The 226,320-nt window shown below is 64.1% G+C and carries 211 protein-coding genes, 1 other RNA gene and 2 pseudogenes; 134 read left to right on the top strand and 80 right to left on the bottom strand.

The window, feature by feature from the left end; genetic code table 11:
• The first annotated feature begins 224 nt into the window (after nt 1-224).
• The 12 genes from cysG to XI06_RS41110 all read left to right on the top strand — a co-directional run bounded on the left by cysG (nt 225) and on the right by XI06_RS41110 (nt 11,545).
• Entirely contained in the window at nt 225-1,661 is a 1,437-nt protein-coding gene (gene cysG, locus XI06_RS41165) for a siroheme synthase CysG (RefSeq protein WP_271607898.1), read from the top strand.
• Nucleotides 1,658-1,975 carry a DUF2849 domain-containing protein gene (locus XI06_RS41160; protein ID WP_140481233.1) on the top strand — a complete coding sequence of 106 codons (318 nt, stop codon included), beginning with the start codon at nt 1,658-1,660 and terminating at the stop codon, nt 1,973-1,975. Before cysG ends, XI06_RS41160 begins: the two co-directional genes overlap by 4 nt.
• Nucleotides 1,976-1,986: 11 nt before the next feature.
• A complete protein-coding gene (locus XI06_RS41155) occupies nt 1,987-3,642 on the top strand; it encodes a nitrite/sulfite reductase (protein WP_271607897.1) in 1,656 nt (551 codons plus the stop codon).
• Entirely contained in the window at nt 3,629-4,144 is a 516-nt protein-coding gene (locus tag XI06_RS41150) for a DUF934 domain-containing protein (protein WP_237863074.1), read from the top strand. The genes XI06_RS41155 and XI06_RS41150 overlap by 14 nt, the downstream gene beginning before the upstream one ends.
• Complete coding sequence (locus XI06_RS41145; protein WP_271607896.1) at nt 4,141-4,866, top strand: phosphoadenylyl-sulfate reductase; 726 nt, start codon at nt 4,141-4,143, stop codon at nt 4,864-4,866. Before XI06_RS41150 ends, XI06_RS41145 begins: the two co-directional genes overlap by 4 nt.
• A 112-nt stretch (nt 4,867-4,978) precedes the next feature.
• On the top strand, nt 4,979-5,980 hold the full coding sequence (locus XI06_RS41140; protein WP_442869496.1) for a sulfate ABC transporter substrate-binding protein: 1,002 nt from the start codon (nt 4,979-4,981) through the stop codon (nt 5,978-5,980).
• A gap of 37 nt (nt 5,981-6,017) precedes the next feature.
• Nucleotides 6,018-6,854, top strand: coding sequence for a sulfate ABC transporter permease subunit CysT (gene cysT / locus XI06_RS41135; protein WP_271607894.1), 837 nt, complete (start codon nt 6,018-6,020; stop codon nt 6,852-6,854).
• Nucleotides 6,855-6,864: 10 nt separating this feature from the next.
• Nucleotides 6,865-7,776 carry a sulfate ABC transporter permease subunit CysW gene (gene cysW, locus XI06_RS41130; RefSeq protein ID WP_271607893.1) on the top strand — a complete coding sequence of 304 codons (912 nt, stop codon included), beginning with the start codon at nt 6,865-6,867 and terminating at the stop codon, nt 7,774-7,776.
• Nucleotides 7,766-8,800 (top strand): sulfate/molybdate ABC transporter ATP-binding protein, encoded by a 1,035-nt coding sequence (locus tag XI06_RS41125; protein WP_271607892.1) that lies wholly within the window; start codon nt 7,766-7,768, stop codon nt 8,798-8,800. The genes cysW and XI06_RS41125 overlap by 11 nt, the downstream gene beginning before the upstream one ends.
• Before the next feature lie 198 nt (nt 8,801-8,998).
• Nucleotides 8,999-9,502 carry a CAP domain-containing protein gene (locus XI06_RS41120; protein ID WP_271607891.1) on the top strand — a complete coding sequence of 168 codons (504 nt, stop codon included), beginning with the start codon at nt 8,999-9,001 and terminating at the stop codon, nt 9,500-9,502.
• A gap of 77 nt (nt 9,503-9,579) precedes the next feature.
• Complete coding sequence (locus XI06_RS41115; RefSeq protein WP_271607890.1) at nt 9,580-10,755, top strand: patatin-like phospholipase family protein; 1,176 nt, start codon at nt 9,580-9,582, stop codon at nt 10,753-10,755.
• 1 nt (nt 10,756) lies between these two features.
• Nucleotides 10,757-11,545, top strand: a complete 789-nt coding sequence (locus XI06_RS41110) for a 3-hydroxybutyrate dehydrogenase (RefSeq protein ID WP_237890296.1) — start codon at nt 10,757-10,759, stop codon at nt 11,543-11,545.
• A gap of 154 nt (nt 11,546-11,699) precedes the next feature.
• On the opposite strand, the gene XI06_RS41105 is transcribed toward XI06_RS41110, so the two are convergent.
• From XI06_RS41105 to XI06_RS41095, 3 genes are all read right to left on the bottom strand, one after another.
• Nucleotides 11,700-12,524 (bottom strand): sulfite exporter TauE/SafE family protein, encoded by an 825-nt coding sequence (locus XI06_RS41105; protein ID WP_271607889.1) that lies wholly within the window; start codon nt 12,522-12,524, stop codon nt 11,700-11,702.
• A 195-nt stretch (nt 12,525-12,719) separates the two neighbouring features.
• Nucleotides 12,720-14,087 carry a flippase gene (locus XI06_RS41100; RefSeq protein ID WP_237863349.1) on the bottom strand — a complete coding sequence of 456 codons (1,368 nt, stop codon included), beginning with the start codon at nt 14,085-14,087 and terminating at the stop codon, nt 12,720-12,722.
• Nucleotides 14,088-14,289: 202 nt separating this feature from the next.
• Nucleotides 14,290-15,129 (bottom strand): protein-disulfide reductase DsbD domain-containing protein, encoded by an 840-nt coding sequence (locus tag XI06_RS41095; RefSeq protein WP_237863065.1) that lies wholly within the window; start codon nt 15,127-15,129, stop codon nt 14,290-14,292.
• A 142-nt stretch (nt 15,130-15,271) separates the two neighbouring features.
• On the opposite strand from XI06_RS41095, the gene XI06_RS41090 reads away from it, so the two are divergent.
• Nucleotides 15,272-15,916 carry a YqgE/AlgH family protein gene (locus tag XI06_RS41090; protein ID WP_237863064.1) on the top strand — a complete coding sequence of 215 codons (645 nt, stop codon included), beginning with the start codon at nt 15,272-15,274 and terminating at the stop codon, nt 15,914-15,916.
• Nucleotides 15,917-16,005: 89 nt separating this feature from the next.
• Here XI06_RS41090 and XI06_RS41085 read toward each other — a convergent pair whose 3' ends face one another.
• Together XI06_RS41085 and XI06_RS41080 are read right to left on the bottom strand one after the other, a co-directional pair.
• Nucleotides 16,006-16,893, bottom strand: coding sequence for a TauD/TfdA dioxygenase family protein (locus XI06_RS41085; protein ID WP_271607888.1), 888 nt, complete (start codon nt 16,891-16,893; stop codon nt 16,006-16,008).
• A 98-nt stretch (nt 16,894-16,991) separates the two neighbouring features.
• Nucleotides 16,992-17,768, bottom strand: coding sequence for an SDR family NAD(P)-dependent oxidoreductase (locus XI06_RS41080; protein WP_271607887.1), 777 nt, complete (start codon nt 17,766-17,768; stop codon nt 16,992-16,994).
• A 98-nt stretch (nt 17,769-17,866) separates the two neighbouring features.
• On the opposite strand from XI06_RS41080, the gene XI06_RS41075 reads away from it, so the two are divergent.
• On the top strand, nt 17,867-18,604 hold the full coding sequence (locus tag XI06_RS41075; RefSeq protein ID WP_237871635.1) for an SDR family NAD(P)-dependent oxidoreductase: 738 nt from the start codon (nt 17,867-17,869) through the stop codon (nt 18,602-18,604).
• Nucleotides 18,605-18,665: 61 nt separating this feature from the next.
• Nucleotides 18,666-19,040: a CsbD family protein gene (locus tag XI06_RS41070; protein ID WP_237863060.1), complete on the top strand. Its 375-nt coding sequence runs from the start codon at nt 18,666-18,668 to the stop codon at nt 19,038-19,040.
• 155 nt (nt 19,041-19,195) lie between these two features.
• Here XI06_RS41070 and XI06_RS41065 read toward each other — a convergent pair whose 3' ends face one another.
• Both XI06_RS41065 and XI06_RS41060 read right to left on the bottom strand, forming a co-directional pair.
• On the bottom strand, nt 19,196-20,905 hold the full coding sequence (locus XI06_RS41065) for an SGNH/GDSL hydrolase family protein (RefSeq protein ID WP_237863059.1): 1,710 nt from the start codon (nt 20,903-20,905) through the stop codon (nt 19,196-19,198).
• 149 nt (nt 20,906-21,054) lie between these two features.
• Nucleotides 21,055-22,464: a lytic murein transglycosylase gene (locus tag XI06_RS41060; RefSeq protein ID WP_271607886.1), complete on the bottom strand. Its 1,410-nt coding sequence runs from the start codon at nt 22,462-22,464 to the stop codon at nt 21,055-21,057.
• 203 nt (nt 22,465-22,667) lie between these two features.
• Between XI06_RS41060 and galU the strand changes: the two genes are divergently transcribed.
• The gene (galU, locus tag XI06_RS41055; protein ID WP_237863055.1) at nt 22,668-23,543 is read left to right on the top strand and encodes a UTP--glucose-1-phosphate uridylyltransferase GalU; all 876 of its coding nucleotides are present in this window, start codon (nt 22,668-22,670) and stop codon (nt 23,541-23,543) included.
• 4 nt (nt 23,544-23,547) lie between these two features.
• Here galU and XI06_RS41050 read toward each other — a convergent pair whose 3' ends face one another.
• Entirely contained in the window at nt 23,548-25,044 is a 1,497-nt protein-coding gene (locus XI06_RS41050) for a GGDEF domain-containing protein (protein WP_271607885.1), read from the bottom strand.
• Between the two features lie 154 nt (nt 25,045-25,198).
• Here XI06_RS41050 and XI06_RS41045 point away from each other — a divergent pair, with 154 nt between their 5' ends.
• A complete protein-coding gene (locus XI06_RS41045) occupies nt 25,199-25,462 on the top strand; it encodes a DUF7662 domain-containing protein (RefSeq protein WP_237890301.1) in 264 nt (87 codons plus the stop codon).
• Between the two features lie 88 nt (nt 25,463-25,550).
• On the opposite strand, the gene XI06_RS41040 is transcribed toward XI06_RS41045, so the two are convergent.
• The 3 genes from XI06_RS41040 to XI06_RS41030 all read right to left on the bottom strand — a co-directional run bounded on the left by XI06_RS41040 (nt 25,551) and on the right by XI06_RS41030 (nt 30,249).
• Nucleotides 25,551-25,985: a DUF3551 domain-containing protein gene (locus XI06_RS41040; protein WP_271607884.1), complete on the bottom strand. Its 435-nt coding sequence runs from the start codon at nt 25,983-25,985 to the stop codon at nt 25,551-25,553.
• A gap of 222 nt (nt 25,986-26,207) precedes the next feature.
• Complete coding sequence (locus XI06_RS41035; protein WP_237863052.1) at nt 26,208-29,084, bottom strand: EAL domain-containing protein; 2,877 nt, start codon at nt 29,082-29,084, stop codon at nt 26,208-26,210.
• Nucleotides 29,085-29,250: 166 nt separating this feature from the next.
• Nucleotides 29,251-30,249, bottom strand: coding sequence for an NAD(P)H-quinone oxidoreductase (locus XI06_RS41030; RefSeq protein WP_237890302.1), 999 nt, complete (start codon nt 30,247-30,249; stop codon nt 29,251-29,253).
• Nucleotides 30,250-30,376: 127 nt separating this feature from the next.
• Between XI06_RS41030 and XI06_RS41025 the strand changes: the two genes are divergently transcribed.
• On the top strand, nt 30,377-30,568 hold the full coding sequence (locus XI06_RS41025) for a DUF1192 domain-containing protein (RefSeq protein ID WP_237890303.1): 192 nt from the start codon (nt 30,377-30,379) through the stop codon (nt 30,566-30,568).
• A gap of 483 nt (nt 30,569-31,051) precedes the next feature.
• Entirely contained in the window at nt 31,052-31,561 is a 510-nt protein-coding gene (gene rcdA / locus XI06_RS41020) for a protease adaptor protein RcdA (RefSeq protein WP_237863049.1), read from the top strand.
• A 153-nt stretch (nt 31,562-31,714) separates the two neighbouring features.
• On the opposite strand, the gene rpmE is transcribed toward rcdA, so the two are convergent.
• A complete protein-coding gene (rpmE, locus tag XI06_RS41015) occupies nt 31,715-31,942 on the bottom strand; it encodes a 50S ribosomal protein L31 (RefSeq protein ID WP_025034016.1) in 228 nt (75 codons plus the stop codon).
• A gap of 202 nt (nt 31,943-32,144) precedes the next feature.
• On the opposite strand from rpmE, the gene XI06_RS41010 reads away from it, so the two are divergent.
• Nucleotides 32,145-33,971, top strand: coding sequence for an ABC transporter ATP-binding protein/permease (locus tag XI06_RS41010; protein WP_237863048.1), 1,827 nt, complete (start codon nt 32,145-32,147; stop codon nt 33,969-33,971).
• A gap of 13 nt (nt 33,972-33,984) precedes the next feature.
• On the opposite strand, the gene XI06_RS41005 is transcribed toward XI06_RS41010, so the two are convergent.
• The 4 genes from XI06_RS41005 to XI06_RS40990 all read right to left on the bottom strand — a co-directional run bounded on the left by XI06_RS41005 (nt 33,985) and on the right by XI06_RS40990 (nt 36,843).
• Nucleotides 33,985-34,251 (bottom strand): hypothetical protein, encoded by a 267-nt coding sequence (locus XI06_RS41005; RefSeq protein WP_271607883.1) that lies wholly within the window; start codon nt 34,249-34,251, stop codon nt 33,985-33,987.
• A gap of 68 nt (nt 34,252-34,319) precedes the next feature.
• Nucleotides 34,320-34,766 carry a GNAT family N-acetyltransferase gene (locus XI06_RS41000; RefSeq protein ID WP_271607882.1) on the bottom strand — a complete coding sequence of 149 codons (447 nt, stop codon included), beginning with the start codon at nt 34,764-34,766 and terminating at the stop codon, nt 34,320-34,322.
• Entirely contained in the window at nt 34,766-35,794 is a 1,029-nt protein-coding gene (locus XI06_RS40995) for a peptidoglycan -binding protein (RefSeq protein WP_237863045.1), read from the bottom strand. The genes XI06_RS41000 and XI06_RS40995 overlap by 1 nt, the downstream gene beginning before the upstream one ends.
• A gap of 23 nt (nt 35,795-35,817) precedes the next feature.
• Nucleotides 35,818-36,843 (bottom strand): flagellar motor protein MotA, encoded by a 1,026-nt coding sequence (locus XI06_RS40990; RefSeq protein ID WP_237863044.1) that lies wholly within the window; start codon nt 36,841-36,843, stop codon nt 35,818-35,820.
• 182 nt (nt 36,844-37,025) lie between these two features.
• On the opposite strand from XI06_RS40990, the gene XI06_RS40985 reads away from it, so the two are divergent.
• The 5 genes from XI06_RS40985 (at nt 37,026) to XI06_RS40965 (ending at nt 44,816) form a co-directional block, all read left to right on the top strand.
• On the top strand, nt 37,026-37,835 hold the full coding sequence (locus XI06_RS40985; protein ID WP_271607881.1) for a DUF1295 domain-containing protein: 810 nt from the start codon (nt 37,026-37,028) through the stop codon (nt 37,833-37,835).
• Nucleotides 37,832-38,860 (top strand): SAM-dependent methyltransferase, encoded by a 1,029-nt coding sequence (locus XI06_RS40980; protein WP_271607880.1) that lies wholly within the window; start codon nt 37,832-37,834, stop codon nt 38,858-38,860. Before XI06_RS40985 ends, XI06_RS40980 begins: the two co-directional genes overlap by 4 nt.
• 230 nt (nt 38,861-39,090) lie before the next feature.
• Nucleotides 39,091-40,284, top strand: coding sequence for an efflux RND transporter periplasmic adaptor subunit (locus XI06_RS40975; RefSeq protein WP_271607879.1), 1,194 nt, complete (start codon nt 39,091-39,093; stop codon nt 40,282-40,284).
• A gap of 6 nt (nt 40,285-40,290) precedes the next feature.
• A complete protein-coding gene (locus XI06_RS40970) occupies nt 40,291-43,446 on the top strand; it encodes a multidrug efflux RND transporter permease subunit (RefSeq protein ID WP_271607878.1) in 3,156 nt (1,051 codons plus the stop codon).
• Between the two features lie 242 nt (nt 43,447-43,688).
• Nucleotides 43,689-44,816 (top strand): AAA family ATPase, encoded by a 1,128-nt coding sequence (locus XI06_RS40965; RefSeq protein WP_237871617.1) that lies wholly within the window; start codon nt 43,689-43,691, stop codon nt 44,814-44,816.
• Nucleotides 44,817-44,842: 26 nt separating this feature from the next.
• On the opposite strand, the gene XI06_RS40960 is transcribed toward XI06_RS40965, so the two are convergent.
• The 8 genes from XI06_RS40960 to tkt form a co-directional block, all read right to left on the bottom strand.
• Nucleotides 44,843-45,634, bottom strand: coding sequence for an inositol monophosphatase family protein (locus tag XI06_RS40960; RefSeq protein WP_237863038.1), 792 nt, complete (start codon nt 45,632-45,634; stop codon nt 44,843-44,845).
• Between the two features lie 131 nt (nt 45,635-45,765).
• A complete protein-coding gene (locus XI06_RS40955; protein WP_237863037.1) occupies nt 45,766-46,854 on the bottom strand; it encodes a tetratricopeptide repeat protein in 1,089 nt (362 codons plus the stop codon).
• Nucleotides 46,855-46,862: 8 nt separating this feature from the next.
• The gene (locus tag XI06_RS40950) at nt 46,863-47,531 is read right to left on the bottom strand and encodes a thiamine phosphate synthase (RefSeq protein WP_237863036.1); all 669 of its coding nucleotides are present in this window, start codon (nt 47,529-47,531) and stop codon (nt 46,863-46,865) included.
• Between the two features lie 3 nt (nt 47,532-47,534).
• A complete protein-coding gene (locus XI06_RS40945; protein WP_237871609.1) occupies nt 47,535-48,560 on the bottom strand; it encodes a class I fructose-bisphosphate aldolase in 1,026 nt (341 codons plus the stop codon).
• Between the two features lie 255 nt (nt 48,561-48,815).
• A complete protein-coding gene (fba, locus tag XI06_RS40940) occupies nt 48,816-49,883 on the bottom strand; it encodes a class II fructose-bisphosphate aldolase (RefSeq protein WP_128949805.1) in 1,068 nt (355 codons plus the stop codon).
• Nucleotides 49,884-49,950: 67 nt separating this feature from the next.
• Nucleotides 49,951-51,147 (bottom strand): phosphoglycerate kinase, encoded by a 1,197-nt coding sequence (locus XI06_RS40935; RefSeq protein ID WP_237863034.1) that lies wholly within the window; start codon nt 51,145-51,147, stop codon nt 49,951-49,953.
• 115 nt (nt 51,148-51,262) lie between these two features.
• Nucleotides 51,263-52,270: a type I glyceraldehyde-3-phosphate dehydrogenase gene (gene gap, locus XI06_RS40930; protein WP_237863033.1), complete on the bottom strand. Its 1,008-nt coding sequence runs from the start codon at nt 52,268-52,270 to the stop codon at nt 51,263-51,265.
• A gap of 170 nt (nt 52,271-52,440) precedes the next feature.
• Nucleotides 52,441-54,426 carry a transketolase gene (gene tkt, locus XI06_RS40925; protein WP_271607877.1) on the bottom strand — a complete coding sequence of 662 codons (1,986 nt, stop codon included), beginning with the start codon at nt 54,424-54,426 and terminating at the stop codon, nt 52,441-52,443.
• Nucleotides 54,427-54,755: 329 nt separating this feature from the next.
• On the opposite strand from tkt, the gene XI06_RS40920 reads away from it, so the two are divergent.
• The 8 genes from XI06_RS40920 (at nt 54,756) to XI06_RS40885 (ending at nt 60,573) form a co-directional block, all read left to right on the top strand.
• Nucleotides 54,756-55,046: a DUF4164 domain-containing protein gene (locus tag XI06_RS40920; RefSeq protein ID WP_084292232.1), complete on the top strand. Its 291-nt coding sequence runs from the start codon at nt 54,756-54,758 to the stop codon at nt 55,044-55,046.
• A complete protein-coding gene (locus XI06_RS40915) occupies nt 55,043-55,426 on the top strand; it encodes a cell division protein ZapA (protein WP_128949809.1) in 384 nt (127 codons plus the stop codon). Before XI06_RS40920 ends, XI06_RS40915 begins: the two co-directional genes overlap by 4 nt.
• Nucleotides 55,427-55,681: 255 nt before the next feature.
• A non-coding RNA gene (gene ssrS, locus XI06_RS40910) (6S RNA) lies at nt 55,682-55,842 on the top strand.
• Nucleotides 55,843-56,036: 194 nt separating this feature from the next.
• Nucleotides 56,037-56,633 carry a 5-formyltetrahydrofolate cyclo-ligase gene (locus XI06_RS40905; protein WP_271607876.1) on the top strand — a complete coding sequence of 199 codons (597 nt, stop codon included), beginning with the start codon at nt 56,037-56,039 and terminating at the stop codon, nt 56,631-56,633.
• The gene (locus XI06_RS40900) at nt 56,611-57,435 is read left to right on the top strand and encodes a TIGR00282 family metallophosphoesterase (protein ID WP_271607875.1); all 825 of its coding nucleotides are present in this window, start codon (nt 56,611-56,613) and stop codon (nt 57,433-57,435) included. The genes XI06_RS40905 and XI06_RS40900 overlap by 23 nt, the downstream gene beginning before the upstream one ends.
• A gap of 19 nt (nt 57,436-57,454) precedes the next feature.
• A complete protein-coding gene (locus XI06_RS40895; protein ID WP_271607874.1) occupies nt 57,455-58,123 on the top strand; it encodes a hypothetical protein in 669 nt (222 codons plus the stop codon).
• A gap of 241 nt (nt 58,124-58,364) precedes the next feature.
• On the top strand, nt 58,365-59,150 hold the full coding sequence (locus tag XI06_RS40890) for a hypothetical protein (protein WP_271607873.1): 786 nt from the start codon (nt 58,365-58,367) through the stop codon (nt 59,148-59,150).
• 415 nt (nt 59,151-59,565) lie between these two features.
• Nucleotides 59,566-60,573: a hypothetical protein gene (locus tag XI06_RS40885; protein WP_271607872.1), complete on the top strand. Its 1,008-nt coding sequence runs from the start codon at nt 59,566-59,568 to the stop codon at nt 60,571-60,573.
• A gap of 47 nt (nt 60,574-60,620) precedes the next feature.
• On the opposite strand, the pseudogene XI06_RS40880 reads toward XI06_RS40885, so the two are convergent.
• The 6 genes and pseudogenes from XI06_RS40880 to XI06_RS40855 form a co-directional block, all read right to left on the bottom strand.
• Nucleotides 60,621-60,752, bottom strand: a pseudogene (locus tag XI06_RS40880) (IS1595 family transposase); the annotation flags it as partial.
• A 31-nt stretch (nt 60,753-60,783) separates the two neighbouring features.
• Nucleotides 60,784-62,127 (bottom strand): c-type cytochrome, encoded by a 1,344-nt coding sequence (locus XI06_RS40875; protein WP_271607871.1) that lies wholly within the window; start codon nt 62,125-62,127, stop codon nt 60,784-60,786.
• Entirely contained in the window at nt 62,124-64,289 is a 2,166-nt protein-coding gene (locus XI06_RS40870; protein ID WP_271607870.1) for a xanthine dehydrogenase family protein molybdopterin-binding subunit, read from the bottom strand. The genes XI06_RS40875 and XI06_RS40870 overlap by 4 nt, the downstream gene beginning before the upstream one ends.
• 8 nt (nt 64,290-64,297) lie before the next feature.
• Nucleotides 64,298-64,762, bottom strand: coding sequence for a (2Fe-2S)-binding protein (locus XI06_RS40865; protein WP_271607869.1), 465 nt, complete (start codon nt 64,760-64,762; stop codon nt 64,298-64,300).
• 533 nt (nt 64,763-65,295) lie between these two features.
• Nucleotides 65,296-66,720 carry a methyl-accepting chemotaxis protein gene (locus XI06_RS40860; RefSeq protein WP_237863026.1) on the bottom strand — a complete coding sequence of 475 codons (1,425 nt, stop codon included), beginning with the start codon at nt 66,718-66,720 and terminating at the stop codon, nt 65,296-65,298.
• 118 nt (nt 66,721-66,838) lie between these two features.
• Nucleotides 66,839-68,587 carry a methyl-accepting chemotaxis protein gene (locus tag XI06_RS40855; RefSeq protein WP_271607868.1) on the bottom strand — a complete coding sequence of 583 codons (1,749 nt, stop codon included), beginning with the start codon at nt 68,585-68,587 and terminating at the stop codon, nt 66,839-66,841.
• 208 nt (nt 68,588-68,795) lie between these two features.
• Between XI06_RS40855 and XI06_RS40850 the strand changes: the two genes are divergently transcribed.
• The 7 genes from XI06_RS40850 (at nt 68,796) to XI06_RS40820 (ending at nt 73,933) form a co-directional block, all read left to right on the top strand.
• Nucleotides 68,796-69,542 (top strand): YebC/PmpR family DNA-binding transcriptional regulator, encoded by a 747-nt coding sequence (locus XI06_RS40850; RefSeq protein ID WP_237863024.1) that lies wholly within the window; start codon nt 68,796-68,798, stop codon nt 69,540-69,542.
• 78 nt (nt 69,543-69,620) lie between these two features.
• Nucleotides 69,621-70,148, top strand: a complete 528-nt coding sequence (gene ruvC / locus XI06_RS40845; RefSeq protein WP_237863023.1) for a crossover junction endodeoxyribonuclease RuvC — start codon at nt 69,621-69,623, stop codon at nt 70,146-70,148.
• Entirely contained in the window at nt 70,145-70,762 is a 618-nt protein-coding gene (gene ruvA, locus XI06_RS40840) for a Holliday junction branch migration protein RuvA (RefSeq protein ID WP_237863022.1), read from the top strand. Before ruvC ends, ruvA begins: the two co-directional genes overlap by 4 nt.
• The gene (gene ruvB / locus XI06_RS40835; RefSeq protein ID WP_128949819.1) at nt 70,759-71,817 is read left to right on the top strand and encodes a Holliday junction branch migration DNA helicase RuvB; all 1,059 of its coding nucleotides are present in this window, start codon (nt 70,759-70,761) and stop codon (nt 71,815-71,817) included. The genes ruvA and ruvB overlap by 4 nt, the downstream gene beginning before the upstream one ends.
• Before the next feature lie 129 nt (nt 71,818-71,946).
• Nucleotides 71,947-72,870, top strand: a complete 924-nt coding sequence (locus XI06_RS40830; RefSeq protein WP_237871597.1) for a metallophosphoesterase — start codon at nt 71,947-71,949, stop codon at nt 72,868-72,870.
• A gap of 68 nt (nt 72,871-72,938) precedes the next feature.
• The gene (gene ybgC / locus XI06_RS40825; protein WP_237863020.1) at nt 72,939-73,388 is read left to right on the top strand and encodes a tol-pal system-associated acyl-CoA thioesterase; all 450 of its coding nucleotides are present in this window, start codon (nt 72,939-72,941) and stop codon (nt 73,386-73,388) included.
• Between the two features lie 77 nt (nt 73,389-73,465).
• The gene (locus tag XI06_RS40820) at nt 73,466-73,933 is read left to right on the top strand and encodes a nuclear transport factor 2 family protein (RefSeq protein WP_237863019.1); all 468 of its coding nucleotides are present in this window, start codon (nt 73,466-73,468) and stop codon (nt 73,931-73,933) included.
• Between the two features lie 156 nt (nt 73,934-74,089).
• Here XI06_RS40820 and XI06_RS40815 read toward each other — a convergent pair whose 3' ends face one another.
• Nucleotides 74,090-74,794: a type 1 glutamine amidotransferase gene (locus XI06_RS40815; protein ID WP_237863018.1), complete on the bottom strand. Its 705-nt coding sequence runs from the start codon at nt 74,792-74,794 to the stop codon at nt 74,090-74,092.
• Nucleotides 74,795-74,818: 24 nt separating this feature from the next.
• Nucleotides 74,819-75,745, bottom strand: coding sequence for a LysR family transcriptional regulator (locus XI06_RS40810; RefSeq protein WP_237863017.1), 927 nt, complete (start codon nt 75,743-75,745; stop codon nt 74,819-74,821).
• A gap of 151 nt (nt 75,746-75,896) precedes the next feature.
• Between XI06_RS40810 and XI06_RS40805 the strand changes: the two genes are divergently transcribed.
• From XI06_RS40805 to XI06_RS40765, 9 genes are read left to right on the top strand one after another with little or no spacing between them, the layout of a single operon-like run.
• A complete protein-coding gene (locus XI06_RS40805; RefSeq protein WP_271607867.1) occupies nt 75,897-76,853 on the top strand; it encodes an N-carbamoyl-D-amino-acid hydrolase in 957 nt (318 codons plus the stop codon).
• A 54-nt stretch (nt 76,854-76,907) separates the two neighbouring features.
• A complete protein-coding gene (locus XI06_RS40800; protein ID WP_237863016.1) occupies nt 76,908-77,735 on the top strand; it encodes an ABC transporter substrate-binding protein in 828 nt (275 codons plus the stop codon).
• Nucleotides 77,732-78,589, top strand: a complete 858-nt coding sequence (locus tag XI06_RS40795) for an amino acid ABC transporter permease (RefSeq protein ID WP_237863015.1) — start codon at nt 77,732-77,734, stop codon at nt 78,587-78,589. The genes XI06_RS40800 and XI06_RS40795 overlap by 4 nt, the downstream gene beginning before the upstream one ends.
• On the top strand, nt 78,586-79,350 hold the full coding sequence (locus XI06_RS40790) for an amino acid ABC transporter ATP-binding protein (protein WP_237863014.1): 765 nt from the start codon (nt 78,586-78,588) through the stop codon (nt 79,348-79,350). The genes XI06_RS40795 and XI06_RS40790 overlap by 4 nt, the downstream gene beginning before the upstream one ends.
• A gap of 15 nt (nt 79,351-79,365) precedes the next feature.
• Nucleotides 79,366-80,181 carry an ABC transporter substrate-binding protein gene (locus XI06_RS40785; RefSeq protein ID WP_271607866.1) on the top strand — a complete coding sequence of 272 codons (816 nt, stop codon included), beginning with the start codon at nt 79,366-79,368 and terminating at the stop codon, nt 80,179-80,181.
• On the top strand, nt 80,168-81,052 hold the full coding sequence (locus XI06_RS40780) for a polysaccharide deacetylase family protein (RefSeq protein ID WP_237890319.1): 885 nt from the start codon (nt 80,168-80,170) through the stop codon (nt 81,050-81,052). Before XI06_RS40785 ends, XI06_RS40780 begins: the two co-directional genes overlap by 14 nt.
• Nucleotides 81,053-81,060: 8 nt before the next feature.
• Nucleotides 81,061-81,717 carry an aspartate/glutamate racemase family protein gene (locus tag XI06_RS40775; protein WP_271607865.1) on the top strand — a complete coding sequence of 219 codons (657 nt, stop codon included), beginning with the start codon at nt 81,061-81,063 and terminating at the stop codon, nt 81,715-81,717.
• Nucleotides 81,718-81,739: 22 nt separating this feature from the next.
• A complete protein-coding gene (locus XI06_RS40770; RefSeq protein WP_271607864.1) occupies nt 81,740-83,323 on the top strand; it encodes an ABC transporter substrate-binding protein in 1,584 nt (527 codons plus the stop codon).
• Nucleotides 83,320-84,693: an amidohydrolase family protein gene (locus tag XI06_RS40765; protein ID WP_237863009.1), complete on the top strand. Its 1,374-nt coding sequence runs from the start codon at nt 83,320-83,322 to the stop codon at nt 84,691-84,693. The genes XI06_RS40770 and XI06_RS40765 overlap by 4 nt, the downstream gene beginning before the upstream one ends.
• Here XI06_RS40765 and XI06_RS40760 read toward each other — a convergent pair.
• Nucleotides 84,690-85,589, bottom strand: a complete 900-nt coding sequence (locus XI06_RS40760; RefSeq protein ID WP_237863008.1) for a LysR substrate-binding domain-containing protein — start codon at nt 85,587-85,589, stop codon at nt 84,690-84,692. The two genes, XI06_RS40765 and XI06_RS40760, sit on opposite strands and share 4 nt — an antisense overlap.
• 271 nt (nt 85,590-85,860) lie before the next feature.
• Between XI06_RS40760 and XI06_RS40755 the strand changes: the two genes are divergently transcribed.
• From XI06_RS40755 to XI06_RS40720, 8 genes are read left to right on the top strand one after another with little or no spacing between them, the layout of a single operon-like run.
• Complete coding sequence (locus tag XI06_RS40755) at nt 85,861-86,898, top strand: ABC transporter substrate-binding protein (RefSeq protein ID WP_237863007.1); 1,038 nt, start codon at nt 85,861-85,863, stop codon at nt 86,896-86,898.
• A 27-nt stretch (nt 86,899-86,925) separates the two neighbouring features.
• Complete coding sequence (locus XI06_RS40750; RefSeq protein WP_237863006.1) at nt 86,926-87,966, top strand: ABC transporter ATP-binding protein; 1,041 nt, start codon at nt 86,926-86,928, stop codon at nt 87,964-87,966.
• Nucleotides 87,963-88,838: an ABC transporter permease gene (locus tag XI06_RS40745; RefSeq protein ID WP_271607863.1), complete on the top strand. Its 876-nt coding sequence runs from the start codon at nt 87,963-87,965 to the stop codon at nt 88,836-88,838. Before XI06_RS40750 ends, XI06_RS40745 begins: the two co-directional genes overlap by 4 nt.
• Entirely contained in the window at nt 88,835-89,641 is an 807-nt protein-coding gene (locus XI06_RS40740) for an ABC transporter permease (protein ID WP_271607862.1), read from the top strand. The genes XI06_RS40745 and XI06_RS40740 overlap by 4 nt, the downstream gene beginning before the upstream one ends.
• 8 nt (nt 89,642-89,649) lie before the next feature.
• Nucleotides 89,650-90,786 (top strand): NAD(P)/FAD-dependent oxidoreductase, encoded by a 1,137-nt coding sequence (locus tag XI06_RS40735; protein ID WP_237863003.1) that lies wholly within the window; start codon nt 89,650-89,652, stop codon nt 90,784-90,786.
• A gap of 28 nt (nt 90,787-90,814) precedes the next feature.
• Nucleotides 90,815-91,111: a (2Fe-2S)-binding protein gene (locus XI06_RS40730; RefSeq protein WP_271607861.1), complete on the top strand. Its 297-nt coding sequence runs from the start codon at nt 90,815-90,817 to the stop codon at nt 91,109-91,111.
• Entirely contained in the window at nt 91,108-92,526 is a 1,419-nt protein-coding gene (locus XI06_RS40725) for an NAD(P)/FAD-dependent oxidoreductase (RefSeq protein WP_237863001.1), read from the top strand. Before XI06_RS40730 ends, XI06_RS40725 begins: the two co-directional genes overlap by 4 nt.
• A complete protein-coding gene (locus tag XI06_RS40720; RefSeq protein WP_237863000.1) occupies nt 92,523-93,647 on the top strand; it encodes an NAD(P)/FAD-dependent oxidoreductase in 1,125 nt (374 codons plus the stop codon). The genes XI06_RS40725 and XI06_RS40720 overlap by 4 nt, the downstream gene beginning before the upstream one ends.
• A gap of 13 nt (nt 93,648-93,660) precedes the next feature.
• Here XI06_RS40720 and XI06_RS40715 read toward each other — a convergent pair whose 3' ends face one another.
• The gene (locus XI06_RS40715; RefSeq protein ID WP_237862999.1) at nt 93,661-94,584 is read right to left on the bottom strand and encodes a LysR family transcriptional regulator; all 924 of its coding nucleotides are present in this window, start codon (nt 94,582-94,584) and stop codon (nt 93,661-93,663) included.
• Between the two features lie 117 nt (nt 94,585-94,701).
• Between XI06_RS40715 and XI06_RS40710 the strand changes: the two genes are divergently transcribed.
• The 4 genes from XI06_RS40710 (at nt 94,702) to XI06_RS40695 (ending at nt 99,544) form a co-directional block, all read left to right on the top strand.
• Complete coding sequence (locus XI06_RS40710) at nt 94,702-96,060, top strand: MFS transporter (RefSeq protein ID WP_271607860.1); 1,359 nt, start codon at nt 94,702-94,704, stop codon at nt 96,058-96,060.
• Nucleotides 96,057-96,554, top strand: a complete 498-nt coding sequence (locus tag XI06_RS40705; protein ID WP_271607859.1) for a GAF domain-containing protein — start codon at nt 96,057-96,059, stop codon at nt 96,552-96,554. Before XI06_RS40710 ends, XI06_RS40705 begins: the two co-directional genes overlap by 4 nt.
• Before the next feature lie 14 nt (nt 96,555-96,568).
• A complete protein-coding gene (locus XI06_RS40700; RefSeq protein WP_237871534.1) occupies nt 96,569-97,816 on the top strand; it encodes a metal-dependent hydrolase family protein in 1,248 nt (415 codons plus the stop codon).
• 135 nt (nt 97,817-97,951) lie between these two features.
• Nucleotides 97,952-99,544: an ABC-F family ATP-binding cassette domain-containing protein gene (locus tag XI06_RS40695; RefSeq protein WP_271607858.1), complete on the top strand. Its 1,593-nt coding sequence runs from the start codon at nt 97,952-97,954 to the stop codon at nt 99,542-99,544.
• 238 nt (nt 99,545-99,782) lie between these two features.
• On the opposite strand, the gene XI06_RS40690 is transcribed toward XI06_RS40695, so the two are convergent.
• Nucleotides 99,783-101,111: a dicarboxylate/amino acid:cation symporter gene (locus tag XI06_RS40690; RefSeq protein WP_237862994.1), complete on the bottom strand. Its 1,329-nt coding sequence runs from the start codon at nt 101,109-101,111 to the stop codon at nt 99,783-99,785.
• A 125-nt stretch (nt 101,112-101,236) separates the two neighbouring features.
• On the opposite strand from XI06_RS40690, the gene XI06_RS40685 reads away from it, so the two are divergent.
• Nucleotides 101,237-102,391 (top strand): solute carrier family 23 protein, encoded by a 1,155-nt coding sequence (locus tag XI06_RS40685; protein WP_271607857.1) that lies wholly within the window; start codon nt 101,237-101,239, stop codon nt 102,389-102,391.
• A gap of 73 nt (nt 102,392-102,464) precedes the next feature.
• Nucleotides 102,465-103,301: an SDR family oxidoreductase gene (locus XI06_RS40680; RefSeq protein WP_271607856.1), complete on the top strand. Its 837-nt coding sequence runs from the start codon at nt 102,465-102,467 to the stop codon at nt 103,299-103,301.
• Between the two features lie 52 nt (nt 103,302-103,353).
• Here the strand turns inward: XI06_RS40680 and XI06_RS40675 are convergent, their stop codons facing one another.
• A complete protein-coding gene (locus XI06_RS40675; RefSeq protein ID WP_271607855.1) occupies nt 103,354-103,614 on the bottom strand; it encodes a DUF1488 domain-containing protein in 261 nt (86 codons plus the stop codon).
• A gap of 434 nt (nt 103,615-104,048) precedes the next feature.
• Here XI06_RS40675 and XI06_RS40670 point away from each other — a divergent pair, with 434 nt between their 5' ends.
• The 5 genes from XI06_RS40670 to XI06_RS40650 all read left to right on the top strand — a co-directional run bounded on the left by XI06_RS40670 (nt 104,049) and on the right by XI06_RS40650 (nt 110,080).
• Complete coding sequence (locus tag XI06_RS40670; RefSeq protein WP_237871530.1) at nt 104,049-104,828, top strand: sensor histidine kinase; 780 nt, start codon at nt 104,049-104,051, stop codon at nt 104,826-104,828.
• Between the two features lie 52 nt (nt 104,829-104,880).
• Nucleotides 104,881-105,285 (top strand): hypothetical protein, encoded by a 405-nt coding sequence (locus tag XI06_RS40665; protein ID WP_237871528.1) that lies wholly within the window; start codon nt 104,881-104,883, stop codon nt 105,283-105,285.
• Between the two features lie 86 nt (nt 105,286-105,371).
• Complete coding sequence (locus tag XI06_RS40660) at nt 105,372-106,193, top strand: NAD-dependent protein deacetylase (protein WP_237862988.1); 822 nt, start codon at nt 105,372-105,374, stop codon at nt 106,191-106,193.
• Between the two features lie 141 nt (nt 106,194-106,334).
• Nucleotides 106,335-108,419, top strand: a complete 2,085-nt coding sequence (locus tag XI06_RS40655) for a hydantoinase/oxoprolinase family protein (RefSeq protein ID WP_237890328.1) — start codon at nt 106,335-106,337, stop codon at nt 108,417-108,419.
• A gap of 2 nt (nt 108,420-108,421) precedes the next feature.
• Nucleotides 108,422-110,080, top strand: a complete 1,659-nt coding sequence (locus tag XI06_RS40650) for a hydantoinase B/oxoprolinase family protein (protein ID WP_271607854.1) — start codon at nt 108,422-108,424, stop codon at nt 110,078-110,080.
• A gap of 59 nt (nt 110,081-110,139) precedes the next feature.
• Here XI06_RS40650 and XI06_RS40645 read toward each other — a convergent pair whose 3' ends face one another.
• Nucleotides 110,140-110,784 carry a glutathione binding-like protein gene (locus tag XI06_RS40645; RefSeq protein ID WP_271608081.1) on the bottom strand — a complete coding sequence of 215 codons (645 nt, stop codon included), beginning with the start codon at nt 110,782-110,784 and terminating at the stop codon, nt 110,140-110,142.
• 107 nt (nt 110,785-110,891) lie between these two features.
• Here XI06_RS40645 and XI06_RS40640 point away from each other — a divergent pair, with 107 nt between their 5' ends.
• The gene (locus XI06_RS40640) at nt 110,892-111,554 is read left to right on the top strand and encodes a TetR/AcrR family transcriptional regulator (protein ID WP_237862984.1); all 663 of its coding nucleotides are present in this window, start codon (nt 110,892-110,894) and stop codon (nt 111,552-111,554) included.
• Nucleotides 111,555-111,559: 5 nt separating this feature from the next.
• Here the strand turns inward: XI06_RS40640 and XI06_RS40635 are convergent, their stop codons facing one another.
• Both XI06_RS40635 and XI06_RS40630 read right to left on the bottom strand, forming a co-directional pair.
• A complete protein-coding gene (locus tag XI06_RS40635) occupies nt 111,560-113,527 on the bottom strand; it encodes a methyl-accepting chemotaxis protein (protein WP_271607853.1) in 1,968 nt (655 codons plus the stop codon).
• 271 nt (nt 113,528-113,798) lie between these two features.
• Nucleotides 113,799-114,764: a 2-hydroxyacid dehydrogenase gene (locus XI06_RS40630; RefSeq protein WP_271607852.1), complete on the bottom strand. Its 966-nt coding sequence runs from the start codon at nt 114,762-114,764 to the stop codon at nt 113,799-113,801.
• A gap of 144 nt (nt 114,765-114,908) precedes the next feature.
• On the opposite strand from XI06_RS40630, the gene XI06_RS40625 reads away from it, so the two are divergent.
• The 4 genes from XI06_RS40625 to XI06_RS40610 all read left to right on the top strand — a co-directional run bounded on the left by XI06_RS40625 (nt 114,909) and on the right by XI06_RS40610 (nt 117,750).
• Nucleotides 114,909-115,277: a YciI family protein gene (locus XI06_RS40625; RefSeq protein WP_057759198.1), complete on the top strand. Its 369-nt coding sequence runs from the start codon at nt 114,909-114,911 to the stop codon at nt 115,275-115,277.
• Entirely contained in the window at nt 115,274-116,569 is a 1,296-nt protein-coding gene (locus XI06_RS40620) for an RNA polymerase sigma factor (protein ID WP_271607851.1), read from the top strand. Before XI06_RS40625 ends, XI06_RS40620 begins: the two co-directional genes overlap by 4 nt.
• 164 nt (nt 116,570-116,733) lie before the next feature.
• Nucleotides 116,734-117,270: an SRPBCC family protein gene (locus XI06_RS40615; RefSeq protein ID WP_237862975.1), complete on the top strand. Its 537-nt coding sequence runs from the start codon at nt 116,734-116,736 to the stop codon at nt 117,268-117,270.
• Nucleotides 117,271-117,330: 60 nt separating this feature from the next.
• A complete protein-coding gene (locus tag XI06_RS40610) occupies nt 117,331-117,750 on the top strand; it encodes a VOC family protein (protein WP_237871514.1) in 420 nt (139 codons plus the stop codon).
• Nucleotides 117,751-117,820: 70 nt separating this feature from the next.
• Here the strand turns inward: XI06_RS40610 and XI06_RS44035 are convergent, their stop codons facing one another.
• From XI06_RS44035 to XI06_RS40590, 4 genes are all read right to left on the bottom strand, one after another.
• On the bottom strand, nt 117,821-117,967 hold the full coding sequence (locus tag XI06_RS44035) for a hypothetical protein (protein ID WP_377807604.1): 147 nt from the start codon (nt 117,965-117,967) through the stop codon (nt 117,821-117,823).
• 679 nt (nt 117,968-118,646) lie between these two features.
• A complete protein-coding gene (locus tag XI06_RS40600) occupies nt 118,647-119,084 on the bottom strand; it encodes a hypothetical protein (protein WP_237862972.1) in 438 nt (145 codons plus the stop codon).
• Between the two features lie 124 nt (nt 119,085-119,208).
• Nucleotides 119,209-119,997 (bottom strand): SDR family NAD(P)-dependent oxidoreductase, encoded by a 789-nt coding sequence (locus XI06_RS40595; RefSeq protein ID WP_271607850.1) that lies wholly within the window; start codon nt 119,995-119,997, stop codon nt 119,209-119,211.
• Nucleotides 119,998-120,230: 233 nt separating this feature from the next.
• Entirely contained in the window at nt 120,231-121,895 is a 1,665-nt protein-coding gene (locus XI06_RS40590; RefSeq protein WP_237871510.1) for a methyl-accepting chemotaxis protein, read from the bottom strand.
• Nucleotides 121,896-122,310: 415 nt separating this feature from the next.
• Between XI06_RS40590 and XI06_RS40585 the strand changes: the two genes are divergently transcribed.
• From XI06_RS40585 to XI06_RS40495, 19 genes are all read left to right on the top strand, one after another.
• Nucleotides 122,311-122,715, top strand: coding sequence for a YciI family protein (locus XI06_RS40585; protein ID WP_237862969.1), 405 nt, complete (start codon nt 122,311-122,313; stop codon nt 122,713-122,715).
• A 51-nt stretch (nt 122,716-122,766) separates the two neighbouring features.
• Nucleotides 122,767-123,129, top strand: coding sequence for a hypothetical protein (locus tag XI06_RS40580; RefSeq protein ID WP_237862968.1), 363 nt, complete (start codon nt 122,767-122,769; stop codon nt 123,127-123,129).
• Between the two features lie 96 nt (nt 123,130-123,225).
• Nucleotides 123,226-123,966, top strand: coding sequence for a TetR/AcrR family transcriptional regulator (locus XI06_RS40575; protein ID WP_237871508.1), 741 nt, complete (start codon nt 123,226-123,228; stop codon nt 123,964-123,966).
• Between the two features lie 120 nt (nt 123,967-124,086).
• A complete protein-coding gene (locus XI06_RS40570; protein WP_237862966.1) occupies nt 124,087-124,581 on the top strand; it encodes a DUF2852 domain-containing protein in 495 nt (164 codons plus the stop codon).
• 144 nt (nt 124,582-124,725) lie between these two features.
• The gene (locus XI06_RS40565; protein ID WP_237862965.1) at nt 124,726-124,896 is read left to right on the top strand and encodes a hypothetical protein; all 171 of its coding nucleotides are present in this window, start codon (nt 124,726-124,728) and stop codon (nt 124,894-124,896) included.
• Nucleotides 124,897-124,959: 63 nt separating this feature from the next.
• Nucleotides 124,960-125,217 (top strand): hypothetical protein, encoded by a 258-nt coding sequence (locus tag XI06_RS40560; protein WP_237862964.1) that lies wholly within the window; start codon nt 124,960-124,962, stop codon nt 125,215-125,217.
• A gap of 193 nt (nt 125,218-125,410) precedes the next feature.
• Nucleotides 125,411-126,178: a serine O-acetyltransferase gene (locus tag XI06_RS40555; protein ID WP_271607849.1), complete on the top strand. Its 768-nt coding sequence runs from the start codon at nt 125,411-125,413 to the stop codon at nt 126,176-126,178.
• 160 nt (nt 126,179-126,338) lie between these two features.
• Nucleotides 126,339-126,857 carry a flavodoxin family protein gene (locus XI06_RS40550; protein WP_271607848.1) on the top strand — a complete coding sequence of 173 codons (519 nt, stop codon included), beginning with the start codon at nt 126,339-126,341 and terminating at the stop codon, nt 126,855-126,857.
• 506 nt (nt 126,858-127,363) lie between these two features.
• A complete protein-coding gene (gene tolQ, locus XI06_RS40545; RefSeq protein ID WP_027532430.1) occupies nt 127,364-128,080 on the top strand; it encodes a protein TolQ in 717 nt (238 codons plus the stop codon).
• 43 nt (nt 128,081-128,123) lie between these two features.
• Complete coding sequence (gene tolR / locus XI06_RS40540; RefSeq protein ID WP_237862961.1) at nt 128,124-128,576, top strand: protein TolR; 453 nt, start codon at nt 128,124-128,126, stop codon at nt 128,574-128,576.
• A 4-nt stretch (nt 128,577-128,580) separates the two neighbouring features.
• On the top strand, nt 128,581-129,540 hold the full coding sequence (locus XI06_RS40535; RefSeq protein WP_271607847.1) for a protein TolA: 960 nt from the start codon (nt 128,581-128,583) through the stop codon (nt 129,538-129,540).
• A 41-nt stretch (nt 129,541-129,581) separates the two neighbouring features.
• Entirely contained in the window at nt 129,582-130,934 is a 1,353-nt protein-coding gene (tolB, locus tag XI06_RS40530) for a Tol-Pal system beta propeller repeat protein TolB (RefSeq protein ID WP_237863346.1), read from the top strand.
• A 245-nt stretch (nt 130,935-131,179) separates the two neighbouring features.
• The gene (locus XI06_RS40525) at nt 131,180-133,507 is read left to right on the top strand and encodes a putative bifunctional diguanylate cyclase/phosphodiesterase (protein WP_237862959.1); all 2,328 of its coding nucleotides are present in this window, start codon (nt 131,180-131,182) and stop codon (nt 133,505-133,507) included.
• 170 nt (nt 133,508-133,677) lie between these two features.
• Nucleotides 133,678-134,418, top strand: coding sequence for an N-acyl amino acid synthase FeeM domain-containing protein (locus XI06_RS40520; RefSeq protein WP_377802947.1), 741 nt, complete (start codon nt 133,678-133,680; stop codon nt 134,416-134,418).
• A gap of 266 nt (nt 134,419-134,684) precedes the next feature.
• On the top strand, nt 134,685-135,173 hold the full coding sequence (pal, locus tag XI06_RS40515; RefSeq protein ID WP_237862958.1) for a peptidoglycan-associated lipoprotein Pal: 489 nt from the start codon (nt 134,685-134,687) through the stop codon (nt 135,171-135,173).
• Nucleotides 135,174-135,357: 184 nt separating this feature from the next.
• Nucleotides 135,358-136,392 carry a tol-pal system protein YbgF gene (gene ybgF / locus XI06_RS40510; protein WP_237862957.1) on the top strand — a complete coding sequence of 345 codons (1,035 nt, stop codon included), beginning with the start codon at nt 135,358-135,360 and terminating at the stop codon, nt 136,390-136,392.
• An 81-nt stretch (nt 136,393-136,473) separates the two neighbouring features.
• Entirely contained in the window at nt 136,474-137,571 is a 1,098-nt protein-coding gene (gene tilS, locus XI06_RS40505) for a tRNA lysidine(34) synthetase TilS (protein ID WP_237890341.1), read from the top strand.
• Between the two features lie 255 nt (nt 137,572-137,826).
• Nucleotides 137,827-139,749, top strand: coding sequence for an ATP-dependent zinc metalloprotease FtsH (ftsH, locus tag XI06_RS40500; protein ID WP_237862955.1), 1,923 nt, complete (start codon nt 137,827-137,829; stop codon nt 139,747-139,749).
• Nucleotides 139,750-139,759: 10 nt separating this feature from the next.
• Nucleotides 139,760-140,170 (top strand): DUF3052 domain-containing protein, encoded by a 411-nt coding sequence (locus tag XI06_RS40495; protein WP_237890342.1) that lies wholly within the window; start codon nt 139,760-139,762, stop codon nt 140,168-140,170.
• 144 nt (nt 140,171-140,314) lie between these two features.
• Here XI06_RS40495 and XI06_RS40490 read toward each other — a convergent pair whose 3' ends face one another.
• The 3 genes from XI06_RS40490 to XI06_RS40480 all read right to left on the bottom strand — a co-directional run bounded on the left by XI06_RS40490 (nt 140,315) and on the right by XI06_RS40480 (nt 144,237).
• A complete protein-coding gene (locus tag XI06_RS40490) occupies nt 140,315-140,638 on the bottom strand; it encodes a hypothetical protein (RefSeq protein WP_237862953.1) in 324 nt (107 codons plus the stop codon).
• Nucleotides 140,639-140,920: 282 nt separating this feature from the next.
• Nucleotides 140,921-142,726, bottom strand: coding sequence for a hypothetical protein (locus XI06_RS40485; protein WP_271607846.1), 1,806 nt, complete (start codon nt 142,724-142,726; stop codon nt 140,921-140,923).
• Between the two features lie 11 nt (nt 142,727-142,737).
• Nucleotides 142,738-144,237, bottom strand: coding sequence for a hypothetical protein (locus XI06_RS40480; RefSeq protein ID WP_237862951.1), 1,500 nt, complete (start codon nt 144,235-144,237; stop codon nt 142,738-142,740).
• Between the two features lie 307 nt (nt 144,238-144,544).
• Between XI06_RS40480 and XI06_RS40475 the strand changes: the two genes are divergently transcribed.
• Nucleotides 144,545-144,709 (top strand): Flp family type IVb pilin, encoded by a 165-nt coding sequence (locus XI06_RS40475; RefSeq protein WP_057757281.1) that lies wholly within the window; start codon nt 144,545-144,547, stop codon nt 144,707-144,709.
• Between the two features lie 334 nt (nt 144,710-145,043).
• On the opposite strand, the gene XI06_RS40470 is transcribed toward XI06_RS40475, so the two are convergent.
• Nucleotides 145,044-146,027, bottom strand: a complete 984-nt coding sequence (locus XI06_RS40470; protein ID WP_271607845.1) for a phosphatase PAP2 family protein — start codon at nt 146,025-146,027, stop codon at nt 145,044-145,046.
• 272 nt (nt 146,028-146,299) lie between these two features.
• Between XI06_RS40470 and XI06_RS40465 the strand changes: the two genes are divergently transcribed.
• Nucleotides 146,300-146,986, top strand: coding sequence for a helix-turn-helix domain-containing protein (locus tag XI06_RS40465; RefSeq protein ID WP_237862949.1), 687 nt, complete (start codon nt 146,300-146,302; stop codon nt 146,984-146,986).
• Between the two features lie 18 nt (nt 146,987-147,004).
• Here the strand turns inward: XI06_RS40465 and XI06_RS40460 are convergent, their stop codons facing one another.
• Nucleotides 147,005-148,381, bottom strand: coding sequence for a SagB/ThcOx family dehydrogenase (locus XI06_RS40460; RefSeq protein ID WP_237890356.1), 1,377 nt, complete (start codon nt 148,379-148,381; stop codon nt 147,005-147,007).
• A gap of 92 nt (nt 148,382-148,473) precedes the next feature.
• Entirely contained in the window at nt 148,474-150,714 is a 2,241-nt protein-coding gene (locus XI06_RS40455) for a TOMM precursor leader peptide-binding protein (protein WP_271607844.1), read from the bottom strand.
• A gap of 921 nt (nt 150,715-151,635) precedes the next feature.
• Here XI06_RS40455 and XI06_RS40450 point away from each other — a divergent pair.
• Nucleotides 151,636-152,505, top strand: coding sequence for a VOC family protein (locus tag XI06_RS40450; protein WP_271607843.1), 870 nt, complete (start codon nt 151,636-151,638; stop codon nt 152,503-152,505).
• A gap of 431 nt (nt 152,506-152,936) precedes the next feature.
• Here the strand turns inward: XI06_RS40450 and pyk are convergent, their stop codons facing one another.
• On the bottom strand, nt 152,937-154,373 hold the full coding sequence (gene pyk, locus XI06_RS40445; protein ID WP_237890350.1) for a pyruvate kinase: 1,437 nt from the start codon (nt 154,371-154,373) through the stop codon (nt 152,937-152,939).
• Nucleotides 154,370-154,972 (bottom strand): DUF1036 domain-containing protein, encoded by a 603-nt coding sequence (locus tag XI06_RS40440; protein WP_237872633.1) that lies wholly within the window; start codon nt 154,970-154,972, stop codon nt 154,370-154,372. The genes pyk and XI06_RS40440 overlap by 4 nt, the downstream gene beginning before the upstream one ends.
• Nucleotides 154,973-155,141: 169 nt before the next feature.
• Between XI06_RS40440 and XI06_RS40435 the strand changes: the two genes are divergently transcribed.
• From XI06_RS40435 to XI06_RS40425, 3 genes are all read left to right on the top strand, one after another.
• Complete coding sequence (locus XI06_RS40435; RefSeq protein WP_237890351.1) at nt 155,142-155,447, top strand: DUF1244 domain-containing protein; 306 nt, start codon at nt 155,142-155,144, stop codon at nt 155,445-155,447.
• A 196-nt stretch (nt 155,448-155,643) separates the two neighbouring features.
• Nucleotides 155,644-155,916 carry a DUF2312 domain-containing protein gene (locus XI06_RS40430; protein WP_008546273.1) on the top strand — a complete coding sequence of 91 codons (273 nt, stop codon included), beginning with the start codon at nt 155,644-155,646 and terminating at the stop codon, nt 155,914-155,916.
• 73 nt (nt 155,917-155,989) lie between these two features.
• Nucleotides 155,990-156,415 (top strand): DUF1801 domain-containing protein, encoded by a 426-nt coding sequence (locus tag XI06_RS40425; RefSeq protein WP_237862943.1) that lies wholly within the window; start codon nt 155,990-155,992, stop codon nt 156,413-156,415.
• An 11-nt stretch (nt 156,416-156,426) separates the two neighbouring features.
• Here the strand turns inward: XI06_RS40425 and XI06_RS40420 are convergent, their stop codons facing one another.
• From XI06_RS40420 to XI06_RS40410, 3 genes are all read right to left on the bottom strand, one after another.
• Complete coding sequence (locus XI06_RS40420; protein WP_271607842.1) at nt 156,427-158,034, bottom strand: DUF882 domain-containing protein; 1,608 nt, start codon at nt 158,032-158,034, stop codon at nt 156,427-156,429.
• A 283-nt stretch (nt 158,035-158,317) separates the two neighbouring features.
• Complete coding sequence (locus tag XI06_RS40415; RefSeq protein ID WP_271607841.1) at nt 158,318-160,573, bottom strand: L,D-transpeptidase family protein; 2,256 nt, start codon at nt 160,571-160,573, stop codon at nt 158,318-158,320.
• Nucleotides 160,574-160,920: 347 nt separating this feature from the next.
• A complete protein-coding gene (locus XI06_RS40410; protein ID WP_237862939.1) occupies nt 160,921-162,417 on the bottom strand; it encodes a sigma-54-dependent transcriptional regulator in 1,497 nt (498 codons plus the stop codon).
• A 127-nt stretch (nt 162,418-162,544) separates the two neighbouring features.
• Here XI06_RS40410 and XI06_RS40405 point away from each other — a divergent pair, with 127 nt between their 5' ends.
• From XI06_RS40405 to XI06_RS40365, 9 genes are all read left to right on the top strand, one after another.
• On the top strand, nt 162,545-164,443 hold the full coding sequence (locus tag XI06_RS40405) for a M3 family oligoendopeptidase (protein WP_237872623.1): 1,899 nt from the start codon (nt 162,545-162,547) through the stop codon (nt 164,441-164,443).
• A gap of 208 nt (nt 164,444-164,651) precedes the next feature.
• Complete coding sequence (locus tag XI06_RS40400; protein WP_018317799.1) at nt 164,652-164,804, top strand: aa3-type cytochrome c oxidase subunit IV; 153 nt, start codon at nt 164,652-164,654, stop codon at nt 164,802-164,804.
• Between the two features lie 142 nt (nt 164,805-164,946).
• The gene (locus tag XI06_RS40395) at nt 164,947-166,074 is read left to right on the top strand and encodes a Re/Si-specific NAD(P)(+) transhydrogenase subunit alpha (protein ID WP_237862937.1); all 1,128 of its coding nucleotides are present in this window, start codon (nt 164,947-164,949) and stop codon (nt 166,072-166,074) included.
• Nucleotides 166,075-166,085: 11 nt separating this feature from the next.
• Nucleotides 166,086-166,403 carry a proton-translocating transhydrogenase family protein gene (locus XI06_RS40390; RefSeq protein ID WP_014492434.1) on the top strand — a complete coding sequence of 106 codons (318 nt, stop codon included), beginning with the start codon at nt 166,086-166,088 and terminating at the stop codon, nt 166,401-166,403.
• Nucleotides 166,404-166,442: 39 nt separating this feature from the next.
• Entirely contained in the window at nt 166,443-167,843 is a 1,401-nt protein-coding gene (locus XI06_RS40385) for an NAD(P)(+) transhydrogenase (Re/Si-specific) subunit beta (protein WP_237862936.1), read from the top strand.
• Between the two features lie 21 nt (nt 167,844-167,864).
• A complete protein-coding gene (locus tag XI06_RS40380) occupies nt 167,865-168,665 on the top strand; it encodes an alpha/beta hydrolase (RefSeq protein WP_271607840.1) in 801 nt (266 codons plus the stop codon).
• A gap of 60 nt (nt 168,666-168,725) precedes the next feature.
• Entirely contained in the window at nt 168,726-169,823 is a 1,098-nt protein-coding gene (locus tag XI06_RS40375; protein ID WP_271607839.1) for a calcium:proton antiporter, read from the top strand.
• Between the two features lie 26 nt (nt 169,824-169,849).
• Nucleotides 169,850-170,134: a cupin domain-containing protein gene (locus tag XI06_RS40370; protein WP_237862933.1), complete on the top strand. Its 285-nt coding sequence runs from the start codon at nt 169,850-169,852 to the stop codon at nt 170,132-170,134.
• Nucleotides 170,135-170,227: 93 nt separating this feature from the next.
• A complete protein-coding gene (locus tag XI06_RS40365) occupies nt 170,228-171,187 on the top strand; it encodes a hypothetical protein (protein WP_271607838.1) in 960 nt (319 codons plus the stop codon).
• 31 nt (nt 171,188-171,218) lie between these two features.
• Here the strand turns inward: XI06_RS40365 and XI06_RS40360 are convergent, their stop codons facing one another.
• Nucleotides 171,219-171,869, bottom strand: a complete 651-nt coding sequence (locus XI06_RS40360) for a tetratricopeptide repeat protein (RefSeq protein ID WP_237862931.1) — start codon at nt 171,867-171,869, stop codon at nt 171,219-171,221.
• 225 nt (nt 171,870-172,094) lie between these two features.
• The gene (rpsU, locus tag XI06_RS40355; RefSeq protein ID WP_027545547.1) at nt 172,095-172,391 is read right to left on the bottom strand and encodes a 30S ribosomal protein S21; all 297 of its coding nucleotides are present in this window, start codon (nt 172,389-172,391) and stop codon (nt 172,095-172,097) included.
• A gap of 259 nt (nt 172,392-172,650) precedes the next feature.
• Here rpsU and aqpZ point away from each other — a divergent pair, with 259 nt between their 5' ends.
• Nucleotides 172,651-173,373 carry an aquaporin Z gene (gene aqpZ / locus XI06_RS40350; RefSeq protein WP_237862930.1) on the top strand — a complete coding sequence of 241 codons (723 nt, stop codon included), beginning with the start codon at nt 172,651-172,653 and terminating at the stop codon, nt 173,371-173,373.
• A gap of 36 nt (nt 173,374-173,409) precedes the next feature.
• Here the strand turns inward: aqpZ and XI06_RS40345 are convergent, their stop codons facing one another.
• Together XI06_RS40345 and purE are read right to left on the bottom strand one after the other, a co-directional pair.
• Nucleotides 173,410-174,516 (bottom strand): 5-(carboxyamino)imidazole ribonucleotide synthase, encoded by a 1,107-nt coding sequence (locus tag XI06_RS40345; protein WP_271607837.1) that lies wholly within the window; start codon nt 174,514-174,516, stop codon nt 173,410-173,412.
• Nucleotides 174,513-175,001 carry a 5-(carboxyamino)imidazole ribonucleotide mutase gene (purE, locus tag XI06_RS40340; protein WP_237862928.1) on the bottom strand — a complete coding sequence of 163 codons (489 nt, stop codon included), beginning with the start codon at nt 174,999-175,001 and terminating at the stop codon, nt 174,513-174,515. The genes XI06_RS40345 and purE overlap by 4 nt, the downstream gene beginning before the upstream one ends.
• A 141-nt stretch (nt 175,002-175,142) precedes the next feature.
• Here purE and XI06_RS40335 point away from each other — a divergent pair, with 141 nt between their 5' ends.
• Nucleotides 175,143-175,886 (top strand): GGDEF domain-containing protein, encoded by a 744-nt coding sequence (locus XI06_RS40335; protein WP_271607836.1) that lies wholly within the window; start codon nt 175,143-175,145, stop codon nt 175,884-175,886.
• Between the two features lie 60 nt (nt 175,887-175,946).
• On the opposite strand, the gene XI06_RS40330 is transcribed toward XI06_RS40335, so the two are convergent.
• The 3 genes from XI06_RS40330 to XI06_RS40320 form a co-directional block, all read right to left on the bottom strand.
• Complete coding sequence (locus tag XI06_RS40330) at nt 175,947-176,198, bottom strand: hypothetical protein (RefSeq protein ID WP_237862926.1); 252 nt, start codon at nt 176,196-176,198, stop codon at nt 175,947-175,949.
• Nucleotides 176,199-176,221: 23 nt separating this feature from the next.
• A complete protein-coding gene (locus XI06_RS40325) occupies nt 176,222-176,428 on the bottom strand; it encodes a hypothetical protein (RefSeq protein WP_237862925.1) in 207 nt (68 codons plus the stop codon).
• Nucleotides 176,429-176,562: 134 nt separating this feature from the next.
• Nucleotides 176,563-176,769 carry a YdcH family protein gene (locus XI06_RS40320; protein ID WP_018641547.1) on the bottom strand — a complete coding sequence of 69 codons (207 nt, stop codon included), beginning with the start codon at nt 176,767-176,769 and terminating at the stop codon, nt 176,563-176,565.
• Between the two features lie 329 nt (nt 176,770-177,098).
• On the opposite strand from XI06_RS40320, the gene XI06_RS40315 reads away from it, so the two are divergent.
• Nucleotides 177,099-177,281 carry a YdcH family protein gene (locus tag XI06_RS40315; protein WP_057757317.1) on the top strand — a complete coding sequence of 61 codons (183 nt, stop codon included), beginning with the start codon at nt 177,099-177,101 and terminating at the stop codon, nt 177,279-177,281.
• 113 nt (nt 177,282-177,394) lie between these two features.
• On the opposite strand, the gene XI06_RS40310 is transcribed toward XI06_RS40315, so the two are convergent.
• Nucleotides 177,395-178,498, bottom strand: a complete 1,104-nt coding sequence (locus XI06_RS40310; protein WP_271607835.1) for an NAD(P)/FAD-dependent oxidoreductase — start codon at nt 178,496-178,498, stop codon at nt 177,395-177,397.
• 208 nt (nt 178,499-178,706) lie between these two features.
• On the opposite strand from XI06_RS40310, the gene XI06_RS40305 reads away from it, so the two are divergent.
• From XI06_RS40305 to XI06_RS40280, 6 genes are read left to right on the top strand one after another with little or no spacing between them, the layout of a single operon-like run.
• Nucleotides 178,707-181,385 carry a sensor domain-containing protein gene (locus XI06_RS40305; RefSeq protein ID WP_271607834.1) on the top strand — a complete coding sequence of 893 codons (2,679 nt, stop codon included), beginning with the start codon at nt 178,707-178,709 and terminating at the stop codon, nt 181,383-181,385.
• A 39-nt stretch (nt 181,386-181,424) separates the two neighbouring features.
• Nucleotides 181,425-182,894, top strand: a complete 1,470-nt coding sequence (locus XI06_RS40300) for a glycerol-3-phosphate dehydrogenase (protein WP_237872613.1) — start codon at nt 181,425-181,427, stop codon at nt 182,892-182,894.
• Nucleotides 182,895-182,946: 52 nt separating this feature from the next.
• Nucleotides 182,947-184,107 (top strand): ABC transporter ATP-binding protein, encoded by a 1,161-nt coding sequence (locus tag XI06_RS40295; RefSeq protein ID WP_271607833.1) that lies wholly within the window; start codon nt 182,947-182,949, stop codon nt 184,105-184,107.
• Nucleotides 184,104-185,015 (top strand): ABC transporter permease, encoded by a 912-nt coding sequence (locus tag XI06_RS40290; protein WP_271607832.1) that lies wholly within the window; start codon nt 184,104-184,106, stop codon nt 185,013-185,015. Before XI06_RS40295 ends, XI06_RS40290 begins: the two co-directional genes overlap by 4 nt.
• A gap of 1 nt (nt 185,016) precedes the next feature.
• Nucleotides 185,017-185,829 carry an ABC transporter permease gene (locus XI06_RS40285; protein WP_237862919.1) on the top strand — a complete coding sequence of 271 codons (813 nt, stop codon included), beginning with the start codon at nt 185,017-185,019 and terminating at the stop codon, nt 185,827-185,829.
• Between the two features lie 14 nt (nt 185,830-185,843).
• Nucleotides 185,844-186,344, top strand: coding sequence for a DUF6622 family protein (locus XI06_RS40280; protein ID WP_271607831.1), 501 nt, complete (start codon nt 185,844-185,846; stop codon nt 186,342-186,344).
• Here the strand turns inward: XI06_RS40280 and XI06_RS40275 are convergent.
• The 4 genes from XI06_RS40275 to XI06_RS40260 all read right to left on the bottom strand — a co-directional run bounded on the left by XI06_RS40275 (nt 186,341) and on the right by XI06_RS40260 (nt 190,775).
• A complete protein-coding gene (locus XI06_RS40275) occupies nt 186,341-187,192 on the bottom strand; it encodes a carbohydrate ABC transporter permease (protein ID WP_237862917.1) in 852 nt (283 codons plus the stop codon). The two genes, XI06_RS40280 and XI06_RS40275, sit on opposite strands and share 4 nt — an antisense overlap.
• Nucleotides 187,189-188,061: a carbohydrate ABC transporter permease gene (locus XI06_RS40270; RefSeq protein ID WP_237862916.1), complete on the bottom strand. Its 873-nt coding sequence runs from the start codon at nt 188,059-188,061 to the stop codon at nt 187,189-187,191. Before XI06_RS40270 ends, XI06_RS40275 begins: the two co-directional genes overlap by 4 nt.
• 98 nt (nt 188,062-188,159) lie before the next feature.
• Nucleotides 188,160-189,545: an ABC transporter substrate-binding protein gene (locus XI06_RS40265; RefSeq protein WP_237862915.1), complete on the bottom strand. Its 1,386-nt coding sequence runs from the start codon at nt 189,543-189,545 to the stop codon at nt 188,160-188,162.
• Between the two features lie 246 nt (nt 189,546-189,791).
• A complete protein-coding gene (locus tag XI06_RS40260; protein ID WP_237872609.1) occupies nt 189,792-190,775 on the bottom strand; it encodes a LysR family transcriptional regulator in 984 nt (327 codons plus the stop codon).
• 118 nt (nt 190,776-190,893) lie between these two features.
• On the opposite strand from XI06_RS40260, the gene XI06_RS40255 reads away from it, so the two are divergent.
• Nucleotides 190,894-191,967, top strand: coding sequence for a 4-oxalomesaconate tautomerase (locus XI06_RS40255; RefSeq protein WP_237872606.1), 1,074 nt, complete (start codon nt 190,894-190,896; stop codon nt 191,965-191,967).
• Nucleotides 191,968-192,019: 52 nt separating this feature from the next.
• Entirely contained in the window at nt 192,020-193,405 is a 1,386-nt protein-coding gene (gene dctA / locus XI06_RS40250) for a C4-dicarboxylate transporter DctA (RefSeq protein WP_271607830.1), read from the top strand.
• A 67-nt stretch (nt 193,406-193,472) separates the two neighbouring features.
• Here dctA and XI06_RS40245 read toward each other — a convergent pair whose 3' ends face one another.
• Nucleotides 193,473-195,362, bottom strand: a complete 1,890-nt coding sequence (locus XI06_RS40245) for an AsmA family protein (protein ID WP_237863343.1) — start codon at nt 195,360-195,362, stop codon at nt 193,473-193,475.
• Nucleotides 195,363-195,655: 293 nt separating this feature from the next.
• On the opposite strand from XI06_RS40245, the gene XI06_RS40240 reads away from it, so the two are divergent.
• Genes XI06_RS40240 through XI06_RS40230 form a run of 3 tightly spaced genes read left to right on the top strand, consistent with a single transcriptional unit; the run spans nt 195,656 to nt 197,701 of the window.
• Complete coding sequence (locus XI06_RS40240; RefSeq protein WP_237862911.1) at nt 195,656-196,393, top strand: CoA transferase subunit A; 738 nt, start codon at nt 195,656-195,658, stop codon at nt 196,391-196,393.
• Complete coding sequence (locus tag XI06_RS40235; RefSeq protein ID WP_212298191.1) at nt 196,393-197,043, top strand: CoA transferase subunit B; 651 nt, start codon at nt 196,393-196,395, stop codon at nt 197,041-197,043. Before XI06_RS40240 ends, XI06_RS40235 begins: the two co-directional genes overlap by 1 nt.
• 22 nt (nt 197,044-197,065) lie before the next feature.
• Nucleotides 197,066-197,701: a GNAT family N-acetyltransferase gene (locus tag XI06_RS40230; RefSeq protein WP_237862910.1), complete on the top strand. Its 636-nt coding sequence runs from the start codon at nt 197,066-197,068 to the stop codon at nt 197,699-197,701.
• 29 nt (nt 197,702-197,730) lie between these two features.
• On the opposite strand, the gene XI06_RS40225 is transcribed toward XI06_RS40230, so the two are convergent.
• The 3 genes from XI06_RS40225 to XI06_RS40215 form a co-directional block, all read right to left on the bottom strand.
• Entirely contained in the window at nt 197,731-198,606 is an 876-nt protein-coding gene (locus XI06_RS40225; protein WP_237862909.1) for a formylglycine-generating enzyme family protein, read from the bottom strand.
• A 51-nt stretch (nt 198,607-198,657) separates the two neighbouring features.
• Nucleotides 198,658-199,755: a copper-containing nitrite reductase gene (gene nirK, locus XI06_RS40220; RefSeq protein ID WP_237862908.1), complete on the bottom strand. Its 1,098-nt coding sequence runs from the start codon at nt 199,753-199,755 to the stop codon at nt 198,658-198,660.
• A gap of 150 nt (nt 199,756-199,905) precedes the next feature.
• Entirely contained in the window at nt 199,906-200,112 is a 207-nt protein-coding gene (locus tag XI06_RS40215) for a hypothetical protein (protein WP_237862907.1), read from the bottom strand.
• Between the two features lie 160 nt (nt 200,113-200,272).
• Here XI06_RS40215 and hemN point away from each other — a divergent pair, with 160 nt between their 5' ends.
• Nucleotides 200,273-201,625, top strand: coding sequence for an oxygen-independent coproporphyrinogen III oxidase (gene hemN, locus XI06_RS40210; protein ID WP_271607829.1), 1,353 nt, complete (start codon nt 200,273-200,275; stop codon nt 201,623-201,625).
• A gap of 73 nt (nt 201,626-201,698) precedes the next feature.
• Nucleotides 201,699-201,896 (top strand): DUF1858 domain-containing protein, encoded by a 198-nt coding sequence (locus tag XI06_RS40205; RefSeq protein ID WP_237862904.1) that lies wholly within the window; start codon nt 201,699-201,701, stop codon nt 201,894-201,896.
• Nucleotides 201,897-201,983: 87 nt separating this feature from the next.
• Here the strand turns inward: XI06_RS40205 and XI06_RS40200 are convergent, their stop codons facing one another.
• Nucleotides 201,984-202,694, bottom strand: a complete 711-nt coding sequence (locus tag XI06_RS40200; RefSeq protein ID WP_237872602.1) for a Crp/Fnr family transcriptional regulator — start codon at nt 202,692-202,694, stop codon at nt 201,984-201,986.
• Between the two features lie 130 nt (nt 202,695-202,824).
• Here XI06_RS40200 and XI06_RS40195 point away from each other — a divergent pair, with 130 nt between their 5' ends.
• Both XI06_RS40195 and XI06_RS40190 read left to right on the top strand, forming a co-directional pair.
• Nucleotides 202,825-204,036, top strand: a complete 1,212-nt coding sequence (locus tag XI06_RS40195; RefSeq protein WP_271607828.1) for an NnrS family protein — start codon at nt 202,825-202,827, stop codon at nt 204,034-204,036.
• Between the two features lie 106 nt (nt 204,037-204,142).
• A complete protein-coding gene (locus tag XI06_RS40190) occupies nt 204,143-204,460 on the top strand; it encodes an antibiotic biosynthesis monooxygenase family protein (protein WP_041953739.1) in 318 nt (105 codons plus the stop codon).
• A 13-nt stretch (nt 204,461-204,473) separates the two neighbouring features.
• On the opposite strand, the gene XI06_RS40185 is transcribed toward XI06_RS40190, so the two are convergent.
• On the bottom strand, nt 204,474-205,511 hold the full coding sequence (locus XI06_RS40185) for an AraC family transcriptional regulator (protein WP_237872600.1): 1,038 nt from the start codon (nt 205,509-205,511) through the stop codon (nt 204,474-204,476).
• Between the two features lie 200 nt (nt 205,512-205,711).
• Between XI06_RS40185 and XI06_RS40180 the strand changes: the two genes are divergently transcribed.
• Together XI06_RS40180 and XI06_RS40175 are read left to right on the top strand one after the other, a co-directional pair.
• On the top strand, nt 205,712-206,332 hold the full coding sequence (locus XI06_RS40180; RefSeq protein ID WP_237872598.1) for a response regulator transcription factor: 621 nt from the start codon (nt 205,712-205,714) through the stop codon (nt 206,330-206,332).
• A 189-nt stretch (nt 206,333-206,521) separates the two neighbouring features.
• Nucleotides 206,522-208,201, top strand: coding sequence for a mucoidy inhibitor MuiA family protein (locus tag XI06_RS40175; protein WP_237872596.1), 1,680 nt, complete (start codon nt 206,522-206,524; stop codon nt 208,199-208,201).
• A gap of 242 nt (nt 208,202-208,443) precedes the next feature.
• On the opposite strand, the gene XI06_RS40170 is transcribed toward XI06_RS40175, so the two are convergent.
• The 5 genes from XI06_RS40170 to XI06_RS40150 all read right to left on the bottom strand — a co-directional run bounded on the left by XI06_RS40170 (nt 208,444) and on the right by XI06_RS40150 (nt 214,005).
• The gene (locus XI06_RS40170) at nt 208,444-209,415 is read right to left on the bottom strand and encodes an MBL fold metallo-hydrolase (RefSeq protein WP_237872594.1); all 972 of its coding nucleotides are present in this window, start codon (nt 209,413-209,415) and stop codon (nt 208,444-208,446) included.
• Nucleotides 209,416-209,546: 131 nt separating this feature from the next.
• On the bottom strand, nt 209,547-210,389 hold the full coding sequence (locus XI06_RS40165) for a carbohydrate ABC transporter permease (RefSeq protein WP_237863342.1): 843 nt from the start codon (nt 210,387-210,389) through the stop codon (nt 209,547-209,549).
• Between the two features lie 52 nt (nt 210,390-210,441).
• Nucleotides 210,442-211,398 carry a carbohydrate ABC transporter permease gene (locus XI06_RS40160; protein WP_271607826.1) on the bottom strand — a complete coding sequence of 319 codons (957 nt, stop codon included), beginning with the start codon at nt 211,396-211,398 and terminating at the stop codon, nt 210,442-210,444.
• 130 nt (nt 211,399-211,528) lie between these two features.
• A complete protein-coding gene (locus tag XI06_RS40155) occupies nt 211,529-212,872 on the bottom strand; it encodes an ABC transporter substrate-binding protein (protein ID WP_237872592.1) in 1,344 nt (447 codons plus the stop codon).
• Nucleotides 212,873-212,961: 89 nt separating this feature from the next.
• Nucleotides 212,962-214,005: a C-terminal binding protein gene (locus XI06_RS40150; RefSeq protein ID WP_271607825.1), complete on the bottom strand. Its 1,044-nt coding sequence runs from the start codon at nt 214,003-214,005 to the stop codon at nt 212,962-212,964.
• A 261-nt stretch (nt 214,006-214,266) separates the two neighbouring features.
• On the opposite strand from XI06_RS40150, the gene XI06_RS40145 reads away from it, so the two are divergent.
• A complete protein-coding gene (locus XI06_RS40145) occupies nt 214,267-215,952 on the top strand; it encodes a methyl-accepting chemotaxis protein (RefSeq protein WP_237862894.1) in 1,686 nt (561 codons plus the stop codon).
• Nucleotides 215,953-216,028: 76 nt separating this feature from the next.
• On the opposite strand, the gene XI06_RS40140 is transcribed toward XI06_RS40145, so the two are convergent.
• Nucleotides 216,029-216,964 carry a DMT family transporter gene (locus tag XI06_RS40140; protein WP_237872588.1) on the bottom strand — a complete coding sequence of 312 codons (936 nt, stop codon included), beginning with the start codon at nt 216,962-216,964 and terminating at the stop codon, nt 216,029-216,031.
• Nucleotides 216,965-217,057: 93 nt separating this feature from the next.
• On the opposite strand from XI06_RS40140, the gene XI06_RS40135 reads away from it, so the two are divergent.
• Nucleotides 217,058-217,459 (top strand): DUF1330 domain-containing protein, encoded by a 402-nt coding sequence (locus XI06_RS40135; RefSeq protein WP_271607824.1) that lies wholly within the window; start codon nt 217,058-217,060, stop codon nt 217,457-217,459.
• On the opposite strand, the gene XI06_RS40130 is transcribed toward XI06_RS40135, so the two are convergent.
• The gene (locus XI06_RS40130; protein ID WP_271607823.1) at nt 217,446-218,387 is read right to left on the bottom strand and encodes a DMT family transporter; all 942 of its coding nucleotides are present in this window, start codon (nt 218,385-218,387) and stop codon (nt 217,446-217,448) included. The genes XI06_RS40135 and XI06_RS40130 overlap by 14 nt on opposite strands.
• A 130-nt stretch (nt 218,388-218,517) precedes the next feature.
• Nucleotides 218,518-221,016, bottom strand: a complete 2,499-nt coding sequence (mgtA, locus tag XI06_RS40125) for a magnesium-translocating P-type ATPase (protein WP_442869495.1) — start codon at nt 221,014-221,016, stop codon at nt 218,518-218,520.
• 193 nt (nt 221,017-221,209) lie between these two features.
• On the opposite strand from mgtA, the gene XI06_RS40120 reads away from it, so the two are divergent.
• From XI06_RS40120 to XI06_RS40100, 5 genes and pseudogenes are all read left to right on the top strand, one after another.
• Nucleotides 221,210-222,478 (top strand): efflux RND transporter periplasmic adaptor subunit, encoded by a 1,269-nt coding sequence (locus tag XI06_RS40120; RefSeq protein ID WP_237862890.1) that lies wholly within the window; start codon nt 221,210-221,212, stop codon nt 222,476-222,478.
• Complete coding sequence (locus XI06_RS40115) at nt 222,475-223,701, top strand: ABC transporter permease (protein WP_237862889.1); 1,227 nt, start codon at nt 222,475-222,477, stop codon at nt 223,699-223,701. The genes XI06_RS40120 and XI06_RS40115 overlap by 4 nt, the downstream gene beginning before the upstream one ends.
• Nucleotides 223,694-224,377: an ABC transporter ATP-binding protein gene (locus tag XI06_RS40110; RefSeq protein ID WP_237862888.1), complete on the top strand. Its 684-nt coding sequence runs from the start codon at nt 223,694-223,696 to the stop codon at nt 224,375-224,377. The genes XI06_RS40115 and XI06_RS40110 overlap by 8 nt, the downstream gene beginning before the upstream one ends.
• Nucleotides 224,378-224,631: 254 nt before the next feature.
• Entirely contained in the window at nt 224,632-225,924 is a 1,293-nt protein-coding gene (locus tag XI06_RS40105) for an adenylosuccinate synthase (RefSeq protein ID WP_237862887.1), read from the top strand.
• Between the two features lie 37 nt (nt 225,925-225,961).
• Nucleotides 225,962-226,320 (top strand): annotated as a pseudogene (locus tag XI06_RS40100) (hypothetical protein); the annotation flags it as partial.

Genomic DNA, 226,320 nt, shown 5'->3' with positions numbered 1-226,320 from the left:
AAATTCTTGCGAGCCCGAGCGTCCAACGGGGGCCTGGCTGCTCACGCCGGCAACTGCGGAATCGTCCTTGAGAAGATGCATCTCTGCCACTTTGCGTTTGGAGGCTAAAATTCTATAGTTGCACTGCAGGAGAGAAGAAAAAATTTTCTCTTTGCGCGCTCGAAACGACACATATATAGAAAATAATTCCAGTCAACCCCGGATGTGGGGGAAGCGAGTATCGCATGCGGTTCTTGCCGGTGTTTCTCGATCTCAAGGCCGGTCCGGTGGTCCTCATCGGCGCGGGTGAGCTTTTGCGCGCAAAATTGCGCGTGCTCGCCGCTGCCGGTGCGCGCGTTCGCGTGCATGCGATCGATGGCAATCAGGACCTGGGTCTGAACTCCGACGACACCGCGCGTATCGAGATCGCGACGGATGATCCGCTCACATCGGATCTTGCTGGCGTCATCGCGATCGTCTGCGCCGGCGCGGGTGATGTCGGCGTGGCGATGTCGGCGCGGGCAAAATCGCTCGGCCTGCCCGTCAATGTCATGGACGATCTCGATCATTCCAGCTTCATCTTCCCGGCGATCGTCGATCGCGGCGATGTCGTGGTCGCCGTCGGCACCGGCGGCACTTCGCCGGTGGTGGCGCGGCGGGTGCGCGAGAAGATCGAGGCACTGCTGCCGGCCCGCATCGGCGAGCTTGCCGAGTTCATCGGCGGCTTCCGCAAGTCCATCAACGAGCGCATTGCCGAGTTTTCATTGCGTAGGCGCTTCTGGGAGCGGGTGATCGATGGCCCGATCGGCGCTGCCGTGCTGGCTGGCCGCAAAGCCGATGCGCGCGCGGCGTTGAATGCTATTTCCGATCCGTCCGATTTCGCGCGTGCTGACAAGCCGCAAGGCTCGGTTGCGCTGGTCGGCGCCGGCCCCGGCGACCCGGACTTGCTCACCATCAAGGCGCTGCGCGCGCTGCAGGACGCCGACATCGTCTTCCATGACGAACTCGTCTCGAGCGAAATTCTCGATCGCATCCGTCGCGATACAACGCGCGTTCCGGTCGGCCGCCGTGTCGGCAAGCCCGGCATCGGACAGGACGCCATCAACACGCGAATGATCGAAGCTGCGCAAGCTGGTCAACGCGTGGTGCGGCTGAAGGGTGGCGATCCCTTCGTGTTCGGCCGCGGCGGCGAAGAGGTGGAAGCCCTGCGCGCCGCCGGCGTTGCCTATTCGATCATTCCCGGCATCACCGCCGGGCTTGGCGGAGCCGCCGATTTCGAAGTGCCGCTCACTTACCGTCACGAAGCCACCCGCATCACCTTCCTCACCGCGCACAAGGCCCGCGATGCAGAGACCGTCGACTGGTCGACGCTGACCGACACCAAAATGACCGTTGTTGTTTACATGGGCATGACCGCGGCCCCCGCCGTGCGCGCGGGCCTGTTCGCCGCCGGCCGCTCGCCGGAGACGCCGGTCGGCGTGTTCGCCCGCGTCACGCGGCCCGATGCCCAAGGCGCGATCGGCATGCTGCGCGACTTGCCCGAGCTCGTGCGGCAGACCAATGGTTGTCCCGCCATTCTCATCATCGGCGACGTGGTCCGGCATGCCGGCTCGCTTCGTCGTCAAACTCCCAAGAAAAACTCAGCTCAAATCATCTCTGACCTATTGGATGCAGCCGAATGACCTCCCCGCTTGAACAGAAGAAGATCAAAATCGCCGGCCCCTCGGTCGTCACCGCCAACCGCACCTGGGACGGAATCGTTGTGTACCGCACCGCCGCCAAGAGCTGGTCCGCGGACCTCTCGGAGGCTGCGATCGTGCGCAACTCCGACGAAGCCAAGGCGTTGCTTGCAGAATCGGTCGCCGATGACGTCGGCGCGATCGGTCCCTATATCGCTCCGGTGCAGGTCGGCGCGGACGGCAAGATCGAACCCGGCAATCTGCGCGAACAGATCCGCCGCACCGGCGTGACCATCGGTCAGTCGGCCCAGGCTTAAGGCATTCGCTGATGTACGCTTACGACGAAATCGACCGCACGCTCGTCAACGAGCGCGTCTCGGAGTTCCGCGACCAGGTGAAGCGCCGCCTCTCGGGCGAGCTCACCGAGGACGAGTTCAAGATCCTGCGCCTCCAGAACGGCGTCTATCTGCAATTGCACGCCTACATGTTCCGCGTCGCGATCCCGTACGGGACGCTGGCGACGGACCAGCTGCGGGCGCTGGCTCATGTCGCGCGCAAATATGACCGCGGCTATGGCCATTTCACGACGCGGCAGAACATCCAGTTCAACTGGATCAAGCTCGCCGAGCTGCCTGACGCGCTGGAAGATCTCGCCAAGGTCGGCATCCACGCGATGCAGACCTCCGGCAACAACATGCGCAATGTCACCTCGGACCAGTGGGCCGGTGTCGCACCCGGCGAGATCGAGGATCCGCGCATCTGGTCGGAGCTGATCCGCCAGCACACCACGCTGCATCCGGAATTCTCGTTCCTGCCGCGCAAGTTCAAGATCGCGATCACCGCGTCGGACCACGATCGCGCCGCGATCAAGATCCACGACATCGGGCTGAAGCTGATCAAGAACGAGAAGGGCGAGACCGGCTTCGAGGTGCTCGTCGGCGGCGGCCTCGGCCGCACGCCGTTCATCGGCAAGACCATCAAGCATTTCGTGCATGGCCGCGATATCCTCAGTTATATCGAGGCGATCCTGCGCGTCTACAACCAGTACGGCCGCCGCGACAACATCTACAAGGCCCGCATCAAGATCCTGGTGCACGAGCTCGGCATCGAGAAATTCTCGCGCGAGGTCGAGGAGGAGTGGCAGCACATCCGCAACTCCTCGCTCCAGATCGACGACGAGGTGATCGAGGACATCCGCTCGCGCTTCACCTATCCCGCTTACGAAAAGCTGCCGCACATGCCGGACGAGCTGCGTCAGGCCGCGGCGGACGCCGACTTCGAGGCGTGGCGCAAGAACTCGGTCGCGCCGCACAAGGTGCAGGGCTATTCCATCGTCACCATCTCGCTGAAGCCGATCGGCAAGCCCCCGGGCGACGCCACGGCCGAGCAGATGGATGCGCTGGCCGATCTCGCCGACAAATATTCCTTCGGCGAGATCCGCGTCGGCCACGAACAGAATTTGGCGCTGCCGCACGTCGCCAAGCGCGATTTGCCGGCGCTGTGGAAGGCGCTCGACAAGCTCGGGCTGGCGACGCCGAACGTCAACCTGATCACCGATATCATCGCCTGCCCGGGTCTGGACTATTGCTCGCTGGCCAATGCGCGCTCGATTCCGATCGCGCAGGAGCTGACGCGGCGCTTCGCCAACCACGAGCTCGCCAATCTGATTGGCCGGCTGCACATCAACATCTCCGGCTGCATCAACGCCTGCGGCCATCACCATGTCGGCCATATCGGCATTCTCGGCGTCGAGAAGAACGGCGAGGAGGTTTACCAGATCACCATCGGCGGCCGGGCCGACGAGGGCGCGGCGCTGGGCAATCTGATCGGCCCCGGCGTCAAGTTCGACGAGGTCGCCGACGTCATCGAAGACGTTGTCGAAGCCTATCTTGCGCTGCGCGAGCGGCCCGAAGAGCTGTTCATCGACACGGTGAAGCGGCTCGGCGTCGAACCCTTCAAGGAGCGCGTCTATGCCACTCGTTAATGGCGGAAAAATCGCCGACGACCGTTTCGTCAAGCTGGCCGTCGACACGCCGTTGCCCGAGAGCGGCGACATCCTGGTGCCGGCCGAGCGTTTCATCGCCGAGGCGGATGCGTTGCTGAAGCGCGCCGGCAGGGTCGGCGTGATCTGGCCGAACAACCGCGACATCGACGAGCTCGTGCCGTATCTCGGCAAGATCGCCGCCGTTGCCCTGGTGTTCCCGACCTTTCGTGACGGGCGCGCCTACAGCCAGGCCCGGCTGCTGCGCGAGCGTTACAATTATCGCGGGGAGCTGCGTGCTACGGGGCAGATCCTGCGCGACCAGTTCGTGTTCATGCTGCGCGCCGGCTTCGATTCCTTCGAGGTCAAGAAGCAGGCCGATGCGGAAGCCTTCATGCAGACCGCAAAACGCTATTCCGTGTTCTACCAGCCGACCGGCGATGGCCGTATCACGGCCCTGCACCGGCGCATGCAGCTGCGTCACTCCGAGGGTGTCGGCACGTGAACGCCATCGCACCTCAAGTCTCGTCCGTTTCCACGCTACCTTCAGCGGCGGAGCTCGATCGTGCCTTGCGCGACGCCTCGCCTGCGGAGGTCGTCGCGGCCGCGCTGAAAGCGGTCGGCCGTGAGAAGCTCGCGCTGGTGTCGTCCTTCGGTACGGAATCAGCAACGCTGCTGAAGGTGATGGCGGACGTCGACCCGGCGATCCCCGTGATCTTTCTTGATACCGGCTGGCTGTTCGAGGAGACGCTGGCCTATCGCGATACGCTGATCGAAACGCTGGGTTTGAAGGACGTCCGTTCGATCAAGCCTGCCGAGGAGACGCTGACGCGCGAAGATCCGGACCGCGACCTCTGGTTCTCCGATCCCGACGCCTGCTGCCGCATCCGCAAAGTCGAGCCGCTCGCGCGTGCACTCAGGCCGTTCTCGGCCTGGCTCAACGGTCGCAAGCGTTTCCAGGGCAATACGCGCGCCGATATTCCGGTCGTCGAGGACGATGGCGCGCGGTTGAAGTTCAACCCGTTCTCCAATGTCTCGCGCGAGGAACTCGAGGCGATTTTCGTCCGCGCCAAATTGCCGCGTCACCCGCTTGCGGCATCGGGTTTTCGCTCGGTTGGGTGTATGCCTTGCACGAGCAGAACCGCCGAGGGCGAGGATGAGCGCGCGGGTCGCTGGCGCGGCCGCGCCAAGACAGAATGCGGCATCCACACGACGAAGACTTCGTAGCACAGTCGCGCTGCGGGCTTGCGAACAAGAAAATCCGCTTCCGTTGACTTGAGAGCGTTTCGCCACGAGTTTCGCCTGCATGCCTTCGCTGACATCGACGTCATCGAAGTGAATGGAGATGGACATGGTGCGTCGTATCGTTCCGCTCGCTGCAGGACTGCTTTGGGCAAGCTCGGCTCTCGCCGCTGACATCAATCTTCTGAACGTGTCGTACGATCCGACGCGCGAGCTCTATGTCGAGTTCAACAAGGCGTTCGCGAGCGCCTATCAGAAGGAGACCGGCAAGAGCGTCGAGATCAAGCAGTCGCATGGCGGCAGCGGATCGCAGGCGAGGGCGGTGATCGACGGCTTGCAGGCCGATGTGGTGACCCTCGCGCTCGCCTATGACATCGATGCCATCGCCGGCAAGGGCCTCATCGCGGCCGACTGGCAGCAGCGCCTGCCGCAGAATTCATCGCCCTACACCTCGACCATCGTGTTCCTGGTACGCAAGGGCAATCCCAAGGGCATCAGGGACTGGGACGATCTGATCAAGCCAGGGGTCGCCGTAATCACGCCGAACCCGAAGACCTCGGGCGGGGCCCGCTGGAATTATCTTGCCGCCTGGGGCTTTGCGCAGAAGAAATACGGCTCCGCCGACAAGGCCAAGGATTTCATCGGAAAGCTCTATCAGCAGGTGCCGGTGCTCGACACCGGCGCGCGCGGCGCGACTGTGACCTTTGTCGAGCGCGGCGTCGGCGACGTGCTGCTGGCCTGGGAGAACGAGGCGTATCTCGCGCTGAAGGAGTTCGGCCCGGAAAAATTCGAGATCGTGGCGCCGCCGCAATCGATCCTTGCCGAGCCGCCGGTCGCCATCGTCGACAAGGTCGCCGCCAAGAAGGGCAGCCGCAACGTCGCCGATGCCTATCTGCAATATTGGTACACGAAGGAAGGGCAGGAGATCGCCGCGCGCAACTTCTATCGTCCGCGCGATGCCGAGATCGCCAAGAAATATGAAAATTCCTTCGCCAAGGTCGAGCTCTTCACGATCGACGACGTATTCGGTGGTTGGAGCAAGGCCCAGAAGGACCATTTTGCCGACGGCGGTATCTTTGACCAGATCTACAAGAACTGATCTGACGCCGCTTGAGAGGCTTTAGCGGGGGGCCCAGGTGAGCGCAATCGCAGCACGACGCCGAACATTGCCGGGCTTCGGTCTCACGATGGGACTGACGCTGACCTGGCTGTCCGTCATCATCCTGATTCCGCTTGCCGGCCTGTTTTTGAAGTCAACCGAGCTCAGTCCCGACCAGTTCTGGGCCATCCTCTCCAGTCGCCGTACGTTGAACGCGCTCCGCATCTCCTTCGGGCTCGCGTTCGCGGCCGCCTGCGTCAATCTCGTGATGGGCGGCATCATCGTCTGGGCGCTGGTGCGCTACCGCTTCCCCGGCCGGCGGCTATTCGATGCGATCGTCGACGTACCCTTCGCGCTGCCGACGGCGGTCGCCGGCGTCGCATTGACCTCGCTGTTCGCCGAGAGGGGCTGGCTGGGGGTGCCGCTCGCCGCGCTCGGCATCAAGGTGGCGTTCACGCCGCTCGGCATCTTCGTCGCCATGATCTTCATCGGCATTCCGTTTGTGGTGCGTACCGTGCAGCCGGTGCTCCAGGATCTCGACCCCGAGATCGAGGAGGCCGCCGGCAGCCTGGGCGCGAGCCGCTGGCAGACCATTATCCGCGTGATCCTGCCCTCGCTCGCGCCGGCGCTGCTCACGGGGCTCGCGCTCGCCTTCGCGCGCGCGGTCGGCGAATACGGGTCGGTGATCTTCATCGCCGGCAACCTGCCCAACGTCTCCGAGATCGCGCCGCTGCTGATCGTGATCCGTCTCTCCGAATTCCGCTACGCCGATGCAACCGCGATTGCGGTGGTCATGCTCGTCGTTTCCTTCGTCATCATCTTCGCGGTCAACCGGTTGCAGCGCTGGGCGCAGCACCGGGAAGGAGAGCGATGAGGGTGGGACGATGACGATGCAGATCGCCGATACCGTTTCGCTGTCTTCGCCCGAGGCCAAGGCACGCGCCCGTGCCGCGGCCGCGCGCAACAATCTCCGCACCGAGCCGCAGGCGGTGCGCATCGCCATCATCGCGCTGGCGATCGTGTTTCTGTCGATCTTTGTCGTGCTGCCGCTGGTGCTGGTGTTCGCGCAAGCCTTTTCCAAAGGTATTCTTGCCTATGTCGCGGCGCTGTCTGAGCCGGAGGCGCTGGCCGCGATCAAGCTGACGCTGGTCGTCGCCGCGATCTCGGTCAGCGTCAATCTCATCTTCGGTCTCGTTGCGGCCTGGGCGATTGCAAAGTTCGAATTCACCGGCAAGACCTTCCTGATCACGCTGATCGACCTGCCGTTCTCGGTCAGTCCGGTCATCTCCGGTCTCGTCTTCGTGCTGTTGTTCGGGGCGCAGGGCTATTTCGGCGGCTGGCTGAGGGATCACGACATCCAGATCCTGTTCGCGGTGCCCGGCATCGCGCTCGCCACGACATTCGTGACCTTCCCCTTCGTGGCGCGCGCGCTGATCCCCTTGATGCAGGAGCAGGGCACGCAGGAAGAAGAAGCCGCGATCTCGCTCGGCGCTTCCGGCTTGCAAACCTTCTTCCGCGTCACGCTGCCCAATATCAAATGGGGCGTGCTCTACGGCGTCCTGCTCTGCAATGCGCGCGCGATGGGCGAGTTTGGTGCGGTCTCTGTCGTCTCCGGCCATATCCGCGGCGAGACCAACACCATGCCGCTGCTCGTCGAGATTCTTTACGATGAATATCAATTCGTCGCGGCTTTCGCGATTGCCTCGCTGCTCGCCATGCTTGCGCTGATCACGCTGATAGCAAAGACCATCCTGGAGCGCCGGCTAGAGGACGGAGAAGAATCCCGTGACCATTGAAGTCAAAAATCTCGTCAAGAAGTTCGGCAGTTTTGCCGCGCTCGACGGTGTCGACCTCAAGGTCGACAGTGGCGAGTTGCTGGCGCTGCTCGGGCCGTCCGGATCCGGCAAGACCACGCTGCTGCGGATCGTCGCCGGACTCGACTGGCCTGATGCGGGTGAGGTTTTCATCAACGGCGAGGATGCGCTGGCGCAGGGCGCGCGTGAGCGCCATGTCGGCTTCGTGTTCCAGCACTACGCGTTGTTCCGCCATATGAGCGTATTCGAGAACGTCGCCTTTGGCCTCCGCGTGCAGCCGCGCGCGATCCGCAAGGATGAGACGGCGATCCGCGCCCGGGTCAAGGAACTGCTCGATCTCGTGCAGCTCGACTGGCTCGCCGACCGCTATCCGAGCCAGCTCTCCGGCGGCCAGCGCCAGCGCATCGCGCTTGCCCGCGCACTCGCGATCGAGCCGCGCATCCTGCTTCTGGACGAGCCGTTCGGCGCGCTCGATGCGAAGGTGCGGAAAGAACTGCGCAAATGGCTGCGCTCGCTGCACCATGAGATCAACGTCACCTCGATCTTCGTCACCCACGACCAGGAGGAGGCGCTCGAAGTCGCCAACCGCGTCGTCGTCATGGACAAGGGCAGGATCGAGCAGATCGGCTCGCCGGACGACGTCTATGAGACGCCCGCGACCGCCTTCGTCCACGGCTTCATCGGCGAATCCATCGAGCTGCCGGTTCAAGTCGAGGGCGGCGTGGTCAGGTTCGGCGACCGCTCGCTAAATCTTGCAGCGGAGGGCCTGGCGCCTGGCGCGTCAAAACTGTTCGTGCGGCGACATGACATGTTGATCGGCCCGCCCGGCTCGGGCGCCTTCGAGGGCGCGGTCCAGCATGTCCGCAATTTCGGCCCGGTGCAGCGGGCCGAGGTCGCGCTCTCGGGCGGCGAGACCATCGAGATCGACGCGCCCCGTGACCGGGAACTGCGGGCCGGCGACACTATTGGCCTCGAGCCCCGCCGCTACCGCATCTTTACGGGCTAAGCTCCGTCATTCCGGGATGGTCCGAAGGACCAGGCCCGGAATCTCGAGGTTATTGAGCAAGATTCTCGGGTGCGCACTTGCGCACCGTAGTTCGGCGCTGCGCGCTGCCCCGGAATGACGGATACGATTTTCCTCAAAATTCACCTTTCAGCCACGGTTGGTATGCAACAACGGCCCCTCATTTGGGGGCCCCTGAACATGCGCGCTGCGGCCGCGATCCTTCTCACTTTGCTTCTCGCCGGCTGCGCCGGCAATGAAGCGCCGGTCCAGCAGCCCTCGATGTATGCCGACATGGCGGTCCCGGGCGCCAAGCTTGATGCGCCGGCCGCCGCGATCATGATCTCGCAATATCGCCAGAACAACGGGCTCGGCACTGTGGAGATCGACCCCGAATTGATGCGGCTCGCCGAGTCCCAGTCGGGCGCCATGGCCGCCGCCAACAAAATGGACCATGACGTCCGCGCCCCCCTGGGCAAGCGGCTCAATGCCGGCGGCTATCCGGCGACCGTGGCGGTCGAGAACATTTCGGCCGGCTATCATACGCTGGCGGAAGCGTTTTCCGGCTGGCGCGACTCGCCTCCGCACCGGGCCAACATGCTCAAGAGTGGTGTCACAAAATTGGGCATCGCGGCGAGCTATGCTCCGGGGACCAAATACAAGGTGTTCTGGACCATGATCCTGGCCTCAACCGATCCCCGATAAGCCAGACTTGATCCCTGACGCATTGACGTCGCGACAGACTGTCGCCACGGTGGCTCGCCTTTTGCTATTGTTCCCGAATGACAGATCATAGTCCGGAAGTCGCAACAGTCCCCGCGAAGGCGCAGCGCGTCCTGGTTCTCCAGGGCGGCGGCGCGCTCGGCTCCTATCAGGCGGGCGCCTATCAGGCGCTGTGCCATTTCGACTTCGAGCCCGAATGGGTTGCCGGCATCTCGATCGGCGCGGTCAATGCCGCCATCATTGCCGGCAATGAGGGCCACATCCGCGTCAAGCGGCTCAAGGAATTCTGGGAGATGGTGTCCGCGCCGGTGCCGTGGAAGCCGATCGGCAAGAGCGACCACAGCCGCGAGCTGTTCAATTCCACCAGCGCCGCACTGATCGCGACCTTCGGCGTGCCCGGCTTCTTCACCCCGCGCGTCCCGCCCGCGCCGCTCTGGCCGCCGGGCAGCCCGCAGGCCGAGAGCTATTACGACACCGCGCCGCTGAAGAAGACGCTGGAGCGGCTCGTCGACTTCGACCGCATCAACGATCTGAAGACTCGGCTTTCGGTCGGCGCCGTCGGCGTTACCTCCGGCAACTTCAAATATTTCGACAATTACGAGTTCAAGAAGCTTGGCAAGCAGATCGGCCCGGAGCACATCATGGCCTCGGGCGCGCTGCCTCCGGGGTTTCCGTCGGTCGTGATCGACGGCGAGCATTACTGGGACGGCGGCATCGCCTCCAACACGCCGCTCGACTTCGTGCTCGATGCCGAGGTCGATCGCGACATGCTGATCTTCCAGGTCGATCTGTTCAGCGCCCGCGGCGACCTGCCGAATTCGCTGCTCGAGGCCACCGAGCGCGAGAAGGACATCCGCTTCTCCAGCCGCACGCGCATGAACACCGACAAGAACAAGCAGTTGCACAACGCCCGCAGGGCGGCGCGCGAGCTGATTGCCAAATTGCCCGATTATCTCAAGAACGACCCATCCGTCGAGTTCCTCGCGAAGGTCTCTCGTGAGAGCACTGTCACGGTGGTGCACCTGATCTATCGCAGCAAGAACTACGAATCCTCGTCCAAGGACTACGACTTCTCGCATGTCGCGATGGTCGAGCACTGGGAAAGCGGCGTGCGCGACGTGCATCTGTCGATGCGCCACAAGGACTGGCTCGAGAAGCCGCAGTCCGGCGAGACCATGGTGACCTACGATCTCACGGGGGACGTCACCGCGCCCCCGCCAAAAAGGAGCGAATAACATGGGTACTCTCTCAGGCAAGAACGCCGTCGTGACAGGTTCGACCAGCGGCATCGGCCTTGCTTACGCGCGCGCGTTTGCCGCTGCCGGCGCCAATGTCGTCATCAACGGCTTCGGCTCGCCCGAGGACATCGAGAAGGAGCGCACCAAGATCGAAGCCGATTTCGGCGTGAAAGCGGTCTACTCGCCCGCCGACATGACCAAGCCGGCCGAGATCGCCGGGATGATCGCGCTCGGCGAAAAGTCGTTCGGCTCGGTCGACATCCTCGTCAACAATGCCGGCATCCAGTTCGTCTCGCCGATCGAGGAATTCCCGCCGGAGAAGTGGGACCAGATCATCGCGATCAACCTGTCCTCGGCCTTCCATGCCATCCGCGCCGCTGTTCCCGGCATGAAGAAGAAGGGCTGGGGCCGCATCATCAACACCGCCTCGGCGCACTCGCTGGTCGCTTCGCCCTTCAAGTCGGCTTACGTCTCGGCCAAGCACGGCATCGCCGGTCTGACCAAGACCGTGGCGCTGGAGGTCGCAACCAGCAAGATCACCTGCAACTGCATCAGCCCCGGCTATGTCTGGACGCCGCTGGTGGAGAAGCAGATCCCGGACACGATGAAGGCCCGCAACCTCACGCGCGAGCAGGTCATCAACGACGTGCTGCTCGACGCGCAGCCGACCAAGGAGTTCGTGACCTCGGAGCAGGTGGCCGCCCTTGCGCTGTTCCTGTGTAGCGACGACGCTGCGCAGATCACCGGCACCAATTTGTCGATCGACGGCGGCTGGACCGCGGAGTAACGGCCGCGTTCTGTCGTCCCAGACGACACAGCGTGGGGTGGGCAAAGGCGCGAAAGCGCCGTGCCCACCATCTCTCTCGATCACGAAAAAGGTCGTGGGCACGCTTCGCTTTGCCCACCCTACGATACCGGGGACCGGGCTGTGGTCTCGTGCCTCAATGGCTCCAGGCCAATGCCGTTACGATCGCAGATTGCAGGTTGAGCTCCGCGAACATGATCTTGCTGGCGACCACGACAAGGACGCTGGCCAGCGCCAAGCGCAGCACCGTTTCGGGCACGCGTGTTGCGCCGTAGCTGCCGATGATGATGCCGGGCAGCGAGCCCAGCAGCAGCACGCCCATCAGACCCCAGTCGACCGAGCCGAGCATCCAGTGTCCGATGCCCGCCACCAGCGTCAGCGGCACCGCATGCGCGATGTCGGAGCCGACGATGGTTGCCATCGGCAGGCGCGGGTAGAGCAACAGCAGCACGGTTACGCCGACGGCGCCGGCGCCGACCGACGAGATCGAGACCAGCACGCCGAGCACGACTCCCGTAATCACGGTCGCAATCGTGATGGTGCGCTCGTCGAGCTGCTCCATGCGGCGGCGATAGCGCTCCATGATCGACTTGCGGAAGATCAGCGATGTCGCGGTGAGAATCAGCGCGAAACACAGCACCAGATTGACCAGGTTGCGCTCGGCATCGCTGCGAAGATCCAGCTTCCACAGCACCAGCAGCGTCAGCGCGCTCGCCGGAATGCTGCCGCAGGCCAGCCGCAGCACCGCACGCCAATGCACGCTACGTGACCAGCCATGCACCACGCTGCCGCCGGTCTTGGTGGCGGCGGCATAGAGCAGGTCGGTGCCGACGGCCGTGGTCGGGTGGATGCCGAACAGCAGGATCAGGAGCGGCGTCATCAATGAGCCGCCTCCCACGCCGGTCAACCCGACAAGCAGGCCGACGCCGAAACCCGAAGCAACGTAGAGCGGATCAATCATGTCAGGGAGAATCTAGGTTTATCTCGTCAGTTGGGCAATATGACGTAGGATAAACTTTCCCCGCGACGCAACCTGTTGGACAGAATAAGAAAAATTATGCTGCGGAGTGGCTGGGGAGAGAGGTTTCGCCTGTTTCGCGCGCTCAACTGGAAACAGTCGTCCCCGGAACAACGCGCAGCTGGGCGTGCGTCGTACCTATTTACCAAACGCGAGCACGTGCAGCCCCAGCCGCTGTCTCACGATCCAGAACAGCAGCACGGTCTCGAAGGTCAGCGAGATCGAGGTCGCGGCCGCGGCGCCGTGGCCGCCGAAGCGCGGCACCAGCGCGATGCAGAGCACGACGTTCATGACGAACGCCAGCGCATAGGCGAGCGCGCAGATCTTCTGCTGGCCCAGCATGTTGAGCAGCCGCTCCACGGGACCGATCGCGGCGCGCACCACGAGGCCGACGGCCGCGACGAACATGATGTCGTAGCCGACAACGAATTGTGGTCCGAACAGCCAGAGCAGCGGCTTGCCGAGCGCGAGCAGCACGATGGTTGCCGCCAGCGATGGCCAGAATGTCCAGACGATCGCATGCGCGACATAGGCTGACAGGCGCGCCTTGTCGCCGCTGGCGTTGTATTCGGCGAAGCGATGCGCCGTCGTCGCCGACATCGCGTAGTGAATGAACGACACCAGCGCCAGCGTCTTCACCACGGCAAAGTAGACGCCGACCTCGTCGGAGGGGCGGAACTGCTGCAGCACCAGCACGTCGGTGTAGGAGAGCAGCAAATAAAAACTCTCGACCAAGAGAATCGGCAGCGAGACGGCGAGCCAGCCGCTGATGTCGTAGGCCTTGGGGCCCGGCGCGATGTGCTCGGCGAGCCTGCGGTTCAGCACCACCATCTGCCCGGTCATCGCGATCCAGACTGCGCCTGCGCTCGCCACCATCGCGGCGATGGCGCCGAGATGATAGCCGAGCAGGAAGGCGCACGCCGTGATGCCGATGATCAGCGCCTGGCGGATGATGAATTGCGGCATCAGGCCAAGCTGCATCCAGTCATGCGAGCGCGCGATGCCGTCCTGGGTGTTGGCGACGACGAAGGCCGGCAGCGTCATGCAGCCGATATAGAGCGGCAGCTCCTCGGCCGGATCGATCCATGGCGAGAAAAGCTTGACGATGCCCGCAAGCGCGAGCGACACCAGCGCAGAGACGGCGAAGGTCAGCCAGCGGCTGCCGGACAGAAAGCCGCGCAGCAGCGCGTGATCGCCGCTGGCGCGATATTCCGGAATGATCTTTTGCGCGGAAGCGGAGATGCCGAAATCCATCATGCTGCCGAGCAGCAGCACCCAGGTCCAGACATAGACATAGATGCCGTAGTCGGACGTCCCCATCCAGCGCGCCAGCAGCACCTGCGAAAAATAGGCGAGGCCCGCGCTGATGACGCGAATGATGAAGATGGTGCCGGCCAACCGCCGCGTCAGCGATGCTTCGCTCGAGCCGCCCGTCAGTTTTCCGCGCAACCGTGCGATCAGGCCGGCCGGTCCGGTCGTTGCGGGTTCTGCATCCATCACGGCCAAGTCGAACAATCCCCAGGCGTCCGCATGTCGCGGCAGCCTCCGGACTTAGCAACCATTCGTTAAGATTCGGTTGGGTGGGAACGCGGTCGCGCCGCCCTCGGTGTCGTCCCGGACCTGCGCGCCGCTGCACGGCGCTTGTCTGGGACGACCGCTGAATGTGGAGTGCCGGCAGCGCAATTGACGCGCCTTCGGCAGTTCGGCCTCACTGCAAGTTCGTATTGAACTCGTACGATTTGTCCGGCCCGACCAGCGTCAATTTCAGCGCCGCGCCATCAGGCTTGACGCCCGGCGGCAATCCGTCGAGCTCGAAGGAAAATCGCTTCACCCCGGGCGGGCTGTGTTCGACCGCATCGGGAATGGGCAGCGACCACTCCGGCGTCGGCCCTTCCACGAACAGATTGACCTTGCTGCCTTCGGGCGCGACGACATCGACCACCACGTTCTTTGGCCCGTCGCGCTTGACGTCGCGGATGGTCAGCGGATTTGGGTCGCCGATATTGGCGGGCTTCGGCACGGCGTCGAGTGCTGCGCGCAAATTGCCGTCTTCAGTCGATGCGACGTTGTTGAAGCCGAGCTCGACATTGGCCTCGACGGGAATGCAAAGCTTTTCGCAGACCGCGTAGTTGATCTCGGCGCGCAGCGTCACGGGCTTGTCGGCCGCCTTGGCGACGATACGCAAGGGCAGCACGATCTGGTCGTGATAGCCGATCGAATGACCGCCCGCGCCGTCGTCGAATTTCAGTGGCGCCGGCCACATCACGGTCACCGCTTCGACATTGTCTGACTTGGAGAAGTCGAACCGCGGCGGAACGCCGGAATCGCCCGGCATGCGCCAGTAGGTCTTCCAGCCGGGCTCAAGCTGGACAGCGATACCGCCGAGCAGCACCGTGCCGCTGCGCGATCCCGCGAGCAGGCGCACCGCGGAATGTCCGTCGCGCTGCCACGGCGACGCATCGTCGGCATGGGCAGCGATCGCCAGTGACGACGCAAGCAAGGTTGTTGCGACGCCAATCGCCGCATGCAGGGGAACTCTGGTCAGCATGGCACGTCTTTACAGGGTCGCCCCTGGTCAAACCATTGAATTGCTTGTGATGGATGCACCCGAATCATATCTCTGCAAGCCTTGATTTGACAGCAGGGCGGCCCGACATCAGGATAGGAATTCAAACCGGAGTGCTTCACCGATGGCTCCCACAGGCAAGAGGACGGGCGAAAGCACCCGCGGCACAGGCCCCAGGCTCCCCAATTCCGCCGCTTACCTCGACGGCCGGCTCCTGATCGCGATGCCGGTGATGGGCGACTCCCGCTTCGAGCGCTCGGTGATCTATCTCTGCGCTCATTCCGCCGAAGGCGCGATGGGCATCATCGTCAATCATCCCGCGGGCAGCATCGACTTTCCGGAGCTCTTGGAGCAGCTCGGAATCGTCAAGAAGGGCGAGCACATCAAGCTGCCCGAAAATGCCGAAAGCATGAAGGTGCTGCGCGGCGGGCCGGTCGACACCGGCCGCGGCTTCGTGCTGCATTCCAGCGATTTCTATATCGAGAACGCGACGCTGCGGATCGATGACGGCGTCTGCCTCACCGCGACGGTCGACATTCTCCGCGCGATCGCCAACGGCTCCGGCCCCAAGCACGCCATCCTCGCGCTCGGTTACGCCGGCTGGGGGCCTGGCCAGCTCGAGACCGAGATCCAGAGCAACGGCTGGCTGCATTGCGACGCGGACGCGGACCTGATCTTCGGCGACGACGTCGACGAGAAATACGGCCGCGCCCTGCGCAAGATCGGTATCGATCCCGGCATGCTGTCGAACGAGGCCGGGCACGCGTAGCTGGGTGGGGCGACTTTGCAGTCGCGTGTCACCTTCCGCTGTCATGCCCCGGCTTGAGCCGGGCGATGACACCCGCTACTGGATTGACGCTACTCCGCCGCCTGCTGCTGAACCGTCGGCTCGGTCCCCGCCACCGTCGCACGGCGCATGTCGCGCGGCTGCGACTGGTCGTAGCGGCGGACGCGATGCATGGTCTGGCGGTTGTCCCACATCACGAGGTCATGCAGCTTCCATTTGTGGACGTAGACGAACTCGGCTTGCGTCGCGTGCTCGTTGAGATCGCGCAGCAACAGCCGACCTTCCGGCACGCTCATGCCGACGACCTTGCCGGCATGCGATGACAGATACAGCGATTTGCGGCGATGCACGGGATGGGTCCGCACCAGCCGCTGCAGCACCGGCTTGAACATCGCCTTTTCCTCGTCGGTATACTCGGTGAAGCCGAGCGATCCCCGCGAATACATCAACGAGTGCTCGCAGACGAGGTCCTCGATCTCCGCCTTGGTCTCGTCGTCGAGCGCGTCATAGGCCGCGCGCATATCGGCGAATTCGGTGTTGCCGCCCTTCGGGTTCACCACGCGGGCTGACAGCAGCGAGAATTTTGCCGGGATTGGGCGGAACGAACTGTCGGAATGCCACAGGCAGTTGCCGAGATTGAACAGATGCGAGCGGCTGTCTTTTGCCAGCGGCTTGCCGTCCTTGCCGAGGTTGGAGACGTCGTTGAGGCCGGACTGCAGCCGATAGTCCTTTTCCTTGGTCACCGTGCCGCCGCGGGCATCCTCGCGCTGACCGAAATTCAGCGCGAACGCTATCTGCTGCTCGTCGCTGATATCCTGGTCGTGGAAGACGAGCACCGCATATTTGTCCATGGCGGACTCGATCTCGCGGGCCTCATCCGGCGTGAGCGGCTTTCGCAGGTCGAGGCCCGAAACCTCGCCGACAAAATGCTTCTGAAGCTGCCGGATGGCGATCGACATGGCGTTCTCTCCCACGAATTGCGAGCGGTTGGGCCCGCTCTGTCGGTGAAAAAGCTACTCTCGTAACAGTGGTTGTCAACGCTCGCCGCGCATGGCTCTCACGCATTCCGCGCCATCAGCCCGCCGTCGACCGGGATCACCGCACCGGTAAGAAAAGACGCTGCCGGCAGGCACAGGCTCAGCGTCATATGCGCGACCTCTTCTGGGTCGCCGTAGCGGCCGAGCGCGGTGCGGCGCTTGGCGTAGATGGTCTTGTGCTCCTCGGAGATGCGGTCCGTGATGGCGGTGCGGATCGGGCCCGGGCAGATGCAATTGACCGTGATGCCCTCGCGGCCGAGCTCGACTGCGAGCGAGCGCGTCAGGCTCGCAACGCCACCCTTCGCCGCCGAATAGGGGCTGTGCAATGCAGTGGCGCCGAGCGCTTCGGTCGAGGCGATGTTGACGATGCGTGGCGATTTCGATTTGCGCAAATGCGGCAGCGCGGCGCGGATGATGCGTGGATGCGCCGTCAGCATCACCGCGATGCCCTTGGCCCAGGCATCTTCATAAGCCTCATCGTCGATCGCGACGCGCACGGAGATGCCGGCATTGTTGATGACGATGTCGAGACCGCCGAAATGCGCGGCGACATCGCCAACCACGCGCTTGATTTCGCCGCCGTCGGCGACGTCGAGCTTCCACGATTTCGCCGAGCCGCCGCTCGCCGCGATCTCCTTGGCAACTGCGCTCGCGCCTTGCTCGTCATAGTCGGTGACGGCGACGTTGGCGCCTTCGCCAGCGAACACGCGTGCAGTGGCTCGGCCCATGCCGCTGGCGGCGCCGGTGACGAGAACGGTCAGACCCTTCACGGAGCGGCTGAGCTTGAACTCGGGCATGTGTTTCCTCGTGGTCTCTTGTTTCTTGTTGTGAGATGGACAAGGCTGGCATCGATCCGCAGACAGGTCAAACAAGCAAGACAAAGGGGGAGGCCGCGATGGCGAACGAGCTCGATTTCTCTGGCAAGCAGGTGCTGGTGGTCGGTGGTTCCAGCGGTATCGGCAATGGTATTGCACAGGCGTTTCGCGCCAGAGGCGCTAGCGTTGCGGTATGCGGCACGCGCGCGCGTGCAGCGGAATATTCGGTCGAGGAGGGCTCCGATCTCGCCGGTCTTGCCTACGCGCAGCTCGACGTCAGCAAGACGAGCGCGATCGAGGAGTTCAAGCCGCCCTTCGACAAGCTTGATATTCTCGTGCTCGCGCAGGGCGCGGTGATCTATCGCCGCGGCGAGTTCGAGATGGCGGGCTTTCGCAAGGTCGTCGAGGTCAATCTCATGAGCCTGATGGCGTGCGCGACGCGATTTCATTCCATGTTGCGGGATTCGAAGGGGGCGTTGATCATGGTGTCCTCGACCGCGGCCTATCATTCCACCATGGGCAATCCCGCCTACAACGCCTCGAAGACCGGCGCGGTCGGCTTGACGCGGACCTTGGGCGAGGCGTGGGCCGAGGACGGCATCCGCGTCAACGGCATCGCGCCCGGCCTCGTCGACACCAAGATGACGAAGGTGACGACCGACAATCCCAAGCGGCTCGAGGGCGCCTTGGCGCGCATTCCGCTGCGGCGATTGGGCACGCCGGCTGACATGGCCGGTGCGGCCCTGTTCCTGGCCTCTACGCTGTCGTCCTACATCATCGGTCAGACACTGGTGGTCGATGGCGGACTCATTCTCTGACCTGATTGGAACTGCGCTGCGCCTGATCGGTTACTCCGGCTGACCCCGGAGGAGGAGCATCATGGACAAGGACAGGATCGTCGGATCGGCCAAGGAATTCGCTGGACGCGCTGAAGGCGCCGTCGGCGATCTCGCAGGCGATGCGCAGACGCAGGCATCGGGCAAGGCGCGCGAAGCCGCCGGCACAGTGCAGAATCTCTACGGCCAGGCCAAGGACGCCGTCCGTGACGCCGCGGACACCGCCACCAGCTACGCCAAGGATGCTTACGACAAGCCGGCCGAAACCTTGCGTGACGGCTCGCAGGCGATTGCCCAGAAGGTGCAGGACAATCCGCTCGGCTCGCTTCTGATCGCGGGCGGCATCGGCTTCGCCCTCGCGCTTCTGATGTCGCGCCCCGCCCGTCGCCCGCCGCCGCGCTGGCGTTATTACGGCTGAGCGACAAACACGCGCTCTCGTGCCCCGGACGCGCTGCAGCGCTAAAGCGCTGCTGCGCAGAGCCGGGGCAATTCTTTGTCGATGTTGAAGAAGCTGGGTCCGGCTCCGCGGCGCACCACCAAGGCGCTGCGCCGCGTCCGGGACATAAGACTAAACTACCGAACCACTTCGGCTGCACGCCCGACATTGCCGGGCGGACGCGGAATCGCGGGGTTCGGATTCGGGTTGCGCGGCCCGGGCGCCAGTTGACGCGGAGCAGGTTGCGGCGAGCCGAAGCCGAAGAAATCACGCAGTGACGGCGTTGCCTGTGCCGGCTGCGGCGGCGGCGTCGGCTTCTTCGGTGCGACCGGCTTGGGAGGCGCGATCGCAGCGGCAGCACCGGGCGTGCCGGGCGCCGCAGCGCCGCCGTCGGGCGTCGTCGCCGCAACAGGCGTATCGCCCTTGGCTTGCTCGCGGCCGACCTCGCGGCGCGGCCAGGAATAATCATCCGCACGGCCCGCGGGCGCGGCCAGCGGTTCGCCCTTCACCAGCGTCCTGGCCGCGAGCGCATCGACGGAGGCGGGGCGCGTGCCGGGTCCACCCAGCAATTGATCGGTCGAGATCGAGGCCGCAACCAGCGGCACGATCGGGCCGGCGAGCGGCCGCGGCGGCGGCTTGCCGGGCTCGGCGTTGGTGTCGGGCGTTGCCGGTTCGCTCGGCAGGGCGATCGGACCGGAACGGCCGGCCAGGAGACGCGTGATCTCGCGTTCGACATAGTGCGCGAGCTTGCGCGCGCCGGGCTTGGTGAAATAGACGCCGTCGCCGCTGCGCAGCTGTCGGATCTGGCCTTCGAAATCAGGGCCCTTCTGCAGGAAGCGGCCGGCCTCGTCGACAAAGCCGTCCCAGACGTCGACATAGGTGATGCCGGCCTTGGCTGCGCCTTCGCGATAGAGCGAATCCAGGAACAGCATGTCCGCGGTGCCCTTGGGTCCGCGGATCGCGGGCAGGCCGACCCAGAGCACCGGCACGCCCTTGGCCTTCAGGACGCCCGCAAGTTCCTCGATCTTCTTGCCGTAGAGCTCAACCCAGCGGTCGTCGCGGAATTCGTAGACGCCATTTGGATTACGCGGGGCCTTTTCGGGCGCGGCTGCGGGCGTGTCCGCGTTGTCGGCGTCGTCCTGCGGCAGGTCGGTGTCGACGGGCTTGTCGTCCGGCTTTGCCGCGGTGTCGGACTTGGTCTCGCCGGACTTCGCGTCACCCGGTTTGGCGTCACCTTTTCCTTGCGGCTTGGCGCGCGCGCCCTTGTCGTTCTTCTTGTCCTTGTCCTTCTCCGCAGGCTTGTCGGTGACAGGCTCGCGGATCGACATGCGATCGTTGAGGCCGAGCATGACGACGATGACGTCAGGCTTCTCGGTCTCCAGAATGCCCTTCGCGGCCGCGGCCCAGTCCGAGGGCTCGCCCTTCGGCTGATACTTGATCAGGCCAGACGTGGTCCTGTGCTTGCGGATCACGCCCATGTCGGGCTGCTCGGTGTAGGCGTCTTCAAGGCCATAGGCGAGCCAGTCGGCCATGGCATCGCCGATCACCAGCACGTTCTTGTCCGGAATGGTGTCACGCTTGGCGGGTGCCGGCGCGCGCGAAAAATCCTGGCGTGGGGCCTGCTGCTGCTGCTGTTGGAAGGGCGCGAAGAAATCACCGCCGAACCAGCCGCCACCACGCTGCGGCGGCGGCGCCGATCGCTGCGGCGGGCCACCGAAGCCCGGGAAGTTGAAGAACTGCGCCGAGGCCGGTCCCGCGATCGAGACTAGGATCGCAAGCGCCGTCCCCAGCGCGATCAGCGGGCCGGTCTCGGTCAGCGCCTTGAAAAAGGATTTTGGCTTCGACATGCGATCTCGGGCGCGCGCAATGGGGTCTGGAGATAGGTCGTTATAATAACGGAATCGGGCGCCAAACGGGCAAATTCTCTTGCAGATTCTTAGGGAATACACCGCCGATCCGGCCAAAATCGCCGCTCAGGGTTACTTTCGGGCCGCTTTTACCGCCCGCGCAGCCGGTCCAGCACGTCGGAGGTGGCAAACCCGTCGGCAGGGAGCCCGATCGAGACCTGGAAGTTGCGCAACGCCTCCCGGGTCTGGCCGCCGAACTGGCCGTCCGGGGTACCCTTATAGAAGCCACGCTGGGCCAAGAGCTGCTGCAGTTCCAGCCGCTCGGTCCGCGACAGCTCCCGTTCCTGCCGCGGCCATGGCTGCACGAAGGGCTGCCCGCCGCGCAGGCGGTCGGCGAAATGGCCGATCGCCATCGCATAGGCCTCGGCGGGATTGTATTTCATGATGACGCGGAAGTTCTGCAGCATCAGGAAGCCGGGCCCCTGCGCGCCGGCGGGCGCCAGCAAATAGGCTTTATCCGCCGGATGTGGGAAAGGCTGATTGGTCGCCCGCTTGAGCCCGAGCTTCTCCCATTGCCCGAGCGTCATCATCTTGGCCCGGTCGGCCAGCATGTAGTTGAAGCCCTGCGGCACCACGACCTCAAAGCCCCAGGTCTGGCCGCTCTGCCAGCCGTCCTTCTTCAGATTGTTCGCTGTCGAGGCGATTAGATCGGTCGGATTGTCGACCACGTCGCGCCTTCCGTCGCCGTCGCCATCGACGGCAAAGCGCTTGAACGCGGTCGGCATAAACTGGGTCGGGCCGAACGCGCCGGCCCAGGAGCCGCGCATCTGCTCAGGGCGCAGATCGCCGCGGTTGAGGATCTCCAGTGCCGAGAGGAACTCGTCCTTGAAATAGGCCTGGCGGCGGCCGACGCAGGCGAGCGTCGCGGTCGATTGCAGCACGCTGCGGTCGCCCATCTGCGTCGAATAGTTGGATTCGATGCCCCAGATCGCCGCGATGATATAGCGGTCGACGCCATAGGCCTTTTCGGTCGCGTCGAACTGCGCCTTGTATTGGGCGAGGATTTCCTTGCCCTTGGCGAGGCGGTTGTCGTTCACGAGGATGTCGAGATAGTCCCAGATCGACTTGGAGAACTCCGGCTGAGAGTCCATCAGGTCCATGATGCGCAAGTCGGGCGACAGCCCAGCGGTGAAGCGCTGAAAATTCTCCTGCGTGATGCCGCGCCGTGCGGCATCAGGCCACATGCCCGCAACGCAATTGTCGAAATTGCCGGCCGCCTCGCGGATCGCAGCCGCCGTCATCAGCGGATGGCCGGAGGCGCCGTCCTCGCCGCTCCAAGGTTGAGCTCCCGTCTGGGCCCCGCCCGGGGCCGGCTGCGACGGCGCCGGGCTCGAGCCGGAGAAAATACCGCCGAACAGGTTGGACAGGCCGCTTTGCCCCTGTTGTCCTTGTTGCCCTTGGGCCCGCGCAGACACAGGGAACAGAAGCGCGGCCGCAATCATTGTTGCGCTCGCCAGAGATCCGCCGCGTTTTGCCAAGCCTGCCACCGATTGCCTCATATCCCATCCGTCCGGCCGAAAATCCGCCATCAGGAGGCCTCGTTACGGTTGCCAATATCTTAACAAAGGTGAATTTTTGCTGGTCACCTTTTTCGCAAATTCTCTGAAACGGAGCCCTACATCCGCCTTTGTTACCGGCTGCAAAACCGCTAGCAAGAAGCATTGCTTCTTTCACCTGCGTCCCAAGGTATTCGATCAATCCCATGAAAATCCGCAAAGCCGTATTTCCCGTCGCCGGCCTCGGCACCCGCGTCCTGCCCGCCACCAAGGCGATGCCGAAGGAAATGCTCACCATCGTCGACAAGCCCCTGATCCAGTACGTCTATGACGAGGCGCGGGAAGCCGGCATCGAGCACTTCATCTTCGTCACCGGCCGCAACAAGAACGTCATCGAAGACCATTTCGACAGGATGTTCGAGCTCGACACGACGCTCAGTCAGCGCGGCAAGAAGGCCGAGCAGGAGATCCTGGCGCAGAACCAGCCGGAAGCCGGCGCCGTCAGCTTCACCCGCCAGCAGGCGCCGCTCGGCCTCGGCCACGCGGTCTGGTGCGCGCGCGACATCGTCGGCAACGAGCCGTTCGCGGTGGTGCTGCCCGACGAGCTCGTGCTCAATTCGCCCGGATGCCTGAAGCAGATGGTCGAGACGGCGGCAACGCTCGGCGAGAAATCCAACCTGATCGCGGTCGAGGCGGTGCCCGACCATCTCACCCATCAATACGGCATCTGCGGCGTCGGAAAGCGCACCGGCAAGATGTTCGAGGTCGATGGCATGGTCGAGAAGCCGGCCAAGGGCACGGCGCCCTCAAACCTTTCGATCACAGGCCGCTATATTCTCCAACCCGAGATCTTCAAGATTCTGGAGACCCAGGAGCGCGGCGCCGGCGGCGAGATCCAGCTCACCGACGCGATGATCGGCCTCGCCAAATCGCAGAAATTCTACGGCGTCGAGTTCGAGGGCGAGCGTCATGATTGCGGCTCCAAGCCCGGCTTCCTGCGCGCCAACATCGCCTATGCGCTGAAGCGGCCCGAGCTGCGCGAGGGGCTGATCGCGGAGATGAAGAAGTATCTCGAGCAGTAGCCGCTCACGCCACCAGCGACAGCTGCGCCAAGCTTGCCACCACCGACTGGTTGCGGCCGCCGGCTTTTGCGGCATAGAGCGCCTTGTCGGCGGCGGCGACCAGCACGGCCCAGTCCATGCCAGCAGTGGGCGCGAGGCTGGCGACGCCGCAGGAGACGGTCGATCCCGCGCCGCCATCGGACCAGCCCAGCACCTTGGCACGAATGGTCTCGGCGATCCTGAACGCGTCGGTGGCCGACGTGTTCGGCAGCAGCACGGCGAACTCCTCGCCGCCATAGCGTGCGGCGCAGTCGCCGGCGCGGCGCACCGAATCCGAGATGCAGATGGCGATGCCGACCAGCACCTGGTCGCCGGCCTGGTGACCGAACGTGTCGTTGTAGGCCTTGAAGTGATCGGCATCGATCATCAGCAGCGCGACCTGCGTCTTCTGGCGCATGGCGCGCCGCCATTCCATGTCGATGACCTGGTCGAACTTGCGGCGGTTGCGCAGGCCCGTGAGCGCGTCGGTCGTCGCCATCTCCTCGAGCCTGCTTTCGGCATCCGCGCGCCGGCCGATCTCGCGGGCGAGCACGATGGCCGAGCCCAGCACGAACAGGGACAGCATCAGCACCACGGCGCCGATGCGCAGCGCTTCTCTCTGCCACAATGAGAACACCGCGCTCAGCGGCTTGCCTGCCACGACAAACAATGGGCCGGAGCCGCTGCTGCGCACGTAAAGGCGCGGCGTCACATCCACCGGCCCCTTACCGGCGTAGGACCCGCCGGCCCTGAGATTGTCAGGTTTCCAGTTCTGCTGCGTTCCCAGATTCTTGCCGATTATGTCGAGATCAAACGGCCGCCGCATCATGATGGTGCGGTCGCGCTTGAGCACGGTGATGGTGTCCTCGGGGTCGAGGCTCAGCCGCTCGAACAGTTCGTGGAAATAGGTGTAGCGGATCGAGCCGGCCACGACCCCCATGAAGCCGCCGTCGGTATCGCTGATGCGCCGGCTCAGCACGATCGAAAAGGCGCCGCGGAACAGCATCGGACGGCTAATGAACAGTCCGACGTCCGGATTGTCGCGATGAATTCGGAAATACTCTTCGTCGGTGCGGTTCTCGGCTTGCGGATCCAGTGTCGAGGCGTCGATGGTCAGCCTGCCGTCGGCATCGAACACCTGGATGGCACCGAAATGCCGAGCCGTGGTCGCATGATCGAACAGGATGAGCTGACGGACCGATCTCGAGACCGTGGCGAGTTCGGGCAGCAGCATGTTGTTGACGACCGCCTTTAGGGAGAGGTCGTAGATATCGATGTTGCGGCTGATGTCGGCGTCGATCGAGGTGGCCAGGTTTTCCAGCGTCTGGCGGGCCAGCGCCTCCTCGCCGCGGCGCATGTCCAGCATGACGTTGACGCAAATGGCGGAAAAGCCGATCACCGTCACGACGGACGTGATGATCAACAGCTTTGCCGAGATACGCCAGGGCCGGCGGGCCTTGGCTTTGCGCCATCCAGACAGCATCCTTTGCTCCCGATACTAGTGGATGCGCCTGAAAGCTTGCTCAGTGTTTAAGCCGCGACGGCACCGCCGCGATGAGTTAAGGAATGGTTTATCCGGCTAGCGATTTTTGGCAGGCCCGATCGGCTGGATCCGGGCTTCGGACGAGAGGACAGACGTGAACGACTACGATGCGCTACGTGACTACTTGATGCGGCACAAGCAGGCGGAGTTCGTGCTGACCTTCGAGCAGATCGAGGAGATCATCGGCGCTGCTCTGCCGCGCGCGGCCAACCGTGCGTCATGGTGGGACAGCCTGCGCAGCCCCGATATCCAGATGCCGCAGCGCGAAGCCTGCCTCGCCGCGGGCTTCGTGGCGACGCGGATGCCTGACGGTGCGAGCGTGCGGTTCACGAAGCGGAAGAACGACCGGCGGAGGTAGCGAGATTTCCTGGTCCGGTATGTTCCCTTCCGTAAACGGGAGAGGTGAACGTCCCCGCCGCTGCGCGATTCAACCTGACAATCCCGCTCTAGAGGCTTCGTCTCACGCTTTCGAGAAATTGTTGTTTTTCGCCCGGCGCGTAACCTTGGGAAGCTCCGTAATACGGTTCATTTGATTGATTGAACGGTGCGGACCGGGAGTGGATCGGTGATCTAGGTGGCACATACGCTCTGGTCTCGGCGTGTGCGGCCGATCTTGATCCGACCGGGCGACGATCATGCCGCTTGTTCTCTTTCATCGGCGCCGTTGCACCACCGTAGTACGGGTTGAGGACGCACATCTGACCGTTGGCCGATGCCCTGCATTCGTCCATCGTATGGTAGCTGCATCGATAGTAAGGGGTAGCTCCGAAGGCGACGACGTACAGACAAACGGGATAAGCCGGATCATATCTCTGAGCCCGGGCATGCCCTGATGCTAAGAGCATGCCTATGGCCAAAATCGTCAAAGCCAATGTGCGCATTGGAACTTCCTCCAAGTGGCGCAACATGCGGTGCACGCGGACCGTAGACGGCATTGATCCAGGTCAACGTTCTCGGAATGGGTTCACGCGTGGATATAGAGAGGCCGCGGCGCTCTTAAGTATCGTAGGGTGTGCAAAGCGAAGCGTGCCCACGTCTTCAGGATGGTGGGCACGGCGCAAGTGCGCCTTTGCCCACCCTACGGCACCTCGCGCGTCGAACGATCAGCTCGCTGCTTCCAGCCGCACTTCCGTCAGCAGGCGCATCGCGGCATCCGCGTCCATCGGCTCGCCGAAGGCGAAGCCCTGCGCGTATTCGCAGCCCAATTGATACAGTTCGACCGCGTCGGAATCGGTCTCGGCGCCTTCCGCCACCACGTCCATGCCGAGATCATGCGCGAGCGCGATGATCGACTTCAGGATCACCGGCCGCGTTCCGCGGTTGGTGGTGCGGACGAAGGACTGGTCGATCTTGATGGTGTCGAACGGGAAGCGCTGGAGATAGGCCAGCGAGGAATGGCCGGTGCCGAAATCGTCGAGCGACAGCCCCGTGCCGAGCTCGCGGATCCGCGTCAGCATTTGCGCGGCGTGCTCCGGATTCTCCATCACCAGCGATTCCGTCAATTCCAGCTTCAGCGTGCCGCGCGCGACTGAAGATCGCGACAGCACGGTTCTGATATCGTGAATCAAATCGTGGCGCAGCAGCTGCCGCGAGGAGACGTTGACGGACGCGAAGATCGGCTCGCGCGAGCGCATCGCGCGTTGCCAGATCGAAAGCTGCTTGGCGGTCTGGTCGAGCACGAACATGCCGAGATCGACGATCAGGCCGGTCTCTTCCGCGATCGTGATGAATTCCGACGGCGCCATGCGCCCGAGTTTTGGATGATCCCAGCGCACCAGTGCCTCGAAGCCGGCGACTGAGCGATCCTCGAGCCGGACGATCGGCTGGTAAAGGATGGTGAGCTCCTGCCGCTCGATGGCGCGGCGCAGCTCGCTCTCCAGCGTCAGGCGGTCGGTCTTCCGCGCGCGCATTGCCGGCTTGTAGACATCGATGCGGTCGCCGCCGATGCGCTTGGAATGATACATCGCAAGCTCGGCGTCCTTGATGATCTCGTCCGTGAGCTGGGTTTGCGGATCGGACAGCGCCATGCCGATCGAGGCGGTCAGGAAGATCTCGCGGTCGTTGAAGGCGATCGGCGCGCGGATGGTCTTGCGGATGGTCTCGGCGAAATTGGTGATCCGCGCCGGGTCCTGCTCCGAGAGCAGGATCAGGCCGAACTGGTCGCCGGCGAGGCGCGCCAGCGTGTCCTGCGGCTTCAGGATGCGGGTGAGGCGGCGGGCCAGCGTCAGCAGGATGGAATCGCCGACCGCGATGCCGACGGAATCGTTGACCTGCTTGAAGCGGTCGAGATCGATCACCATCAGCGTCGGCCGCAGCGTCGGCATGGTCTTGGCGAAATGCGCGACGGCGCCCAACCGGTCCATGAACAGCTTGCGGTTGGGCAGGCCCGTGAGATTGTCATGCACGGAATCGTGCAGCAGGCGCTCTTCCGCGTTGCGAAGCTCGGTGACGTCGGTGAGCGTACCGACCACGCGCGAGACCTCGCCGTCGGAGCCGACCACCGGGCGCGCCTTCAGCGCGAACCACATGAAATGACCGTCGGGGGTACGCAGGCGGAAATCCTGCACCAGGCGGCCGCGGCGCTGGTCGAGCACGCTATCGAGCGCGGCACGGAAACGGTCCTGGTCGAGCGGATGCAGCACTTCTAGCCACGAGGCCGCGGGTCCTTCGAGCGTGCCGCGCTTCAGTCCGAGCAGGGCTTCCGTCTCGGGGCTGGTGAAAACCTTGTCGGCGGATACGTCCCAGTCCCAGATCAGATCGCCGGAACCCGCCAGCGCCAGCGCGCGGCGTTCGATGTCGGAGACGACGCCTGTGGTGGCGCCGCCGCCGGCGAAGGCGTGCTGCATGACGGTGAAGCCGATCAGCATCACGATCAGCACGAGGCCGCCGAGCAGGGCAGGGCCGACGATGTCGTTGGTAACGGAGCCCGCAACCGTCATGCCGGCCGCGACCACCCAGACCACCAGGAGGAACCAGGTCGGGATCAGCAGCACCGCGCGGTCGAAACCATGGGTAGAGAGATAGACGATCAGCGCGAAGCCGGCGAACGCGATCAGCACCAGCGAGATGCGTGCGATGCCGGAGGCGACGGCCGGGTCGAATAGCGCGAGCGCGACCAACGAGCCGAGGAACGCGAGCCAACCCACCGTGATGTGCGAGTAGCGCACATGCCATCGACTGAGATTGAGATAGGCGAACAGGAACACCAGCAGCGTCGCCGCCAATATCGCTTCACCCGCCGCGCGCCAGATGCGCTCGGCGTTGTTCGACATGTCGAGCACCTTGCCCCAGAAGCCGAAATCGACGCCGATATAGACCAGCACCGCCCAGGCCAGCGCTGCGGCCGCCGGGAACATGATGCTGCCCTTCACCACGAACAAAATCGTGAGAACGAGCGCCAAAAGGCCGGAGATGCCGATCACGATGCCCTGGTACAGCGTGAACGAGTTGACCTTGTCCTTGTAGGCTTCCGGTTCCCACAGATAGAGCTGCGGCAGCTTGTCGGTGCGCAGTTCCGCGACGAAGGTGACGACGGCGCCGGGATCGAGCGTGATGCGGAACACGTCGGCCGTCGCGCTTTCCTGGCGTTCCGGCCGGTCGCCGATCGACGGCGTAATGGTCGCGATGCGCGACAGCCCGAGGTCGGGCCAGAGCAGTCCCGAGGAGACGATGCGGTAATGCGGAGCGACAATCAGACGGTCGAGCTGATCGTCGGTGTTGTTGGCGAGCGCGAACACCACCCAGTTCTGGCCGCCCTCGCGGGCGCGCACCTCGATGCGGCGGACGATGCCGTCGGTGCCGGGCGCGGTGGAGACCTGGATGCGATCTGCGTCGCTGCGCTGATGCTCGAGCACGCCGGTGAGGTCGATCGCGGGCGCGTCGCTGCGAACGCTGACAGCGTCGAGCGCGCGCGCGGGATACGCGGCGACAAGAATCATGAGGCCCAGCGCGATGGGCGCGAGGCACCTGATCAGACGCAAGGTCAGTTCTCCGCGTTCGACGCAAACTCTGAGTGCAGGAACGGCACGCAAGGCTGGCACGTAAAGACGATTTCAGGCCGGACGGAAGTGGTTCGGCGTTTCGCGATAGATGCCACGAAAGCCAAGAAAATCAAAGGGTTTCCGCCCGGTTTGATGGGCCAGCGGCCTAGACCTCCAACACAATTTTGCCAATATGTGCGGAGGTCTCCATGCGCCGGTGTGCGTCGGCGGCCTTTTCCAGCGGGAAAGCACTGTCCATCAGGGGTTTGACCCGGCCTTCGCGCAGAAGCGGCATCACTTTCGCCTCGATCGCGGCGACCATCGCCGCTTTGTCCGCATTACTACGGGGACGCAAGGTCGAGCCGGTATGGGTCAACCGCTTCACCATCACCTTGGCGATGTTGACGCTGACCTTGGGGCCGTTGAGGGTCGCGATCTGCACGATGCGGCCGTCGACGGCAGCGGCGTCATAGTTGCGATCGACATAGTCGCCGGCGACCATGTCGAGGATCAGGTTGACGCCGACCTTGTCGGTTTCTTCCTTGACCACAGTGACGAAATCTTCGGTTTTGTAATTGATCGCACGATCCGCCCCCAGCTTGAGGCAGGCGTCGATCTTGTCCTGCGAGCCGACGGTGACGAACACCCTTGCACCGAACGCCTTCGCGAGCTGGATCGCCATGGTGCCGATGCCTGAGGAGCCGCCGTGGATCAGCAGCGTCTCGCCGGCCTTCAAGCCGCCGCGCTCGAACACATTGTGCCAGACCGTCATCAGGGTTTCCGGCAGCGCACCGGCTTCCCTAATCGACAGCGCCGGGGGCACGCTCATCGCCTGCGCGTCCTGTGCGATGCAATACTGCGCATAACCGCCGCCGGCGACCAGCGACATGACCTTGTCGCCGATCTTGTGCCGCTTGGCGTTGCTGCCGACCGCGACCACTTCACCTGCGATCTCGAGGCCGGGCAGGTCGCTGGCGCCGGGCGGTGGCGGATAGGCGCCGGAGCGCTGCGCCACGTCGGGCCGGTTGACGCCCGCGGCCTGCACCTTGACCAGGATCTCGTCAGGACCGGGCTGCGGCACAGCCCGCTGTTCCGGCAGCAGCACCTCCGGTCCACCGGGCTTGGAGATGGCGACCACGGTCATTTGCGCGGGCAGCTTGTCCATGATGTGTCCTTGAGCAAAGGTGCGAGGGAAACGAGGCCTTTGATTAGCCAGCGCAGTCCGGACTGGCAACCGCCCAAGCCGTGTATCAAGCGGTGTGGTCCGGTCGGCGGACGCAGGAGGAACGACGATGCCGATGGAAGACGACGACCGCCCGCGCAAGAAGGTCACCCACGAGATCGGACAGGATCTCTCACTGTTGTCGGTCGAGGAACTGACCGAGCGCGTCTCCTTGCTCAAGACCGAGATCGCAAGACTAGAAGAAGCCGCCACCAAGAAGCGCGCCTCGCACGATGCAGCGAACAGCTTTTTCAAGACGTAGTCGTCGTCAAACCAATGTCTGTCGTCCTGGCGAAGGCCGGGACCCATACTCCGTGCAGGTCATTGGGCGATGACTCCGAGTTACCTGCTCGTGCGACCACGCCTCCCGTGGTTATGGGCCCCGGCCGCCGGGGCGACGACGGAGAGACACTCGTCCACTGGCCGACATGCCTAACGAACCCTCAAAATAATCGTTCGTTTACGCACCATTAAGCTTTCGAGTTTATGACTGGAACTGTCCTCGTTTGGACACCGAGTGGCTCCTGTCCACTCTGTTTGACGCCTCCCTGTTATCAACTTTCAAAGCCGCCGGTCTCCGGCGGCTCTTTTTTTCCTCCATTTCCGGTTGAGTTCCTCGGAATGACCCGCGGAAACCATATCCGCGCTTGCCGCTGGACTCCGCGATCCCCCCGCGCAATGATTTGTTCATCATAAGCCGGCGCAAAAGCCGGACAGGTAAACAGTTGCGTAAGGGGCGTTAACCATGGAACGTTTGCAAGCCGACGGCGCTCTCGTTCAACTCAGCGAGCGGTTCACCAATTCTGCGGCGTTCGGCGTCCTGTTCCGCGAGGGCATGGATCTCGTCGAAGAGACCGCCGCTTATCTCGACGGTGCCGGCCGCACCGAGGCCAAGGCGCTCGACCGGGCCGTCAGCCTCACCTACGCGACCGAGAGCATGCGCCTCACCACGCGCCTGATGCAGCTCGCCTCATGGCTGCTGTTGCACCGTGCCGTGAAGGAAGGCGAGATGACGCTGGTCCAGGCCAACCGCGAGAAGACCAAGGTCAAGCTCACCGCCGCCGATCCCGGTCCCTCCGACACCATCGAGAAGCTGCCGACGCAGCTCCAGGATTTGATCCATCGCTCGATGAGCCTGCAGACCCGCGTGCGCCGGCTCGATAGCTCGATCCACACCCCGCCGGCCGACCACATCGCGATCGGCAACCCGCTGGTGCCGCACCTCAACGCATTGAAGGCCGCGTTCGAGCGGTAAGCTTTTCGTCATTCCGGGGCGATGCGAAGCATCGAACCCGGAATCTCGAGATTCCGGGTTCGGTCCCGCGGACCGCCCCGGAATGACATGCGGAAAAACAAAAACGCCCCCGGTCTCCCGGGGGCGTTTTTCGTTCCCGCCTTGCCGGCCGGATCAATCCTTTTTGAGGAAGCCCGAAAACTTCTTCTGGAAGCGCGAGACGCGGCCGCCGCGATCCATGATCTGGGCGTTGCCGCCGGTCCAGGCCGGGTGCGACTTCGGGTCGATGTCGAGGTTCAGCGTGTCACCTTCCTTGCCCCAGGTGGAGCGGGTCAGGTACTCGGTTCCGTCGGTCATGACGACCTTAATCGTATGATAATTCGGATGAATCTCGGCTTTCATGGCAATTCCTAGGGCGCCCGGCGCCTTGCTTGAGTGGCTATCGAATGACGGATTTGGCCGGGTCTATACCTCACAGCCCCCCTTAAAACAAGCCATTGTGGGGACTTGAGAACCGGGCCGTCCCCTACGGTACATCCCGGATTTGCCTCGCCCCGTGCAGCGGCCTATGTGGAGCCAACGTCTCTCTTTTGGTCGGATTCCAATGAGCGCTGTTGAACGGCTTGAAACCGGGCCCGCAGAGGCCCCGTCGATCGAAGCCGAACTGATCGAGCAACCGGCCAAGGGCCGGGCCAAGCTGCGGCCGCTGATGGCGCTCGCGCCCTACGTCGCCCGCTATCGCGGCCGCGCGGCGCTTGCCTTCGTTGCGCTGACGATTGCGGCGCTGACCACACTGCTGGTGCCGGTCGCGGTGCGCCGGATGATCGATTTCGGGCTGACGCCCGAAGGCATCGCGATGATCAACAATTACTTCTCGGTGATGATCGCGGTCGTTGCCGTGCTCGCGCTCGCGAGCGCATCGCGCTACTACCTCGTGATGACGATCGGCGAGCGCATCGTCGCCGATCTCCGGCGCGACGTGTTTGCGCATCTGCTCTCGCTGTCGCCCTCCTTCTTCGACTCCGCGCGCAGCGGCGAACTGGTGTCGCGGCTCACGGCCGACACGACGCAGATCAAATCCGCCGTCGGCGCCTCCGTGTCGATCGCGCTGCGCAATCTGATGATGTTCTTCGGCGCGGCAGCGATGATGGTGATCACCAGCCCGCGTCTCTCAGGCTTCGTGCTGCTGGCGATCCCGCTGATCGTGCTGCCGCTGGTCGCGTTCGGGCGCTGGGTGCGGCGGCTGTCGCGCAATGCGCAGGACACGCTGGCGGATGCGTCCGCCTATGCCGGCGAGCTGGTCGGCGCGATCCGAACCGTGCAGGCCTATACCAGCGAAGGGCTTGCGGCGAACCGCTTTGGCGGTGAGGTCGAACAGGCCTATGAGGCCGCGCGCACGTCGACACAGGCCCGCGCGGTTCTCACCGCCATCGTCATCTTCATCGTGTTCGCAAGCGTGGTCGGCATCCTCTGGATCGGCTCGCATGACGTGCTGACCGGCACGATCACGCCGGGCCGGCTCGGCCAGTTCGTGCTCTATGCGGCCTTCGCGGCCGCAGGCCTCGGCCAGCTCAGCGAGGTCTGGGGCGAGGTGTCGGCGGCATCAGGCGCCGCCGAACGCCTGTTCGAGATTTTGCATGTGAAGCCGGAAATCGCAGCGCCCGCGGCGCCGCGCGTGCTGCCCGTGCCGGGGCGCGGCGAGGTCGGCTTCGATCGGGTCAGCTTTGCCTATCCCGCGCGGCCCGATGTCAACGTGCTCGACGCCGTGTCGTTCGCGGTGCGTCCTGGCGAGAAGGTCGCGATCGTCGGCCCGTCCGGCGCCGGCAAGAGCACGATCTTCCATTTGCTGCTGCGCTTCTACGATCCACGCGGCGGTTCGATCTCGCTCGATGGCGTGCCGGTGAGGTCCGCCGATCCGCGCGACTTCCGCTCGCGCATCGCTTTGGTGCCGCAGGAATCCAACGTGTTTGCCGCGAGCGCCCGTGAAAACATCCGCTTCGGCCGGCCCGATGCTGATGATGCCGAGGTCGAGCGTGCAGCCGATCTCGCGCATGCCAGCGAGTTCATCCGCCGCCTGCCCGAAGGCTTTGACACGCCACTCGGCGAGCGCGGCGTGACGCTGTCTGGCGGCCAGCGCCAGCGCATCGCCATCGCACGCGCCATCCTGCGCGATGCGCCGCTGCTGCTGCTCGATGAAGCGACCTCCGCACTCGATGCCGAAAGCGAGACGCTGGTGCAGACCGCGCTCGAAGAGCTGATGAAGCACCGCACCACGCTCGTCATCGCGCATCGCCTCGCCACCGTCTTGTCCTGCGACCGCATCCTGGTGATGGACCAGGGCAGGATCGTCGAGCAGGGCACCCATGCCGAGCTCGTCGCGGCGAACGGGCTTTATGCGAGGCTGGCGAGGTTACAGTTCGAGGGGGCGTGAGGCGTCGCTGATCTCACGGACACTTGGGCGAGCCCATCGGCACGTTCGGCCACGGCCAGTTCTTCCAGCTTCCGCCCTCGCCAATGCAAGGTGACCCGCTGTTGGCTGGCGCCGGGCTGTCTGTCGTGGCAGGTATGCTCGTCGGCGCAGGCAAGCCGGTCTCACTTGTCGTCTTGGGCGGCGAGGCAAAGCGCTGGTCGACATAAACAGTCGACACATAGCCGGCGACGATGACGCCGAGAAACACCGAAGACCCCTTGGCCAGATCGCTGAGCCGCATCGATCCTCTCCATTGGCTTGCCTTGGTATCACGCTAGCAAACCGCGCCGCGCTTTTGCGTCACTGATGTCACGGCCGCCACGCCATCTTCAGCACCGGCCGTCCAGATGTCGGGTTCAAATCCTCGCCGGCATGGGCAAAGCCGTTGCGCTCATAGAAGCGAATGGCGCGGGCATTATCCTTGTTGACCAGCAGCGTGAGGCCTGATGGCGACAGCCGCTTGGCCTCATGCACCAGCAGCCTCGCCGCGTCCGAGCCCCAATGATCGGGGTCAACCACAAGCTGGTCGAGATAGCCGTCGCCGTCGATGGTGACGAAACCCGTCAGCGCGCCGTCCTGTTCCGAGACCACGATCTGGGCCTTCGGCACCAGATCCTTGCGCCAGCGTTCGCGCCACCAGTCGAGCCGCGCGGCAAAATCGATCTGCGGATAAGCCTGCTGCCAGGTCCGATGCCAGAGGTCGATCGCGGCCGCCTCGTCGGCGTCTGCATAGGGGCGGAGGCGGAGCGCGCTCACTACCGCTCCGTCAGCTTCAGCTCGATGCGGCGGTTGCGCTTGTAGGCCTCTTCGGTGTTGGCGGTGTCGAGCGGCTGGAATTCGGCAAAGCCCGCGGCGACCAGCCGCTGGGCCGGCACGCCGAGCGAGATCAGGTATTGCACCACCGAGATCGCGCGCGCCGATGACAGGTCCCAGTTCGACTTGAAGTTCGGGCCGTTCACCGGCCGCACGTCGGTGTGACCGTCGACCCGCAGCACCCAGGCGATCTCGGCCGGGATCTTCTTGTCGAGCTCGATCAGCGCGGCGGCGACCGTGTCGAGTTCGGCGCGACCCTCGGGCAGCAGCGTTGCCTGTCCGGTGTCGAAGAACACTTCGGACTGGAACACGAAGCGATCGCCGACCACGCGGATATCAGGACGGTTGCCGAGAATGGCACGCAGCCGCCCGAAGAACTCCGAACGATAGCGCGACAATTCCTGCACGCGCTGCGCCAGCGCCACGTTCAGGCGCGAGCCGAGATCGGCGATGCGGTTCTGCGATTCCTTGTCGCGCTTCTCGGACGCATCGAGCGCCTCTTCGAGGGCCGCCAATTGCCGGCGCAGCGCGCTGATCTGCTGGTTCAGCACCTCGATCTGCGCCAGCGCCCGCGCCGAGACCGCCTTCTCGGAGTCGAGCGCCTTGCCGAGTTCGGCGGTCTTGCCTTGCGCGTCGTTGCCGGCGTTGGCGAGGCCTTCATAGAGGCCCTTCATCCGGTCGCGCTCGCTCTCGGCCGAGGCGAGGCCGGCCTTCAACTGCGAGACCTGGTCGTCGAGCGAGAGCTTGCCGAGTTTCTCTAGCGACAGCAGCTCGGTGAGCTGGGCGATCTTGGCGTTGAGCTGCTCCAGCGCCTTGTCCTTGCCGGTCACCTCCTGCGACAGGAAGAACTGCACGACCAGGAACACCGACAGCAGGAACACGATCGACAGCACCAGCGTCGACAGCGCGTCGACGAATCCGGGCCAGTAGTTGAAGGCGCCTTCGCTGCGGCGGCCGCGGGCTAGAGCCATGCTCGCCTCTCAAATCTGATTGCTTAACTCTTCTCGGGCTGGCGCGCGATGCGCTCCAGCAGGCGGCGGATCTCGCGGTTCTGCTCGCCCTGGCCGTCGGCCCATTCGCGGATCATCTGCTGCTCGGTGCGCATGTGCGAGACCAGCGCCTGGATCGCTTCGGCAAGGCTCGCCATCGCTGCCGTGGTGCCGCGGCTGGCGCTGCCTTCCTCGAGCACGGAGCGCAGCCGTTCCACAGCCGCTTGAAGCTCGCCGCTGGCAACGCCGCCCCCGCCAGTGCTCGCGACCGCGGAGACTTCGCCGCTGCCATACTCACGCACGGTGGTGGCGAGCCAGTCTTCGAGGTCGGTGTAGAAGCGGTTCTGCGCCTGGCTCGATTGCAGATCGAGGAAGCCGAGGATCAGCGAGCCGGCGAGGCCGAACAGCGAGCTGGAAAACGAGATGCCCATGCCGCCGAGCGGGGCGGCCAGCCCCTCCTTCAGCGTGTCGAACAGCGCGCCGGCATCGCCGCCGACCTTGAGCCCGTCGATGACCTTACCGACCGAGCCGACCGTTTCGATCAGGCCCCAGAAAGTACCGAGCAGGCCGAGGAAGACGAGGAGGCCGGTCATGTAGCGGGAGATGTCGCGGGCTTCATCCAGGCGCGTCGCGATCGAATCGAGCAGATGCCGCATCGTGGTCTGGGTGATCGACATCCGCCCGGTGCGCTCGCCACCCAGGATCATCGCCATCGGCGCCAGCAGCTTTGGGTGCCGGGCCGGCGCGAGGCCGGGATCGGCGATGCGGAAATTGTTGACCCAGGACACCTCAGGATAGAGCCGGATCACCTGGCGGAAGGCCAGCACGATGCCGATGAACAGCACCGCCCCGATCAGGGCGTTCAGCCCGGGATTGGCGAAGAAGGCCAGGATGATCTGCTTGTAGAGCACCACGCCCACCAGCGTGCAGAGCACCAGGAAAACCAGCATCCGCACCAGGAAGACGCTGGGAGAGGACAGTTTTGTGTACTCGATGTCGATGGCGGAGCGGGGCGAGGCGCCTGACGGCATGGCCGGGATCATCCATTACGAAGCTTGCTTGCCTCCGCACTATGGCACAGGCCGGGTGCAAAAAAAGCGCCGGATGTGCGGATTTCGGGAAGGAGCGCGGAACCCAAAGCTGAAACCGGGCTTTGATATCCACGTATTTTGCAAAACTTCGGCATTCCACAGGCTTAGGTCGGATTTTTTGCATGGCGATGTTTCTTTGGGGATTGGCGGCCATCGCGCTCTCGCTCGCGGTCCTGATGGCATTCGCCTGGGTTGTGCAGCAGCGCAGCGGCAATTCCGGCTGGGTCGACACGATCTGGACCTTTGCGATCGGCCTGGTCGGCGCCGGCAGCGCGCTGTGGCCGCTCGCAGGCGAAGGGTCCAACATCAGGCAATGGCTGGTCGCCGGCCTCGTCGCGGTCTGGTCGGTCCGGCTCGGCACCCATATCGCGATTCGCACCGCCGGGATCACCGATGACCCCCGCTACGCCGCCTTTGCCGCGGAGTGGGGCCTCAATGCCCCCAGGCGGATGTTCATCTTCCTGCAAAACCAGGCGCTGGGCTCGGTGCCTCTGGTGTTTTCGATCTTTGTCGCCGCGCATGTCCCCGCGCCGGCCTTGCGCATTCAGGACGTCCTGGGAGCGGCGATCCTGCTGATCGGAATCGCCGGCGAGGCGCTGGCGGATGCGCAGCTGCGCCGCTTCCGGCACGACCCCGGCAACCATGGCAAGGTTTGCGACGTCGGACTGTGGCGCTGGTCGCGTCACCCCAACTACTTCTTCGAATGGTTCGGCTGGCTCGCCTATCCCGTGATCGGGCTTGCGGCGAGCTACCCCTGGGGCTGGGCCAGCCTGCTCGCGCCGATCTTCATGTATTGGATCCTGGTCCACGTCACCGGCATCCCGCCCCTGGAAGCGCAGATGCTGCGATCGCGCGGCGAGCGCTACCGCGCCTATCAATCCCGAACCAGCATGTTCTTTCCGTTGCCACCGCGAGAGGGAATGGCCGCATGAGCGTCGTGTCCACGATCATCGGGACTGCCGAACGCGTGCCGCTGCCGGACCTCGTGGTCCGCGCCGCCATCCAGCGCCTCTGCTCGCGCACCGCAACGCGCCTCGCCGCGGACACCGCCGCCGACGATGCCGCCTTCGCAGGAAAGATGATGCTGCGGCCGATCGCCGAGCATGCGGATGCCGCCAACACCCAGCACTACGAGGTGCCGCAAGGCTTCTTCGCCCAGGTGCTGGGTCCGAACCGGAAATATTCCTCCTGCTTCTACAAGACGGACGCGACCACGCTGCAGGAGGCCGAGGAGGAAGCGCTGCGTCAGACCGTCGAGCATGCGGGCCTTGCCGACGGCCAGACCATCCTCGAGCTCGGCTGCGGCTGGGGCGCGCTGTCGCTATGGATCGCGCGGCAGTTTCCGCATGCCACGGTGACCGCGGTGTCGAACTCGCAATCGCAGCGCGCCTATATCGAGGGCATCGCGCAAAGCCGCGGCCTGCTCAATCTGCGCGTCGTCACATCAGACATGAACGTGTTCGCACCCGAAGGCCAGTTCGACCGCATCGTCTCGGTCGAGATGTTCGAGCACATGATGAACTGGCGCAAGCTGATGACGCGCGTGCGGTCATGGCTCGCGCCGGACGGGCGCTTCTTCATGCACATCTTCACCCATCGCGCCGGCTCCTACGTGTTCGACCGCGCCAATCGCGAGGACTGGATCGCGCAGCATTTCTTCACCGGCGGCGTGATGCCGAGCCATCAGCTCGTCAGGCAATATGCCGATATCTTCCAGGTCGAGAAGGAATGGCGCTGGAGCGGCACGCATTATCAGCGCACCGCGATGGACTGGCTCGCCAATTTCGACGCGCATCGCGACGCGATCGAAGCCGCCTTGCGCAACGTCTATGGCGATGAGACTCACCTATGGATGCGCCGCTGGCGCTGGTTCTTCCTCGCCACCGCGGGCCTGTTCGGCTACGCCGACGGAACGGAGTGGGGCGTCAGCCACTACCGGATGAAGGCGACGGATTGATTGCGATGTTCTGTCGCAGAGCGCCGCGACGGAACCTGACTCACAATCCGGTGAGTCCCGAAAATCAGCCTGAACTCAGCGCGATAGCTCATGTGACATTGAGCCGCCTGCTGCATGCATTGCGTCGCAGCACGTCCATTCTATTTTGATCGCATCAGTCGCGCAGCATTGTCCAGGACGGGCGTTGCGCGTGCTCGATCAGTTTCAACAATCTTGGGGCACTTAACTTCATGTCAGGACTTCGAGCGCGATCGGCATGCGTTGCAATGATGCTCGCGGCCCTTGCGCCGCTGCTTGCTGCTTGCGACGAATCTTCCTCCGCCGTCTCCGCCGCCCAACCTGTCGAACCCGACGTCAGCATCGTCACGGTCAAGCCGCAACCGCGCGCCGTGGTGCGCGAGCTGCCGGGCCGGATCTCGCCGACGCGCGTCGCTGAAGTGCGCCCGCGCGTCTCAGGCATCGTGGTCGAGCGGCTGTTTCGCCAGGGCAGTGAGGTGAAGGCGGGCGATCCGCTCTATCGCATCGATCCGCGTCCGTTCGAGGTCGAGGTGATGGCCAATGAGGCCGGGCTTGCCAAGGCCGAGGCCGCGTTGATGCAGGCGCAGCAGCAGGCGCGACGTATCGCGACGCTGACCAGCCAGCGCGCCGCGCCCGAAGCCGAGAACGAAAAGACCATCGCCGCCGAGCGTCAGGCCAAGGCCGAAGTCGAGGGCCGCAAGGCCGATCTCGCGCGCGCCAAGCTCAATCTCGATTATGCGACCGTGCTCGCGCCGATCGACGGCGTGGTCGGCGCTGCCCTTGTCAGCGAGGGCGCGCTGGTCGTGCAAAACGAGACCAATCTCGCCACCGTGCAGCAGCTCGATCCTGTCTATGCCGACTTCACCCAGTCGGTGACCGAGCTCAATCAGCTCCGTCGCGCCTTCGAAAGCGGCGATCTCGATCGCATCGAGTCCGATGCCGTCAAGGTGCGCCTCGTGCTCGACGACAACAGCCTCTACGGTCTCGACGGCAAGCTGCTGTTCTCCGAGGCCAAGGTCGACGCCCATACCGGCCAGGTGACCTTGCGCGGCGAGTTTCGCAATCCCAAGCGCGAGCTGCTGCCGGGCATGTATGTGCGCGTTCGTCTCGACCAGGGTCTCGACAGCGATGCGATCGCGGTGCCGCAGCAGGCGGTCCAGCGCAATGGTGGCGGCGGCAGCGAGGTGTTCGTCGTCAAGGACGACAACCGCATCGCGGTGCAGCCTGTTCGCACCGGCTCGGTGCAGGACGGCATCTGGTTCGTCACCGATGGCCTGAAGGCCGGCGACAAGGTTGTGGTCGAAGGCTTCCAGAAATTTGCAGCCGGCGACAAGGTCAAGCCGCAATCCTGGTCCGAGGCCGAGGCGAGCGCGGACAACAGACACGCCCTCAAGGTCACGCGGTAGCTGATCATGCCGAGCTTCTTCATCGACAGGCCGATCTTCGCCTGGGTCGTCGCGCTGTTCATCTGTCTGATCGGCGCGATCTCGATCCCGCTGCTGCCGATCGCGCAATATCCGATCATCGCGCCGCCCTCGATCTCGATCTCGACGAGCTATCCGGGCGCCTCGCCGGAGAACCTCTACAACAGCGTCACCCGCCTGATCGAGGAGGAGCTCAACGGCGCTTCCGGCATCCTCAATTTCGAATCGACCAGCGACTCGCTCGGCCAGGTCGAGATCACAGCCAACTTCCAGCCGGGCACCGACACCAGCGCGGCCTCGGTCGAGGTACAGAACCGCATCAAGCGGGTCGAGGCGCGCCTGCCGCGCGCGGTGATCCAGCAGGGCATCTTGATCGAGGAAGCCTCCAGCGCGGTGCTGCAGATCATCACGCTGAACTCGACCGACGGCAGCCTCGATGAAGTCGGCCTCGGCGACTTCATGATCCGCAACGTGCTCGGCGAGATCCGCCGCATCGCCGGCGTCGGCCGCGCCACGCTCTATTCGACCGAGCGCAGCCTTCGCGTCTGGGTCGATCCGGCCAAGCTCGTCGGCTATGGGCTCACGGCTGACGACGTCAACAAGGCGATATCAGCGCAGAACGCGCAGGTCGCCTCAGGCAGCATCGGAGCCGAGCCGTCGACCGCGACACAGCGCACCTCAGCGCTGGTTCTGGTCAAAGGCCAGCTGTCCTCGCCGGACGAGTTCGGTGCCATCATCCTGCGCGCCAATGCCGACGGCTCGACCGTGCGGCTGCGCGATGTCGCGCGCATCGAGGTCGGCGGCCTCAGCTATCAGTTCAACACCCGCCTCGACGGCAAGCCGACCGCGGGTCTCTCCGTTCTGATGTCGCCGACCGGCAACGCGCTGGCGACGGCGAGCGCCGTGGAAGCGAAGATGAAGGAGCTGTCGCGCTTCTTCCCGGCCAATATCTCTTACGAAATCCCCTACAATATCACGCCCGTGGTCGAGGCCTCGATCAAGAAGGTGCTGACGACGCTGCTGGAGGCCGTGGTGCTGGTCTTCGTGGTGATGTTCCTGTTTCTCCAGAACATCCGCTACACCATCATCCCGACCATCGTTGTCCCGGTGGCGCTGCTGGGCGCCTGCACCATTCTGCTGCTCGCCGGCTATTCCATCAACATGCTCAGCATGTTCGGTATGGTGCTCGCGGTCGGTATCCTCGTCGACGACGCCATCGTCGTGGTCGAGAACGTCGAGCGCATCATGGCCGAGGAAGGCCTGTCGCCGAAGGAGGCGACGCGGAAAGCCATGTCGCAGATCACCAGTGCCATCATCGGCATCACGCTGGTGTTGATGGCGGTGTTCGTACCGATGGCGTTCTTCCCGGGTTCGGTCGGCATCATCTACCGCCAGTTCTCCGTGACGATGGTCGCGGCGATCGGCTTCTCCGCCTTCCTGGCGCTGTCGCTGACGCCTGCGCTGTGCGCGACCCTGCTCAAGCCCGTCGCGGCCGGTCACGGCCACGCGAAGAGGGGTGTGTTCGGCTGGTTCAACCGCATGCTCGAAGGTGGCAAGGAAGGTTATTCCCGCACGGTCGGCTTCTCGCTGAAGCGCACCGGCCGCCTGATGCTGGTCTATGCCGCGCTGCTGGCAGGTCTGTCCTGGGCCTTCGTCAGCCTGCCCGGCGGCTTCCTGCCGGTCGACGACCAGGGCTTTGTCACCACCGACGTGCAGACGCCGTCGGACTCGTCCTACGGCCGCACCGAGGCCGTGATCGAGAAGGTTGAAAAATATCTGGCGCAGCGGCCGGGCGTCGACAACGTCACCTTCCTCACCGGCTTCAGCTTCTCCGGCCAGGGCATGAACACCGCGCAGGCGTTCATCACGTTGAAGGACTGGTCGGAGCGCGGGCCGAAGGAGTCGGCCGCCGCCATCGTCAACGACATCAATCGCGACCTGTCATCCTCGATCCGCGACGCAAAAATCTCGGCGTTGCAGCCGCCGCCGATCGACAATCTCGGCAACTCCTCCGGCTTCTCGTTCCGCCTGCAGGATCGCGGCCAGAAGGGCTATCCGGCGCTGATGCGCGCCGCCGATCAGCTGATCGCGGAGGCCAATTCGAGCCCGGTGCTGCAGAAGGTCTATATTGAAGGCCTGCCTGAAGCCGGCGTCGTCAATCTCGTGATCGACCGCGAGAAGGCCGGCGCCTTCGGCGTCACCTTCGAGGATATCAACAACACCATCTCGACCAATCTCGGCTCGAACTACATCAACGACTTCCCGAACCGCGGCCGCATGCAGCGCGTCGTGGTGCAGGCCGACAGCCGCGACCGCATGAAGACCGAGGACATTCTCAACTACAACGTCAAGAACAGTCGCGGCCAGCTTGTGCCGTTCTCCTCCTTCGCGACGGTCGAATGGTCGCGCGGCCCGACCCAGATCGCCGGCTTCAATTATTATCCGGCCGTGCGCATCTCGGGCGAAGCAAAGCCCGGCTTCACCTCGGGCGATGCCATCGCCGAGATGGAGAAGCTTGCCGGCAAGCTGCCGCGCGGGTTCGGCTATGAGTGGACCGGCCAGTCGCTGCAGGAAAAGCTGTCGGGCTCGCAGGCGCCGTTCCTGCTCGCGCTCTCGGTCTTCGTGGTGTTCCTGTGTCTCGCCGCGCTCTATGAGAGCTGGACCATTCCGCTCGCGGTGCTGCTCACCGTGCCGCTCGGTATCGTCGGTGCGGTGGTAGCGGCCATGCTGCGCGGCCTGCCCAACGACGTCTATTTCACCGTCGGCCTGATCACCATCATCGGCCTCGCCGCCAAGGACGCGATCCTCATCATCGAGTTCGCCAAGGATTTGCGCAAAGAAGGCAAGCCACTGGTCGAAGCGACGATCGAGGCCTGCCGCCTGCGCTTCCGTCCCATTTTGATGACCGGTCTTGCCTTCATCTGCGGCGTGCTGCCGATGGCGATTGCCCACGGCGCTGGCGGCGCCAGCCAGCAGGCGCTCGGCAGCGTCGTGATGGGCGGCATGATCGCCGTGGTGATCCTGGCGCTGCTGATGGTGCCGGTGTTCTTCGTCTCGGTGCAGCGCGTGCTGGCGGGGGACAGGGAGAAGGTGGGGGCGAAGGAAGGCGAGGCCTATGGGCCGCCGGCGCCAGTAAGGCCATAGGGCACACTGTCATTCCGGGGCGCGCGTAGCGCGAGCTACGGTGCGCAATTGCGCACCTGAGAATCCATCGTGCCACCATTCACACGGAACAATGGATTCCGGGCTCGCGCCAAGAGGCGCGCCCCGGAATGACGAGCGGAGCTTGCCTTCCCGGGTTCGTCGATCCAGAGTGCATCCCTGGATTGAACGAACGTGCAGTCGCACTGCGCTGCGAATGCACACCTGCCGATGGTGAGCACCTGATGCGTCCGACCGATATTGCGATCTCGAACTATCGCTCGATTCGGCGGCTCTCCCTACCCATCCACCCCCTGTCCGTGTTCGTGGGCGAGAACGGCGTCGGCAAATCCAATCTGTACAAATCCCTGTCGCTGTTGCGCGACGCGGCGACCGGGCGGATCACGCGCACGATCGCCGAGGAGGGCGGACTGAATTCAATCTGCTGGTCAGGCATCCGCAAACGTGGCGAGGATGGACGCCTGCGATTGTCGGCGAGATTCGATCGCCTGAAATATTCTATTGAGATCGGATTTCCTGCCCCCGCTGAGGCGGCGTTTTCCGGCGAGCCGATGATCAAGGGAGAAAGCATCGAGGCGACGCAGGGCAAGCGAACGGTTCTACTGATGGAGAGGAAGAATTCGCTCGTCAGCATCCGCGACGACAGCGGCGCATGGAGCAGCCACAAGGATGCCGTGCTGCCGTCCGAGCCGGCGCTTGCGGGCTTTTTCGACGGCAAGGAATGCCCTGAAATCGATGTGATCAGAAACGCAATGCTGGGCTGGCGTTTCTATCACGACTTTCGCACCGATCCGGCGTCGCCGATACGAAAGCCTTGCCTCGCGGTCACGACGCCCTCGCTCAGTGCGGATGGCAGCGATTTGGCGGCCGCCCTGGCGACACTCTATACCATCAGGGGAGACGCCACCGACCTGCAGGACGCGATCCAGGACGCATTCCCGGGCGCTGAGCTCCGCGCGTGGGAACAAAACGGCCTGTGTGAGTTCGATCTGCAACTCGAAGACATGCCGCGTCCGTTTGGGGCTCATGAACTGTCCGACGGGACGCTGAAATACATCTGCCTGCTGGCGGTGTTCATGGGCTACCGGCTTCCGCCGTTCATTGCGCTGAACGAGCCCGAGACCAGCCTGCACCCGTCGCTGCTGGCGCCATTGGCCCGGCTGATCGTCAAGGCATCGGCCCGCGCCGACATCTGGATCGTGACCCACTCGGAGCAGCTGATGGAAGCCTTGCGAAGCGAGAGCTCGGTCCCGCTTCGCCGGGTGATCAAGTCAAAAGGCGCCACGATGATCGAGGGCCTGACCCTCGGCGGCGAATATCGTGACGAGGAGGCCGACGACGACGATTCTTAGTCGCTGCGGGTCGAACCGCCGGGTGACTACGCCGGCCGCTTCAAAATCTTCACCAGCTCCCCGTGCACGTACTCATTGCCGCACACGACGTCGCCCGTGACCAGCGCATCGCCCGATGTGTTGATGTCGGTCACCGTGCCGCCCGCTTCGCGCACCATCAGCATGCCGGCGGCGATGTCCCAGGATTGCAGGTTGCGCTCCCAGTAGCCGTCGAGGCGGCCGGCGGCGACGAAGGCGAGGTCGAGGGAGGCGGCGCCGAAGCGGCGCAGGCCCGCGACGCGGTCCTGGATCGCGGTCATCTCACGGCGGAATTCCTCGTGGTCGCCGCGGCCGATATGGGGCAGGCCGCAGGCCACCACGCATTCGTTGAGCTGGCGACGGCCGGCGACGCGCAGGCGCTGGTCGTTGAGGAAGGCGCCCTTGCCGCGCTCGGCGATGTACAGCTCGTCATTGGCGGGGTTGTAGATCACGCCGGCGATGATCGTACCCTCGCGCACGAGGCCGATCGAGATCGCGAATTGCGGGATGCCGTGCAGGAAGTTGGTGGTGCCATCAAGGGGATCGACGACCCAGGTGTGGCTCCCGTCGGTGCCCTCGCGCGTACCGCCCTCTTCGCCGATGAAGCCGTAGCCGGGCCGGGCCTTGGCGAGGTCCTGGTAGAGGATCTCTTCGGCGCGCTTGTCGGCGAGCGAGACGAAATTGGCCGGCCCCTTCAGCGAGACCTGGAGATGCTCGATCTCGCCGAGATCGCGCTTGAGGCTGCGGCCGGCGCGGCGCGCGGCTTTGACCATGACGTTGATAGTGGCGGAATACAGCATGAGCTCTGGTCTTGATCGGGGGGAGGGGGCGCGAAAGGGCGCCATTTGAGGAGATTGGGTGCCCCGCGAGGGGCCAAAGGTCAAGTCATTCAGGTCACCTGCGGGTCGTTTGCAGGCCATTTGGCCTCAGGTCATTTGGTCCCAAGCCATTTCTTGGCGGCGGCCTCCGCCTTGGCGCGGTCGTCTGCAGGCAGGTCGGACAGCTCCTTGTCGAGCTCCGGATCGCCCTTGCCTGATGTTTTGGCCACCAGGTGCCATTTGAAACCCTCGATCTTGTCCACGGGCGCGCCCATGCCGTTGATCAGCACCCAGGCCAGGCGGTTCTGCGCGATCGCGCTGCCCTGGCGGGAGGCCTTGCGCAGCAACGCCACGGCCGCGGGCTGGTTCTTCGGCGTGCCGGTGCCGTTGAACATGGCGATGGCGTATTCGACCTCGGCATCGACATTGTCGGCGAGCGAAGCCGCCTGCAGCAGCCGCACCGATCGTTCGGGATCTTTCGGCACCCCGGTCCCTTCCTTGTAGAAGGTCGCAAGCGCGTATTGCGCCTCGGGCAGACCGGCATCGGCCGCCTGGCGGAGCAGTTCGGCGGAGCGTTTGACGTCCTGCGGCAGGGTCTGTCCGTCCAGATAAAGCAGAGCGAGATTGTAGGCCGCCTTGGGTTCGCCGAGCTTGGCGGCTGAGGCCATCAGCTTGACCGCCTCGCCCTTGTCGACGGGGCCGCCGCGGCCGGCCATGCGCAGCATGGCCAGCGCAAACATCGCCTCGCGGTCGCCGGCATCGGAGGCGCGCTTGTACCACTCGACCGCCTTGGCGTAGTCGCGCCTGATGCCCATGGCGTTGGAATAGAGCTCGCCCAGCATGGTCATGGCCTTGGCGTCGCCGGTCTGGGCGCGCGCGCTGGCGAGGTCGAAGGCGGTCTTGTACTGGCCGCGCTGATAGGCGCCGAACACCAGGTCGACATTGGAATTGTCGGTCGCCGGCGCCGGGATCACGGTTGCCGGCAGCGTCGGGCTCGGCGAGGCCGACGGCTTTGGCGCCGGCTCCTTCTTCTTGGCGATCGTGTGCGGCGCGACCTTTGGTTTCTCCTTCGTCGATTCCTTGGCCTTCTGCTTGTCGGGCGGAGGGCTCGGGATCGTGGCCGGCGGCGTGATCTGGAGCTGCGCGGCCGCAGGCGCCGCCAGCAGCAGCGTGGCCAGGAGGGTGATGCGCGGGAGCGTCATGTCGGCTGCTAGCTCTCGCCCACGGCGGCAGCCGTGAAGGCCTTCTTGATCGCGGCGTCGGCCTCGATCAGCGCGGCCTTGGGCCCGCGCGGGTCGGCCCAGATGAAATCGCCGACCAGCACGAAATCGGCGCCGCTGGCGGCGAAGTCGTAGGCCTCTTCGATCGAGGTGGCGAAGCCGACACAGGGCGGCTCGAACAGCTCGGCCCACCAGTCCAGCCGCTCGGCGATCGCCTGGGCCTGGGGACGCTGGCCTTTCGCGTCAGGCTCGCCGAACAGCACGTAATCCGCGCCCATCTCGCCCGCGTTCATGGATTCGTGGCGCGTTTCGAGCCCGCCGACGCCGGCGATGCGATCCGGTTTCAGCGACGGCATGGCATCTTCCAGCGCCGCGATATTTGAAAGATGCGCACCATCGGCGCCGCCGCGCGCGACGATTTCAGGATGGCCGTCGACGAGCAGGGCCGCGCCGGCGTTCTGCACGACCGGCGCCAGCGCCTTGATCCGCGAGATCATGGTGCGCTGGTCGGTCTCCTTCAGCCGCACCAGCACGGCCGCGACATCGGCGGCTGCGAGCAGATCAGGCAATGCCGCGAGGAGCGAAGCGGGATCATCGACGTCTGGCGTCGCGAGATAGAGACGCGGCGCCGGGCGCGGCGGAGGCGATTTGTTCGACAAGATCTAGGCTGCCTTCTTTTCCAGGCTGCTTTGCCATTCGCCTTTGGAGGCGAGGCCGTTCATGCGGGCGCGATGACTGAATGCGTTTTGCCCGGCCGTAACATTCTCGGGCCTGCCCGACCAGGCCTTCTGTGGCGCGGCTTGCAGCGCGCGGCCGTAGGAGAAGGTCAGGCCCCAGGGCAGCGGGCCAAGCTTGTGCATGGCGTTGAGATGCGCGGTCGCCTCCTCGTCCGACTGGCCACCGGAGAGGAAGGCGATGCCTGGCACGGCCGCGGGCACGCAGGCTTTCAGCAGGCGGATCGTCTTCTCCGCGACTTCCTCGACGGAGGCCTGCTTTGGGCATTTCTTGCCTGAGATCGCCATGTTCGGCTTCAGCACCATGCCTTCGAGCGCGACGCGCTGCACCCGCAATTCCTGGAACGTCTTGTTGAGCACGCGGCTCGTGACCTCATAGCATCGGTCGATGTCGTGATCGCCGTCCATCAGCACCTCCGGCTCGACGATCGGCACGATCTGCGCGGCCTGGCACAGCGCGGCGTAGCGCGCCAGCGCATGGGCATTGACGCTGATCGCGGTCATCGAAGGAATCCCGCTGCCGATATCGATCACCGCGCGCCATTTGGCGAAGCGCGCGCCGCGCTCGTAATATTTCTTCAGCCGCTCGGCGAGCTTGTCGAGGCCGACGGTGATTGTTTCACCCGGGCACATCGGTAAGCCTTGCGTGCCCTCGTCGACCTTGATGCCGGGAATGGCGCCGCTCTGCTCGATCAATTTCACCAGCGGCGTGCCGTCCTTGGCATCCTGCCAGATCGTCTCGTCATAGAGGATCACGCCGGAGATGTACTGGCTCATGGCCTCCTTGGAGCGGAACAGCATCTCGCGATAGTCGCGGCGGTTGCCTTCCGTCGATTCCACGCCGATCGCGTCGAACCGCTTCTTGATGGTGCCGGAGGATTCGTCGGCGGCAAGGATGCCCTTGCCTGATACGACCATGGCGGTCGCAACCCTGTTGAGCTCAGTCAGATTCATCGAGAGGTCCTCCCAAAACGATTCTGCCCTTGCCTGTGAAAATAGACGGTTCTCGGGCAATTGCCGAGTTAACGTTGGTCGCAGGGTAAAAGGGGGGGACATCGGTCATTCCGGGGCGCGCCCCTTGGCGCGAGCCGGAATCCATTGATCCGCGTCGACGGTGGCACCATGGATTCCGGGCTCGCCGCTTTGCGGCGCCCCGGAATGACGGGAGTGGGTGCCTGCGGAGCGGTCTTACGCCACCCACGCGATCGCTTACGCGACGCGGGGATCCAGCTCGCCCTTGGCGTAGCGCTTGGCCATGTCGGCGGGGGTCAGGATCTTCTTGAACTTGGAGGCCTGGCCTGCGGTGTTGAACTCCTGCAGCCGCTGCTTGCACAGCTTGGTCATGGCTTCCATCGCCGGCTTCAGATATTTGCGCGGATCGAACTCTTCCGGGTTGTCCTTGAGCACTTTCCGGATCTGGCCGGTCATGGCCATGCGGTTGTCGGTGTCGATGTTGATCTTGCGCACGCCGTTCTTGATGCCGCGCTGGATCTCGGCGACCGGCACGCCCCAGGTCGGCTTCATCTTGCCGCCATAGGCGTTGATGATGTCCTGCAGGTCCTGCGGCACCGAGGAGGAACCGTGCATGACCAGATGCGTGTTCGGCAGCTTGCGGTGGATCTCCTCGATCACGTTCATGGCGAGGATGTCGCCGTCGGGCTTGCGGGTGAACTTGTAGGCACCGTGCGAGGTGCCCATGGCGATCGCGAGCGCGTCGACCTTGGTCTCCTGCACGAACTTCACGGCCTCGTCCGGATTGGTCAGCAGCTGGTCGTGGGAGAGCTTGCCCTCGGCGCCGTGGCCGTCTTCCTTGTCGCCCATGCCTGTCTCGAGCGAGCCGAGCACCCCTAACTCGCCCTCAACCGAGATGCCGCCGAGATGGGCCATGTCGGTCACGGTCTTGGTGACGCCGACATTGTAGGTCCAGTCGCCGGGGGTCTTGCCGTCGGCCTTGAGCGAGCCGTCCATCATCACCGAGGTGAAGCCGGCCTGGATCGCGGTCATGCAGGTCGCGGCCTCGTTGCCGTGGTCGAGATGCACGCAGACCGGGATGTGCGGATAGATCTCGGTCACCGCGTCCATCATGTGCTTGAGCATGACGTCGTTGGCGTAGGAACGCGCGCCGCGCGAGGCCTGGATGATGACGGGCGCGTCGACCTGGTTGGCTGCGTCCATGATCGCCAGCGCCTGCTCCATGTTGTTGATGTTGAAGGCCGGTACGCCGTAATCGTTCTCAGCCGCATGGTCGAGCAATTGACGCAACGTGATCCGAGCCATCTGTTTTTCTCTCCGTTTGGGCCTTGAGGGCCGCTTGTTTCCTGCCGTTTGATTACTTGCTGCCAAGTTACTTGGTGCGAAGCACTTCGACGCCGGGCAGGGGCTTGCCTTCCATCCATTCAAGAAACGCGCCGCCGGCGGTCGAGACATAGGTGAATTGACCGGCCACGTGGGCCTGGTTGAGCGCCGCAACCGTGTCGCCGCCGCCCGCGATCGAGATCAGCTTTTTCGCCTTCGTTCGTTCGGCCGCGTGCTTGGCGGCCGCGACGGTGCCGCGGTCGAACGGCTGCATCTCGAAGGCCCCGAGCGGTCCGTTCCAGACCAGCGTGGCGGCATCGTCGATCGCGGCCTGGACGCGCACGATCGATTGCGGGCCGACGTCGAGGATCATGCCGTCGGCCGGGATCGCGTCGAGCCCGTAAGCATGCGAGGGCGCGTTCGCCGCGAAATGATAGGCGACGGTGGCGTCGACCGGGAGGATGATGGCGCAGTTGGCGGCTTCCGCCTTCTCCATGATGCGCAGCGCGGTGGCTGCGAGATCCTTCTCGGCCAGCGACTTGCCGACGCCGACGCCCTGGGCGTGCAGGAAAGTGTTGGCCATGCCGCCGCCGATCACCAGCGCATCGACCTTGGTGACGAGGTTTTCCAGCAGGTCGATCTTGGTCGAGACCTTGGCGCCGCCGATGATGGCGATGACGGGCTTGGTCGGCGAGCCCAGCGCCTTCTCCAGCGCGTCGAGCTCGGCCTGCATGGTGCGGCCGGCATAGGCCGGCAGCTTGTGGCCGAGGCCTTCGGTCGAGGCGTGAGCGCGGTGCGCCGCCGAGAAGGCGTCGCTGACCCAGATGTCGCCGAGCTTTGCCAGCTCCGCGACGAAGGCCGGATCGTTCTTCTCTTCCTCTTTGTGAAAGCGGGTGTTTTCCAGACAGAGGATGTCGCCGTCCTTCAACGCCGCAACCGCCTTGGCCGCGGGTTCGCCGATGCAGTCGTCGGCGAAGCCGACCGGCTTGTTCACGACCTTCGACAGCGCTTCCGCAACCGGCTTGAGCGACTCCTTGGGGTCGCGGCCCTTCGGCCGGCCGAAATGCGCGAGCAGGATGACCTTGCCGCCCTTGTCGGCGATTTCATTGATGGTCGGCGCGACGCGCTCGAGCCGGGTCGCGTCGGTGACGCGGCCATTGTCCATGGGCACGTTGAGATCGACGCGCAGCAGCACGCGCTTGCCCTTCACGTCGACGTCGTCGAGGGTGCGGAATTTGTTGGTCATGGGATGTCTCACCACTTGGATTGTCATTCCGGGGCGCGCGTAGCGCGAACCCGGAATCTCGAGATTCCGGGTCTGGTCCTTCGGACCATCCCGGAATGACGAAATCGCTGCGGAGTTAGATCACCTTGCTCATCGCAACGGCGGTGTCGGCCATGCGGTTCGAGAAGCCCCACTCGTTGTCGTACCAGGACATCACGCGCACCAGCGTGCCGTTCTGCACCTTGGTCTGGTCCTCGTGGAAGGTCGAGGAATGCGGGTCGTGGTTGAAGTCGATCGAGACGTTCGGCGCGCTGGTGTAGCCGAGCACGCCCTTGAGCTGCTGCTCGCTGGCGCGCTTCATCGCCGCGTTGATTTCCTTGGCGTCGGTGGCGCGCTTGGCGACGATCTTGAGGTCGACGACCGAGACGTTCGGGGTCGGCACGCGGATCGCGACGCCATCGAGCTTACCCTTCAGCTCGGGCAGCACGAGGCCGATCGCTTTCGCAGCACCGGTCGAGGTCGGGATCATCGACATCGCCGCCGCGCGGCCGCGATAGAGATCCTTGTGCAGCGTGTCCAACGTCGGCTGGTCGCCGGTATAGGCGTGGATCGTGGTCATGAAGCCGGTCTCGATGCCGACGAGATCGTTCAGCACCTTGGCGACCGGCGCGAGGCAGTTGGTGGTGCAGCTGCCGTTGGAGACGACCAGATGATCCCTGGTCAGCGTCTCGTGGTTGACGCCGAAGACGATGGTGGCGTCGGCGCCATCAGCGGGTGCGGAGACCAGCACGCGCTTGGCGCCGGCGGCGAGATGCGCGGAGGCCTTGTCCTTGGAGGTGAAGATGCCGGTGCATTCCAGCGCGATGTCGACGCCGAGATCCTTCCAGGGCAGCTTCGAGGGATCGCGCTCGGCGGTCACCTTGATCTTGCCGCTGCCGAGATTGATCGAGTCACCATCGACGGTCACCGTGCCGGGGAAGCGGCCATGAACGCTGTCATAGCGGAGGAGATGAGCATTGGTTTCGACCGGGCCGAGATCGTTGATGCCGACGACCTCGATGTCCTTGCGGCCGGACTCGGCGATAGCCCGCAGGACGTTGCGGCCGATGCGACCAAAACCGTTAATTCCAACGCGGACTGCCATGTTTCGTCTCCTTATGACCGTTCAGTGACGGCTGTTCAATGACCCCATCATCCCGCACAACGCGCTTTGCGCGCCTGCGAGGGTTTTTTAGAGGCGGACGCCCGGTTCGGCCGGGCGGTGCTTGATCATATGGGACCTTACGTAGTCCTTTTTTTTGGCAAGCTCAACTCTCAGGAAACGCGCTTCAGCACAGCGTTAACTGCGGCCTCGGCGGTAATACCGAAGTGCTTGTAAAGGTCCTTCGCCGGTGCGCTCGCGCCGAACGAATGCATGCCCACGAATTCGCCATCCTGGCCGATCACGGCATCCCAGCCCCAGCGCACCGCGGCCTCGATTGCGACCTTGACCGGCGCGTTGCCGATGATGGCGGCGCGCTTGGCCTCTGGTTGCGCTAACAACAGTTCGAGCGAGGGCACCGAGACCACACGCGACGGGATGCCGCGCTCGGCGAGCTGCTTCTGGGCGGCCACCGCGATCTCGACCTCGGAGCCGGAGGCGAACAGCGTCGCCTTGGCTTCGCCCTGGGCGGCGACCAGCTCGTAGGCGCCGGCCTCGCAGGGACTTTCGTTCGGCGCAGTGGTGCGGAGCTGCGGCAGGTTCTGCCGCGTCAGTGCCAGCACGGTCGGACCGTCCACGCGATTCAGCGCAAGCTCCCAGCACTCGGCGACCTCGATGGCATCGCAGGGACGGAACACGCGCATGTTGGGGATGGCGCGCAGCGCGGCGAGATGCTCGACCGGCTGATGGGTCGGGCCGTCTTCGCCGAGGCCGATGGAGTCGTGCGTCATCACGTAGACGACGCCGGTGCCCATCAGCGCGGCGAGGCGCATCGCGGGCCGTGCGTAGTCGGTGAACACCAGGAAGGTTGCGCCGTTCGGCGCGAAGCCGCCGTGCAGGAAGATGCCGTTCATCGCGGCACACATGCCGTGCTCGCGGATGCCGTAATGGATGAAGCGGCCCTTCGGCGTCTTCGCCGAGAAGGCGGTTGCCGACTTCGCCTTGTTGTTGTTGGAGCCGGTCAGGTCGGCGGAGCCTGCGAGGAATTCCATCGGCATCGCGCCGGCGATCACTTCGATCACCGCTTCCGACGACTTGCGGGTCGCCGCATTCATCGGCTTCTCCAGCAGCTCCTTCTTGTAGGCGCGCACGGCTTTGGCGAGCGAAGCAGGACGCTCGTGGCGCAGGCGGCGCTCGAACTCGGCGCGCTTGCGGCTGCCGAGCTCGCCGAGCCGTGCCTCCCATTCCTGCCGAGCCGTGGCGCCGCGGCTGCCTGCCGCGCGCCAGGCTTTCAGCACGTCATCGGGCACGGAGAACGGCTCGAGCGAGATGCCGAGATTTTCCTTGGCGGCCTTCAGCTCGTCGGCGCCGAGCGCTTCGCCATGCGCCTTCGCCGTGCCGGCCTTGTGCGGCGCGCCGAAGCCGATGGTGGTGCGGCAGGCGATCAGCGTCGGCTTGTTGGATTTCTGCGCGCGGGTGATCGCAGCTGCAATCGCGGCCTGGTCATGGCCGTCGATCTTCTCGGCGGCCCAGCCGCACGCCTTGAAGCGCTTCACCTGGTCGACCGAGTCGGCGATCGAGGTCGGGCCGTCGATCGAGATGCCGTTATCGTCGTAGAGCACGATCAGCTTGCCGAGCTTCCAGTGGCCGGCCATCGCGATCGCTTCCTGCGACACGCCTTCCATCAGGTCGCCGTCGGAGGCGAGCACATAGGTGTGGTGGTCGACGATCTTCTTGCCGAACTCGGCGGCGAGCATCTTCTCGGCGAGCGCCATGCCGACCGCGGTCGAGATGCCCTGACCGAGCGGACCGGTGGTGGTCTCGATGCCCTTGGTGTGGAAGTTCTCGGGATGACCCGGGGTCAGTGAGCCGAGCTGGCGGAAGTTCTTCAGCTGATCCAGCGTCATCGCGGCGTTGCCCGTGAGGTACAGCAGCGAATAGAGCAGCATCGAGCCGTGGCCGGCCGAGAGCACGAAGCGGTCGCGGTCGGGCCAGTCGACGGCTGCCGCATCGAATTTCAGGAACTGCGTGAACAGCACCGTGGCGATGTCGGCGGCGCCCATCGGCAGGCCGGGATGGCCCGATTTCGCTTTCTCGACAGCGTCCATCGAGAGGCCGCGGATCGCGTTGGCCATGCGGTTGTGGTCGACCTGCGTCATGTCTGAAATCCGTCTGAAATGAGGCGCTTGGCGGCAGTTCGCCCGCGCGGAAAGGAGCCTTTCGGCCGCTGGGGTTGCGGCTGGGATAGCATCTCGGTTCCGGGAGTCCAAGGTGGTCAAACGTCTGTTTGGCGGTAAACGCTGCTTAGCGGTGCATAGTTTCGCGGCGGCGTTGCGATTCGCTAGCTTGCCACGTAAATTTCTGCTTCTAACCGCTTGCCGAACCGAGTCTTTTGCCGGCCGGCAAGTCCCTGAGGTAAAGGCCACGGGCAAGGCCCACAGGTTCCGCCGCTGACTGCATGAACGATCGCGTATCCAAAAGCTCTGCCATGACGGAGTCCTCCGCCGTCGAGATCGAGATCGCGACCCGCAGACTCACGGCGGCGCTCGACGCGCTCGAAAGCGCGGTCGAGCGGCGGCGCGATGCCGATCGCGACGAGAACGAGCTTGCGACGCGAATCCAGGCGCTGGGCGCGGACCGCTCGCGCCTTGCCGACGAGCTCGATGGTGCGCTTGTGAAGGCGCGCAAGCTCGAGCGCACCAATCGCGAAATCTCCGACCGGCTGGATTCCGCGATCGTCACGATACGCTCGGTGCTCGATACCGGAGAGGACGGATGAGCCACATCAACGTCACCATCAATGCCCGGCAATACCGCATGGCCTGCGAGGAAGGCCAGGAGGTGCGGCTGCTCAAGCTCGCCGAAAGCCTGGAGACGCGGATCCAGTCGTTGCGCGGAAAGTTCGGCGAGATCGGCGATGCGCGCCTCACCGTGATGGCGGCGCTGACCGTCTGCGACGAGCTGGTCGATGCCGGCAACCGCATCCGCACCATGGAGCAGGAGCTGGTCGAGCTCCGGGATTTCCGCAACGCCGCCGTCGAGCGCGCCAGATTGACCCAGACCGCCGTGGTGAATGCGCTGAACTCGGCAGCCGAACGCATCGAGAAGTCGACCCAGGTGCTGAACCGGACCGTTGGCAACGGGATTGCGATCGGGTGAGAGTTGTTAGAGCGAAGGGGCGCGAGCCGGCAAAGGTGCCCACCTCTCCCGGAGGGAGAGGTCGGATCGCATCGTAGATGCGATCCGGGTGAGGGCCTACGGTCCTTCTGAGTGCCGCGGCCCCTCACCCGGATTGCACTGGACGATGCTTCGCATCGCCAGGCGCAATCCGACCTCTCCCCGCTGGGGAGAGGTGGGCACCGAGCCCCGTTCACCGGGCTGGCGATTCGTCAGTATCGTTGTTACATTGCGCGAGCGAGGCTGCGACGCGCGTCCGGAGCCATATATCCCCGGGGCCTTATCGATCCTTTAGGGAACTGTCCCTGGCCGGGCCCGTGGGCCCGGACATATGGTGCCCACCTACTTTCGTAGGGAACTCCGGGATCGAGTGCTTCAACGGCGTTTGCGGCTTCGCACTTTTGTTTGCTTGCAATGCGTTCTTGTCGACTAGCTGTCCACGACAAACCGGCAGTGTCATGCCCCGGCTTGACCGGGGCATCCAGTACGCCGCGGCGTCGATGTTTCATCACTGGCGTCTCTGGAATACTGGATCGCCCGCATCCGCGGGCGATGACGGCGGAGCAAGGCTTCGCATTCGGAGCAAGCGCACATGACCAACACCAAATCCGAACTCCGCGCCAAAGCCCTCGCGGCGCGCGACGCGTTGAGCGAGAAGAAGCGCACCGCCGCCGCCGCAAAGCTCGCCAAGCGCGGGCTGCCGTTCAAGCTGCTGCCTGGCAGCATCGTCTCCGGCTATTCGCCGATCCGCAGCGAGATCGACCCCCTGCCGCTGCTGAAGAAGCTCGCCGAGGACGGCGCCAGGCTGGCGCTGCCTTGCGTCACCGCGCGCGGCCAGTCGCTGGTCTTCCGCATCTTCCATCCGAACGACCGGCTGATGATGGGCCCGCTCGGCATTCCCGAGCCCTCGCCCGCCGCCGCCGAGGTCATCCCCGACATCATGCTGACGCCGCTCGCCGCCTTCGATCGTCTTGGCCATCGCATCGGCTATGGCGCGGGACATTACGATTTCACCTTCGCGCATTTGCGGAAGACCAAGAACATCGTCGGCATCGGGCTCGCTTTTGCCGCGCAGGAGATCAAGGCGGTTCCGGCACTGGCCCACGACGTCGCGCTGGATTATGTGCTAACGGAATCCGACGTGTTCGATTTCCGGAGTTCTGAAGTTGCGCATTCTGTTCGTGGGTGATGTCGTCGGCCGTAGCGGCCGTAACGCCATCGCCGAATATCTGCCCGGCATGGTCAAGGACTGGTCGCTCGATTTCGTCGTCGTCAACGGCGAGAATTCCGCCGGCGGTTTCGGCATCACGGAGGCGATCTATCAGGAGTTTCTCGACGCCGGTGCCGACGCGGTGACCTTGGGCAATCACTCCTGGGACCAGCGCGAGGCCCTGGTGTTCATCGAGCGCGCCGAGCGCCTGGTGCGTCCGGCGAACTATCCGCGCGGCACGCCCGGCCGTGGCGCCGCCCTGGTCGAGACCAAGAACGGCAAGCATGCGCTCGTCGTCAACGCGCTGGGGCGCGTCTTCATGACCCCGTTCGACGATCCCTTCGCCGCGCTCGAGCGCGAGCTGGGCGCCTGTCCGCTCGGTGTTGCGGCCGATGCCATCGTCGTCGATTTCCATTGCGAGGCGTCCAGCGAGAAGCAGGGCATCGGCTTCTTCTGCGACGGCCGCGCCAGCCTCGTCGTCGGCACCCACACGCATGTGCCGACCGCCGACCACCAGATCCTGTCAGGCGGCACCGCCTACATGACCGACGCCGGCATGACCGGCGATTACGATTCCATCATCGGCATGCAGAAAGAAGAGCCGCTGCGGCGCTTCACGTCGGGAATTCCGTCCGGCCGTTTCGAGCCGGCCGCGGGCGTGGCGACGCTCAGCGGCGTCGCGGTCGAAACGGATGACGCGACGGGGCTCGCGCTGCGCATCGCACCGGTGCGTGTGGGCGGAAGGCTGGAGCCGGCGACGCCGAAATTCTGGTTGAGCTGAATTCTTCCGGAGAGCCGCGGTGCCAAGGATTGCCGTCATCCTGCTGTTGCTGCTGCTCTCGAATGATGCGCTCGCTCAGGTCCTGAGCAAGCCACGGCCTGCGACGCGCGGGGCCGTGTCTCCTGCCGATATCACAGAACGGTTGGAGAGGTCCGCCAATGAGACCGCTCGATTGGTGCCGAGGGCAGCGCGGGGCTCGGCCATCGATTTCGCCTGGCCGATGACCGCCGAGGAATACACCGCTACGGCAAAGCATGTGCTCGTGCTCGTGAGTGTCGTGACACAGGATGCTGCAGAACTTCCTCTTCGTCGCGTCCACATCAGGGCCGGCGGCAAGGATATCGAGCTGATGCACCTGAGCCATCAGTCCGTTGACGTCGCAAAGGGCTCCAGGACTTTTTCGGTGCTCGGTGCCTATCGCGAAGACGGCTTCTATTTGGCACCGGCCAACGCAATGATGGCGGAGGGCTACCTGCAAGCCGATTTTGCCAAGAGTCGAAGCGATTTCAACCTGTACAAATTGCCAAGCACAGCACCGGATTTCATCCGGTCAGACAAAAATCCCGAGCCTTCGCCCGACAGCAAGCCGGACCTGCAGGCCGTGAGGGCGATGATGATGCGGGAGTACAAGGGCTTCAAGGCACCGACGTTCGATCGAGCAATGTTGCCGCTCGGACGTTCTGGTTGAGCTAGCTCGCGCAGCATAATGCGCCGCCACCTCCTTGGAGAAAAATGATATATTTGACTGAATAGACAGCTCAGCGATAGCGTCTCAGCACGCTGTGCGACCGAGTGGGCTTGGCTTTAGCCTTGCGCTTGGCGGCTTTCTTGGTCGCCTTTTTCTTTGTCTTATGAGGCTGCGGTTTCGTGCTCAGAAACGCCTGAACGACCTTCCGAAACGCGGGGCTTTTTTCAGATCGATCTTTGCCATGTCAAAGCCTAGAGGAATATGTGCGTTCTGCGGTCAACCAGGTGATCTGACCAAAAGTCACGTCTGGCCGGAATGGGCAGAAGCCATTTTACCGACAACAGCGACTCATCATCAGCAGATTATTGGCGAGTTCCAAACTTTCAAGCCGACCGCGAAAGGTCCTGCATACTTTCAAAAGATCAAACAGGGTCATGTTGGCACGAGAAAGCCGCGTAACACTTGCAGCGCTTGCAACAGTGAGTGGATGCGCCTAATCGAAGAGAACACGATGCCATTTCTGGATTCGCTGGTTCTTGCGAAGCCGTATTCGCTCAGCATCGCTGAACAGCAAATGCTTGCCGCGCTGCTATGCCTCGTTGCAATGAGGCTGGAGATATCTTGGAGAGATGGGCCAAAGGCCATTCCCCAAAGCGACCGTGATTGGCTACGGGAGAATCCTGAGCCTCCCGCGAATTGGAAAATTTGGATTGCCAGACATGTTGGGGCGACCGGGATAGATCAGCAGCACACGCCGATGCAGATAGCCTCATCGCCGGATGTCTCGATAGGTGCCGAATACTGCAACACGCAGGTTACTTCTTTGGTCGTCGGTCAGTTTTACGCGCACCTTTTCAGCTCTACCACTTGGAATAACTTCCCGGGCTACAAAGGAATCGATCTGATCGAGTTGTGGCCCCTCAAATACCGGACGATCGATGTCCAAAACCTTCCTGTCATTTTTGCGGAAGAGGTGATCCCGTTCCACGAGACCATCCCAAGAACGATTAAGCACATCGCGAGCTAGAATGTCGCGCGCACGCGTCCCTTCGCCGATCACCTCATGTTTTCGCGAGACCAGCTCGCAGCGGACGCGCAACGCGAGCACCTCACACTAGTGACAGCGGAAAAGACCTCGCGCGCCTGCGCGGCACTGAAGGCGTGCCCGATGGCATCGTGCCTTTCGCCGTCCAGCTCGAATTCGACGATCCGGCCAGGCTCAGGCAGCTGGTCACTGACCATCTCTAGAAGGCAAGGGAGAGATAATTCAGCAGGCAGTAATGTGTCAGTTGGCAAAATATGCCAAGTCAAGGGAGCCAGTGCCAGCGCGTTTGAGAGACTTGACACCCTCAATACACATGACATCTTAAAAGCAATACTGAATATCACGTGCAATTTTTACGCGATAGTTTTTTGCAGCTGAGGCGAGGAGGAAGATTCCCGTGGGGGCGATCTCTCTACTAAAGACGCTCGGACCGCGATTGCTTGCCAGCGTTCTCGTGTTCCTACTATTTTTCAATCCAGTTTCTACAGGCGTTGAGCTTCTCTACCGCTGGCTTAGCTCACTTGCGGTAAATTTGCTTCTCGGGCCATACCCCGATTCAGTGTCCACCATTGACGGGATGGTTGTGGTGCGCCGCTACAATTCGCTCTCGTCGGCGATCGAAAGTGTGATCCTTGTATTTGTCGTCCTTGGCGTAGGATCGATTTTGATCTCGGCGGGATGGTGGCTTTACTCTCTCGGCGCCAACCTAGCCCGCGCGCTAGGTTTTCGGAATCCGGTCGCCGTAGACGTGGCGCAACAAGATAGAGTCGAAGCTCCAAGCCAAAACACCAACTTCAGAACGATCGGGCCAGAGAGAGAACCTGATTCAGCGCGTGTCATTTACCAGCGGGAAAAGCCTCTGCTGGGCATTCAATATGCTCGTGTTCGCTTAGAAAGCCACGTTGTAAGTCTAAGGAATGCTTCGATCGTCAATCTATTTGCCGGGATGTGTGTAGCAGTTGTGGGGATCGCGGTCCTCTACACCGTATTCATTGACATCGAAAAATTTGGAGCGCTGACTGAGAAGAAGATAGATCCTTTTGATTTTTTGATTTTTAGCCTCTTGCCCCGAATTTCGGCGACCTTGTTTATCCAGATATTCGCTTATTTCTTTCTCTTGATGTATCGCTCGAATCTTGCCGATGTCAGGTATTTTCAAAATGAGATGTCCAATCTCGACCTGTTTGGTACGGGCGTTTCTATGGCGCTGAATGAAGATGTTTCGCCTATTCAGAAGAGCGTAATCTCGTCGCTGCTCAAGATGGAACGAAATCGAGTAATGAACAAGAATCAGAAAGTAATCACCCCGTTGGAGGATGCTGAGGCTCATCTTAAGCTCGTCGCGACCCTTAACCAGCTTACGACGAAGCTGAAGGACGCTGCCGCGAAACCCGAAAGGGGCTAATTCATCGCTCATTTGCGGCTCTTTTTCCAGGTAAGGAAGGTGCGGGCCTACTTGCTTAAGTTGTCTGCGGCTTTGTCAGCTGGACGATACGTGAGACGCTTGCCCTCGATACCCAAGAGAGCGTTTGTCGCACGTTCTCCATCGGTCACGCCAAGCTTGGCGCGGTGGTTGTAGCGAAAGCCCTCCAGGGAAGGGTAAGAGCAGAGACCGCTACTCCGCCGTCTGCTCCCGCAACTCCGCGACGTCCTTCGCCGTCAGCTTCGAGCCTTTGGTCCCGAACCGCGCCGTGACATAGTTCGCCACCGCCGCGATTTCGTCGTTGCTGTACGCATTGCCGAATGCCGGCATCGACAGCGTACCATCGGGCGTATGGCGCTTGGTGCCGGAGATCACGATCTGCGCGACGTTGGTGGCTGCAGGGTCATTCACCGCCCAGGTGCCGGTGAGCGTCGCCATCGGCGAGACCGGGCTCTCGCCGCTCCAGCCGTGACAACTGGCGCAGGCGCTGGCGAACACTTTCTTGCCGCGCGCGTCCGCTGTCACGCCGTCCTTGTGAGAGGCGGGCGCGACCGGCGCCGTGGTGGCGGGCAGGTCGGGTGAGGCTACCGGCAGCACGCTGCGTAAGTATGCAACGATGGAGCTGATGTCTTCCGGCGCGAACTGGCTAAAGCTGTGGTCGACGGCTTCGCCCATCGGACCCGAGGCCGAGCCGTGACCCGGCGCATGGCCGAGCGACAGATAGGAGATCAGATCCGCGTCACTCCAATTGCCGAGACCCGTCGCCTTGTCGGAGGAGATGTTGAAGGCGTGCCAGCCGGCGGTGATGGCGCCGGCGAACTTCTTGCGGTTGTCGAGCGCGAAGCCGAGATTGCGTGGCGTATGACACTCGCCGCAATGCGCCAGGGCTTCCGCCAGATACGCACCTCTGTTCCACTCCGGGCTCTTCGAGGTATCAGGCGCAAAGCGCGTGTCCGGGTTGAACACGGCGGACCAGAAGATCATTGCCCAGCGCTGGTTGAACGGGAACGACAGCGTATTGTCGGGCGCCCTCGCGCGCACTGCCGGCAGGCTGAAGAGATAGGCCTTCACCGCCAGCACGTCCTCGTCGCTCATATAGGTGTAGGACGTGTAGGGCATCGCCGGATAGAGCCGGGCGCCGTCATGGCGCTTGCCGCGCTGGACGGCGTTGAGGAAATCCTGGTCGCTGTAATTGCCGATGCCGGTGTCCTTGTCAGGCGTGATGTTGGTCGAATAGAGCGTGCCGAACGGCAGCTTGAAGGCGAGCCCGCCCGCATAGTCCTTCTCACCCGGCTTGGTGTGACAAACCATGCAGTCGGCCGCCTTGGCGAGATATTCGCCGCGTTCGACCATGCCAGCTTTCTCGAGCTTGGCCGGCACGCCCGTGGGCTTGCCGGCGCGGTAATCGGCCAGAGCCACCTTCGTGCCGCCGGCAAAATCGAGCGGGCCGGGCCCGCGGATGATCCATACGCCGATCCCCACCGCGACGATGGCGATCACAATGATGCTTGCGAGGATACGCATCGTCCCGCTCATGCCTTCTTCCCCGCAGTCAGCAGTTTCCGATCGATTGGCAGGCGCCGCAGCGCCACGCCGGTTATGGCAAGAATCGCGTTGCGCAGTGCCGGAGGTCCGGCGTTGACGCCGGCCTCGCCGATACCGCCCGGCGCTTCACCGCTCTTGACCACGGTCACCTCGATCTTCGGGGTCTCGTTGATGCGCATCATGCGGTAGTCGTGGAAGTTCGACTGCTGCACGCGGCCCTTGTCGATGGTGATTTCGCCGTAGAGCGCGGCGGTGAGGCCGAAGATCAAGCCGCCTTCGATCTGCGCTTTCACCGTGTCGGGGTTAACTGCGATGCCGGTGTCGACCACCGAGGTGACACGACGGAGCACGATCTCGCCGATGTCGTCGATCTCTGCTTCAACCACGGTTGCGAGGAAGCTTGCAAACGACGGCTGCACGCAGACGCCGCGACCGACCCGTGGCGGCAGCGACTGGCCCCAGCCGGACTTCTCTGCAGCTAGGTTGAGCACGGCGAGCGCACGCGGATTCCTGGTCAGCATCGACCGTCGGAATTCGACGGGATCCTTGCCGGCCTTGCGCGCGAGCTCGTCCATCGCGCATTCGACCGCGAACACGTTGTTGTTCGGGCCCACGCCGCGCCAGAAGCCGGTTGGCACTGCCGGCGGCTCGGCACGGACATATTCGACGTGGAAGTTGGCGAAGTCGTAAGGCGCGTCGACCGCGGCATCGACCGCGTCGATGTCGATGCCCTTCTGGAACGCCGGCGGCAGCCAGCGCGCGATCACCGCGGAGCCTGCGACCTTGTATTTCCAGGCCGCGACCTTGCCGTCGACCAGCGACGCCGTGATCTGGTCGCGATAGACCGGACGATAGACGTCGTGCTGGATGTCCTCCTCGCGGGTCCAGATCACCTTGACGGGATAGTCGACCTGCTTTGCGATCTTCACTGCGGCGACGACCATGTCCGGCTCGAGCTTGCGGCCGAAGCCGCCGCCGAGCAGGTGCTGGTTGACGATCACCTTGTCGACGGAAACGCCGGCGGCCTTCGCCGCCTCGGACTGCACCCGCGTCATGATCTGCGTGCCGGTCCAGATCTCGCAGGAGTCCTTCGTGACCCGCACGGTGGCATTGATCGGCTCCATCGAGGCATGGGCCAGGAACGGCAGCTCGTAGGCCGCTTCGAACTTGTCGCCGGTGGCGAGCGCCTTGGCGATGTCGCCGGTGGATTTCGCGACTGCGCCGTCCTTGGCGCTGGCGTCCCGTAAGTTCTGCCAGATATCCTCATTGCTGAGCTTGGCGTTCGGGCCTTCGTCCCACGCGATCTTGAGCGCTTCGAGACCCTTCTTCGCCGCCCACATATGGTCGCCGATGACGGCAACCGCGTCGTCGAGCACGACGACCTTGCGCACGCCGGCGACCTTCATCGCCGCGCTGTCGTCGACCTTGCCGACCTTGCCGCCGAACACAGGGCAATTGGCAATCGCTGCGATCTTCATGTCGGGCAGGATCGCGTCGATGCCGTAGACGGCCTTGCCATTGACCTTGTCAGGTGTGTCGAGCCGCTTCAGCGACTGGCCGATCAGGACGAAATCCCGGGGGTCCTTGACCGCGACGTCCTTGGGCGGGGTCTGGCTTTGCGCAGTCGTTGCCAATTCGCCATAGCCGAGCTTGCGGCCGCTCGCGGCATGGACGACTTCCCCCTTCGATGCCGTGCAGCTTGCAGCGTCAACGCCCCATTGGCTGGCGGCGGCCTGCACCAGCATCGCGCGCGCATTGGCGCCCGCTGCGCGCAGCGGTTTCCACCAGGCGCGGATCGAGGTCGAACCGCCGGTCGCCTGCAAGCCGAAGACGGGATTGGCGTAGAGCTCGTCATTGGGCGGTGCGTGCTGCACCTCAACCTTGGCCCAATCTGCGTCGAGCTCTTCTGCGATAATCATCGATATCGAAGTATAGACGCCCTGGCCCATCTCCACCTGGGGCATCATCAGCACCGTGCGGCCGGTCTCGTCGATGCGAATGAAGGCGTTGGGCGCGAACTTGCCGTCGGTCACATCGTTTTGTGCCGGCTCGTTCGAAGCGGCGCGCAGCGGCAGATGGAAGGCGAGCAGGAATCCTGTCGCGAGGCCACCGGTCAGAAGCGCGCGGCGGGAGACGTTATCAGGTGCATTCATGGCGGACCTCACGACTGACGGCCGGAGGCTGCGAGCTTGATCGCCTCGCGGATGCGCACATAGGTGCCGCAGCGGCAGATGTTGCCGGCCATGGCCGCATCGATGTCGGCATCGTCCGGATTGGGCGTTGCCGCCAGCAGCGCCGCGGCCGACATGATCTGGCCGGACTGGCAATAGCCGCACTGGATCACTTCGGCCTCTAGCCAGGCCTTCTGCACCTTCGCGCCCGAAGGTGTGCTGCCGACATGCTCGATGGTGGTGATGGCGCGGTTCGCGACCGCGCTGACCGGCAGCACGCAGGAGCGTACCGCCTTGCCGTCGACATGCACCGTGCAGGCGCCGCACTGCGCGATGCCGCAGCCGAATTTCGTGCCGGTCATCCCTAGGATGTCGCGCAGTACCCACAGCAGCGGCATTTCGGGGGGCGCGTCGAAGGATTTCGTTTCGCCGTTGATGGTGAGAGTTGTTGCCATATGCATTCCCTTCTTCGCCAGATCGCTGACGGCGATCTCGTCGGCGAAAACATCGCGCGACCATAATCATACCGATGCGAAACGATGAAGCTTTCAAATTCGCAGCAATGCATATCTGCGCATGCGAAGCGTCAGGCCATGACGTTCACGAATTTGTGCAGGAATGAATGCAGCAGTTTTGGGCTAGTTGATATGATAAGCGTCATGTTCTGACGTTTTTTCGTCATGCGCGCCGTTGATCGCTGTGGACGATCGTGCGAATGCGCAAAACCATGCGATGACGAAACTCGTGCGATTGGGAAAGTCGGGCAGTGGTAAGCATGTCCGGCGGGACTAATCGCGGGGGCCTGTTGTTATGGCCTCTCCCCTTACAGGAGACGGCGACGACGCATGGTGATTTCGGAATAATAGCATTATGCGCCTGTTTTGCCCGACGGGTCAAGGGGCATCAGGCGCCTGGAGCGTGATGAGGCGCTCAGCCGTTGCTGTCGCGCGCCCGGCTACTGTGCATGGGGTTGTTTTCGAGATTTGACTCAGCTCTGCCGAAAACCCATCCGGAAGGCACCCCAGTGCTTGCCGCGGACCGTGATCGGCGAGGATAGGTCCTTCATCAGCACGAACTGTCCGCCACCCATGTCGCGGCGGTAGGTCTGCAGCAGGAACGGCTTTGTGTTGGCCGCGACCTTCTTCACCGCGCGATCGGTGAACAGGCGGCGGTTGCGGCAATTGGCGTTGTTCCAGACCGGGTCCTTGCCTTGCGGCAGGCGGTAGTTCGGATTGTGGGTCGGCAGGTAGCCGCCCTTGGCCCAGGCAACGCAGAACACGATGCGGGGATCGGACTTCTGAATCGGGTCCTGGATCGCAGGCAGCAGGCGATCGGTGAAGTCGACATAGGCGGTGTTGTATTGCTTGGGATCGGTGCCAGCGATCTCCCGGTAGTTCTCGTCCATCAGCTGGTCGAGCGTGATCTCGCCGCGACCGATTGCGGCCTCGAACTCGGCCGAGATCCGCTTGGCGGTCTCGACGACGACACGGATCAGCGGCGCATCCGAGGTCTCGACGCCGCTGTCGGCGATCAGCGCGATCAGGTCTTCGGAGGTGTCGAGCAGCTTTGTCACGCGCTGGTCGGCACTCTTGAGGTCGCGTGAGGAAAGGTCGACGCCCTTGGCGAGCTCGTTGAGCTCGTTGATGACGGTGTCGCAATGGCCGAGGTTGGAGGTCGCCGCGCGCGTGACGCTGTCGATCTCGGCTTCGACCGAAGCAAAGCCTTGCTGGACCCGCGAGATGATGCCGGAGATCGCTTGCGCGCCTTCGCCCGCGGTCTTGGCGCGCTGCGAGGCGTCGCTGCTCTCGCCGATCAGGCCCTCGATCTGGCCGTCGAGATCGCGCACGGTGTCGGAGATCTGGTGCGTCGCCTGCCGCGTCGCCTCCGCGAGGTTCTTGACCTCGCTTGCGACCACGGCGAATCCGCGTCCGGCGCTGCCGGCCCGCGCGGCCTCGATGGTTGCGTTGAGGGCGAGCAGATTGGTTTGCTTGGCGATCGCCTCGATCGAGCCGGAGACTTTGGCCACCTGCGCCAGCGCCGAGCCGACGGCGGCCAGGCGCGCCTCGATGCGCTCGACGGCTGCAACGAGTTCGGAGATGTGGCTGACCGCGGTATCGACCGCGCCGCGCGACTGCGCGATCTCGCCAACCGCGGCCGAAGTGGTCGACTGCACCGCCTGCGAGGCATTGGCGATGTCGTGGTTGGCGGAGACCATGGTCTCCGCCGTCTTCTGCAGGTGGTGGAACCGCTCCGACTGGTTGGCGACGCGGTTGGCGACTTCCTGGACGTTGCCGGCGATGTCGGCAAGCTCGACGCCGAGGCCACCGATGCGGTCGGCGAGCTGGTCGATCAGCCGTTCGGCGAGCGTCCGGTTCGATCCGGTGTCGAGCACTGCAACCTGTGCAAGGGACATGTACGGGCTTTCTTTAATCGGAGCCGTTCGCCGGCCCTCCGCGGCATTCCCATTCCAGGCTCGAGCTTAAAGGATGATTCGCGCGCCCCGTCTTGCCCGAGAGTGCACGAGAGGCGCCCTAGAGCTTGTAAGCAGTGCGAAATCCGCCCCAGTGCCGGCCCTGCACGCGGATCGGGACGTCGATCTCGCGCATCATCACCGTGTTGCCGTTGCCCATGTCGCGCGCATAGCTCTGGATCAGGTACGAGCGCTGGTTGTGCGCGGCTGCCAGCCCCGCCGGATCGTTGAAGATGCGCCGGTTGCGGCAATTGGCCGTGTTCCAGGCGACATCGCCCGGCCGCTGCGGATGCGAATAGATCTTGTTGTGAACAGGCAGGAAGCCGTTGCGGTCGACCATGGCGCAGAACGCCATGCGCGGTTCCTTGGCGAGGAACGCTTCCTGGAATGGCGGCAGCGCGCGGTCGGCCCAGTCGAGATATTTCGTGCGGTATTGCTGCGGGTTGGTGCCTGATATCTCCGCGTAATCCGTGTCGAAGAGGTCATCCATCTTGACCTCGCCGCGGGTGACGGCCTGCTCGAAGATCTTTGTCAGCGCGTTGCCCGCCTCCATCGCGCGGGTGACAAACTCGGTATTCTCCTCGTGGATCGACCAGAGCTTGTCTTCGATCTTTTCGCGCAGCTCGGCATTGGGGTTGACGAACTGCGTGCGGGCGCCGGCCTTGGATTGCTCGATCACGCGCAGGCGGCAGGCGCCGATATCTTCGAGGCTGCCGTCGATGATCGCTTGCGGCGCGAGCCGGCCTGCTTCCGCTCCGCCGATCAAGACGCCGTCCATCGCGATCTCATAGACCGGCAGCACGCCGCGCGCGCCGTCGAATTTGAGATGGCAGGGCAGCCGCTCGGTCTTGCGGCGGTCGTCGTGCTCGTTCTGCTTGAGAAGCACGGCGCAGCGCGATTTCAGCTTCTGTGCGAAGGTCGTCACGGCTTTGCCGGCGCTGGCGACGTTTTCGCCATGGGTTTCGGCCGCCTTGGTCGCCGCGTCGATCTCGGCCGCGCTCTCGCCGACCGCGATGATGAATTGCGAGGCGCTGCTCGCGTTGCCCGAGACCTCGTTGGTGGTGGCGTTCTGCTCGGCCACCGCGCCGTTGACGGTGTCGAACACCGGGCGGATCGCCTCGATCGCCTGCGAGATCCGATGCACCGCGTCGGCGGAGCCTGCGGCGTCGCGCTGCAGTGCGTCGATTTTCTTGGAAATCTCTTCCGTCGCGCTCTGGGTCTGCACGGCGAGTGCCTTGACCTCGGTGGCGACCACCGCAAAGCCCTTGCCGGCGGCGCCGGCGCGCGCGGCTTCGATGGTGGAGTTGAGCGCGAGCAGGGTGGTCTGCCGCGCGATCTGGGCGATCAGGTTGACGACGTTGCCGATCGCCGCGGAGGACTCGCGCAGGCGGTCGACATTGGCGCGCGCTTCCTGCGCGGCATCGCTGGCCTGATCGGCGAGCTTGCCGGCCTCGCGGACCTGCGCGCCGATCCCTTGCGCGGACTGTGTGAATTTGTCGGCGGCATGGGCGAAGCTCGAGGCGTTGGACTGCGCCGCATTGGCCCGCCCGGTCAGCGCGTCGGTACGCTGGCGGATGTCGGCGAGGGTCGCCGCGGTCGCCTCGGCGCCCCCCGCCACCGAATTGGCGGCGCGCTCGAGCTGGCGGATCATCGCGCCGAGCTCGAGTTCCAGCAGTTCCAGGATTTCCCGGGCCGAATCGGCATCAGTGGCCGGAGCCGGCGCGGACTGGGCTGCCAGCTCAGCCGTCTGCGGGGCTGCCGCCGGCGCGGCCGTGTCTGGCAGGCGCTTCCGGAAAAATGCAAACGCCATTGGGTCTACTCTTGTCGGGAGATGGGCGGACGCTATTTTTGCAGGCCGGAATGAAATCAGGGTTAACGGTGCCTGACTTCTGGGCAAAGGCCTCTACGATCTTACCTTAAAGTATGAGAAACTCTTTCATTCCGGTGGGTTGGCGGCCTATAACGCCGCGCTTCCCCACGCTCACCTTTGACGCACGATTCCCTAGAGAAGATCACGCATGGCCGGACATTCCCAATTCAAGAACATCATGCACCGCAAGGGGCGGCAGGATGCCCAGAAGTCGAAGCTGTTCGGCAAGCTGGCGCGGGAAATCACCGTCGCCGCCAAGCTCGGCACGCCTGATCCCGCCATGAACCCCCGCCTGCGCGCTGCCGTGATCGCCGCCCGGCAGGAGAACATGCCGAAGGACAATATCGAGCGCGCCATCAAGAAGGCGCTCGGCAACGACGGCGAGAACTATGACGAGATCCGCTACGAGGGCTACGGCCCCGGCGGCGTTGCCGTCATCGTCGAGGCGCTGACCGACAACCGCAACCGCGCCGCCTCCGACATCCGCTCCTTCTTCACCAAATCCGGCGGCAATCTCGGCGAAACCGGCTCGGTCTCCTTCATGTTCGACCGCACCGGCGTCATCGAGTACGACCGCAGCGTCGCCGATGACGATTCGGTGCTCGATGCCGCGATCGAGGCCGGTGCCGACGACGTGGTCTCGGGTGAGGGCGGCCACGAGATCTACGCATCGACCGAAGGCTATCGCGACGTCGCCAAGGCGCTGGAAGCCAAGTTCGGCGAGCCGCGCAAGGCCGCGCTGATCTGGAAGCCGCAGAACACGGTCGCGGTCGACGACGAGACCGGTGAGAAGCTCTTGAAGCTAATGGACCTGCTCAACGAGCACGACGACGTCCAGAACGTCTACGCCAATTTCGAGATCTCGGACGCGCTGGTCGCCAAGATGGGCGGGTAGGGCTCTAGCCGCCTTTCCCCGGGGGACTTCTGTTCTGTTTCTGTTTCGCTATCATGGGCCAACCGCTATCACTGGCCCATGACCGCGCTCCCGATTCGCCAACCCATTCGCATCATCGGCATCGATCCCGGCCTGCGCCGCACCGGCTGGGGCGTGATCGAGGCTGAGGGCAACCGTCTGATCTACGTCGCCTGCGGTTCGGTGGAACCGCCGGACGATTTGCCGTTGTCCAGCCGGTTATTGGCGATCCATGAAGGGCTCGCGGCCATTCTCTCCAGCCACCGGCCGACGGAAGCGGCGGTCGAGCAGACTTTTGTGAACAAGGACGGCGTCGCGACGCTGAAACTCGGCCAGGCCCGCGGCGTCGCCATGCTGGCGCCCGCAATGTTCGGGATCTCCGTCGCCGAATACGCGCCGAATCAGGTGAAGAAGACGGTGGTCGGCGCCGGGCACGCCGACAAGCAGCAGATCGCGATGATGCTGAAGATATTGCTGCCCAAGGCCGAACCGCCGTCGGCTGACGCCGCGGATGCGCTGGCCATCGCCATCACCCACGCCCATCACCGCCAGAGCACGGCGCTGCGGCTGAAGGTGGCGGGACTATGATCGGCAAGCTCAAGGGCCTGATCGATTCCTACGGCGAGGATTTTGTCATCCTCGACGTCGGCGGCGTCGGCTATCAGGTGCATTGCTCCTCTCGCACCTTGCAGCACTTGCCATCGCCAGGTGAGGCGGCCGTATTGTCGATCGAGACCTATGTCCGCGAGGATCAGATCAAACTGTTCGGCTTCCGCACCGACCAGGAGCGTGAATGGTTTCGGCTGCTGCAGACCGTGCAGGGCGTCGGCGCCAAGGTCGCACTCGCGGTGCTTGGCACGCTGGCGCCGGCCGATCTCGCCAATGCGATTGCTCTGCGCGACAAGGCCGCGGTGGCGCGCACGCCCGGCGTCGGGCCGAAGGTCGCGGAGCGCATCGTTACCGAATTAAAGGACAAGGCGCCGGCCTTCGCCAATGTCGATCCCGCCGTCGTGCACCTCGCCGGCGCCGTCGACGACCAGCGCGCGCCGCGGCCCGTCGCGGATGCGATCTCCGCGCTGGTCAATCTTGGCTACGGTCAGCCGCAAGCGGCTGCGGCGATCGCATCGGCATCGCGTAGCGCCGGTGAGAACGCCGAAACGGCGCAGCTCATTCGTCTTGGCTTGAAGGAACTCTCGAAGTGAGTGATCCCAAGGCCAACCGCATGGTTTCGCCCGAGCGCCGCAGCGACGACGTCGGCGACACCGCGCTACGCCCGCAATCGCTGTCCGACTTCGTCGGCCAGCAGCAGGCGCGCAAGAATCTCTCGATCTTCATTGAAGCGGCGCGCAAGCGCGGCGAGGCGTTGGATCACGTGCTGTTCGTCGGGCCGCCCGGTCTTGGCAAGACCACGCTGGCGCAGATCGTGGCGAAAGAGCTTGGCGTCGGCTTTCGTGCCACGTCGGGCCCCGTGATTGCCAAGGCCGGCGATCTCGCAGCTCTCCTCACCAATCTCGAAGAGCGCGACGTGCTCTTCATTGACGAGATTCATCGTCTGAGCCCTGCCGTGGAAGAAGTGCTCTATCCCGCGATGGAGGATTTTCAGCTCGACCTCATCATCGGCGAAGGGCCCGCGGCGCGCTCGGTCAAGATCGAGCTGTCCAAATTCACCCTCGTCGGCGCCACCACGCGCGCCGGCCTGCTCACCAATCCCCTGCGCGATCGCTTCGGCATTCCGATTCGGCTCAACTTTTATACGATCGAGGAGTTGGAGAGCATCGTCACCCGCGGCGCGCGCGTGCTCAATGTCGGCATGAGCGCCGATGGCGCCAACGAGATTGCGCGCCGTGCTCGCGGCACGCCGCGTATCGCAGGGCGCCTGTTGCGTCGCGTGCGCGATTTCGCCTCCGCTGCCAATGCCGACAAGATCGATCGCAAGATCGCTGATCATGCGCTGAGCGCACTCGAAGTGGATGCCGCCGGCCTCGACGCCATGGACCGGCGCTACCTCACGACCATCGCGACGAACTATGGCGGCGGCCCGGTTGGCGTGGAGACGATGGCCGCGGCGTTGTCCGAGCCGCGCGATGCGATCGAGGACATCATCGAGCCGTATCTGATCCAGTGTGGCTATTTGCAGCGCACCCCGCGCGGCCGCCTGCTCACCTCGCACGCCTTTCGTCATCTGGGTATCGCCGAGCCATCGCGCGATGCCGCGGCCCAGTTTGGCCTGTTTGGCACGGACGAGAGCGACGAGTAATTTGCGGTAACGCGCATTGCTCCGGCCGTCATGAACTTTCGGTAATCCTGTGCAGATGATCTGCACAAGCGCACCCCAATTTCGCTCCATTCAAACCGCATCACGGAAGCACATCACCAGCAGGCTTCTATGATCTCTCGGCGTCATCTCATCCGTTCCGTCGGCGGCCTTTCGGCACTCGGCATCTCGACGGCCGCCTATGGCGTCGGCGTCGAGCCGGAACTGCGGCCGCGCATCACGCGCTACCATCCGACGCCGCGGCAATGGCCTGTGGACTTGCCGCTGAAGATCGCCGTGATCGCCGACATCCACGCCTGCGATCCCTGGATGTCGCTGGAGCGGATCGAGGGCATCGTCGACCAGACCAACGCGATCAAGCCCGATCTGATCGCTCTGCTCGGCGACTATGTTGCCGGCCATCACCACGTCACGCGCATCATCCCGGCCGCAGAGTGGGCGAGGCTGTTGGCTGGCCTGAAGGCGCCGCTCGGTGTTCACGCCGTCATGGGCAATCACGACTATTGGGACGACAAGGTCGTACAGCGCGCCGGGCACGGGCCGACGGTCGCACATCGTGCGCTGGAGGCGGCCGGCATTCCCGTTTACGAGAACGATGTTGCGCGTCTCACGAAGGATGGCCGCTCGTTCTGGCTCGCGGGCCTCGGTGATCAGCTCGCTTACGTTCCGGGGCCGCGCTATGGCCACGCGCGGAGTTTCGGGGCCGACGATCTCAATGCGACGCTGGCAAAGATCACCGACGATGCGCCGATCGTTCTGCTCGCGCATGAGCCCTATATCGCGACGCGCGTGCCCGCGCGCGTTGCGCTGCAGCTGTCCGGTCACACCCACGGCGGACAAGTCCGCTTGCTCGGTTGGTCGCCGGCGCTTCCGCGGCAGCATGGCGTTCCGCTCGTCTATGGCCATCTGCGGCTGAAGTGCGACGTCGTCATCTCCGGCGGCCTCGGTTGCAGCATCATTCCGGTCCGCGTCGGCGTGCCGCCGGAGATTGTCGAGGTGACGCTGGGGCGGGCGCCGGTGGAAACCGTGTCCTAGCCGCGCTTGCGCTGCCGGCCGTTTTTGCGCAAAACGGACCTCTAGCGACAAGCGAAGAGGCTCGCGACGTGACAGCTCATCTCGACGGCGAGATCCGCGATGGCCGCCACCACATGCAGGTCCGCGTCTACTACGAGGACACGGATTTTTCCGGCATCGTCTATCACGCCAATTATCTGCGCTACATGGAGCGTGGACGGACCAATCATCTGCGGCTGATGGGCGCCGAACAGCAGGCTCTGTTCGACCAGCCCGAGACCGAAGGCGCCGGCTTCGCCTTCGTCGTGCGCTCGATGCATCTCGACTTTCTCAAGCCCGCGCGGATGGACGATGTGCTCGACGTCGTAACCTGGCCGGTTGCGGTGAAGGGGGCATCGATCCTGCTGGCGCAGGAGGTGCGGCGCGGCGAGGACGTGCTGGTCAAGGCGGAGGTGCGTGTCGCCTTCATCAGCGGTGGCCGCGCGCAGCCGATCCCGAAGTCGATCCGCACTCTGATGAAGGCCGATCTGATTTCGTGATTGCCCGATAGGCGATCGCCTCTCGACTCCATCGCGTGCAGGGATAGATTGCGGCCCCGCAACCCGATGAGGCCCCCATGTCGCGCCCGCCACTTCCGCCCTTCACCCGAGAGACCGCCGCGCAGAAAGCGCGCATGGCCGAGGATGCCTGGAATTCGCGCGATCCGGTGCGCGTTTCGCTCGCCTATACCGAGGACAGCCGGTGGCGCAATCGCTCGGAAGTGTTCCAGGGCCGCGAGGCCATCGTCGCGTTCCTCACCCGTAAATGGGAGAAGGAGCAGGATTATCGCCTGATCAAGGATCTCTGGGCCTTCGACGAGAACCGCATCGCGGTGCGCTTCCAGTACGAATGGCACGACGCAAGCGGCCAGTGGTATCGCTCCTACGGCAACGAGCAGTGGGAGTTCGACGAGCACGGCCTGATGCGCCGGCGCGAGGCGTCAATCAACGACATCGCGATTGCGGAGAAGGATCGCCGGTTTCACTGGCCGGCGCCCGGGCCGCGGCCGGCGGACGTGCCAGGGCTGGGGACGGAACCGTTTTGAGATGCCTTCCTCTCCCTCTCCCCGTTCTTACGGGGAGAGGGTTGGGGTGAGGGGCTTTCACCGCGCAAATGATGGCAGCGAGACCTGCGGAGGCTCCCCCTCACCCGGATCGCAAGAGCGATCCGACCTCTCCCCGCAAGCGGGGCGAGGTGAAACTCAGCGCTTCGCCAGGAACCTGGTAATCGCTCCACCAAGCTTCGCGTTATCGAGCGGCTGCGCCAGTGAATCCCGGGCGGTGGCAACAACATCCTCCGGCGCCTTGCCGTCGCGCAGCTCGCAGCACACCTGGGCAAATCCCACGTCGAACTCCGGGTGCGGCTGCACCGTCAGCGTTGCGCCGTTGGCGTAGAGCAGGCCGGCATGCGGGGTGAATTCGGATGAGAGGATCGTCAGCGCATCATCAGGCGCCTCTATCACCTGGTCCTGATGCGAGCAGGCGATGGCAACCGCTTCGCCGTCGACGACACCGTTCTCGGGCAGCACCTGATAGACATGCCGGCCGATGCCCCAGCCCTTGTCGGACTTGCGCACGGTGCCGCCGAGCGCCTGCGCGATCAACTGATGGCCAAAGCAGACACCGACCATCGGCGTCTTGTTGGCATAGGCACTACGGACGAAATCTTCCAGCGGCGCGATCCAGTCGAGCCCGTCATAGACGCCCGCAGCAGCGCCGGTGATCAGCACGGCCTCAAGCTTGGACGGATCGGGCAGCGCATCGCCGTTCGGGATGCTGACGACGTCGACCTCCGCGGTCGGATCCTCGGCGCGGACCATGCGCTCGAACATGTCCGGAAAGGAGCCATGCTGCTCGCGATATTTTGGTGGGACCTGCCCGGTCTCGATGATGGTGATGCGTGCCATATGCCCCTCAGGTCAAAGGTAAGCTCAGTCGCTTCCTGCCCCATCTTGCTGGTGTGGCGCTGCGCGCGCCAGAAGCGCGCTCTCCTTGCGGATTTCGCCGAGAAAGGCTTTCGCCAGACGCGACAGCGGTTCGGCCTCCGACCATAGCATATAGGCGACCGCGCGTGTCGTCGGTATGAACGGACGGACCACAAGGCCGTGCCCGCCGTTCTGCCGCGGCGAGAAGGGGTCGACCACGGCGGCGCCGACGCCGGCGGCTGCGAGCACGCAGGCCGTATTGCAATAGCGCACCTCGACGCTCGGCCGGAACGGCGCGCCGGCGCGCGCAAAACTGTCGCGCACGGCCTCTCCAAGCCGCGTGCCGCGTTCGAGCCCGATGAAGGGCAGGCCGGAGAGATCAGAGGCTGAGATAACAGGCTTGCCTGCGAGCGGATGCTGCGGCGGCAGCACGCAGACCATCTCGCCGGTGTGCACCACTTCATGCGCGATACCCGGGTGATGCGTTAGCCCAAGCGCGAAGCCGAGCTCGGCGACGCGGCTGAGCACGCCTTCGATGATGCCCTCGTAGCGCCGCACGTCGAAGAACACGCGCGTCTCCGGGCGGCGGCGCAGGAAGCCGGACAGCGCGGAAGGAATGATGCTGTAGGCGAGCGGCGGCGTCGCCACGATGGCGAGATGTCCGGCGCGGTTTTCGCGCAGATCGCGCACGCGGTTCTCGAGCTTGGCGTGAAGCGCGAAGATTGCCTCGCTCTCCTTGTAGAGCGCCATCGCCTCTGCAGTGGGAAACAGCCGGTTGTTGACGCGCTCGAACAGTGCAAAGCCCGCCTGCGCCTCCATCGTCTTCAGCGCGTTGCTGACTGCCGGCTGCGACAGGGCCAGCTCGTCGGCCGCCGCCACCGTAGTGCGGTGGCGGATGACGGCACGCAGGATCTCGAGCTGGCGCAGGTTCATATCACTAGCATTTATATTCTGGGCCAAAAGATCATAGCACGATGAATTGCATTTGCAGCCCGCCTTGCGCCTAATGCCTCAGGATTTGCACGCTGGATCAAAGGGTTCACTAGCCCATTGAGGCAGCATTGCGCACAGATTGGAGGCAATCTTGGTTCGTGTCCTTCGCGCCGCCGCCGCCCAGATGGGGCCGACGCAAAAAGCTGACACGCGCGAGCACACGCTGTCGCGGATGCTGAACATGCTGGAGGAAGCGGCGAACCGGGGCGCCAGCCTCGTGGTCTTTCCCGAGCTCGCCTTCACCACCTTCTTTCCGCGCTGGCTTCTGGAGGGCGAGGCGCTCGACCGCTATTTCGAGCACGGCATGCCGAACCCGGCCGTGGCCAAATTGTTCGATCGTGCCCGTGCGCTGCGTGTCGGCTTCTATGTTGGCTATGCCGAGCTGACCCCCGACGGCCGTCGTTACAATTGCGCCATCCTGGTTGATCGCGACGGCGAGATCCTCGGCCGTTACCGCAAGGTGCATCTGCCTGGCTCGGTCGAGCCGCGCGCGGGCGCACGCTACCAGCAGCTCGAGAAGCGCTACTTCGAATATGGCGATCTCGGCTTTCCGGCCTTCCGCGCCGGCTCGGCCTGGGCCCATGCGATCATGGGCATGATGATCTGCAATGATCGGCGCTGGCCGGAATCCTGGCGCGTTCTTGGCCTGCAAGGCGTCGAACTCGTCTGCATCGGCTACAATTCGGCGGCCTACGATCCCAATGGCGGCACCACGGAAGATGCCTCCTTGCGCACCTTCCACTCGACGCTGGTGACGCAGGCCAACGCCTACATGAACGCGACCTGGGCGATCTCGGTGGCCAAGGCCGGCGACGAGGACGGCTCGGGGCTGATCGGCGGCTCCTGCATCGTCGATCCCAACGGCCGCATCGTCGCCCAGGCCGCGACGCTGACCGACGAGGTCATCGTCGCTGACATCGATCTCGACCTCTGCCGCCAGGGCAAGGACAAGATGTTCAATTTCGCCGCCCACCGGCGGCCCGAGCAATACAGGGTGATCACCGAGCGCGCCGGCGTCATCGAGCCGGCCGTCCTCGACGCAGACTGAATTTGGCATGGCGCTGGCAATGGTTCGGTCAAGGAAAAGGTTGAAGGAGCTGACATGACACGCCTCTCGCATTTCCTCGCCTTCGCAACGCTGGCTGCAGTGACCTCAGTACAAGCCGCCGAGCTTCCGGCTGAGATCAAGCAGGCGGGCGTGCTCAAGCTCACGGTCAACTCCACCTACGCGCCGATGGAATATCGCGATCCCGCTAGCAACGAGCTGGTCGGGCTCGACATCGATCTCGCCAATGAGCTTGCCAAGCGGCTCGGCGGCCTCAAGATCGTCTGGAGCGAGACCCCGTTCGCCGAGCTGATCCCCTCGCTTCAAACCAAGCGTGCCGATTTCATCATCTCGGGGATATCCGACCGCGCCTCGCGTCGTGAGACCGCCGATTTTGTCGACTATCTGACGACAGGACCGCAGTTCTTCGTGATGGCGGAGAGTGACGCCAAGGCCGCCACAGATCTCTGCGGCAAGAAGGTCGGCACCACACGCAGTACCAGCTTCCCGGTCGAGATCGAGAAGTGGAGCAAGCAGAATTGCGAGGCGGCCGGCAAGCCAGCCATCCAATACGTGCCGGGCGAGAACTCGATCGACGTGCGCAACCAGCTCAAGCAGGGCCGCATCGACGCCGCCGTGCAGGGCAGCGAGACGCTGCCTTATGCGCAGACGCAGGAGCCCGGCAAATACCGCATCGTCGGCGAGGCCTTTGCCAAAGGCTACCAGGGCATCATGTTCCGCAAGGACGATGCCGCGCTTCGTGAGGTCGTGACGGAGAAGCTCGCGGCGATGATCGCCGACGGGTCTTACAAGGCCGTCCTCGACAAATGGGGCCTGGGTGCGAATATGGTCACTCAGCCCATGCTGAACGCGGCGCCGCAATGAAGCCGGCGCCGGCACTCGCGGAGGGTTTTCCCGATCTCTCGGGAATGCCGATTGCGCGCGAGCCGCACTGGTTTCGCTGGATCAGCGCGGCCTTGATCGTCCTGGTGCTGGCGGCGATCGCGCGCGCCTTCGCCAATGGCCAGATCGAATGGTCCTATGTCAGTCGCTTCATCACTGCAAAGGTGATCCTCGAAGGTATCGTCAACACCATGGTGATGGCGGTGCTGGCGATGGTGCTCGGCATTGTCCTCGGCATCGTCGTTGCGATCATGCGGCTGTCGCCGAATCCGGTGCTGAAGACGGTCGCGGCCGGCTACACCTGGCTGTTCCGCGGCACCCCGCTGATCCTGCAATTGCTGCTCTGGTTCAACCTCGCGCTGGTGTTTCCGGCCATCGGCATTCCCGGCCTGTGGAGCGCGCGTGCCGTCGACGTCATGACGCCGTTCCTTGCCGCGCTGCTCGGGCTCGGCATCAACCAGGGCGCCTATACGTCCGAAGTCATGCGCGCCGGCATGCTGTCGGTCGATATCGGGCAATATGAAGCGGCGCAGGCGATCGGCATGGGGCGGCTGCGCGCTCTGCGCCGGATCATCCTGCCGCAGGCGATGCGCGTGGTGATCCCCCCGCTCGGCAACGAGTTCATCGGCATGGTGAAGGCGACCTCGCTGGCCAGCGTGATCCAGTATCCGGAAGTGCTGCACAACGCTGAAAACATCTATTACGCCAACTCCCGAGTGATCGAGCTCCTGATCGTCGCCGGGCTCTGGTACCTGCTCGTCGTCTCGATCCTGACGCCGCTCCAGATGCTGCTCGAACGCCGTTTTGCGCGCGGCACAACGCAGTTTGCCCGATGACAAAGCCCCTCGTCGCGATCCGCTCCGTCAGCAAGAATTTTGGAGAGTTCAAGGCTCTCAAGAATGTTTCGCTCGACGTCTGGCCCGGCGAGGTGATGTGCCTGATCGGTGCTTCCGGCTCGGGCAAGACCACGCTGCTCCGTTGCATCAACCAGCTCGCAATCATCGATAGCGGCGGCATCTGGCTCGATGGCGAGCTCCTGGGCGTGCGCGAGCAGGGTGAGCGGCTTTATCGGCTTTCCGAGCGCGAGATCGGGCGGCAGCGGCTGAAGACCGGCATGGTGTTCCAGCGCTTCAACCTGTTTCCGCACAAGACCGCGCTGGAGAACATCACCGAAGGGCCGCTCCAGGTGCAGGGCCGCAAGCCAGATGAGGTTAGCGCCGAGGCGCTGGAGTTGCTCCGGCGCGTCGGGCTGTCGGCCAAGGCGGATTCGTATCCGATGCAGCTCTCCGGCGGCCAGCAGCAGCGCGTCGCCATTGCGCGCGCGCTCGCGATGAAGCCGATGCTGATGCTGTTCGACGAGCCGACCAGCGCGCTCGATCCTGAGCTGGTCGGCGAGGTGCTCGCGGTGATGAAGGAGCTTGCGAAGAGCGGCATGACCATGATGGTGGTGACGCACGAGCTTGGCTTTGCCCGCGAGGTTGCCGACCGCGTCGTCTACATGGACCAGGGCGCGATCGTCGAGCAGGGCCGCGCTGCGGATGTGCTGGGCACGCCGCGCGAGGAGCGGACCAAGGCGTTTCTTTCGGCTGTGATCTGAAATGGGGGCATGTTGATGAAGAGAGTTTTGGTTGCCGCGGCGCTGTTCGGCGCCATGACCGTATCGGCCTTGGCGGTCGAACTGCCGCCTGACATCGCCAAGCGCGGCAGCATCAAGGTGGCGTTGGTGCCGAACTATCCGCCAATGGAGTTCCGCGATCCCGCCAACAACGCGCTGTCGGGCTTCGATGTCGATCTCGGCGAGGCGCTCGGGCGCAAGCTCGGCGTCAAGATCGAATGGACCGAGACCAGTTTTGCCGAATTTATGCCGTCGATCTCGACGGGCCGCGTGGATGCGATCCTGTCCGGCTTCACCGACTATGCCAGCCGGCACGAGATCGCCTCCTTCGTCGATTATCTGCGCAGCGGTCCAAAATTCTTCGTGCAGCAGTCCCGCGCGTCCGAGTTCAAGGACATGGCGTCGCTTTGCGGCAAGAAGGTTGGCGCCAGCCGCCGCACGATGTTTCCGACCGAAATTGACAAGTGGAGCCAGAAGAATTGCTCCAGCAATCCGATCCAGTTCGTCGGCACCGACGGCTCGGCCGATGCGCGCACTCAGCTCAAGCAGGGCCGTATCGACGCCGCTGTGCAGGGCAACGAGACGCTGCCCTATCTGATGGATCTCGAGCCGAACGCCTATGCGCCGGTCGGCGCTGCCTTCGCAACGCAGTTCACGGGCATCGCGTTACCGGTCAAGGAAAAGGCGTTGCAGCAGGCGTTCGTCGAAGCACTCGACGCGCTGATCGCCGACGGAACCTATCGTACGCTGCTGGCGAAATGGAAATTGAACGACAACGGAATAGAAAAGGCGACCATCAATGCTGGACAGTAAGGCACTCCAGAGCATCCCGCTCACCCCAGCCAACACCGCGGATCCCGCGCCGGAATATCCTTGGCCGAAGCCGTACAGATCGGCGATGTTCCTGTCGTTCGACGTGGACGCGGAGAGCGCCTGGACCAGCAAGGACGCGGTGCATGCGCAGCGGCTCATCACCATGAGCTATGGCGGGTACGAGGCGCGGGTCGGCACGCCAAAACTTCTGGAGCTGCTCGACCAGCTCGATCTCAAGGCGACGTTCTTCGTCACGGGCTGGTCGGTCGACGCGCATCCGGCGATGGCCGAATCCATCCTCAAGGCCGGCCACGAGATCGGCCACCACGGCTATCACCATCTCTTGCCCGATCCCGGCGATCCCTGGATCGAGGAGGAGCTGGAGCGCGGTTTCGAGGCGCTGAAGCGCCGGCTTGGCGTGAAGCCGACCGGCTATCGGGCGCCTTACGGCGAGTTCACAGAGGAACTGCGCGTCGCGCTGGTGCGTCACGGCATCGTCTACACGTCGTCGTTCCGCGACGACGTGCGGCCCTATCGTCATCGCCTCGCCGACGGCAAGCCCGGCACGATCGAGCTGCCGGTCACTGCGAGCTACGACGACTGGATGCATGGCCTCTCGGCCCGCTTCAGCCCGCGCTCGATCTTCCCCAAGGAGCACGTGCTCTCGATCTGGAAGGACGAGCTGGATGAGGTTCGCGACTGGGGTGCGATGGTGACGACGGTGCTGCATCCGCAATGCAGCGGCCGCCCTATGCGGCTGCGCCTGTTGCGCGAGTTTCTGACCTACGCAAAGTCCTGCCCTGACGTCTGGATCACCACCGGCGAAAGGATCGCGGAAAACTTCCTGCGCCACGAGGCCGCCAACCGTTGAGAAGTGCCATGACCCGTCGCCGCATCCTCGTCATCAACCCCAACTCCTCGGCGTCGGTGACGGCGGCGATCGACGACGCGGTCGCGCCGCTCCGGATATCAGGCGGACCTGACATCGAGGTGGTCGGTCTTGCCGAGGGGCCGCCGAGCATCAGCTCGCAGCGCGATGCCGACAGCGTGGTGATGCCGCTCGTCAACCGTGTGTCGCGCGATGACGCGGATGCCTTCGTGCTCGCCTGCTTTAGCGATCCGGGCCTGCATGCGGTGCGCGAGGCGGCGGGCGGGCGCCCGGTGTTGGGCATTGCCGAGTGCGGCATCTTCCGCGCGCTGATGCTGGGCGAGCGTTTCGGCATCATCGCGCTATCGCCCTCGAGCATTCGCCGCCAGCAGCGGATGGCACGGGTCATGGGCGTCGACAGCCGTTATGGCGGAAGCTGGTCGGTCGGCGCGAGCGCGGCCGAGACGGCGAGTGCCGACATCCGCGGACGCTTGATCGAAGCCGGCCGTGCGTTGGTCACGCAATATCGTGCCGATGTCTTGGTGATGGGCTGTGCGGGAATGGCCTCGCACCGCGCCGCGATCTCGGACGCCATCGGCGTGCCCGTGGTCGAGCCGGCGCAACAGGCGGTCGCTGTCGCGATCGGTGCGGTCTTGTTGAATACGTAGGTTACCTTCAGGAGCTCTTGGAATGCCGATCTCCCGCCGCTCGCTCCTCAAGGCCGCCGCAGTGATGCCGGCGCTCTCATTGCCGGGCATCGTGCGTGCCGAATCGCAGTCGACGCTGCGCTTCATCCCCGTCATCGATCTCGCCTTCGTCGACCCCATCTACTCGACCGCGCAGGTGTCGCGAAACCATGGCTTCATGGTCTACGATACGCTCTACGGCATGAGCTCCTCGCTCCAGGTCTCGCCGCAGATGCTGTCGGGCCACGTCATCTCCGGCGACCAGCTCCGGTGGGATCTGACGCTGCGCGACGGCCTGTTTTGGCATGACGGCGAGCGCGTGCTGGCGCGCGACTGCGTAGCCAGTATCCGCCGCTGGGCCGCGCGCGACGGCTTCGGTGGCGAGCTGATGGAGGCGACCGCCGAGCTCTTGGCCGTGGACGACCGCACCATCCGCTTCCGTCTCAAGCGCCCGTTCCCGCTGCTGCCGCAGGCGCTCGGCAAGGCCGCGATCAATGCCTGCTTCATGATGCCGGAGCGGCTCGCGAGCCAGGATCCGTTCAAGCCGCTGACCGAAGTCGTCGGCAGTGGCCCGTTCCGCTATCTCGCCGACGAACGCGTGCAGGGCGCCCGCAACGCCTATGCCAAATTCGAGCGCTACCAGCCGCGCACCGACGGCAAGCCGGATTGGACCGCGGGTCCGAAGATCGTGCATTACGACCGCGTGGTCTGGACCATCACGCCCGACGCCGGCACCGGCGTCGCCGCGCTCCAGACCGGTGAGCAGGATTGGCAGGAGACCACGCCGCACGATCTGTTGCCGATCATCAGGGCTGCCGGCGACATCGAGACACGCATCCTCGATCCCCGCGGCTATGCCTGCATGCTGCGCCTCAATCATCTCCAGCCGCCGCTCGACAATCCCGCCATCCGCCGTGCGCTGCTCGGCGCGATCGACCAGTCCGCTTTCATGACCGCGGTCGCCGGCACCGATCCGGCCTTCCAGGTGTCGCCGATCGGCTTCTTCGCGCCTGATACCCCGATGGCGAACGAGGTCGGCCTCGACGTGTTCCGCGGTCCGCGAAACTACGACAAGGTCAAGGCTGGTTTGAAGGCTGCCGGTTACAATGGCGAGAAGATCGTGTTGCTCGTTCCCACCAATTCACTGGCGCAAAAACCGCTCGGCGAGATCGCGGTGGATTCGCTGCGCAAGGCCGGCATGAACGTCGAATATGCCGGGCTCGATTTCGCCGTCGTGTTGCAGCGCCAGCTCAAGAAGGACCCGATTGGGCAGGGCGGCTGGAGCGCGGCAGTCGGCAACTGGCAGGGCATCGACTGGCTCAACCCGGCCGGCAACACCAACATCCGCGGCGAAGGCAAGGTCGCCGGCTGGTACGCGAGCGAGAAGATGGGGCCGTTGCGCAGCCAGTGGCTGGCGGCCTCGGAGCTTGCCGAGCAGCAGCGCATCTGCCGCGAGATCCAGGCGGTCGCGTTCGAGGAAATCCCCTATATTCCGATCGGCCTGTATAGGCAGCCGACCGCCTATCGCAAAGCCATCACCGGCATTCTCGACGGCACCGCCGTGTTCTGGAACGTACGTCCCACATGAGCACCACAGCAATCTTCGGGAGCTATGTGCTGTCACGCAAGGACGGCGCGCAGGACGTGCTGCGCGACCATTGGGTCCTGGTCGAAGGCAAAAAGATCGCGGCAATCACGCGCGACAAGCCGAGTGCGGACGTGGTCTACGATCGCCCCGGCCGCTTCGTCTTGCCGGGCCTCTTGAACCTGCACAATCACTGCTTCTCCGAAGCGGTGGCGCGCAGCCACAGCGAGGACGGCAACGGCCGCAAGAACAATCAGAGCATCGTCTACACGGTGCTGCTGCCGCTCACCAAGCGTGGCGCTGAGATCCTGTCGCCTGAAGAACGTCTCGCGGTGGCGCGGCTCGGCATCCTCCAGCTGCTCACGGGCGGCGCCACCACGGTGATGGAGCCGTTCCGCAACTCGATTCCCGAGATGTTCGACGCGGCGGAAGAGATGGGCATCCGCTTCTACGGCGCGCCCTATCTGTTCTCGACCTCGGACGCCAAGGCCGGCCCCGACGGCGTGGTGCGCTATTCCGGCGACGACGGTGCCGCCGACATGGCGACGTGGGACGCGCTCTACCACCGCTGGAACAATCGCGGCGATGGCCGCATCTCGCTCGCGATAAGCCCGCATGCCACCGACACCTGCGGTCCCGATCTCTTGAAGGCCTGCGCCACGCGGGCGCGCGAGCTTGGCGTGCCTATCACGACTCACATGGCGCAGAGCCGCGCCGAGGTCGAGACCATCGGCAAACGTTATGGCGGCCGCACGCCGGCGGAGTACCTGGACTGGCTCGGCCTGCTTGCGCCCGATCTCATGGCGGCGCATTGCATGTTCAGCAGCGACGACGATCTCAAGCTGATGGCCGCGCGCGGCATGACCGTGTTGAACTGCCCGCGTGTATTTGCACGTGCCGGTGTGACCGCTGCGTTCAGCCGGTTCGCGGAGCATGGCGTCCGCACGGTGGTCGGCACCGACGGCTACAACATGGACCTGCTCGGCGAGCTCAATGCGGCCTCGCTGATCTCCAAGGTCACCTCGCAACGCGCCGATGTCGCGAACTCGCCGGAGCTGATCGAGGCGAACACGGCAGTCGCCGCGGACGTCATCAAGCGGCCGGACCTCGGTCGGATCGAGCCGGGCGCCACCGCCGATCTCACCGTCGTCGATCTCACCCATCCGCATCTCCAGCCTCTGTTCGATCCGCGCCGTGCGCTGATCGCGCTCGCCAACCGCGCCAATATCGACCAGGTCATGGTCGATGGCCGTGTGCTTGTCGATGAGGGACGCTACGTCGGCGCCGATGAGGCTGCGATCACGGCCGCAGGCACCGCTGCAATCGGTAAGATCTGGGACCTGCCGGAGGCGCAGGCCGCGTTCAACGGCTAGCTCTCGAACTCCGCGAGCGACTTGCGCATGGTCTCGACCAGATCGAGCGCCACCGGCGAGGGGCTGCGCTGCGCCGGAAACACCGCGGAGAACTCGAAGTCGATGCGCGGCAGGAAGCGGCGCACGATGACACCTCGGGTGGAGAATTCCTGCGCGGTGAAGGGATCGCAGATCGCGACTCCCAGCCCCGACGACACCATGCCGCACATGATCTCGGACAGTGCGGTCTCAACCCGCAGCACGCGGCGGACATCGTGACGATGGAAGATCTGGTCGACGAGGTGCCGGCTCGAGGATCCCGCCGAGAGCGAAATGAATGTCTCGCCCTCGAAGTCGCGTGGCTCCAAGACTTCTTTTTCCGCGAGACGATGACCGGTTGGCAGCACCGCAACGCGGGCGGGTGCGGGCAGCTTCTGGCTCGGCAGTCCCGAATGCGCAATCGGCACCTCGGCAAAGCCGACGTCGCATTGGTTGTTCAGCACCCAATCGACCACGATCGGCGAGATCACGCCGAAGAAGGCGAGGTTGAGGTTCGGCCGCTCCTTCAGGAAGTGACCTGTGAGCCGCGGCAAATAGCCGTTCGACAGCGCCGGAAGTGCCGCGATCCGCAGCGAGCCGGTGCGACGACCGCGGATTTCTTCCGCGGCCGCGGTGATGCGTTCCAGGCCAACGAAGGAGCGCTCCACTTCGGTGTAGAGCGCCATCGCTGCGGCGGTCGGCACCAGGCCGGTGCCACGCCGCTCGAACAGCTCCATCTTCAGCAGCGCCTGGAGGTCACGCAGCAACCGGCTGACCGCAGGCTGGGTCACTGCCATCAGCGTCGCCGCTTCGGTGACGCTGCCGGTCAGCATCATTGCCCGGAAAGCCTCCACTTGCCGCGAATTGATCCGCGCCATGCAAATCCCATTCATAACATTTAGGCATGTAGAGGGTGCCATTATTCATTGGACGATGGAAGCTGGGGTTTGCGATCTTTTTCATCAGAGCTGAAGACAGACCGCTTTTTCGGCAGATGGGGCCCAAAACACCCCAGATCGCGTCAAAACCCGTCGAGCAGGGGCCGGAGCCCTGCTTCAAAGGGGATCGGTGCGGAAGGAAATGCGGAAGGGTGCTCAGCCAGCGAATTGTCGGCACGTCACCTCATTCCGGTATTGGAGATCGGTCCACATGAAGACTTTCCGCCTTCTGACCGCAGTCAGCATCGCAGCGCTCATCGCCATCCCCTCGGCCGTCTCGGCCCAGCAAAAGACACTCTATGTCGCCGGCTATGGCGGCTCGTTCGAGAAGACCATCCGCGACGAGGTGATCCCGACCTTCGAGAAGGAGAACAACGTCAAGGTCGAGTACGTCGCCGGCAACTCCACCGACACGCTTGCAAAGCTGCAGGCGCAGAAGGGCAACCAGCAGATCGATGTCGCCATCGTCGATGATGGCCCGATGTACCAGGCGATCCAGCTCGGCTTCTGCGGCAAGCTCGACGGGTTGCCGGCCGCCGATCTCTACGATACCGCGCGCTTCAAGGACGATCGCGCGGTTGCCATCGGCATCGTCGCCACGGGCCTGATGTACAACACCAAGGTGTTCGCGGAGAAAGGCTGGGCACCGCCGACCTCTTGGAATGATCTGAAGGACACGAAATACGCAAAGCAGCTCGTGATCCCGCCGATCAACAACACCTATGGTCTCGAAGCGCTGGTGATGCTCTCGAAGATGAACGGCGGCGGCGAGTCCAACGTCGATTCCGGCTTCAAGATCTTCAAGGAAGAGATCAATCCGAACGTGCTCGCCTATGAGCCGTCGCCGGGCAAGATGACCGAGCTGTTCCAGTCCGGCCAGGCGGTCATCGCGGTGTGGGGCACGGGCCGTGTGCAGAGCTTTGCCAATACCGGCTTCCCCGTCGACTTCGTCTATCCGAAGGAAGGCGCCGCGACCCTGCTGACGACGGCGTGTCCGATCGCAAAGCCCAACGCCTCGCCGCTGGCATCGAGCTTCGTCAAGATGCTGCTCGATCCAAAAATCCAGCTCGTGATGCTGAGGGACTACGGCTACGGCCCGGTGCTGAAATCGCTGAAGGTGCCGCCGGACCTCGGCAAGATGGCGCCGATCGGCGAGCGCGCGGCCAAGCTCTATAATCCTGATTGGACCGCCATCAACGAGAAGCGCGAGGAGTGGACCAAACGCTGGAATCGCGAGGTCGAGCGCTGATCTGATCGTTCGCAGCGGAGACAGCGTATGGCCTATCTCGAGCTCGATCGGGTCTCTAAGCAGTTCGGTACCACGACCGTGGTCGATGACTTCAGTCTGGCGGTGGGCAAGGGGGAGTTCATCTCCTTCCTTGGCCCCTCCGGCTGCGGCAAGACCACGACCTTGCAGATGATCGCGGGCTTCCTCGATCCCACGGGCGGCATGATCCGCCTGGAGGGCAAGGACCTGACGGCGGTCCACCCCGCCAAGCGCGGGCTCGGCATCGTGTTCCAGAGCTACGCGCTGTTTCCGCACATGACTGCGGCGGAGAACGTCGCCTTCGGTCTGGAGATGCGCAATGTGTCGGGCAATGAGCGGGCCGAGCGCGTCCGCGCGGCGCTCGCGATGGTGGGTCTTGCCGGCTACGAAGACCGCCATCCCCGTCGCATGTCCGGCGGACAGCAGCAGCGCGTGGCGCTGGCTCGCGCCCTGGTGATCAAGCCGAGCGTGCTGCTGCTCGACGAGCCGCTATCGAATCTCGACGCAAAACTGCGCGAAGAGATGCAGATCGAGCTGCGCCAGATCCAGCGCACTATCGGCACCACCACGATCCTCGTCACCCACGACCAGAACGAGGCGATGTCGCTGTCCGACCGCATCGTGGTGATGAGCCAGGGCAAGATCGAGCAGATCGGCACGCCGCAGGAGACCTATGAGAAGCCGGCCTCGACCTTCGTCTCGCAATTTTTGGGCAAGACCAACGATTTCGCCGGAACGATCGATCGAACCGCGGCACCCGTGCGGATCGTCGCTGGTTCGTGGAGCGCGCTGGCGCCCGCTGGCCTGAACGGTGCAGTCACGGTCAGCATTCGCCCCGAACGCATCGGCTTCGGCGATGCCGGCCTTAACGCAAGAATCGTCACGCGCATCTTCCAGGGCAATCACTGGCTGTTCCAGTGCGACAGCGAATGCGGCCCGGCGATCGTGATCCGTCAGAATGACGGCACGGCGCAGCCGGCCGAAGGCGAGGCGGTTCGCTTGACCTGGCGTCCCGAGGACATGAGCGTTCGCGCGAGGGCTGGCGCATGAGCATGGCCGCCGAGGAGCGCAGTGTACGTGTGCCGTGGGCGCTGACGGCGCCCGCCTTGATGCTGTTCGTCGGCGTGCTGCTGATCCCGCTGGCGATGACCGTGATGCTGTCGTTCCACGATTGGGGCCAGTACAAGGGCATCGAGCCGGTCTTCATCCTGAAGAACTGGAAGGAGATCGCGACCGATCCCTACTATGCCGAAATGTTCTGGCGGACCTTTCGCATCGCGATCCTGACCACGCTGCTCACCGCATTGCTCGGCGCTCCCGAAGCCTACATCCTCAACCGCATGAGCGGCCGCTGGAAGAGCTTTTTCCTGCTCGTTATTCTCGGCCCGCTGCTGATCTCCGTGGTGGCGCGCACGCTCGGCTGGGCGCTGCTGTTTGGCGGCAACAACGGTCTCGTCAACAAACTCCTGATGACGCTCGGCGCGATCCGTTCCCCCATTCCCTTCATGTTCACCGAAACAGGCATGGTGGTCGCGCTCGCGCATGTGATGATGCCGTTCATGGCGCTGTCGGTATGGGCGGCGCTTCAGCGGCTCGATCCGCAGATCGAGAATGCCGCGATGTCGCTCGGCGCGCGACCGCTCACCATCATCCGCCGCATCATCATGCCGCAGATCATGCCGGGCGTGCTGTCGGGCGCGATCATTGTGTTCTCGCTCTCGGCCAGCGCCTTCGCGACACCTGCGATCATCGGCGGCCGCCGGCTCAAGGTCGCGGCGACGCTGGCCTATGACGAGTTCCTCAACACGCTGAACTGGCCGCTCGGCGCGGCGGTCGCGACGCTGCTCTTGGTCGCGCTGGTGCTGATTGTCGTCGGCAGCAATGCCTTGATCGAACGCCGCTATGCGGAGGTGTTCCGATGAGGCGGAACGGCCCGCTCGCGCTGATCTTCCACACCATCTTCGTCATCGTCATGGTGGCGCCGATCCTGGTGGTCTGCCTCGTTGCCTTCACGCCCGAAGGCTTTCTGTCGCTGCCGACCAACGGCTTTTCGCTGCGCTGGTTCAGGGCGATTGCCCAGTATCCAGAATTTATCCACGCCTTCTGGGTTAGCCTCGGGCTCGGCGCACTTTCGTCCTTCGTGTCGCTGTTGTTCGCGGTGCCGGCGGCGCTGGCAATCGCGCGCTATCGTTTCCGCGGCCGCGATGCGCTAGCGGCACTCTTCCTGTCGCCGCTGATGATCCCGCATGTCGTGCTCGGCATCGCCTTCCTGCGCTTCTTCACCTCGGCCGGCCTCGGCGGCAGTTTTGCGGCGCTGATCATCGCGCACGTCATCATCGTGTTTCCGTTCGCGCTGCGGCTGACGTTGGCGGCGGCGACCGGCATCGACCGCACGGTCGAGATGGCGGCGGTCTCGCTCGGCGCCGGCGGCTGGACGCTATTCCGCCGCGTCACCCTGCCGCTGATCCTGCCCGGCGTCATCAGCGGCTGGGCGCTTGCCTTCATCCAGTCGTTCGACGATCTCACCATGACCGTCTTCCTCGCCGCGCCCGGCACCGAGACATTGCCCGTTCGCATGTTCCTTTATATCCAGGACAACATTGATCCGCTGGTGACGTCGGTCTCGGCCTGCGTGATCGCTGTCACCATGACCGCCCTCATTCTGCTCGACCGCTTCTACGGGCTCGACCGCGTGCTCGCCGGCAAGGGCGATGCCGGGCGATAGGAGAACCAATGTCTAGAGAATACGACGTCGCCGTGGCCGGCGGCGGATTGCTCGGCTCCGCCATCGCCTGGGGCCTCGGCCGGCTCGGCAAGAGCGTGGCCGTGCTCGACGAAGGTGACATCACCAAGCGCGCCTCGCGAGCGAACTTTGCGCTGGTGTGGGTGCAGAGCAAGGGTCTCGGCATGCCGGCCTACACGGTCTGGACCGTGCAGGCCTCGCAGGCGTGGGGCCGGCTGGCGTCCGAACTGAAACAGCAGACCGGGCTCGACGTCGTGCTTCAGCAGAACGGCGGCTTTCACCTTACGCTCGGCGAGGACGAATTCGGCCAGCGCACCGAGCTGGTCAAGCGCATGCACAACCAGACCGGCGCCGCCGACTACAAGATGGAGATGTTGCGCCCCTCCGAGATCAAGACGGCGCTGCCGCTGATCGGGCCCGAAGTCTCTGGCGGCAGCTATTGCCCGCTCGATGGCCACGTCAATTCGCTGCGGACGTTCCGTGCCTTCCATACCGGCTTCAAGGCGTTCGGTATCGACTATTTTCCGGAGCGTCCGGTCTCGGCGATCAGCAAGAGCGGCGGCGAATTCCGTCTGACCACACCGAAAGGCGAGCTTCGCGCCGCTAAAATCGTGCTCGCTGCCGGCAACGCCAACCAGACGCTGGCGCCGATGGTCGGCCTCTACGCGCCGATGGGGCCGACCCGTGGCCAGGTCGTCGTGACCGAACGCACCATGCCGTTCCTGCCGCATCCCCTCACCACGATCCGTCAGACCGACGAAGGCACGGTGATGATCGGCGACAGCAAGGAAGACGAGCTGGATGATCGTACGCTGAAGCCTTCGATCAGCGGCGTGATGGCTGATCGCGCGCAGCGCATGTTTCCGCACCTGTCGCGACTCAACGTGGTCAGGAGCTGGTCCGGCATCCGCGTCATGCCTCAGGACGGCTTTCCGATCTACGACCAGTCGGAGACGCATCCCGGCGCCTTCGTCGCCTGCTGCCATTCCGGCGTGACGCTCGCCTCCAACCATGCCTTCGAGATTGCGCGCATGGTCGCGCAGGGCGCGCTCGAGCCGGAGCTGGTCGGTGCGTTTTCGGCCAGCCGCTTCGGCGGCGCCGGCGCTGCGAACAACAGCGGCTACTAAAGATACTTAAGGAGCCACGAGGCATCCCATGTTTAGACGATCCGAACAGGACAAGCGTCCTCCAGTGCAGATCTTCGTCGACGGCGTCGTCGTCGCGGCGCGGGAGGGCGACACCGTTTCCGCTGCGTTGTTGGCCTCCGGCCAGGACGCACGGCGTTCCACGGCAGTCAGCGGTGCGCCGCGGCTGCCTTACTGCATGATGGGCGTGTGCTTCGAGTGTCTCGTCACCATCGACGGTGTCGGCAACCGGCAGGGTTGCCTCGTGCCAGTGGCTGAGGGCATGCAGATCGAGATCCAGAAGGGCAAGCGGGAGATCGGAAGATGAGCGTTGCTCCCAAGCGCGAAGACTACGACGTCGTGGTGATCGGCGCGGGGCCTGCGGGCCTTGCGGCCGCTGCGACCTCTGCCGAAGCTGGCCTGTCGACGCTGCTGCTCGACGAGAACGCCGGGCCTGGCGGCCAGGTGTTCCGCGCCATCTCCTCAACGCCGGTGACCGATCGCAGCCAGCTCGGCGCCGATTATTGGGTCGGTGCCGAGCTCGTGCAGTCGTTGCGCGCAAGCACTGCCGAGGTCATCCACCGCGCCACGGTCTGGAGCCTCGACCGCAATCTCGATATCGCCGTCTCGATCGGCGGCGCCTCCGCTTTCGTCAAGGCGAAGCGCGTGATCCTGGCGACGGGCGCACTGGAGCGGCCGTTCGCAATTCCTGGCTGGACGCTGCCGGGCGTGATGACCGCGGGCGCGGCCCAGACCATGTTGAAGTCGTCGGGGCTGGTGCCTGACGGCCGCACTGCTATCGCAGGGCAGGGGCCTCTGCTTTGGTTGCTCGCCGCACAGATCCTGCGCCTCGGCGGCCGCATCGATCGCATCCTCGACACCACCGAACGCGGCAACTATCTCGCCGCGCTGCCGCACGCTTTCGCGTTCCTCACCTCGCCCTATTTCACCAAGGGCCTGTCGATGATGCGCGAGGTGAAGGCGAAGGTCGAGGTCGTCTCCGGCGTCACAGAGCTTGCCGCGGCCGGCGAGGGCCAACTCGCCGGCGTCAGCTACGTCGCGGGTGGCAAACGCGAGACCATTGCTGTCGATCTGTTGCTTCTGCATCAGGGCGTCGTGCCCAACGTCAATCTAGCGATGTCGGCCGGCATCGAGCATCGCTGGGATGATCTGCAATTGTGCTGGTCACCCGTGCTGGATGCGAACGGTTCTTCGTCGGTTGCCGGTATTGCGATCGCCGGCGACGGTGCCGGCATCGGCGGCGCGAATGCCGCGGTGGTGCGTGGCCGCATCGCGGCCCGTGCGGCGGTGGAAGCACTGGCGCCCGCCGCTGCTGCGAAGCTGCCCGCGCTGGCGACGCTTCGCCGCGATCTTGCCAAGGCCGAGCGCGGCCGCGTTTTTCTCGACACGCTGTTTCGCCCGGCGCCGCAGTTCCGCATTCCCTCGGGCGATACCATCGTCTGTCGCTGCGAGGAGGTGACCGCCAACGACGTGCTCGAATCCGTTGCGATCGGCGCGACCGGGCCGAACCAGCTCAAGGCCTATCGTCGTACCGGCATGGGTCCATGCCAGGGCCGGCTCTGCGGTCTCACCGTGACCGAATTGATGGCGCAGGCGCGCGGCAAGACTCCGCAGGAGATCGGCTACTACCGGCTGCGCGCACCGGTGAAGCCGATCACCCTCGCCGAGCTCGCCGCGGTCCCGAAAACGGAAGAAGACGTCAAGGCGGTGGTGCGCGGATGACCACGAACGTGGATGCGATCGTCATCGGCGGCGGCATCCACGGATGCTCGACGACGCTCCATCTGTGTCTCGCCGGCCTGAAGCCGGTGCTGATCGAGAAAGACTACGCCGGTCGTCACGCCTCCGGCGTCAACGCCGGCGGCGTCCGTCAGCTGGCGCGGCACATCCCCGAAATCCCACTCTCGATCCGCTCGATGGGGATCTGGGAAAAGATCAACGATCTCCTCGACGACGATTGCAGTTTTGAGAGCCACGGCCAGGTGCTGGTCGCGGAGAATGAGGAAGAGCTTGCGGTCTGCCGCGCGCGCGTGGCCGAGCTCAACGCGCTCGGCTTCACCCATGAAGAGTTGATCGACGCGAGCGAACTCCGGCGTCTCGTGCCGGCGGTCGCCGAGACCTGCCCCGGCGGCGTGGTGTCGCGCCGCGATGGCGCGGCCAATCCGGCGCAGACGACGACGGCGTTCCGCCGCAAGGCCGAGCAACTCGGCGCTACCGTGCGCGAAGGCGTGGCCGCCGGTAATATCCGCTACAGCGATGGCCTCTGGCACGTCGATGTCGGCTCCGATAGCTACGCCGCGCCGGTTCTCGTCAATGCCGCCGGCGCCTGGGCCGGCAAGATCGCTGCCGCGCTTGGCGAGCCGGTGCCGGTCGAGACGGTAGCGCCGATGCTGATGATCACCTCGCGCGTGCCGCATTTCATCGACCCCGTCGTGATCCTGCGCGGACGAAAGCTCTCCTTCAAGCAATTCAAGAACGGTACCGTGCTGATCGGCGGCGGCCATCTGGCAACGTCCTATCAGGATCGCAACGAGACGGTGCTGGACTGGAAGAGCCTCGCCATCAGCGCCCGTACCGTGTTCGAGCTGTTCCCGGTGATGCGCGGCGCCACCATCGTGCGCGCCTGGGCCGGCATCGAGGCCAAGATGAAGGACGACATTCCCGTGTTTGGCCCGAGTTCGCGACATAAGGGCCTCTATCACCAGTTCGGCTTCTCGCTGCACGGCTTCCAGCTCGGGCCCGGCGCTGGTGCCGTGATGGCAGAGCTGATCGTCAATGGCGGCACCCAGACCCGCATCAGCGATCTCGGCATCGAGCGTTTCCATCGTTCGGCCGCCCGCTAAAGCATGGCTTCACTCATTCCGACTTGGCGAACATTCCGACCAGGGTCTCGCGCAGCCAGCGCTGCGCGGGCACGGTGTCGTTGCGCTGGTGCCAGAACAGGCTGACGATGCGCGCCGGCGCCTGCAGTGGCAGCGGCATCGCATGCAGGAACGGGGCGTGGCGCGACTGCGAACGCAGATCGCTCGGCAGCACGGCGATCAGATCGGTCTGGCGCACGATCTCATAGGCGGCGCTATAATGATTGACGGTCGCGACCAGATTGCGCGACAGCCCGCGCGAGGCGAGGAAGAGATCGTAGGTCGGCAAGCGCTTCCCCGCCAAGGTCACGTCGACATGCCCAGCGTTCAGGAAGGCGCGCGTGCTCAGCCGCTTCTGGGCCGCGAGCGGGTGGCCGCGCCGCATGAAGCAGGCATAATCGACGGTCCAAAGCGAGCGTGAGCGAATGGCCGTCGGTTGCTGCGCTTCGTTGACGTAGACGCTCAGTACGCAATCGACCCGGTTGCCCTCGAGCTGATCGGCGATCTCCAGGATGGTGTTGGGCACGGTGTGGACCCGTGCCTTGGGTGCGACCTCGCCGAGATGGTTCAGCAGATTCGGCATCACCAGCGAGGCGACGTAGTCCGACATCGACAGGGTGAATTCGGTCTGCGCGCGGGCGGGGTCGAACACCTGCTCGTCAAGTGCCCCCCGGACGCTTTCCAGTGCCTCGCCGATCGGCTCCCAGAGCACGACGGCGCGCTGGGTCGGGCGGATCCCGGTGCCGGATCGCACGAACAAGGGATCGCCGAGCGCGTCGCGCAGGCGTGCGAGCGCGTTGCTGACGGCGGGCTGGGTCATCGTCAGCGCGCTCGCCGCGCGCGTGACGCTGCCCTCGGTCATCAACGCCTCGAAGACTTTCAGCAGGTTGAGGTCGAGCGCGCGGAAGGACAAGAACATTCACCGTGGTGATGTATTAGATCATCATTATAAATTATGACGATAACGTCATTCTGTCTATGATTTCCTCCCGAACGACAAGCGGGTGCCGGACCGCGGGGATCGAGGGGGATATTCATGTCGATGATATCGGCGCGCATTGAGCGCCTTCCGTTTGCACGCTTCCACATGCATCTGCTGCTGATGGGCGGGCTCGGCTACATGTTCGACGCGATGGACGCCGCGGTGCTGGCCTTCATCCTGCCGGTGCTGCGCACGGCGTGGAATCTGTCGAGCGTCCAGATCGGGGTGCTCGGCAGCAGCACCTATATCGGCTTCCTGTTCGGCGCGCTGTTCGCCGGCACGCTCGGTGATCTCATCGGCCGCCGCGCGGTGATGATGTCGGCGCTGGCGTTGTATTGCGCGGCATCCATTGTCAGCGCGATGGTCGACACCTGGTCGGCCTTCTTCGTCGCCCGCATCGTCGCGGGCATGGGCACAGGCGCGGAGAGCGCGATCATCGCGCCCTATCTTGCGGAGTTCGTGGCGCGACGTTACCGCGGCAGTTTCACCGGCGCGCTCGCAGGCTTCTTCTCGTTCGGCTTCGTGGCCGCGGCCTTGCTCGGGTACTTCATCGTTCCCTCCTACGACAATGGCTGGCGCATCGTGCTTGTGATCACGGCGGTGCCTGTCGTCATGCTGCTGTGGTGGCGGCGGGCTCTGCCGGAATCGCCGCGCTGGCTGGAGAGCCGCGGACGGGAGAAGGAAGCAGCAGCCGTGCTCGACAAGATCGAGGCGGTCTTTGCGCAGGAGGGTCATGTGCTGCCGCCGCCGGTGGTCGAAGCCGCCCCGCCCACCGGTACCGGTGGAACGCTGCTGACCAATTTCGCGGCGCTTCTGGCGGCGCGCCAGGCGCGCATCACCATCATGACCTGGATCATGTGGCTTGCGATCACCTTCAGCTACTATTCCTTCTTCGTCTGGATCCCCGGCCTCCTCGTCCAGAACGGCATGAGCATCACCAAGAGCTTTGGCTATTCGATCGCGATCTATTGCGCCCAGATACCCGGTTATTTCAGCGCCGCGTATTTCAACGAGCGCATCGGCCGGCAGGCGACGATTGCGACCTACATGGTGCTCGGCGGCGTCAGCGCGCTCGGCCTTGCCTTCGCGCAGACGGACCAACACATCATACTGGCGGGCATTCTGCTGTCGCTGTTCATGAACGGCACCTATGCCGGCGTCTATGCCTACACCGCTGAGGTGTTCCCGACGCCGATCAGGACCACCGGTGCCGGGCTTGCGTCGGCCATCGGCCGCATCGGCGCGATCGTCTCGCCGATCCTGGTCGGCTATCTCTATCCCAATTTCGGCTTCGCCGGCGTGTTCGGCGTCACCACCACGGTTCTGTTATTGGGAGCGGTCACCGTCGTCTTGATGGGCGTGCCGACGCGCGGCCGGTCGCTTGAAGAGATCGCCGCGGGTGAAACCGCATGAGGCCGACCAAACGTCCGGCCGATCCGCTGCTCTGCGCCGTTGCGGCGGCACACGACAGGGTGGATCAGCCGGGCGCGCTCTTTGCGGTGCTGGATGAGGCCCTGAAGTCGGCGATCGGGCACAAGCTGTTCACGATCCTGACCTATGACAGCGCCACCTTCGAAGCCGCGCGGATCTATTCCAATCTGCCGGGTCCATACCCCACCGGCGGTCGCAAGCGCCTCGCGCCGGGACCGTGGACAGAAGCCGTGCTCGATTCCGGCGAGGCCTATATCGGCCGGACGCAGGACGATCTGCGGACTGTCTTCCCCGACCATGAGCTGATCGCCTCGCTTGGCTGTGCCAGCGTGCTCAACATGCCGGTGCGCTGGCGCGGCCGCACGCTCGGCTCGCTCAATCTGCTTCACGAAGCAGGCTGGTACGACGAGGACGACGTCGCCGCGTGTCTCCCGTTCGCCCAGCTCGCGCTGCCGGCGCTGCTTCCAATTGCCTGACAGAGGAAATCTCAATGCCAAGCACTCTCTTCAAGAACGCCGCGCTGCTTGATCCGCTCCAGCCCGAATTGCTGATGGGCCATGATGTGCTGGTGGAGGATACCGTGATCAAGGAGGTCTCGGACCGTCCGATCCAGGCCACCGCAGATCGAACGATCGATCTCAAGGGTAAGACGTTGATGCCCGGCCTGATCGACCTCCACGTCCATACGATCGCGATCGAGCTCAACCTGGCGGCGCAGGCAAAAATGCCGAACGTCCTGGTAACGCTGCGTTCGACGCTGATTCTCAAGGGCATGCTGCGGCGAGGTTTTACGACCGTCCGCGATGCCGGCGGCGCCGGCCACGCGATGAAGCAGGCCATCGAGACCGGCCTCGCCGATGGCCCGCGGCTGTTTGTCTCGGGCCGCGCGCTCAGCCAGACCGGCGGGCATGGCGATGGTCGGGCCCGCTCGGACTATCTGGCCAGCGATTCCGTCTGTCCGTGCTGCGTGCGGGTCGGAGCCCTGGCGCGCGTTGCCGACGGTGTTGATGGGGTGCGCAGGGCGGTGCGCGAGGAGCTGCAGATGGGCGCGGACCAGATCAAGATCATGGCGTCCGGCGGCGTGGCGTCGCCGACCGATCCGGTCGGCGCCTTCGGCTACTCCGAGGACGAGATCAGCGCCATCGTCGACGAGGCCCACGGCCGGCAGACTTATGTGCTTGCCCACGCCTATACGGCGGCGGCGATCGCGCGCGCGGTTCGCTGCGGCGTCCGCACCATCGAGCACGGCAATCTCGTGGACGGTCAGACCGCCCGCCTGATGGCCGAGAAGGGCGCCTATGTGGTGCCGACCCTGATCACCTATGAAGCGCTCGCCAATGAGGGTGCGCAGTTCGGCCTGCCGCCGGAGAGCGTCGCCAAGATCGCCGACGTCCGCGATGCCGGCCTGCGCTCGCTCGAGATCTACCGCAAGGCCGGGGTGAAGATGGGGTATGGCAGCGATCTGCTCGGCCCGTCGCAACGCCTTCAGAGCGAGGAGTTCCGCATCCGCGCGGAAATCCAGGGCGCGCGCGAGGTCATCGCCAGCGCGACCGTGATCGGGGCCGAGGTGCTCGGCATGGAGGGCAAGCTCGGCCGCATCGTGCCCGACGCGCTCGCCGATCTGCTCGTGGTCGACGGCAACCCGCTTCGAGACGTCTCATGCCTGCTCGGGCAGGGTGAGCACATCCCGCTGGTGATGAAGGCGGGGAAGGTTCAGTTCGACAGGCTGGCGGCGTAGCCGCTGGCCTCGCCGACGGCATGCCTTGATCTTGCCGCCCGGCCGGATTATGAGCGAGGCTCTCGTCAAGGATATCAGCAGCCATGGATTTTACCCCGATCGCAACGCCCATCCGCATTGCTCACGGGGAATTCCATGCCTGCTTCAATCATCCTGTCACGCCTGTCGCTGTCCACACCTGACGGCCGCTCTCTTCTCTCCAACATCGATCTGACCTTCGGCGCAGAACGCGTCGGCCTCGTCGGTCGCAACGGCGTCGGCAAGACGACGCTGCTTGCGGTCATCACGGGCGAGCACGTTCCGCAGTCGGGGCGCGTCGTCGTCAACGGCACCGTCGGGCTGCTGCGGCAGGACGCCCAGCTGCGCGCCGGCGCTAAGGTCGTTGACCTCTTCGGCGCGCACGATGCCCTGGAGCTGCTTCGCCGGGCGGAGCGCGGCGAGGCCTCGGCCGAGGATGTCGCCGAGGTCGACTGGACTCTCGATACGCGGCTGGCATCCGCCCTTGCGCGCGTCGGCTTCGATATCGCGCCTGATACGGAACTGGACCGTCTGTCCGGCGGACAGGTCACGCGCGTTCGTCTCGCCGCGCTGCTGTTTGCCGAGCCGGACTTCCTGCTGCTGGACGAGCCTACCAATAATCTCGATCGCGACGGGCGTCGTGCCGTGATTGATCTGCTCGCCGCCTGGCGCGGCGGCGCCATCGTCGTCAGCCACGACCGGGCGCTGCTGGAAACCATGGACGCCATCGTCGAGCTGACCTCGCTTGGCGCAACACGCTATGGCGGCAATTGGAGCAGCTATCGCGCACAAAAGGCCGTCGAGCTCGCCGCCGTCAGCCACGACCTCGCATATGCCGAGAAGCATCTGTCCGAGATCGAGGGCAAGGCGCAGGAAGCAGCCGAGCGCAGGGCCCGCAAGGACAGCGGCGGCAGGAAGAAGCGCGCCAGGGGCGACATGCCACGGATCCTTGCGGGCGCACGCAAGGATCGCAGCGAGGATAGCGGCGGCAAGGCCGCAGATATTGCCGAGCGGCGTCGCGCGGAGGCGTTGGATGCGGTCGACACTGCACGCCGGCGCATCGAGATCCTTCAGCCGCTGTCTGTAAAGCTGCCATCGACTCGGCTGCCGGCGGGGCGGGAGGTGGTTTGGCTTGATCGTGTCTGCGCAGGCTATCAGCCGGAGCGGCCGGTGTTGCGCGATTTGTCGCTCACCATCGTTGGTCCGGAGCGCGTCGCGATTGTCGGGCCTAACGGCTCGGGCAAGACGACGCTGCTGAAGCTGGTTGCCGGTGAATTGCGCCCCGTCGCGGGGGCCGTGCGGGTCAGGCCGGACTTCGCGCTGTTCGACCAGAAGGTCAGCCTGCTCGATCCTGCGATCTCGATTCTCGACAACTTTGGACGCCTCAATCCGAGGGCAGGTGCGAATGAATGCCATGCCGCGCTGGCTCGTTTCATGTTTCGCGCAGATGCGGCGCTGCAGCCTGTCGGCAGCCTGAGCGGCGGCCAGCTGTTTCGCGCGGCCCTCGCCTGCGTGCTGGGCGGGGCGACGCTGCCATCGCTGCTGATCCTGGACGAGCCGACCAATCACCTCGACCTCGACTCCATCGAGGCTGTCGAAGCGGGTCTGCGGGCCTATGACGGCGCGCTACTCGTCGTCAGTCACGATGAGGCGTTCCTGGAAGCCATCGGGATCAGACGCCGGCTCGATCTGGCCGATTGTTCGGGCTGATGGAACAATGATAGCGGCTCGCGGCGTTGACCGACGCGGGCGATGCAAGCACTGACAGCCAGACTGCGTGATAATTCTCAAAAACCCGACGCTCTGCCCCCAGCGCGTCGGGTGGAATGGATGAGTATCAATCCGTGATCCCAACCCGGGTGTTGTGACTCCAGTCCTACCAAAATTCTACTCCGGGAAACTACCGCAAGGGAACCGGGCGTCTGGCTTCGATCTTAGCGGCGTGGCTCTACGCGCTGCCGCCGGGCTCCAGCGCTTCGCCGATCTCCAGCGGATGCGCCATGGTCTCGTGCAGTGCCTCGCGGTCGAGCTCGCCTTCGGAGATGCTGATGACGACGCAGGCGACGCCATTGCCGATGAGGTTGGTCAGCGCGCGGCACTCGCTCATGAACTTGTCGATGCCGACCAGGATCGCGATCGACTGGATCGGAATGTCAGGCACGATCGACAGTGTCGCTGCCAGCGTGATGAAGCCGGCGCCTGTGACACCGGATGCGCCCTTCGAGGTGATCATCGCGATACCGAGAATGCCGAGCTCCTGCCAGATCGTCAGATGCGTGTTGGTCGCCTGCGCCAGGAACAGCGTTGCCAGCGTCATGTAGATGTTAGTGCCGTCGAGGTTGAAGCTGTAGCCGGTCGGGATCACGAGGCCGACCACCGAACGCGAGGCGCCGAGATGCTCCATCTTCTGGATCATCTGCGGCAGCACCGTTTCCGACGACGAGGTGCCGAGCACGATCAGCAGCTCGTCCTTGATATAGGCGATGAAGCGAATGATGGAGAAGCCGGCAAGCCGGGCGATTGTGCCGAGCACGATCAGCACGAACAGGATGCTGGTGAGATAGAATGTGCCGATCAGAGCGGCGAGGTTGAGCAGCGAGCCGAGGCCATAGGCGCCGACGGTGAACGCCATCGCACCGAACGCGCCGATCGGCGCCACACGCACGATGATGCGGATGATGCCGAAGAACATCTTCGCGGCCTTGTCGATCGCCTCCGCGATCGGCTCGCCCGATTTGCCGAGGAAGGCGATGGCGAAGCCGGAGAGGATCGAGACCAACAGCACCTGCAAGAGGTCACCGCGCGCGATCGCGCCCACATAGCTGTCGGGAATGATCGCCATCAGATGGGCGACGATGCCGTCTTCATGCGCCTTGGACACATAGGTCGCGACCGATTTCGGATCGATGGTGGCGGGATCGATGTTGAAGCCGTGCCCGGGCTGGAGAACCTCGCCCACCAGAAGACCAATGGCGAGCGCGACGGTCGAGACCGTCTCGAAATAGATCAGCGATTTCAGTCCGACGCGGCCGACGCGCTTGAGGTCGCCCATCGAGGAAATGCCGTGCACCACGGTGCAGAAGATGACAGGCGCGATCATCATCTTGATCAGCGCGATGAAGGCATCGCCGAGCGGCTTCAGGGCTTTGCCGAGGTCCGGATAAAAATAGCCGATGAGCACCCCGAGCACGATCGCGATCAGCACCTGGACATAGAGGATCTTGTACCAGGGCTGGTGCCGGCGGTGGACGGCTGGCTGGATCGCGATCTGCGTCATAAAGTTCAATCCCGGAACACATTGATCTTGCATGATTTAGATCATGTGATGATCGCATCATAAGCAACAATCACATTTTTGTCGGATCGCACGAACATCAATCGCTGCACCGCAATGGGGGGAGCATGTCGAACGCAAGGGGTGCGGACGAGCCATCGCAAGGCTATTTTCCGCGCTGGAAGCTGAAGACGTCGGGCGTGATCATGCCGGAGGAGCGGCTGCCATGGGGGCAGACCATCGTCTCCGGTCTGCAGCATTGCGTCGCAATGTCGGGCTCGACGATCATCGCGCCGCTGCTGATGGGATTTGATCCCAATGTTGCGGTGTTGTTCTCCGGCATTGGCACGCTGATCTTCTTGGTCATCGTCGCGGGGCGTGTGCCGAGCTATCTCGGCTCGAGCTTCGCGTTCATCGCCGTCGTCCTCGCCGCAACCGGCTACGCCGGGCACGGACCGAATCCGAACATCTCGGTCGCGCTCGGCGGTATCGTCGGCGCCGGGGTGCTTTACGGCGTGATCGCACTGATCGTGATGTGGTCGGGCATCAGTTGGGTCGAGCGTCTGATGCCGCCGGCTGTCACCGGCGCCGTGGTCGCCGCGATCGGCCTCAACCTTGCGCCCGTGGCGGTCAAGGCGGTGAGCGCGAACGCGTTCGAGACCTGGATCGGGCTTGCGACTGTTCTGATGATCGGCGTGGTCGCGGTGGTCGCGCCTGGTCTGTGGCGCCGCCTGCCGATCATCCTGGGGGCGATCGGTGGATATCTGTTGTACCTGCTGTTCGCGAACGGCCTTGGTTTCGGCAAGCCGATCGACTTCGCGCAGCTCTCGGCTGCGCCGTGGGTCGGCCTGCCGAACTTCACCACGCCGACCTTCCAGGCCGATGCCATCTTTCTGATCGCGCCGGTTGCGGTCATCCTCGTCGCCGAGAATCTCGGGCACATCAAGGCCGTTGGGGCCATGACGGGCCGGAGCCTCGATGCCTATCTCGGCCGCGCTTTGCTTGCCGACAGCCTCGCGACGATCCTGGCGGCCTGTGGCGGCGGCACCGGCGTGACCACCTATGCCGAGAACATCGGCGTCATGGCGGCAACGAAGGTCTATTCGACCCTGCTGTTTGCTTTCGCGCATTTGATCACCGTCGCCGTGGCGCTGACCGCAGGGGTCGGCGATCTCACGCTCAAATTCGGCGCTTTCACGATCGGAGGAATCGGCACCGCGACCTTCGGCGCGATAATCCTGTATCAGATCCTCACCTCACCGATCGCGCGCCACGCGGAATGAATCCCAGCGATGCGCCAACAGGGTGGAACAAAATCCCGGTTCCATCCATGATGAGGCATCCCGGAGAATACTCATGCCACAAACCGATCTCTCGCCCGCCTTTCCTTCACGCCTCAACGGCCGCTATGCGCTGGTTACCGGCGCCTCCCAGGGCATCGGCCGCGCCGTTGCCGTCAGGCTCGCCCAGGAAGGCGCGACCGTCGCCATCAATTATTTTGATCATCTCGGGAGGGCTGAGGAGACGCTTGCGCTGGCCACGACTGGATCGAGCGATCGCGGCCACGGCAAGCTCGACCATGTCATCGTCAAGGCCGACGTCAGCAATGAGCAGGAGGTCGCTGCGATGTTCGAGACGATCCTGGCGCGCTGGAAGCGTCTCGACTGTCTCGTCAACAATGCCGGCTTTCAACAGGAATCGCCGAGCGAGGCGCTCGACATCGAAGCCTATCGCCGCATCATCAACGTCAATCTCAACGGCGCCGTGCTCTGCGCGCAGAAGGCGCTGGCGCATTTCGTCGCCCGCGGCGGAGGAGGCAGCATTATCAACTGCTCGAGCGTCCACCAGATCATTCCGAAGCCCGGTTATCTCGCTTATTCGATCAGCAAGGGCGGCATGGCCAATCTGACCCGTACGCTGGCGCTGGAGTTTGCCGGCCGCGGCATTCGCGTCAATGCGGTCGGCCCCGGCGCAATCGACACGCCGATCAACGAGGCCTGGACAGGCGACGCCGAAAAGCGCGACGCCGTCGTCAGCCACATTCCGCTCGGGCGTGTCGGCACGCCGGAAGAGATGGCCGCGGTCTTCGCTTTCCTGGCCTCGGATGACGCTAGCTACATCACCGGGCAGACCATCTACGCCTGCGGCGGGCTGACGCTGTTTCCCGAATTCAGGGAGAACTGGTCGAGCTGAAGTTGGCTTGACGGATGAAACCCCTGCACCTGTCACGCCCGTGCTGGCAGCTTCAGAAATCTCCTGCGAACAGGTCGTAGGAGCCCCGGCTGCCGCGGACATACTTCCTGGCCGCGGTGGCACATATCAAGTCGCGATTGGCATCGAACGCGTCCAGAAATCCTGATTCGCTGGAATGGGCGCTCGGTTGAATCCGCTTTAACGCCCCTTCGTCGATGAAGAACGAGGCCTCGATGGCGCTGTCGTGTCCCCAGAACCGCACGGCATGCCGAGTCCGGTCATATGAGCGGCTATAATTCGGAAAGTCGATCATGATAAGGGCCGATCAAGTTGCGGGATTTGATGCCCGGGGACAAGGGAAGCCCAGCTGCCATACTCTTAGGTGAGAACCTGGCGCGCGATACAACGCGGTTGGAGGTCCATAGTTGCGTAAAGCTCTTGCCGGATCTCGTAATTCGGCGAACGGTCACTATATGCCATTTATCACCGCGCGCCCCTCGGCTGTTATCGGTGACTGAGAGCATCGCGCTCCCGCCGAAATCAACAGGCGGTCAATATGTCGGATTCTCCGGGATTTAGCTTTCGTGAGTGGCTCGTGCCTCCAGTCTTGCTGCCGATCTTCTTCGTGCTGCTGATCGCCGCTTCGATGCTCATACAATGGTAGCCGGGCCAGGCGCGCCGTCGCCACTTTCGTGACGGTACTGTCCATTGATCAGGTCCGGCAGCAACCGAGTGATATAGTCGCCAATGCTCGAGATCGACCTCCGAACGGGCCAGCACCCCGGCGGCAAAGAATCATACGAGGACGCTCTGGCGGCAGAGAATGTGAGCCTGCGCCTTCTCCTGGCCCAGGCGGAGATCAATGCGAATGGGCTGCTTGCCAGGGCGGGGATCGACGCCAAAGAGCGGGAGGCCTCCGACAAGCTGCAAAAGTTGATCCTTGAAGAGCTACACCATCGCGTCAAGAACACACTAGCGACCGTTTCCGCTATCGTCTCGCAGAGCCTGCGCAACGTGCAGGGCGTGGATCACGCGCAGCAGGCGATCGAGGGCCGGTTATTGGCGCTTGGCCGGGCGCACGATCTGCTTTTGCAGACAAGATGGTCAAACGCCGATCTCGGCGCGGTTGTCCGCAACGCGATCGAAGCTTTCGACGATCGCAATGAGTCAAGGTTTTCGATCTCGGGACCCGATATCCAGATCAATTCGGGCGCTGTCATCGCCGTCGCGATGACGCTCAACGAGCTCTGCACGAACGCCACGAAATATGGCGCCTTTTCGTTGCCAAAGGGGCGCGTGGATATCGGCTGGACGATCGATCGGCAGACGCAGCGTTTGCGCCTGAGCTGGACCGAGAAAGATGGTCCATCGATCAGGTCGCTCCCAAAGCGCAGCTTTGGAACGAGATTGATCGAAACCCTTGGCCGCCAGCTTCACGGCAACGTGGGATTGACCTATGCGGAGAGCGGCTTTGTATACACCTTCGACGCTCCGCTGGCCTCTCTGAATGTTCCGACGCCGACATAGCCGGCCAGCGGCATGGGGACGACACGCAAGACTTTCATCGAATGGAGCCGCCATGTTCAAATTCTTACAGTATCGCGCCAGAGCGGCCGAGTATGGCGAGCTTGCCAGAAATTCTTCCGGCCGGGACGATACCCGCAAATTTGAGAAACTGCGGGACAGTCTTGCGTCGCGCGCGGACAACGAGCGGGTCCTCGCGGATCAATATGCGGATGCAGTCAACGCCGGAGGGACGGAGCGACCGCGCGGTGCAGCCCTCGCGGCGGAGGAGGAGCGCGTTTTGCGGTGTCTCGGCGCGGCAGTTATCATGCAATGGAATTCTCTGCCGACGCCCCTTCAACGGGAAATATTCGACACTGCCGGATCGGTCGGAACACTGTTGGATACAGCGGCGCTCCGCGGGCAGATCGCGCGGTTTCTTCACAAGCACAGGCACGACGCTGATCGCGGCAAGATCTGACCGGTAACGTGTTCGCGGCCGGGCGAGAAGGGCGCGGACGCGCGGTGATCTGGAAAAAGCGCGCGCCGTCGACTACATCTGCACCCATGGCAAACGCTCCGCTGGCAAACCACCCGCTCCAGGATTTCGTCGATCGGCACGACAAACTGTTCGTGCTGACCGGCGCCGGCTGCAGCACCAATTCGGGCATCCCTGATTATCGCGACAGCCATGGCAACTGGAAGCGGACCCAGCCGGTCAATTTCCAGGCCTTCATGTTGGAAGAGCGGACGCGCCAGCGTTACTGGGCGCGCAGCCTGATTGGCTGGCGGCGGTTCGGGCAGGCGAGGCCGAACGATGCGCATCATGCGCTGGCGCGGCTCGAGGCGAGCGGACGCTGCGAGATGCTGCTGACCCAGAATGTCGACAGACTGCATCAATCGGCGGGCCACCGGCAGGTGATCGATTTGCACGGGCGGCTCGATCTGGTCCGCTGCATGGGCTGCGGGGCCAAGACGCCGCGTAATCAATTCCAGGATGCGCTTGGCCGCGCTAACGCGGAATGGCTGACGCTCGATGCTGCTGATGCGCCCGACGGCGACGCCGACCTGGAGCACGCGGATTTTTCGTCATTCAAGGTGCCGGCTTGTGAGGCCTGCGGCGGCCTCCTCAAGCCCGACGTCGTGTTCTTCGGCGAGAACGTCCCCCGCGACGTGGTCGCGACGGCGCAGGATCATCTGGCGCAGGCCGACGCCATGCTGATCGTGGGCTCGTCACTGATGGTCTATTCCGGTTTCCGCTTCGTGAAGGCTGCCGCAGAGCGGCAGATCCCGATCGCCGCCGTCAATCTCGGCCGCACCCGCGCCGATGATCTGCTGACGCTGAAGGTCGAGGAGCGCTGTGAAGCGGCGCTGGCTTTCCTGCTCTGATCCGGGAGCTCCGCGAGCACTCTCCTCTCGCATAGGTGCCACGCAAACCGGCCCTACCGGCTTCACCCATTGGGCCGTCGCTGGTATGGAAATTGCTGCGGTTTCGATCCCGATTTGACGATCAGCACGGAGAGATTTGGAATGTTTGAGGGAGCCGAAGTGCGGCTTGCCGTGGATATTGGCGGCACGTTCACCGACATCGTGCTTGATGTGGGCGAGGTGCGCAAAACCCGCAAAGTGCTGACGACGCCGCAACGGCCCGAACAGGCCGTGCTCGACGGGATGCGTCTGATTCTGATCGACGCACGAGCGCATATCAGCGACATCGACGTCTTCATCCACGGCACGACGCTGGCCACCAACGCCATCATCGAGCGGCGTGGCGCCAAGACGGCCCTGATCGCGACCGAAGGCTTTCGCGACGTGCTCGATATCGGCACCGAGAGCCGGTACGACCAGTATGACCTCACCATCGACAAGCCGAAGCCGCTGGCGCCGCGCAGCCTTCGCTTTACCGTGCCCGAGCGCATCGACGCCCATGGCGCCGTCCGTCTCCCGCTGGACGAGGCGGCAGTGCGCGCACTCGCGCCGAAATTGCGCGAATTGAAGGTCGAGAGCGTTGCCGTCGCCTTCCTGCACTCCTATGCCAACCCCGACCATGAGCGCCGCGCAGCTGCGATCCTAGCTGAGGAGATGCCGGGCATTTCGGTGACGGTGTCGTCGGCGGTGTGCCCGGAGATCCGCGAATATGAGCGAACGTCAACCGCTGTTGCGAACGCCTATGTGCAGCCGCTGATCGACGGCTATCTCGCCCGCATGGCCGATGCTTTGCAGGTCGAGCAATTCCGCGGCGCCATCTATCTCGTCACGTCAGGCGGCGGCGTCACCTCGATCGAGACGGCGCGACGCTTTCCGGTGCGGCTGGTCGAATCCGGTCCTGCCGGCGGCGCGATCTTCGCGGCGCAGATCGCAGCAAGGCTCGGCGAGAGCAAGGTGCTGTCGTTCGACATGGGTGGCACCACGGCGAAGATCTGCCTGATCGAGAAATACCAACCCGAGACTTCGCGCGTGTTCGAGGTCGACCGCGCTGCGCGCTTCCTGAAAGGCTCGGGCCTGCCGGTGCGCATTCCCGTGATCGAGATGGTCGAGATCGGCGCCGGTGGCGGTTCGATCGCGCATGTCGATGCGATGAAGCGCGTCACTGTCGGCCCGGAGAGTGCGTCTTCCGAGCCGGGTCCCGCTTGCTACGGGCGTGGTGGCCAACGCCCTGCGGTGACGGATGCGGACGTTGCGCTCGGCATGATCGATCCCGACGCCTTTGCGGGCGGCACGATCAAGCTGGACCCGGAGCTTTCGAAGCAAGCGCTGCTGCAACACGTCGGCGCGCCGCTCGGCCTGTCGGCGGAAACCGCGGCTTATGCCGTGCACGAGGTGGTCTGCGAGAACATGGCCAGCGCGGCGCGTGTGCATGCGGTCGAGCGCGGCGAGATCGTCGGCCAGCACACGCTGATTGCCTTCGGCGGCGCTGCCCCGCTACATGCCGCGCGCGTTGCCGAGAAGATCGGTGTCTCCCGCGTGATCGTGCCGTCGAATGCCGGTGTCGGTTCTGCCGTTGGATTCCTCGCGGCGCCCATCGCCTATGAACTGGTGCGCAGCCGTCACGTTCGGCTCGATGATTTCGACACCAAGGCCGTCTCCGATCTCTTGCAGGAGATGGTGACCGAAGCGCGCGCATTGGTCGAGCCCGGTGCGGCCGGTGCGCCGGTGCGCGAGCGCCGCTCCGCCTTCATGCGCTACGTCGGCCAGGGCCACGAGATCACCGTTGAGCTGCCGAACCGGCCGCTGACGACGGCTGATCTCGCGGGACTCCGCCAGAAGTTCGAGGCGGATTATTCCGCGATGTTCGAACGCCCGATCCCGGGCGCGGCGATCGAGGTGTTGAGCTGGTCGGTGCTTGCGACGACGGAGGCGCGCAATCCGCCTACGGTTGCCGCCGTCGCGCGCAAGCCCGCGGGCAAAGCGTCGGGTAGCCGAAAGTTCTTCGACGGCCGCGCGGGCGAGGTGATCGAGATCCCGCTCTATCGCCGCGAGGACATGGCGCCGGGCGCGACCATTGCCGGCCCCGCCGTGATCGCGGAAGACGAGACCTCGACCTTCGTCTCCACCAGTTTTGACGCCCATATCGACGGTGCCGGCAGCATCGTCATGGAACGGAAGGCGGCCTGATTATGAGCAAGGCAAACGGCGCGAGCCTGATCGACCTCCAGATCATGTGGCACCGGCTGATCGCCGTGGTCGAAGAGCAGGCGCAGGTGCTGCTGCGCACCGCCTTCAGCCCGATCGTGCGCGAATGCGGCGACCTCTCGGCCGGCGTGTTCGACCTGAAGGGGCGGATGCTGGCGCAGGCTGTGACCGGCACGCCCGGTCACGTCAACTCGATGGCGGAATCGGTCAAGCACTTCATCGCGCATTTCCCGCTGAAGACAATGAAGCAGGGCGACGCCTATATCACCAACGATCCCTGGATGGGCACCGGCCATCTCAACGACTTCGTCGTCACCACGCCCTGCTTCAAGGACGGCAAAATCGTCGCGCTGTTCTCCTGCACCAGCCATCTCATGGACATCGGCGGCATCGGCTTCGGTCCTGACGCCACCGACGTGTTCATGGAGGGGCTCTACATCCCCATGCTGAAGCTGATCGACCAGGGCGTCGTCAACGAGACGCTGATGGCGATGATCCGCACCAACACGCGGTTGCCTGTTGATACCGAAGGCGACACCTATTCGCTCGCCGGCTGCAACGATGTCGGCTGTGAACGCCTGGTCGAGATGATGACAGAGTTCGGTATCGACGCACTCGACGAGCTCGGCGACTACATCTGCGACCGCTCGCGTGAGGCCGTGCTCGCAGAGATCGCCAAGCTGCCGAAGGGCAGCTGGCGCAACACCATGGTCGTCGACGGCTACGACGCGCCCGTCACGCTGGCGGCGACGCTGACGATCTCGGATGCGGGCATTCACGTCGATTTCGACGACACGTCGGCGGCGTCAAAATTCGGCATCAACGTGCCCTTGTCCTACACCACGGCCTATACCGTGTTCGGTCTTGGCTGCGTCGTCGCCTCGCAGATTCCGAACAATGCCGGCTCGCTCTCGCCGTTGACGGTGTCGGCGCCCGCGGGGGCAATTCTCAACGCGCCGAAACCGGCGCCGGTCGCCTCGCGCCACATCATCGGCCAGATGCTGCCCGATGTCGTGTTCGGCTGCCTGCGCCAGATCATTCCCGAGCGCGTGCCCGCCGAAGGCACCTCGTGCCTTTGGAATCTGAACGTGCGCGGCCAGACCCGTTCCGGCGTCGGCGGCAATTACGGGTTCTCGATGGCGGTGACGTCGAACGGCGGCACGGGCGCGCGCTTTGCGAAGGACGGGCTGTCGGCGACTGCCTATCCCAGCGGCGTGCGCGGCACGCCGGTCGAGATCGCGGAGACGCAGACCCCGCTGATCTTCTGGCGCAAGGAGCTGCGTCCTGACTCCGGCGGGGCAGGGCGCACCCGCGGCGGCCTCGGCCAGATCATTGAAGTCGGCAGTGGCGTCGACGCGCCCTTCGACATTCTCGCAGCATTCGACCGCATCGATCATCCGCCGCGCGGCCGCGATGGCGGCAAGAACGGCGAGGCCGGCTATGTCGGCCTGAAGTCCGGCAAGAAGCTGCGTGGCAAGGGCTTTCAGCAGGTGCCGCCGGACGACCGGTTGGTGGTGCACACGCCCGGCGGCGCCGGCATCGGCGCGCCCGCAATGCGCGATCGCGCAGCGGTCAAGGATGATGTCGAGAGCGGTCTCGTGTCGTCAGCCAATGCGGCCGCAGTGTACGGCTTCGCGGAATGAGTCACTGAAGCAATTCGTCCCGGCCTCACCGGCCGGGACGATGTCTTGATGAGCTGAAATTACGCCGCCGCCTTCCTCCGCACCTGCTCGGCCTTGTACAGCTCGAACTCCTCCGCGATCGCCTTTGCGAACGATGGACGCTGGCGCAGGCGCTCGTAATACGCCTTCAGGTTCGGCCATTTCGAAAGCTCGATCGGCGGCGTCGCCATGGTCCAGTTGATGACCGTGACGAGATAGGCGTCCGCCACGCTGAAATGGTCGAGCAAGTAGTCCCGACCCTTCAGGTAGTTGTCGACATAGTCGAGCCGCGACAGGTTCTTCTCCAGCGCGTAGGCCTTGGTCTCCTGCGGCGCCTTGCGGTCGAGCACGGGGATGAACAGGCCCTTGTGCAGCTCGGTGCCGATGAAGCAGAGCCATTGATGCAGCCGCGTGCGCTCGATGCCTTGCGTGGCGCCGAGCCCGGATTGCGGAAAACGGTCCGCGACATGTTGCAGGATCGCTGCGTTCTCCGTCAGTACCACGCCTTCGTCGGTGCGCAGCGTCGGCACCAGACCGATCGGGTTCACAGCGCGGAAGTCGGAGCCGTCATTCAGCACAGTCTTGGTGGGGGAATCGACTTCGAGAAAGTTCGCGTCAGCGCCGGCTTCATAGAGTGCAACGCGCGTCGCCATCGAGCAGGCGAGCGGCGAGAAATAAAGATCCATCATGGGCCTCCTTGGGCAAGTCCTCTTGTGAGTGTCGCTCAACCTGGCCAGATTGATTTTTGTACCATCTTGCATAGTATGGGGCAGGTCAAGGATTAATTTGCGAAATGGTACAAAAATCGAAACCGCCAGCTGCTGCCAACAAGCCCGAACGCCGCGACGAGCCGAAACGACGCGGCCGGCCGCGTGCCTATGAGCCTGAAATCGCCCTCGGCAGGGCGCTCGATCTGTTTCGCAAGCAGGGCTTTGCCGCGACTTCGCTCGACGATCTCAGCGAAGCCACCGGCATGAACCGGCCGAGCCTTTACGGCGCCTTCGGCGACAAGCGCGAGCTCTACATCAAGAGCTACCAGCGTTACCGCGAGGACGCCCGTGCATCGATGGTCGAGATCTTTCGCGAGGAGATGCCGGTGCGCGAGCGGCTGACGCGCATCTACGCCGCCGCGCTAGATATCTATCTCTCCGGAGAGACCGGCCCGCGCGGCTGCTTCACGGTGGTGACGGCAGCTTCCGAAGCGGTCAGCGATCCCGAGATCCGCGCCATGGTGGTCGAGGGACTCACCGAGCTCGACAAGGCTTTTGCGAATTGCTTCCGCCGCGCCAAGGAGAAGGGCGAACTGCCCGCGAACGCCGATCCCGCCGCACTGGCGCAACTCGCCTCCGCCACCGTCCACACCATCGCCATCCGCTCCCGCGCGCGCGTACCGCGCAAGGAATTGGAAGCGATCGTCAAGGGCGCGATCGACGTGATGGTGGGGTCTAAGGGGTAGGCTGACTACGCTGCGCGAATCTGCGCGAGGAAGCGATCTACCTCATCGCGCAAGCGTTGCGACTGTTTCGACAGCTCGATCGCCGAGACCAGCACCTCTTCCGCGGCCGTGCCGGTCGCGGCGATGCCGTCGGTAACGCCGGCGATGTTCTGCGAGACCTCGCCGGTACGGGCGGCAGCCTGCTGAACGTTTTGCGCGATCTCCTGCGTCGCGGTGCCCTGCTGGCCGACGGCTGCTGCGATCGCGGCGGAGATTTCATCGACCTGCTGAATCGTGGCGCAGATCGACTGGATGCCTTCGACCGCCCCTGATGTCTCGCCCTGGACGGCTGTCACCTGCGCGCCGATCTCTTCCGTCGCCTTCGCGGTCTGGGTCGCGAGCGCCTTGACCTCGGAGGCGACCACCGCAAAGCCGCGGCCGGCTTCGCCCGCGCGCGCCGCCTCGATCGTCGCATTCAGCGCCAAGAGATTGGTCTGCCCGGCGATGCCGTTGATGAAGGAGACGACATCACCGATTTTCTGCGCGGCATCTGCGAGGCTCTGGACGCGCGCATTCGACGCCTGTCCGTCGCTCGCGGCCTTGCCCACCACCTCGGTCGCATGCGCAAGCCGCCGGCTGATCTCGGTCATCGACGAGGACAATTCTTCCGCGGCGGCCGCAACCGTCTGCACGTTCTCCGAGGCGAGCGCCGAAGCCGACGACACCGCGCGGGTCTGATTGCGCGACTGGTCGACGATGGCAGACATCGAGCGCGCGGTGTGTTCCATCTCGACGGCGGCCGACGAGACTGTGGTGACGACGTCGCGGATGCTGGCCTCGAAATTGTCGGCGAGCGCGGCGAAGGCGCGCCGTTTCTCCGCCTCGGATTGTGCTTTGGCCTCGAGTTGACCAGCCTGGAGCTTGCTGAAGTTGACGGCATTGTCGCGGAACACTGCGACCGCCTTCACCATCGCGCCGACCTCATCATTCGCCTTGCTCTCGGGGATGGCGACGTCGAGATGGCCATCGGCGAGCTCGCGCATCACTGATGTGATCGATAGAATCGGGCGCGAGATCCCGCGGGCGATGAGGTAGCCGACGATGGCGGCGAGGATCAGACCGAGGGCGGCAATGCCCAGCGAAAGCCACCAGGCGCGGTCGGCGGAAGCCACATAATCGGCGTTGTCCATCACCAGCTCGACGGCGCCGAGCGGTTTTCCGGAGAAGTCCTTGATCGGCCCGAGCAGCGCAGCGACCGGCCTGGTGTCGAGCTTCGACTGCCGTACCGTAAAATCGCCACCGGCGGCGCGGCCGTAATCGGCGGCATCGAAGAAGCTCTGCCCCTTCAGCGTGCCGGCAAACAGCTTGAAGCCCGCGCCGTCGGCGAGATGGAAGGCGATGTCGACATGGCGGTTGGCCTTGAAATCGTCGAGGAAGGACTGGCCGAAGGTCAGGCCGAATTCCACTGAGCCGAGATGCTTGCCCGCTTGCGCGATCGGCACCACGCCGCGGATGCCGAGCCCGGCGACCCCGCCTTCGAGTCCGACGATGACCTTGCGCTCCTGATTGGCGTCGACGACGGTCTTGCGGAAGCTCGAGAGGTCGTCGCCGAACTTCGCCGGCTGGTGCACCCGCAGGAAGGAGGTCGCGGGCGGCGTATGGAACTGGAACTGCTCGACGCCGTACTCCGACTTGGTCGCCGCGAACACCGGCCCGAACAGACGCATCAGGGCGTCGCGATCCTGCTTGGCCATCGCTTCCTGCGTCGCCGGCATCGCGGCCACGACCGTGCTCATGGCGGCGGCGCGGTGGGACTCCTCGGCGATGCGCGACAGCAGCGCATCATAATGGCTGCGCAATTCGCGCTGGTCGGCGCGGTCGATGATGCCCGCGATGATCCACATGGCGCCGAGCACGGCAATCAGCGCAGTCGCCGCCGCCGTCAGCGCCAGCGCCACCGTGATCCGCATCCTGAGGCCGAGGCTCGCTCGCATGTCCGACTCGTTTGTTGCACGTTGATTAACAACGCTTATCAACTTCTCGCTAAAAGAGGGTGAACGGGATACCGGCGGCGCGGGGGGAAGGGGGGACCGGCGAGAGAAGGAAGGCGGAGAAAACTCCGACGTCGTCCTGGCGAAAGCCAGGACCCATAGCCACCGAATGTGGTTTGGCGAAGACTCGGAGCGACTAGTGGCGTGTCGCAACGACCCCTTGGGGGGTCCTGCCTTTCGCCAGGACGACGCTGTGGGCGGAGCTAGCGGGTCCTCAATACCCTCTCCTCCGATCCACCACATTCTCCAGCGCCTCACCGGCCTCAAACCTTTCGATCTGCTCGGCGACATAGGCCGAGATCGCGTCTGCGTCAGTGTCGGCGGCGTTGTGCGGGGTCAGCACCACCTTGGGATGGGTCCAGAACCGGCTGTCCGCGGGCTGCGGTTCCCGCACGAAAACGTCGAGCGAGGCGGCGCCCAGCGTGCCGTCGTCGAGGCAGGACAGGATGTCGGCCTCGTTCTGAAGACCGCCTCGGCCGGCATTGATCAGCACGGGCGCACCGAGCGGGCTTGTGCGGTTGAGCTTGGTGAAGGCCTCGCGGTTGAGAATGCCGTGCGTGTCCGGCGTCAGCGGCAGCAGCGACACCAGGATGTCGGTCTTGCGCAGGAACGCGACCATCCCGGCGGTGCCGTGGAAGCACTCGACGCCCGCGATGCTGCGCGGGCTGCGGCTCCAGCCGGCGACGCGGAAGCCGAGCCGCCGCAGCACGTCGGCTGCATCGGCGCCGAGCGTGCCCAGGCCCATGACGCCGACCGTCACCGCGCTCGCCGGCCACTGATATTTCGGCTCCCAGTGTTTGTCGCGCTGACACTGGCGCAGGTACAGTTCCTGGCGATGGTGCATCAACACGTGCAACACGACATATTCGGTCATGCGGTTGGTGAGGTCAGGCACCGCGACGCGCACCAGCGGCACGTCGGGCAGGCTGTTGTCGGCCATCAACGCATCGACGCCGGCGCCGAGATTGAAGATCGCCCGCAGATTGGGAAAGGAGCCGAGGTCGCCCGGCACCGGCTTCCACACCGCGGCGTAATGCACCTCGGCGGGATCGAGGGAGGCATCCGGTAGCAGCACCACGCGGCGGCCGTCGCAGACCGCATCGAACCGGGCCTTCCAGCGCTCCGGCAGCCAATTCTGCTGCGTGCTGTTGATCAGGACGGCCAGTGTGCCCTTGGTCATTCGAAGTGCCTCATAAGGTTCCGCTTCTGCAGGTCCTCCTTGGCACGATCCGACGGATTTTTCTCGCAATTTTTTTCCGCAGCCCTGTCGGGGCGAGGCATAGTGGATCGTCTTCAAATCAAGCGTTCCCGGAAGGTACTGCCCATGCTTTATGCGATCCTTTGCTATCATGACGAAGACTTCGTCGGCTCCTGGAGCAAGGACCAGGACGAAGCCGTGATGAAAAAGCTCGCCGTGGTGCAGGACAAGCTCACGAGCCAAGGCCGGCTCGGCCCGGTGGCGCGGCTGCTGCCGACCACCGCTGCGGCGACCTTGCGCAAGGAAGACCCGCCGCTGGTGCTCGACGGCCCCTATGCCGAGACCAAGGAGCAGCTGCTCGGGTTCTATATCGTCGACTGCAAGAATCTCGACGATGCGCTCGACGTCGCGCGCGACCTCGGCGCTGCCAATCCCGGCGGCGCCTATGAGGTGCGTCCCGTCGGCGTGTTCAGGCCGGGAGGAATTTCGGCGTGAGCGAGGCCGACACTGGCTGGATCGAGACCGCGCTGACCTCGGCGCGACCTCAGGCGGTCGGCGCGCTGCTGCGCTATTTCCGCGATCTCGATACGGCCGAAGAAGCCTTCCAGAACGCGTCCTTGCGCGCGCTCAAGAACTGGCGGGAGAATGGGCCGCCGCGCGATCCCGCGGCCTGGCTGATCATGGTCGGCCGCAACGTCACCATCGACGAGGTTCGCCGCACACGCAAGCAGCAGCCGCTGCCGGAGGACGACCAGGCGATCTCCGATCTCGACGATGCCGAAGGCGCGCTCGCCGAGCGTCTCGACGGCTCGCATTATCGCGACGACATCTTGCGGCTGATGTTCATCTGCTGCCATCCGCAACTGCCGGCGACGCAGCAGATCGCGCTGGCGCTGCGTATCGTCTCCGGTCTCACCGTGAGGCAGATCGCGCGCGCCTTTCTGGTTTCGGAAGCCGCGATGGAGCAGCGCATCACCCGGGCCAAGGCCAAGGTCGCGGAAGCCGGGACGCCGTTCGAGACGCCCGGCGCCGTCGAGCGCTCGGAGCGGCTCGCTGGCGTCGCCGCGATGATCTATTTGATCTTCAACGAGGGCTATTCGGCGAGTGGCGATACCGCAGAGATCCGCAAGCCGCTGTGCGAGGAGGCGATCCGCCTGGGGCGACTGTTGTTGCGCCTGTTCCCGAGCGAACCGGAGATCATGGGGCTGACGGCGCTGATCCTGTTGCAGCATGCCCGCAGTGCCGCGCGCTTTGCCGAAGACGGATCGCTGATCCTGCTGGAGGACCAGAACCGCGCCCTGTGGAACGGCACCATGATCGCGGAAGGCCTCGCCTTGATCGACAAGGCAATGCGGCACCGCCGCAGCGGGCCCTACCAGATCCAGGCTGCGATCGCCGCGCTGCATGCGCGCGCGGCGACGCCTGACGAGACCGACTGGGCCCAGATCGACCTGCTCTATGGTGCGCTCGAAGTCGTGCAGCCTTCGCCGGTGGTGACGCTCAACCGGGCGGTCGCGGTGGCCAAGGTGCGCGGGCCCCAGGCCGCGCTCGATCTGATCGAGCCGCTGGCGCCGAAGCTTGCCAATTACTTCCATTTTTACGGCGTGCGCGGCGCCTTTTTGATGCAGCTCGGCCGCAGCGACGAAGCGCGCGTTGCCTTCGACCGCGCCATCGCGCTCGCCAACACCTCCGCTGAAGCCGCCCACATCCGCATGCACATCGATCGCCTGATCCGGGATAGCCAGCCGAAGGACAGCGGCGCCAAGCAGGGCGTGAAGGCGAAATGACGGCGTAGCCGTTGTTCCGGGGCGGTCCGCAGGACCGAGCCCGGAATCTCGAGATTTCGGGTTCACCCTTCCGGTGCCTCGGAATGACGGGCAAGAAAATCTCTTCCAGATTGTCGGTCCGCGCGGCTCTCCTTCGTCTTAATCCCGTATCAAGGGAGCCATTCATGCTGAAAGCTGTTGCCATCATCGCCATCGTGGTCGCCGTCGGGATCGCGGGCATCGTCGTCTTCGCCCTCACAAAGCCCGACACGTTCCGTGTTGAACGTTCGCTCGCGTTGAAGGCGCCGGCCGATGCGATCTATCCGATGGTCGCCGATTTCCACTTCTGGACCAGTTGGTCCCCCTATGAAAACCGGGACCCCGCGATGAAGCGCACCTACGGTGGAACCGAGTCAGGGAAGGGCGCGACCTATGCCTGGGACGGCAACAACAATGTCGGCGCCGGCCACATGGAGATCCTCGAGGCGAACACGCCGTCGAAGCTCCGCATCAAGCTCGATTTCGAGCGTCCCTTTGAGGGGCACAATACCGCCGAGTTCACTTTTGTGCCGCAAGGCGATGCTACGCTGGTCACATGGGCGATGTACGGTCCAGCGCCCTTCATGTCCAAGATGATGCAGGTCTTCGTCAACATGGACACCATGATCGGCAAGGACTTTGAGGTCGGCCTCGCCAGCCTGAAGAAGCTCACCGAGAAATAACGCCAACTGCCGCCCAAGGACTGGCAGGAAACGGTCAGCGAAACGAAGAGGAGAGAAGCGATGCTCAGTACCTATCTGTTCTATCAGGACACCTGCGAAGCGGCGTTCAACTATTACGCCAAGGTTCTCGGCGGCAAGATCGACGCCTTGATGCGCCTCTCGGACGCGCCGCCATCGGACATGCCTCCTGGACCGCCCGGCCGGGAGAAGACGATCATGCATGCGCGGATGACGTTGCCCGGCGGTGGCGTGCTGATGGCCTCCGACACGCCGGCTGAGCATTTTCACAAGCCGCAGGGCTTTTCGATTTCGATCACGGTCATGGACCCGGCTGAGGGCGAGCGCAAATTTAACGCGCTCGCCGACGGCGGCACCGTCACGATGCCCTTCAGCAAGACTTTCTGGGCCAAGGGCTTCGGCATGTGCGTCGACAAGTTCGGCATCCCCTGGATGGTGAATTGCCCGGCCGAGGGAATGTGAGCGTGTCGTTCCGCTGATACACCGCGCTGCGCCTTCCTCTCTCCTTTGCCGTGAGAGAGGAGGGTGCATGTCAGCGGATCGATCCGGTCGTCTCTTCGTTCGGCGGCTGTGTCACGCAGCTGGGGCAGATCACGAGCTTCGAGCCGAGCTGCCTGTCGTTCTCGGCCTCGATCTCGTCCTGTACCGCCCACCATGCGTCGGAATAAGGACGCAACATGGCCAGCACTCGTTGCCTCTCAAGATTAGGATCGGTCTCTGGCGTTGCGCGACCGGCAACGCGACGCTTTGTGACGGCAGGACGATTTGGATCCTGACCGAGCCCGTCCCACGCGATTGATCGCCGCTCCGCCGCCGGCGCGGCCGCGCATCCCACGAGCACTGCGCAAAAACTAAGCAAGACGAAGATGTGTCGTATCATGCTGGACTTTCGGTGTTCCACGCGACAGGCAAAAGCTGCGCAGGACGTTCTGCTTCGCGCCAATCAAATGGAACCCAAAGAAATGACACCGCCGGCGAGGCTGAATCTGAAATCTTGATTCGCATCACATTGCGAGAGCAGTGAGGCCGCTTCGTGAATGAAGCGGATCGCAACGCACAACAACTGGCGCAATATTAGGCTGTGCACGTCGCGCGAGAATCCGCTAATAATTCCTTCATAAAGTTTAAAAACCAGGGTGGACGTAACTCGGAAGGGAGCGACCGATGGTGGCGGCGCTACAAATCAACTTTGCACTGTGGGGAATGCTCATTTGCGCGAGCTTGGAGCTGGCGCAGACGATCGAGAGATTCTTCTAGGCATCACGTTGGTCAGTTCGCGAGCGATGCTGCGAACGACAATGACCCGTACGACGACAATCTCGCGGTAGCGATGACCCGCGCCTCATAGTCGCTGATCCTCACCGGCAGCGAGGATAGATTGCGGCGAGGTCGCGGCCCCTCAGCAAGAGCAATCGAGAGGTGAGGCCGCCGCGGCGGCTGATCCAGTCACGCACCGGGCCGGGATAGGCTTCGAGCACGGCTTCGGATGCTTCCGGTTCGGCGTAGAAGCGTCCACGCCGGTCAACCGAACGCGCGGCATGGAAACCGAGCACGGCGCGCCTGGTAACGCAAATCCGCTCGCCCGGTACGATGCTGAGCACCAGTGTGCAGGCGGACAGGCACGGACCGTCGATCACGACACGCTCGCCGCTCGCGCGCACCTTCTCGAACAGATCAAGGAACGGTCCGACCTGCCCGCCTGGGCTCTGGATGATGCGGATCTCCGCCTTGGCGGGTGCGGAGGCGAACAGTGCGGATGCGAGCATCAGGGCACTGAAGAAGGTGACGCGTCGCATGAAGCACTCCACCAACTTGGTTTCGTAGTGGGCATAGCGTAGCGTGCCCACCATTGTCACAGCAACTCCTGTGACGATGGCGGGAACGGCGCATCGCGACTTTGTCCACCCGACAAGTCTGCGCCTACCCGTTCCGTCGTTGCCCTCGCAACGTCGGCAGGCCGATGCCCGCGGCATCGAAACCGCCATCGACGGCCAAAATTTGGCCGGTGATGTAGCTCGCGCGCTCCGAGCACAGGAAGTAGATCGCCTCCGCCAGTTCCTCCTCCAGCCCATAGCGGTTGAGCGGGATGGCGTCGTGATAGTCCGCGCGGATTTCCTTGGTGTGCACTTGCTTTGCCATAGCAGTGTCGACCGGCCCGGGCGCGACCGCGTTGACGCGGATGTTGAGCGAGGCGAGCTCGACCGCGAGCTGTTTTGTCAGGTGCGCGAGCCCCGCCTTGCTGGTGCCGTAGGCCGAGCGCAAGGTCGAGGCACGGACGGCCGAGATCGAGGTGATATTGACGATGGCACCGCCGTCGGCCTCGCGCATCAGCGGCACGGCCGCCCTGGTGCAGAGGAACGGCCCGGTGAGATTGACCTCGAGCACGCGGCGCCAGTCGGCCTCCGACGTCTCCATCAGCGGCGCGAACACGGCAATGCCGGCATTGTTGACCAGGGCATCGAGCCGGCCGAAGCTCTGCTCGAGCGCCGTCATTGCGGCACCGACCGCGGTCGCGTCCGAGACATCGCAGGTGAGTGCCAGCGTCGCCTCGCTCCGGTCGATCTCGGCGACCGCGCGGCTCAGCGATTCGCCCTCGATGTCGAGCATCGCCACGCGCCAGCCCTCGGCTAGGAATTTTTTGGCTGTCGCAAGCCCGATGCCACGCGCGGCTCCGGTGACGAGGGCGACTTTTTGTGGGGCTTGCGGCATGGATTGTTGTGTCCTGTGTAGAAGAGAGGCGCGTGAGCGCGCGCTCCTTTTACTGCGCTTTAGCGCCGGTGAGGAAGGGCTATGTTGATCGAGCCGCTCCGTCATTGCGAGCGTAGCGAAGCAATCCAGAGTCTTTACTATGCAGGGATTCTGGATTGCTTCGCTACGCTCGCAATGACGCTGTAGGGACAGCGAGCGCTCAGGATGACGGGGATAGCGAAACAGCGAGCGCCTTAAGCCAGCTCCGCCGATGCCCGCTGCATGTTGGCCGACATGTCCGCGGTCACCGCACTCTGTTCCTCGACCGCGGCGGCCGTGGTGGCGATGAACTCGTTGACGCCGGCGATCGCGGCCTTGATCGCAGTGAGCGAGCTAGCGACGTCGCCTGAGATGGTGTTCAGCGCGTCGATTTCGGAGGTGATGGTGTCTGTGGCCTGCTTGGCCTGGTTGGCGAGGTTCTTCACCTCGGAGGCGACCACCGCGAAGCCCCGTCCGGCTTCGCCTGCACGTGCCGATTCAATCGTGGCGTTGAGCGCCAGCAGATTGATTTGGCTGGTGATGCCGGCGATCATCTCGACGATCCCGCTCATGGCCTGCGCGGCCGCATTCAACCTCTGCGCCTGGCCGTCGGCGGCCTCGACCCTGGAGGCCGCGACCTTGGAGTTCTCGCGCGACTTCGCCATGGTTTCGGAGATCTCGCGGATCGATGCGCTCATTTCTTCGCTGCCGGCCGCGACCGCCTCGATCAATCCACGCGCATTGTCGGCTTTCTTGCGGCCGATGACCTGCGCGGTGACGTCGGTGGCATATTTCACCACCTTGTAGGGTTTGCCGTTGAGATCGAGGATCGGGTTGTAGGATGCCTGGATCCAGATCTCGCGTCCGCCCTTGGCGATGCGTTTATATTCGGCGGCCTGGAATTCGCCGCGGCCAAGCGTTTCCCAGAACTGGCGGTAGGCCGGCGCGTTCTTCTCGCTCGGCTCGACAAACATCGAGTGGTGCTGGCCCTTGATCTCGGCCAGCGAATACCCCATCGCCTTCAGGAAATTCTGGTTTGCGGTGCGGATCGTGCCGTCCATGTTGAACTCGATCACCGCCTGCGATTTCTGGATTGCGGCGAGTTGGCCGTCATTGTCGGCGGCCTTCATCTTCTGTGCGGTGATGTCGGTCGCGAACTTGACCACCTTGAACGGCTTGCCGGTCTCGTCGAGGATCGGATTGTAGCTGGCGAGAATCCAGATCTCGCGGCCGCCCTTGGCGATCCGCTTGAATTCGGCGGCCTCGAACTCGCCGCGGTTCAGCTTGGCCCAGAACGCGCCATAGGCCGCGCTGGCGCGGTCCTCCGGCGTCACGAACATGCTGTGGTGCTTGCCCTTGATCTCGTCGAGCGAATAGCCCATCGCGCCGAGGAAATTCTCGTTGGCGGTGATGATGGTGCCGTCGACCTGGAACTCGATCACGGCCTGGGCGCGATTGATCGCCGCGATCTTGCCGGCATCTTCCATGGTCTTGATCTTGTACGCCGTGATGTCAGTGGCGAACTTGATGAAGGAGACCACCTTGCCGTTCTCGTCGAGCAGCGGCGCGTAGGAGGCATGGACCCAGACTTCCTTGCCGTTCTTGCCGAACCGCTTGTACTGCGTGGTCTGGAACTCGCCGCGATTGAGGCTGGCCCAGAAATCACGATAGCGGGCGCTCTCGCGCTCGGTCGGGCTGACGAAGATGCTATGGTGCTTGCCTTTGATCTCGGCAAGTGAATAGCCGCTCATCTTCAGCAGGTTTTCGTTGGCATCGAGGATGGTGCCGTCGAGACCGAACTCGATCACGGCCTGCGACCGATCGAGCGCCTCGACCTCTGCGACCGCGTGCCTCACCTTCTTGCTTTGAAAATTGAACACGTTTGCTCCGCAACGTTCCCAACCCGAATCGGCTGGATTGCCAGACCGTTTGTCTTGTTCCGAAAAGTTGCATGGGCTTCTTGAGCAACCGTAAACACTTGCCATGAGCCGCATCGGCTCCGCAGTTGGACGTGCTGTGGCCATGTCCTTCAGCAAGCACACGTTCCCGATTCATATGCACGGCGGAATTCATTGGCCGACACGTATTTGTACGGGACCCATTGGCATTATTTTGCGCGGCGTGTTGACGCAGCGCGGGCCTGGGGCGGGGCCCGCACGGATGCCTCCGCCATGCGCCGTGCCGGTTCCGGACCGTGACGTCCGCAATAATTTTCGCGGCCATGTCGGCCTCGGAGAAGGTCGTTCGTCTTAGAAGTGAGCGCGGGTCAGAAGGCGCGCTTTGGTGAGGAACCGCATGCGATTCATGATGCTGATGATCCCGCTCGGCTACGAGACCGCGCCGGCGGACGTGCAACTCGATCCCGAACGCGTCGCCGCGATGATGCGCTACAATGAGGCGCTGAAGGATGCCGGCGTGCTGATCACGCTGGACGGCCTGCATCCGCCGTCGATGGGCGCCCGCGTCTCGTTCGCGACCGGCCTGCCTGTCGTGACCGACGGCCCCTTCACCGAAGCCAAGGAAGTGCTGGGCGGCTACTGGATGATCGAGGTCGGCTCGCGCGAGGAGGCGATTGCGTGGGCGAAGAAGTGCCCGGCCTCCGCCAATGAAATCATCGAGATCCGCCAGGTGCAGGAGATGTCCGACTTTCCCCCTGACGTGCAGGCAGCAGCTGCCGGCTTCGAAAACCTGAAGAACTAGCCGCCGCCAAGACTTCGCGGCTTCGTCCATCCATCAACAGGGAGCAAACCAATGAGCAACGATACCTATCTCGCCGTCTTCCTCGGCAGCAAGACCAGTCCGAAAATGGCTGCGTGGAATGCGATGTCCGACGCCGAGCGCAAGGCGAAGGAGATGGAGGGCATGGCGGCCTGGAAGGGCTGGGTCGAGAAGCATCAGGGCGCGATCCAGGCGATGGGCGGTCCGCTCGGCAAGACCAAGAAGGTTGACGGCAAGGGCATTGCCGACATCGCCAACGAGATGGGCGCGTTCACGGTCGTTAGCGCCGCCTCGCACGAGGCGGCCGCAAAAATGTTCGAGAACCACCCGCATTTCGCGATCTTCCCCGGCGAGCGCGTCGAAATCATGCCGGTGCTGCCGATTCCGGGCGGCTAGGGCCCTCTGATTGTTCCGGGGTGGCTGGCGCATCGCCCCGGAATGACGGGCAGGGCCTAGTGACCTTCACGCCCAGCTCATGTAAAGATCGTTCACATGAGCTGGCGCAAGGAGCAGCGCCGCGCCGAGCGCGGCTATCACCACGGCAATCTGAAGGAAGCACTTCTGCAGGCCGCCCTCGGGCTGATCGCCGAGAAGGGGGCGGCCGGCTTCACGTTCGCCGATGCCGCGCGCATGGCCGGCGTCAGCGCCGCGGCGCCTTACCGGCATTTTCGTGACCGCGATGAGTTGCTGTCCTCGATTGCGCAGCGCGGCTTCGAGCAGTTCGAGGCGCGGCTGACCGAGGCCTGGGACGACGGGCGTCCCGACACCGTCACCGCGTTCGAGCGCGTCGGCCGGGCCTATCTCGCCTTCGCCCGCGAGGAGCCGGCCTTCTACAACGCGATGTTCGAATCCGGCCTGCCGGTCGATGCCAATGCAGCGCTACAGGCTGCAAGCGAGCGTGCTTTTAACGTCATTCGCGCCGCCGCGGAGCGTCTTGCGGCGCTCGCCTCGCCCGGCACGCCGCGGCCGCCGGCGATGATGATGGCGCTCCACATCTGGTCGATGGCGCACGGCGTCGCCTCGTTGTTCTCGCGTGGTGATGCTGCGCGACGCAAGCTGCCGATGTCGCCGGACGAACTGCTGGAGGCCGAGGTGCTGATCTATCTGCGCGGCCTCGGCTTCCCGACCGACCGCAGGCCACAGGCGAAGAGCGCCGAGCCACCGCCGGTGCCGCCGGAGGCATCCTCCGGTTCCGGGGTCCCGCCGGGCGGCCCCTGGGGCAAGCCGAAATAAAGTTGCGCAAATAATCACGCGGGCTTGTCAGGCGGTCAGCTTGACAAAATCGCGGGATGGTCTAGCTATGTAAATGTTATTTACATTCACAACGGCGCGATGCCGTGATGGAGATGGGAAATGGCCTACACCGCTGACGTCAATCGCTGGCGCGGCCCCTCGGACCAACACCAGCAGTATGAGCGGCCTCACATGCTCGATACGCCCTGGCATCCTGGTTGGATTGCCGTGACCATTCTCGGCTTCATCATTTGGTGGCCGATCGGACTCGCACTTCTCTTTTTCACACTCGGGAGCAGAAGAATGTCGTGCTGGAGCAACTCAGATCGCTGGCAGAACAAGATGGAGCGGATGCAGTACAAGATGGACCGCATGCGCGATCGCATGGAGCGCCGCGGCTTCGGCGGCTTTGGTTTCGGTCCGCCGACCTCCGGCAACCGCGCCTTCGACGAGTATCGTAGCGAAACGCTGCGCCGGCTCGAGGAAGAGCAGGTCGAGTTCAAGAACTTCCTCGACCGTCTGCGCCACGCCAAGGACAAGGAAGAGTTCGACCAGTTCATGGCCCAGCACAAGACGCGGCCGACCCCGCCGCCGACCGACCAGCCGCAGGGTTGATCTCTAACTCAAAGCCTTCAGGCGCATGCCCCCAAAGTCCTGATGGCCCCGAGCCGCCCGCCCGCGCACCCCGCAGGCGGGCGGTTTGGTTTTTGGGGAAGCTTGACCTCCGAACCAGCGCACGGTCGGCCGACACCAAAGCCTATGGACCTCACCACCCGCCTGCTGCTCGGCGTGACCGCGTTCGCGGTGCTGGCCTTTATCAGCTCCGTCTATGGCGGATGCGCAGGCGACCCCGACTGCCATTTCCGCGTCTGCGGCCATCGGTTTTGCGGCGTCGTCTACGACCATCCTGAGAACCGCCCGACGCCGTAGAACCCGATCGGTCCGTGGCGCGACCAATCGCCGACAGCGCCTGCCGCGCCGACGGGTCCGACCATGACCAACGCCGAACGCAAAGAGATCGATCAGCGCATTGCGCTGCTGGAGCGCGGCAGCGCGCTGTTCGGCCGGTTCGGTGGCTCCATTCCGCTGGTGATCGCATTTCTCAATCGATGGCCGACCACGGTCGAGCTCTATCCGCACTGGCAGGTCGGCGAGTCCTGGAAATTCTTTCTCAGTTGCCTGCTCTATTTTCTGGCCTCGCTCGCGCTCGACCGCGCCATCAGTTTTGCCAAAGCGAGCCTCGACCCATGATCCTGCTCCGTGATTTTGCGCTCTTCATCCTTCCTGCCGCGATCGCTGCGGGCGGCTGGTTCTACGCGATCGACGTGCGCAAACGGGTCCGGCCAGGCCGCGCGCCCCGGCGGAGCGCCATCCCGCCTGCATCCCTGGCACCTTGATCGGGACGGCCTATATCCGTCGTCCTGGGCAGGGCGCGGAGGCGACGATGACACAGGCTGCGATCATGACGAGCGAGAGCCTCTGGCGGACCATTCGCGGCGAGGCGCAGCGCGCGGCGGATGCCGATCCGGTGTTTGGCCAGGCCCTTGCCCGTGCCATTCTCGCCCATGATGATTTTGCAGCTGCCCTCGCCGATCTGATCGGGCATCGCCTTGGCCGCAGTGCCGCCGAGCGCACGCGCTTCACGGCCCTTTCGCGCAATGCCTTTCGCGACGAGCCGGACCTGATCGCAGCGGCCGGGCGCGATTTGCGATCTATCACACTGCGCGATCCGGCCATCACCTCGTTGTTGCCGCCGCTGCTGCATTACAAAGGCTACGTCGCATTGCAGGCCTGGCGCGTCTCGAACTGGCTCTGGCGTCACGGCCATGGCGACGCGGCGCTATTGTTTCAAAACGAGGCCTCGAACGTTCTTCAGGTCAGCATCCATCCCGCAGCGGCAATCGGATCGGCCGTCTATCTCGACCACGCCACCGGCATCGTCATCGGCGCCAATGTCGTGATCGGCGACGAGGTCACCATCCTCCAGAACGTCAGCATCGGTCGCGACAGTGAGCTGCCGGCACGCTCGCCGCGGATCGGCCGTGGCGTCTACATCGGCGGCGGCGCGACCATTCTCGGCGATATCAGGATCGGTGATTTCGCCAAGATTGGCGCCGATACGGTCGTGACATCGGACGTGCCCGCCGGCTGCACCGCGGTCGGCAATCCCGCGCGATTGACCAATTGTCCCGAGCCTCTCCCGGCGGCGTGACGGGCGGATCGGATCATCCCGCAGCTTTCAATCTCGGGAGACGAAGCTTCAGGATGTTTCGCTCAAATGGCCCATTCAATTGCCTGCTTGTTGACGAGGATCAAACCGCCATCAACACAATCGAGATGTAGTTCCTTGTGCACGAGGGAGGAGCGCATCAATGGCGGATGCAAGGATTCTCGTGGTCTACTATTCTCGGACCGGAACGACACGCAAGGTTGCCAAATCACTCGCGGCTGCATTGCATTGTGACAGCGAAGAGGTCGTCGAGACCGGCAGCCGAAGCGGGATGTTTGGCTATCTGCGGTCCGTGATCGATGCGCGACGGCAGGTTCCATCGCGCATCGTCGCGGGCGCTAGAGATCCATCGCTCTACGATATCATCGTGATCGGAACTCCGGTCTGGGCCTGGTCACTATCTTCGCCCGTCCGAGCCTACCTGCTGGCAAACAAGCCAAGACTTCCTGCCGTGGCATTCTTTTGTACGCTCGGCGGGGCTGGCAGCGATCAGGCCTTCGGCCAGATGCAGGAGGTCGTCGGCAAGCGTCCCGTCGGCTGTCTCTCCATCACGGCCCGCGATGTGGCATCCGAGAAATATGCGCCGCAGCTCGTAACCTTCGTTGAGACATTGCAACGGACGCTTGCGGAAGATCGCAGCACAGCGACGAGCGTGGCCTGAGTGGGTCCCGCAGATTCCTCGAAGAAGGTCCGCCAACGAGGGACCGCTTCGGAGTTCGTTGGGTAGTAGATCTCGAAATCGAGTTCCGGTCCCGGGTCGGCCGGGCCTTGGAGCACGACGCCCTGCACATGGGTCAGCCGGGTCGCAGCAATCGTACCGGCCAGCGGCGGGATTGCTGGCGGGCAATGCCCCTCCCATCCCCCTGCACCGTAACCCTTTTCCGCAGCCAAATTGGCCCCTGGTAACCCCGCATTAACCATCGCCGGGCTCTGGTAACGACGGACAATCGCGCCCGGAGCTGTCGTCGAGGCCCATAGTTTTGACATCTTGGCAGGGAATGCAGGCGGCGGCTTTGGACGAGCCCCTGCACCCCAGAAAGACAAGGCTTTGAGCGGGCTTGCCGGCCGCGCCGATGTTAGCGCGGGCATTGGGGAACCGGCCGCCATAAGCGGGCCGGGACATAGGTAACGATCGCCAAAAACGGTCACCTTGAGAGGATATTTCTAATGAATCCGGCCGACGTGGCTCAGTCTGCCCTTCCGGTTGCCGCCTCCGCCGACGTGTCGCTGATCGCGCTGTTCTGGCAGGCTCACTGGATCGTGAAATGCGTCATGCTGGGCCTGTTGTCCTGCTCGGTCTGGGTCTGGGCCATCGCGATCGACAAGATCTTCCTCTATGCCCGCACCCGCCGCTCGATGGACCGGTTTGAGCAGGCCTTCTGGTCCGGCGAGTCGATCGAGGAGCTCTATCGCACGCTCTCGGCCAAGCCGACCCATTCGATGGCGGCCTGTTTCGTTGCGGCGATGCGTGAGTGGAAACGCTCGTTCGAGAGCCATGCCCGCTCGGTCGCAGGGCTCCAGATGCGCATCGACAAGGTCATGAACGTCTCGATCGCCCGCGAGGTCGAGCGGCTGGAACGCCGCCTGCTGGTGCTCGCGACCGTCGGCTCCGCCGGCCCCTTCGTCGGCCTATTCGGCACGGTCTGGGGCATCATGTCGAGCTTCCAGTCGATCGCGGCGTCGAAAAATACCTCTTTGGCGGTGGTGGCGCCCGGTATCGCGGAGGCGCTGTTTGCGACCGCGGTCGGCCTTATTGCCGCAATTCCTGCCACTATTTTCTACAATAAGTTCACTTCCGAGGTGAACCGGCAGGCCCAGCGGCTCGAGGGCTTCGCTGATGAATTTTCAGCCATCCTGTCCCGCCAGATCGACGAGCGGGGCTGACGGACGGCATGTATAGTGTGAAGGCGAGATTGGGCACCAAGCCATGGGCATGAACGTTGCCAGTTCGTCCGGAGGCGGCGGGCGCCGCAGCCGGCGCAAGCCGGTCATGGCCGAGATCAACGTCACGCCGATGGTCGACGTGATGCTGGTGCTGCTCATCATCTTCATGGTGTCGGCACCGCTGCTCACCGTCGGCGTGCCGCTCGACCTGCCGCAGACCCAGGCCAAGAGCCTCGAGCAGAACGACCAGAAGCCGATCCAGATGTCGGTCGACATCAAGGGCAAGGTGTTCATCAACGACCAGGAGATCGCGATCAACGAACTGATCCCCAAGCTGAAGGCGATCACGGACGCGCGCGGCGGTCTCGAGGAGCGCATCTATCTCCGCGCCGACAAGAAGGCGGATTACGGCACGGTCGCCAAGGTGATGGGCCTGCTGTCGGGCGCGGGATTCAAGAAGCTGGCGCTCGTCACCGAAGCGGATCAGGGGTCTTAGGCCAGTGAAGGTGAACGTCGACAAGACACTCGTTGCGTCGATTGTCCTCCACGTCCTCGTGCTGGGATGGGGCCTGCTCACCTTTAGCAGCAAGGCCTACATCGCGCCGGAGGAGTCGCTCCCGGTCGACATCATCTCGACAGATCAGCTCGCGCAGATGATGTCGGGGCAGAAGACCGGCGACAAGAAAGAGCCGAAGCCCAAGGTCGAGAAGGTCGCCGAGGCCAAGCCCGAGGAAGATTCCGTCGGCAAGGTCACCGAGAAGAAAGAGCTGATCAAGACCAACTCGACCCCGGATACGCCGCCGCCGCCGAAGCCTGTCGAAAAGCCGGTCGAGAAGAAGCCCGATCCGCCGAAGCCCGTTGCGGAGACCAAGCCGAAGGAAGAGCCGAAGCCGCAGGAGAAGAAGCCTGACCCGGCCAAGGAAGATCCGATCGCCGAGCTCCAGAAGAAGCTGGACACCAAGAAGCCGCCGCCCAAGCCCGTGGAGCAGAAGGTTGCCGCGGTGCAGCCGCAGCCGAAACCGAAGGAGCGCACCTTCGATCCCGCGCAGATCGCCCGCGACCTCGACAAGCGTGCCGCGACCCGGCATGAGCTCACGGGCTCAGCGCTGAATGCGTCGGCGTCGCTGGGCTCGACGTCAGGGACAGCCGCCAACAACATCGCGACCTGGCAAGGTGCATTCCAGGGCGCGGTCAAACGCTGCTTCACGCCCACCTATAACGGGCAGGACGCCAATTTGTATGAAGCCGACATCGACATTCCCATGAAGATCGACGGATCGCTCGCCTCCGAGCCCGTCATCGTCGCGGTGCGCGGACCGTCGCGGTCCATCGCGCAGGCCGTGGCAGAGAGCGCCAAGCGCGCCATCGTGCAGTGCCAAGTCTATTCGTTCCTGCCGAAGCAGCAATACGACAGCTGGAAGCTCATTCCGATGACTTTCGGCCTGAAAGACATGTTGTGACATCCGGACAAAAGAATTTTGCAATGAATGACGTTCGATCGATGAACCGCCGCCGCTTCATGACTCTGACCGGGTCTACGCTTGCGTTGCTCGGGGGTGGACAGGCCTTCGCCCAGCAACCGCAGCAAGGCCGTCTCCGCATCGATCCCACCGAGTTTCGGCCGATCCCGATCGCGATCACGAATTTCGTGCCCGGCTCGCCCGCTGACGGCGAGGTCAGCAATGGCGTCACCCAGGTCATCACCAACAATCTGAAGCGCTCGGGCCTGTTTGCCCCGATCGACCAGGCCGCCTTCATCGAGCGCATCAGCAACATCGACGTCGCGCCGCAATTCCAGAACTGGAAGACGCTCAACGCCCAGGCCCTCGTCACCGGCCGCATGACGCGGCAGCAGGACGGCCGCCTCAAGGCCGAATTCCGCTTGTGGGACGTGGTGACCGGCCAGCAGCTCGCGGGCCAGCAATATTTCACCTCGCCGGAATATTGGCGCCGCATCGCCCACATCATTTCCGACCAGATCTACGAGCAGATGACCGGCGAGAAGGGCTATTTCGATAGCCGCGTCGTGTTCGTCGACGAGACCGGGCCGAAGGAGCGCCGCGTCAAGCGGCTCGCCATGATGGACCAGGACGGTGCCAATGTGCGCTACCTCACCCGCGGCTCCGACCTCGTGCTGACGCCGCGCTTCTCGCCGAACTCGCAAGAGATCACATACATGGAGTTCGGGCAGGGCGACCCGAAGGTCTATCTGTTCAACATTGAGACCGGCCAACGCGAGATCGTCGGCAACTTCCCAGGCATGACCTTTGCGCCGCGCTTCTCGCCGGACGGCCAGCGCGTCATCATGAGCCTGCAGCAGGGCGGCAATTCCAACCTGTTTGTGATGGATCTGCGCTCGCGCTCGACCACGCGCCTCACCGATACGCCGGCGATTGACACGTCTCCGTCCTATTCGCCCGACGGCACCCGCATCTGCTTCGAATCCGATCGCGGCGGCCGTTCGCAGATCTATGTGATGGCGGCGGGCGGCGGACAGGCGCAGCGCATCTCCTTCTCGAAGGACGACAACAATGCCACCTATTCGACGCCGGTGTGGTCGCCGCGCGGCGACTACATCGCCTTCACCCGGCAAGGTGGCGGGCAGTTCTCGATCGGCGTCATGAAGCCTGATGGCAGTGGCGAGCGGCTGCTCACGTCCGGCTTCCACAACGAAGGCCCGACCTTTTCGCCGAACGGACGCGTGGTGATGTTCTTCCGCGATCCCGGCGGCAATTCCGGACCGTCGCTGTTCAGCGTCGATATCTCCGGTCGCTTTGAACAAAAGGTGCCGACGCCCGGCTTCGCCTCCGATCCGGCGTGGTCGCCGTTGCTCTCAGCGACCGCGGGCCAGTAGCTCGATCGCGCGCTGGGAAGCGCGCGATCTATTTCGAAAAATCCGCGAACTTTTCGGCTTTCTGCATGCGCGGCAAGCTTTCCTTCATCTTGTGCCCGGCAAGGCTTGCCTAGTTGCTTGATTTTTCAGCAGAAACAGTTTCGCTATTGCCGAAAAACAACTCGACTTTAACGATGTTCCCTCAGAAAGGCTTCATCTGCTGTGGGTAAAAGTACGCGCCAAACAGGACGCGCGTACAAACCAAAATGCAGTTCGCAGACCAGACCGGCGGGATTGATCAAAAGCCCACGAAGCTTTCGGCGGCGCTGATCGATTCGCTGTTCGAGGCGTCCGGCCCGCTGCTTGCGGGCATCGTCTTCGTCGCCTTTGCGGCGGGCATGACCGCGCTGAAGACGGGACAAACCCTGCTCTGGGGATGCGTCCTGTTTCTTGTCGTTGCGGGCGCGATCCGTGTGTTCGATCTTCGACGCTTCGATCCCCGCAAGTCGGATCTCACGGCTGAAGAAGCCGGCAAGTGGCAGCAGCGCTATCGCATCGGAGCGCTGATTCAGGCGGCTGCGATCGGCACCTGGTGCTCGACCGCCTTGTTGAGCAACGACGATGCCGTCGTCCATCTCATTGCGCTGTCCGTCACCACCGGGATCGTGGCGGGAGGCGCGGGCAGGGCGTACGGACGGCCATCGATATTTCACCAGCAGGCGCTGCTGCAATTCGGTCCCGCGGTGATCGCCCTCGCGGTCCGCGGCACGCCCTATTACATCGCGATGGCGTTCGTGAGCGCGGCGTTCCTGCTGGCGATCATGCAGCTTTCGGGCAATCTGCACAAAATCTTCATGCGGGCCGTCGTGGCCCGCGAACGAGAATCGGCGCTCGCTGGCCAGTTCGATACTGCCCTGAACAACATGCCGCACGGTCTGTGCATGTTCCGCGTCGACCGGCAGCTCGCAGTGATGAATCACCGGTTCAGCGACATGCTGGATCTCCCCGATGGTCTCGTCCGGAGCGGCTCGACCGCGCGTGACATCCTGTCCGCGTGCGTCAGCTCGGGCTCCATCTCGGCCGCAAGCGGCGAGATGATCGTCGCCGAGATCGAGAACGCGCATGCGAACCAGATCGTGACTGTCGATCCCGATGCTGAGAGAAACCGGTCATTGTCCTGGACGGTCCAGCCGATGGCCGACGGCGGCGCGGTGGTCCTTCTCGAGGACGTCACCGAGCGGCGCAATGCCGAGGCCAAGATCACCCATCTGGCTCGTTACGACGAATTGACCGCGCTTCCCAATCGCGTGCATTTCCGCAACGAGATCGAATCGCTGCTGGCGGCCTCGCACCATAGCGCGCGGCTGTCCGCGCTTCTGTTCATCGACCTCGACCAGTTCAAGCAGGTCAACGACACGCTCGGCCACCCCTGTGGCGACCAGCTCCTCTGCGCGGTTGCCAACCGCCTGCGCGAGATGCTGCGGCCGGAGGATTTCGTCGCCCGCTTCGGCGGGGACGAGTTTGTCGTATTCCAGCAGAATATCAGCGTGCCAGAGGATGCCGCGAGCCTTGCCCGCCGAATCGTCGAGCGCCTGAGCGAGCGCTACCGCATCGACAATCATCTGGTCGAGATCGGCGCCAGCATCGGCATCGCGCTGACCTCGCCGGAGGGCGCCAGCGCCGATACGCTGCTCAAGAACGCCGACATGGCGCTTTACCGTGCCAAGGCCGACGGCCGCGGCACGTTCTGTTTCTTCCGCGACGAGATGGCGGCAACCGCGGAAGCGCGACGCATCCTCGAGCTCGACCTGCGCAAGGCGCTCGCCAACGAGGAATTCGAGCTGTTCTACCAGCCGCTGGTCAATCTGAAGTCCGGCAAGATCTCCACCTGCGAGGCGCTGCTGCGCTGGAATCATCCGGTGCGCGGCACGGTCTCGCCGGTCGACATCATCCCGGTTGCCGAGGACATGGGCCTGATCGTCGATCTCGGCCGCTGGATCCTGCGCCGTGCCTGCATGGAATGCATGAAGTGGCCGGAGGGTGTCAGCGTCGCCGTCAACTTCTCGCCGCAGCAATTCCACCAGCGCGACGTGCTGAGCGAGATTCGCTACGCGCTCGAAGTGTCGGGCCTGCCGGCGCATCGGCTCGAGATCGAGATCACCGAATCGTCACTGCTGCGCAATACGCAGCTCACGCACGACATTCTCTCGCAGCTGCATGCGCTCGGCGTGCGCATCTCGCTGGACGATTTCGGCACCGGCTATTCGAGCCTCAGCTATCTGCACAACTTCCCGATGCAGAAGGTCAAGATCGACCGGTCCTTCCTGGAAGGGATCGACACCGACCGGCCGCTGACGCTGTTGCGCGGCGTGGCGCGGCTGTCGGCCGACCTCGGCATGGCCGTGGTGGTCGAGGGCATCGAGACCAACGAGCAGCTCGAGCTGATCAGCGCCGACGGCACCGTGTCCGAAGGGCAGGGCTACCTGTTCAGCCGACCGGTTCCGGCCGTCCGTATCAGGCAATTGCTCAGTGCCTCGCATGGCAAGCGCGTGCAGGAGCAGCTGATCGTCGTCTCCTCACGCTCGCTCGGGTAAGTTCCCGCGCATCCGCTCATCGCTATTTTCCCAATATTTCCAAGTATTTCGCGAAGCAGTTGCGAGCCACAACCCTTAACCCTAACAGTTCTAACCCTTTGCAATTGTGTTAAGGAACCTTTAATCTTTTGCGTACTCGCGGAAGTTGATTGGAAGTTTTGGAGTAGCGGATGTCGTCTCAACCCGAGCTGCGCAGGCCGTCGCAAATGCGCGGAGCAGCGTTGTTCGATCGCACCGACTACAGGCTGATCGAGACTCCCGAAGACAGAGCTGAGATCTACCATCTGCGCTACAAGGCGTATTTGAACGGCGGATTGATCTTGCCGTCCGAGTCGGAGCAGGTCCGCGACGTCTATGATGACGCGCCCAATGTCTGGATCTTCGGCGTTTACGTCGATGGGCAGCTGTGCAGCTCGGTCCGCATCCACGTCCTGACGAGCGAATGCAGGATGTCCTATTCGACCGAATTGTACGGCGATCATCTCCACGCGCGCCTCGATCGGGGCGAGGTTTTCGTCGATCCGGCGCGGCTTGCCGCCGATCCCGAGAAGGCCAGGCGGCTTCCGGAACTGCCCTATCTCACCCTGCGGCTGGCCTATCTGGCTTGCGAATATTTCAATGCCGATACCGGTCTTGCGATGGTGCGGCCCGATCACCAGCCGTTTTACCGGCGCGTGTTCTTGCATGAGCCGGTCGCCGAACCTCGCGCATTTCCCGGCTGGCACACGATGAAGACGTCGTTGATGGCGTCCGATTTCAAGAATCTTCGGGAGAAGGTGCTGACGCGCTTTCCCATCATGCGCTCAAGCGCGTTCGAACGGCGGATGCTGTTCGAGCGTAACAGCCAGCCCCAGGCTCTGTCCCGGCCTGTGCTCGTTCAAGCGCCGCTCAGTCCCGCCAGCCTGGTCTGACCGGCACTGTTCCGGGCCGTTGGCGCGCCTTGCGCAGCCCGCCAAAGCCCGTAATGGCCCGGAATTCGATGATTTTGCCGGCTCATGCGGCTTGCCTTCACCCTTGCGCCACATTTACAACCCATTAACCACAATGGGTGCTTTTCGCTGGTTGGGGGCATTTGACCGGCTGAGGCAAGGTTCCGATAAGGTTGACGGAACGTTCGCTTAACCAACCCCCTGTAGACCGGACAGCAGTGGACGAACGTGAGCGTGGAGGCTCCGGAATGACTAATCCTATGCGTATCCTCCAGGGATTGAAGCTGGCCGCGGTGGTTGCCATCGCGCTGTCGATGGGGGCGTGTGCCAAGACCAATGCAGGTCTGGACGCCAATGCGAGTGCGGCGACCCCGGGCAGCCAGCAGGATTTCGTGGTGAACGTGGGCGACCGCGTGTTCTTCGAGAGCGACCAGACCGATCTGACCCCGCAGGCGATCGTGACCCTGGAGAAACAGGCGCAGTGGCTGCAGACCTATCCGCGCTACTCCTTCACCATCGAAGGTCACGCCGACGAGCGCGGCACCCGCGAATACAACATCGCGCTCGGCGCCCGCAGAGCCCAGTCGGTGCGTTCGTTCCTCACCTCGCGCGGCATCGATCCGAACCGCATGCGCACGATCTCCTACGGCAAGGAGCGCCCGGTCGCCGTGTGTAACGACATCTCCTGCTGGTCGCAGAACCGTCGTGCTGTGACCGTGCTGAACGCGAGCTCCTGACGTCCAGTCAGCCGCTGTTCATCTTTGGAAACCGAATATGCCGGCGCCCTCACGGGCGCCGGTTTCGTTTCAGCCAACTGTGACCGAAAGGGCGTGGTGCCAGTCACATTTTTGGCGTAGTGCCTTTCAATGTGTCGCGCCTCGCGTGTTCCGTCGCAGATTTTGTTTTCGTCGTCAGGGCAAGATGTCATCCAGATCCAAGGGAATTACCGGCATCGTGGCATTGGCCGCGCTGCTCTCTTTGTCCGCGCCCGCATTCGCGCAGACCGACGATGATCCTGAGATGCGGATCGAGCGGCTGGAGAACCAGCTGCGCCAGCTCACCGGCCAGAACGAAGAGCTGCAATATCGCAACCGCCAGCTCGAGGATCGCATCCGTCAGCTCGAGGGCGGCGCGCAAGGTGCTGCGCCCGGCCAGCCGCCGGCCCAGCCCAATGTCGCGGGCGTCCCGCCGGCTCAGGTCACCCCCGGCTATCGCCAGCAGCCGCCGCAGCAACAGGCGGTGCAGCAGCCGAACTATCAGCAACCGAATTACCAGCAGCCTCCGGGCGCGGCGCCCGCGCCGATCGTTCAGGAGCAGCCGGGCCCGGGTGCTCCCGGCACGCGCCGCCGCGGCGACGCGTTCGACCCGAGCCAGACCCCGAATGCGCCCGGTGCGCCGCGCGCGCTCGGCGGCGGCCAGCAGCCGATGCCGGCGGGTGCTCCGCTCGATCTCTCCAACAACGGACAATATCCGCAAGGAGCAGCTCCCGCACAGCCCGGCTATCCGCCGGCCCAGCAGCAGGGCTATCCCGCGCAAGGTGGCGGTCCTGCGCTCGCGACCCTGCCGCCCTCGGCCACGCCCCGCGACGAGTTCGACCTCGGCATCGGCTACATGCAGCGCAAGGACTACGCGCTCGCCGAGCAGACCATGAAGAATTTTGCCGCGAAATATCCTGGTGACCCGCTGCTTGGCGACGCGCAATACTGGCTCGGTGAAAGCTATTTCCAGCGCCAGCAATATCGCGATTCCGCCGAGGCCTTCCTTGCCGTCACCACGAAGTACGACAAATCGGCCAAGGCGCCGGATGCGCTGTTGCGGCTCGGCCAGTCGCTCGCCGCGCTGAAGGAAAAGGAAGCTGCCTGCGCCGCCTTCGGCGAGGTCGGCCGCAAATATCCGCGTGCCTCCGCCGGCGTGAAGGCCGCGGTCGACCGCGAGCAGAAGCGGGTGAAGTGCTGATCTGCGGCGTTTGCGGACTGACAACGCGGCCGATGCTGCGCTAGATTTGACGGCCATCCGCCGCGATTGCCGGGCCGCGTCATGTCAGACGACGACAATTCTCCGATCTCCGCGCGCGCGGCGAAGCAGCTCTTCGCCGAGCTCCGAAGCGCGTCGGCGCTCGTGCTCGCGGTCTCCGGCGGGCCTGATTCGGTCGCGCTGATGTGGCTGGCGGCACGCTGGCGGCGCAGCCTCGCCCGCGGCCCTGATATCACCGTCGTCACCGTCGATCACGGTCTGCGCAAGGAGGCGGCGCGCGAAGCGCGCGAGGTCAAGCGGCTCGCCACTGAACTTGGCCTTGCACACCGGACCCTGCGCTGGCGCGGCACAAAGCCGAAGGCAGGATTGCCCGCCGCCGCGCGCGAGGCCCGCTATCGCCTGCTCGCGCAAGCCGCGCGCGCTGCCGGCGCAAGCCACGTGCTGACCGCGCACACCCGCGACGACCAGGCCGAGACGCTGCTGATGCGGCTCTTCCGCGGCAGTGGCATCGCCGGACTGTCGGCGATGGCGCGCCTCACCAGGCGCGACGGCCTCGTGCTGGCGCGCCCGTTGCTCGATGTTCCGAAATCGCAACTGATCGCAACCTTGAGGCGGGCCCGGATCGGCTTCGCTGAAGATCCCACCAACGGCGACACGGCGTTCACGCGCCCGCGGCTGCGCGCGCTGCTGCCGCAGCTTGCCGCCGAGGGCGGCGATATCAGAACCTTGGCGCGGCTCTCGGCGCGGCTCGCCCGCGCCAACGCGGCAGTCGACGTGCTGACCGACGGTGCCGAGCGCTTCCTCAGCTTGCGGGATCGCGGCCAACGGCCGCAGCCGGGCATTCGCAGTTTTGAGGCTTCGGCCTTCGCCGCCCTGCCGGAGGAAGTCCGGCTGCGGCTCCTGCTGCGGGCCATCGACGCGATCGGGCACGAAGGACCGGCGGAACTCGGCAAGGCCGAAACCCTGCTGGCCGCGCTTGATCAGGCGATGGGGGCGGGGTCCCGTGCACCCGCCAATGGCCGTGCCATCCTGAAGCAGACCGTTCTCAAGCAGACCCTTGCGGGAGCCTTGATCAGCCTTGCCGGGGGGCGTATCCACATCGCGCCTGCGCCGGCCCGGCGGTCCCCAAGGAGATCTCAAAGGGACGTAAAGGGCAGATGAGGGCGGATCATGACACCGGCCATTTGCCTGATCTGCTGTCAGGACACCTTAACCAGGCAGGAAAAACCCCGGCTCTGGTGCCATTATTTCAGCGGGAATCGCTCTAAGATGGGCTAAATAGTCCCATCTCGTTCCCTTGGCAGCGAGCGGGGCGGCACCTAAATTGTATACGTCTAACGATGAGGATTCCTTGGGGATTTCCTCGTACTGCCCCAAGGATGAGGCCGCGATCCGCGCGACCACGAAGGAAGATCGATGAACGCCAATCTGCGCAATTTCGCCCTCTGGGTCATCATTGTTTTGCTGCTGTTGGCGTTGTTCACGCTCTTCCAGAATCCGGGTCAACGCACGTCCTCGCAGGACATCGCGTTCTCGCAGCTCTTGAGCGAGGTCGACCAGGGCCATGTCCGCGACGTCGTGATCCAGGGCCCCGATATTCACGGCACCTTCACCAACGGCTCGAGCTTCCAGACCTATGCGCCGAGCGATCCGACGCTGGTGAAGCGCCTCTATGACAGCAAGGTGCAGATCACCGCGAAGCCGCCCGGCGACAACGTGCCGTGGTTCGTCTCTCTGCTGGTCTCCTGGCTGCCCTTCATCGCGCTGATCGGCGTGTGGATCTTCCTGTCGCGGCAGATGCAGGGCGGCGCCGGCAAGGCGATGGGCTTCGGCAAGTCGCGTGCGAAGATGCTGACCGAGGCGCATGGCCGCGTCACCTTCGAGGACGTCGCTGGCGTCGACGAGGCCAAGCAGGACCTGCAGGAGATCGTCGAATTCCTCCGCGACCCCGGCAAATTCCAGCGCCTCGGCGGCCGCATTCCGCGCGGCGTGCTGCTGGTCGGCCCTCCCGGCACCGGCAAGACCCTGATCGCGCGTGCGGTCGCGGGCGAAGCCAATGTGCCGTTCTTCACCATTTCGGGTTCTGACTTCGTCGAGATGTTCGTCGGCGTCGGCGCCTCTCGCGTGCGCGACATGTTCGAGCAGGCCAAGAAGAACGCGCCCTGCATCATCTTCATCGACGAAATCGACGCGGTCGGTCGTCACCGTGGCGCCGGCCTCGGCGGCGGCAACGACGAGCGCGAGCAGACGCTGAACCAGTTGCTGGTCGAGATGGACGGCTTCGAGGCGAACGAGGGCGTGATCCTGATCGCCGCGACCAACCGTCCCGACGTGCTCGATCCCGCGCTGCTGCGTCCGGGCCGCTTCGACCGCCAGGTCGTGGTGCCGAACCCCGACGTCGTCGGCCGCGAGCAGATCCTCAAGGTGCATGTCCGTAAAGTTCCGCTGGCGCCCGATATCAACCTCAAGACCATCGCGCGCGGCACTCCGGGCTTCTCCGGCGCCGACCTCATGAATCTCGTCAACGAAGCAGCCCTCACCGCTGCGCGCCGCAACAAGCGCATGGTGACCCAGGCCGAGTTCGAGGAAGCCAAGGACAAGGTGATGATGGGCGCCGAGCGCAAGTCGCTCGTCATGACCGAGGAAGAGAAGCTGCTGACGGCCTATCACGAAGGCGGCCACGCCATCGTCGGCCTCAACGTGCCCGCGACCGATCCCATCCACAAGGCGACCATCATCCCGCGCGGCCGTGCGCTGGGCATGGTCATGCAGCTCCCCGAGCGCGACAAGCTGTCGATGTCGCTGGAGCAGATGACCTCGCGCCTCGCCATCATGATGGGCGGCCGCGTCGCCGAAGAGCTGATCTTCGGCCGCGAGAAGGTCACCTCGGGCGCCGCCTCCGACATCGAGCAGGCCACGCGCCTTGCCCGGATGATGGTGACGCGCTGGGGCCTCTCGGAAGAGCTCGGCACCGTCTCCTACGGCGAGAACCAGGACGAGGTCTTCCTGGGCATGTCGGTTTCCCGCACGCAGAACGCCTCTGAAGCGACCGTGCAGAAGATCGACTCCGAGATCCGCCGCCTGGTCGAGGAAGGCTACAAGGAAGCGACCCGCATCCTCACCGAGAAGCACGCCGACCTCGAAGCGCTGGCCAAGGGCCTGCTCGAGTTCGAAACGCTCAGCGGCGATGAGATCGTCGACCTGCTCAAGGGCAAGAAGCCGAACCGCGAGTCCGTGCTGGAGCCGGCCACGCCGCGCGCCTCCGCCGTGCCCCCGGCCGGCAAGTCGCGGCCGCGTCCCGATCCGGATCCCGGCCTGGAGCCCCAGCCGCAGGCGTAACGCTTCGGCGATGGCCGGATATTCCGGTAAACCCGTTGTGCAAAAGCTCGGCATCAAGCCGGGCTTTTGTATTTTGGTGGACGGCCTTGCGACGCCTTATCGCGACGTCGTCGGCGAGCTCCCTGACGGAGTGAGCATCGCAAAAGCCGTCAAGGCCCCGCTCGACATGGTGCATCTCTTCGCCGCCGAGGCCAAAGGCCTCGCCGCCAAGCTGCGCCTCTACCGCAAGGCGATCGCGCCCAACGGAATGATCTGGGCATCCTGGCCGAAGAAGGCGTCGGGCGTCACGACAGACGTCACCGAGGCCCTGGTGCGCGAGACCGCGCTTGCCACCGGCCTCGTCGATATCAAGATCTGCGCGGTCAACGACGTCTGGTCCGGCCTCAAGCTCGTGATCCCCGTGAAGGACCGAGCGAAGTAGCACCGCTTTCGTAGGGTGGGCAAAGGCGCGGAGCGCCGTGCCCACGATCTCTCGCCAATCGCGACAGGTGGTGGGCACGCTACGCTTTGCCCACCCTACGAGGGTGATTGCTCGCACTGACGATGTGAGCCCTATCGCGGCCCCTCACTCGGCCAGCCGAAGCCAGACGTCCTTGCTCGCTAGCGTGCCGTCGGGGGTGGCGATCTCCAGGTCCACGACGTGCAAGGAGTGGTCTCCGTAGACATATTTCAGGTGCCAGATCAGGCCCAGGTCGGGCGTGATGACGAAGTCATCGAGCCCGTCGGTCATCGCCCGAACGGCTTCCCGGTGCGTCAGCGGCGCCGAAAACATCGCATCGATCAGATTGGCGAGGCTCATGCCTTCGACCAGCATCATGCGCGCGATGTCGTCACCATGGACGTGGCGGAGCGCTGATACGATAACGGCGATGGCGTCCGGGTTTTTCATGACACAGTTTACTTCAGGCCATTTGCGTAGCCCCGATCTGGCTGCATTGAGCCGCGTCAGGCACGAGGCCGACGTAGCCCGGATGGAGCGTAGCGTAATCCGGGATCGGTACTCTAGAGAAGGCCCCGGATCGGGCGGAGCCTGTCATCGGGCGGCGCTTCGCGCCGACCCGTTGGATCCATCCGGGCTACGGCCGCTCCTCTGTTGCTGCGCCTTCCATATCGTCCCGCACATGCGCAAGAGGCCCGGCCGATCGGGATCGAATCTGCGGCACGCGCTCTCTCACTTGCGCACGCGCCACACCGTCCAGCCGGGTTTTGACACGGCCTGTATGGGCTCCAGATAGTCCGGAGCTTCGCCGCGGCCGAGATGTGCGGCAAGGCCCTCCGGTGCGATGCGAACGAGATCCTCCTGATCGAAGGAGCCGTTGCACGTCAGGATGTAGTCGACCTGCCGCGCGCGGAGCAGGGCGCGGGCGGCCTCAGGTGTTGCCGTCATCGCATGCACCATGGCGAGGTTGCCGTCATTATTGCGGTGGTAGGGACCGGCGAAGACGGAGTGCTCCGTCGCGGCCAGGATCGCAGAACCGGAATCGATCGGCGCCATCACGCGTCCGGGAGGCAGGCCGGCGAGCGGCGCGGCGCTGGAGATGGTCTGACAGGACGCGGCGGGATCGGGCATCGCGATCTTCTGTCCGCTCGTGCCGGCGGCGAGCGCCGGCCAGACCGCAAGTCCGATGCCTCCAAGTGTGGCGGGCGACACCAGCAACGCCACACGCACCAGCCGCCAACCGGCCACGATGTCAGTGCGAAGCCGGACAATTCCGGCGACGCACAGCGGGGCGGCGACGATATTGGCCGCGGCAGCGCCACGCAATTCCCACAGGCTCTCGCCGACCAGCGCTGCAAGCGTGACGGTCGAAACGATCCAGCGAAAGCGCGTTTGCGGCGTGCAGCCGATCATGGCAACAACACACAGGCCGAGCGTCAGCAAGGGAAACGCATAATAGCCGAGCAGCTTTTGCGGCTGCATCTGTGCCAGTTCAGTCAGCGGCATGGTCTCGACGACGCGGTCAAGCCAGAAGCTGACAAGCAGGGGATCGACCTGCGCATAGGGCGACGCAACGCAGCTCGGATACGATCTGTAGAATGCGCCCAGCAGCAGCGCGCCGGCGAGCGCGCTCGCCGCCAGCCGCGCCCACACGGGCCCGCGTATGCGGGCAACACCGGCAACCGCGAGCAGGGCGACGCCGCCGCCCGCACACAACAGCAAGATGGGCCCGCCAAAGGCATCGCAGACGGGCCTGGCGAGACTGTTCATCGGGAGCAGCAGCAGCGCCAGCAGCAGCGACGACCCGGCAAGGCCTGCACCAAAGGCACAGGCGGGGCGCAGGACTTCACTGCCTTTCCACACCAGCAGCCCCACAACGGTCGCGCTCGCCAGGGCTATGGCGGGCAGCATTTCCAATCCGACCGACAGCGAAAGCGCGGCGCACAACCCAGCCAAAGCCGCCTTGTCCGCGCGGTGTTCCAGGTCGGAGATGCAGAGCACGAAGCCGAGCAGCAGCACGATCTGTAGATTGTGATGATCGATCGCGCCGGAGCGGAAGTGGATCAGGGCGGGGATCGACAGCGCCGTGATCAGGATCGCCGCAAGCTTTGCCCGCTTCCTGTCTGCAGGGGCGCATGCCTGACTTGCGATCGTCGCTGCGAGCCATAGCGCGGCGCCCATCAACAGCGACGGCCACAGCACCAGCGTAAGCCCTTCGGCAAGGTGCTGGCCGAGCAGCGGACGGAACAAGAGGATCAGCATGGCCAGGGGCGCATCGACGATGCGGGACCAGTGCATGGCAATTCCGGGCGGGTCGAGCCGGTATTGAGTCAGGTCGAACCAGCCCTGGCCGGCCAGAAGATCGCGGACTTCGACCAGACGCAGGGCGTCGTCGGTCGACAGCGTGTCGAACACACCGGTTTTGATCGCGGGAAGTCCGAGTGCGACCACGATCGTTGCCCAGGTTATCGCGAGCACGATCGCAGGCTTCGGCTCCGTGGTCGATCGTGGCACGGTCGGTGGGACGAACGGCGACATTGTCCGGCGTCTCAATTTGAGTGTGCGGGCATGGGCGTCTCGCCCGTGCTCGCCTCGTCATCCCGCACATGGATCACGGCGATGTCGTCGGCATAGAGCCGCTTCCATCCCTTGATGTGATCGAGCACCTGGGCGGCGGGGCTGTCGGCGACCAGCAGCGTGGCGTCGATCTTGTACTCTTCGAGCAGCCGCGTCAGGTTATCGAGCTTCTTGACCTCGATCGCCTTGAAGAAGTCCATCACGAACTTCTCGCCATAGAGCTCGGCGCGACCGTCGACGAAAACAGGAATGTCGCGCGAGATCAGGTAGCCGCCGAACTGGTAGGCATTGAAGATGCGCTGCGCCTTGCGTTGCTGCAGCAGGTCGACCGCGGTAACAGGCGTCTGGTTCATCGTGAATGTGAAGCGGTGATGCGACATGTAGATCGAGGTCGAGGTCCAAGCCGCGGCCGCGATCATCAGCGCGCCCATCACCGTGACATAGCGCGCGGCTCCGCTCTCGGTGCCTTGCGTGAGCTGCGGCAGCGGCGACTTCTCGCCCAGCGGCTTTGCCAGCACCAGCGGCACAAGGAAGGCAAAGGCCTCGATGCTCCTGACATGGGTGAGGCCCATCCAGGTGAACAGCAGGATCAGCAGAATGCGTGGCACCGACAGTGTGAGGCCGCGAAACAGGCCGAGGGCGATCAGGCCGAGAATCGCGCCTTCAAACGCGGAGAACGAGGCGAAATTTGCCGGCATCCATTCCGAGATGACCGAGAGCAGCTCGCCGAGGTTGAGGATGTTGGTGGCGCCCAGCAGCGTCCGCCAGCCATAGGGCGTGACGCAGGCAGCCAGCATCGCGGCGACGCCGAACAGGAACCAGCGTCCGAGAAGCCGGATCTGCTTGGCCGAATCGAGCGTCCAGATGGCTTCGAGCGCCATCGGGCCGATCAGCGCGAGGCCGAGCACGAAGCCGCCATGCAAACTCGCCCACAGCGACATCAGCGGCAGCCAGACCCAGGACGGCGTCACCTTGCGATCGGCCGCGTTCATCAGCACGCCGACCCATGCGATCATCACCGGCAGCGCCAAAATGTGCGGCCGCGCCAGGATGTGATGCAGCGACAGCAGCACTGCCAGCATCGCGAACAGAACCGAGCGCGGAATTTCAAGATGGGCGTCGAGCAGGTAAACGAAGATCGCGGCCGAGGCGGCGATCGCGAGCGCGGTGAGGATCACCGGCCCCGCCCAATCCCATCGCGCGTAGGTGATGGCGTACAGAATTTGCGACAGCCAGGAGGTCGAGATCCAGGGCTCCCCTGGCCGCGTGAACGAATAGAAATCGGTATAGGGCAGGGCGTGGTGATCGAGGATCCACTGTCCGATCTTGATCTGCCAGAACGAGTCGGAGTCCTGAAGCAGCGTGTCGCCGACATAAAGGAAGAAGAGATAGGCACCCGCGCCGACACACAGCGGCACCAGCGCTCGCGCGCGGCTCTGCACGGTGATGCTGTTGGTGAAGGAAAGCGACATGCCGCCTCGTGTTGTTCTTGGGAGCGTTGGCCGAGCGGGCGGCATTGGACCACGGCGGTCATAACTTCCAGTAAATCGGCGGGGCGATCGCGTCTGGCGCGGCATTGTTTCCGCGCAATTTAACCGATTGTTTTAGATTTCGGTTTACCATCGGCGAATACGTGTAGACCCTTCTCTGTTTGCGCAGTCGAATTAACTGCGGCGCAATTCTTTGCCCTTACGTTCGGTTCCATGGTCAGGCGGCGCTGGGAAGCCGAAGAAACCAGACCAGACCAGTTGAAGCCTCGTGTATCTTTTGGAGCAGTCTATGAAGAACCTCGTTTCGCGTTTCGTGAAGGACGAATCCGGCGCCACCGCCATCGAATACGGCCTGATCGCTGCCGGCATCGCGCTGGCGATCATCACCGTCGTCAACAACCTCGGCTCGACGCTGAACACCAAGTTCGGCTCGATCTCGACCAGCCTCAAGTAAGCTGAGACGAATTCAGAGTTCAGAGAGCCCCGTCCTCGGACGGGGCTCTTTTCGTTTGGGGGGCGCGGCGTTGAAGGTTTCGTAGGGTAGGCAAAGCGAAGCATGCCCACGTCAAGTAGATGGCACGGCGTATCCCCCGCGTCATTGCGAGCGCAGCGAAGCAATCCAGGCTGTCTCCACGGAGGGATTGCCGGATTGCTTCGCCGCGCTCGCAATGACGAGGAAGCGGGAGCCACTTTTCTCGATTGCAAAGAGAGTGTGGGCACGGCGCTACGCGCCTTTGCCCACCCTACGAGAGCTGTGGATGTGATTGATCGCGGCGCTACTCGCGCGCTTATTCCGCAAGACTCGGCTGCCACACCGCCGGTGTAGCCGGCGCTGCCGAGACCCGCGCCGTGCGGTTCATCCATTCCAGATAGGCCTTCGCGGCCCAGATCGAAGCTGCCGCCAGCGCAACACCGCCGGCGACGTCGACGATGTAATGCGCGCCGATGACAGGCGTCGCCGCGATCATCATGAGGTTGAGGGCCGCTGCGGCACCGCCGATGCGCCGCACCGGCCACAGCGCCCACATGTAGAGCACGGCGGATGCGGCGTGGAAGCTCGGAAACGAGACGATGCCGGAGAGCTTGAACAATTGCATCTCGTGCAGGCTGCCGTCGCGTAAGCCCAGGATGTCGCGCAACTGCCCGGCGTAAATGGCGGTGTTGATGTCGGGGAGGTGGGCCGCGGGCAATTGCAGTGCGTAATAGGTGCCGATCGCCGGCACGAGGGCCGAGATCGCGATGGTGATGGCGAGCGCAAGGCTCATTGCCAGCATGAACAATTGCAGCCGCACGTAGCGCGCCGTCAGCGTCAGCACGATGGGGATGGCGAGCAGGGGCCATTTGATCAGGCCGTAGCTGCGCGACAGGATGTCGGCGAGCCAGGGATGATCGTTGACGAAGCGCGCGATCGGCTCGGGATCGAGGCCGAGCGCGCGATCGATCGCGAGCAGCGCCTGATCCTGCAGCGGCCAGCCCATCTTGCCCGCGACGTAGCTGAGCGGCCCGACGATGGCGCAGGTGATGATCACTTGACCGATCGTGCCAAGCGAGAAGATCAGTTTCGGATCGGCGAGATCGCCTTTGCCGATGCGGTGGCGATAGGCAATGACGACGAAGAGCGCGGCGATTGCCAGCGTCGTGCCGTAGGCGACAGGCTCGAGCCTGAGGCCAGTGACATCAAGGCCGAGCGTCAGCAGGCTGCCCATGAACACGATGGGAAGCCAGTTCAAATGGAAGAGCTGCCAGGCGGTCTTGGCGTCCGTATCGACCATGCTGCACCGGGTTGGATCGCAGCCACAGTCGCTGGCCGGCTTTAAGACCGCGGTAAGAAGTGTGGTCAGCCGTTTACCAATGAATTCCCTGCAATTTGAGCGGTTTGCAGTGCAGCGACGCAAGTGAGGTCAGGCGTGACGCATGACGCATTTGCTGCTTGTCATCCCCCCTGAATAGTTGTTCAGTCCTTGCGGGGCGATTTGCAGCGAATTCGGTGACGAAGCGTTCGGCCGCGGGCGTGCGGCAGGCGTGGTGGGACAGGAAGCGCGCCATGGTTTATCGGCGGACGCATCAAGTGGTTAAGCGCCTTGCGGCTCGGCGCAGCGCGATCCTGGCGGCGGCAAGGGAAGCCGCAGCCGAAGGCGGCATGGCGGCGGTGCAGATCGCGCCGGTCGCCGTCCGGGCCAATGTGGCGGCCGGCACCGTCTACCGCTACTTCCCTTCCAAGGCCGAGCTGATCTCCGAACTGATTTCCGAAGTCTCCCGTGACGAGCTCGCGGCCATCAGGCGAGCGGCCGATGCCGCGCCGGGACCGTCCTCGGCGCTGGCGGCGGCCGTGACCACGGTGGCCGTCCATACCCTGTCGCAGCGGCGCCTCGCCTGGGGCATTTTGGCCGAGCCCGTCGACGTCGATGTCAGCGCCTCCCGCCTGGCCAGCCGCCGCGAGATCGCGGGCGAGATCGCCGCACGGATCGACGCTGCGGTGCGCGCGGGCCATCTGCCGGCGCAGGATACAGCGCTCGCCGCAACCGCGCTGCTCGGCGCGCTGCATGAGGCCCTGGTCGGTCCGCTCGCGCCTGACAATCTCGAAGACCCCGCCAAGATGCGCGACGCTGTCCAGACCGTGACGCTGCTGGCGCTGCGCGCCGTCGGCGTCATGGACGCCCGCGCGCGTGGTCTCGTCGTGCAGCAGACGCTGCTGCCGACGACCAAGGCGCTGGTCGGGGCTGCGGGCTGAGCCGATCGCAAAAAGGCTCTAGCCCGGGATCGACCGGTGCGCGCTGCGTCCCAGCGCGAACTGACCAACCGGTCCCTCGACGTGGAATTCGAGCCCCGTCATTTTTGCAAACAGATCAATATTGCTGGTGCCGATGGCACAGCCGCCAAGGCCCATATCGGCCGCCGCAAGGTAGAACGTCTGGATCATGCAGCCGACATCCTTCAGGACCAGCGAATATGCGATCGAGCTGTATTTCCAGGAGATCCGCCCGAAGCGCGCAGCGATCGTGATCAGGACCTGCGGCGGCCCGGATGCGTCCATGGAAAACTCGGCCGCCGCGAGAAGCGCCCGGAGCTGCTCGGGGGAGGCGTCGAGCGTGACCAGCGCGTGGCCTCCGGCGTCGTAGTGGTAAAATCCGCGCGCCAGACCCTCGCAGTTGGAGACCGCCAGATACAGCTCCAGCTCATACGCACTGCCGGCGGCCGGATACGGTCGTGAGGTGTAGGTGACCTCGGAGCCGCCGTCGACATCGGCGCCGCTCTTCCATTCCGACAACACGCGGGCCGTGGCGCCGAGAAACTGCGCAAGCTCGGGAAGCGTGACGGGATTCCGATCGTCGAAATCCCGCGTCGAATGGCGCGCGCGGAGCAACTGCACGAACGGCGACGCCGGCTCGGGCAGGGCCAATTTGTCGAGGGAGACCGACTTGCCGGGCCAAGGCGGGCGCAGCGCGGGCAGCGGCGGAACGGCGGCAGCATAGGCGTACGCGCCGCCAACCGGATCGGTATGCCGGCCCTCCGTGCTCCGCGTGTGAAATACGAGATCGTGGAAATCCCAGAGAACGAGATTGCCGTCGCCTTCGTTGACCCGAAGGCCGTCTCTGTCTTTCGTATCGAGCTTGATCAACATCCCGCTACTGAGCAGCAATCCGAGCAGACCAATGTCCAGCGCGGCCGCCTGCCTGCGAAGGTTGCTGATCTTCTGAGGCCGTGACAGGGCCGCGAGCGTGGCGGCGATGGCGGGATCGCAAATCCGGAACAGCGCGCCGGCGCGCGGCGATTCCAGCACCATCTCGTTGTCGCGCCGGCGAAGATAGGCGAAGCGCGATAAGGCGAGAGTATCGCCGTTCGACAGCTTTTCGGGTTCCGGCCAGTATTCCGCGATCTGTGGCTCGATAACGACCACGTCTCGCGCGTCTCGGGGCGAGAATAGGCGATAGTCGAGGAGCCCGTGCCGCGCCAGCCGCTGCACCAGGGCATGAACCTGCCTTGCGACGATACTTCTGCCGGTAAGGGAGGCGAGCGGTAAGCCGGTGGCGAGGGGGCCTGCGCGTTCGATCGCCGCGCGGCTGTATTGTCCGAGGTTGAGCGAAGTATCGCCGGACACGGCGGCAACGCTTCCGTCGGCCTGCATATGCAGGGAGAAACGGCCGTTCAGCCGGGCGGCGATGACGAATGCGACTTTCCTGGCCAGCTTTTTCCGGGAGGTGCGCACGGAAGCAGCCTTCAAGTGTGCGGAAGGTACGGGGTCAGTTCGCTTTCCAGGCGTGGGCGGTCCAGCAGCCCAAGCTTCACCGGCACATCGTAAAGCCGGCCGGGCCCGAAGCGACGATAGAAATGCCGCAAGCCCGGGACAAGCACTCTGACGACAGGGACCTCGACGTCGGGTCGTGTCTGGTCGAGCACGAGGAAGTCGTATCCGGAGCGGACCGCGATCTCGACGCAGGCATTGACCTGGTCGCGCGTATTGTCGTGAAGCTTGATATCAGGCGCCGGTGGGATCACCGGATTGTCGCTCGGGATCAAGAACGGATAATCGTCGAGCCGCAGCGGCGTGACACCGTCAAGCGATGGCTTCTCGCCGCTTCCGCCGTCCATCAAGCCAATCGACATGAACTGAGTCAGCTCGGTGAGCGAACGCAGCAGGGCGATGCGGCGATCGAAATGCGAACCGGACCCGAACTCGATGTTCTCGTGCCCATTTTGCATCCAGTGCATGATCGCAACATAAGAGGGAATGCCGAGATCGCTGGTGATGTCGAGGACCCAAAGCCGGCGTCCCGCATCGGCAAACTGGCGCTGCAGATCCCGTACGTAGGAATCCTCGAATTCTGCGAGATCGACTTCCGCACGCTGCACGCGATTGTACCACCAGATCGCGTAGGCATCGCGTTCGACTAGTTCGAGGAAGCCTTGAACGATGGCTTCCTCGCGTGTGTTGCCGGCTGCGCAACCGTTCGAATCCGTGTGGAAGCCGCCATAGAAGAAATACAAGAGGCCAGTCGGAAGATATTTGAACCGCTTGTCGCGCATCGACCAGACCGGCGACCATTCGGTCTTCATCGAGGGATCGAACGGCTCGGGAACCGGATGTGAATCGTCGGGCAGAGGGATATGCCGGTTTTGGAATTGCAGGTCGCTGAAGAACTGGACGTCGTTTGGCAGAAGCGCCTCACCGGGAGCGAAATCGGCGAAGCGTCGCGTCGTCCTGATCTCGTCACCCTGGAAAATGCCGGAATAGCGTTCGATCGCCTCCATCAGCGCGCTGGCCTCGCCCTGCTCGGCCGTGGAGCCCTTGCCGAAGCTGCCGCCGCTCAGGCCGGACCTGAGTTGGTCGACATTCCACGCCGGCGCAGAGAAATTATGGTAAGCGAAAAAATTGGTGTTCATCGGCAGATCGGCTTCGATCCGCTCGAGCCTGGATACCACGCCGGTCAGCGGGCTGACGTGTTTGCGGAACCGCGCCACGGTGGCCCGCGACGTCACGGTGCGGTATCCGCCGCTGGTCATGACGAGCCGTCTGCCTTCGGCAATCTCGATCGGCGCTGCCGCCCGCCGCGGATTCCTCAATTTCTTGCTGCCACAGGTCGCGCATTGCGGACGTTTCGCAACGTAGTGCTTGGCGATGGTGGCCCCGGTGAGGTCGACGCTTGCGATGTGATCGCTGAGATCAGTGCGAAATCCGGAGGCGATCGCCTTTGCAATTTCAATGGCAGCGAAGTGGACCCCGGTCTGTCCGACACTCTCGCTGACCAGGGGCGATGTTGCGACCGCTTGCGCCGCCCCGCGATCGAGAAATCCCTTGATCTCGCGATTGCGGATCATGCGATCGTGCAGGCAGGTCCAGCAGGCGCTTTCGCCCGGCTTGAACACCGGCCCCACCAATGGAAAAACGCCGGAGGGCTGAACCAGCAGCCAGGGCGTTCCGTCGGTGACGCGTTCCCCGTTCAATTCGGCGAGCGTCGGTTCGAGATAATCGTTCACAAGCGTGACGATGAGTTTGGGCGACCGCTTGGCGATTTGAACTCCGAGCTTGGTCAACGCCGCGCTCAACTCGCTGGCACCCTTGACGTCGATCGATTCCACCCGCACCGGCCAGTTGCGCAGGTTCTCTTCGGCGATTTCGGCAGGCAGGCCGAGGCTTGCCCAATATCCATCAACGGGGCTCGCGTGCGATGCCCCGCTGACGACGTAGCGGCGCTCCAGCAGACGCCGGATCGCTTTCTCGATCTCGGCCACGGGAAAGTGTTTCGAGAGCTGGCGGATGATATCCTGGGCAGCACGGCCATTCTTTCCGATCGCGCTCGCCACTGCGTAATAGAGATCACCATGCAGGAAAAATTTGCGGTTCTCTGAATAGAGACAGACCACATTGGGAGGAAGCAGGTAGGCGGTGAAGTTTGGCGCGAAACGCAAAACGGTCTTGCGGGTCGGCTTCGCGGTGCGGCTCTTTCGCTTGATTGTCATCGGGGGCGCACGCTGATCCTGTTTCCGCCATGTTCGGTCGTTGGTGTACGACGAACGTCTTGCTGGCCCGACTTGTGCCGAGCGCTACCGGATTTCTTGACATGAGTTGGAACACACTCGTTCGCCATCGGCAAGCCGAGCAGGGAGACGAAGCGAACGCGGTGGCGACGAAAGCAAATTGGCCGGGTCGTGTGCGAGCCCGGCCAATGAAATTGCATCATGTCGATGTCGAGTCAGATGCTCTGGCCTAGCACCAGCGGCAGCGCCCCCATGATGCGCAGCATCCCGTGCAAGCTACCGGCACTGGCAACGGCAGGCCGATCCAGCCAACGCCGCAGCCGCCACAGCCACCGCAACCGACGCCGCAGCGACAGGCTCGGCAACCTGCGCAACCTCTGCAGCCACCACACCCTCTGCAGCCTCCGCAGCCGCGACAACCACCGCATCCCCGAGCCAGCAGCACATGGCTCAGTTCTTTCTTGTCGTAGGCCAGATGAAAAGTAGCGAGGCTGACGTCTGCGAGTTCTTCTTCGCTGAGCGCCGTGTACCGACCGGAATTGGAGTTCGGCCTTTGTTGAACATCGCCTGTCGGCAACGCGGACGCTGCCGCGCTTCCCGCCAGCGAAAACGTCAATCCGGCGAGGCCGAGCGCCGGCATTGCGGTTTTGGTCTTGCTGTTCTTTTTCGAAGCTTGTCTCGTCCGCCGCATGGCCGCATCCTCCATGGCTTCAGGTCCGATCTTCGCTGATGATCCTACGCCGAGCAAAAAGGGCGGGCAAGATTCGCGGATACACAAAAGAGTATGGGCCCGTTCGCACGCATTCATCTTCATGAATGACATCACTGTAATTTTTCGTCGATATCGATGGACGGCCGTGATGCGGTGCGCAATCGTCAGGGAGCTCAACCGGAGAGGCGAGCTTGGCCGATCAATTTGGACGCTTCGTTTGGTATGAGCTTCTGACGACGGATGTGCCGTCGGCAGCTGCCTTTTACGCCGAAATTGTCGGCTGGGCCGTGAAGGATGCGTCGAGCCCGGAACTTGCCTACACGCTGCTGACGGCGGGTGCTGCTCCGGTCGTCGGGCTCATGGATCTCCCCGAAGAGGGAGTACGGATGGGGGCAACGCCGAGATGGCTGGGCTACGTCGGCGTCGATGACATGGATGCGACGGTCGCGCAGATCCTCCGACTGGGAGGCGCCATCCTGGTGTCTCCGACCGACAGCAACATCGGCCGCATTTCGGTGGTCGCCGATCCGCAAGGAGCGACGTTTGCGTTGGTCAGCCGGCTGGCATTTGGCCTGATGCAAACGAGCGGGTCGTATCAGCCCGGGCGCGTGGGCTGGCACGAGTTGCTGGCTGAAGACCGACGCACGGTTTTTCCATTTTATGGCAAGGTTCTCGGCTGGCGACAGGCCTCCGCCGAACTGGATCCGGCAAGCGTGTATGATTTGTTTTCGGTAGCCGGGCAGACGATCGGCGGCATGCTCACCAAGCTACCGAGCGTAGCGAACGCCTGTTGGCTTCACTACTTCAATGTCGAGGACATCGGCGCCGCGGCCCGGCGGGTCATGACCGGCGGGGGCCGGGTCCTTCACCAGCCGATCGAGTTGCCCGATGGCGGCTGGATCGTGCGATGCGTCGACCCCCAGGGCGCCCTGTTTGCGCTGCAGGGCGCTTGGGATCACAAGGGCGTCGGGAGATCCTCGAGCTCGGAAGTCAGCTGGTCCTCCGAATGGGAGGGCATTGCTTCACGGGGCAGGATGGTGATCCACAAGATCAAGCGCTAAAGCGCGATGCGATTGGGATGAATCGATGCGCGCCAAGAACTCGAGTCACCTCTCCCGCAGGGAGAGGTCGGATCGCATCGTAAGATGCGATCCGGGTGAGGGGTTACAGTCTCACTGTGCGCCGCGGCCCCTCACCTGGATTGCTCAGGCGCGCAATTGCGCGCCATAGCAATCCGACCTCTCCCCGTTGGGGAGAGGTGAAACACGGACCGCCGACCAAACCTAATTTCATCACGCTTTAGAGCATGATCCGGAAAAGTGTGAAGCGGTTTTCTCTCGCGACAAACGCGGAACGCGTTTGCGCGGAGATCATGCTCAAACAAGGAGCTAAAGCGCGATGACGATTCAACCCAATCTCATCGCGCTCTAGACCAGCCCGCTACTGTGCATGGGGTTGTTTTCGCGTTTTGGTCGGCGGCCTGCCGGCCGCCTTAGATATTCGCCTCGCCCTCCGGGCCGACCGAGGCGATGCGCACCATGTTGGTGGTGCCGGGAATGCCGAGCGGCACGCCGGCGACGATGATCACGCGCTGTCCGGCGCGGACGAAGCCGTCCCGGAACGCGATCTGGCCGGCGCGGTTCACCATGTCGTCCTGGTCGCGCGCATCCTCAGCCACCACGCAATGCACGCCCCAGACCACCGCGAGCCGGCGCCCGGCCGTGATGTTCGGCGTAATCGCCACGATGGGCGGCTTCGGCCGCTCGCGCGCCACGCGTACCGCCGTCGAGCCGGAGCTGGTCCAGCAGATCAGGGCGGGCAGGTCGAGCGTCTCGGCGATCTGCCGGGCGGCATCGGCGATGGCGTCGCCGGCGGTGGATTCCGGCGCGGGGCGCTGGGCCATGATCACGTCCCGATAGATCGGGTCGCGCTCGACCTCCTCGCCGATGCGGTTCATGGTCGAGACCGCCTCGACCGGGAATTTGCCGGCCGCCGACTCCGCCGACAGCATGATGGCGTCGGCGCCCTCATAGACGGCGGTGGCGACGTCGGAGACCTCGGCGCGGGTCGGCACCGGCGACTGGATCATCGATTCCAGCATCTGGGTCGCGATCACCACCGGCTTGCCGGCGCGGCGCGCCATGCGCGTCATCTGCTTTTGCAGGCTCGGCACGCGCTCGAGCGGCAGTTCGACGCCGAGGTCACCGCGCGCCACCATCAGCGCGTCGGAAGCCTCGATGATGTCGGCGAGACGGTCGATCGCCTGCGGCTTCTCGATCTTGGCCATCACGGCGGCGCGGCCGCGGATCATCTTCTTGGCTTCGATCACGTCGTCGGCGCGCTGCACGAAGGACAGCGCGATCCAGTCGACACCGGTGACGAGGGCCGCCTCGAGGTCGGCGCGGTCCTTCGGCGTCATCGCCGAGACCGGCAGGTCGGTGTCCGGCAGGCTGACGCCCTTGCGGTCGCTCATCTTGCCGCCGACCACGACGCGCGTCACCGCGTGCTCCTTGCTGGTTTCCTCCGCGATCAGCCGTACCTTGCCGTCGTCGAGCAGCAGCGCATGGCCGGGCCGCAGGGCGGCCAGAATCTCCGGATGGGGAAGGTTGACGCGGGTGGCATCGCCCGGCGTCTTGTCGGAATCGAGCGTGAAGGTCTGGCCGTTCTGGAGCTGCACCGCGCCTTCGGCGAATGCCCCGAGCCGGAGCTTCGGGCCCTGGAGGTCGACCAGGATGCCGATCGGACGGCCGTAGCTACTCTCGACATTGCGGATCGTCGCCACGAGCTCCCGCATCTTGTCATGCGGAGTGTGGCTCATGTTGATGCGGAACACGTCGGCGCCAGCCTCGAACAGGCGGCGGATCATCGCGAGGTCCGAAGAGGCAGGTCCAAGGGTCGCGAGAATCTTGATACGGCGAAGGCGCCTCATGGCTTATTTCCAGACGGTGGTGACGAGGGAGCTGGCGGGAGGCCAGGTGCGGCGGGGGGCGTACCACCGGGCGGACTATTGGGCAAACCCGGAACGCCGCCACCAGGACCAACAGGGCCGGGCATGCCGGGGACACGCGGCTGCGCAGAAGGCTGCTCGTTGGCGTCCGTGAGTTGCACCGTCCAGGCCCGCTGCTCGCCGGTATCGACTTCGAAATAGCCGGTCCGGTCATAGCCGCGCGCCAGGCAATCCTCGGTGCCGCGGATGGTGAATTCCTTGTCGCGCGAGCACATGAAAGCCTGCCCCGACCATTCGCCGCCGCGGTCATAGTCGATCGCGTAAATGTAATAGTAGCGGGCGACCAGCGTTCCCCGCAGCAGGGTCTCGCAGGAGCGGGACGAGATGTTCCACCAGCCTTCGGTGGTCCAGCCGTCGGCGTCCTTGTAGCCGAGCGCGATGCCCACCCGGCTTGAGGTGTTGTTGCAGAGGCGGAAGTCGGCCGAGGCCGGGCTGGCCCAGAGGCACAATAAGCCAACCGCCAGCACCGGGACCAACCGGGCGAGCAGGCGAAGGGGGGAGCGGGGAGATTCGGCGATCATTGTCGCGGAACGTATACCAGATGATTGACGATTTGGCGTAGGGGCCGGGGACCTGCCCATTTGTTGGCCCAGCGGCCGTTTGCGCCGCGATATGGCAAAATCTGTGACAGGACCCCACCTGATCCCGTAAGGGTGACCACCATTAAGGGCGCAGCCGAGGAATCCAGCCATGGCCATTGACGACAAAACCAGAACGGAGCTCGAGGCGGCCGCTTTCCGGCGCCTGGTCGATCATTTGAAGACGCGGACCGACGTCCAGAACATCGACCTGATGAATCTGGCCGGCTTCTGCCGCAACTGCCTGTCCAACTGGCTCAAGGACGCCGCGGACGCCCAAGGCGTCGCGCTGAGCAAGGATGAGAGCCGGGAAGCCGTCTACGGCATGCCCTACGAGACCTGGAAGGCGAAGTACCAGGGCACGGCCACCGCCGAACAGATCGAGGCGATGAAGAAGGTCCATCCCCACAATCATTGAGGGGGACTGTCCGCGCCGCGGCCTGAGTCGCACCACACAACAGCTTTCTTTGCTCACCTGCAGGAAGGTGTGGGCGCGCTGTGGACGAGCGCGATGCTTGCTTGAACGCTGACGGCGTCAACCCTAAGGGTCTACCCAGCACGCGCGGTGGATGCCGGCGTCACCTCGTTTTGCCAGTTCCATTGGGAGTACCAAGATGGCCACCTCCGCCGCCGTCCGCGACGACGAGCCCGCGACGAAATTTGCCAAGGACCAGCTCAAATCCATCATCGAGCGCATCGAGCGGCTGGAGGAAGAGAAGAAGGCGATCTCCGACGACATCCGCGACGTCTATGCCGAGAGCAAGGGCAACGGCTACGATGTCAAGGCGCTGCGCACCATCGTGCGCCTGCGCAAGCAGGACCCCAATGAGCGCGCCGAGGCCGAGACGATTCTCGAGACCTATATGCAGGCGCTGGGAATGATCTGAGGCGTTTGCGCCTCCGACGTCACTCGGGCTACAAATCGCGGCTGTTGCACTTCGTTTGTGAACGGAGACGTCAGTGACTGCGCCGCCGCTGCCGCGTGAGGTGATCAGTGCCTTCGGCGCTCTTCCGGCGCCGATCGGCAAGCGGCTGTTCCAGGTGCGCGACCTGATTTTTGCGATCGCGGCGGCGGATGACAATGTCGGCCGTCTCACCGAGACGCTGAAATGGGGCGAGCCTGCCTACCTGACCGATGAGACAGGCAGCGGTTCGACCATCCGGCTCGGCCGCCTCAAGGACTCCGACCACGCTGCCATTCTGTTCAACTGCAAGACGACGCTCGTCGACACCTTCCGCGAGCGCTTTCCCGATCAGTTCGAATATCGGCAGACCCGGGCTCTGCTGCTGCCGGTGGCCGGCAAACTGCCGAAGCAGGCGCTATCGGTCTGCCTGTCGCTGGCGCTGACCTATCATCTGGATCGGCGGGGAAAGAGGGCGCGCTAGGCGATCGGCCTTTAGCGCAGCGCGGCCGTGCGCATGACGAAGGACGTCGTCTCGATCTTCGTGGTCGCGCTGCCCGAGAAACCGTCGCAGGACAGGCCATGCATCGGATCGTCGGTGAAGCCCATTGCGACCACGGCCTGCGGCTTGACGAAATAGGCGCGCATCGCAGCCATATCGAGCTCGCCCATCAGCGTGACAGACATCGCCCGGCTGGCGCTCGGCGACAGCATCACGATCTTGAGCCAGATGCTCTCGCCCTTGGCCGCGGAGAGCCGCGTTGCGGTTGCGATCATGCCGTCGGTGCTCTTGCCGACGATGGTGTTGATCTCGGTGGCCGGCGCAGCGTTGCGGGCGACGGACGCCGGACGCGCGCCGCGCGGGATCGGCGCCGAGGCGGCGACGACGCGGGAGCGGTCGACTGGCGAGGCGGAAGCGGGCGCAAAGGCCAGCGCCTGATAGGCGGCGTTGGAGACGCTCGCGGTCGGTTGCGGATCGGTCGCGGCTGCCAGCGCCTGACGCGCCCTGAGCGCTGCAATCTGCGCCGGCGTCGCTTGCTGCGGCGCGGCCGGAGTATCCCAGAAGCCGCGGGCATTGATGATGTCGGCCGGGGACTCGAACTTGCGGGCTGCCGGCTTGTCAGCCACGGGCTCGGGCTTCGGCTCAGCTTTCGGTTTCGGCGGCGCAACGAGCTGGGCATCGGCCGAGGCGAGCTGGATGGCGGAGGCGACCGACGGCTTGGCGCGCGGCGTCGGCACAGGATCGGCGGGTTTGCTTGCGGCGGCGACCACGGTGGGCTTGGCGGCCGGGGCGGGAGCGCCCTCGTCATCCTCGTCGGCACTGGCTGCCGGAGCCTGTTTGCTCTTGAACAGGGCGGCGAAGAAGCCTGGCTTGCTGGCGCCATCGTCGCCACCGCCGCGACGCTCGATCTCGGCCTTGGCCAGTTCATAGCCCTTCAATGGCACACCATCGGTTGGCAGATGCACCGTCTTCCCGTCGGGGAAGACGCGGGCGAGCTGGTCATGCGTCATGCGCGGCCAGTGCCGGATGCTGCCGGTGTCGAGATGCACGAAGGGCGAGCCGGAGGTCGGGTAGAAGCCGACGCCGCCGCGTTGCAGGCGGAGGCCCGCGAAGCGGATTTGCTCCAGCGGAACGTTCGGGATGTAGAAGTCCATCGCATGGCCCAGCATGTGCTGGCTGAAGCGCGCCACGCCCGAGGAGCGGCGGCGCAGCATGGCGTTGGTGGCGGGGGAGCGATAGGAGGAGATGATCTGGATCGGCTGCTTGCCGTCGACGTCGCGATAGACTTCCCAGAGGATGTCGAACAGGTGACGGTCCATCACCGTCTCGTCCTGGGTGCGCCAGTCGCGCAGGAAATGGTTGAGCGTCTTCAGCGCGGCTTCGTCGTAGCGGCCGTCGCGCTTGAAGGTGACCGTAAGGTCTTCGCCCGAATGGGTGTGGTGGAAGGAGAGCGTCTTGGTCTCGTTCAGCGCCGCGGCGTTATGGACCGAGCCGGCAGCCGCAAACAGCACCAGCGAAGCGAGGCCGATCCGAGATCCGACCTTCACTCCCGCATGGGACAACGACAACGCAGCGAATTTGCGTGCGAAACCAGTCAGCACGAATGAGCCCACCCAGTCGACGAGCGTTCAAAATGGACTCTCCCGCCAACCCCGTTAGCGCGCGAAAGAGGATGAACGCTTTCTTAAAGCGAGAAGGTTAATCCGAGGTTTACCTTCCCGCCCCCAAACCAAGTCAGACTACAATCCTAACCGGTTGAGTGTGGCGAAAAAACGCCAGCCGCCCGAACTCGGGTGGAGAATGGTTAACGTTAAGCGACCCTATCCAGAGGAAAGGGTCGCTGATTTTATTGAAGAATTTGAGGGATTGAGGGCAGGCTGCGGCTCAGCGGGTGAAGACCCGCTGCTGCCGGCGGCCAACCGGAGCCGGCGGCTGAGCCGGGGCGCCGCCGCCGAACAGCCGCTCGAAGAAGTTCAACCCGGACGAGCCGCCATTGTTGGCGATCGCTACACCCGAGGGCAGCGTCGTTGCCGGGCGCGAATAGCTTGGCTGCGAATGGGCGACGACGTTCTCGAGGTCCTTGCCGCGGCCGTTCTTCAGGATGTTGATCATGGTCGCGTCGCGGCCATAGACGTCCTTGCGGAATTGCAGCTTGCCGCCGTCGTCCACGAACGCGGTCTGGTAGGTGATGTTGACCGGGATCGGGGTCGGGAATTTCAGGTCGACCTCACCCGAGCCGTACATGCCGCGCACGCGCTCCGGGGTGTAGTGCTCGTTCGGCATGGCGATGTTGAGCAGGACCGAGGCGTACTGATCCGGATATTGCACGCGCATGCAGCCATGGCTGAAGGCGCGCTCGTCCTTGGCGAACAAATACTTGTCCGGCGTGTCGTGCTGGTAGACCAGGAACTTGTTCGGGAAGTTGAAGCGGATGCGGCCGAGCGCATTGGCTTCCCCGGGCGGCTGCGAGATGTGCACCGAGCCGTCGCGGTTCTGCTCGAGCTTCAAGCCCATGCGCTGAAGCACGGTCGGGTCCTGCTGCAGCGCCGGCAGATACTCGCCATAGACGATCGACGGCGGCACGTTCCAGGTCGGGTTGACCGTGATGTACTTCATCGTCTCGGTCAGCAGCGGCGTTGCGTGCTGGCCCGGCTTGCCGGTGACGACGCGGGTGGTCCAGACCTGCTGGCCGCGCTGCATCACCTTCAGCGTGTAGTCGGGAATGTTGAGGATGACATAGGCATCGCCGAGCGAGGGGGCGCCGAGGTCGCGCGGCAGCCAGCGCCAGCGCTCCATATTCACCAGCACGGTGTCGATCTGCCTGTCACGCTTCGGGCTGTTCAGCGCCTTCACGGTCGGCGCATCCAGCACGCCGGTCGCCTTCATCTCGGCGCCGTCCTGGAATCTGCGCACGGCTTCGGCAACCGTTGCGTCATAATGGTCGTCGCTGGCGTTATCGGTGATGCCCAGCTTGGCGCGAAGCTGCGGCACGCGCGGGTCCTGCGCGACGATTTCCGCCTGCCTCTTGCCCTTGGCGGGGGTGTATTTCAGCGCGGGGCCGTCGGCGATCTCGATCACCGGACCGTCGCCTTGACCGCGCAGCTTGGCAAGCTGCGCCTTCAGCTCCTTGTAGAGCTTCTGCGGCGGGTTGTAGCTGTCGAGCGCGGCAGAGGCGTCGGCTGCGGTCGTGACCTTGGTGAGCACCTCGCTCGGATCGACCGGATGCTCGGGATAGAGGATATCGGCGCTGACCTGGGACCAGTGCATGCGGCCGCTCTGCGCCTGGCGCGCATAGTCGAACATGCTGGCGGTGAGCTTCAGCTCGGCATCGGCGAGCGCATCGGGCGTCGTGGCGGCGACGAAGTCCGGCACCGGATAGTCGGCCGGATTGAGACCGTCGGAGGCCGCATCCTTCAGCCGCGCGATCACGCCCTTGGCCGCAGCGGTCAGGCTGCCGGCTTGCGTCCAGACCGGCGCGAAGTCGCGGGCGCCGTAGAACTTCTCGGCGGCGGCACGTTCGTTCTTGCGGTCGAAATGGCGCGAGGTCTTGGACCCGAGGATGTCCCTGATCTTGTCGGCGACCGGCTGGTCGGCGGCGGGAACGTTGCTCGCGGCCTTCACCGGCTCGGCGGCCGGAGTTGCGGCTGCCGCCGCCGGAGCAGCGGGGCTGGCCGATGGCGCGGCTGCGGTGTCAGCCTTTAACGGTTCAGATTTGGCAGGCTCAGATTTGGCCGCTTCAGATTTGGCGGGTTCGGTCTTAGCGGGCTCGGTCTTGGCAGGTTCGGTGGTGGCCGTCTCGCTCTTCGGCGCCTCGGCGGCGGGCGTCGTGGCGATGTCGGCAGGTTTGGTTTCGACCTTCTCTGCGGCTGGAGCGGCTTCGGCCTTCACAGGCTCCTTGGCCGCATCCTTCGGAGCGTCCTGAACTGTGGCGGTGGTGTCGAGCTTGATGTCGGATGCGGTCGGGGGCGGAACGTTTGCGGGCTCGGGGCGCGGGATCGCAGCTTCGATCGCGAGTTCGGCAGCGCTGCTGCGCGCCTGATCCTGTGCCAGCGCCGAGCCGGCCGACACCGTGATGAAGGTCGCTGCGACCACCGCCAGAACGCGGTCAAAGCCTGCACGGTGGTTCAAACAGTCACGCATTGTATCGCACCCCTCGGGTGAGCTGTCCCTCGTGGAACAGCTTTCGTTATCGCCTAATTGAGCTTCGGCTAAATCGCGCCGGCCTCTCGAAAGTTACACGCCTGCACGCAACGATTCATACGCAGACGATATACAGGCCCCGTTTTCACAGCTAGCGCTACCCCGGGAAACTCACGACAAACTGACTTCAAGACAGTCTGTTTGCAACGGATTGTGCGGCTTTGCCCCGCGCTTTTCCCGCTGTCTGTCACTTCCAAGTCACGGTTCCGGCCGGAGCCGAATTTTGCCGTAATTCAACGGGTTGCGGACGCCTCACGAATGCGCGCGAACTGCCATTCGCATGAGGTTCAGTGCGTCTCCTCGCCGCTTTTCCCGCCATGTCCGGGACCCCCCGCTTCGTCGAGTTTGCGATACAGCGTGGACCTGCCGATCTTGAGTCGGCGCGCCACCTCGGACATCTGTCCACGGTAGTGCGAGATCGCGAAGCGGATGATCTCGCTCTCCATGTCCTCGAGCGGACGAACATCGCCGGTCGGGGTCAACATGGAGAGGGATCCTGCCAGGGGCAGCGGTGCGATGGGTATTTCGCTACCCGATACCACCGGGGGCGCCGCGATCGGCTCGATCATCAGCGGGGCGGTCGGAATCTCCGTCGCGGAATGCGGGTGCGAGGCCAGCAGCGGGAAATCGTCCAGGCCGAGCTGGTCGCCCTCGCTCATCACCACCGCGCGGTAAACAGCGTTTTCGAGCTGGCGGATGTTGCCGGGCCAGTCGAGCTGGGCGAGATGGGCCACGGCCTCGCCAGTGACGCCGGAGATCGCGCGGTTCTCCTCGGCGGCAAAACGCGCCAGGAAATGCCTGAGCAGATGCGGGATGTCCTCGCGGCGGGCCCTGAGCGAGGGGATCGTCAGCGGCAGCACGTGCAGGCGATAGAACAGGTCTTCGCGGAAATGGCCCTGCTTGACCCGGTCCAGCAGCTTGCGATTGGTCGCTGAGATGATGCGGACGTCGACCTTCACGGGCTTGCGGCCACCAACGGCCTCGACTGCGCCCTCCTGCAGTGCGCGCAAGAGCTTGACCTGCGCGGTCAGCGGCAGCTCGCTGACCTCGTCCAGAAACAGCGTGCCGCCGTGAGCCTCGAGGAATTTGCCGGTATGCCGCTCAGTCGCGCCGGTGAAGGCGCCCTTCTCGTGGCCGAACAGGATGGACTCGACGAGATTGTCGGGGATCGCGCCGCAATTGACCGCAACGAACGGCTTGGCCTTGCGCTCGCCGCTGCCATGGATGGCGCGGGCGAACATCTCCTTGCCCACGCCGGACTCGCCTTCGATCAGTACGGGGATCGACGAGTTTGCCGCCTTCTGGGCCGCGCGCATCACCGGCGCCATCGCTTCGGCGCGCGTGATGATGTCGGAGAAGGTCAGCCGACCCTCGCGGCTGTGACGGATGCGCTGCAATTCGCCCTTGAGCGCGGAGGCATTCAGCGCGTTGCGAAGCGAGACCTGGAGCCGCTCCAGTCCGACCGGCTTGACCACGAAGTCGGCCGCACCGGCGCGCATCGCCGAGATCACGTTGTCGATGCCGCCATGGGCGGTCTGCACGATGACGGGCACGCTGAGGCCCGCCTCGCGGATTTTCGCCAGCACGCCCATGCCGTCGAGGCCGGGCATCACGAGATCGAGGATCATCGCGTCGATCGCGGGTGCGTCGGGGCCGGTGAGGGTGGCGATCGCAGCGTCGCCGGATTCGACGACGACCGTCTCATAGCCGCATTTCTGCACCATGTTCTCGACCAGGCGGCGAGCTACGGCGTCGTCGTCGGCGATCAAAATACTGGCAGCCATGGTGCTCCCCGCACGCTACTACTATCTGTCTCGAATCGGGTCACTCTGGCCGAAGCCGATTAACGCACTCTTAAACCTTGATGCCCCCGCCCACCGTCGCGATTGTTGAACACAGGTTTCCCACACAATGACTTCGCGCTCCAAAGCTGCTCTCACAAAGAACGCTGCTCTTCGTAAGCCCGCAGCCAAGAAATCCGCCGTCAAGAAATTGGCACCCAAGGCAAAGTCCTCCGCGAAGCCTGCGAGCAAGACGGGCAAGCTTCCGGAGTGGAACCTTGCCGATCTCTATTCCGGGATCGACGCGCCGGAAGTGGCGCGCGATCTCGAAACGATGGATGCCGATTGCGTCACGTTCGAGACCGACTACAAGGGCAAGCTCGCAACAGGCACAGCAAACGAAGATGGCGGAAAATGGCTCGCGGAGGCCGTGCGACGCTATGAGGCGATCGACGATCTCGCCGGCCGTCTCGGCTCCTATGCCGGTCTCGTCCATGCCGGCGACAGCGTGGACCCTGCGATTTCAAAGTTTTACGGCGACGTCTCCGAGCGGCTGACGGCGGCCTCGACGCATCTCTTGTTCTTCGCGCTCGAACTCAACCGCATCGATGACGATATTTTGACTCGCGCGATGCAAACCCCGGAACTCGCGCATTATCGTCCGTGGATCGAGGATCTGCGCAAGGAGAAGCCGTATCAGCTCGACGACAAGCTCGAGCAGCTGTTCCTGGAAAAGGCGCAGACCGGCTATTCCGCGTTCAACCGTTTGTTCGACCAGACAATCTCGGGCCTGCGCTTCAAGGTCGGCGCCAACGAACTCGCGATCGAGCCGACGCTGAATTTCCTGCAGGACCGCGACGGCGCCAAGCGCAAGGCTGCGGCGGAAGCGCTGGCAAAAACCTTCAAGGCCAATGAGCGCACCTTTGCGCTGATCACCAACACGCTCGCCAAGGACAAGGACATCTCCGACCGCTGGCGCGGTTTCAAGGATGTCGCGGATTCCCGCCACCTGAACAATCGCGTCGAGCGCGAAGTGGTGGATGCGCTGGTCGCCTCGGTCCGCGCGGCCTATCCAAAACTGTCGCATCGCTATTACGCGCTGAAGGCGAAGTGGTTCGGCAAGAAGAAACTGGCTTATTGGGACCGCAACGCGCCGCTGCCGTTCGCGGCGACCGACGTCATCGGCTGGCCCGATGCACGGAACATGGTGCTGACGGCCTATCGCGGCTTCTCGCCGAAGATGGCCGACATCGCCGAGCGCTTCTTCACCGATCGCTGGATCGATGCGCCGGTGCGTCCGGGCAAGGCGCCCGGCGCATTCTCGCATCCGACCACGCCGTCGGCGCACCCCTACGTGCTGATGAACTACCAGGGCAAGCCGCGCGACGTGATGACGCTTGCGCATGAGCTCGGCCACGGCGTGCACCAGGTGCTGGCCGCCAAGAACGGCGCGCTGATGGCGCCGACGCCGCTGACGCTGGCGGAGACCGCGAGTGTGTTCGGCGAGATGCTGACGTTCAAGCGGCTGCTTGCCCAAACCAAGAATGCAAAGCAGCGCCAGGCGCTGCTCGCCGGCAAGGTCGAGGACATGATCAATACCGTGGTGCGGCAGATTGCGTTCTATTCGTTCGAGCGTGCCGTCCACACCGAGCGCAAGAACGGCGAGCTCACCGCGACGCGGCTCGGCGAGCTCTGGCTGTCGGTGCAGGGCGAGAGCCTGGGTCCGGCGATCGAGATCAAGGCGGGTTACGAGAACTACTGGATGTATATCCCGCACTTCATCCATTCGCCGTTCTACGTCTACGCCTATGCGTTCGGCGATTGCCTGGTGAACTCGCTCTATGCCGTCTACGAGAACGCGGCCGAGGGCTTTGCCGAGCGCTATCTCGACATGCTCGCCGCCGGCGGCACCAAGCATTATTCCGAGCTGCTGCGGCCCTTTGGGCTCGACGCCAAGGATCCCAAATTCTGGGATGGGGGCTTGAGCGTCATCGCCGGGATGATCGACGAGCTGGAGGCGATGGGCTGAAGGGCGCGAATGCCTGGATTTAGGGCAGGGCTGCCGCGCGGCATCTGTTGAACCCAGGTTCAGCAAAGCAAATTCCGCGCGCCGGATCCGCGATAATCGGGATTCCAAATGAGCCTATTTGCTGGAAAACCGCGCCTTGGCGCCGTTGCCCTGCCCGAAGGTTTAAGGTATCCCAGCCGAGGAATTCGACTTTCGACTGGGGACATCCATGGCAGATCATAGCGAAGTTGCGTACAGCACCGCCGACGGCAACGACTACGTTGCTCACGAGCAGACCTACGAGGGCTTCATCAAGCTGGTGAAGTACGGCACGGCGTCGGTCGCGCTGATCGTGATTCTGATGGCGATCTTCCTCACCTAAATCGACTTTGGCGGCTGCCTTCATCTGTGGCGGCAGCTGCCCACAAAATTTGCAAACAAGCCGGTTCTAAAGCCGGTATGCAACGCTGCGGGAGTAACGCTACTTTTTTGTGCGTGCGCTGGCCCGCGCCGCCGGAGGACCTATGAAGATCGCCGTTGCCAAGGAAATCGATCCGTCAGAGCCGCGGGTCGCGGCTTCGCCTGATACGGTGAAGAAGTTCAAGGCGCTGGGCGCCGAGATCGCCGTCGAGCCGGGCGCGGGCCTCAAGTCGGGCCTCCCCGATTCCGAATTCACTGCGGTGGGGGCCACTGTCAGCGCCGATGCGCTGAAGGATGCCGACATCATCATCAAGGTGAAGCGTCCCGAGGCCTCCGAGCTGTCGCAATACAAGCGCGGCGCGCTCGTCATCGCCATTATGGATCCCTATGGCAACGAAGCCGCGTTGAAGGCGATGGCCGATGCCGGCGTTTCCGCCTTTGCGATGGAATTGATGCCGCGCATCACCCGTGCGCAGGTGATGGACGTGCTGTCCTCGCAGGCGAACCTTGCCGGCTACCGCGCCGTGATCGAGGGCGCCGAGGCCTTCGGCCGTGCCTTCCCGATGATGATGACCGCGGCCGGCACCGTGCCTGCCGCAAAGGTGTTCGTGATGGGCGTCGGCGTCGCCGGTCTCCAGGCGATCGCGACCGCGCGCCGCCTTGGCGCCATCGTCACCGCGACCGACGTGCGGCCTGCGACGAAGGAGCAGGTGGAATCGCTCGGTGCAAAGTTCCTCGCCGTCGAGGACGAGGAGTTCAAGAACGCGCAGACCGCCGGCGGCTACGCCAAGGAGATGTCGAAAGAGTACCAGGCCAAGCAGGCCGCGCTGACCGCCGAGCACATCAAGAAGCAGGATATCGTCATCACCACCGCGCTGATCCCGGGCCGTCCCGCGCCGAAGCTCGTCTCGGGCGAGATGGTCAGGTCGATGAAGCCGGGTTCGGTGCTGGTCGATCTCGCCGTCGAGCGCGGCGGAAATGTCGAGGGCGCCAAGGCGGGCGAGGTCGTCGAGACAGATGGCATCAAGATCGTCGGCTACACCAACGTCGCGGGCCGCGTCGCGGCCTCGGCCTCCAGCCTCTATGCACGCAATTTGTTCTCCTTCATCGAGACCATGGTCGACAAGAAAGAGAAGAAGCTCGCCGTCAACTGGGACGACGAGCTCGTCAAGGCCACCGCGCTGACCAAGGACGGCGCCGTGATTCACCCGAACTTCCAGCCGAAGGTTTAAGGAGGCCCGTCATGGAGCATGCTGCACAGGTCGTCGACCCCTTCATCTTCCGGCTGTCGATCTTCGTCCTCGCCGTCTTCGTCGGTTATTTCGTGGTGTGGTCGGTGACACCGGCGCTGCATACGCCGCTGATGAGCGTCACCAATGCGATCTCTTCGGTGATCGTGGTCGGCGCGCTGCTGGCCGGCGGCGTCGCCAACGTCTCGAGCGGTTCGGGCTGGGCGCGCGCGTTTGGCTTCGTCGCGCTGATCTTTGCCTGCATCAACATCTTCGGCGGCTTCCTTGTCACCCAGCGCATGCTGGCGATGTACAAGAAGAAGTCGAAGTAAGCGGCCACCTCGGGCTGATGGGATCAATGGGGACCTGAGATGAGCGCAAACTTCTCTGCATTCTTGTATCTCGTGGCGGGGGTGCTCTTCATCCTGTCGCTGCGCGGACTCTCGAGCCCGGCGTCGTCGCGCCAGGGCAATCTGTTCGGCATGGTCGGTATGGCGATTGCGGTCGCCACCACGCTCGCCAACCATCCGCCGGCCGATGGTCTCGCCTGGGTGCTGGTGATTGTCGGCATCGCCATTGGCGCGGCGATCGGTGCGGTCATCGCCCGCCGCGTGCCGATGACGTCGATGCCCGAACTGGTCGCCGCCTTCCACTCGCTGGTGGGCATGGCCGCGGTGCTGGTCGCCGCCGGCGCGTTCTATGCGCCCGAGGCCTTCGACATCGGCACCCCCGGCAACATCCACACCCAGAGCCTAGTCGAAATGTCGCTCGGCGTCGCCATCGGCGCGCTGACGTTCACCGGCTCGGTGATCGCATTCCTCAAGCTGTCGGCGCGGATGAGCGGCTCTCCGATCATCCTGCCGGCGCGGCACGTGATCAACGTCGCGCTCGCAGTCGCGTTGGTCGCCTGCATCGTCGGGCTCGTTGTCACCGGCAGCCCGGTGTTCTTCTGGCTCAATGTCATCCTGGCGCTCACGCTCGGCGTGCTCATGATCATCCCGATCGGCGGCGCCGACATGCCGGTCGTGATCTCGATGCTGAACTCCTATTCGGGCTGGGCCGCGGCGGGCATCGGCTTCACGCTCGGCAATTCGGCGCTGATCATCACGGGCGCGCTGGTAGGCTCGTCGGGCGCGATCCTGTCCTACATCATGTGCCACGCGATGAACCGGTCCTTCATTTCGGTCATTCTCGGCGGCTTCGGCGGCGAGACCGCTGCTGCCGGCGGCGGAGCAGGTGGCGAGCAGAAGCCCGCCAAGCTCGGCTCGGCTGACGATGCCGCGTTCATCATGAAGAACGCCTCCAAGGTCATCATCGTGCCCGGGTACGGCATGGCGGTGGCCCAGGCTCAGCACGCGCTGCGCGAAATGGCCGACATGCTGAAGAAGGAAGGCGTCGAGGTGAAATACGCCATTCACCCGGTCGCGGGCCGCATGCCCGGCCACATGAACGTGCTGCTCGCCGAGGCCAACGTGCCCTATGACGAGGTGTTCGAGCTCGAGGACATCAACTCCGAGTTCGCGCAGGCCGACATCGCCTTTGTGATCGGCGCCAACGACGTCACCAATCCGGCCGCCGAAGAGGACAAGACCTCGCCGATCTACGGCATGCCGGTGCTGCAGGTCTGGAAGGCCGGCACGGTGATGTTCATCAAGCGGTCGCTGGCGTCGGGTTATGCCGGTATCGACAATCCGCTGTTCTACCGCGACAACACCATGATGCTGCTCGGCGACGCCAAGAAGGTTACCGAGAATATCGTCAAGGCGATGTAGCGCCGGAGAGCCGGCGCAGCGATGACATTCCTGAAATGGATCGCCATCGTCGCTGCCGCCGGCTATCTCGCAGGTCTCGCCCTGCTCTATGTGAAACAGCGCAGCATGCTGTTTCCGATCCCGACCACTGAGCGCACCGCACCGGCCGCCGCAGGGTTTCCGCAGGCCGAGGAACACGTCCTCACCACCTCCGACGGTGAGAAGATCATCGTCTGGCACGTGCCGCCGAAGCCCGGCCGCGACGTGGTGCTGTACTTCCACGGCAATGGCGATTTCCTTGCGGGCCTTGCCGGGCGCTTCAAGGCGATCATTGCTGACGGCACCGGTCTCGTCGCGCTGTCCTATCGCGGCTATGCGGGCTCCAGCGGCGCGCCGAGCGAGGACGGTCTACTACGCGACGGCGCGGCCGCGTATTCATTCGCGGCGGAGCGCTACGACGCTCAGTGCATCGTCGCCTGGGGATTCTCGCTTGGGACCGGCGTTGCCGTTGCCGTCGCGTCCGAGCATCCGGTTCGCAAGCTGATCCTCGAGGCGCCCTACACCTCGATCGCCGACGTCGCGGCCGCGCAATTCCGCTTCCTTCCGGTCCGTCTCCTGATCCGGGATCCGCTTCATTCCGACGAGCGGATCGCGGGCGTCACAGTGCCGCTGTTGGTCGTTCACGGCGCGCAGGATCAAACCATCCCGATCGCATTCGGGGAGAAGCTGTTCGCGCTGGCGCACGAGCCGAAGAAATTCGTTCGACTCGCTGAGGGCGGGCACGACGATCTCGACAACTTCGGCATGATCGAGATTGCGCGAGGTTTCATCAACGGCTCCTGAGGGCTGACGGGCGCGATCTTCTCGCGCATAATCGGGCGGTTCAACGAAGGAATCGCCTGCATGAGTGTACACGAACCGATGCCGCGGTCGTCCTGGGTGTTCCCGGCCCTGGCGGTGCTGCTGTTCCTGGTCGTCACCGCGACCGGCTACGGTTTCACCCTGTCGGCCGGGGGCGGCCTGTTCGCGATCGTCCTGCTGGTGATCCTGTTCGGCACCGTGTTCGCGGCCGTCCATCATTCCGAGGTGATCGCGGAGCGGATCGGCGAGCCGTTCGGCACGCTGCTGCTCACGCTTGCGGTGACCATCATCGAGGTCGCGCTGATCACCACGATCATGCTCGGCGACAAGCCCGCCCCGACGCTTGCGCGTGACACCGTCTTCGCAGTGGTGATGATCGTCTGCAATGGCCTCGTCGGCCTCTGCGTGTTCATCGGCGGGCTGCGCTACCGCGAACAGGGGTTTCAGCTCTCTGGAGCCAACGTCTATCTCAGCGTGCTGATTGCGCTCGCGACGTTGACGCTGATCATGCCCAATTACACGCTGACGACGCCGGGGCCGATCTATTCGACGCTTCAGCTCGGCTTCGTCGACCTCGTGACCATCGTGCTCTATGGCGTGTTCCTCTACACCCAGACCGTCCTGCACAAGGATTATTTCGTCCATGAGGGGGCGGAGGGCGAGAGCGGGGAGGCCTATCTGTCGGGCAAGATGCTGGCGCTGAGCGTCGCGCTGCTCCTGATCTCGCTCCTGGCCGTCGTGCTGCTGGCCAAGAAATTCTCGCTGGTGGTGGACGCCGTCGCCGACACGATCGGCGCTCCGCCGGCCTTTGCGGGTCTTCTGGTCGCGCTCCTGATCCTGATGCCGGAAGGCGTCTCCGCGATCACCGCGGCCCGCAAGAACGATCTTCAGAAGAGCATCAATTTGGCGCTCGGATCCTCGCTGGCGACCATCGGCCTGACCATCCCGGCGGTCGGGCTCGCCACCTATGTCATCGACCAGCCGCTAGTGCTGGGGCTCAATTCCCAGAACACGGCGCTGCTGTTCCTGACATTCTTGCTGAGCATGCTGACCTTCGGCACCGGCAGGACCAATGTCCTGTTCGGACTGGTCCATATGGTGGTATTTGCCGTCTACGCGTTCATGGTGTTCGTGCCCTGAGCCGATTCGTCTTAGAGAGGTTCTCGATGCTTGCCGCCAGGTCCGAAGTCCAGATCGACAATGACGAGGTAAGGGTGACCGAATGGCGGCTTGCCCCGGGCAGCGCGACCGGGCATCACACCCACGGAATGGACTATGTGATTGTTCCCGTCGTCGCCGGCGAAATGACCATCGTGGCGCCGGGCGGGGAGCGTTCCAAGGCGCAGCTCTCGGCGGGAAAATCCTACTTCCGCAAGGCCGGCGTCCAACACGACGTACTTAACGAAACCTCAACCGAGATCGTGTTCCTTGAGATTGAGCTGAAGGCGTAAGGCGCGCGTAACCTTTGCCATCGATCCGTCGCAGTTGATCCCTTACAATGCCCCAAAGTTCCCGCATCAGATCGCGCGGGGAGTGGCCGAGAAATGCTGAAATACCTCGCTAAAATCTCGATGGATATTTTCCCCTCGGTGCTCGCGACGATCATCGGGGCCTACATCGTTAACCACTACATCAACGCCAGGCCGGCGGCGGATACGCCAGCCGCAGTCGTCGCACCTGCCGACGCCGGCAAGAAGCCCGCTGACGTGGCCCACCTCCCGGGCCCCGGCGTGAAGGCCAAGGGCGTTTCCGAGAAGAGCATTTCCGACAAGAGCGCGGTGGACAAGGCGGCGGCCGACAAGTCTGCCGAAACCAAGGCTGCTGAGACCAAGGCTGCTGACGAGGCCGCTTCGCACGGTCGTTCCCCCGCGCACGAGAAGGCGGTTGCCAAGGCCACCCCTGTCACGTCCACCCCGGCTGCTGCGCCCGTGGTTGAGGCCAATTCGTCTCCGGCCGTGACCCCCGACGCCAACGATCTCGCCCGGGCTGCCATCGAGCGCCTGCGCAAGTCGCCCGAGGGCAAGGCCGCCGAGAAGGCCGCCGAGGCCAAATCGACTGAAACCAAGCCTGCCGAAGCCAAGCCTGCCGAGGCCAAGCCTGCCGAGACCAAGTCGGTCGACAAGGCGCCCGAGAGGACGCCGGAGCCTGCCGTTCAGGAAGCATCCCGCACGCCGGAGGCTCCGCGCGTCGTGACCGCGGTGCCAGCGACGGTGCGTCCCCTGCCTCCGCCGATCAATGTGTCGACGCCGTCACCCGAGGCCTATGGCAATGGCGCCGCGTCGCAGGCGAATCCGCCGTACACCGCCTCGATCGGCAACGACGATCCGAATCGGCTGACGCCACCGGCCGATATTCCGGTCCCGGTGATCGCCCCGCCGCTCGACCTGCGCGCCGATGCCGGCGCGCCGATGCCGCGTCCCAAGACCAATGTCGCCGACGAAATGTTGTCGGGCATGAAGTCGATGTTCCACGCGGTTCTGCCGAAGAGCGCTACCCCCGATTAGCCAGGATAGCGCCTACGCCGTCCCATAATTGTCAGCCGCCGACACGGGCCAAGCCGCTGCGAGCGGCGTCGTCCCGTGGGCGCAGGCTGACTGCCTTGTTGTAGGACGCCGCCGCCTTGGCCTTGTCACCCAGCCGCTCATAGGCCTGCCCCCGGGTCGTCCAGACCTGAGCATTGTGCGGATCGGCTTCGGAGGCCTCGTCGAGATCGGCAGCCGCCTCCTTGACCTTGCCGATGGCGAGATAGCTGACGGCACGGCCGAGCAGCGGTTCGGCCTTCTGCGGATTGAGCCCGCTGGCGGCGCCGAAATCGGCAATCGCGAAGTCGTGCTCGTTGTTGCCCTGGTAGAGCAGGGCGCGGCCGTAGAGCGCCTGCGCATTATAGGGATCGAGCGCGACGGCGCGGTTGAACTCGTCCAGCGCGGCCTGCGTCTCGCCGGACTTGGCAAAGCCTTGCGCTTTTTCCGTGTGGGTCTGGGCCTCAGAGACGTTGGCAGCGCTGACGGCGCTGTCAGGCGCGGCGGTCGCCTTGGGCGCTTCCTGCGGCTTGTCCTTCTCCGGCCCCAATGAGCCGAGATCGAAGGAGCAGCCGCACAGCGCGATCCCCATCAAGGTCAGCGCAAGGGGCTTGCGCCAGATCCGGCGTCGCCGCGCCAAGACGGGCTGGGGGATAGGGAAGGCCATCTACGGTTCGCTCGCGCTAGAGCATGATCCGGAAAAGTGTGCAGAAGTTTTCCGAAAAGATCATGCCCAAACAACAACCTAAAGCGCGATGACAAACAATCCCGATCTCATCGCGCTTTAGCGCCGCATCTGTAGTGCCCCGTCCCAGAAAGGCACTGCTCACAAAATAATAACGCGGGCTCGGAGCCCGCGTTATCGAAACTCAGTCCTGCAATCTCGGCAAGATCAGCGCGGTCCGCGCGGACCTGCGCCGGGGCCGCCACGGCCACCACGCTCGCCACCGGGGCCAGCGCCGAACACCGGCTTCGGCTTCATCGGCAGCAGGCCTTCGCGCTGCAGCTTCTTGCGGGCCAGCTTGCGCGCGCGGCGCACGGCTTCGGCCTTTTCACGAGCCTTCTTCTCGGAGGGCTTCTCGTAGTGACCGCGGAGCTTCATCTCGCGGAAAATGCCTTCGCGCTGCATCTTTTTCTTCAGCGCCTTGAGGGCTTGGTCGACATTGTTATCGCGAACGAGAACCTGCACGCGGCATCCTCTTCAGTGGATCGGATTTGAATTCTGGTAAGACGAAGGGATGGCAAAAAGCGCAAGCCCTTAACCTTGAGGGCGCGGATGTATCAGACAAAACCTGGGATGTCCACCTGCGAAGCGGGGTTTAGGGCCAAGTTCAGCCATTAAATGCGGCGAAAATCCTCCCTTGCAGCCCCGATTTGGGAGATTTGGCGCCAAGAAGGGCCGCAGCGGACATAGTTCCGAAAATCTTTGCAATCAGGGGAGACGCCACATGGACATGAAGAAATACGCTGCCGAGGCCATCGGCACGTTCTGGCTCACATTCGCAGGCTGCGGCAGCGCGGTGATCGCCGCCGGCTTTCCGCAGGTCGGCATCGGCCTGGTCGGCGTGTCCCTGGCCTTTGGCCTCAGCGTCGTCACCATGGCCTATGCGATCGGCCACATCTCGGGCTGCCATCTCAACCCGGCCGTCACGGTCGGCCTTGCTGCCGGCGGGCGGTTTCCGGCAGGCCAGATCCTGCCTTACGTGATTGCGCAGGTCTGCGGCGCCATCGTCGCCGCCGAGCTGCTCTACGTGATCGCCAGTGGTGCGCCGGGCTTCGACGTCACCAAGGGCTTTGCCTCCAACGGCTATGATGCGCATTCGCCGGGCCAGTACAGCATGATCGCCTGCTTCATCACCGAGGTGGTGATGACCATGATGTTCCTGTTCGTCATCATGGGCGCGACCCATGGCCGCGCGCCGGCGGGCTTCGCACCGCTCGCGATCGGGCTTGCGTTGGTGATGATCCATCTCGTCAGCATCCCCGTCACCAACACGTCCGTGAATCCGGCGCGCAGCACCGGCCCCGCGCTGTTCGTCGGCGGCTGGGCGCTGGCGCAGCTCTGGCTGTTCTGGGTCGCACCGCTGATCGGCGGCGCGCTGGGAGGCGTGATCTATCGCTGGCTCAGCGAGGAGCCCGCGGGCGTCGTCGCGGGCGTGAAGACGGCCTAGTTCAACAGCGGGATCGCAGCTTTTGCTGCGGTCCCCTTACTTGCTCTTTGAAGGCCTGACTTCGGTGACGTGGCCCATCTTGCGGCCGGGGCGCGGAGCGCCCTTGCCGTAAATGTGGACAGTCGCGCCGGGCACGCTCAGCCACTTCTCGTAATCATTGATTTCGTCGCCGATCAGATTGGTCATAGTGACGATCTCACCGTGGCGCACCGGCTTGCCGAGCGGCCAGCCGGCGATGGCGCGGATGTGTTGCTCGAACTGGGAGACCGACGCGCCGTCGAGCGTCCAGTGTCCGGAATTATGCACGCGCGGCGCGATCTCGTTGACCAGCACTTTCGATCCGCCGCCGTTGGCGAGCACGAACATCTCCACCGCGAGCACGCCGACATAGTCGAGCGCGGTTGCGATCTTGCCGGCGATGCTGCGCGCCTCCTCGGCGAGTGCATCCGGGATCGGCGCAGGCGCCCGCGAGATCTTCAGAATGTGGTCGCGATGTTCGTTCTCGGTGACGTCGAAGCATTCGACCTGGCCCGATGCAGAGCGTGCGGCGATGACGGAGATCTCGCGCTCGTACGGGATGAAGGCTTCCAGGATTGCCGATTTTGTGGCGATGCTGGTCCACACTTTCGCGATGTCGTCGCCCTCGCGGATGATCGCCTGGCCCTTGCCGTCATAGCCGAAGCGGCGGGTCTTCAGCACCGCGGGGAGGCCGATTTTGACGATCGCCTCGCGCAACGATGCGACCGAGGTGACGTCGGCATAGGCGGCGGTACCGATGCCGAGCCGCGTGACAAAATCCTTCTCGGCGAGCCGATCCTGGGTGGTCTCGAGGATCTTGCGGTTCGGCAGCACCGGACGGCGGGAATCCAGCACCAGGGCGGCCGCGGACGGAACGTTCTCGAATTCGTAGGTGATGACGTCGACATCGTGGGCGAACAGCTCGAGCGCCTCGACATCGGCATATTCGGCGCAGGTCGCGTTCAGCACCACGTCGAAAGCCGGCGAGTCGGGATCGGGCGAGAACACCTGGCAGCGCAGGCCGAGCCGCGCCGCGGCCATGGCCAGCATTCGACCGAGTTGTCCGCCGCCGAGGATTCCGATGGTGTCGCCGGGCTTCAGCTTCACCTGCTTTGCGTCAGTCACGCCTTGTCCTCCGGGCGCTCGGCAACCGCCTCGGTCTGTGCCTTGCGCCAGGCGGCGAGGCGATCGGACAGCGCTGGATCGGACAGCGCCAGCACGGCGGCCGCAAGCAGCGCCGCGTTGATCGCGCCGGCCTTGCCGATCGCGAGCGTGCCGACCGGAATGCCGGCCGGCATCTGAACGATCGAATAGAGCGAATCGATGCCCTTCAGCGTCCTGGACTCGACGGGGACGCCGAAGACAGGCAGTTCCGTCAGGGCTGCGGCCATGCCGGGCAGGTGCGCGGCCCCGCCGGCGCCGGCGATGATGACCTTGAAGCCTTCCGCCTTGGCGCCCTTGGCGAAAGTAAACAGCCGGTCGGGGGTGCGGTGAGCTGAAACGATGCGGGTGTCGGAGGCGACACCAAGCGCTGCGAGCGTGTCGGCGGCATGCCGCATCGTCTCCCAGTCCGACTGGCTTCCCATGATGATGGCGATCGGCGCTGTCATGACGTCAATTGTGCTCGAAAAACAGAAAGATAGGCCAGATTAACGGTTCCGGCCGGCGGCTCGCAAGGCGGTGGCAAGGAGAAGGGAATGCACTATCCTGTCTTGGTGAATCCCCGCAAGCCTTCATTGAGCAGGATGCCCATGAAGAAACCAAAAAGGGCGACCGCCGCGAAGGCCAAAAAGGGCCGGAAAACCAGCGGGAGCCGAACGAAAGTCGTACCCAAGCGGGCTGCGGCGCCGCGCCGCGCGTCCCGGGCCGGCGCTGCCAAGACGGCGACCAAGATGACCGGCAATGCAGCGAGCAAGGACAGCAGCACGGCGACCATCCGCGGCCTGCGGACCAAGCTCACCCAGGCGCTGCGGCGCGTCGCCGAGCTCGAGGCGGCGGCTGACACGGATTTCCTGCTCGACATTCCCAACCGGCGCGGTTTCGAGCGCGAGCTCCAGCGCGCCATCGCCTACATGAAGCGCTACCGCGCCAGCGGCGCGCTGATCGTGCTCGACGTCGACCGGCTGAAGCCGATCAACGATTCCTTCGGCCATGCCGCCGGCGATGAGGTGCTCAAGGCGATAGCCAGCACGCTGACGCGACAGATCCGGGCGTCCGACGTGGTCGGCCGTCTCGGTGGCGACGAGTTCGCATTGCTGTTGTGGAATCTCAGTGAGACTGACGCCAAGGCGAAGGCGGCCATCTTCGAGCAGGCGATCGACGATTTGTCCTTCACCTTTCGCGGCCAGCATGTGACGGCGGGCGCGTCCGCCGGTGTTGCGCTGCTCGGTGCGCAGTCTGATGCTGCCCGCGCGCAGGAGGAGGCTGATGCCGCCATGTATGTGCGCAAAGCGCACCGGCGGCACGAGCCGCGGATCAGGCTTGTGAGCAGCTGAGCATGATCAGGAAAAGTGTGCAGCGCCTTTCCGAAGAGATCATGCTCAAGAAATAAAACCTTACAGCGTGGCGAGATCTTCCGGCACGTTGCCGAATTTGCGCAGCAGCGTGGCATCGCCGAACTCACCGGTCATGGGATCGCCGCTGCGGCTGAACGCGACTGCGCCGATATGGCCGGTGCCGCGCGCCAGGGCCTCGGCGCGTCGTAGCGCAGCGGTCGAGCTCTGGCATTCCTCAGCAGTGCCGGCGACAGGCGATCCGTCGGCATCGATCAGGAAGGGCATTGCAACGTAATAGGTCACGTCTGACATGGCGTTGCTCCAATGGTGGGGTCTTAAGCCGCGCTGCTCCTGCTGCGCGAAGCCTCCGGGATGCAGCCGGCCGTAACAGCCGCCTGCAATTCCTCCAGCGCCGCTTCCAGATATTCGTTGGCCATGATCAGCGCCTTGATGGTGCTGCGCAGGTTGCCGTCGCACATCGCGATCGCCTGGTCGCAGGCCTGTTCATAATGGCTGTTGTCGAGAAGGGCGGGGGCTGACATCGGCGGTGTCCTTGCTGTCCTTGGGCGGTTTGCTTTGGGCATTTCCGGGGGGGCGTCGGGGATAGGATTAATGTTCCTCTTTTGTTCTTTTTGAGTCAAGTGGATTCACGTTGCGGCAATGCACGGCCACCGGATCAGGCGATGATGTCGGGGGTAATCTGGTCTTCGATGAATGCGATACGGTCTCGCAACAACAGCTTGCGCTTCTTCAGGCGCTGTAACCGCAATAGGTCGGGGGCAGGCGATTGATGCAGTGCATCGATCGCCGCGTCGAGATCTCGGTGTTCCTGCTGCAACCGGGTGAGCTCGGCTTCGAGTTCACGCTCGTCTTCATGGGTCATGTCTGCGGTGGCCGAAAAACCGATAGGCTTGAGATTAAGGCTGTGGATGCCCTGTGGAAATTATCGTCCTTGCGCGGCGTGATCGCAAGCGATCTGCGACCTTCACGCACCGCTCTCTCGCAAGATATTTCGACGATTCGCGGGCGCGTGGCGCAAGCACCTTGATATCATGGATTTTTCGACGCGTGGTTCCTTACTCACGCTTCATTACATATGAATTTTCAAAAATGACGGTGCGACGACGGATACATATCGACAGAACGAATCGGTGATGTACACTTCCTCGTCCGGATCGAATCCAAGGTTCACCCCTACCGAGGAGGTTTCGAATGACAATTCAGGCACATCTGGTTGAATTGGAACGGAAGCACAAAACTCTCGAAAACGAATTGCACGAAGCGCTCGTGCACCTTTCAACAGACGACCTGCAAATTGTTGAGTTGAAGCGCCGCAAGTTGATGGTCAAGGACCAGATTGAACGACTGAAGCAGACCGGCGACACGCTTCACTAGTAACCCCCGTAACAGCGTCAAGTTTGATCGTATCCTTTCAGGCAGGGACGAAAGCCTTTGCGCTCGTCCCTGCTGTAAGGTGCGCACCCGCGCGATCATCATCGCGCAGCGGGCTAGATTTCTGCGAGCTCCGCGACGTGGTCTGCGATCGCGAGCGATGATGTCAGTCCCGGCGATTCAATGCCGAACAGATTGATCAGTCCTGCGACGCCGTGATCGCGCGGCCCCTGCATCAGAAAATCCTGTGTTGCCACTGCCGGCGGTACGATCTTCGGGCGGATGCCCGAATAGCTCGGCATCAGCGCGCCATCGGGTAGCGTCGGCCAGTATTTGCGGATCGCCGGATAGAACCGCTCGGCGCGCGACGGATCGACCTCATAGTCGATCGTCTCGATCCATTCGACATCAGGGCCGAAGCGCGCCTGTCCCGCCATGTCCAGCGTCAGATGCACGCCAAGCCCACCGGGCTCGGGCACCGGGTAGATCAGGCGCGAAAACGGCGCGCGCGCATTGCAGCTGAAATAATTGCCCTTGGCGAGATAGGCCGGCGGAATCCGGTCGATCGGCATGCCGTCGATGTGGCGCGCCACCGATGTCGCCGACAATCCCGCGGCATTGACGAGCAGGCCGCATTGCAAGGCCATCGGCGCTTCGCCGCCGGCTTCGATCTCGATCACGCCCGCCTCCGCCTTGGCGCGGAGCAGCGGCGTGTGAAACGCAAAGGCCGCGCCCGCTGCCTCGGCCTCGCCTTGCAGCGAGAGCATGTAGGCATGGCTGTCGATGATGCCTGTCGACGGCGACAGCAGCGCAGCGTCGCAGGCCAGTGCCGGCTCCAGCGCGCGCGCGGCCTCGCCTGAAAGCAGCTGCATGTCGAGCACGCCATTGGCCTCGGCATGCGCCTTGATCGATTGCAGCTTCTCGGTTTCCTTCGCATTGGTCGCGACGATCAGCTTGCCGCAATTCTTGTGTGGAATGCCGCGCTCGCCGCAATAGCGATACAGCGCTTGCTTGCCGCTGACGCACATGCGCGCCATCCAGCTTCCGGCACGGTAGTAAATCCCGGCATGGATCACTTCGCTGTTGCGTGAGGAGGTGACGGTGCCGATGGCCTCGGCTTCCTCGAGTACGATCACCTCGCGCCCCGCCTGGGCGAGCCTTCTTGCCACCGCGAGCCCGACCACGCCGGCTCCGATGACGACGCAATCGACCCTATCCATGGTGATGCAGAAGTCCCGCTGAAGGTGGTGCCGATGGCTCCGGTTTGCCCGGGAAACGCGCTGCGCGGGCGTTGTCCGTTAAGGAAGCATTTATCATGTCAGGGCAATTGCCGTATTTCACGTCACATTTTTCTGCTGGGCCTACAGGCGTTTACCCGATCCAAACCCGTGAAGCCAGACAATCCGCAGTTGAAATCGCGGGTGGCTGATGGCTGAGAAGAACTGGCAGGAAGGCAGCATGCTTCCGATTGCTGTGCAGGCCGTCGTGTGCCTGACCAGCGCGGTCGCGCCTTCGCGTGCCTATGCCAATAGCTTCATTTCGCCAAACCAGATTGGCGATTTCGGCGCTAATCTGGTCTGGGAAGCCCTGATCGGGGGCGTTGTCATCTGCGCGTTCCTGGCGGCCATCGCGCTGTGGATCCATTCCGCGCTGCGCAGGAGCAACCGTTCGCAGCTGCGGCGCAACGCCTTCATCTCTTCGGCCATGAACAATCTCAACCAGGGCGTGGTGATGACGGATGCGCAGCGGCGCATCATCTTCTGCAACGACCGCTATCTCGAGATCTACGGCCTCGCGCGCTCGGACCTGTGGACCGGCATGACCGGCTACGACATCCTCGGGTTGCGGCGCAAGCGCGGCGTCCTCGGCGTTTCCGACGATGAGTTCTACGAGAAGGCGGCAAGTCACAACGGTCTGATCACCGAACTGCCCGATGGTCGCTCCATCCTGGTCAAGTATTTCGTGCTGCCCAATGGCGGCTCGGTGGCGACCCATCTCGACGTCAGCGAGCAGCGCGCACTGTCGCGACAGCTCGCCTCGACCAAGCAGTTCCTGGAAACGGTGCTGGACAACGTGCCGGCTTGCGTCGCAGCGAAGAATATCGAGGACGGCCGCTATATCTTCGCCAACCGTGCCTATGAGCACTTCTGGGGGTTTTCGCGGGATCAGGTCGTCGGCAAGAATGCGCGCGAGCTGTTCGGCGCGACATCGGCCGATAGCATTGAGATGACCGACCGGGCCGCATTGCTGGCGCCGGAAGGACAATATCGCAACGAATTCGAGGTCGAGGTTGGCGCGGCCCGGCGCATGGTGGCCTCGATCCGGATCGTGGTCCGCAACGAAAGCAACAAGCCGCAATTCCTGCTGATCGTGTTCGAGGACATCACCGATCGGCAATCGCTGTCGATGGAGCTGGAGAGCACCAAGAAGTTCCTCGAGCTCGTGGTCGATAACATCCCCGTGGCGTTGATCGTGGAGCAGGTCAAGGACGGCCGCTACCTGCTCGCCAACCGTAGCGCCGAGACGATCCTGAACCGGAGGCGCGAGGAAGCGACCGGCCTGACCGCGGCCGACATCTTCAATGCCAAGGAAGCCAAGCTGATCATCGCGCGCGACGAGGCCGCGATCAAGAAACGCGGGATGATCACCGAGGAGCATCCGATCTCCACCAAGGACGGCCTGCGCCTGTTCCTGACCCGGCGCGCCACAGTGCTCAACGACGCCGGTGAGCCGCAATATCTGATCAAGACCCACGAGGACGTCACCAACCGCCGGCAGATCGAGTCGCGGATGGCGCACATGGCCTATCATGACGGCCTCACCGATTTGCCGAACCGCGCTGCCTTCCTTCAGGCGCTGACCCAGATGATCGAAGCCTGCGAAGGGACCGACGAGGAATTTGCGGTCCTTTGCGTCGATCTCGACGGCCTCAAGGAAGTCAATGACGTGTTCGGTCATGCGCTTGGCGACAAGCTGTTGATCGAGGTGGCCCAGCGACTGCAGGACACCGCACGCGGTGGCCTGGTGGCACGCCTGTCCGGCGACGAATTCGGCCTGATCATCGACGGTAAGCAGCCCGACGCAGGCCTTGCGCTGGCGCAGCAGCTTGGCGAGGCGCTCGCGCCGGAATTCCAGATCGACGGCCGCGCGGTCCGCGCCGGCATCACCACCGGCATGTCGGTCTTTCCGCACAACGGCCCCGATGGTGCCTCGCTGCTCGCCAATGCCGGCGCGGCCCTGTTCCGCGCCAAGCAGAAATCGCGCGGCACGATCAGCCTCTACCAGCCCGAGATGGACCAGCAGATCCGCGACCGCCGCGTGCTGCACCAGGACCTGTCGAAGGCGATCAAGAATGGCGAGCTTTCGCTTGCGTTCCAGCCGCAGGGCATCGCGCGCAACAGCGTCGCCGAGAGCGAGATCATCGGCTTCGAGGCGCTGGCGCGCTGGCAGCATCCGGTACGCGGCCAGGTCTCGCCGGCCGAATTCATCCCGATCGCGGAAGAAAGCGGCCTGATCGTCGAGATGGGCGAATGGATTCTCCGCGAGGTCTGCCGCGAGGCCGCGTCGTGGCCGAAACCAATGCAGGTCGCGGTCAATCTGTCGCCGGCGCAGTTCATGCACGGTGACGTGGTTGGTCTCGTCCATTCGATCCTGATCGAGACGGCGCTTGCGCCCGGCCGGCTCGAGCTGGAAATCACCGAGGGCGTGCTGATCGAGGACTTTGACCGCGGCCTGGCGCTGCTACGCCGCCTGAAGGCGCTGGGCGTCCGCATCTCTATGGACGATTTCGGCAGCGGCTATTCCTCGCTGAGCTATCTCCAGGCCTTCCCGTTCGACAAGATCAAGATCGATCGCGCCTTCATCATGAATCTCGGCCGCAACCCGCAATCGGCCGCGATCGTTCGCGCCGTGATCGATCTCGGCCACGGCCTCGAAATGTCCATCATCGCCGAGGGCGTCGAGACGATCGACCAGCTCGCTTTCCTCGCCAAGGAGGGCTGCGACGGCGTGCAGGGTTATCTGCTCGGCAAGCCGATGCCGATCGGAAAATATGCCGACCTCGTTGGCCGCGGCGAGGCCATGGAGCTTGCGCTCAAGACCGGCTAGTGATGTTGAGCGCTTACCTCGCTCCCTCTCGACGGTTTCATGGCGGATTACGACCTCGCGATCATCGGTGGCGGCCTGAACGGTGTCAGCCTCGCCCGCGATGCCGCCGGCCGCGGGCTGCGGGTGATCCTGATCGAGCAGGGTGATCTCGGCGGCGCTGCCTCATCGGCGACCCCTCGGCTGATCCATGGCGATCTGTCGGTGCTGGAGCGGCGCGGCTTCTGGCGCGTCCGCCGGGCACTGGCCGAGCGCCGGATTTGGCTGCGGATCGCGCCGCATCTGGTGCGGCCCATGAGTTTTGTGATCCCGGCCCATTCCGACGAGCGTCCACCCTGGCTGTTGCGCGCTGGCCTGTATGTTTATGACGCCCTGACGAACCGCGGCGGCCTTCCGGCATCGACGACCTTAGACATCACGCATCATGCGGTCGGTAACGCGCTGAAACGGCCATTCGGCATCGCCTTCGAATATGCCGATTGCGTCGTCGACGATTCGCGCCTGGTGGTGCTCACGGCGCTGGATGCCGCCGAACGTGGCGCTGCGATTCGGACAGGGGCGCGTTGTGTGCGGGCCGACCGGACCGATGCCTGGCGGCTTGCCGTCGTCGATCGCGGTCATCGCCGTACGATCACGGCCCGCGCGCTGGCCAACGCCACCGGCGCCTGGACGTCAATGGTCGCGGAGACCGTGCTGCGGCAGAAGCAGCCGGCCATGGCGGCCGTGCAGATGAGCCAGATCATCGTGCCCAGGCTGTTCGAGTCCGACAATGTCTATGTGTTCCAGAACAATGATGGCCGGCTGATTTTTGCTAGCCCGTTCGAGCGCGATTTCACGCTGGTCGGTACCGTCACGCATGATTTCACCGGCGATCCCGCCATCGTTGCGATGCCGGGCGCCGATGTCAGCTATCTCTGCGAGGCCGTGAGCCGCTATTTCCGCGAGCGCCTTGCTCCGACGGACGTGGTGCGCACGGTCTCCGGGGTCAATCTGTCGCCGGTGCCCGCGCGGCGACGCGACGGCACGACGTTGTTCCACGCGCGCCGGCGCAAGGCACCGCTGCTCACGATGTTCGGCGGCGACATCACGACCTCGCGCTTTCGCGCCGAGCGGGCAGTGACGCGACTGACGCCGTTCTATCCGATGTCGCGGCCCTGGACTTCAGGCGCAGCCTTGCCTGGCGGCGATTTCGCCTGGGATCGTTTCGAGACCGAGGTCGATCTCGCCTGCCACCGCTGGCGCTTCCTATCGGAGCCGCAGGCCCGGCGCATGGTTGCCGCCTACGGCTCGCGATTGGCTGATGTGCTGGGTGAGGCGAAGACACGCGAAGAGCTGGGACCGGCCTTCGGCCCCGACCTGACCGGCGCCGAGGTGCACTATCTCATGACCCACGAATGGGCGCGCTTCCCCGAGGACATCCTGTGGCGCCGCTCCAAGTTAGGCCTGACCATGCCGGCTACGGACCGTGACGCGCTGGCTGCATTCATGGCGACCCCACCTCGAACCGGTTGAGCAAACGACGATCCGCCGCTAGCGTGCGGCGGCATTGGGGTTGGCAGGGACCATGACTGACGAATTGCCCGGAACAGACGTCGCTGGCCGAGATGCGCGTCCGGCCGCGGGCGAGCCGCTGCTGCGCATCGAGGGCGTCGCCAAGACCTTCGGGACGTTCCGTGCGGTCGACGGTGTGTCGCTCGAGATCAAGGCCGGCGAGTTCTTTGCGCTGCTCGGTCCCAGCGGCTGCGGCAAGACCACCCTGCTGCGCATGCTTGCGGGTTTCGAGGCCCCGGACGAAGGACGCATGTTGCTCGGCGGCAAGGACATCGCGCAGGCGCTGCCGCATGAGCGTCCGATCAACATGATGTTCCAGAACTACGCGCTTTTCCCGCATCTGTCCGTGCGCGACAACATCGCCTTCGGCCTCAAGCGCGCCGGCATGGCGCGTGCCGACATCGCAACGCGCGTCGCGGAGATGGTCGCGCTGGTCAAGCTCGAGGGGCTCGAGAAGCGCAAGCCCGACCAGCTCTCCGGCGGCCAGCGCCAGCGCGTCGCGCTGGCCCGCGCGCTGGCGCGAAGGCCGCAATTGTTGCTGCTCGACGAGCCGCTCGCGGCCCTCGACAAGAAGTTGCGCGAAAACACGCAAGGCGAGCTGATGGAGCTGCAGCGTCGGCTCGGCATGACCTTCATCATCGTCACGCATGACCAGGAGGAGGCGATGACGATGGCCAGCCGGATCGGCGTGATGAAATCCGGCAAGCTTGCGCAGGTCGGGACCCCGCGCGAGCTCTACGAGGCCCCGCGTTCGCGCTGGATCGCGGAGTTCGTCGGCGACATCAATCTGTTCGACGCCGAGTCCAAATTGCGCGATGGTCATCGCCTCGTCATTGGCACGCGCGATGCCGGCGCGCTTGTTGTGGCCGAGCCGCGTGAAGCGGTCGGCGAGGGAAAGTTCTCAGTGGCGATCCGCCCCGAGAAGGTCAAGCTGTCGCGCCGTGGTCCCGTGAGCGCGGCCGGTCATGAAACGGCGATCAACCTGCTCGACGGCGTGATCGCGGACATCTGCTATCTCGGCGGCACCACCACCTACAAGGTGAAGCTTGATACGGGTGGAATGCTGCAGGCGTCTGTCGCCAACAGTGCGCGCCTGGATATCGATGCCTATAGTCTGAACCAGCACGTCGTCGCCTGGTTCACGCCCGACGATTGCGTGGTGCTGCCGTCATGAGCGCGCGCCGGATCTTTGCGCGACCGGCGCGCTTCGCCGCGATCGCGCCGTATGTGTGGATGGTGCTGTTCTTGCTGGTGCCGTTCGGTTTCGTGCTGAAGATCAGCCTGTCGCAGACGGCGATCGCGCAGCCGCCCTATGAGCCGGTGTTCGATCTGACAGCGGGATGGACGGCGATCCGGTCGGCCTTTGCCACGCTCTCGATCGACAATTTCAGGCTGATCGCCTCCGACGACCTGTATGTGTTCGCCTATTTGCGCAGCCTGACTGTTGCCGTGACAGCGACCGTGTTGCTGCTCGTGATCGGCTATCCCATTGCCTACGGCATGGCGCGACTGCCAAAACGCTGGCAGGCGGTGGCGATGGTGCTGGTGATCGTGCCGTTCTGGACCTCGTTCCTGATCCGCATCTATGCCTGGATCAACATCCTCCAGCACGACGGCCTGCTCAATCAGATCCTGCTGGCGTTGCACCTGGTCAGCCAGCCGGTGGTGTGGCTCTCCACCGACACTGCGATGTATATCGGCATCGTCTATTCCTATCTGCCGTTCATGATCCTGCCGCTCTACGCCACGCTCGCCAAGATGGAGCCGGCGCTGGAGGAAGCGGCCTCCGATCTCGGCGCGCCGCCCTGGCAGGTGTTCTGGCTGGTCACATTCCCGCTGTCGCTGCCGGGCGTCGGCGCCGGCGTGCTGTTGTGCTTCATCCCCGTTGTCGGCGAGTTCGTCATCCCGGATCTTCTCGCCGGCTCCAACTCGCTGATGATCGGCCAGACGCTGTGGCTCGAATTCTTCACCAACAAGGACTGGCCGGTGGCCTCCGCCGCAGCGATCGTGCTGCTCGTGGTGTTGCTGGCGCCGCTCCTGCTTTACGAGCGGCTGCAGCGGCGGCAGTTGGAGGAACAGTGAGATGCGAAAGGCGTCCCGTCTGTCCCGATTCAACATTGCCTCGCTGGCGCTGGGACTCGCCTTCCTCTATCTGCCTATTCTGATCCTCGTCATCTACTCCTTCAACGCCTCGCGGCTGGTGACGGTATGGGGCGGCTGGTCGCTGCGCTGGTATCACGAGTTCTTCGCTGACCGCGCCATGATCGAGGCGTCCTGGATGAGCCTGAGGGTTGCGGTCGCCTCCGCAACCATCGCCACACTGATCGGCACGCTGGCTGCGGTGGCGCTGTCGCGCGGCGAGCGCTTTCGCGGCCGCACGCTGTTCTCCGGCATGCTCTATGCGCCGCTGGTGATGCCGGAGGTGATCACGGGACTGTCGCTGCTGCTGCTGTTCGTGGCGCTGAACGCCGAGCGCGGCTTCTGGACGGTGACGATCGCGCATACCACGCTGACGATGTGCTTTGTCGCCGTCGTCGTGCAGTCGCGCCTCGGCTCGCTCGACCGTTCGCTCGAGGAGGCGGCGATGGATCTCGGCTGCGCGCCCGTTCGGGCCTTCCTGTCGGTCACGCTGCCGCTGATCGCGCCCGCCATCGTCGCCGGATGGATGCTCGCCTTCACGCTCTCGCTCGACGACCTCGTGATCGCCAGCTTCACCACCGGCCCCGGCTCGGCCACGCTGCCGATCCGTATCTATTCCGAGGTGCGACTGGGTGTGAAGCCGGAGATCAATGCGATCTGCACGCTGGTGATCGCCCTGATCGCGGTCGTCATTGTCATCGCCTCGCTCGCTTCAAAACTGTCGAGCTCGCAGGGAGAGAGCGCTGCGCCTCTCTAGAAAAGGAATGGGTCATGATGTTCGTCTATCAAATCCTGATTCATACCCCACCCTGGGTCTGGATCCTGCTGGCTTATCTGGTCTGGCAGGGCATCAAGGCGATGCAGACGCGCAAGGCGCCGATCTGGCGCGCATTGATCGTCCCCGTCGTCTTCATCGCCTGGGGCGTTTCGAGGATCGGTTTCGGACATCAGGACAGCCAATGGCCGCTGGTCGCATGGATCGGCGCGGCGCTCGCGCTGCTGCCGCTCGGTGTGCTGACACCGCGTCCGTTCGATGTCGATCACAAGACGGGAGAGATCATCCGTCCAGGCAGTGCATTCGCGCTGATTCGCAATCTCGTCGTGTTCACCCTGCAGTACACGGTGAGCGTGATCTCCGCCATCGACGCAGGCGACCGAGCGCTTGCAACCATCGTCGGCCGCGCCATTTCGGGCGCGACCGCCGGCTATTTCTTCGGTTCGATGGTCGCGCTGCTGCTCGCCTATCGCAGGAAGTGCGCCGAGGATGTCTAGGACTTCACCGCGCCCGCCGTCAGCCCGCCCACCATGTAGCGGCGGAAGGCGTAGTAGACCGCGGCCGGTGGCAGCGCGTAGATGAAGCCGGTGGTCATCAGCAGCTCCCAGGGCGAATCGTCCGCGGCAAGGAAGTTGCCGAGCGCGACGGGCAGCGTGATGTCTTGGTCGTTCGAGAGTAGCAGGAACGCGTAGAGATATTCGTTCCAGGCCAGCAGCACCGCATAGGTGCCGATCGCGACCAGCGAGGGCATCATCAGCGGCAAATAGACCAGGCGGAAGATCTGCAGCGTCGTGGCGCCGTCCATCACCGCGGCTTCATCCAGCTCGACCGGCAGCTTGTCGGAGGCCTGCTTGAGCACCCAGATCGCGTAGGGCGAGGCGATCGTCACCATCGCCAGGATCAATGCCCAGCGATTGTTGAGCAGACCGTAATTGCCCATGGTGCGGTACATCGGCACGGCGAGGAACGCCGCCGGAATGAAATAGGTGAAGAGCGCGAGGTTCAGCACCACGCGCCCGCCTGGCACCTTCAGCCGCGAGATCGAGAACGCCGCAGCCGTGGCGATGAACAGGGTCAGCGCACCGACGGCGGCCGCGATCACGGTCGAATTCCAGAACTGGACGTAGAAGTCGCGCAGGAAATAGTGCTGCTGCTTGAACACGATTTCGAAGTTGTGCAGCGTCGGATGGTCCGGCCACAGCTTGCCCGAGAACGCGTCCTCCTTCGGAGAGATCGCGAACAGGAACATGTGATAGATCGGAATCATCGTCCACAGGAAGACGGGAATGCCGATCAGCAGCAGCCGCGCTTCCGTCGCGACGTCACGGAGGGAGGGAAGCTTCATCGCGACAACCGTTTCATCATGAAATACACGAGCGGCAGGACGAACGGCATCGCGCAGACGATGGAGGCCATCGCGAGCGAGAGCTGGTCGAGCCGGAGATAGCGAATGCCAAGCGTCGACAGCACGTGCGTGAGGTCGGCCGGACCACCGCCGGTGAGCAGATAGACGCTGTTGAAATCGCCGAGCGTCCAGATCATCGAGAGCAGCGTGCAGGTGACGTAGAGCGTCTGCATCGACGGCCAGGTGATGAAGCGGAATTTTTGCCACCAGTTCGCGCCGTCGACCTCGGCGGCCTCGAATAGGTCCTGCGCGATCGCAAGGCGCCCGGTGATCAGGATCATCGTCCAGAACGGTAGCGATTTCCAGATGTGCACGCCGATCGCCATGGTCAGCGCCACGGTCGGGTCGTTCAGCCAGTTCGGGCCGTCATCGCCGGTGAAGGCGAAGATGTAGTGGTTGATCATGCCCCATTCGGGGTTGAGCATGAAGCGCACCGACAGGATGGTCGGAATCGACGGCACCGCCCAGGGCAGGATGAAGATCACCGAAAGCCATTTGATCCAGGTGCGCTGCTGCGCAAAAAAGCCGGACAGGAACAGCGCGATCAGCATCTTGATGTTGATGCCGATGACCAGGAAGATCAGCGTGTTGACCGCGGCGCGCCCGAAGATCGGGTCGTTCCAGAGCGCGACATAGTTCGACGGCGCTCGCGCCAGCCACAGCCCGTAGCAGACGGGATAGACGACGAAGGCGAGGAAAACGAGCAGATAGGGCGTGAGCAGCACGATGCCCCAGACCTGCGCCGTGGTCAGCCGCGACGTCAGGGGTGGGGCGGGGATCGCCTGATCGCCAGAAAGCGTAATCGCCATTCTTTTCGAACTCTTCAAAGAGAAGCCGGCCGCGAAACGCGGCCGGTGTTGTTCTTACACCTCTCCCCGCAAAGCGGGGAGAGGGAAGTGCAGGGGACTTAGCCCGCGACCTGCTTGATGCGGGCGATCAGTTCGTCGACGGCCTTGTCGACCGGGACCTTCTCGCTGACCACGCGGTTCATCGCCTTGGCCCAGACGTTCTCGTTGTTCAGGATCGTGAACTTCCAGTTCTTGGTGAAGTCGAACGGCGCGGTGCCGCCGGTGAACTGGGCGTACACCGCCTTGCGATGCTTGTCGGCCTGCCAGAACGGGCTGGCCTGACTTTCCTTCGTCACCGGGAACCAGCGGCCGAGCGCGCCCTCGATATAGGGACGCACGTTCTCTTCCTGGAGCAGGAAGCTGATGAACTGCTTGGCCTCGGCCTTGTTCTTGGCCGCGGTGAAGATCAGCCCGGTCTTGACGTCGGAGCGGTAGCGAATGGTCGAACCATCCGGCGCCTTCGGGAAGGACGCCGTGATGATGTCCTGCTCATAGGCCTTCTTGCCGGCGTCGCGCTGTTCTTGCGTCAGCGCCTGGTTCTGCGAGTCCTCGTACCATTTCGCCGCGATCGAGATCGTGAAGTTGTGGGTCATCACGATGGTCTTGTTGTGGAAGGCGACGTTGTTGTCCGGGTCCTTCCAGGTCGTCGAGGACGGCGGGGTACAGCCCTTGATGTAGGTGTCGGTGTAGTCCTTCATCGCCTTGATCAGGTTCTCGCGAACCTTGGGATCGTCCACCAGGAGCTTGCCGTCGTCGTCGACCAGCTTGACATGATAGGCGTCCATGAAGGTGTAGAACGACTGGAAGGCGTCGGTGGATTCCACGCCCATCGGCTGGCCGACGGCGTAGATGCGCTGGCCGGTGGCCTTGCGGATCGCCGGCTGCACCTTGTCGCACCAGAATGACCAATAGCCTTCCCAATCATTCGGGATGTCGCTCTGCTTGAAGCCGGCTTTCTCCAGCATGTCGTTCCAGATCTGGACGTGCATACTCTGCTGCTTCAGCGGGAAGCCGTAATAGGCTTTCTTCTTGGCGACGTCGTTATAGAGGATCGACGCATCCAGCGTGTTTTGCACGAACCGATCCTTGATCGGTTCCATGATGTCGGAAAGGTCCTCGAGCTTGCCCTCATAGGCCCACTTGCCCTGCACCTGCACGTCATAAGTGTCGGAATAGGCGACGTCGGGCACGGTGCCGGCATCGAGCGCGGCGACCGTCTTCGGAATCATGTCCTGGATCGCATACTGCGACAACTCGACCTTGATGCCGGTCTTGGCTTCGAACTTCTTGATCGTGTCGAGCAGTGCGTCGTCTTCGGAGCGGTAGAAGCCCTTGCCCCACCAGACCGTAATCGTTTTTTGCTGCGCAAAAGCGGGTGCGGCGGCTGCAAACAGCCCAGCTGCAGCTACCGCCAATGTAACTGCGCCAATAACCTTGGATTTCACGTTTTTCTCCCTCAAGCGGCCGGTGTTTTAACCGGTCGGATAAAACACTAGCCCATGGCCGCTATCCGATCTAGCGGCATGTTGTCAGACCTAGGTCGAGGGGTGTCGGGCTCTCGGAGATGCTTAACGCGCGCATCGATCCAATCGCCGCATCAATTCGTGCCGATCAATTCGGAGTGCGTGTTCCCAAAGCGAGGCTGCTCACGCCTCTACCGGGAAACGGACTTGCGCCGCACTCTCTGCGAGCTACGAGCGCTTTCCCTTCGGGCCCGTCGAAACGGCTTCCGCACTTGCCTCAGCGGACCGGGACCGCGGCTTGCCTTGCCCGCCGGTCCGGGATGGAGAGCGCCATGCCTCGAGGAGCATCTTGAGGAATTGGCTGGCATGAGGGGATAATGTAGCTCCGCGCCGGCGCACGATTCCGATCGTCCGCGACACTTCCGGCTCGATCAGCCGAATGGTGTGAATGATCGGATGGCCGGCGGCCGGCGTCGCCAGCTTGGGGAGCACGGCGATGCCGAGGCCCGCTTCGACCAGACCGAGCGAACCGGAGAGGTGCGCGACTTCATAGGACCAGTTCAACTGGAGGCCATGTCGCGCCAGCGCATTGTCGATCAACGCGCGATTGCCGCTGTTGCGGCCGACGGTGATAACTCGGTGCGGCGCGATTTCGGGCCAGCTTACCTGTTTGCGCGATGCCAGCGGATGGTCATGGCGGCAGGCGAGGACGAAAGGATCCTCAACGAGCTTCTCGAATTCAATCTCGGCATGTGAGGCACCGATGAAATTGATGCCGAAGTCAACTTCTCCGCGCGCGACCGCTTCCAATCCCTCGTTGGCACCAATGTCCAGAATGCGAACGCGAATGCGCGGATACGCATCGGCGAACCGGCCGATTGCACGCGGCAGGAAGTAGAACACCGCGGTCGGCACCGCGGCGACCGAGACCAGGCCTGAACTCCGCGCTCCGATATCCTGGATGGCGAGCACCGAGGTCTCGAATTCGTCGATGAGCCGGCGCACCTTCGGCAGGAAGTCGCGGCCTGTCATGGTGAGATTGACGTGGCGGGTGGAGCGCTCGAGCAGTGGCGCACCCAGGCTTTCCTCCAGCTTCTGAATGCGTCGGCTGAGCGCGGGCTGCGACAGGTTCAGCGCCCTGGCGGTCCGCACGAAGCTTCCCGTCTCTGCAACGGTGATGAACGCCTTGAGGTCGAGCAGTTCAGCGTTCATGAGCAGGCTCCATTATACCGATATACGGAATAATACCTCAGATATTTGCATTTCACAAAAGAGTTCTGGCGGAGGATGTTCGGGTTCGAACGAAGATGTCGCCGAACGGAACAATGCCATGAACGATCAGATTGCCATTCCTTGTGTGGTCATGCGCGGAGGGACCTCTCGGGGCCCGTTTTTCCTGGCCCGCGATCTTCCGGCCGACCCCGGCCTGCGCGACGCGCTCCTGTTGTCCGTGATGGGAAGCGGGCACGATCTCGGGATCGATGGAATCGGCGGCGGCAATGCGGTTGTCAACAAGGTCGCGATCATTGGGCCGGCATCCGTGCCAGGCGCCGATGTCGACTACCTTTTCGTCCAGGTGCGCGTTCGTGAAGGGATCGTCGATACGTCCCCGAACTGCGGAAACATGCTGGCTGCCGTGGGGCCGTTCGCAATCGAAGCCGGCCTGGTCGCCGCGACCGCAGATCGCACGCATGTGCGTATCCACAATGTCAACACCGGCAAGCTGATCGATGCGACGGTCGCCACCCCCGGTGGGCGGGTCACTTACGAGGGCGAAGCGCGAATCGATGGCGTACCGGGGACCGCCGCGCCCGTCGAACTGTCGTTCCCCAACGCGGCGGGCGCGCGCACTGGCCGCCTGCTGCCGACCGGACGGCCGGTCGACAGCATTGGAGGGATCGATGTGACCTGCATCGACGCTGCGATGCCGGTCATGCTGGTCCGCGCGGCGGATCTGGGATGGACCGGTCGCGAGGCGCCCTCCGACTTCGCCGACAGCAGCTTCCGCGCGCGTCTCGAAAGACTGCGTATCGAGGCCGGGCGTCTGATGGGTTTTCCAGATTCCGCGAACATGGTGATTCCGAAGCCGGTTCTGATTGCGTCTGCCGGCGCCGCGACCCTGAACACCCGGTACTTCATGCCCCATGACTGTCATAGCGCGCTGGCGGTGACCGGCGCTGTCGCGATCGCGACTGCATGCGTGACACCCGGAACGATCGCCGCAGAGATGGTCGGACCGCTGGCGCCGCCGGTGCCGATCACGCTCGGCCATCCCTCCGGCCAGCTCGTGGTTCGGCTGGAGCCCGGGCCGGTCGCCCGGGTGCAGCGGACAGCCCGGCGGATCTTTGAAGGGCACGTCTTTGCCCGCCGGTCGCACGTGCCTCATGCGGTGCTGGCGGCCTGAAACCTGCCGCCTGCGAAGCCATCAAGAAAATCAGAACATGGGAGAAACGAGAATGCAGGTGCAAGCAATGGTTGGGCCCGGGCACAGCGAGGCACGAAAGCCATTCTATCGCATACTCTACGTTCAGGTGTTGATTGGCGTCATGCTGGGCGTCCTCACTGGTCATTTCTGGCCGGAATTTGGCGCCGCGCTGAAGCCCCTCGGAGACGGCTTCGTCAAGCTCGTCAAGATGATGATCGCACCGATCGTGTTCTGCACCATCGTCAGCGGCATCAACAGCATCAGCGATTCCCGCGAGGTCGGTCGCACCCTGGTGAAATCCATGGCGCTGTTCTATCTGCTGACCGTGCTCGCCCTGCTGGCCGGACTGATGGCTGTCTCGTTGATCCAGCCGGGTGTGGGCATGCATGTTTCCGTCAGTACGCTGGATCCGTCGGTGGCTGCGAAGTTCACCAAGCAGGCAGCTGCGACCGGATTTGCGGACTTCATGCTGCACATCATCCCGCATTCGTTCTTCGGAGCGTTTGCGGATGGCGAGGTGCTGCCGGTCCTGCTGATCTCCATCCTGATCGCCTTTGGCTTAAGCCGTGCGGGCGACGGAGGTGCTGCGGTGACAAAGGCGGTCGCCTCGTTCTCGCACGTGCTGTTTGTGTCCTTCGGCTTCATCATGAAGCTTGCGCCGCTCGGGGCCTTCGGCGCCATGGCATTCACGGTGGGCCGTTACGGCGTCCGTTCGATTGGCTCGCTCGGACTGCTGATCTTGACGTTCTATGTCGCCTGCTCCGTCTTTGTGGTCGTCGTGCTCGGGACGCTGGCGCGGCTGAACGGCTTCAGCCTGTGGAAGACGATCCGCTACTTCAGGGAAGAGTTGCTGATCGTGCTCGGCACGTCCTCGTCGGAGCCGGCGCTGCCTGGCGCGCTGCGCAAGCTGGAGCAGCTCGGATGCCGGAAAGGCGTGTCAGGGCTCGTGCTGCCGATGGGCTACTCCTTCAATCTGGACGGCAGCGCCATCTATCTCACCCTGGCCTCCATCTTCATCGCGCAAGCCTGCGACATTCACCTGTCATGGGGGCAGATCGCGGCGATGCTCGGACTGATGCTGCTGACGTCGAAAGGAGCGGCCGGTGTCACCGGCAGCGGCTTCGTCGCGCTTGTGGCGACCCTCTCCGTCATGCCCGATTTGCCTGTGACCGGCGTGGCCCTGCTGGTCGGTATCGACCGCTTCATGTCGGAAGCGCGGGCGCTGACCAGCATGATCAGCAATTGCGTCGCAGCCATCACCGTTTCGCTGTGGGAGGACGCCTGTGACCGCGAGGTGTTGGCTCGTGAACTGGGGCAGAGCGGCAGTGTGGAGATTGCGGCCGGGACGAAGATCGCCGGGGCAACAGTGATCCGGGACCACAAGAGCTGGATTTCGACGACGCAATCGGCGGCCTGACGGCGCCTTTGGATCAAGTCGGACGCAGTACGCGATCTGGCCCCTCAGGACCAGGACCTCGATCACTCTAGTTAGACTTGGCGTTGTCCTTCGCGTTCTCCGCCGTCGGCGATCCCTCGGGCGCCTGCCGCTTGCCGCCGGTGATGCGTTGCTTCAGGAGGTCGAGGAAGGGTGATGCCGCTGGCGACTGGCGGATCAGGGCTTCGGGGTCGGGGAAGATCAGCGGATCGTCCCAGGGACCCTGCACCATGAAAGGCAGCTGAAAGCCGGACGTTGTGTTCAGGCTCGCCACACCTTTCATGTCGTATTCGCGCGTCGGCACCGACGCGGTGCCGGTCAGCGTGATCTTTGCCGCAGGCCCTTCGATGCGGATGTCCTCGGCGGTGGCGATGCCGTCGGCGAATTTCACCGAGATGGTGAGGTTGTCGTACGGCGTCGTACCGCTGCGGAAATTGCCGCCGCCGGACAGCGGCCGGCGCTCGAGCCGTTTCAGGAGCTGCTCGGCATTGAAGCCGGAGATGGCGCCGTCGTGCCCGATCACGCTGGCGGTGCCGTCGAGCGATTGCACGAGGCCAAACGGGCTCGAGCCGGAGGCCATGAGGGACACGTTGATGTTGCCGCGGCCAGACAGCTTGTTGAGGCCGAACAGCTCGGTAGCGCAGGCCTGAAGGTCAACGTCGGCGAACTGGAATTGCGCCTTGATGTCGGCGACCGTGTCGGAGCGCGAGATGCCGAACGAGCCCTTGGCGATGCCGCCATAGACCTGGGCCTCGCCGACCGAGAGCGCCAGCGTGCCGTTGCGCAAATTGGCGCCGATCGCGGTGCGGCCGAGCTTGGTCGGGCCGACCGTCAGCCTGGCTGCCGAGAGGCGCATGTCGAGGTCGGTGCTCGACAATCCGTTGAGATCGAACAGCTGCCTGTTCCAGTCGCGCGCGCCGCTCGCGAGCAGACGGAAGGTGGAGATATAAGGCGTGAAGTCGAGTGCGTCGGCGGCCAGCGTCGCCTGCAGAGTCTGCCGGCCGTTATTGGCATAGGTCATGACGCCCTCGGCGGTGTTGCCGTCGAGCTCGACATTGACGTTGGTCAGCGCGATCGAGGCGCCAACGACATTGGCGCGCGCCTTCAGCGCGAAGCGGCCGAAGCCGCCGCTGCCGGGCGGCGGCTGGCCGGTCCAGCGCAGCGCGTTGCGCAAGGACGGGCTGTCGATGGTGAGCGTGCCCTCCATCATCGGGCTAGTGCGGTTGGCGACGCTGCCGTCAAAGGCGAGTTTGAGCGGTGCACTGGCGATCCGCGCCTTCAGGCCGGAGCGCTCGCCCGAGAGCGCCGCGACGAAATCGGCAAAACTGATCGAGCCGTCGACGCGTTCGCCGCGCCAGTCGAACTGCCCGGTTGCGGCGAAGGAGCGCGAGATCGAGGGCCAGGCCAGCGACAGGTCGATGTCCTCGAACTTCTCCGTGGCATTCGTGGCGACGTCCATATAGTCGAGCAAGCCGTCCTGGATCCTGATCTCGGAGAATGAGACCTGGTTGTCGGCGCCGGGCTTCATCGTTCGCGCAATGGTCTGGATGAACGGTGTCCAGTTGCTCTCGCCGTCCGGCTTCAGGCTGACATGGATGTGCGGCCGCAGCAGTGTCAGGTCGGCGATTTCGAACCGTTGCAGCAGCAGCGGCAGTAGCCGAAGATTGGCGGTGAGCACGTCGACATGGAGCGCGGGGTCGGCGGTGCCGCCGCCCTTGAGACCGACGTCATGGAAGGAGATGTAGCTCGCCGGCAATACGGAAATGTCGATATTGCCCGCCACGCTGAGCTCGAGTCCGGTGACGTCGCGGATCTGCGCTTCGACTGCCTTGCGCAACGCGTCGCGGTTGATGAGCCAGGAGGTCGCGATCAGGGCGATCAGCACGACGCCGAGCAGCGCCGCAATCGGCGTCCCGAGGCGCTTCATTCCTTGGGCCATGGTCAATGGCATGTCCTGATCGGGTTGGTCGCTTGAGCCGGAAAGGCGGGCCGGGAAACCTGCGCGCCCCCGCCAAGATCCTGTCCAAGTCCTGTTATGTTAAGTGCCGCAACTTGATGGGTTTTCTTGTCGCTTTCAAGGCCGCGGACGGTTCTGCCCACGGCGTGGGCAGCTTCTAGCACCGCCCCTCGGAACGGAGAACCCCGTATCATTGACGGCTTCGGACGATTTCGCCTAATAATCGCCGCCAATAAGGGCGCTGCGCCTCTCAGGTTTAAGTCGAGGGTTTTTGCATGAACAAGGTCTATCCCGACGCCAAGTCGGCGCTCGAGGGCGTTCTGAAGGACAACATGATGATCATGTCGGGTGGCTTCGGCCTCTGCGGCATCGCCGAATCGCTGTCCGATGCGATCCGCGACTCCGGCGTGAAGGGTCTGACGGTCGTCTCGAACAATGCCGGCGTCGACGGCATCGGGCTCTCGCGCCTCCTGGAAACCCGCCAGATCAAGAAGATGATCTCGTCCTATGTCGGCGAGAACAAGCTGTTCGCCCAGCAATTCCTCGCCGGCGAGCTGGAACTCGAATTCAACCCGCAGGGCACGCTGGCTGAGCGCATCCGCGCCGGCGGCGCCGGCATCCCGGCCTTCTACACCAAGACCGGTGTCGGCACGCTGATCGCCGAAGGCAAGGAAGTGAAGGAGTTCGACGGCGAGAAGTACCTGATGGAGCGCGGCCTGTTCGCCGACCTCGCCATCGTGCACGCCTGGAAGGGCGACACCGCCGGCAACCTGATCTACCGCAAGACCGCGCGCAACTTTAACCCGATGATGGCGACCGCCGCGAAGATCACCGTGGCCGAGGTCGAGCACCTGGTTCCCGCCGGTGAACTCAACCCTGATCACATCCACACGCCCGGCATTTTCGTGAAGCGCATCGTCGAGGTCGGCACGGCCAAGAAGCGCATCGAATTCCGCAACACCCGCCCGCGCCCGTCGAGCGCGCCCGCGGCCGGAACAGGAGTAGAAATCTGATGGCCTGGACCCGCGAACAGATGGCCGCGCGCGCCGCGAAGGAATTGCGTGACGGCTATTACGTCAATCTCGGCATCGGTATCCCGACGCTGGTCTCGAACTACATCCCCGATGGCGTCGACGTCAGCCTGCAGAGCGAGAACGGCATGCTCGGCATGGGCCCGTTCCCCTATGAGGGCGAGGAAGATGCCGATCTCATCAACGCCGGCAAGCAGACCGTGAGCGAGCTGCCGTCGACCTCTTATTTCTCCAGCGCGGATTCCTTCGGCATGATCCGCGGCGGCCACATGGATCTGTCGATCCTCGGCGCCATGCAGGTGGCCCAGAACGGCGACCTCGCCAACTGGATGATCCCCGGCAAGATGGTCAAGGGCATGGGCGGCGCGATGGACCTCGTCGCCGGCGTCAAGCGCGTCGTCGTCGTGATGGAGCATTCGGCCAAGGACGGCGCCAAGCTCCTGAAGAAGTGCAATCTGCCGCTGACCGGCGAGCGCGTCGTCGACATGGTCGTGACCGATCTCGCCGTCTTCACCATCGACAAGCACGGGGACGGCGGCATGGCTCTGATCGAGCTCGCCGACGGCGTCACGCTCGATGAGGTCAAGGCCAAGACCGAAGCCGAATTCCGCGTCGCGCTGAAGAACACGTAAGGTCCTGGCAAAGGGGGCGCGCATGACGATACGGTCTGCGCGTCCCGACGATGCCGATTTCATCGCCAGAACCATCCTGCCATCGCAGCGCGGCCACCGGCCGCGCGGCTGGTTCGACATTGCGCTGGGCTGGCCGGAACAGCAGTGCCGCGATTTCATCGCGCGTATCGCGACCGCACAGGCCGTGTCGATGTGGCATTATCAGAACTTCCTGATCGCGGAATGCGATGACAAACCCGCCGCTGCGCTCTGTGCCGTGCCTGCGGCCGGCACCGGCCCGGCGGCGTGGGCTGCGATCGCGGAGGTCGGCGCAGCGACTGGGTTGACTGCGTCCGAGCTGGAGGCCATCCGCCGACGCGGCGCCTATGTCCGGGACTGCTGGGTTCAAGGCGGCGAGGGTGACTGGATGATCGAGCATGTCGCGACCGATCCCGCCTATCGCGGCCGCGGCCTCGTGCAGGCACTGATCGCGCAGGCGCTCGAGAAGGGGCGGACGGCTGGATTTAATCGCGCAACGATCTCGTTCCTGATCGGCAACGAGCCCGCAGAGCGGGCTTATGCCAAGGCCGGTTTTGCCTTTGCGGAAGAGAAGCGAGACCCCGCCTTCGAGGCGATCATCGGAGCGCCCGGATTTCGCATGTTCGCGCGCGCAATTTGACCTCGCTGCGCTCCATCCGGGCTAGGCGGCTACGACCTCGCCCACACTTTGCCCCACCGCGCCGACACGTTCGCCACCCATGACCGCTCCTCGCGGACCAAACGAAAACCGAGATTGGCGGGCGGCACGCCCTGTGCGCAGCCGCCGGCGCGTGCGTCGCGGATGAAGTCGGTGACGTAGGCGCGGTGCGCGCCTTCGGCGATGCGTACGCCGCAATTCACCGTCGGGCGGCCGGCGTTACCTGATGCATCGACGCGCGAGCGCACGAAGCAGGTTGAAGTCCACTCCCAGACATTGCCGGCGACGTCGGACACGCCACGCTCGTTGAGGCCGAACTTGCCGAACGGATAGGCCGTGGTGTCGGAAAGGTCGCGCTCGGATTCGCGCTCGTAGCGGCTGATCCAGCGCTTTGCCGGATTGTCCGCGTCCGCGGGCGCGCCATCGTCCTTGAAGCGCGAGCCCGCCGCAAAAGCCCATTCGGCGTCGCTCGGCAGGCGGTAATGGTGGCCGGTCTTGCGCGACAGCCAGCTCGCATATGCCTGCGCATCGTGCCAGCTCACCTGTACCGCAGGACGGTCGGGCGCAATCGCGACGCCGCGATCAAGCGCGCGGCATTCGCCATCCTGCACGCAAAGCTGGTAGTCGGCCGAGGAGACCTGCTCGCGCATGACATGGAGCGGTTTCGTGAATTGCAATGTGTGCAGCGGTGCCTCGGCCTGCTGCCCGGCGCGGGTGAAATCGCCGGCCTCGCGGTAGGCGAAGCTGCCCGCGGCAATCTCGACGATCGCAGGCTCGCCTTGCGCGTCGTGCGTTGTCATCTCGGAAACCAGTGGCGCAACGGCCAGCGGTCCTGCGAAGCCGGCCGCGCAGGCGAGCAGCAATTTGAGCTTGAATGCAATCAGCATGGTCGTTCCCCGAACGAGGAGGGGCCGGTAACGGCCGGCCCCTTGTCGCCTCTAGTTGGTGCTGGCGGGCGGTATCTCCGCAGGCGCCTTCACCTGGGTCATCAGATCGTCGTTCCACTTGCCCTCGATCTTGAAGTGGGCGGTGGCGCCGAGGTCGGCAGCTTCGATCAGATTATGCGTGACATAGGCGTAGATGCCGGGTTGCAGGAACTTGTACATCGCCGCTCCCGCGGAGCCGCCGCGGATGAACCAGGTCTCGAGCCCGGTCTCCGGCGCATTGGAGAATTTTCCGGTCTCCCAGACATAATCGCCGTGGCCGCCGATCAGGTGCGGACGGCTGTCGCGGTTGGCCTGCGAATGCACGATCAGGACGTTCTCGCCGACATTCGCCGTCAGCGCGTTCTTGCCGGTGAGGGCGCCGACCTTGCCGTTGAACACGACGTGGGACGGGATGAGCTTCTTCATCACCTCTTCAGTGTCGGTGAAGGCTTCGCCCGGCGAGTCGTAGGATTTGAAATTGCCCTTCTCGTCGCGCGGCACGTACATGTCCTGCTCGCCGATATAATAGACCTTGTCGTATTTCAGCGCGTGGCCCTTGCCGTCGTTCAGTCCGTCGCGCGGCAGCACCATCACGGCGCCGTTCATGCCGGAGACGACGTGCCAGGGAATCATCGGGCCGCCGGGAGCGCAGTGATAGACGAACACGCCGGTCCGCGTGGCCTTCCAGCGCAATACGACCTGCTCACCGGGATTGATCAAAGTGAGCGCGGCGCCGCCGAGCGCGCCAGTCGCGGAGTGGAAGTCGATATTGTGCGGCATGGAGTTGGTCGAGGGATTGACCAGCGTCACTTCGACATAGTCGCCCTCATGCACGACCATCAGCGGGCCCGGCATCGAGCCGTTGAACGTCATGGCCTGGAAGGTGGTGCCCTTCTCGTCGATGACGACCTTCTTCTCCTCGATGGTGAGCGTGAACTCCATGATCTTGGGGCCCTGCTTGGTCGCCTGCTCGTGCGCATGCACGAAGGGCGGGGCGACCAGCTCCACCTTCTGCCGCGGCAGGTTGAGGTCGTTGGCGGCGAAAGCGGGCGCTGCCAGCATTAGTGCGGTCGCGGCGGCGCTGATCAATGCGGCTCTGCGGGTAAACATCGGAAGCATCCTTCATCTGAAAAGCGTTTGATGACGGATGCAGTCTGCGCCTGTTGCGGCAATTGTGTTTGCGCTGCGACAAGCTTTTGCCGGATTCGCCTCCGGTGAATCCCTTAAGGGTGGACCGAAGCGCGTAGCTGGATGCGCCGATTAGAGAATCTCGATCGCAATCCAGACGGTGCCCCAGACCGCGAGCGACAGCATGGCGAGCACGGCAGCCACGATGACCAGCGTGTGCACGAGACGATTTGCGCCGGCGGTGGGCGCGACGGGGACGGGACGGAAGTCGTCGAAGCGCGGGATGTGGCCACGGATACCGGCGAGCCAGAGAACGAGGTCGAGCGCAAACGACGCCATCGGCTATCTCCCAAGGGGATGATGATTAAACGCCACACTGGTCGCGATCCGGCGCCCGCACTTTGCGCAAGCGCAAGGTCGTCTGGTGGAAAACGGGTCATTCTCTGCATCCAGGGTTGCTGCGGCTGCATGCAGCGTCAATTTTACGAATGGGTAAGATATGAGGACCGACCTCGCGGCGAGCTATGGCGAAGAGAGATTGCCGCGCTACACGAGCTATCCGACCGCCCCGCACTTCTCGCCGGAGATCGGTGCCGACACCTACTCACGCTGGCTGTCCGAGCTTCCCTCAGGCGCCAGTGCATCGCTCTATCTGCACGTGCCGTTCTGCCGCGAGATGTGCTGGTACTGCGGCTGCCATACCCAGATCGTCCGCCGCGATGAGCTTGTCGCTGCCTATCAGCGGACCCTCCTCAGCGAGGTCACGCTGGTCGCTGATACCATCGGCCGCCGCATCAAGGTCGAGCATATCCATTTCGGCGGCGGTACGCCGACGATCATGGCGCCGGAGGCCTTTGCGGAAGTGATGGCAGCGATGCGCCAAGCCTTCTTCGTGCTGCCCTCGGCTGAGATCGCGGTCGAGATCGACCCGCGCACATTGACCGCAGAGATGGTCGAGGCCATGCGGCTCTCCGGCGTCAACCGCGCCAGCCTCGGCGTGCAGAGTTTCGATCCCCTCGTGCAGCGCGCGATCAACCGTGTGCAAAGTTATGAGCAGACCGCCTCCGTCGTCGATATGCTCCGGCAGGCCGGTATCGGGGGAATCAATTTCGATCTGATCTACGGTCTGCCGCACCAGACCATCGCATCCTGCCTGGATACGGTGCGACGCTCGCTCGAGCTCGCGCCCGACCGATTCTCCGTGTTCGGCTACGCACATGTGCCAAGTTTCAAGCGGCACCAGCGCATGATCAACGAGGCCCATTTGCCGGACGGTCTCGCACGCCACGACCAGGCCTGCGCCATCGCCAACGCGCTGAAGGAGGCCGGCTACGTGCAGATTGGCCTCGACCATTTCGCAAGACCTGACGACGCTATGGCCGTGGCCTACGAGCAGGGGACGCTGCGGCGCAACTTCCAAGGCTATACCACCGACAAGGGCGAGGTCCTGCTCGGCTTCGGCGCCAGCGCCATCGGACACCTTCCGCAGGGCTACGTCCAGAACGAGGTGCAGATCGGCGCCTATCAGGAGAGCATCGCAGCGGGTCGCCTCGCCACCGCGAAGGGCTATGGGCTTACGGACGACGACCGGCTGCGCGCTGACATCATCGAACGGATCATGTGCGAGTTCGGCGTCGATCTCGGCGACATCTGCGCGCGCCATGGCGCCGAGCCAAAGGAGATGCTGCAATCGGCGTCGCGGCTCAAGTCGCTGATCTCGGACGGCGTGGTGAGACTGGACGGCGACCGTCTTGCGGTCGCCAACGACTCGCGCTTCCTGGTCCGCAGCGTCGCCGCCGCATTCGACGCGCATCTGGATCCGGGCAAGCAGCTGCACAGCCGGGCTGTGTAGTCGCCAGCAGCTTGCGCTTCAACAAAGAACCTCCGGCCAACCCCGCTATCTTCATGTCGGAACGGAGTTGTCCATGCCCTTCGGATCCGACGATTTGGTCGATGACATCATGCGCACGGCGCCGCACACGATTCGGGTGTTCCTCGCCTTCAGGATGGCCTGTGTCGGCTGTCCGATCGCGACCTTCCACACCGTGGACGACGCTTGCCGCGAGCATGGCATCGACCGCGACAAATTCCTGACCGCGCTGAGCGATTGTGTGCCGGCGTGAAGTGGGTCGAAATCTGCGCCGGGCGCGCGGATGTCGGGTGAGGCAGCGTTTTCGCCGTAAGCGGAAGCGCCCTCACTCCTATTATTGTCAGGCGGCGCCGCTGTCCGGGCTCCGCTCCGCCAGCACGACAATCTTGTGCGGCTCGCGCAGGATGATGCGCTGCCGGCCGCTCTCGACGAGACCCTGGCTCTCCCAGCCGCTGAGGATGCGGCTGACCGTATGCAACGTGGTGCCGGTCATCTGAGCGATGTCCTGGCGACTGATCGGGAAGTCGATCTCGATGCCGTGGTCGAGCTTCTTGCCGGATTGATTGGCGAGCCGCAGCAGCGCATGTGCGACGCGCTGCTCGACCTGCTGGGTCGACATTTCCAGGATACGGGTGTGGCTCTCCTGCAGCCGCTTGCCGACGGTCTGCATTGTGTTGGCGGCAAGCGCGGGAAACCGCTCGACCAGACGCGGCCAGGCAGACGTGGGCCAGATCAGGACGACGCTGTCGTCGACAGCGAGCGCGGTTGCCGGATAGTGCGCAGCTCCGATCGCCATCGCCAGCCCAAAGGTCTCGCCAGGCGCGACATAGCGCACCACGATCTGCTCGCCGGTCGGCGTGGTCTTGGCCGCGCGGACATGGCCGTGCAGCAGCAGGAAGAACGACTGTGCGTCTGCGCCCTGCTCGAATATGGCGGTGTTCCTGGGATAGCGCGCAGAGCGGGCCTCGCGCAGGATCTCGTCAAGGTCATCAGGCTTGACGCCCGCAAACATCGGCAAATGCGCAACCAGCGATGTGTCGACTTTGGCCATTCTGCCTCCTTGGCATCAGGGAGTGTGATGGCACCTGCAATCATCAGGCAGTTTGCGATAGCGCAAAAACGCGCCGGCTGCGCAGCAGTATTTTTCCAGACAACGGTCTGAATCTGCTGGAGTTGTCCCCATGGCTGGCGCTCGATCCCGTAATTTCCAGGGCTTTCAGCTGTTTGCGAACAGCTTTCGGCCCTTCTTCCTGTTTGCCGCCATTCAGGCCGCGCTGTCGATCCTGGTCTGGTTGCCCATGTTCTATGGCGAGCTGTCGGTGACGTCAGCCTTCGCGCCGCGGGACTGGCACGTCCATGAGATGCTCTATGGCTTCCTGCCGGCCGTCATCACCGGGTTCCTGTTCACCGCGATCCCGAACTGGACCGGGCGGCTGCCGATCCAGGGTACGTCGCTAGGCGCGTTGGTGGTGGTCTGGCTCGCCGGACGTGCGGCGGTCGTGCTGTCTGCCGAGATCGGCTGGGCGTTTGCGCTTGCCGTCGATGCCGCCTTCCTGGCGCTGGTCGTTGCGGCTGCAACGCGCGAGATCATCGCCGGCGGCAATTGGCGGAATCTGCCTGTCGTGGGACTCGTGATGGTGCTGCTGTCAGGCAATTTCGCCTTCCATCTCGAAGCGCATTTCAGGGGTGCGGCCGATATCAGCATCCGAATCGGCGTCAGTGTGGTCGTGCTGCTGATCTCGCTGATCGGCGGTCGCATCATTCCGAGCTTCACCCGCAACTGGCTGGTCAAGTTCAATCCCGGCCGCGTGCCGGTGCCGTTCGGACGGTTTGACGGCGTGGTGATCGGATTGAGCGCGCTGGCGCTGATGACGTGGATCGTGATGCCGCTGAACACGATAACAGGCGTAGGCATGGCGCTTGCCTGCATGCTGCATCTGGTACGGCTGGCGCGATGGGCCGGTGATCGCACCGCACGTGAACGGCTGCTTGTGATCCTGCATGTCGGCTACGCCTTCGTGCCATCGGGCTTCCTTCTCGGCGCCCTTGCCGGCTTTGGCGTGCTGCCGCCGAGCGCGGGCATTCACGCCTGGATGACGGGGGCGGCCGGAATCATGACCCTCGCGGTGATGACGCGCGCGAGCCTCGGCCATACCGGGCAGGCGCTGACGGCGTCGCCGGCAACACAAGTGATCTATGTCGCGATCATCGTCGCTGCACTGGCGCGCGTCGCCGCCGTGGTTCTGCCCGCACATGGCGACGCGTTGCTGCACATCGCTGCCTGCGGCTGGATCGTCGCCTTCCTGGGCTTTGCCATTGCGTTCGGCCCGCTGCTCGCCGGTGTTCCCCGGCGCGCACTGGCCATCATGGGCGCGGCCGCCCCGGCACGCTGAAATTTGCGCTGCGGCGTAACAAACGCCGTCGTCGATCCGAAGCTTTCATTCGAGTTGCGTCGGCTGTTAGGTTGGCGCGGAAACGCGATTGAGGGATGGACCGAAAATGATCGGCGAAGTCGTTGTGATTGGCGGCCTGAATCTGCGGGATGGCGTTCAGATCGAGGAGTATGATCGACTGGGCGAGCGCATGTACAATATTGTCAGCGGCCTTCCAGGCTTTCTGTCGGTCAAATCGTTCAAGGCCGACGACGGCGAGGAGCTGACCGTGTTTCGCTTTGCTTCGGAGGAGGCGCTTGAGGCCTGGCGCACGCATCCGGAACATATCGAGGCGATGAAACGAGGGCATGCCGAGTTCTACGCCAGCGGCCGCTTGCAGATTTGCAAGGTCATCCGCGAAGTCGGCCCCTTCGAGCATGCCTGATTTGAGTGTGGGCTTAGGCCGCGGACGCTGATGGTGCGTCGGCCGGCCCGGCCGGCGGCCGCATGCCCCTACGCCACTCGGTGATGGTGCAGCCGAAGCGGCCGCGGAACCAGCGGGCCATGGCGCTCTGCGCGGAGAAGCCGAGTTGCGTGGCGATATCCGCCAGCGGCCGGCCGGGGTCCTCGATCAACTGGATCACGAGATCGGCGCGTTGCGCGTCGAGGATCGCCGAGAAGCTGGTGCCTGATGCGGCGAGGTGACGGTGGATGGTGCGGCGGGTGCAGGCCAGATGCTCGGCGACGCGTTCGACCGTGCACTCGCCGTTCGCGAGCAGGCTGCGCACGACCTCGTCGACCTTCTCCTCCCAGCTTGCGGGGCGGTTTTCGATCGCCTCGATTCGCTTGCGTAAGTAGCTCGCGATCAGGGGATGCGCGCTCGGAATCCGGCGCTCCATGTCGTACGCCGACATCAGGATCGCGTCCTCGTCCGCGTTGAAGATCACGCGGCAGCCGAAGAAGTCGCGGTAGCGCTTGCGGTCGTGCGGCGGCGGGTAGTGCAGGTGCACCTCCTGCGGCCGCCAATCGCTGCCGAACAGCGACTGGATGATGCGGTGGACGCTGCCGAGCGCCATGTCGATCGACTGGCGGGGCGCGGTCGGTTGCCGACCGCGCAGGTGCAAGATGATGGTCACGGTCTGCTTGTCTCGGACGATTTCGAGCTTCATGCCGTCGTGATGGACATGGATGAAGCGGGAGAAAGCCTCGATCGCCTCGCCGACCGTCGCCTGTTCGCGTACGATCAGGCCGACGGCGCCGAAATTGGTCAGGCCGCCGCGCTCGGCGAGCCGCAAGCCGAAATCTTCGGCACCGGACTCCGCTGCCGATATCTCAAGCAGACGACGTAGGGCCGGGACCGCAATGGGTGTATCGGGCTTGTCCAGGATGGCCAGCGGCAGCCTGACCTTGCGCATCATCTGCCTGGGGTCGAGCCCGACCGACCGGGCGACCTCCGGATAACAGCTCAAGCCTGCGCTGCGAATGAGGTCGGTCATGCGACCCGTTCCTGTCAGCCATTCCCGCAGATGTCCCGAATTGTAAAGTTTCTGTCCCGATCCGTCAAATCCGGGAACCGGGTGGAACATACATAAGGGAAAGCGAAGCACCGGCGTGAATGCCGTGCTGATGCGGCGGGGCGCGATGAGGCCCCCGGCCGTCGCTGACCATTTGACCAAGACATTGCTGGATCGGGATTATGCCGGGGAACATGCTTTCCAAGGGTGAGGTATTCGTCATTGAAACCGACGCCGCCTCTCGCGAACAATTGTCCAACGCACTTCAACAGAGTGCCTATGACGTGATCTGCTTCGCCGACGGCGCGTCGCTGCTGTCGGAAGCAAAGGAGCGGATGCCGGCCTGCGTGCTGCTGGAGATGCCGCCAGATCGCTCCGCGCTCGACGTGCTCAAGCGCCTGCGCGAGGAAAATTGCATGGCGCCGGTGCTGATGACCTCGGCGAACGGCAGCATCGCCATGGCGGTCGATGCCATCAAGAGCGGCGCGGCCGACTTCATCGAGAAGCCCTTCCGTACCCACGATATCGTCGGCCGGATTGACGCCGCGATCGACGAGTCCGCGCAGCCCGATCTGGGCCGGCAGCGTTGGTTGCCCGGGTGCGAACCTCTGACCGCACGCGAAGGCGACGTGCTTGCGCATCTTGCCGGCGGCCTCACCAACAAGGAGGTCGCGCGCCGCATGCATCTGAGCGCGCGCACGGTGGAGGGCTATCGCGCCAGCATTTTGAAGAAGGCGGGCGCCAAGAATGTGACTGATCTGCTTCGTCGCATCTTCGGCCAGGGTTCGCCCAGCCAGGTCTGAAGCTTAATTCCTTAAGCGACGTTGTGCCGCGGCGCGGTGACGCGTTCCGCGGCCACGATGCCGCCGCAGCGGCGCCCAACGGAAACCCCAATCGAACCAGTTCCTTCCCTGCCGCGTCTCACCACGATGGCGTGGCATATTTTCGCGCGTCCGGCTGGCGACGCGGCGATATCGGCAGGGAGAATTGTGATGCGCATCACCGCAAAATGTTTGGCAACGACGAGCCTGGTCCTGGTGACCGCAGCGCTCGCCTCGCCCTCATGGGCCGCCGATGTGGACGCCACATCGGCCATCGACACCGTCACCGTCTATCCTGATGGCGCGACGGTCACGCGCGTGATCGCGCTCGACCTCGCCCCCGGCGACTCGACCCTGGTCGCCAAGGACTTTCCGCTTTCGCTCGATCCGTCCTCCCTCCGCGTCGAGGGCGAGGCTGGCGCCAAGCTCACCATCGGCACCATCGACGCGCGGCCGCCGCGCGCGGCGCCGCCGGTCAATCTGTCCGAACTCGATAAGCGCATTGAGGCGCTCAAGGACGAACGTGCCGACCTGCAAGGTGCGATCGATGCGGCGGCCGCCCGGCGCAAATTTGCACAGCGCTTTGCCGAAGCCTCTCCCGCCGGCCTCGGCGAGAAAGGCGAGGCGCGCCCGATCACCGAATGGCGCGCGGCGTTCACTGCGGTCGCCGAGGAAGTCGCGGCCGCTGAAACGGCGATCCGTGATGCCGCGCGAAAGCAGCGCGAGATCGATCGTCAGATCGCGCAGCTCGAAGCCGACCGATCGGCCAAGCCGCCGAACAAGCTCGAGGTGCGCATCGACGTCGCCTCGGCTACCGCAACCAAGGCGACGTTGCGCGTGACTTACAACGTCCGCAATGCGCGCTGGCTGCCGCTCTATGATGCCCGGCTCGACACCGGCGCCAAGGACCGCAAGCCGCAGCTCGAGCTGGTACGCCGCGCGGAAGTGACGCAGTCGACCGGCGAGGATTGGTCAAATGTGACGCTCGGCGTCTCCACCGTCCGTATTGCCCGCGGCGGCAGCGCACCGGAGCTGGGCTCGCTGGTGGCGCAATATCCGCAGGTGCCAAAGCCGCGCGCGCTGGGCTCGGTCGCGGATACCGCCATGCCCGCGGCGGCGCCGATGTTGAGGAAGATGGAGGCGGCACAAGACAAGGAGCAATTTGATCTGCCGGCCCAACGTGCCGACGAACAGCAAGCGGTTGCGGAGATCGGTGACTTCCAGGCGACCTTCAAAATCCCCGGCCGCGTCAGCCTTGGTGCTGCGGAAGGAGCCAAGAGCTTGCGCATCGCCTCGATGAGCGTGCCCGCTGATCTTGCGGTCCGCGCTGCACCAGTGCAGGACCCCACCGCCTTCCTCGAAGCGAGCTTCAAGCAAACCGACGATACGACGCTGTTGCCGGGTAAGGTCGCGATCTACCGTGACGGCATCTTCGTCGGCCGCGGCAAGCTTGCGGGCTCAGCCAAGGACGACATCGTGCGGCTGGGCTTCGGCGCCGATGACAAGGTCAAGGTCGAGCGCGCGGTGCTCAAGCGCAATGAAGGCTCGGCAGGCCTCCTGGTCACGACGTCGAAGACCGACGAGCGCGCGTTCAAGACCACGGTCCGCAACGGCCACGATTTCCCGATTCACGTCGCGATCGAGGACCAGCTGCCGGTCAGCGAGAATGACGAGATCGTGGTGGAGATGCTGCCCGCGACCACGCCGCCGACGGCAAAGGACATACGCGACAAGCGCGGCGTGCTGGAATGGTCGTTTGACGCCAAGCCCGGCGAAGTCCGCGACATCAACTTCGCCTGGCGCGTCCGCTGGCCGAAGGACAAGAGCATGGTGATTGTGCCGTCGGGCTAGGATCTCTTCACCTCGCCCCGCACTCTCATTTGTCATGCCCCGGCTTCATGTTTAGCCCGGAGACATGGCTGACACCTGTTCGGACACATCACTGACAGGTTGGCCATTGGTCAAGCCGGGCGATGACAGCGTGATTGTGCGACGGCTTTCTCACGTCGCCTTCAGGAAATCCGCGACCTCGAGCAGCATGAACTCGTCGTCATCAGCCTCGTTAGGGCGCAGCCGCAATCGCGCGCCGCGTCTCACACGCCTTCGTAGACCAAGCGGGTGAAGTAGCCGGGGTCGACGAGGAACTGGCCCCATCTTGCGTCAAACGCAGCCGTCGGCTTCGCGGCGACCGTCTCGTCGCGCGTCTTGCCCTGCTTCTTCAGATTGCCGACATTGTCCCGGATCGCGACGAGCATGTCGCGGAAGTCCTGGAGCTCGGCCTTGTTGCTGACGGGCTTGCCGTGACCGGGGATGATGATGGTTTCATTGTTGGCCATGGCGAGATTGGCATCGGACGCCGCGATCATGCCGTTGATGCTGCCGCCAGTCGAATAGTCGATGAAGGGATAGATGTTGTTCCAATAGGTGTCGCCGGCGTGGAGGACATTGGCTTCAGTGAACATCACCGAGATATCGCCGTCAGTGTGCGCGGGCCCGTAATATTTCAGGGCGATGGAAGCGCCGTTGACCTTGAGGTGATGATCTTTGGAAAAAACCTGGGCCGGGACAGCGTTGGCGGGCAGGGCGAGGAAATTGTAGTCCCAATCCTCGACCCGCTGGACGACGGAAAGGTGCTTGCGGGTATTCTCGTGCGCGATGATGTTCGCGCCTGCCTTGTGCAGCCATTCATTGCCGTCGGCATGGTCGAAGTGCCAGTGCGTGTTGATCAGATGCTTGATCGGCTCATTGCCGAGCTCGCTCAACGCTTTGCTAAGCCGAGGTTGAGAGACGCCGATGCCGGCATCGACCAGAAGCTTGCCGTCGGATCCGGTCAGGACGGCAATGTTGCCGCCGGATCCTTCGAGCACGCTGATATTGTTGCGCAGCTTGTAGGTTTTGATCGGTGACGTCGCCGCGCTGTCCTTGATCAGGCTGACCAGGCCGCGCGCTTCGGCGTAGGCCTGCCGCGGGCTGAGCCATCCCCCGGTTGCCGCGAACGCGGCGCCGCCGAGGCAGCACAGGCAAAAGCCGCGTCGGGACATTGAATGGAGCTTTGGCGATCCCATGCGATGCTCGCTTGCTTGTGCGACGATCTACGGTGCCAAAGATCGACCCCGCCGTATGCGCGGCAAGGTGCGACGAAAGACGTGAGTGGTCTATCAGGATTGCACGGTCGTACGCGATCGCCCGCTGCTCATCATTCCTTCACCGCGCCTGTCAGCGACGACACGTAATAGTCCACAAACAGCGAGTAGAAGATCGCAACCGGCAGGGAGCCGAGCAGCGAGCCCGCCATCAGCGCGCCCCACTGGTAGACGTCGCCGGTGACGAGCTCGGTGAGGATCGCGACTGGCACGGTCTTGTTGGCGCCGCTCTGGATGAAGGCGAGCGCATAGATGAACTCGTTCCAGGACAGCGTGAAGGAGAAGATGCCGGCGGAGATCAGCCCGGGCACGGCAAGCGGCAGCGTGATCCGTCGTAAGATCTGCAGCCGCGTCGCGCCGTCGACCAGCGCGCATTCCTCGAGCTCATAGGGGATCGATTTGAAATAGCCGATCAAGAGCCAGGTACAGAACGGCACCAGGAAGGTCGGATAGACCAGGATCAGCGCGAGCGGAGAATCGAACAGGCCGAACTGCACCACCACGGTGGCGAGCGGGATGAACAGGATCGACGGCGGCACCAGATAGGCGAGATAGATGCCGAGGCCGACATAGGGACTGCCGCGGAAGCGCAGCCGCTCGATCGCGTAGGCTGCCAGCGTGCTCGCGACCAGCGACAGCGTCGTCGCCCCGATCGCAACCATCATCGTGGTCCACAGCCAGCGCGGATAGGCGGTGTCGAACAAGAGATGCTTGACGTGAGCCAATGTCGGCGAGGAGATCCAGAACGGGTTGTGCTCCTTGTAGTTCATTAGCTCCGCGTTCGGTTTGAACGAGGTGATCGCCATCCAGTAGAACGGAAACAGCAGGATCAGCACGAAGCAGCCGAGCGGCAGGTAGATCATCATTAGTCGCCGCAGCCCGGAATCCCAGGCCATGGTCTCTGGGGCTGGTTTCGCGTCGGCGACGGAGGAGGCTGGGGCGACGGCGTCAGTCATTGGCCTCTCCCTGCTGCCATTTGCGGCGCGCCAGGCCGAAATAGGAAAACAGCGTCGCGAACACCAGGAACGGGATCATTGACACCGCGATCGCCGCGCCCTCGCCGAGCTCGCCGCCGGCGATGCCGCGCTGGAACGCCAGCGTCGCGAGCAGGTGGGTCGAGTTGACCGGGCCGCCGCGGGTGATGGCGTAGACCAGCTGGAAATCGGTGAAAGTGAAGATGATCGAGAAGGTCATGACGATGGCGAGGATCGGCATCATCATCGGGAAGGTGATGTAGCGGAAGCGCTGCCAGGCGCTGGCGCCGTCGAGCATCGCGGCCTCATAGAGCGAGGGCGAGATGGTTTGCAAGCCCGCCAACAGCGAGATCGCGACGAAGGGAATGCCGCGCCAAATATTGGCGGCGATCAGCGAGAACCGCGCCGGCCAGGGCGAGCCGAGGAAATCGATATTGCTGGTGCGCCAATGCAGCACGTCGACCAGCAGATAGGAGATGATCGAGAATTGCGGGTCGTAGATCCACCAGAACGCCAGCGCCGACAGCACCGTCGGCACGATCCAGGGCAACAGGATGATCGCGCGCAACAGGCTCTTGAACGGAAAATGGTTGTTGAGCAACAGCGCCAGCCAGAAGCCGAGCGCGAACTTCCCGAAGGTCGCAATGCCCGTATAGACCACGCTGTAGAACACCGCGTTCCACCACAGCGGATCGCTGAGCAGATACTGGAAATTATCGAGACCGACGAAGATGCCTTTCTGGCCGATCGTGGTGTCGGTGAAGGCGAGCCAGATGCCGAGTCCAAGCGGATAGGTCAGAAACACCGCGAGCAACCCGATCGCGGGCGCGAGGCACATCACGATCAGGAACGGCTTGTAGTCGAACAGGCGCACCAGCCAGTTCGCCTGCCGCTGGGCCAGCACGGGAGAGGAGAGGGTGGTCACGGACATCAGGGCGTTGTCCTGTTCTTGGGAGTCACTCCGCCGTCATTGCGAGCGAAGCGAAGCAATCCAGTCTGTCTCCGCGGTGAAAGTCTGGATTGCTTCGCAATTTTGCCACGGGCTCCTCGCAATGACGGCCTTACCTCTGCCGCCTAAAATACCGCTTGCAGCGCTGCTCGGCCTCTGCGGCTGCGGCCTCCGGCGTGGCCGCGCCGGTCGCGACCGATGCGCACATCTGGATCAGCACGTAGTCGGCGCTGACCGCGCCTGTCGCCGTCGAAATCGGACCCGCATAGCCATCGTAATAAGTGCTGTTCATGGTGTCCTTGAAGATCTTCACCTTGGGGTCCTGCGACCACACGGCGGCGTCGGCATAGGCGGCGAGCGGCTGCGCCCAATAGCCTGAGTTGGCGTTGAGCCACGGCTCGTACTGATCCTTCTCCAGCATGTATTGCAGGAAGGCCTTCGCCGCATTGGGGTACTGGCTGTGCTTGAACACCATGGCGTTCAGCGTCAGGCCCGCCATTGGGGAGATCTTGGCAACGCCCTTCGGCAGCAATTGATGTTCGGTATCGTCGGCGATTGCCTTGGTCGCCGGATCGTTCTTCAGGGAGAAATAGAGCGAGACGCCGTTGGCGGTCAGCGCGATCTCCTGCGCGGCATAGGCACGGTTGTTGCTGACATCGTTCCACGACGTCGTGCCGGCGATGAAGGTGGGATAGAGCTGCTTGACCCAGTTCAGCGCGGCGATCGTCTCCTTGCTGTTGATGATGACGTTGCCCTCTTCGTCGAGCAGGGCGGCGTTGTGCGACCACAGCGCCCAGCTGGCAAAGCCGTTGCCGTCGCCCTTGGCGTTGCCGAGCGCGAAGCCCGCGGGCTTGCCGGCCTTTTGCAGCTTCTGGCAGAGATCGACGATGCCGGCATGGTCTTCCGGCACCTTGTCGAAGCCGACCGATTGCAGGATCGACTTGCGATAGACCAGGGGACCTGCGGTGGCGCCGAAGGGCAATCCGATCCAGGTGTCGCTCTTGTTCTTCTTGCCGTAACGCTGTGCCAGCGGCAGCCAGCCGCCATATTTCTTGCCGGCATAATCGGCGACGTCGGTCAGCTCGACCAGCTTGTCGATATAGATGTGCGGCGCGTCGGAGAAGCCAATGATGATGTCGGGGCCGGCGCCGGAATTGGCTGTGACCGCGGTCTGCTGGGCGATGTCCTCCCAGCCGACGAAATCGACCTTGACCTCGACGCCGGTCTCCTTGGTGAATTTGGCCGCATTGGCGCGGAACACGTCCTCGTCGGCCTGGACGAAGCGGACCGGCCGCAGCATGCGCAGGCTTGCGCCCTTCTCGATCGGCAGTTTCGGAGCGGGGATGTCCGCGGCCTTGATCGCGGATTGAGCGTGCGCTGCAACACCAGTGGCAGCGACCGTTGCAGCGGATAGGCCCAGCGCCAAGGCATCACGACGTGTGATGTCGTTCCTCATCAGTTCCTCCCTGTCATGTTTCCCTTCCCGGCGTTGATCGCCGGTGAAGGGCCGTTTCGGACTTTCGGCGCAATTTCGCGCCGGCCGTCTTAGCTGTTCGGTCCGCGATCCATGCCGACGGGTTGCCAGCGGCGGAGTTCGGTATCTTGCAGCACCGACGGATTGACACAGCTTACCGGCCACATGCCCTGAAGCACCAGTGACAATTCGTAGCCTACGCGGCGCTTGCGCGCCTCGTCGAACCGTGCCGAGGCCGAGGCGACGTGGGCGGTCAGGGTCACGTTCTCCATGCTCAGAATCGGGTTGTTGTGCGAAGGCGGTTCCCTCTCCAGCACGTCGAGGGCGGCGTGCGCGATCCAGCCCTCCTGCAGCGCCTTGATCAGGCTTTCCTCGTCGACCGTGGCGCCGCGCCCGGTGTTGATGAAGATCGAGCCCTTCTTCATCTGCCGGAAATGCTTCTCGGTCAGCATGTGATGCACTTCGGGCCGGGCGGGGGCGTGCATCGAGACGAAGTCGGATTGCGACAGCACCTCGTTCAGCGTCGCCGGGATGACGCCGTGGTCCCACATCAGGGTTTCCTGGATGAAAGGATCGTAAGCCATCATGCGCAGGCCGAACGGAGCTGCGCGCTTCGCAACCGCACGCGCGACGCGGCCGAACGAGATGAAGCCGAGCGTTTGGCCCATCAGTCGTGGAACCTTCAGCAGCGCGGGCCGGCCCTCGGCCCAGCGCCCGGAGCGCACCATCTTGTCCTGCTCGACCAGGCGGCGGAAACCTGACAGCAGCAGCATCATGGCGTGGTCGGCGACTTCCTCGATGAAGGTGTCGGGAATGTTGGTGACGGGAATGCCGCGGGCGGTCGCCGCCTTGACGTCAACGCTGTCGACGCCGACAGAGCCGAGCGTGATGACCTTGCAGCCCTCCAGCGCGTCGATGATGGTCTTGGTGATCGGCATGCCCTTCGCGTAGATCGCGTCGGCATTCTTCGCGGCGGCGATGAACTCGGCCTCGTTGGCCGGTGCCTCGACGATCTCGGCATCGATCGGATCGAGCGCCTCGCGCTCGTACGAATAGTCGCTGCCGGCGACCGTGAAGCTCGCGCCCTTCGGCGTCACCACCCTGTATTTCGGCATTTTCTGCTCCCGATTTTGTTTGTCGGTTCTTGTTGCGACCCGCACCTTCTGGGGGGGCCTTTGCGTCTTTTACGCGAAATCGACGGGAGTGCGTACAATTCCCGGTTGTCGCTCCAGCGATTATTTGCCGTTTTTGCCGGCGTCGTCCGGGCTTCTACGGAGGCCTGTAAGGAACTTGCTAAGGGGTCGCCCCCTAAAGATTGATTCAAATCGATCGATTCACTCGCGCGCCCGCATCCCTTTTTCTCCGGAGCCCATCCCGTGAAGTTGAGCAATTTGAAGATCGTCCCCAAGCTTGGCATCCTTGTCGGCGTCACCTTGTTCGGCCTGTGCATCTCCGGAGTCCTGGCCGGCTACCTGATGAAGCAGGAGATGGTGAGCGCCCGTATCGATCAGACCAAGGCGATCGTCGATCTCGGCCGCAACTACGCGGCTGCGCTGAAGAAGCGTGTCGACGCCGGCGAGCTGACGAAGGACGCGGCCATGGCCGAGCTCCGTCGCTACGGCAATGCGATGACCTACGATAACGGTTCGGGCTATCTGTTCGGTACGTCCTATGACGGCATCACCCAGCTCGCGCCCGATCCGAAGCAGATCGGCACCAACCGCATGGACGTCGTGACCAACGGCCGCAAGCTGTCGGTCGAGCTGATGGAGGGCGTCAAGGCCAACGGCTCGATCCTGCTGTACTATGAATATGTGAAGCCCGGCCAGCCAACGCCGATCCGCAAGATCGGCTACGCGGTGGCCGTTCCCGGCTTCGACATGTATCTCGGCACCGGCGCCTATCTTGAGGACATCGACGCCAAGATGGGCCCGGTCTACTGGCTGCTCGGCCTTGCCGTGCTCGGCATCGTCATCGTTGCCGGTAGCGTCGCCTGGTTGCTCGGTCGCAGCATCAGCCGTCCGCTCGCCTTGCTTGGTGCCCGCATGAAGGATCTCGCCGACGGCAAGCTTGACGGCGACATTCCCGGCGTCGGCCGTGGCGACGAGGTCGGCGCGATGGCTTCGACCGTCCAGATCTTCAAGGACAACGCAGTCCGCATCCGCGAGATCGAGAAGAGCGAGCAGGACGCCAAGGATCGCTCCGCGGCGGACCGTCGCCGCGCGATGGAAGATATCGCCAGCGACTTCGAACGCAGCGTCAACGGCATCGTCCGCTCGGTCTCCTCGGCCGCAGCCGGCATGCAGTCGACGGCGCAGTCGATGACCGCGACCGCCAGCGACGCCTCCTCGCGCGCCGCGACGGTCGGCGCCGCCTCGCAAAAGGCCTCCGGCAATGTCGGCACGGTCGCGGCCGCCGCCGAAGAGCTGTCGAGCTCGGTGACAGAAATCTCCCGCCAGGTGACGCGCTCGACCGAGGTCGCGAGCCGGGCCGTCAGCGACGCCGAGCGCACCAATGCCACGGTGCAGGAGCTCTCGACCGGCGCCGAAAAGATCGGTGAGGTCGTCAAGCTCATTCACTCGATCGCGGCGCAGACCAACCTGCTTGCGCTCAACGCCACCATCGAGGCGGCGCGCGCCGGCGAATCCGGCCGCGGCTTCGCCGTCGTCGCCTCCGAGGTGAAGGCGCTGGCCAACCAGACCGCCAAGGCGACCGAGGAAATCTCCGCCCAGGTCGCGGCGATGCAGACCTCGACCAGCGATGCGGTCGCGGCGATCGGCGGCATCACCCAGACCATCGCCGAGATGAGCGAAATCACCGCCGGCATTTCGGCCTCGATCGAGCAGCAGGGCGAAGCGACCCGCGAGATCGCGCGCAACATCCAGTCGGTCGCGGCCGGCTCGAGCGAGATCAACGCCCATATCGGCAGCGTCACCTCGGCCGCGGAAGCGACCGGCACCGCCGCCGGCGACGTGCTGACCAACGCCCGCGAGCTGGATCACCAGTCCGGCGCGCTGCGCAGCGCGGTGGACGGTTTCCTCGCCAAGGTTCGCGCGGCGTAAGCTTTTCGCGTTGGGTTGTGTTGGGTGGGCAAAGACGCGAAGCGTCGTGCCCACCTTTTCCTTTTGAGGCGCGAAATTACTTCACCGCCGAACCCTGGCGCGAGGCGATGACGACGCCGGCGAGCACCAGCGCGTAGCCGATCAGGTGAAACGGCTGGAGCTTTTCGCCGAGCAGCAGGATCGCCATCGCCGAGCCGAACACCGGCACCAGATGGAAGAACGGCGCGGCGCGGTTCGGCCCGATCAATGCGACGCCGCGGTTGAAGAAGAGATAGGCGAGCGTCGAGGGGAAGATCAGGATCCAGCCGAGCGTCATCAGCGTCACGGTGTCGAACTGCAGCACCCGGCCGCTCCATCCCTCCCAGATCGCCGTCGGCAGCAGTATGAAAGCGCCGCAGCAGGTGGTGAATGACAGGAAAGAGAGCTGATGAACCTTCGGCCGCCGCGGGATGAAGGCGGAGTAGAGCCCGAACGCGACCAGCGAAGAGGCGAACATGATGTCGCCCCGGTTGAACGAGATGCTCGCCAGCGCCGCCAGATCGCCGCGCAGGATGATGATGAGCACGCCGGCCAGCGAGATCGCGATGCCGGCGAGTTGCCCAGCCGTCAGCCGCACGCCAAACAACACCAGCGACCACAGCGCCACGAATAGGGGACCTGCCGACTGGATCAGCAGCGCGTTCAGCGCCTCGGTATATTGCAGCGCCCAGTACGAGATCGCGTTGTTGAAGGCGAAGCCGACCAGCGACAGGAACAGCATCAGCGGCAGGCTCTTGCGCAACGCCGGCCAGTCGCGCTTCAGATGCGGCCAGGAGAACGGCAGCAGGAGAAGGAACACGCCGAACCAGCGGATCGTCGTCACCGTCAGTGGCGGCACATGCGCGCCGACATGGCGGGCGATCACGATGTTGCCGGCCCAGAACAGCGAGCTCAGGCTGAGCAGCAGATAAGGCTGGTTGTTGAGCCAGCTGGCCGGATTGGCGGCGGTTGGCGCGGGCGATGCAATCGTCATTGGCGTCACGCACAACCATGCGCCGGATGGTCGTCATGACACAAGGCCCGCCGCCGCAATGCTACAATGCAGTCAAATCCTGAGGAGGTGCCATTGGCGGTCAATATGTTGAACATCCAGGGCCTGGAAGGGCTCGACCAGCACGCGCCGGTGGTGATGCTGAATCTGATGCGTTTCCACGCCCGTTCGCGCGATGGCGACGGGTCCGGCTGGGATGCCTATTTGCGCTACAGCGCGATCACCGTGCCCATGATCAAGGCGCGAGGCGGCACGCTGCTGTGGACCGGCGAGGCCAAGGCGATCGCGCTCGGCCCGCACGCGGGCGACAAATGGGATTTCGTCGCGCTGGTCTCCTATCCGTCCGTCGCGGCGTTCCTCGACATGATGACGTCGCAAGCCTACGAGCGTGATGCCGATCCGCATCGCGTCAACGGCTGTGCCGAGCATGTGATCATCGCCACGAGCGAGGCGTACAGCAAGTTCAAGGTGAGCTAGTCGCCTGCTTCCGCGATGCCACGAAAACGCCGGACAGCACCAGCGCGAAGCCGATGAAGTGGAAGGCCTGCGGCAGTTCGCCGAGGAAGACCATGGCCATGATCGAGCCGAACACCGGCACGACATGGAAGAACGGCGCGGCGCGGTTGGCGCCGATCAGGCGGACGCCGCGGTTGAAGCAGAGATAGGCGAGTGTCGAGGGAAATACCGAGACGTAGAACAGCGTGAGCAGGTTCGGCCCGTCGAGCTTCATGACCGGGCGCGCGGACAATTCCCAGATCTCCAGCGGAATGAGACACGCGGCACCGGCGCCGAAGGTGAAGGCGAGGAACGACAGCCCGTGGATCGGCGGCCGCTTGAGGGTCAGCACCGAATAGAGCGCGAAGATGATCAGCGCGACGATGAAGATCAGGTCGCCCTTGTTGAAGGCGATGTTCGACAGCGTGGTGAGATCGCCGTGCAGCAGGATGATCAGCACGCCGCACATCGAGAGCAGCACGCCGAAGGCCTGCGCGCGCGTGAGCCTGATTCCGAGGATGACCAGCGACCAGAGCGCCACGATCAGGGGTGCAGCTGACTGCAACAGAAGTGTATTGAGCGCCTGGGTATGCTCCAGCGCCCAATATTGCAGGGTATTGAAGGCGCCGATGCCGGTGATCGACAGCACGATCATCAGACCGAGCTTGTCGCGGATGGCCGGCCAGTCCTGGGCGAGGTGCTTCCAGGCGAACGGCAGCACCAGCAGGAAGGCGAAGCTCCAGCGCAGGAAGGACAGCGTCACCGGCGGGATGTGGCCGGCGGCGAGCCGCCCCACAACCGCATTGCCCGCCCAGCACATCGCGGTGATGCTGAGCAGGAGATAAGGCTGGTTGGCGATCCAGCTGTGGCCCGATGATTCGGCGCTCGTGGTCTGGCCGGTAGCGGACATTGTAATTGTTATGGCCCCGCGTCATGCACCGAGGCTCCCGGCCCGGCCCTGCCCAAAGACACGGAAACGCGCCCGATATCAATGGCGCGCGGCGCATCGCCATCATGCGCAGGACGGTGCAACAGGAACCTCAGCCGGTCGGTCCCGTGCGGATCGCGAACGGCTTCAGCAGCTCGGCGCAGCCGAGATAGACGACGACGAGAAGGGCAATGCCGGCCATCATGATCGGCGGCGGCGCGACGAAGCCGAACCAGGTCCCGAGCGGCGTGAACGGCAGAGCGATCGCGGCGAGCAGGGCGATCAGCGAAGACGCCGCAAGCACGGGATCGGGCCAGTTGCGCCAGGGCCGTCCATAGGTGCGGATGACGAAGATCACCAGGATCTGCGTCGCCATGGATTCGACGAACCAGGCGGTGCGAAATTCGTCCGGCGAGGCCTTGAACAAATAAAGCAGCGCGCCAAAGGTGAGAAAGTCGAACACCGACGACAGCGGCCCCATGATCGCGGCAAAGCGCACCAGCCGCGACATGCTCCACACCTGCGGCTTCGCCGTTGCCTGCGTCGAGACCCGGTCGAAGGGAATGCCGAGCTCGGAGAGGTCGTAGAGCAGGTTGTTGAGCAGGATCTGCGTCGGCAGCATCGGCAGGAACGGCAGCGCGATCGAGGCCGCCGCCATCGACAGCATGTTGCCGAAATTCGAGCTCGCGCCCATGCGGACATATTTGAGGATGTTGGCGAAGGTGCGCCGACCTTCCTCGACGCCGTCGGCGACGACTTCGAGATCCGACGCCAGCAGGATCATGTCGGCAGCGGCCTGCGCCACACCGGTGGCGCCGTCGACCGAAAGGCCGACATCGGCAACCTTCAGGGCCGGTGCGTCGTTGATGCCGTCGCCGAGGAAGCCGACCACATCGCCGCCGGCCTGAAGCGCCTTCACGATGCGCGATTTCTGGTCCGGCGCGAGCCGGCCGAACGCATCGGCGGAGCGCACCTGCACCGCAAGCGCCTCGTCGCTGAGCTCGGCAATGTCGGCTCCCGACAGCACGCGCTCGGCGTTGAGCCCGACCAGACCGGCGAGCCGCTTCACCACCACCGGATGGTCCCCCGAGAGGATCTTCAAGCTCACGCCGCCCGCCGCGAGCCGGGCGATCGCGGCCGCGGCCGTCGGCTTCGGCGGATCGGCGAAGGCGCAGAGACCTTCGAAGACGAGGTCGGTTTCGTCGTCGGTCTCGACCTCGCGCAGCGCGCCGCTCCAGGCCCGCGAGGCGATGGCCACGGTGCGCAGGCCCTCGGTTGCGAGCGCGTGGACGCGGGCCATTGCCGCGTCGCGCGCATGTTGGTCCATCGTGCACAATTCCAGCACGGCCTCCGGCGCGCCCTTGACGATCAGTCGCGCCCCTTCGGGGCCGGTTGCGAGCACCGATCCCAGCCGGCGTGAAAAATCGAAAGCCTGCCGTCCGGCGAGCGTCCAGCCTTGAGCAGCCTCCGGTCGGCCGGCGACGAGGGCGGCATCGAGCGCGCCACGGTCGCCGCCGAGCGAGGCAGCGATGGCGCCGAGCCGCGCGGCGCGTGCGTCGTCCTTGCCGGCGGCATCGAGGCTTCTGGCGAGCGTGATCTCGGCCGATGTCAGCGTACCCGTCTTGTCCGTGCACAGAACGGTCATGGCGCCGAGGTCGTGGATGGCGGCGAGCCGCTTCACGATCACCTTGCGCCCGGCCATGCGCAGCGCACCGCGCGACAGCGTCACCGTCGTGATCATCGGCAGCAGTTCCGGCGTCAGTCCGACCGCAAGCGCGACGGCGAACAGGAGGGAATCGAGCACGGGGCGGCCGAACACGACGCGGATGGTGAGCACGACCAGCACCAGGGCCAGCGTGGCGCGCGCGATTACGAGGCCGAATTCGCGCAGATCGCGTTCGAAGGGAGAGGGCGCCTGTGTCTCGGCGAGCGCGGAGGCCGCCGCGCCGAACACGGTGTCGCGGCCGGTCCTGACCACGAGCGCGATCGCTTCGCCGGTTTGCGCGACGGCGCCGCGGAACAGCGCATTCGAGGTGTCGTCGGGGCTGGCGCATGGTCCGGCGCGTTTCTGCACCGGATAGGGCTCGCCGGTGAGCGCGGCTTCTCCTGCGGTAAAGGCGGTGCTTTCCAGGATCAGCGCGTCGGCGGGGATGATGTCGCCGGCGCGGACGCGCAGCAGATCGCCGGGCACGACGTGCTCGACATCGATGTCGACAAACGCGCCGTCGCGGCTGACCTCGGCCTTCAGGGCCACCGAGCGGCGAAGAATCTCGGCGGCGCGGACCGCGTGTCCCTCTTGGATGGTGTCGAGGCCGATCGAGAGCGCGAGGATCAGGACGATGATGAGGCCGCCGATCTCGTCGCCGGTCAGCATCGAGATGATGCCGGCCACCAGAAGGATCAGCGACAACGGTTCGAGCAGCCGCCGCAGGATCGCGCGCGCCGCGCCCTCGATGCGCGGCGGTGCGTCGGTGTTCAGCCCGAAACGGTCGAGCCGTTCGTCGGCTTCCGTCGCAGACAGACCGGTGAGCCCGCAGCCCAGTCGGCTGCAAAGCTCCGGGGGTGACAGACGCCAGAAATTGGTGTCGGCGCGGGTTGAACTGTCCAGCAAGCGAAGCTCCCGGTTTCAGGGCGTCTTGTGGCGGCCAGATGCCCCTAAATTCGGCGTAACCTATTGACCTAAAGCAATCTCGATTCCCGACGACACGTTAGCGTCGCGAACAGTCACCCCGGCTTTGCCGGGCCAGCAATCGAAATCGAGACGTGAATCCCCGCTAGCGCGGCGCGATTCGCATGGCGTTGTCATGGTCGAGCAAACAATCACCCTGCCGCAGCATAAGAGCCGGCTTTCCGTCGCGGCGCTATGGTCGGGGTTCCTCGCTCACAAATGGTTCATCCTCGCGGTCGCAGTCCTGCTGGCTCTCGGGGCCTGGCAAAGCGTGCGCATGATTCTGGGACCGGCGGTCGTCGTCGATGAGGCGAGGCGCGGCCGCCTGATCGAGACGGTGGTGGCGAGCGGCCATGTCGAGACACCGTACCGGGTCGAGATCGGCAGCCAGATCACCGGCACGGTGCAAGAGGTACTGGTGCAGGAAGGCGAGAAGGTCAGCAAGGGCCAGCCGCTGATTTCGCTGGAGTCGCGCGAATTGAACGCAGCCGTGGTGCAGGCGCACGGCGCGGTGGCGCAGGCCGAGGCCCGCATCAGGCAGCTCGAGGAACTGACGCTGCCCTCGGCGAGGGAAGCGCTGACGCAGGCGAATGCGACCTTGCGAAACGCGCAGCAGACTTACGACCGCACAGCGCAGCTCGAGCACAACGGCTATGCGACGCGCGCGGCGCTCGACGATGCGCAGAAGACACTCGATGTCGCCAGCGCGGCGAAGCGCTCGGCCGAGTTTCAGGTCTATACTGCCAGCCCCGGCGGCAGCGATTACGTGATGGCGCAGACGCAGGCCAATCAGGCGCGCGCCAATCTCGACACGGCGGAATCCCGGCTCGGCTATGCCACGATCGCAGCGCCCCGTGACGGCGTCCTGATCACGCGCAGCGTCGAGCGCGGCACCGTGGTGCAGCCTGGCAAGGCGCTGCTCGTGCTCGCGCCCGTCGGCGACGCGCAGCTCGTGCTGCAGATCGATGAACGCAATCTGGGCAAGATCGCGCTCGGGCAGAAGGCGCTCGCCTCGGCGGACGCCTATCCGGACCGGCGCTTCGCCGCAGCGATCACCTACATCAATCCCGGCGTCGACATTTCGCGCGCCTCGGTCGAGGTGAAGCTGACGGTCGCCGACGCACCGGACTATCTGCGGCAGGACATGACTGTCTCGGTTGATATCGAAGTGGCTGCACGCGACGATGCGCTGATCCTGCCGCTGCGCTCGGTGCACGACGTCTTGTCGGGAAATCCCTGGGTGCTCGGCATCAAGGACGGGCGCGCGGCCCAAAGGCCCGTGAAGATCGGCCTGCACGGCAACAGCCAGGTCGAGATCACCGACGGACTCGCTGCCGGCGATGTCGCGATCCCGCAAAGCTCCGGCGTTCTGACCGGCCAGCGCGTGCGGCCCGTACGGCAATGAACCGCTGGCTGCCGTTCGAATGGACCATGGCCGTGCGCTTTCTGCGCGAAGGCCGGCTCCAGACCATCTTCATCATCGGCGGCATCTCGATCGGCGTCGGTGTCATCGTCTTCATGTCGGCGATGCTTGCGGGGCTGCAGGCAAACTTCATCAAGCGCGTGCTGACCTCGCAGCCGCAAATCCAGTTGCTCACGCCGGATCAGGTTGCGCGTCCGCTGCGCAACGGCGCAGGCGAGATCGAGGACGCGGTGGTGCAACGTCCGAGCCAGCGGGTGATCTCGATCGACCAATGGCCGAAGATCAGGGCCCAGATGCAGGCGATGCCCGAGGTCGTCGCGGTGTCGCCGACGATCCTCGGCTCGGTGCTCGCGGTGCGCGGCGATGCCAGCCGCTCCGTGAATCTGTCGGGCGTCGAACCGGATTCCTATTTCAAGATCGTCAAGGTGCCGGACTATATCGTTGCCGGCGAGCCGCGCCTGACCAGCGAGGACATCATCATTGGCATCGAGCTGGCGAAGGACCTGGGCGCCGCAGTCGGCGACAAGATCAATGTCCGCGCCGCCTCCGGCGCGACCCGCGTGCTCACGATTTCCGGCCTCGTCGATCTCGGCAACAAGAGCGTCAACCAGCGCGTCTGCTACGCCGCGCTCCGCACCGCGCAATCACTGCTCGGCATGATCGGGGGCATCACCACGATCGACATCACGGTCGGCGACATCTACGCAGCCGAAGACATAGCCCAGCGCATCCAGGCTGCCAACGTCGTCGAGGCCGACAGCTGGATCAAGACCAATGCGCAGTTCTTCACCGCGGTTCAGGCCCAGCAGAACACCAACACCCTGATTCGATTGTTCGTCGGACTTTCGGTCGCGTTCGGCATCGCCGCCGTGCTGGTGGTTTCGGTGATTCAGCGCTCCAAGGATATCGGCATCCTGCGCGCGATGGGGACATCGCGCGGCCAGATCCTGCGTGTGTTCCTGGTGCAGGGCGGCCTGCTCGGCTTCGTCGGTTCGCTGTTCGGCGCGGCGTTGGGCGCGTTCGCGCTGGTCTATTGGCACTCGGTCGCGCGCCAGGCCGACGGCACCGAATTGTTTCCGCTGATCCTGGAGCGGAGCCTGTTCGCCTACACGGCGCTGCTTGCCACCGTCACCGGCCTTCTGGCTGCGATGGCGCCTGCGGTCCGCGCCGCGAAACTCGATCCCGTGGTGGCGATCCGTGGCTAGCGAAATCCTCCGCCTCGAGAACGTGTGCAAGGCCTACAATGTCGGCCTGCCGACCGAAACAGAGGTGCTGCATGGCATCGACCTCGAACTAGACCATGGCGAGTTCCTGGCGCTGATCGGCCCTTCGGGCTCGGGCAAGAGCACGCTGCTCAACATCGTCGGCCTGCTCGACCAGCCGACATCGGGCCGGCTGCTGATCAAGGGCCGGGACATCGCTGATCTCGGCGACACCGAGATCACCCATCTGCGCGGGCACACCATCGGCTTCGTCTTCCAATACCATCTCCTGATCTCGGCCTTCACCGCGCGGGAGAACGTCATGATGCCGATGCTGGCCGATCGCGGCTTTGCATCGGCGGACATCGAGGCGCGGGCCGACCGGCTGCTGGCTCAGGTCGGGCTGGAGAAATTCGCCGGCAACCTCGCCAACAACATGTCGGGCGGACAGCAGCAGCGGGTGGCCGTGGCGCGGGCCCTGGCGATGAGCCCGGATCTCGTGCTTGCGGACGAGCCGACCGGCAATCTCGACACCAAATCGGCCGACGCCGTGTTCGAGCTGATGCGGCAGGTCAACCGCGAGAGCGGTACGAGCTTCCTGCTCGTCACCCACAATATGGATCTGGCCCGGCGCTGCGACCGCATCATCGAAGTGGTCGACGGCCGCATCCGCGCCTAACGTCGTAGAAGGCGCCCGATAAGGCGGATTTTTAGGGGATATCAAGGGCTTGGATCGCACCTTGGGCCCGAAAAAAGCCCCGTTCTTGCTTGCCTAGAGAGGCTGCTTCCTTTATCCGGTGGGGCTGCCTCGCGTGCGAACGGCCTTGGGCCGGGACTTCGGCTGGGCGCAGGCATGATTCCGGAAGAGTGGGTCCCGGTTTTCCGTTTGGATCGTGCCTTTTACAGAGAAATTCTTCGAAGGATTACCCGCGAATGGCCAATGTTGTCGTCGTCGGCGCCCAGTGGGGCGACGAAGGAAAGGGCAAGATCGTCGACTGGTTGTCGGAACAGGCGGACATCGTCGCGCGCTTTCAGGGCGGCCATAACGCCGGCCACACGCTGGTCATCAATGGCGAGACCTACAAGCTCGCGCTGTTGCCCTCGGGCGTGCTGCGCCCGTCGAAGCTGGCGGTGATCGGCAACGGCGTGGTGTTCGATGCGCAGGCCTTCCTCGACGAGGTCACCAAGCTGCGCGGCCAGGGCGTTGCGGTCGGCCCGGAGAATCTGCGCGTTGCCGAGAACGTGACCCTGATCCTGCCGCTCCATCGCGAGCTCGATGCGCTTCGTGAATCGTCCAATTCGGCGACCGCGATCGGCACCACGCGGCGCGGCATCGGCCCGGCCTATGAGGACAAGGTTGGCCGCCGCGCGATCCGTCTGATGGACCTCGCCGACCTCGACACGCTCCCACACAAGATCGATCGTCTCCTCGCGCACCACAACGCGCTGCGTCGCGGCCTCAACCTGCCGGAGTTCGACGGCAACGAGATCCTGAAGGAACTCAGCGCGCTGGCGCCGCAGCTGCTGCCTTATGCGGAGACTGTCTGGCGCCTGCTCGATACCGAGCGGCGTGCCGGCAAGCGGATCCTGTTCGAAGGCGCGCAGGGCGCGCTGCTCGACGTCGACCACGGCACCTACCCTTACGTCACCTCGTCCAACACGGTGGCGGCGCAGGCCGCGACCGGAACGGGGCTCGGCCCGAACGCGGTCGGCTACGTGCTCGGCATCTGCAAGGCCTATACGACCCGCGTCGGCCAGGGGCCGTTCCCGACCGAGCTCTTGAACGAGATCGGCGAGGAGATCGGCCGCAGAGGTCGCGAGTTCGGGGTCAATACCGGACGCAAGCGCCGCTGCGGCTGGTTCGATGCCGTGCTGGTCCGCCAGACCGTGCGGACCTGCGGCATCACCGGCCTGGCGCTCACCAAGCTCGACATTCTCGATGGCTTCGACACGATCGAGGTCTGCGTCGGCTACAAGCTCGACGGCAAGGAGATCGATTATTTCCCGGCCGGTGAAGGCGCGCAGGCCCGGGTCGAGCCGATCTACGAGACCATCGAGGGCTGGAAGGAGCCGACCGCGGGCGCGCGGTCCTGGGCGCAGCTGCCGGCCCAGGCCATCAAATACGTCCGCCGTATCGAGGAATTGGTGGGATGCCCGGTCGCTCTGCTTTCCACCAGCCCCGAACGCGAGGATACTATCCTGGTGCAAAACCCGTTTGAGGCTTAACGATCTCTTACCAGGACGCGGGTATAGTTGAGTAGAAATGGCTGATTACTATCCGCTGATCGCCCGCGCTATTGCGGCCCTGGACCCCAACGCTCCCGGCGAGAGCCGGCGCGCGCTCTATGAACGGGCGCGCACGGCGCTGATCGCGCAACTGCGCAGCGTGCAGCCGCCGCTCTCCGAATCCGAGATCACCCGCGAGCGGCTGTCGCTGGAAGAGGCCGTCCGCAAGGTCGAATCGGAGGCCGCCCAGCGTGCCCGCGAGGCCTCACGCCCCGCCGGCGGTGCTGCCCGCAGTGGCGGCAGCGGCGATGCGTTCCGCCGGGCCAGCGCCCGCGCGACTGAAAACAACCCGCCCCCATCCGCTCAGCCGGCTGCGCCGCCGCGCGCGCGTCCGGC

Origin of the sequence: Bradyrhizobium sp. CCBAU 11434, assembly GCF_028128895.1 — a bacterium.
GTDB classification, from domain to species: Bacteria; Pseudomonadota; Alphaproteobacteria; order Rhizobiales; family Xanthobacteraceae; genus Bradyrhizobium; species Bradyrhizobium zhengyangense.
The sequence above is the reverse complement of the archived record's forward strand: the minus strand, read 5'-3'. Positions and strand labels throughout refer to the sequence as shown.

Excerpts from the sequence above, each read along its gene's own strand:
- cysG (WP_271607898.1), top strand. The coding sequence starts at position 225 with ATGCGGTTCTTGCCGGTGTTTCTCGATCTCAAGGCCGGTCCGGTGGTC.
- XI06_RS41160 (WP_140481233.1), top strand. The coding sequence starts at position 1,658 with ATGACCTCCCCGCTTGAACAGAAGAAGATCAAAATCGCCGGCCCCTCG.
- XI06_RS41155 (WP_271607897.1), top strand. The coding sequence starts at position 1,987 with ATGTACGCTTACGACGAAATCGACCGCACGCTCGTCAACGAGCGCGTC.
- XI06_RS41150 (WP_237863074.1), top strand. The coding sequence starts at position 3,629 with ATGCCACTCGTTAATGGCGGAAAAATCGCCGACGACCGTTTCGTCAAG.
- XI06_RS41140 (WP_442869496.1), top strand. The coding sequence starts at position 4,979 with ATGGAGATGGACATGGTGCGTCGTATCGTTCCGCTCGCTGCAGGACTG.
- cysW (WP_271607893.1), top strand. The coding sequence starts at position 6,865 with ATGACGATGCAGATCGCCGATACCGTTTCGCTGTCTTCGCCCGAGGCC.
- XI06_RS41120 (WP_271607891.1), top strand. The coding sequence starts at position 8,999 with ATGCGCGCTGCGGCCGCGATCCTTCTCACTTTGCTTCTCGCCGGCTGC.
- XI06_RS41115 (WP_271607890.1), top strand. The coding sequence starts at position 9,580 with ATGACAGATCATAGTCCGGAAGTCGCAACAGTCCCCGCGAAGGCGCAG.
- XI06_RS41110 (WP_237890296.1), top strand. The coding sequence starts at position 10,757 with ATGGGTACTCTCTCAGGCAAGAACGCCGTCGTGACAGGTTCGACCAGC.
- XI06_RS41105 (WP_271607889.1), bottom strand. The coding sequence starts at position 12,524 with ATGATTGATCCGCTCTACGTTGCTTCGGGTTTCGGCGTCGGCCTGCTT.
- XI06_RS41095 (WP_237863065.1), bottom strand. The coding sequence starts at position 15,129 with ATGCTGACCAGAGTTCCCCTGCATGCGGCGATTGGCGTCGCAACAACC.
- XI06_RS41090 (WP_237863064.1), top strand. The coding sequence starts at position 15,272 with ATGGCTCCCACAGGCAAGAGGACGGGCGAAAGCACCCGCGGCACAGGC.
- XI06_RS41085 (WP_271607888.1), bottom strand. The coding sequence starts at position 16,893 with ATGTCGATCGCCATCCGGCAGCTTCAGAAGCATTTTGTCGGCGAGGTT.
- XI06_RS41080 (WP_271607887.1), bottom strand. The coding sequence starts at position 17,768 with ATGCCCGAGTTCAAGCTCAGCCGCTCCGTGAAGGGTCTGACCGTTCTC.
- XI06_RS41075 (WP_237871635.1), top strand. The coding sequence starts at position 17,867 with ATGGCGAACGAGCTCGATTTCTCTGGCAAGCAGGTGCTGGTGGTCGGT.
- XI06_RS41070 (WP_237863060.1), top strand. The coding sequence starts at position 18,666 with ATGGACAAGGACAGGATCGTCGGATCGGCCAAGGAATTCGCTGGACGC.
- XI06_RS41065 (WP_237863059.1), bottom strand. The coding sequence starts at position 20,905 with ATGTCGAAGCCAAAATCCTTTTTCAAGGCGCTGACCGAGACCGGCCCG.
- XI06_RS41060 (WP_271607886.1), bottom strand. The coding sequence starts at position 22,464 with ATGAGGCAATCGGTGGCAGGCTTGGCAAAACGCGGCGGATCTCTGGCG.
- galU (WP_237863055.1), top strand. The coding sequence starts at position 22,668 with ATGAAAATCCGCAAAGCCGTATTTCCCGTCGCCGGCCTCGGCACCCGC.
- XI06_RS41050 (WP_271607885.1), bottom strand. The coding sequence starts at position 25,044 with ATGCTGTCTGGATGGCGCAAAGCCAAGGCCCGCCGGCCCTGGCGTATC.
- XI06_RS41040 (WP_271607884.1), bottom strand. The coding sequence starts at position 25,985 with ATGCGCACATTGGCTTTGACGATTTTGGCCATAGGCATGCTCTTAGCA.
- XI06_RS41030 (WP_237890302.1), bottom strand. The coding sequence starts at position 30,249 with ATGGACAAGCTGCCCGCGCAAATGACCGTGGTCGCCATCTCCAAGCCC.
- XI06_RS41025 (WP_237890303.1), top strand. The coding sequence starts at position 30,377 with ATGCCGATGGAAGACGACGACCGCCCGCGCAAGAAGGTCACCCACGAG.
- rcdA (WP_237863049.1), top strand. The coding sequence starts at position 31,052 with ATGGAACGTTTGCAAGCCGACGGCGCTCTCGTTCAACTCAGCGAGCGG.
- rpmE (WP_025034016.1), bottom strand. The coding sequence starts at position 31,942 with ATGAAAGCCGAGATTCATCCGAATTATCATACGATTAAGGTCGTCATG.
- XI06_RS41010 (WP_237863048.1), top strand. The coding sequence starts at position 32,145 with ATGAGCGCTGTTGAACGGCTTGAAACCGGGCCCGCAGAGGCCCCGTCG.
- XI06_RS41005 (WP_271607883.1), bottom strand. The coding sequence starts at position 34,251 with ATGCGGCTCAGCGATCTGGCCAAGGGGTCTTCGGTGTTTCTCGGCGTC.
- XI06_RS40995 (WP_237863045.1), bottom strand. The coding sequence starts at position 35,794 with ATGGCTCTAGCCCGCGGCCGCCGCAGCGAAGGCGCCTTCAACTACTGG.
- XI06_RS40990 (WP_237863044.1), bottom strand. The coding sequence starts at position 36,843 with ATGCCGTCAGGCGCCTCGCCCCGCTCCGCCATCGACATCGAGTACACA.
- XI06_RS40985 (WP_271607881.1), top strand. The coding sequence starts at position 37,026 with ATGGCGATGTTTCTTTGGGGATTGGCGGCCATCGCGCTCTCGCTCGCG.
- XI06_RS40980 (WP_271607880.1), top strand. The coding sequence starts at position 37,832 with ATGAGCGTCGTGTCCACGATCATCGGGACTGCCGAACGCGTGCCGCTG.
- XI06_RS40975 (WP_271607879.1), top strand. The coding sequence starts at position 39,091 with ATGTCAGGACTTCGAGCGCGATCGGCATGCGTTGCAATGATGCTCGCG.
- XI06_RS40970 (WP_271607878.1), top strand. The coding sequence starts at position 40,291 with ATGCCGAGCTTCTTCATCGACAGGCCGATCTTCGCCTGGGTCGTCGCG.
- XI06_RS40965 (WP_237871617.1), top strand. The coding sequence starts at position 43,689 with ATGCGTCCGACCGATATTGCGATCTCGAACTATCGCTCGATTCGGCGG.
- XI06_RS40960 (WP_237863038.1), bottom strand. The coding sequence starts at position 45,634 with ATGCTGTATTCCGCCACTATCAACGTCATGGTCAAAGCCGCGCGCCGC.
- XI06_RS40955 (WP_237863037.1), bottom strand. The coding sequence starts at position 46,854 with ATGACGCTCCCGCGCATCACCCTCCTGGCCACGCTGCTGCTGGCGGCG.
- XI06_RS40945 (WP_237871609.1), bottom strand. The coding sequence starts at position 48,560 with ATGAATCTGACTGAGCTCAACAGGGTTGCGACCGCCATGGTCGTATCA.
- fba (WP_128949805.1), bottom strand. The coding sequence starts at position 49,883 with ATGGCTCGGATCACGTTGCGTCAATTGCTCGACCATGCGGCTGAGAAC.
- XI06_RS40935 (WP_237863034.1), bottom strand. The coding sequence starts at position 51,147 with ATGACCAACAAATTCCGCACCCTCGACGACGTCGACGTGAAGGGCAAG.
- gap (WP_237863033.1), bottom strand. The coding sequence starts at position 52,270 with ATGGCAGTCCGCGTTGGAATTAACGGTTTTGGTCGCATCGGCCGCAAC.
- tkt (WP_271607877.1), bottom strand. The coding sequence starts at position 54,426 with ATGACGCAGGTCGACCACAACCGCATGGCCAACGCGATCCGCGGCCTC.
- XI06_RS40920 (WP_084292232.1), top strand. The coding sequence starts at position 54,756 with ATGACGGAGTCCTCCGCCGTCGAGATCGAGATCGCGACCCGCAGACTC.
- XI06_RS40915 (WP_128949809.1), top strand. The coding sequence starts at position 55,043 with ATGAGCCACATCAACGTCACCATCAATGCCCGGCAATACCGCATGGCC.
- XI06_RS40905 (WP_271607876.1), top strand. The coding sequence starts at position 56,037 with ATGACCAACACCAAATCCGAACTCCGCGCCAAAGCCCTCGCGGCGCGC.
- XI06_RS40890 (WP_271607873.1), top strand. The coding sequence starts at position 58,365 with ATGTCAAAGCCTAGAGGAATATGTGCGTTCTGCGGTCAACCAGGTGAT.
- XI06_RS40875 (WP_271607871.1), bottom strand. The coding sequence starts at position 62,127 with ATGAGCGGGACGATGCGTATCCTCGCAAGCATCATTGTGATCGCCATC.
- XI06_RS40870 (WP_271607870.1), bottom strand. The coding sequence starts at position 64,289 with ATGAATGCACCTGATAACGTCTCCCGCCGCGCGCTTCTGACCGGTGGC.
- XI06_RS40865 (WP_271607869.1), bottom strand. The coding sequence starts at position 64,762 with ATGGCAACAACTCTCACCATCAACGGCGAAACGAAATCCTTCGACGCG.
- XI06_RS40860 (WP_237863026.1), bottom strand. The coding sequence starts at position 66,720 with ATGTCCCTTGCACAGGTTGCAGTGCTCGACACCGGATCGAACCGGACG.
- XI06_RS40855 (WP_271607868.1), bottom strand. The coding sequence starts at position 68,587 with ATGGCGTTTGCATTTTTCCGGAAGCGCCTGCCAGACACGGCCGCGCCG.
- XI06_RS40850 (WP_237863024.1), top strand. The coding sequence starts at position 68,796 with ATGGCCGGACATTCCCAATTCAAGAACATCATGCACCGCAAGGGGCGG.
- ruvC (WP_237863023.1), top strand. The coding sequence starts at position 69,621 with ATGACCGCGCTCCCGATTCGCCAACCCATTCGCATCATCGGCATCGAT.
- ruvA (WP_237863022.1), top strand. The coding sequence starts at position 70,145 with ATGATCGGCAAGCTCAAGGGCCTGATCGATTCCTACGGCGAGGATTTT.
- XI06_RS40830 (WP_237871597.1), top strand. The coding sequence starts at position 71,947 with ATGATCTCTCGGCGTCATCTCATCCGTTCCGTCGGCGGCCTTTCGGCA.
- XI06_RS40820 (WP_237863019.1), top strand. The coding sequence starts at position 73,466 with ATGTCGCGCCCGCCACTTCCGCCCTTCACCCGAGAGACCGCCGCGCAG.
- XI06_RS40815 (WP_237863018.1), bottom strand. The coding sequence starts at position 74,794 with ATGGCACGCATCACCATCATCGAGACCGGGCAGGTCCCACCAAAATAT.
- XI06_RS40810 (WP_237863017.1), bottom strand. The coding sequence starts at position 75,745 with ATGAACCTGCGCCAGCTCGAGATCCTGCGTGCCGTCATCCGCCACCGC.
- XI06_RS40800 (WP_237863016.1), top strand. The coding sequence starts at position 76,908 with ATGACACGCCTCTCGCATTTCCTCGCCTTCGCAACGCTGGCTGCAGTG.
- XI06_RS40795 (WP_237863015.1), top strand. The coding sequence starts at position 77,732 with ATGAAGCCGGCGCCGGCACTCGCGGAGGGTTTTCCCGATCTCTCGGGA.
- XI06_RS40790 (WP_237863014.1), top strand. The coding sequence starts at position 78,586 with ATGACAAAGCCCCTCGTCGCGATCCGCTCCGTCAGCAAGAATTTTGGA.
- XI06_RS40785 (WP_271607866.1), top strand. The coding sequence starts at position 79,366 with ATGAAGAGAGTTTTGGTTGCCGCGGCGCTGTTCGGCGCCATGACCGTA.
- XI06_RS40780 (WP_237890319.1), top strand. The coding sequence starts at position 80,168 with ATGCTGGACAGTAAGGCACTCCAGAGCATCCCGCTCACCCCAGCCAAC.
- XI06_RS40775 (WP_271607865.1), top strand. The coding sequence starts at position 81,061 with ATGACCCGTCGCCGCATCCTCGTCATCAACCCCAACTCCTCGGCGTCG.
- XI06_RS40770 (WP_271607864.1), top strand. The coding sequence starts at position 81,740 with ATGCCGATCTCCCGCCGCTCGCTCCTCAAGGCCGCCGCAGTGATGCCG.
- XI06_RS40765 (WP_237863009.1), top strand. The coding sequence starts at position 83,320 with ATGAGCACCACAGCAATCTTCGGGAGCTATGTGCTGTCACGCAAGGAC.
- XI06_RS40760 (WP_237863008.1), bottom strand. The coding sequence starts at position 85,589 with ATGGCGCGGATCAATTCGCGGCAAGTGGAGGCTTTCCGGGCAATGATG.
- XI06_RS40755 (WP_237863007.1), top strand. The coding sequence starts at position 85,861 with ATGAAGACTTTCCGCCTTCTGACCGCAGTCAGCATCGCAGCGCTCATC.
- XI06_RS40750 (WP_237863006.1), top strand. The coding sequence starts at position 86,926 with ATGGCCTATCTCGAGCTCGATCGGGTCTCTAAGCAGTTCGGTACCACG.
- XI06_RS40745 (WP_271607863.1), top strand. The coding sequence starts at position 87,963 with ATGAGCATGGCCGCCGAGGAGCGCAGTGTACGTGTGCCGTGGGCGCTG.
- XI06_RS40740 (WP_271607862.1), top strand. The coding sequence starts at position 88,835 with ATGAGGCGGAACGGCCCGCTCGCGCTGATCTTCCACACCATCTTCGTC.
- XI06_RS40735 (WP_237863003.1), top strand. The coding sequence starts at position 89,650 with ATGTCTAGAGAATACGACGTCGCCGTGGCCGGCGGCGGATTGCTCGGC.
- XI06_RS40730 (WP_271607861.1), top strand. The coding sequence starts at position 90,815 with ATGTTTAGACGATCCGAACAGGACAAGCGTCCTCCAGTGCAGATCTTC.
- XI06_RS40725 (WP_237863001.1), top strand. The coding sequence starts at position 91,108 with ATGAGCGTTGCTCCCAAGCGCGAAGACTACGACGTCGTGGTGATCGGC.
- XI06_RS40720 (WP_237863000.1), top strand. The coding sequence starts at position 92,523 with ATGACCACGAACGTGGATGCGATCGTCATCGGCGGCGGCATCCACGGA.
- XI06_RS40715 (WP_237862999.1), bottom strand. The coding sequence starts at position 94,584 with ATGTTCTTGTCCTTCCGCGCGCTCGACCTCAACCTGCTGAAAGTCTTC.
- XI06_RS40710 (WP_271607860.1), top strand. The coding sequence starts at position 94,702 with ATGTCGATGATATCGGCGCGCATTGAGCGCCTTCCGTTTGCACGCTTC.
- XI06_RS40705 (WP_271607859.1), top strand. The coding sequence starts at position 96,057 with ATGAGGCCGACCAAACGTCCGGCCGATCCGCTGCTCTGCGCCGTTGCG.
- XI06_RS40700 (WP_237871534.1), top strand. The coding sequence starts at position 96,569 with ATGCCAAGCACTCTCTTCAAGAACGCCGCGCTGCTTGATCCGCTCCAG.
- XI06_RS40695 (WP_271607858.1), top strand. The coding sequence starts at position 97,952 with ATGCCTGCTTCAATCATCCTGTCACGCCTGTCGCTGTCCACACCTGAC.
- XI06_RS40690 (WP_237862994.1), bottom strand. The coding sequence starts at position 101,111 with ATGACGCAGATCGCGATCCAGCCAGCCGTCCACCGCCGGCACCAGCCC.
- XI06_RS40685 (WP_271607857.1), top strand. The coding sequence starts at position 101,237 with ATGTCGAACGCAAGGGGTGCGGACGAGCCATCGCAAGGCTATTTTCCG.
- XI06_RS40680 (WP_271607856.1), top strand. The coding sequence starts at position 102,465 with ATGCCACAAACCGATCTCTCGCCCGCCTTTCCTTCACGCCTCAACGGC.
- XI06_RS40675 (WP_271607855.1), bottom strand. The coding sequence starts at position 103,614 with ATGATCGACTTTCCGAATTATAGCCGCTCATATGACCGGACTCGGCAT.
- XI06_RS40670 (WP_237871530.1), top strand. The coding sequence starts at position 104,049 with ATGCTCGAGATCGACCTCCGAACGGGCCAGCACCCCGGCGGCAAAGAA.
- XI06_RS40665 (WP_237871528.1), top strand. The coding sequence starts at position 104,881 with ATGTTCAAATTCTTACAGTATCGCGCCAGAGCGGCCGAGTATGGCGAG.
- XI06_RS40660 (WP_237862988.1), top strand. The coding sequence starts at position 105,372 with ATGGCAAACGCTCCGCTGGCAAACCACCCGCTCCAGGATTTCGTCGAT.
- XI06_RS40655 (WP_237890328.1), top strand. The coding sequence starts at position 106,335 with ATGTTTGAGGGAGCCGAAGTGCGGCTTGCCGTGGATATTGGCGGCACG.
- XI06_RS40650 (WP_271607854.1), top strand. The coding sequence starts at position 108,422 with ATGAGCAAGGCAAACGGCGCGAGCCTGATCGACCTCCAGATCATGTGG.
- XI06_RS40645 (WP_271608081.1), bottom strand. The coding sequence starts at position 110,784 with ATGGATCTTTATTTCTCGCCGCTCGCCTGCTCGATGGCGACGCGCGTT.
- XI06_RS40640 (WP_237862984.1), top strand. The coding sequence starts at position 110,892 with ATGGTACAAAAATCGAAACCGCCAGCTGCTGCCAACAAGCCCGAACGC.
- XI06_RS40635 (WP_271607853.1), bottom strand. The coding sequence starts at position 113,527 with ATGCGAGCGAGCCTCGGCCTCAGGATGCGGATCACGGTGGCGCTGGCG.
- XI06_RS40630 (WP_271607852.1), bottom strand. The coding sequence starts at position 114,764 with ATGACCAAGGGCACACTGGCCGTCCTGATCAACAGCACGCAGCAGAAT.
- XI06_RS40625 (WP_057759198.1), top strand. The coding sequence starts at position 114,909 with ATGCTTTATGCGATCCTTTGCTATCATGACGAAGACTTCGTCGGCTCC.
- XI06_RS40615 (WP_237862975.1), top strand. The coding sequence starts at position 116,734 with ATGCTGAAAGCTGTTGCCATCATCGCCATCGTGGTCGCCGTCGGGATC.
- XI06_RS40610 (WP_237871514.1), top strand. The coding sequence starts at position 117,331 with ATGCTCAGTACCTATCTGTTCTATCAGGACACCTGCGAAGCGGCGTTC.
- XI06_RS44035 (WP_377807604.1), bottom strand. The coding sequence starts at position 117,967 with ATGTTGCGTCCTTATTCCGACGCATGGTGGGCGGTACAGGACGAGATC.
- XI06_RS40600 (WP_237862972.1), bottom strand. The coding sequence starts at position 119,084 with ATGCGACGCGTCACCTTCTTCAGTGCCCTGATGCTCGCATCCGCACTG.
- XI06_RS40595 (WP_271607850.1), bottom strand. The coding sequence starts at position 119,997 with ATGCCGCAAGCCCCACAAAAAGTCGCCCTCGTCACCGGAGCCGCGCGT.
- XI06_RS40585 (WP_237862969.1), top strand. The coding sequence starts at position 122,311 with ATGCGATTCATGATGCTGATGATCCCGCTCGGCTACGAGACCGCGCCG.
- XI06_RS40580 (WP_237862968.1), top strand. The coding sequence starts at position 122,767 with ATGAGCAACGATACCTATCTCGCCGTCTTCCTCGGCAGCAAGACCAGT.
- XI06_RS40575 (WP_237871508.1), top strand. The coding sequence starts at position 123,226 with ATGAGCTGGCGCAAGGAGCAGCGCCGCGCCGAGCGCGGCTATCACCAC.
- XI06_RS40570 (WP_237862966.1), top strand. The coding sequence starts at position 124,087 with ATGGCCTACACCGCTGACGTCAATCGCTGGCGCGGCCCCTCGGACCAA.
- XI06_RS40565 (WP_237862965.1), top strand. The coding sequence starts at position 124,726 with ATGGACCTCACCACCCGCCTGCTGCTCGGCGTGACCGCGTTCGCGGTG.
- XI06_RS40560 (WP_237862964.1), top strand. The coding sequence starts at position 124,960 with ATGACCAACGCCGAACGCAAAGAGATCGATCAGCGCATTGCGCTGCTG.
- XI06_RS40555 (WP_271607849.1), top strand. The coding sequence starts at position 125,411 with ATGACACAGGCTGCGATCATGACGAGCGAGAGCCTCTGGCGGACCATT.
- XI06_RS40550 (WP_271607848.1), top strand. The coding sequence starts at position 126,339 with ATGGCGGATGCAAGGATTCTCGTGGTCTACTATTCTCGGACCGGAACG.
- tolQ (WP_027532430.1), top strand. The coding sequence starts at position 127,364 with ATGAATCCGGCCGACGTGGCTCAGTCTGCCCTTCCGGTTGCCGCCTCC.
- tolR (WP_237862961.1), top strand. The coding sequence starts at position 128,124 with ATGGGCATGAACGTTGCCAGTTCGTCCGGAGGCGGCGGGCGCCGCAGC.
- tolB (WP_237863346.1), top strand. The coding sequence starts at position 129,582 with ATGAACCGCCGCCGCTTCATGACTCTGACCGGGTCTACGCTTGCGTTG.
- XI06_RS40525 (WP_237862959.1), top strand. The coding sequence starts at position 131,180 with ATGCAGTTCGCAGACCAGACCGGCGGGATTGATCAAAAGCCCACGAAG.
- XI06_RS40520 (WP_377802947.1), top strand. The coding sequence starts at position 133,678 with ATGTCGTCTCAACCCGAGCTGCGCAGGCCGTCGCAAATGCGCGGAGCA.
- pal (WP_237862958.1), top strand. The coding sequence starts at position 134,685 with ATGACTAATCCTATGCGTATCCTCCAGGGATTGAAGCTGGCCGCGGTG.
- ybgF (WP_237862957.1), top strand. The coding sequence starts at position 135,358 with ATGTCATCCAGATCCAAGGGAATTACCGGCATCGTGGCATTGGCCGCG.
- tilS (WP_237890341.1), top strand. The coding sequence starts at position 136,474 with ATGTCAGACGACGACAATTCTCCGATCTCCGCGCGCGCGGCGAAGCAG.
- ftsH (WP_237862955.1), top strand. The coding sequence starts at position 137,827 with ATGAACGCCAATCTGCGCAATTTCGCCCTCTGGGTCATCATTGTTTTG.
- XI06_RS40495 (WP_237890342.1), top strand. The coding sequence starts at position 139,760 with ATGGCCGGATATTCCGGTAAACCCGTTGTGCAAAAGCTCGGCATCAAG.
- XI06_RS40490 (WP_237862953.1), bottom strand. The coding sequence starts at position 140,638 with ATGAAAAACCCGGACGCCATCGCCGTTATCGTATCAGCGCTCCGCCAC.
- XI06_RS40485 (WP_271607846.1), bottom strand. The coding sequence starts at position 142,726 with ATGTCGCCGTTCGTCCCACCGACCGTGCCACGATCGACCACGGAGCCG.
- XI06_RS40480 (WP_237862951.1), bottom strand. The coding sequence starts at position 144,237 with ATGTCGCTTTCCTTCACCAACAGCATCACCGTGCAGAGCCGCGCGCGA.
- XI06_RS40475 (WP_057757281.1), top strand. The coding sequence starts at position 144,545 with ATGAAGAACCTCGTTTCGCGTTTCGTGAAGGACGAATCCGGCGCCACC.
- XI06_RS40470 (WP_271607845.1), bottom strand. The coding sequence starts at position 146,027 with ATGGTCGATACGGACGCCAAGACCGCCTGGCAGCTCTTCCATTTGAAC.
- XI06_RS40465 (WP_237862949.1), top strand. The coding sequence starts at position 146,300 with ATGGTTTATCGGCGGACGCATCAAGTGGTTAAGCGCCTTGCGGCTCGG.
- XI06_RS40460 (WP_237890356.1), bottom strand. The coding sequence starts at position 148,381 with ATGCAGGCCGACGGAAGCGTTGCCGCCGTGTCCGGCGATACTTCGCTC.
- XI06_RS40455 (WP_271607844.1), bottom strand. The coding sequence starts at position 150,714 with ATGACAATCAAGCGAAAGAGCCGCACCGCGAAGCCGACCCGCAAGACC.
- pyk (WP_237890350.1), bottom strand. The coding sequence starts at position 154,373 with ATGAGGCGCCTTCGCCGTATCAAGATTCTCGCGACCCTTGGACCTGCC.
- XI06_RS40440 (WP_237872633.1), bottom strand. The coding sequence starts at position 154,972 with ATGATCGCCGAATCTCCCCGCTCCCCCCTTCGCCTGCTCGCCCGGTTG.
- XI06_RS40435 (WP_237890351.1), top strand. The coding sequence starts at position 155,142 with ATGGCCATTGACGACAAAACCAGAACGGAGCTCGAGGCGGCCGCTTTC.
- XI06_RS40430 (WP_008546273.1), top strand. The coding sequence starts at position 155,644 with ATGGCCACCTCCGCCGCCGTCCGCGACGACGAGCCCGCGACGAAATTT.
- XI06_RS40415 (WP_271607841.1), bottom strand. The coding sequence starts at position 160,573 with ATGCGTGACTGTTTGAACCACCGTGCAGGCTTTGACCGCGTTCTGGCG.
- XI06_RS40410 (WP_237862939.1), bottom strand. The coding sequence starts at position 162,417 with ATGGCTGCCAGTATTTTGATCGCCGACGACGACGCCGTAGCTCGCCGC.
- XI06_RS40405 (WP_237872623.1), top strand. The coding sequence starts at position 162,545 with ATGACTTCGCGCTCCAAAGCTGCTCTCACAAAGAACGCTGCTCTTCGT.
- XI06_RS40400 (WP_018317799.1), top strand. The coding sequence starts at position 164,652 with ATGGCAGATCATAGCGAAGTTGCGTACAGCACCGCCGACGGCAACGAC.
- XI06_RS40395 (WP_237862937.1), top strand. The coding sequence starts at position 164,947 with ATGAAGATCGCCGTTGCCAAGGAAATCGATCCGTCAGAGCCGCGGGTC.
- XI06_RS40390 (WP_014492434.1), top strand. The coding sequence starts at position 166,086 with ATGGAGCATGCTGCACAGGTCGTCGACCCCTTCATCTTCCGGCTGTCG.
- XI06_RS40385 (WP_237862936.1), top strand. The coding sequence starts at position 166,443 with ATGAGCGCAAACTTCTCTGCATTCTTGTATCTCGTGGCGGGGGTGCTC.
- XI06_RS40380 (WP_271607840.1), top strand. The coding sequence starts at position 167,865 with ATGACATTCCTGAAATGGATCGCCATCGTCGCTGCCGCCGGCTATCTC.
- XI06_RS40375 (WP_271607839.1), top strand. The coding sequence starts at position 168,726 with ATGAGTGTACACGAACCGATGCCGCGGTCGTCCTGGGTGTTCCCGGCC.
- XI06_RS40370 (WP_237862933.1), top strand. The coding sequence starts at position 169,850 with ATGCTTGCCGCCAGGTCCGAAGTCCAGATCGACAATGACGAGGTAAGG.
- XI06_RS40365 (WP_271607838.1), top strand. The coding sequence starts at position 170,228 with ATGCTGAAATACCTCGCTAAAATCTCGATGGATATTTTCCCCTCGGTG.
- XI06_RS40360 (WP_237862931.1), bottom strand. The coding sequence starts at position 171,869 with ATGGCCTTCCCTATCCCCCAGCCCGTCTTGGCGCGGCGACGCCGGATC.
- aqpZ (WP_237862930.1), top strand. The coding sequence starts at position 172,651 with ATGGACATGAAGAAATACGCTGCCGAGGCCATCGGCACGTTCTGGCTC.
- purE (WP_237862928.1), bottom strand. The coding sequence starts at position 175,001 with ATGACAGCGCCGATCGCCATCATCATGGGAAGCCAGTCGGACTGGGAG.
- XI06_RS40335 (WP_271607836.1), top strand. The coding sequence starts at position 175,143 with ATGAAGAAACCAAAAAGGGCGACCGCCGCGAAGGCCAAAAAGGGCCGG.
- XI06_RS40330 (WP_237862926.1), bottom strand. The coding sequence starts at position 176,198 with ATGTCAGACGTGACCTATTACGTTGCAATGCCCTTCCTGATCGATGCC.
- XI06_RS40325 (WP_237862925.1), bottom strand. The coding sequence starts at position 176,428 with ATGTCAGCCCCCGCCCTTCTCGACAACAGCCATTATGAACAGGCCTGC.
- XI06_RS40320 (WP_018641547.1), bottom strand. The coding sequence starts at position 176,769 with ATGACCCATGAAGACGAGCGTGAACTCGAAGCCGAGCTCACCCGGTTG.
- XI06_RS40315 (WP_057757317.1), top strand. The coding sequence starts at position 177,099 with ATGACAATTCAGGCACATCTGGTTGAATTGGAACGGAAGCACAAAACT.
- XI06_RS40310 (WP_271607835.1), bottom strand. The coding sequence starts at position 178,498 with ATGGATAGGGTCGATTGCGTCGTCATCGGAGCCGGCGTGGTCGGGCTC.
- XI06_RS40305 (WP_271607834.1), top strand. The coding sequence starts at position 178,707 with ATGGCTGAGAAGAACTGGCAGGAAGGCAGCATGCTTCCGATTGCTGTG.
- XI06_RS40300 (WP_237872613.1), top strand. The coding sequence starts at position 181,425 with ATGGCGGATTACGACCTCGCGATCATCGGTGGCGGCCTGAACGGTGTC.
- XI06_RS40295 (WP_271607833.1), top strand. The coding sequence starts at position 182,947 with ATGACTGACGAATTGCCCGGAACAGACGTCGCTGGCCGAGATGCGCGT.
- XI06_RS40290 (WP_271607832.1), top strand. The coding sequence starts at position 184,104 with ATGAGCGCGCGCCGGATCTTTGCGCGACCGGCGCGCTTCGCCGCGATC.
- XI06_RS40285 (WP_237862919.1), top strand. The coding sequence starts at position 185,017 with ATGCGAAAGGCGTCCCGTCTGTCCCGATTCAACATTGCCTCGCTGGCG.
- XI06_RS40280 (WP_271607831.1), top strand. The coding sequence starts at position 185,844 with ATGATGTTCGTCTATCAAATCCTGATTCATACCCCACCCTGGGTCTGG.
- XI06_RS40275 (WP_237862917.1), bottom strand. The coding sequence starts at position 187,192 with ATGAAGCTTCCCTCCCTCCGTGACGTCGCGACGGAAGCGCGGCTGCTG.
- XI06_RS40270 (WP_237862916.1), bottom strand. The coding sequence starts at position 188,061 with ATGGCGATTACGCTTTCTGGCGATCAGGCGATCCCCGCCCCACCCCTG.
- XI06_RS40260 (WP_237872609.1), bottom strand. The coding sequence starts at position 190,775 with ATGAACGCTGAACTGCTCGACCTCAAGGCGTTCATCACCGTTGCAGAG.
- XI06_RS40255 (WP_237872606.1), top strand. The coding sequence starts at position 190,894 with ATGAACGATCAGATTGCCATTCCTTGTGTGGTCATGCGCGGAGGGACC.
- dctA (WP_271607830.1), top strand. The coding sequence starts at position 192,020 with ATGCAGGTGCAAGCAATGGTTGGGCCCGGGCACAGCGAGGCACGAAAG.
- XI06_RS40245 (WP_237863343.1), bottom strand. The coding sequence starts at position 195,362 with ATGGCCCAAGGAATGAAGCGCCTCGGGACGCCGATTGCGGCGCTGCTC.
- XI06_RS40240 (WP_237862911.1), top strand. The coding sequence starts at position 195,656 with ATGAACAAGGTCTATCCCGACGCCAAGTCGGCGCTCGAGGGCGTTCTG.
- XI06_RS40235 (WP_212298191.1), top strand. The coding sequence starts at position 196,393 with ATGGCCTGGACCCGCGAACAGATGGCCGCGCGCGCCGCGAAGGAATTG.
- XI06_RS40230 (WP_237862910.1), top strand. The coding sequence starts at position 197,066 with ATGACGATACGGTCTGCGCGTCCCGACGATGCCGATTTCATCGCCAGA.
- XI06_RS40225 (WP_237862909.1), bottom strand. The coding sequence starts at position 198,606 with ATGCTGATTGCATTCAAGCTCAAATTGCTGCTCGCCTGCGCGGCCGGC.
- nirK (WP_237862908.1), bottom strand. The coding sequence starts at position 199,755 with ATGTTTACCCGCAGAGCCGCATTGATCAGCGCCGCCGCGACCGCACTA.
- XI06_RS40215 (WP_237862907.1), bottom strand. The coding sequence starts at position 200,112 with ATGGCGTCGTTTGCGCTCGACCTCGTTCTCTGGCTCGCCGGTATCCGT.
- hemN (WP_271607829.1), top strand. The coding sequence starts at position 200,273 with ATGAGGACCGACCTCGCGGCGAGCTATGGCGAAGAGAGATTGCCGCGC.
- XI06_RS40205 (WP_237862904.1), top strand. The coding sequence starts at position 201,699 with ATGCCCTTCGGATCCGACGATTTGGTCGATGACATCATGCGCACGGCG.
- XI06_RS40200 (WP_237872602.1), bottom strand. The coding sequence starts at position 202,694 with ATGGCCAAAGTCGACACATCGCTGGTTGCGCATTTGCCGATGTTTGCG.
- XI06_RS40195 (WP_271607828.1), top strand. The coding sequence starts at position 202,825 with ATGGCTGGCGCTCGATCCCGTAATTTCCAGGGCTTTCAGCTGTTTGCG.
- XI06_RS40190 (WP_041953739.1), top strand. The coding sequence starts at position 204,143 with ATGATCGGCGAAGTCGTTGTGATTGGCGGCCTGAATCTGCGGGATGGC.
- XI06_RS40185 (WP_237872600.1), bottom strand. The coding sequence starts at position 205,511 with ATGACCGACCTCATTCGCAGCGCAGGCTTGAGCTGTTATCCGGAGGTC.
- XI06_RS40180 (WP_237872598.1), top strand. The coding sequence starts at position 205,712 with ATGCCGGGGAACATGCTTTCCAAGGGTGAGGTATTCGTCATTGAAACC.
- XI06_RS40175 (WP_237872596.1), top strand. The coding sequence starts at position 206,522 with ATGCGCATCACCGCAAAATGTTTGGCAACGACGAGCCTGGTCCTGGTG.
- XI06_RS40170 (WP_237872594.1), bottom strand. The coding sequence starts at position 209,415 with ATGGGATCGCCAAAGCTCCATTCAATGTCCCGACGCGGCTTTTGCCTG.
- XI06_RS40165 (WP_237863342.1), bottom strand. The coding sequence starts at position 210,389 with ATGGCCTGGGATTCCGGGCTGCGGCGACTAATGATGATCTACCTGCCG.
- XI06_RS40160 (WP_271607826.1), bottom strand. The coding sequence starts at position 211,398 with ATGTCCGTGACCACCCTCTCCTCTCCCGTGCTGGCCCAGCGGCAGGCG.
- XI06_RS40155 (WP_237872592.1), bottom strand. The coding sequence starts at position 212,872 with ATGAGGAACGACATCACACGTCGTGATGCCTTGGCGCTGGGCCTATCC.
- XI06_RS40150 (WP_271607825.1), bottom strand. The coding sequence starts at position 214,005 with ATGCCGAAATACAGGGTGGTGACGCCGAAGGGCGCGAGCTTCACGGTC.
- XI06_RS40140 (WP_237872588.1), bottom strand. The coding sequence starts at position 216,964 with ATGACGATTGCATCGCCCGCGCCAACCGCCGCCAATCCGGCCAGCTGG.
- XI06_RS40130 (WP_271607823.1), bottom strand. The coding sequence starts at position 218,387 with ATGTCCGCTACCGGCCAGACCACGAGCGCCGAATCATCGGGCCACAGC.
- XI06_RS40120 (WP_237862890.1), top strand. The coding sequence starts at position 221,210 with ATGGTCGAGCAAACAATCACCCTGCCGCAGCATAAGAGCCGGCTTTCC.
- XI06_RS40115 (WP_237862889.1), top strand. The coding sequence starts at position 222,475 with ATGAACCGCTGGCTGCCGTTCGAATGGACCATGGCCGTGCGCTTTCTG.
- XI06_RS40105 (WP_237862887.1), top strand. The coding sequence starts at position 224,632 with ATGGCCAATGTTGTCGTCGTCGGCGCCCAGTGGGGCGACGAAGGAAAG.